Below are 227,857 nucleotides of genomic sequence, written 5' to 3'. Positions count from 1 at the left end.
TCTATTCGCCTGGTTGAGTGTTTTCTAATTTTGAACAATTATTATGAAGGCGGCTTGTGCCTGTGAAGTAATTGTATTGTGATATTTATTTTGCCTCGATTAACATATGTAAATGACGAAATGACGTTTTCCGCATACTCCATAAGTTTGGAAAGAATGACTAAGGAGACCGGAACATGTCAAACAAACTCGTCGTAACAAGCCTGATGGCACTCGCTATGATGACGGCACCTGCCCTTGCAGATGGCGATGCAAAAAAAGGTGAACGAGTTTTCAAGAAATGTAAAGCCTGCCATACGATTGAGCAAGGCGGCAAACATAAAGTTGGCCCGAACCTCTTTGGTGTTGTTGGTCGCAGTGGCGGTACGGCAGAAGGCTATAAATATTCAAAAGGTTATATGGCTGCTGCGGAGAACCTGAGCTGGGACGCGGCCTCTTTAGATGAATATCTGCAGGATCCTTCTAAATATCTGTCTGCCAAGGCCGGTAAAAAAGTTAAATCAAAAATGACTTTCAAGCTGAAAGGCAAGAAGAAGGCGGATGATCGCGCTGATGTCATTGCTTATTTAGCAGAAAATAAATAGTTATCTGAAGATCAACACCCGCCTTTTGGCGGGTGTTTCTTGTGTGGCCTGTGTTGATGAGAATATCAATTATTTTAGGGCACTATCGGATGGATCGACATCCGACCAAAACATTTTGCATCCACAAAAGAATAGACAAGAAACGGATCAAGTTATGAGTGAGGATAAGCAAAACGACGACGGCAAAATTGTCGTTAAAAACTTATATAAAGTCTTTGGGAAAAACCCGGGCAAGGCAATGAAGCTTTTGAACCAAGGTGTTCCAAAATCAGAAATTTTTGACCGAACCGAACAGGTTGTCGGTGTATGTGACGCAAGTTTTTGCGTTCAGGAAGGTGAGATTTTTGTTGTCATGGGGTTGTCCGGTTCGGGGAAATCCACCTTGGTACGCCTTCTCAATCGTTTAATCGAACCGACATCGGGGCAAGTTCTGTTTGATGGCAAGGACATTGCCAAAATGTCTGATAAAGAACTCATGGACCTGCGTCGTAACGATATGAGTATGGTTTTTCAGTCTTTTGCTTTGATGCCACATCTTAATGTTATTGATAATGCGGCCTTTGGTCTGGAATTATCCGGTGTCGATCTTGAAGAACGTCACAAGCGCGCTCTGGAAGCCTTGGAGCAAGTTGGACTGGAGGCCTTTGCGCACAGCTATCCTGATGAACTGTCCGGTGGCATGCAGCAACGTGTCGGGCTGGCGCGTGCCCTTGCAAACGACCCGGCTGTCATGTTGATGGATGAAGCGTTTTCCGCCCTTGATCCTTTAATTCGCAGTGAAATGCAGGATGAACTTTTAACCCTGCAAGAAAAACATAAGCGCACGATTATTTTCATTTCGCACGATCTGGATGAAGCCATGCGCATTGGGGATCGTATTGCTATTATGGAAGGTGGGCGCGTTATTCAAGTCGGTACACCGGAAGAAATTTTGAATAATCCGGCCGACGAATATGTGGAATCTTTCTTCCGTGGCGTCAATGTTTCCACGGTCCTCAGTGCCAAAGATATTGCACGTAAAAGTCAGGTCACCGTGATCGGGCGTGTCGGGGTTGGCTTACGTACTGCCTTGGAAGAATTGCGACAGGAAGACCGATCTTATGCCTACGTTCTCGGTAAAGATAGAAAGTTTGCCGGAATTGTCTCGTCGAAATCTTTAAAAGAGGCGATCAAGGTTAATCCTGCACAGGACCTGTCCTGTGCCTTTCTTAAAGATATCGACACCTTGCCGGCAGATACGGCCCTTGCGGAAATTATCGGCAGTGTTGCCAATGCCGAATGCGGTCTGCCCGTCGTCGATGAAAACCATAAATATATCGGTGTGGTCACCAAAACATCGTTGCTCGAAACACTGGATCAGGAAACGGAGGAAGTGGCACATGGCTGATCAAGCAACAACAAATCCGTGGGGCGCACCCCAAACGGCGGCGCCTGCGACACCTGATGTTCCGGCGACCGGAAATGAAGGCACGGCCTGGGGTGTTTCCGAACAATCCAGTACTGCCCCGCAGGCAGACTGGCTGGCCAATTCACATGCGGACAAAGTGGATTTTAATATTCTTGATCCTTTTTCCCACGCGGTCATCCCACTGGATGTCTGGGTGGAAAACGGGCTGGAATGGCTCGTCACCCATTTTCGTCCGGTCTTTCAGGCTGTGCGCATTCCAATTGATGCGACACTCAGCGGGATTGAGGCTGGCCTACAGGCGATGCCTGCCGCCCTCGTCATTGTGATCTTTGGGTTGATTGCATGGCAAATGGCCAGCAAAAAACTGGCTTTGGCGTCAATCATTTCGTTGGTGACAATCGGTCTGATCGGGGCATGGTCTGAAACAATGGTGACGTTGGCGCTTGTTTTAACGTCCGTGTTTTTCAGTATGGTGATCGGTTTGCCCATCGGCATATGGCTATCGCGTTCGGACAAGGCGGCGGCAACGGTGCGGCCCATGCTGGATGCCATGCAAACAACCCCGGCCTTTGTCTATCTGGTGCCGATTGTCATGTTATTTGGTATCGGCAACGTGCCCGGTGTCGTCGTAACGATTATCTTTGCCTTACCGCCCTTGATCCGTTTGACCAATTTGGGCATCCGTCAGGTTCCTGATGATTTGATTGAGGCATCGCGTTCTTTTGGGGCCAGCCCAAGCCAGCTTTTGTTTAAAGTCCAACTTCCGCTTGCCATGCCGACCATTATGGCGGGGGTCAATCAGACATTGATGCTCTGCCTGTCCATGGTGGTAATTGCCTCCATGATTGCTGTGGGTGGTCTGGGGCAAATGGTTTTGCGTGGGATCGGGCGTCTTGATATGGGGCTTGCGACCATTGGCGGTGTCGGCATTGTTTTGCTGGCTATTGTCTTGGACCGCATCACACAAGCAATGGGTGAAGAAAAACGCCACAAAGGCATTCGCCATTGGTACGAAACCGGGCCTGTTGGTCTGGTGCGCAGTCTAGTTGTGAAATCGTAAAACGTCATTTTAATCACTTAACTGTTGTTAATAATTTTTGAGGAGACAATCCATGAAATTCAGTCATTTCATTCGTCACGGCGCAAAGGCGGCCGCTTTTCTCGCTGGGGCGATGGTCTTATCTGCGCCGGCTATGGCCGATCATCATATGCCGGGTAAAGGCGTTGTTGTACAGCCCGGTCAAGACAATGTGGATGGGGAAAATTTCCAAACCATTCTCGTGATGAAAGCATTGAAAGAGCTGGGTTATGACGTAAAAGACGTTCAAAATGCCAAATATCCGGCCTTGCATATCTCTATCGCAAATGGCGATGTGACATTTATGGCAGATCATTGGAACCCCTTACACCAAGCATTTTACGACAAAGCCGGTGGTGATGAAAAACTGTCACGCACAGGCGGCTATATCGAAGGCTGTGCCCAAGGTTACCTGATCGATAAAAAAACGGCTGAAAAGTACAATATCACCAACATCGGTCAACTTACCGACCCGAAGCTTGCCAAGCTGTTTGATGCCAATAATGACGGCAAGGCCGATCTGGCAGGTTGTGTCCCCGGTTGGGGTTGTGAACGTGTGATCGAACATCAAATGGATGCTTTTGATTTGCGCAAAACAGTCACCCATAACCAAGGTGAATATTCTGCCATTATCGCAGAAACCATTACGCGTTATAAAGAAGGCAAATCGATCTTGTACTATACATGGACACCTTATTGGGTTTCCGGTGTCTTGGTCCCGGGCAAAGACGTGACTTGGATCGAAGTACCGAAATCAGCACACCCGAACGGTGTTGATACCAAGCTTCCGAATGGGAAGAACTACGGTTTCGAAGTGAACGCACAAATGATTGTTGCAAACAAAAACTTCGTCGAGAAAAACCCGGCGGCTGCAAAGTTGTTTGAGGTGATGTCTGTTTCCGTGAATGACGTTTCTGCCCAAAACCTGAAAATGAAGGATCAAGGCGAAGGCGGCTGGAAAGCAGCTCAACGTCATGCAGATGCGTGGATTGCAGCAAACCGTAAAATGTTTGATGGTTGGCTGGAAGCGGCCCGTGCCGCAGCTAAATAAGCCACTATAGAATACAAAAAAAGCCCTGATGTCTCTTGATGTCAGGGCTTTTTTTTGCCTATTTTTTTCTGATCTTTGTGAGAACAAGAAGGCCGATAAGCGTTAACGCAACGAATGTTGAGCTGAGGGGAAAAGCCAGTGGAATACTGGCAATAAGCGTCAATATCCCTAAAAGGAAACTGCCAAAAAACGTGACGGCCAACATCAACAGGAACAGTAAAATCAAGGCCCCTAAGGCAAGCCCAAATAATTTTTCGACGTGGCGTTTCATGAGAGAACCCGATTTTGAAATGTCTCAAAGCTTAACATGACAAGGGACATAAGAAAACAGCCCCGCCATCAGGCAGGGCCGTTTCTATAACAATGTAACTACGGGGTTTTAAGCCGCCGCACTATCCAGTTTTTCCGGGGCTTCCATCACGGTATCATGCAGAACTTTTACCGCTTGGGCAAATTCGCCTTCATGGGTGACAAACTGCATATCCACATTGCGACTGCCGGTATGGCAGAACAAAGTGGCAATCCCATTTTCATGCAATGCGGAAACCGCCCGCGGGAAATAGGTCTGGCATCCTAAATTGGCCCCAATCACAGAAACAAGGGCGACCTTTTGTGTGTTGATCTCAACATCGTCTGGCAAAATCTTTTCCAATGTTTCCACGCAACGGCGCACCTGTTTGATGGGAGCCGCCACATAGTGGGTAATTGTATTGGCATTCATACTCTTTGTGACAGTACGCACGTTAAAGCGGCGGAATGTCTCCAATACTTTTTCCTGATTACCAAAGGTGCCGACCATGTGTTGGTTGAAAATCTCAACTTCATAGACATGTTCTAACCCCGTGACAATCTCGGCCCGTGGCTTAGACGGATAGAAGTTATCGCGAATAATTGTTCCCGGATGTTCCGGTTCAAACGTATTTTTAATCCGCAACGGGATACCCAGCTCGCGCAATCCTTTGGCGGCCAGCGGATGAATGGCTTCCATTCCCATATTGGACAGCTGATCTGCGACATCATAGTTGGTTTCGCCAATCACATGGACATTTTCCGGACCGACCAGTCTCGGATCTGCGCTGCTCAGGTGGAATTCCTTATGAATGATGGCTTCGCGGGCTTGTGTTAAGCAGGCCACCTGCGAGAACGTTACCTCGCTGTAGCCACGCCCGTAATGTTTCATCAAACCGTCGGATGTTTGGGCATATCCGGTCACGATGGGCAGTTGTCTGGAAAGATCGATCTCATCAAAGGCTTCGTTAATGCGTTTTTCCAGTGTGTAGCTGTCCAACGAACGCCAACCTGACAGGTCAACAAATGTTGCGTTTACCCCCCGGCGGTTTAAGAGCAAGGCTGTATTGTAGGCGCTGTGGACTTCGCCAAGGGCACTGAGCATTTCACGCACAGTTGCCAGATGTTCTTCAAGCTGGAAATGTCCATAGGAACACAGGCGATGGAGGTCTACCAAACAGGAACGCGTTCCTTCAATGCGATCTTCGATGAACTGGTTCGCCATTTGACGATCAGCAGCTTCATGGAAAATTTCATCGTTTATCTTGCGCATTTCACGCGCAACGTCACTGAGCGCATCCCCCCATGCCCAATCGCTTTCGCTATTGCTATAAAGGGCATAAACACCGGGTTTTTGCGATTTTTTATGTTCAAGCAAACGGTCTGTCATACCGCCATAGGCAGATACGACAAACACACGATTATAGATATCGGCTTTTTCACGGTTTCCCAACAGGATGTTCTTAAATACAGCATCCACATTGGACATAGACGTTCCGCCTATTTTCTCAACCGTATGGGAGTTCAGGCTATTGTCTTGCATTGTTATCTCTATAAAAAATATTTAAAAGGCCTGCCTCCCGAAGGAGGCAGGTATAAACGGCTTAGGCACATTCATCCTCAATTAAAGGATAGACACCATCTGCGTCATGATCTTCCAGTCCGGTCAGGGCTGGCGTGAAAACGCAAATCATACGCAGGTCTGTTTTGGCCCGCAGATAATGCTTTTCATGTCCGTTGAGCGCATACATGGTGCCATCGCTAATGGGATGGATTTTGCCGTCGCTCAGGTCTTCGATTTCACCTTCGCCACCCACACAATAAACGGCTTCCAGGTGGTTTTTGTACCAAATGAGGGTTTCTGTACCGGCGTGAATAATGGTTTCATGGAATGAAAACCCCATACCGTCTTTGCGTAACAACAAGCGGCGACTGGTCCAGGTGTTGGTATCCCCGGTTACTTCGCGTTCTGTTCCTTTAATTTCATCAACGTGACGGACAATCATGATGCCTCCTGAATATATACAGTGTTGTTTTGTTTTGTGAATTCACGAACGGACTCTTTAATAATCTCCAGTCCTTCGCTCAATAAGTCAGGATCAATGACCAGCGGGGCAAGGAATTTCAGGATACTGGAATCCGCACCGGCTGTTTCAATAATTAGGCCTTTTTCAAATGCGATTGCCGAAATCTTTGAGGCCAAATCCGGCGCACCGAAATCAAGGCCCCACGCCATACCACGCCCACGAATGGACAGGTTAAGGTCGGGATGTTCGGCCACAATATCTTCCATGGCCGCTTTCACAATCTCGCCATACTGCAAGACCTGTTTGGTCAAGCTGTCGTCTTCCCACATCTTGAGGGCTTGAGTTGCGGCGACAAATGCCAGGTTATTGCCACGGAAGGTTCCGGTATGTTCGCCCGGTTGCCATTGATCCAGCTCAGGGCGCATCAACAGGATAGACATGGGCAAACCACCGCCCAAGGATTTGGACAATGTAATCATATCGGGACGAATGCCAGATTCTTCAAAACTAAAGAAGCTACCAGTTCGGCCATTGCCCATTTGAATATCATCAATGATCAGCAAAATATCAAAATCACGGCACAGTTTTTCAAGTTCCTGCAACCATTCGGCACTGGCGACATTGATCCCGCCTTCACCCTGAATGGTTTCGACAATCACGGCCGCCGGTAAATCGATCCCGCTGGATGCATCGCTTAAAACCTTGCGAATATAATCAATGGTGTTGACGCCTTCGCCGAGATAGCCGTCAAACGGCATAAAGTCTGTATTGGCGCGAACCCCGTAGGATTCATCACGGTAGAAGCTGTTCCCGGTAACGGAAAGGGACCCCATCGTCAGGCCGTGATATCCATTTGTGAAGGTCAGGATGTTGGAGCGCTGCTTGACCATACGGGCAAGTTTAATCGCTGTTTCAACCGCATTGGTGCCTGTCGGTCCGGTAAACTGGACCTTATATTCCATATTGCGCGGTTCCAGAATGGTATTCACAAAGGTTTGCAAGAAATCACGCTTGGCAGAGGTTGCCATATCCAAACCATGAATAATGCTATTGCCTTTCAGGTATTCAATCATTGCCTCTGTAATCAAAGGATGATTGTGGCCATAGTTCAACGTGCCGGCACCGGCAAAGAAGTCGATATAACGATTGCCGTGCTCGTCAAAGAGAAGGGCACCTTCGGCTCTGTCAAAAATAGCGGGGAAAGAGCGGACATAACCGCGAACTTGCGATTCAACTTGTTCAAAAATTCTCATAGGGCTTACTCCGTAAGTCACTGTTTATCAAAAGAGATGATGATTTTTTTTTCGGCTTCATGGTCTGATCCACCCCCGCTGAGGTCTTCCTCGCTCAGGTAATCGGATGTATCGACACGCGCGCTTTTACTTTCGCCAAATCGGGTGAAAAAATTGTAGGAGGCCATGTTGGAAGGGGTGTAGGTGGCCTCGACTTTTTCAACAGGTGTCGGATCATTAACGCCAATGAGACGTTCCAGCATCATATGGGACAGTTTATGTCCCCGGCATTTTTCGGAAACGGCAATTTGCCAAACAAAAAGTGTCTCTGGTTCTTCCGGTTTACGATAACCACCAATAAAGCCGACGACTTCCTCTTCGTTACCGATATCTCGGCAAATAATACTGGTCTTTGAAAAGTGATCGCATAGTAAAAAATATGCATATCTGGAGTTTAAATCCAGAGGTGGGCATGACTTGATAAAGTCATAAACTTCTCGCCCATCCCTTTTTTCAGGGATTTCGAAAGTAAAGATAGGAGCCTCCTGCATCCGTTTCAGAATATGTGCGGAGGATACGCGTTAATGCTTATTCGACATTTACATATGTTAACGAGCTTAACTTATGTTAACCATATAATGAAAAAAGACGGAAACAAATCCGATTTATCAGCCATGATCTTGAAATCAGGCGTCAGGGTCATAATCTGCGATTTCGGGGTGCAGGGTCCCTTCAAGATGATTGCTGTCATAGCCGCAGATACTACGCAATTTCTTGGCATTTTTCAGGATGACATATCCGTTATAATATTCCAGCAAGCCTTCTTTGCGCATGGCTTTCAGGGTGCGATTGACATGCACAATACTTAAGCCCAGACAATCTGCGATCATTTCTTGTGTAATGGGCATGCCGTAAGCGAGTTTTTCGACAAAACCGACAATTTCCAGACGGGAATGCAGTTCCAAAAACAAATGTGCCATACGTTCGCGTGCATTGCGCCGTCCCAGACTGACGACATGCTCGGTTAACATGGCCTCTTCACGGGCAGATGCCCATGTAACAGCGGCGGCCAGACGGGGGGCCTCATAAAAAAGTCGGGCGATATCTTTGCCATCAATCAACGTTGTGACGCAATCGGTCAGGGTTTCAGTATCAAAATCAGAAACACCAAACAAACAGGCGCGCACGCCGGTTAAATCACCGGGCAGTACAAAGCTGGTAATCTGACGGCGACCATCGGATAAAATTTTATAACGACAGGCCCAGCCATCCATCACAAGGGAAACATTTTCAGAATCCGAAGGGATCAACGATTGCCCCTTGGGCAGTTGTTGCGTCTTGAAGCTTAAGTCCAAGATGACTTGTATCTCATCGTCGGTGAGATCCATTAAAAGCTTCAATTTCTCAATGAGTGGATTTGTTGCTGAAGTCTCCATAGCGCAATCATAGTTTTCTTATATGAAAAAGCAATGTTTTTACCACGAGATACGAAGGGGATGAGCGATGCATAACACTGTTATTTCATACTTTCTTAAGGGCTATGACATACCTTGATGTTTTGGGTTAGTTAATCTAAGATTGAATGAAGGAGAAATGCCTCTCATGCTTCATCATATCGCACGGTTTTTTTGTTTTTTTGCCATGATGTTCGCCTTTGTGAAAAGCGCGCCAGCGTCAGAGGTTGCAACCATCTTTACATCCTATTTCCCGACCGTTGTGATTGATAACCCGCAAAAGCCGGGTTTGGCTTACGAGATTGTTGCAGAGACGTTTAAGCTTGCGGGTAAGGAATTTGAAATTATCCACCTGCCGTGGGCGCGCGCGCAATATATGGCGAAGCACACACCGCAATCCCTTATTTTCCCATTTTCGTGGACAAAGACCCGTGACAAGGACTTTGTCTGGCGTATCAATATTTTGAATAATCGCACTCATTTTATTACCTTCAATAAAACGAAGTTAACGGCTGAAAGTGCGCGGGATAAATATATCGGGGTACAATTAAAATCCAGCTGGGATAACTGGTTGACGGAACAAGGGTATCAACGCGTTTATCGCGTTCCGGAAGATGGGAGTGAGCTGATCAAGCTCTTGCGTCTCAATCGAGTTGATGCATGGTATACTGATCAAATTATTGCGGATGGCGCTTTAAAGAAGCTTAATGACCCCGATATCACCTATAGTGATCCGATACAAACTTTTAAAACCTATTTAGCGACCAGCAGCGCCGCTCCCTATCCGCATATGGATAAATTAGAAGTTGCCTTTGATAAATTGCGCCAATCCGGCAAGCTGGACCAACTTTTTGACAAGTACGGCATCACTCCGAATTATTGAGGAGGGCGGTATCGATACCTCAAGCTTAAGGTGGAAATGGTTCTTATAAGTAGATTTTAATAATTCTAAATCAACTTTTCACGTTTACTCATTTGTTGTATACATTCCATACAAAAATATAAACAAAATGCCTTAATAGTCGGGCGTTACAAATAATATAAATGTATAAAGTGTGGAATGATGCGTTTTCGTTTTAAAACAGGATTAATTGTGGCCAGTTTTCTTTTAATTGGCCTTCCGTCTGCGACAATTTTGATTGCTCAATGGATTATAGGACAAGAAGCGGCCAATAAAGTTGCTCATAATCTTTTTGAAACCACATCGAGGCGGGTTGTGACGCAAGTTGATAACTTGATCGATATCCCCATGAAGATGTCGGGTGTGTTTGCAAACAGCACGGTGGCGGACAAGCCGACAGATGATGGGCAGGCGATGGCTGTTCGACATCAGGTTTTTAATGTTTTATCGCAAAACAGTTCTCTTTATTCTATCTACTTTGGGTTTGATGATGGCAGTTTCTATCAGGTGATTGCAACGCGGGGGAACGACAAAGTCATCGTCAAGCATAAGGCCCCGGAAAAAACCGCATGGATTGTGCGTACGATCTATACGAACGACAATCAGGAACGTGTTCAAAGCTGGACATTCCTGGATGAAGATAAAAACAAGTTAGATGCACATGTGGAGCCGGCACCGGATTATGATCCGCGCAAACGCCCTTGGTATGATGCGGCCCTTTCCGCTGGAAAAGCGACATTATCGGATGTGTATGTGTTCAATTCGCTCGGATTGCCGGGAATTACGGCCTCGCAGGGGTTGAGCAACAAAAAAGGCGTTGTCGGGGTTGATATGACCCTTTCAGACCTCAGTCAGTATGTAAGTGATCAGACGTTGTCTCCGAACAGTCTCGTCTTTATTTATGATGGCAAGAACCGGGTTGTGGCTTTGCCGAATAAGATGAAAGATATTGCTGTCCTCAGTGACATCAAGGCTGTGGCTTCAGATGCGATCCAAGCGGTCTTTAAAGATGGGGCCGCAGACGATTATTATACAAGAGTTGTGGCGCTGGATATGGATGGTCCGGGGTTTAAGGTTGGCATTTCTGCGCCGACTTCGGATTTCACGGAAAGTTATCAGGATATGCAACAAAAGGTCTTTATGATTATTGTTGCCTGCTTGCTGATTATCGTGCCGTTTGTTGTTTATACCAGCCAACGCCTGTCTGTCCGGGTGAAAGAATTGGCGGATGACGTTCAGAGAATTCAAAAGGGTGATTTCACCTATACAGAAAAAGCCCCAGCAAATGTCATAGAGTTAGCGGAACTGGAAAGCAGTTTTGCCGATATGCGCGTGGCTTTGGCGGAAGTGGAAAAACTGCATCTTGAAAAAGAAAAAGAGCAAGAAGCCAAAATCCAGCGTCAGTCCCAACGTGAGAGAGATATTCGGGAATTTCAGACCGGCATAGCCTCGGTTTTTGAAGGGTTGGATACAGCAGATCGTACGATGAAAGAAACGGCTGAGGAAATGAAAGGCATTGCGCAGCATACACAGCAGCAATCGGCCTCTGTTTCATCTTCGGCAGAAGTTACATCTGGTAATGTGGAAACGGTTGCGAGTGCCGCAGAAGAGCTTTCCGCTTCAATCGGGGAAATCGCAACGCAAGTAAATCTGGCGGGGGAATCGACATTACGTGCGGTTCGCGAAGCCAAAGACACATCCGATAAAATCAGTGTTCTGGAACAAAATGTATCTCAAATCAGTGAACTGGTGGTGCTGATTAATGACATTGCCTATCAGACCAATATGCTGGCTTTGAATGCAACGATTGAAGCCGCGCGCGCTGGTACCGCAGGCAAAGGGTTTGCGGTTGTCGCCGGAGAAGTGAAAACACTGGCAAATCAAACGGCCTACGCAACGGATGAAATTGCCAAGCAAATTGAACTGGTGCAAACCTCCACACGGACATCGGTTGAGGCCATCAATAGCGTTTCAAACGTGATTGAGGAAATCCGGGTGGTGTCCACATCTATTTCAACGGCGATTGAACAGCAAAAAGCAACCACGGTTGAAATTGCCCGCAATGTGGAACAGGCGGCAAACGAAACACAAAATGTCTCGCAGGAAATCAGGCATTTGCAGGAAACGGCTGATCGGTCCCAAAGTGCCTCAAGCGATATTGATGTTGCGGCGCAGGACTTGTCTTCTCAGGGTGATATTTTGCGCAAAAAAATCACAGATTTCCTTGAGCGGGTCAGTTGAAATAAAGCTTTAAAATGAAACAAAAAAAGAAGCCCCCGATCCAATGGTCGAGGGCTTCTTTTTTATTTGTTTAAGACGCTGAAGTCTTAGTAACGGTAAGTATCCGGTTTGAACGGACCGTTGACCGGAACGCCGATGTAATCAGCTTGTTCCTGAGACAATTTAGTCAGTTTCACGCCCAGCTTTTCGAGGTGCAGCGCAGCCACTTTTTCATCCAGATGTTTTGGCAGAACGTAAACGTCTTTGGCGTATTGACCGTCTGCATTGTTTTTATACAGTTCGATCTGTGCCAAAACTTGGTTGGTGAAAGAGGCAGACATCACGAAGGACGGGTGGCCTGTTGCGCAACCGAGGTTAACGAGACGACCTTCAGCCAACAGGATGATCTTGCGACCGTCCGGCAGTTCGATTTGATCGACTTGCGGCTTGATGTTGGTCCATTTGTAGTTTTTCATCGCAGCGACTTGGATTTCGTTGTCGAAGTGACCGATGTTGCAAACGATTGCGCCATCTTTCATGTTATCCATGTGGTCTTTGCGAATGATGTCGAAGTTACCTGTCGTGGTGACATAGATGTCGCCTTCGGGCAGGGCGTCTTCGATGGTGACAACTTCGAAACCTTCCATTGCCGCTTGTAGGGCGCAGATCGGATCGATTTCAGTCACCAGAACGCGACAACCGCAAGAACGCAGGGATTCTGCAGAACCTTTGCCCACATCGCCGTAACCGCAAACAACCGCGACTTTACCCGCCATCATCACATCGGTTGCACGACGAATACCGTCTACGAGAGACTCACGGCAACCATATTTGTTATCGAATTTGGATTTAGTGACAGAATCGTTGACGTTGATCGCCGGGAACAACAATGTGCCTTTGCGTGCCATTTCGATGAGGCGGTGAACACCGGTTGTTGTTTCTTCGGTGACACCCATGATGTCTTTGGCGGCATTTGTGTACCAGTTGCCGTCTTCAGCCAGTTTGGCTTTAATGGCTGCAAACAGGACTTCTTCTTCTTCGGAACCCGGGTTGTCGAGAACGGAGATATCTTTTTCCGCATCCTGACCAAGGTGTAACAACAAAGTTGCGTCCCCGCCGTCATCCAAAATCATGTTCGGTGTGGAACCATCGTGCCATGTGAACAGGCGGTGTGTGAAGTCCCAGTATTCTTCCAATGTTTCGCCTTTATGGGCGAAGACCGGAATGTTTGCTGCAGCGATTGCCGCCGCTGCATGGTCCTGTGTGGAGAAGATGTTACAGGAAACCCAGCGAACTTCTGCACCCAAGGCAACCAGTGTTTCAATCAACACTGCGGTTTGAATGGTCATATGCAGGGAACCTGCAATTTTTGCGCCCTTCAACGGTTGGGACGCGCCAAATTCTTCGCGCAGTGCCATCAGGCCCGGCATTTCAGCTTCGGCAAGGTTCAGTTCTTTGCGGCCCCAGTCAGCGAGGCTGATGTCTGCAACCTGATAATCGGTAAAGTCACCCATGTGTCTGTTCTCCAGAATGTCATGTCATAAGAATGTCTGTTGTTTGAAAAACATGATTGCCAGGAAAGGGCAATCTTACGTATTTCGAACTTGCCGACAATATAAAGAAATCTTTATATCTTTATCAAGAGGTATTTTAAATTATTTTACTGGCATGGTTTCTGCTTAATTAATTGGTAATACCAATATCATAGAATTATAAAAAACAGGAGAAAATCATGTCAGATGTAAGAATGTATATCCCACCCAACAAGGATTATCAGGCCGATTTTGCACAACGTCTTGTAAATGCGGTCGGTTTTGAGAATGCCATTCGGGAATGTTACGAAAATCAATGGCTGGGCACGCTTGTTCATGTTCAGCACTTGCAGCACCGTTATGGGCAACGTGGTCGGTAGGATTTGCCGCAAACAGGTCGTCAATTACGATTTTAGGGCATCGGTATTGGGTTGCACGGAATGCGATTTTTTGAAACAGCGCAGGATAAAGCTGGAACGGGAATGGCGAATGCCCGGTATTTTATAAAGTTTTTCCCGCAAAAATGCTTCATATCCCTTTGTCCCTTTGACCGCGACTTTAAGCTGGAAGTCATATTCGCCGGTGGTTAGGTACACTTCCAACACTTCGGGCAGGGCATCCATTGCCCGTTCAAACCGGGCTAGAATATCGTCGTCATGTCGTTCCAAGGTCACTTCGATGATGACCAGCTCGCTTATTCCCAATTTTTCAGAATTGAGCAAAGCGACATAGCCTTCGATATATCCTTCGTTTTCCAGCCTTTTTACCCGTTGCCAGCAGGGGCTTGGCGAAAGACCGACCTTTTCTGCCAACTGATTGTTGTTTAACCGACCGTTGGCAGATAGTTCTTTCAGGATTTTTAAATCCATAAGATCAAGTTTTTTGTGTACGTCCATAATGCAGTATAATCATTCTTAAAATATTAAATTTAAAAAATAGTAATCTGCCTTTATACGAATTTAAAGGAAATTCAAAAACAAATTTTGCAGGCCTTCCCTTAGTATCGCTTCCTCGACGAAGGAGGAAGTTATGAGTTTTCTAAGTTTCAATTCCCACAATCCATTGGATGACATCCCGCGTGTGCTGGATCTTATGCGCACCATGAGTTTTCATCTGGATGAGCTAAAAGTTTTGCCTAATGCAAATCAGTCATTTTGTGTGGAAATGACCTGTGCTGCGAACGGACAGATTAACGCCCATACCCTTAAACACCGGATTGGTAAACTTCAGGGGATTGAGAAATTCCACTTTGTCTAAGGTGCATTGTTTTCTATTTGTGTCAGTAAAACTTCCAGCGCGTGTGTCAGGCGATCTAGATCCTTGTCTTCGCTCAGACGATGATCGCCGTTTTTGACAAAGGTGATTTCCACGTCGTTGGATGCAATCATTCGCTGGATCCGCAGGGCGGTTTGCCACGGTACGTCTGGGTCCTGCATGCCGTGGATCAGGCGCACGGGCATGTCCAGATCAATCGGGCGGCGCAGAAGCAGGTTTTCGCGTCCGTCCTCCAGCAGGGTTTTGGAAATGACATAAGGATCATCCCCATAATCGCTGGGCAGTTCTACATAGCCTTGTTCGGCGATTTTTTGATGTTGTTCGGCGCTGAGATCGTTCATCATCAAATCTTCGGTAAAATCGGGGGCGGCGGCAATACCAAGCAGCCCGGCGATCCGTTCGGGGCGTTTCAAGGCTGTCAGCAGCATATTCCATCCCCCCATAGAAGATCCGACCAAAACTTGCGGTCCCGTTGTCAATTGATCCAGCACATCCACGCTGTCATTAGACCAGCGGGTCATGCAACCGTCTTTAAACAAGCCGTCCGATTGACCGTGGCCCTGACAGTCGAACCGTAAAAAAGCGTTGCCGCGTTTTTTGCAAAATTCTTCAAGGTGAAGGGCCTTGCCGCCGTCCATATCCGACATCAAACCATGTAAAAAAATCACACCGGGCGTGCGCCCCGGGCTATAGTGATAGGCGATCTTTTCACCATTCACTTGTGTTAGGAGGGCGGGTGGAGTATTTCCTGTAGGCATATGGGATGTCATAATCTATAAAAACCTGAAGAATTTACATTCAAGAACGAAGCGCATGATTGATAGCATTATTCAGCAAGACCCGCAAACCCCGCAAAATACAAGTCGCCGTGCAACGGTGATGCAGGTGTTGCCTGCGATGGTAACGGGCGGCGTGGAACGCGGCACGGTTGAAATGGCAGAGGCCATTGTCAATGCCGGTGGTCGGGCCATTGTGGTTTCTGCCGGCGGACCGATGGTCCATGATTTGACCCGTGTTGGGGCCGAACATATTCAGATGCCGGTCGATTCGAAAAACTTTTTTGTCATGCGTAAAAACGCCACACGGCTGGTCAATGTGATTAAGCAGGAAGCTGTTGATTTGGTGCATGCACGATCGCGCGCCCCGGCTTGGAGTGCCTATTGGGCCTGCAAGCGTGCCCATGTGCCTTATATCACGACTTTTCACGGAACCTACAGTCATGGAAACCCGTTTAAGCGGTGGTATAATTCAGTTATGACCAAGGGGGAGCGGGTGATTGCCATTTCGTCCTTCATTGCCGGACATATGCGAAAAATCTACGGGGTGCGCCGTGAAACTATTCGCCTGATCCATCGCGGGGTGGATCTGTTCCGTTTTAACCCGGAAAAAATTACGGCTGAACGGTTGGTGAAGTTATCAACACAATGGAATATCCCTGATGGGGTGCCGGTTGTGGCCTTACCGGGACGATTGACGCGCTGGAAAGGACAGTTGGTCTTTATTGATGCGATTGCCAAACTTGGGCGCCGTGATATTTGTTGCCTGTTGATTGGGTCCGATCAAGGGCGCACGGAATATCGCAAAGAACTGGAAAAACGTATTCAGCATCATAACTTGCAAGGCGTTGTGACGATTGTGGATGAATGTAACGATATGCCGACGGCTTATATGTTGTGTGATTTGGTGGTCTCGGCGTCGACGGATCCCGAAGCGTTCGGACGGGTTGCGATTGAAGCGCAAGCGATGGGGCGCCCGGTTGTGGCAACCGATCATGGCGGGGCGCGTGAGACGGTGATTGAAGATCAAACCGGTTGGCTCTGTAAACCCGGTGATGCGGATTCAATGGCAGGTGCGATTGAAAAAGGTCTCAATCTGTCGGCACAAAAACGCGAGCAAATGGCAGAACAGGCCAAAGCGCATATCGCAAAAGAGTTTTCCAAAGAAGCCATGTGTGCCAAAACGCTGGAAGTTTATAACGAAGTCTTAAGTCTTGATTCATAATGCCTAATCGTAACGAAAAACAAGAACGCATTCTTGTGATTAAATTGAGTGCGCTCGGTGATTTTATTCAGGCCTTGGGGCCGATGAAAGCCATTCGCGACCATCATCGTAATGCCCATATTACGTTGTTGACGACCAAGCCTTATATGGCCCTGGGTAAAGCTTGCGGTTATTTTGATGCGGTTTGGGAAGATGAACGGCCCAAAGCATGGCAGGTGCGCCGCACGTTGAAGCTCCGTCAAAAACTCAAAAGTGGAAATTTTGACCGGGCATATGATCTGCAAACATCGGATCGTTCTTCGGGCTATTTCAAATTGATGGGTAGTGCGGTGAAATGGTCGGGGATTGCGCGGGGCTGTTCGCATCCCCATGCCAATCCACAGCGCAATTTTATGCATACCATTGACCGTCAGGCCGAACAGCTGGAAATGGCCGGGATTTACAAGACGCCAATGCCGGATTTAAGCTGGGCAGAGGCCGATTTATCGCGTTTTGATCTGGACAGTGTTTTTGCTTTATTGGTCCCCGGTGGTGCCCCGCATCGCCCGGAAAAGCGCTGGCCTGCGAAAAATTATGCCGCATTGGCACAAGCCTTGATTGAGCGCAATATCCAGCCTGTTATGTTGGGCACGGCGAAAGAAGGTGACGTACTGGATGAAATTCTGGATCGTTGCCCGGAGGTGTACGATCTGTCCGGTCAAACTGATTTTATTGAAATTGCCACCTTGGCCCGTCGGGCAAGATTGGCGGTGGGCAACGATACGGGCCCTATGCATATGATTTCATTGGCCGGGTGCCGGTCTATTGTGCTTTATTCCCATGCCTCGGACCCGCAACTTTGTGGGCAGCGCGGGCCGGATGTCACGATTTTGCGTGAACAAAGCTTAAACGACTTATCTGTTGATGCCGTTTTATCCGCGATCGAAGGTTAGGTCTAAAAACCGCCACGGTCACTGAAGTCATCCAAGAGCATGGCAATCCGACCACTGTCGGTTTGATCCATAATAATGTTGGCGCGCTGCACGGCGGATTGTTCTGCCATTTCCAAAATGCGTTGTTTGATCTTGGGGATGTTGGTTGCACTCATGGACAAATCACGGATCCCCAAGCCGAGCAAAAGGGCTGTAAAACGTGGATTCCCCGCCATCTCCCCACACAGACTGACAGGGATATTGTTGCGCAGGGCCGCTTGGGTCGTGAATTGGATTAATCGCAAGACAGCCGGGTGCAAAGGGTCAAATAAATGGGCGACTTGTTCGTCCGCCCGATCTGTCGCCAGTGTGTACATGGTGAGATCGTTAGATCCAATCGCAAAAAAATCACAGACACGCGCAAGGGCATCGGCTGAGAGGGCGGCACCGGGAACTTCGATCATGGCACCCAGCGGAGGCAAGGGGTCGGGAATATTGATCCCTTCTGCACGCATTTTGTCGGCAATTTGTTGTAGGAAAAGGCGGGCTTGGCGGACATCATTGATCGAAGTGACCATTGGCAATAAAATCTTGACCGGGCCATGTTGCCCGGCCCGCAGCAGGGCACGATATTGAGTTTCCAAAATATCGGGGCGGTTTAACGACAGTCGAATGCCGCGCATCCCCAAGGGCGAACAAATGGAATTTCCGAAATCCTCAATCAGGGATTTGGCGGTTTTATCTCCGCCAATGTCCAAGGTGCGTACGGTTAAGGGTTGGCCGTCCAGACGTTCCAGTAATTCTTTGAATGTATTATACTGAACATGTTCATCAGGCAGGCTATCGCGGTTCATATACATGAATTCACTGCGCAACAGGCCGACACCTTCGGCTCCGTTGTTGATGATATTGTCAATCTCGACCGGCAGTTCCATATTGGCCTTCAGCGTGACTTTTATGCCATCGCTGGTCAAAGCTTCGCGGTCTTTTAAATAGGCAAGGCGTTTGTTTTTTTCTTCGTTTTCAATGGCGCGACGTTGATAAAACCGACGGGTCTTATCGCTTGGGTTCACAACCACACGCCCCGCATCGCCATCAATAATGACGGTATCGCCCGTATTGATGGCGCCAATGACACCGGCCGCCCCTAAGACAGCAGGCAAGCCAAGGGCCCGTGCCATAATGGCGGTGTGGCTTTCCGGTCCCCCCAGTACAGTCGTAAACCCGGCAACGGTTTTCGGGTTCATTAAGGCCGTGTCAGCCGGGGTAAGCTCTTCAGCGATAATGACGGAATTATCCGGCAAGTCATTAAAAGGTTGATGGGGTTCTTCACACAGGTTGCGCATAACGCGGGCTGCAACCTGATGCACATCCGATTGGCGCGAGGCAATATAGGCATCATCCAGTGCCTTGAACCCTTCGCTGATTTCATCCAGAACGTGCTGCAAAGCGGCTTCGGCATTGATTTTGTAATCGCGAATATGCTGATTTACGCCACGTACCAGACGGGAGCCTTTCAACATATGGAGATGGGCATCCAGAAGAAAGCCCAGCTCTTCGGCGGCGGCTGGAGGCAACTGGTTTGCTTTTTGTCGAAGTTTTGCAAGCTGGTCACGCGATTTTTCAAGCGCGTTTTCCAGACGGGCCAGTTCGTCGTCTATATGGTCATTCGGGATGCAATATTCGTTGATCTCGCACACGCCGCTTTCGCGGATATGGGCGATACCAAATCCGATACCGCCTGAAACGCCGAGACCGTCGAATATTTGTTCCATGTAATCGGCCTAATCTTCGCCGAATTTGTCGTTCACCAGTGTGGAAATGGCACTTAAAGCTTCTTCAGCCTGCGGACCATCGGTTTTGACCTCAATCGATGTGCCGATGGAGGCTGCCAGCATCAACAATCCCATAATGGAATTGCCGGACACTTCCTGTCCGCCTTTGGCAACCATAATATTGGTACCTTCAAATTCTGCAGCGGTTTTGACAAATTTTGCGGCGGCACGGGCGTGCAGGCCGCGTTGATTTTGGATTTCCAGTGTTTGGGAAAGGCTCATGTGATAATCGTCGTCTTAATCTTGTCCCAGCAGGCTGGAAGCTATGTTGATATATTTACGTCCGGCGTCTTGGCCTTGGGCTGCGGTTTCTGCCAAATCTTCGTTTTTACGAACACTGGCGAGTTTGACCAGCATGGGCAGGTTGACCCCGGCGATAACTTCGACCTTGGCCTTGTCCATAATGGAGATTGCTAGATTTGAAGGTGTGCCACCAAACATGTCGGTCAGCAGAATAACGCCGTTGCCGTTGTCACAATGGGAAACCTGTTCCAGAATATCGCTGCGCCGCTGTTCCATGTCATCGTCGGGCCCGATGCAAACCGAGGATACATTTTCCTGCGGTCCGACAACATGTTCCAATGCTGCAATAAGTTCGTCTGCCAGACGACCATGTGTTACCAACACCATACCGATCATACGATCACTTCCCTCTCAAATCTTGTTTTAAGCGCGCTATCTTGGTTTAGTGTGCGCGGTTCGTCAACTCACGATGTTGCAATTGCGCATTTTCACCACTTTCTTGCAACCATAAACATAATTTACGCGCGACATAGACCGAACGATGTTGCCCCCCTGTACAACCGATGGCAATTGTCAGATAGCTTTTGCCTTCTGCGCTATAACGCGGCAACAAAGGGTGGATTAAATTTTTTAAATTGATGAGAAAATCGGCAAATCCATCGTCTTTTTCGATATAGGCACCGACCTGATCATCTTGCCCGGTCAGGGGGCGCAGGGTGACGTCATAAAACGGATTGCGTAAGAATCGCACATCAAAGACCAGATCGGCTTCGCGTGGGATACCTTTTTTATAGGAAAATGACGTGACAAAGACGCTCAAGGGCTTTTTATCGCTCAGGGCATATTGGCCTTGCAAAATACGTTTACAATCCTTGATCGCCATTTCTGTCGTGTCAATCACAAGATCGGCCCGTTCGCGTAAAGGGGCCAGAAGTTGCCGTTCGTGGCGAATACCATCGGCAACGGGGCGATCTTCGGCTAAGGGGTGGCGATGGCGGGTTTCAACGTAGCGCCGCTCAATGACAGCATTGTCGCAATCTAAAAAAACAAGGGAGAGATCAAGCCCGTCTTGTGCTTTTAAAAGATCGAGTTCTTCCAGCAAGGGAGAAACACCAAACCCACGTGTACGGATATCCACCCCAATGGCAAGCGGGGCATCTTTGCCAACCAACTGTCCAAGCAGGGATAAGGGCACACCGTCGATGGTTTCATAGCCCATATCTTCGAGGATTTTCAGGCTTGTTGTCATGCCTGCGCCACTTAGGCCGGTGACAACTAGTACTTTTTGCATCATTCCATCCGTTCAATATGTCCCAGTGCGATGGCAAGCCCCAAGGAAGCTTTGGCAGCGGCACTTTGTTCAAAAGGATTGAGGCGAAGGTGGGCAAGCGCGACGCCTTCCAGTTCTATATGGGTCGGCGCAGGCATGCGTTCCAGTTCTTCTGGGGAACAGAGGTCAATTATTAAGCGAAGGGGGGCCGATTCCAGACTTTGCAATTTAAGAATGCCCAGATGGCGTACTTCGAACAAATCTTTTATGGCAGGCGGGGCGAAGGCAATGACCTCGTTTCCCTTTTTGATCAATTCGACTCGGTCATCGCTGACGAGGCGGGCGCCTTGTTCAATTAGACGCAAGGCAAGGTCGGATTTACCAGCACCGCTGGGACCACGCAGTAAGATACCCTGTTCGTCAATGGCGATGGCAGTGGCGTGAATTTGGCTCATTTTGCAGGTAAGCTCACGCGAAAGCGTGCTCCTTTAATCTGTCCGTCTTCCATGCGGTTTTCGGCAATAATCGTACCGCCATGAGTTTCAACAATTTGTTTGGAAATGGCAAGACCCAGACCGGAATGATTACCGAAATCATCACTGTCCGGGCGTTCGGTATAAAACCGTTTGAAGATTTTTTCTTCATTACCGGGGGGGATGCCGGGACCTTGATCATCCACAATAATATCGATGGTATCTTTGTTTTTTTGCAGGCCCAAGGTGATGGTTCCACCCGCTGGGGAAAAGGTTAGAGCATTGCCGATCAGGTTTTGAAAAACCTGTACGAGTCGCCCGTCCATGCCTTCCACAATATAAGAGGTTTCCGTGTCGGCTTTTAAGACAAGGGCCGGTTCGGTTTGCGTGGTTTTATCTGTTTCGATTTGTGTCTGGCGAATATCGACCAAGGTTGAGAGCATGGCCTTCAGGTCAAGTTTTTCTGCCTTGGCCCGTGACATTTCCGCATCCACGCGGGAGGCTTCGGAAATATCGCTGATCAAACGATCCAGACGAGAGACATCATGTTGAATAATATCCATCAGGCGTTTTTGGGCGTCCGGGTTGTTGATATGGCTGACCGTTTCAACGGCGCTACGCAAGGATGTCAGTGGATTTTTTAATTCATGCGAGACATCGGCGGCAAAGCTTTCAATCGCATCCATGCGTTGCCAGAGGGCCTGTGTCATTTGACGCAAGGCAGCGGACAAATCGCCGATTTCATCATTGCGATTGCTCAGGTCAGGGATTTCATCGCGCTGGTTCATCCCGGTGCGCAACTGGTGTGCGGCTTTTGAGAGTTTGCGCAAAGGGCGTGCGATGGTTCCGGCAAAATAAAGAGATAGTAAAATCGTGACCCCGAAGGACAGTAAAAAGACCTTGAAGATATGCAGGCGAACATCAAACAAGGCCGCTTCGATATCTTCCGATCCTTTGGATAACATCAACGCGCCAAGGATATTGCCTTCGCGTGTTACTGGAACGGCAACGGAAATCATAATCCCACCGTCGACGGTTTCCCGGATCATGCCGCCATATTCACCGTCCAGTGCCATACCGGCTTCGGGAAAGTTTTTGGCACTTTGCATCGGTGGTTCGATATAAAGCGGCAGGTCCTGTTCTCCGAAAATGACGCGGGAACTGAATTCCTGTGCGAGACGCAATCCTTTTTCGATCAGGCTTTCGTTTTGATGGATGGGGTTGTCAGCGCTGCGTAAAATCAATTCACCACTATCTGCCATCAATGAACCATCCAAGGCGAAAAGGCGTGCACGGGTGCCTTTTTGCACCAATCGGGCGACCATTTGGCGGGCGACACTGAACACCAGTTGGTTATTGCGGTTGAGTTCACGTTGCTTGATCGAGGCACCTTCGCCCAAGGCCGCAGCAAACATTTCACCTTGAATTTCAAGGCCGGAAACTTCACTGAGGATCAAGGCGCGGCGATATTCACCCAGATAGAGAATACCGATGACCAAAATGCCAAGCGCAAGCATGTTGACGGCCAGAATGCGTAATGTAATCGGTGAAAAAACGCGTTTCGGACGCTCAAAGCGGGCAAAAGGTTGCATGGTGGATTATTCCACGTTTTCGCGGTAACGGTAGCCAACCCCATATAGGGTTTCGATTTGGTTGAAATCATCATCGACCAGTTTAAACTTTTTACGCACGCGTTTAATGTGGCTGTCGATGGTGCGGTCATCCACATAAATATGTTCGCCGTATGCGGCATCAATGAGCTGGTCGCGGCTTTTGACGTGGCCGGGATGACGTGCAAGGGATTCCACAATTAAAAATTCGGTCACGGTCAGATTGACATGTTCTTTTTTCCAGGCGCACAGATGGCGTCCTGCATCCAACAGCAAAGGACCGCGTTGCATGACATCTTTTTCATCCCGTTCCTTGCCGTTTTGCTGGCGTATAGCATCTTGGCGACGGATTAAAACACGAATGCGTTCCAATAACAGGCGTTGAGAAAAGGGTTTGCGGATGAAATCATCCGCCCCCATGCGAAGGCCGAGCAGTTCATCAATCTCATCGTCTTTGGAAGTCAGAAAAATGACCGGAACATGGCTTTCTTTACGCAATTGCCCCAACATTTCCATGCCATCCATGCGGGGCATCTTGATGTCCAGAACCACAAGGTCGGGTGGATTATTGGTAATGCCGGCAAGACCTTCTTCGCCATCACGGTATGTTCTGACAGTATAACCTTCAGCCTCCAATAAAATGGAAACAGAGGTGATGATATTGCGGTCGTCATCTACAAGTGCGATTGTATGTGCCAAGGTTTCGTCTCAATCGGTTAGCATCGGAAATTTGAATGACTATATGGTCCTATGGCAGACAGGGTCAATGAAAAGAAAAGGGGAAAGCAAATGACCACAGGATTTGAAGCGCGCAAAATAGTCCGTTCTTGTCGAAGCGGTGCTTTGGCGACATTAGATCGCAATGACCAATCGCCCTATGTTTCCTTTTGTGCAACCACCTTTGATATCTATGGTCAACCGTTGTTCTTATTGTCAGATTTGGCCGATCATACACAAAATATAAATGTTGAACCTCGGGTCTCGTTTTTATGTGAGCAGGCCTCAACGCGCAGCAATCCGCAAAGCGGCCCCCGCGTGACATTGGTGGGAAGGGTGGAGAAGGTGCGACAGGATGATCTGGTTGCGCGATATCTGGAAATTCATCCATCGGCAAAAATGTATGCTGAATTTAGCGATTTTAACTTTTACAGACTGATTGTTGAAAAAGCGCATTTTGTAGGTGGGTTTGGTCAGGCGGAATGGTTGCAAGGGAAAGATTATCTGGGCGACTCGGCGGCTTTCTTGAATTTTTCCAAAGAACAAGAAGACGTAATTTCGTACCTTAATACCGAATTACCTCAACTTTCTGCGATTTGCGCAATAAAATTACTCAAACAACCGGGGAAGGCTTGGCAACTGTTGCGTATAGACGGGGATGGAATGGACTTGAAACGGGCCTCGCGGATAATTCGTTATCCATTTGAAAAAGAAGTCAAAACAAGGGAAGAATTAAAGAAAGTTGTGCACGATATTTGTTCGTGAAACTTTTGTTGCAAAAAAAACGAAATAAAAATGCAATGAGGAGGTTGTCTCCCCGGCTCTCAGAGGTTATTCTCCGCCCGCTTTTTAGGCAGAAGTGCGCATCGCAAATGCATTCTACCTTTTGAGAGAAGGAAAAGTGGTCGTTTCGCAGGGGATTGTTTTATCAAAGTCTTGTTGTGTTATGTTCGAATTTAACAAGATTTTTGTGAAAATTACCTCAATGAAGTGACTTTATGAAAAAACACGGCACCAAAGCTTGCAAACTATGACACCGGAGTTGTAAATGAGCCCGACCCAAACGAATATCGACCTGTCGAAGTACGGTATCGAGAACGTCCAAGAAGTAGTCTATAACCCTTCGTATGATCTTCTGTACGCAGAAGAAACCAAAGCCGGTCTGGAAGGCTTTGAAAAAGGCATCGTGACTGAGCTTGGCGCAGTTTCTGTTGATACGGGCATCTTTACCGGTCGCTCTCCAAAAGATAAATATTTTGTGAAAGACGATACATCTCGTGACACCGTTTGGTGGGCGGACCAAGGCAAGAACGACAACAAGGCGATCTCTGAGGAAGTTTGGGCAGACCTTAAAAATCTTGTGACCACACAATTGTCCGGCAAGCGCCTGTTTGTGGTCGATACATTCTGCGGTGCCAACGAAGATACTCGCTTGAAAGTACGCTTCATTACAGAAGTTGCTTGGCAGGCTCACTTCGTGAAAAACATGTTTATCCGTCCGTCTGATGAAGAACTCGTTGGGTATGAGCCCGATTTCGTTGTGATGAACGGCGCAAAAACGACCAACCCGAACTGGGAAAAGCAAGGTTTGAATTCTGAAAACTTTGTTGCTTTCAACCTGACGGAACAAATCCAGTTGATCGGCGGTACATGGTACGGCGGTGAAATGAAAAAAGGTATGTTCTCTATTATGAACTACCTGTTGCCGCTTAAAGGTATTGCCTCCATGCATTGTTCTGCCAACGTGGGCGCAGACGGTGACACGGCTGTTTTCTTCGGTCTGTCCGGTACAGGTAAAACAACTTTGTCAGCGGACCCGAAACGCCAGTTGATCGGTGATGATGAACATGGTTGGGATGACAACGGTGTTTTCAACTTCGAAGGCGGCTGTTATGCCAAAACAATCAACCTGTCCCAAGAAAACGAACCTGATATCTACAATGCAATCCGTCGTGATGCATTGCTGGAAAACGTTGCGGTAACCGAAGACGGCAAAATCGATTTCGACGATAATTCCAAAACAGAAAACACACGTGTTTCTTACCCGATTTATCACATTGAAAACATCGTTAAGCCGGTTTCCAAAGCGGGTCACGCGAAGAAAGTTATCTTCCTGACAGCTGATGCGTTCGGCGTTCTGCCCCCGGTTTCCAAACTGACACCGGAACAGACACAATATTACTTCCTGTCCGGCTTTACTGCGAAACTGGCCGGTACAGAGCGTGGGATCACTGAACCGACACCGACGTTCTCGTCTTGCTTCGGTGCAGCGTTCCTGTCCTTGCACCCGACAACTTATGCCAAAGTTCTGGTCGAACGTATGAATGCTTCCGGTGCAGAAGCCTACCTTGTGAACACAGGTTGGAACGGCACAGGCAAACGTATTTCCATTAAGGATACACGTGCTATCATCGACGGCATTCTGGACGGTTCCATTGAAGATGCAGAATTCAAACAACTGCCGTTCTTCAATCTGGCTGTTCCGCAATCTCTGCCCAATTGTGATCCGAACATTATGAACCCGCAAGACACATATGCTGATGTGGCTGAATGGGAAGAAAAAGCCAAGAAACTGGCCGCCATGTTTGTTGAAAACTTCGGTCGTTTCACCGACAACGAAGAAGGTAAGAACCTGGTTGCAGCGGGCCCTGCCCTGTAAAATACGGTTCAAAGTACCTGTATATTTAAAAAACACCTCGTATCTATTTGATGCGGGGTGTTTTTTTATACTTTTTCTTAAGAAACCAATTGCAAGGTTGGCGTGTCCGAGACACATTAGGCATAGGCAATTTGTTTGTTTAAGAGGATGTGATGCAAAACCGGGTGGTTACACTAGAGACAACAAAGGCTTACGGGGAAGCCTTTAATAATCGTGACCTTGCGGCGATTGCGGATCTTTTGGATGATCAAAATGTAATCTTTAGCCGACAGGAACAAAATACCATTGTCGGTAAGGAAAATGTCCTCCATCGGATCAAAACGCTTTTTAAACGCACAGATGAACGCAATCGAAAGCTGGAATTAATCAGTGCAATTATTGATTTGGGTAACAGTAAAGCGCGCCCCTGCCTTTTGTGTTTGATGAACGGCATTCCCGTTGCCGTCTGTGTGATCAGTTGCAAAATCAATGGCAAAATAAATGGGATTGCTGTTTTGCTGAATGGGGCGGTTGTCTCAACGGCACGCCCGACGGAAAAGAAATATTCCGACAAGGGACAATTGCCTGCAGAACCCAGCCGCAAGGCGGTCTTGGCCCTGACCAAAGCCTATATCAACGCATTTAATAAGCGCGATTTGACTGGCCTGTCCGATATGCTGGATGAAAGTCAGTCAGTTTTTACACGAACGGATCAGGAAGCCATTGTTGGACGTGATGCCATTTTAGACCGGGTGCGGGATTTATATCGTCGTCTGGATAGTTATGGACAGGACTTAACGGTCATTAACGGAATTATTGATCATAAAGAACGCAAAGCATGGCCCTGTTCTATCGGTGTTTTGGATGGCAGTATTATTTCAATCGCTATATTAAGCGCAACGCCGACCAATTGTATTTCGGAAATCAATGTGATCCTGACCCCGGCGATTGTGGAAAAAGCGCGTCCAACCGAACCATTGCCGGAACCCAAAAAAGAACATCCCGATGCGGCGATTTTGAAGGAACGCGAAGCCTGGTTGTTGGAACGGGCCAAGAAAATTGAACGCATTATGAAACGCGACGGGCGTTTGCCGCATTTAATGACCAAGCAAATCCGGGTGGAACAGCAATTGGAAAAAATTGCCTTTCTGAAACGCAAGCTCGGCATAAAGGCTTGATCAAATGCCTGTTTGGGATAAGTTTAGACTTATTCTGAACGTCTTCCCGAGAAAAGGTATAAAATTATGTTCTGTGTTGTTTCCCCTGCAAAAAAGCTGGATTTTGATACGCCGGTTTCCGGTCTATCCCATACGCAGCCCTATTTTCTGGAAGATACAGAAGAATTGTCGCAAACAACACGTAAGCTGACTCGGGCTGATTTATCACAACTGATGAAAATTAGCGAGGCACTGGCCGATTTAAACCATGCTCGTTTTCAGGGGTTCTCAACGCCGTTTACCCCGGATAATGCCAAACAAGCTGCATTGGCGTTTAGCGGGGATACCTATGTTGGTTTGGATGCAAAAAGCTTGAATGAAGACGATTTCAAATTTGCCCAGAAGCATTTCGGGATTTTGTCCGGCTTTTATGGTTTGTTGCGTCCACTTGATTTGATCCAGCCTTATCGTCTTGAAATGGGAACACGTCTTTCCAACCCACGCGGCAATAATTTGTACGATTTCTGGGGCAGTCAGATTTCACAACGTTTGAATGATGTTTTGAAAGATCACTCGCAAAAGGTTTTGATCAACTGTGCTTCCAACGAATATTTCAAGGCCGTAGATAAGAAGGCACTGGATGCAGAAATTATCACACCTGTCTTTAAAGAGATCAAACAAGGCGTGGCAAAAACCATTGGCCTTATGGCAAAACGGGCACGTGGGTCCATGGCGCGCTATATCATCCAAAACCGCCTTGAAGACCCGCAAGCCATTAAAAAATTCGATCTGGGCGGCTATGTCTATCGCGACGATCTTTCCAAAGGCAATGACTGGGTCTTTACGGCAGAACGCGATTGACGCCAAGACTTATTGAAAGGGAAGCTTGATTGTGTTCTGATATTTGCAACCATTATAATATGGAGGCAAATATGGGACGGACGTTTCGAATTTTCTTAATAACATTTTTTTTCATAATAGGGTTGGTTGCGCAGGCCCCCATTGCCCGTGCCGTAGATAGTCTGACGGTGGGGCTTTATCCGTGGGTGCCGCGTTTACAACAGTTTCAGGATGCGATTTCCACGCAATGGGCAAAGGTCCAACCCGATGTGAGCCTTCATTTTTTAACATCTGATGAATGGGACGGCGGTTATCATATGAACCCGCCGACCAACGCCGATGTCTATGTCATGGATGCCATGTTCCTGAACTATTTCAACAGCATTGGCTCGGTTGATCTGTTGCAAGATGATGAAGTTCTCAACAAGCAGGATTTTTTTGAGTACGCTATTGATGGTGTGAAAAATCCGTCCGGTGGCTATTTGGCAGTCCCTATGCTGGGTTGCGCCAATGTGCTGTTTTACCATGAAGATGATGGCGCCGTTGCGAGCGCACAAACCATCAGTGCGTTAAAACAAACCTTAAAGACCTGTACCTTTACCAGCATGGTGCCGCCAGGACCCCGCGGATTGATGATTGATATGCAAGGGGCCTCGACAGCGGCCTGTCGTTATATTGAATCCGAAGCCGGTATTCAGGGGACTTGGCCGATTAATCTGCCGGAAACCATTGATCCCACCGCAATGGATTTTTTGCGTACCATGATGGATATGACCAGTTTCTATAATGCGACCAAGGCCGGTGACAATACCTATAACCGTGGCACATGGTATAGCGAAGGATATGGACGGGTCTTTGTCGGATATACCGAGACATTTTCCGCCATGTCAGCACAGACACGGGCGACGACAAAAATTAAACCTTTTCCGGCCTCCGACAATGCCGATGCCCCGACCATGTTTTATTCCGACCTGATCGCGATTAACCCGACCAGTATCAGTCGTGGCACGCGCGATTTGGCGGTTCAACTTGTCAATGTCATTGCGGATGCGCAAACCATTACGGCCAGTATTGGTCCCGGTGATGGCAAGGATTACCCGCAATACTTAATGCCGGTGCGTCCCAGTGTGTTTGATACGCTTTCAAAGACCTATCCGAAATATCAGGAAATGAAGGAAATGGTGGAAAACAGCAATGCGACCCTGTTTTCACTGGATAGCAATTCACGTGATTGGTTTGATGCCATGCAGAATAAAATTCTGGCCGGGACGCGGACCGATTATGCGTGCGGGTGCGATATCGAAGCAATTTATCCGATCCCGGACAATGCGCGTGCCGGGGCCATTTGCCCACAAACCTGCGCATCACATGGCGGCTGGAACGGTCAGTGGACCAACCAATATCCGGCGGCCCAAAATGGTTCCGTCTGTGGGTGTAACACCTGCCCACCGTCTGTCGAGCAAGAGAAGACACCCCGAGCCAATGATTGATAATTTAAATAGAGACATTTTATGCAGAAAATTCAGATATTGCCCTTGACGCTTAAATGGATCCCGGATCTGCGCGAACGCTTGTCCGGGATGACGGGAGGAGAAGTTTGGTCAAAACGTCATCCCGGCCTTGAGCCGGGATCCATTATTGCGGCATTTATATTGAAAGTTTGAACGATAAATCCTGCCAATAAGGATTGTGTTGTTCAATAAGCTGAATTTTCCATTCCCGTCTCCAGCGTTTCAGGGATTTTTCACGACGAATGGCATGTTCCATGTCGTCGTACATCTCGAAATAAATCAGATTTTTTAGTTTATAACGTTTTGTAAACCCATCGAAATATTCATTTTGATGTTGATAAAGTCGATGTAATAAATGGGACGTGACACCGACATAAAGTGTGCCATACGGTTTGTTTGTCAGGATATAAATACAAGGGCGCTTCATATCCCTGCTTATGAATGGCCCTGAGCGTCTTTACCCCCGACCATGTGGTGCGGTGAAATCAATTTCAGGCCCACATGGAACCACACCTGTGGGATTGATCGTCTCATGACTGGCGTAATAATGGGTTTTGATATGGTCCATATGGACGGTTTCGGCCACACCGGGAACTTGATAGAGGTCTTTCAGATATCCCCATAGGTTCGGGTAATCGACGATGCGTTTTTTGTTGCATTTAAAATGTCCGACATAAACGGCATCAAAGCGTACAAGGGTGGTAAACAGGCGCCAGTCGGCTTCGCTGATGTGGTTCCCGACAAGATAGCGGTTTTTCGATAAGATATCTTCGACCTTATCAAGGGCGGTAAACAGGTTTTCAAAGGCTTCTTCATAAGCATCTTGCGTGGTGGCAAATCCAGCTTTGTACACACCGTTGTTGATATTGTGATACACGAATGTGTTGATCTCGTCGATTTTGGTCTGCAGGGCTGCGGGATAGAGGTCACCGCATTCTTTTGTCGCAAAATCATCAAAGGCAGTATTGAGCATTCGGATGATCTCTGCCGATTCATTACTGACAATGGCATTGGATTTTTTATCATACAAAACGGGTACAGTGACCCGGCCCGTATAATCAGGTTGAACGTGAGTATAAAGAGTGTGCAGGGGATTGCCATCGGGGAGCATCCAGCCGTTCTCTTTCATAACGGGATCAACGACAACCACATCAATGATATCTTCAAGCCCTTTAAGTGCGCGGAAAATAAGCGTGCGATGTGCCCACGGACAAGCGTAGGAAACATAAAGGCGATAGCGATCGGCTTCGGCCTTGAAACCGCTGGTGCCATCCCGGCTGACCCAATTGCGAAAACTGCTGTCCTGACGTTTGAATTTTCCGCCGGTGCTTTTGGTATCGTACCATGTGTCTTGCCATTTGCCGTCAACGAGTAGGCCCATTTCCTATTCTCCTCTTGTCAAAATTCATGCTGCATGATGTACTGTTCGATAGAAAATGATAATGGGGCAATTTGGAACATAATTGTTTCTATGGGGAAACGATGAACAATCTGACAGGCATGATGATTTTTGCACAGGTGGTGCAATCGGGCAGTTTTTCGAAGGCGGCAGATGATCTAGGCATGTCGAAAAGCTCGGTCAGCAAGAAGGTCACTTTTTTAGAAGACCGCCTTGGTGTTCGATTATTAAACCGGACGACACGCAAGCTGAGCTTAACCGAAGTCGGGCAGGTTTTTTATGAACGCTGCGAACGGATTATGAGCGAGGCTGAAGAAGCTGAACTTGCCATTACCCGTTTACAGGATGAACCGCGCGGGCATCTTAAAATCAGTGCTCCGGTCAGTTTTGGCGTGAAACATCTGGGGCGACCGCTTGCGGCCTTTATCGAAAAATACGATGACCTGAGCGTCGATGTGCAACTCAATGACCGTTATGTCGATATTGTGGACGAAGGGTTTGATCTTGCCATTCGCATCGGCCGTTTACCTGATTCTTCCCTGATTGCGAAGAAAGTCGGCTCTAGCCGGATGGTGGTGTGTGCATCGCCCGACTACTGGCAAAAACATGCCAAACCAACGCACCCCCGCCAATTGGAAGATATGAATTGTTTGATATATACCCTGTCGCGCAATAGTGGCGGGTGGTCTTATCAGGAAAATGGCAAGACCCACTTGGTGAAGATTGAAGGGGATGTGAAAGCCAATAATGGCGATATCATTCGTGATATGGCGGTGAATGGGGCCGGGGTTGCGGTTTCACCTGCGTTTATTGTCGGTCGGGAATTGGCAAATGGTGTTTTAGAAGCGGTCATGGAAGAATATGAGGTGGAACCGATCAATATTTATGCCGTTTATCCCCATAATCGACATTTATCTGCAAAAGTGCGCCTGTTTGTGGACTTCCTGAAAGATTGGTTTGGCAATTGTCCCTCGTGGGAAGATATTCGTTAAAGTTTTAATTTTATGCAAAGGCGTCGTCGCAACCTGGTTTAGGTTGCTTGGGATTTGCTAACGGCTTTCGCGCCACCATGCCAAACACCAGAAAGCGGCGGCCCCCATCAGGATCATCCAGAGGGGAACAAGATTGCTGCGCTTTATGCCAAGCACGCTTTCTTTATGGCGCTTGGGCAGGCCGATCCAGTTTCGACCAACCGTTTCGCCTTTGACGGAAACCCGTTGCAACATGGGCATGCCGTCTTCCAGCCAATGCAGGCTTCCCCCCAGTTTTTCAGAAAGGGGGCCGATCAGGGTTTCGCTTGCGCGGGGATCTTCCAGTTCTTTCGGGTTCAGGCTGCCTTTGATTAACGTGGTCCGATGTGTTGTATCTTCCGCGTGATAAATGCCCATTTGCGGGGCATTCAGCTGTTGCTTAAAGATTCCTTTGCCTTGTGCTGTCAATGTGACATTTTGTTGTGTCCCGTCGGGAAAGGTGATTTGAACGGGCGGGTTTTCAGGTGTCAGGCTGTGACGGATAATTTCGATGGTTTGTTCGTCTTTTTGTCGCAGGCTCAGTGTGTTTTCTTCTAGTTCCGGTTCCTTCATTAACCAGTGTACAAGGTTTCTAACCAGTGCGTTATGGGGACCGCCCCCGTCAAACCCACGCGCCCAAAGCCAAAGGTGATCGCTTAAAAGCATTGCAACACGGCCCTGTTGAATGCGGTCCACGACCAAAAGCGGTTGTTGATCTTCGCTTTGCAGAATGGTTTGACCGGAAATGTTTTGACTGTTCACAATCCGCATCCATCGACCCCAGTCTTTTTGCGGGCTGCTGAGTTGGGTTGTGATGGGGTGGCGTTTACCCAGTTCAGTTTTTTGCAAGCGATAGGGAGTATCGTCTTGAATTCGTCCGTTGGGCAGGGCAGGCAAGACGGTTTTTAACCCGGTTTGGGCAAGGCTGCGCGCGCCTGCAAAATCCGGTCCGGCAGAAATTAACAAGGCTCCCCCTTTTTCAACATAACGCACGATGTTTTGAAAGTAGCTCTCGTTCAGGACATTGTGTCTGTAATAACGATCAAAAATGATCAGGTCGAAATCATTAAGTTTTTCTTCAAAAAGCTCCCGCACCGGAAAGGCAATGAGCGACAGTTCATTTAAGGGGGTGAAGTCTTCTTTTTCCGACGGGCGCAGAATGGTGAAATGAACCAGATCAACAGCCGGGTCAGACCGTAAAATATTGCGCCATGTTCGTTGCCCCTGATGAGGTTGCCCGGATACGAGCAAAACGCGCAATCGGTCGCGCACCCCGTTAATGCTCAGCGCCACTTTGTTATTGTTGAGGCTGAGTTCATTTTCAAGGGATGGCGTTTCCAGCAGAAGTTCCTGTCTTCCCGCATGATCTGCAATATAGACCGTTTCTTGAACGCCGTCTTCTGTCGGGGTGAAACGTTGTTTTTTACCGTTCTCATGCAGCAGAAAAAGTGGTGCGTTTGCATTGGGTTGTGCATTATCTAGGACACGAACACGCAAAAAAACAGGTTTGCCCACAATGGCATAGCGTGGTGCATCGACAATTTCAATGCGGCGGTCCATGTCTTTTTTACTGCCGGTAATCAGAACATGAAGGGGGCCGGGCAGATTGGATGCGTCCTTCAGGTCGTGAATTTGACCATCGGTGATGAGGACGCTACCAGCGTATCGTTCCGGGTCTATGGTGCCAAGGGCCTGCTTGATCCGATTGATGATCCTTGTGCCTGATTTATCCTCGTCGGGTTGGGGCGCTAAATCAATGGTTCGGATTTCCAGATCTTGATAGGCAGAGGCATCTGTCTTTAACTTTTCAACGGCCTGTTGTCCTTGTGCCCAGCGATCCCCAAGGGATTGACTGGTGGAGGTGTCATATAGAATAAACGCGATATCTTTTTCTTGTCGGGTATCCGTGCGCGTTATTTGCGGGACACTCAGGGCCAGAAGAACGAGGATAGCCCCCAGCAAACGCAAGATGGCCCCACGCTGTTTTTTTCGTATCGACAGGACTGTCAAGACGCAGACAATTCCGGCCAAACTGAACAGGGACCAAAGCGGAAGAAGGGGGGCGAATGAAATTTCCGTCATAAGCCCAACCTTTGTAAAATAGCAGGGATATGGACTTGATCGCCTTTATAATTCCCACTCAGGATATACATGACGAGGTTGATCCCAAAGCGCATAGCCTGTTCGCGTTGTAATTCACCCCCCGGTATGACGGGATATAAGGGACGCAGATTGTCATCACGCGCCCAGGCTTGCGCCCAGGCATTGCGACCGATTAAAACAGAAGAGACACGATCATTTTTGGTGTCACCGTCACTTTCTACCCAAACCCCATCAAAATCAAAACGACCGGGGAAACGCTGCAACAGATAAAAGGCACGTGTCAGAACGTGGGTTTCCCCCACAGGGTCCAACGGGGCGATATCCAAATTTGCGGTTGCCTGCGCCAATAAAGCGGGGCGATCTTGGCCCATTGTATCAAACAGGATAAATCCACCGGTTTTTAAAAAACGATTGAGCTTTTCTGTCGCTTGCGGGCTGAGGATGGTTTGCTGATCCTCAATCGCCCAATAAATCATGGGAAAGAGGGACGGATCGTCCTTTTCAGGATCGAACGCCATTGCCGGGGCCAGTTCAACGGCCGTACGCCTGCGTAAAGTCGCCCCCAGACCGTTTAACCCTCGTTCCAGTGTTTCGTTGAGTTGCGGGTCATGGCTTTGCATATATGCCAGTCGCATTTGATTGGCGGCAGCCAATGCCTTGTCCCAATCTGTTTCGCTGTGGGCGGGCATGATGGAAAAAAGCATCACACCAAGGACAGACCCACTTATAACGCCAACTGTTTTAAACCGTATGCTTAAGAGCCAGTCAAGCAAGGCCAAAAGGAAGGCAGCAAATAAGAACCAAAGGGACAGGTTTTGTTCGCTGGCCTTATGGAAGGTGCGTTGTGTGACGGTTGATGGAATTGAATCAAGGGTCGTCATATCTTTGACAAAGGGACCTAAGTTATAAGCTCTTGGTGCTTGAGATGTTCCATATAAACCGGGTGGATGGGAAAAATCAGGGCTTTGACTTTCCAATTCATTTGATGTGATCGGTGTAAATTGCGTGCTTGCAGCGCTTAAAAAACCATTTCTATCAAATAGACGATAAGGGGAAAGCGGCCCGTCTTGTACAGCCGTGGATTTGCGTGTTGTCAGGCTTAAAAGTCTTTTCAGCATTTGTTCAAAAGTCCCGGATAAGGGGAGTTTTGACCAACCGGGAACAGCTTCGATATGAAAAAGAATACTCCACCCTTGGCCTATTTGTGCTGCGGTAACCAACGGGGTCCCGTCACTGAGACGGGCCCATGTCTTTTCGCTTAGATCGGCACTGGGGCGGGCAAGAATTTGTTTGTTGATTGAAATGTCATCCGGTACGGGTAGGCCGAAAAACGGACTGTGACTGTCAAACGGCGCTAAGCGATGGGGTTTGTCCCAACTGAGACTGCCGCCAAAGGTGCGCTCGCCGGGCATGAGCTGCACGGGCAATAACGGGTCAAAACTTGTCCCGTCTTTTGTGTCGTTTTTTCGGGCGCTGGCAAAACGTACAAAAATACCACCTTGTTGTACCCAGTTTTCCAACCGTTCGTTCTGTTGGGGGGGGAAGGCTGTGTAATCCACATCAATAATCAGGCTGAGTGATTGATCCAGCAGATTATTTAAGGATGCAATTTGAAGATGGCTGTATGGGGCAAGGCTTTTCTCAACATAGTATGATGGGGCGAGAAGTGCCTTATCGCTGCCCTTTGGTGCAATCAGGCCCACACTTTGATCGCGCCACTTTTCATCCAGCAGATATTGCGCACCGGGGTTTGTAAATCCGGCAATGCGAATGCGTTCTGTCCGACTTTTCAGTTCTTGTGGGATATCAATAAATTGTTCGTGAACTCTCTCGCCAGCTTTTAACTCATATTTCTTTTGCAGGAGAACCTGTGCCTCCCCATCCAGAAATTGAAGCTCCAACGCTTTGTTTGAGGGGAAGGTCAGTTCCGTGAGGCCAATGTGGAAACCTTTGCCTTTACGTGTGACGTTATGAAGAATGGGTAACGGGGGAAGGGTGCTTTCCGTAATATATTCGACATCCCCGATTTGCAGGAGGTTTTGTAAAAAAAGGTTCTCTTGTGGATCGCTAAGGCCATTGGATATCCAGCTTATTTTGGGCTGTGTCGATAACGTGGATTGCAATTCTTTGATCGAATGCAACACCGCTTCATGCGCGGTTGGCCAAGGGTGCGCAGACAGATGTTCCGCTTCATAAACAAGGCGATCATGGGGTTTTTGTTCAAATGGTACAGGCTGGCTGGTCCCCATAATATAAACGGACTGTTCTGTGTCTTTTGCACTTGCCACCAGCCGCAACAATTCTTGATGGCGTTGGTCCCATCGATCCATGACAGACCAGTCATTGTCGATCAGAATGATATGGGGAACTTGACTGGTTTGGTTTGATTGCGTTGCGTTTAAAACAGGGCCAGCCAATGCGATAATCAAGCATAAAAGCAGCAACCCACGCAGCAAGAGAACCCACCAAGGTGTCCTGGCTGCCAATAAGCGCTGGCTGGTTAATTCTTGCAGCAAACGGACCGCCGGGAAAGGAATGACTTTCGGCTTTGGCGGTGTGGTTTTCAGCACATACCACAATAGCGGTAAAAACAATAAGGCGCTGAAAGCCCACGGGCTGACAAAGGAAAACTGGCTTAACCCTTCCATTGTGTCCCCCGCCCTTGTGTGATGGAAAGGTAAAGGTTGAGAAGGGCGCTTGCGGCTGATTGCGAAGTGTCGTGACGCTGGAAGCTCCATCCCAAGGAATGAGCTAACAGGTTCAAGGTCTGACGGCGATTTTTCAAACGTTCCTTGTAGGCATCGCGCACGGTTTCAACATTTCCGAAATAGGCACTGCCTTCGTTTTCCAAGCCTTGAAATTCAACTCGTCCGTCAAAAGGAAGGCTTTCTTCGGCCGGATCCAGTATTTGGATCATATGCCCGCGCACATGGCGGCGGCTATAGCGTTTCAAGGCTTCTTCTATTTCCGGTAAGGGGGAGAGGAAATCACCGATCAGGACAAGTTCACCGTGGCGAGGTAAATGGGCATGTTCGGGCAGGCTTTGCAGGGTGTCTTTTCCGCTTCGATTACGTTCCAGTATGCTTGCGAGGCGATAAAGGGCCGCCCGCCCGCGCCCCGGTGGGTTGGCATCTCCCAATAGGGCGATTTGTTCGCCGCCGCGCAGCAGAAGGGAAGCAAGGGCCAACGTGATCAATTCCGCCCGATAACGTTTATTTACAAGGGTTGGGGAGGAACTGTAATTCATGGAGGCAGAAGGATCACGCCATAACCAGACGGTCTGGGCGGCCTCCCATTCATATTCGCGCACAAAATGATGTTGAGTTTTGGCAGATTGCCGCCAGTCGATTGCGCGGGTGGACTCTCCGCTTTGATAGGGGCGAAATTGCCAGAAGTTATCGCCTTGTCCACGCCGCTTACGACCATGAATACCTTGGGACACGGTTGCTGCGACGCGTTCAGCCTCCACCAACAAGGCAGGCAATCCGGCGCATTCGGCTTCTGCACGATGTATGGTGGGTGGGTGTGTCATTTATGGGGGCTATCCTATCCGTTTATAGTCCGCGTGATTAATTGTTCAATGATGGTATCCAGCGACACCCCTTCGGCACGGGCGGCAAAATTCAAGGCCATGCGATGTCGCAAAATCGGGGAAGCCAACGCGATGACATCGTCAATGGATGGGCATAACCGGTTGTGCAAAACGCATCGGGCACGCACGCCGGACATTAAGGCCTGACTGGCACGCGGTCCCGGTCCCCATGCGACGTGTTTTTGCACATCGTTTAAGGTACTGGTTTCAGGGCGCCCTTCACGCACCAGTGTCAGGATGGCCTCGACCACGCTTTCGCCGACCGGGATATCACGCAACAAGGTCTGTGCCTGAAGGAGTTCTGCTGAGCTACAAATGCGTTTGGGTGTCTTGTTATCGTTGCCCGTTGTGGTCATCAAGATGGCGCGTTCGGCATCACGTTCCGGGTATTGGACGCTGATCTCCATGAAAAAGCGATCCAGCTGTGCTTCGGGCAAGGGATAGGTGCCTTCCTGTTCCAGCGGGTTTTGGGTGGCCAAAACGTGAAAGGGTTGGGGAAGGTCATGATAATGCCCCGCAACGGAAACGCGTTTTTCCTGCATGGCTTGAAGCAAGGCCGACTGGGTGCGGGGGCTAGCCCGGTTAATTTCATCGGCCATGAGTAATTGGCAGAATGTCGGACCTTTGACAAAACGGAAATGGCGTTTCCCGTTGTCGTCTTCGTCTAAAATTTCGGACCCGATAATATCACCGGGCATAAGGTCCGGTGTAAATTGAACACGGCGTTCATCCAGACCGAGAACGGTACCTAAGGTTTCAACCAGTCGGGTTTTACCCAGACCGGGCAGGCCGATTAAAAGGACGTGCCCACCGGATAAGATACTGACCAAAGTTTCTTCGATGACTTGATCCTGACCGAAGATAATGGCATTTACTTCGCGGTGCACGGTGGCCATTTGTTTGCTGAGGGCTTCAAGGGCTTGAACGGCTTTGGGATTGTCTTTCACAATAAATATCCTTGTTTTGCCATGATAAAAGTCCTATCTCAAAGATGTGGTTGCATTTGTCAGTAATGCAATTTTAACCGGCTCTGAAAATAAGGATAGGTTCGAACGTACGGAAAACCAAACAATTATGTGTGATCTGTTGAAGAATTTATGTGAAAGAAGGGTGAGTTGGGGAGGAGCGAGAAATGATGAGTACGATTGCGCAATCCAATGCGCAGCAATCTGCACAACCGATGTGCGGCGATATTGATATAAAAATTGCAAAAGACGGCACGTGGTTTCACGAAGGGGGACCGATTGGACGCAAAGAATTGGTCTGTTTATTTGCAAGTATTCTGAAACGTGATGAATATGGGGATTATTGGCTGCAAACCCCGGTTGAAAAAGCAAGAATCGTCGTAGAAGATGCGCCCTTTATTGCCGTTGAGTTGTTTGCGTGCGAATGTGGCTGTGATCAAAAATTGTCTTTACGCACAAATGTGGACGAAGTTGTTCCCATTGGGCTGGACAATCCCATTCGTGTGGAACATGATTCAAAAACAGGTGAGCCCGCACCGTACGTGACATTGCGTCAGGGTGAGGGTATGTTTCCCATTGAAGCAAAGATAAATCGTGCCGTTTTTTATGAACTGGTCAATCGTGGTGTTGAAGAAACAATAGACGGGGAAGTGTATTTCGGAATATGGAGCAACAACGAATTTTTCCCACTGGGACAATTGGACGAGGACTAACGCCAGAGAGTTTATGCGATTTTTTTGCATCTTATCAGCCCGATCCTCAGGATATTCGCGGGGACCATGATCTCAACGGATTTCGACCGAAACCGGATAATCGCGAAGCTGCGGTTCTTGTTCCCATCGTTAAACGCCATGATGAACTGAGTGTCCTGTTTACCAAAAGAACCGACCATTTAAACAACCATCCCGGCCAGATCAGTTTCCCCGGTGGGCATACCGAAGAAGACGACGAAACGGCGATGCATGCCGCCCTGCGCGAAACCGAAGAAGAAGTCGGTTTGCCGGATCGATATATTCAAGTGATCGGACAGTTAAACGATTATGTGACACGCACGGGATTTCGGGTTACGCCTATCGTCGGTCTGGTGGATTTCCCTTATCCCACAGACCCGGATGACCATGAAGTTGCCGAAGTCTTTGAGGTCCCGTTATCCTTTTTAATGGATCCCGCCAACCATCAAAAATGTTCACGTATTTTTATGGGGAAAAGACGTTATTTTTGGGCGATGCCCTATAACGATTATTATATCTGGGGGGCAACAGCCGGGATGCTCCGAAATTTTTATGACGTATTGTCAGGTGTGAAATAATGCGCTTTTTGCTGCAATATATTCTTCCATTGGCCTTTCCGACCGCGCTTTATCTGGTCTGGAAACTATATCACAAAAAAAAGGCGGGTGAGGAAGCCCATCATATCGATTTAACCAAAGGGCCGTGGTTGCGGCTATTCGGGATCGGTGTGGTTTTGATGGGGATCGGCCTTGTCTTCTTTAATGTGATGGATGGGGAAAAGCCGGGCGGGGTTTATCAGCCACCGGTCTTTCGAGATGGTAAAGTTGTCCCCGGTCATATCATTCGTGACGAATAACAATGTTTGATCTTATTAATCAGGATTGGTTTTGCAATCCTGCCAGCAGACGTGTGATGAATGTTTTGGGCGCGCGTGGTCGTCCGGCCCGTTATGTCGGGGGATGTGTGCGCGATGCCCTTTTGCGAAAGCCGATTAATGATATCGATATCGCAACGCCTGAATTGCCGCAAACTGTTTTGGGTTTGTTGAAAGAGAACGACATTAAGGCGATTGCAACCGGGATCGAGCATGGCACGGTGACGGCGGTCTGTGAGGGGCGTTCTTTTGAAATTACCACATTGCGTTCGGATGTTTCCACCGATGGACGGCGCGCGACGGTTGCCTTTTGTGAAGACTGGTTGGAAGATGCCAAACGGCGCGATTTTACCTTTAACGCCATGAGCCTTGATGCAGACGGAACGCTTTATGATCCGTTTGACGGGCAGGCGGATTTAAAGGCCGGGCGGGTCCGTTTTATTGGGGGGGCGCAAGACCGTATTCGCGAAGATTATCTCCGCCTGCTGCGGTTTTTTCGTTTCAATGCCTACTATGGAAAAACCACCATAGATCCCGAAGGATTGCAAGCCTGCGAAAAACTGGCGGAAGGGTTAAAACAGTTGTCCGGGGAACGGATTTCGCAAGAATTTTTACGATTGCTGGAAGCGCCGCGCCCGGCAAAATGGGTGGATATGATGATCAGGCATGACATTCTTCAAAAGATCATTCCTGATGTTTTGCCGCACCCTCAGCTTGAAATGTTATGTGCCTTCGAAGATCAGCCGGATGGGCTGCGTCGTTTGGCCTGTTTGCTGCCAAATAATCAGGATGTGATGACAGCGGTGGCAAAACGGTTTCGCTTGTCCAAGGCGGCTGAAAAGCGTTTGCGGGCTGCGCGATGTACAGAAAATTTGCTTGACCCGATGAAAGGGCAAGATGAACTGCGATGTTTTCTCTATCGTAACGGGGCGGTTGCGGCGCGTGATCAGTTGTTTTTATATTGGGCGGAAAAAGGGTTCAGCGGTATTGGTCCGCGTGAACAACAGGTCCTTGCCTTGATTGATCGATGGCAGGTTGACCCGGTTATTTTTCCGATACAGGGGGCTGATTTATTGGCCTGTGGTTTCGCAGCCGGACCCCGGATGGGGGCAGTTCTCAAAGAAATAGAAGATTGGTGGTGTGTCGGTGGATGTCGGGCAGAAAAAGAAGACTGCCTGCGTGAAGCTCAACACAGGCAGTCTTTATAAATGTTTTAGGCACTTGCCATGTCTTGAAGGTAGGTTTTGATCTTGTCTTCAAGCTTATGAGTATTATCGGCAACAAGCTTGGCTGAAACGAAAACCTCTTCGGACATACGCCCGGTTTCTTCATTGGCTTGGGCGACACCTTCGATGTTGTTCGAAACATCGCGGGTGCCAGTTGCCGCTTCATTCACATTCTGGCTGATTTCGCGGGTTGCGCTGCCCTGTTGATCAACTGCCGAGCTAACCGTCGTGGTGACATCGTTCATTTCTTCAATTGTCTGCGTGACACCGGCGATGGCTTCGACGGCACGTATGGTGTCGGATTGAATGGTTGTGATTTGACGGGTGATGTCATTGGTTGCTTTGGCAGTCTGGTTTGCCAGGTTCTTCACTTCGGAAGCCACAACGGCAAATCCTTTACCCGCAACACCCGCGCGTGCCGCTTCGATGGTTGCGTTCAGGGCCAGAAGGTTGGTTTGTTCGGCGATATCGGTAATCATTTGAACAACCTCACCAATTTGATGGGCGCCATCTGCCAGACCTTGAATGGTCTGTCTGGCTTGGCGTGCTGTTCCGTTTGCTTGGTTTGCAATGGTGGAAGAATGCACCACTTGGCGGGAAATTTCCTGAATGGAGCTGGAGAGTTCTTCCGCCGCTGCCGCAACCGTTTCCACATTGGATGTGGCTTGGCTGGCTGCAGAAGCAACCGTTGCGGATTGCGAGCGCGATTGTTCTGTGGCGGCAGACATGGATTGTGCGTGGTGTTCCAACTGAGTCGCTGCATCGCCCATCTGTTGTAAGGCAAGGGCCACTTCGTCGCGGAAGATATCAGTCATCTGCAAACGGCGCACGCTTGTGCGTTCGCGAACGGTTTGTTCAATTCCTTGTTTTGCCTGCGCCATGTTTTTACGAATGATGCTTTCCTTGAAACGTTGGATCGAGCGAGCCATTTGGCCAATGGAATCCGATTTGTGGCGTCCGGCAATCATGGTCTCTGTTTGGCCTTCTTCCAGTCGTTCAAGAGAATGACGCAAAGAATTTAACGGAACCACGACACTGCGGATAAGGACGACCATCAAAACAATCAGAACAAACGTAATGAGCAATGCAAAAATGGATAGGCTGATATAGCTGGTATGTGCATTGGATTTTACGCTTTCAGCAGAGTGACGCAATGTCTCTGCCATAAAATCTTCGGTCTTTTTCAAGAGGTTGATTTTTTGTGTAATGGTGTCGAACCATTGTGGTCCGGTAATGGATTTAAGATCGCCCGTGACCTGACTGTCGATAGCAACGGTGCGCATTTCGTTGACCTTATCAATGGCCGGGCCGCTGATGGTCTTATCCATAAAATCGGTAACGGTTGGTGTGGCAAACGAATGGGCAACGTTCATATAGGTATCTTGCACGGCAATCAGGCTGATAAAGTCCTTTAGCAAGGCAGGGCTGAATTGGCCGCTACCGAAACCGGCAGCCCCTTTGGCACGTTCAATCCCGGCGCGTTCTTTACTTTGCAGGAAGTTTACAAATGCCGAGATCTGGTTGGAGAGATCCAGATCACTGGAAATTTTTGACAGGGAGGCAATCGAATTCAGCAAGGCCTTATTAAGGGCGGAATAATATCCGACTTCTTGGGCAACACTAACTTGTTGCGCTGATACTTTTTCACGCCATTGCGGGAGTTCGTCCAACAAGGTGCGAATGCGTTTGATGTCTTTTGTTAATCCGACCCGCTCACCGATTGAGAAAGCTTCGTTGATACGGCTGGCTTTGCTGTCCGTATTCTTGCGTTGTTCACTGACTTCGTCACCGAAAGCCTCTCCCTTGGAGGCCAGAAAACCAGCAGAGGTGCCGCGTTCTTTTTGCAGTTCATGGACCAGGTTTGAAAAGATGTTTGCCATAGAGGACAATTGTTCGATCTTTTCCATTTCCTGCACTGTGGAGCGTTTTTCCAAAACAGCATCACTTGCGAAATAAAGCATGATGGCTAAGGGGATAACGGCAAGGGCAGCAATACGATGGGTGAGTTGGAACTTATCCAAAAAACTTTCTATAAAGGACTGATTGGCATGATCGCTTTCAATCAGACCTACCCGTTCCAGATCGTCGCGCATTTTATAGTCGCTATCGACAATATGGTCGATGAGGCGATCATAAAAGGCATGTAGTAGATCCCGGATGTTTAAGGAATTGGGGTCCGATTTATGAGCCTTTGCAATATTTGTGAAATAGATCAGCGTTTCACTATGGAAACGGATATGTTCTTCACCTTCAGCATTGGGCTGACATTGGCGGATGATATCATTTTCACGGGTGAAATGAATGTCGAGATGCGTAACGGTGCGATCCAGTACATCCTGAATATCATCATGCGATGCGTTGTTTTTTACAAGATTGTTTAATTCGTTAATCAGATCGATTAAGACAATATGGTCTTGATCAATTTCTTCAATACCCAAATTAAACGCACGATCCCACGTGATCAGGATGTCGCCTTCATCCATACGCATAGTTCCCTCCCCAACTATAATTAGAATAAATAAAATGATTTATCCTGTATGCAGAGAGAGTAAAGTAAAAATAATGTTTTGAAAACAGCTATCTTTTAGAACGAATCTATCAAATGAAAGAAGGATGCGAAACAATTATTGCGTGCTAAGCCGGACGGTCCAAGTGTAACCCCGGATGCATTCGTACACTCAAAAAGGGCAGTTCCCTCTTCTTTGATGATGGTGGCATAATGGAATTCATGCCCGCGCAGGCGCTGACCAATGGAGCCGAAAGGGGTATCCGTTTTGCACACAACATCACGATAACCCAGATGAAGCTTACGTTTGGCAAAGGAGGTTTCCAGATCCAGAATGCCTGCCATCTCGTGAGCGCGCCCGTCCCGGTCAGTCAGAACTTTACCTAAGGTCATATAGCCGCCGCATTCCCCAAAAATAAGGGTGCCTTTGTCGTGATGGCTGCGCAAGGCATTTAGGAAATCAGCATTCCCGGCCAGTGTGGTGGCGTAAAGTTCGGGATAGCCGCCGGGCAGATAAATGGCATCACAGGCTTGATCCGGTGTTTCGTCTTTTAACGGGCTGAAAAACGTCAGTTCCGCCCCTGCGTTACGCCAATGTTCCAAAAGAGCAGGGTAGGCAAAAGCATATGCCTTATCTTTGGCAATGGCGATACGTTGTCCAAGCGGGGCGAAGAACGCATTACGTTCACACACACGGGGAATAAAGCTGCTTTCTGCCAATTGAACGAGATTATCCAGATCAATGTGGTCTTCAAGGAAGTCGGCGGACTTGTTTAAAAATTCTTCCAGTTCGGGATGTTCTTCTGCCAGAACAAGGCCGAGGTGGCGTTCGGGTAGGGCAAGTTCGTTTTTACGTGGAACGTAGCCTAAAACCTGAATATGTGGGATATGGGTTTCACAGGCGTTTTTCAGCAGTTGAACGTGTCCCGGACCACCGACTTTGTTGAAGATTACGCCCTTAATATGGACATCTTTGTCAAAGGTTGCAAAGCCGTGGATCAGGGCGGCGGCTGATGCGGCTTGGGCGTTGGCATCAATCACAAGGACCACAGGCCAGCCAGTTCGTCGGGCAATATCGGCAGGACTTCCGTCTTTGTTGGAAGGGGAATTGGCGGGCAGGGTTGCCCCGTCAAACAGGCCCATCACCCCTTCGCACACAATCAGGTCTGATTGATTGGCGAGATTGTCCAACAGGTAATGCAGGCTGTCTTCGCGCATGGCCCAGCCGTCCAGATTGGGGCAAAGGCGTTTTGTTGCCGCCCCATGAAAGGCCGGGTCAATATAATCGGGGCCAACCTTGGCGGATGAAACCGATACGCCTTTACGAGCCAAGGCGCGCAATGTTCCCAATGTAATAAAGGTCTTACCGCTGTTGGAATTGGGGGCTGCGATAATCAGTCCTTTGCCGGTGCTCACTTGATATAGGCTTCCAGTTTTTTCGCCATATCTTCCGGTGAAATACCGTGTGGGAAATGGGTCAGGTATTTACCATCGGGTCCAACCAGATATTGGAACGCGGAATGATCCATTAGATAATCATCTGCTGCTTTGCCGTCTTCGGCGACTTTTTTATAATAGACGCGATAAGCTTTGGCAGCTTTGGCGACTTGCTCGGTTGATCCACTGAGGCCAATCAGGCTTTCATGGAAATGTTTTGTATATTCACCCATGACTTTTGGTGTGTCGCGTTCCGGGTCGATGGTAATGAACAGGGAAACGACTTTGTTCATTTTTTCCTTGGGCAACATATCCAACGCCATCGCGGCTGTTTGAAGGCCTGTTGGGCAGACATCCGGGCAGAATGTATAGCCGAAATTAATAAGTGTGTAGGATCCCAGCAGGTCTTTGTCTGTTACGAGATTACCTTTTGGGTCGACCAGTTCAAACGCACCGCCAATGGCGACTTCGCCGCTGGATTGACTACCGGAATCGTCCATCAATTGTGGCAGGCGCATGGTAATGCCGACAATCAGAAAAATGGCTGCGACCATGAAGTACAATAAAATCCGTGTGCGAGAACCCATTTTCAGACCTTTTCTGTTAGATCACCAATGTATAGGCCAGATAGGCCAAGACACCGGCGTTGATAATCAAAAGCATTGGGGCAAGATCGGTAACGACCTGTTGCCATTTTTGCCCGACGAGATGACCGGCAAACCCGATCGCCATTAAACTCGGCACTGTCCCTAGCGCAAAGGCGGCCATGCCAAACGCACCGGCAACAAAATCCCCTGTCGCCCCGGCAGCCGCCAAGGCACCATATAACAATCCGCAGGGTAAAAAGCCAAGACCGATCCCTAAAAAATAACCGTTTAATCCGGTTGGCTGTGCAAAAAACGGTTTGAGGATTTGTCCCAGTTTATCAGAAAGTGCGCTTTTTTCACGTCGGTTTTGCGTGCCGAAGAAGGGCATGTTGGGGAAGCTGACGCCTAATCTTTTCAGGGCGTAGCCTAAAAAGAAAAGGGCGGCAAACAGCAGTAATCCGGCAGAAATCCATTTCAGACCGCTGAACTGAATGGCCCCTTGGGCGAGTAATCCAACGAAAAAACCCAAGATAATATAAGTTGTCATGCGCCCCAGATGATAAGGCAGCAGCGCCGCCCCGCTGATCCGTTTAAATTCGGACATTTGGGAAAGGGGAATATGTTCCAGTCGGGTGGTGACTTGCGATAAGACAAAAGGGGCACACATGGTGACGCAATGCGTTGCACTTCCGACAAGCCCCGCCATAAATAGGCTGATGAGCAAACTGCCGTTATCTTCGACAACAACTGTGCAATGGGCCAAGCCCGCTTGCAGCATTGTCATAAGAAGCAGTTCAGATTCCATCAGTTTACTACCTAGTTAAAACAATTCATCAATTGCGCCCGGAAACCAACCGTTGGGCCGACAACCATAATGGCAGGTGATCTTACATTAGAGTTTTCTAAATCTAAAGCGCAATTTTCCAAAGTGGTTTCCAGTACTTGTTGCGCAGATGTGGTTGCGTTGGAAATGACAGATATCAATTCATCCGGTTTTCGTCCTGCATTTAACAATTCACGCTGGATTTTATCGATATGTTTAATCGGCATATAAAAGACGATGACGGGGGAACTATCAGCAAGGGCTTTCCAGTTGACGGCGGGAACTTGACCGGATGTATCGTGTCCGGTAACGAAACTGATCACCTGATTGGATTGTCCGTCACTGACCGGAATACCGGCATAGGCACTGCCTGCAATGCCGGCACTGATACCGGGGACGATGCGCACCGGGATGTTTTCTTTTAAAATAGGTAAGGCTTCTTCTGCACCACGGCCAAAAACGAACGGGTCGCCGCCTTTTAAGCGTAAAACCCGTTTGCCTTGCCCCGCCAGTTCAATCAGGCGCTGGGTGATCTCGTGCTGTTTCGGCGATGCCTTACCGCCGCGTTTGCCCATACCTTCCAAAATCGTGTTGGAAGGAGCAAGGGCCAGTATTTCAGGTGCAACCAAGGCATCATGTACAATGACGTCAGCTTGTTGCAACGCGTGATAGGCATAAAGTGTTAAAAGTCTTACATCACCCGGTCCGGCCCCCACCAGCCAGACGCTTCCTGTTTGGAATTCGGGGAATGATATCTGTGTCAAATTTTCCATGTTCTTGTGATACTCCAAAAAGCAGACGATGACAAACCTCAGAAAATGGTTATTTTGTGATTATGGATAAAAAAGAACTCAGAAAAGGATGGACGACAGGTGCCTGTGCAACCGCAGCGGCACGTGCGGCCTATGGTGCGATATTGACAGGTGAATTTTGCGATCCTGTGCAAATCCGCTTGCCCAAAGGCCAGACCCCGTCTTTTTGTCTGAACCGTCAGGGGGTAAATGAACAATCCGCATGGGCTGCGGTGATTAAAGATGCCGGGGATGACCCGGATATCACCCACGGGGCTGAAATTGTCGTGCATGTTGAAAGAGGGAAACCGGGCGACGGCATTGTGTTTAAAAATGGTGCCGGGGTTGGCGTGGTAACGAAACCGGGATTGCCGCTGGCGGTGGGGGAACCGGCGATTAATCCCATGCCGCGTCAGATGATAACGGATAATTTAAATGAAGTTCAAGAAAACCCCGATGTGATCGTCACTATTTCCATTACCAAGGGGGAGGAATTGGCGCAAAAAACCATGAACCCGCGCCTTGGTATTCTTGGTGGTTTGTCGGTTTTGGGGACGACCGGGATCGTGGTGCCTTATTCCTGTGCGGCATGGATCCATTCCATTCATCGCGGTATTGATGTGGCGCGTGCATTGGGGATTGGCCATATGGCGGCAACGACCGGGTCAACGTCTGAAAAAACCGTGGTGGCAAAATATGGGTTTGAAGAAAGTGCGCTGATTGACATGGGAGATTTCGCCGGAGGCGTTTTAAAATATGTCCGACAAAAACCGATTGATAAATTAACCCTATGCGGTGGGTTTGCAAAATTGTGCAAACTGGCACAAGGCGAGATGGATTTGCATTCATCACGATCACGTCTTGATTTTGACCGTCTTGCCCAATGGATGAAAGAAGCCGGTGCCAATGAAGATTTGCAAAATCAAAGCCGCAACGCCAATACGGCTTTGGAAGTTTTGATGCTGGCACTTGACCATAATATTGCGTTGGGAGATTTGGTTGCCTGTCGCGCCAAAGAAGTTGCACAAGCTGTTGTCTCCGGTCATTGTCATATCGAGATCATTGCGATCAATCGTTTTGGAGATATTGTTGGACATGCCGAATAAAAAGTTATTGATTCTTGGGGGCATCAGGGAAGCTGCACAGTTGGCCCAACAGGTCGTTGATGTTTTTGGCAATAAGCTCGAGGTCGTGATTTCCTATGCCGGGGTGACAGGGCACCAGCCGGATTTACCGTGTGAAATTCGTGTCGGCGGTTTCGGGGGGGCATCGGGTCTGATTAATTATCTTAAAGAAAATAATTTTACACATCTGATTGATGCAACCCATCCATTTGCTGAAAAAATATCCATGCATGCCTATGTGGCCGCACAGGATTTGGAAATTCCGTTTTTGATCCTGTGGCGCGATAAATGGCGGGCACAAATTGGGGATCGTTGGTTGGATGTCCCAGATATGGAGGAAGCCGCCCGTCAGGTTGCGGCCTTCGGTGTAAAAACCTTCTTAACGATCGGTGTCAAGGAACTCTCGGCCTTTGACGGTATTGCTGATGTGGCGATGGTTGTCCGTTTGATGAATGAGCCGGCGCAAAAGTTGCCGCTTGCCAATTATGAATGTGTGATTGCACGTCCGCCTTTTTCTGTGGAAGCGGAACGCGAGTTGATCTGTGAGAAGCAGATTCGATTACTCGTTTCCAAAAATAGTGGGGGCGATGCAACGCGTGCAAAGCTGGAAGCTGCCCGTCTGGAGGGTGTTTCTGTGATTATGATACAGCGCCCACCGCAAGAACCAACCGATTATGTCAACCATCCTCGCGAAGCAATTCAATGGCTTAACATGCATGGCGTTTGAGCTATGCAAAGATGGTAATGCTGCAATGCACAAAATATAGTTGCGACTGCGAACAATAGACCCTATCTCTGCGTAATAGGAACTGGAAATATTACAAACAAGAGAGAGACGAGTTCTATGAGTTTACCTTATCCGATTACGTCATACGGTAGCCGCCATGTCGAATTGACAGGTGGATTGCTGACCCGTTTTGAAGACTTTGTCATTGCACAATTCACAAAATTGAAAGAGCGTCACCGCATTCGCTATGAAATGAGCATTATGAGTGACCGTGAATTGAAAGACCTTGGCATGACACGTTCTGATATTGCGCTGCTTGCAGATGGCAAGTTCAACGCTATTCAGGATCAGCGTCGCTAAAGAATAGCGCGTTTTCTAAACTGGAAAACGCAAGCGTGCACGCAGACCGCCTTGTGGGGAGGTTGTAAGTTGAATATCTCCCCCATGTGCGCGCACAACATCACGGACAATGGACAGACCAAGGCCAACTCCGCCTGTTTGGATATTGCGTGATTTATCAAGTCGAAAGAAAGGTTTGAAAACCTCTTCGCGCATATCTTCGGGGATGCCGGGGCCATTATCGTCAACGCTCACTTCAACACTATCGTTACGCAGCTCAATACTCAACCAGATATGAGTGCCGTATCTCCCCGCATTTTCCACTAAGTTTGTTACACATCGTTTGAATGCATTGGGCCGAACTTGCAGGTAAATATCCTCGGTGCTTTGATAGTCGATGGGGATATCTTTGCGTTTTATGCCTTGTGCAACGGATGCTAGAATTTGTGAAATATTAGTGTCTTCGGGTTCTTCCTCGCCTTCGCCGCGCACAAAATCCAGATAGCCTTCCAACATGTGCTCCATTTCCTGAATATCGTCGCGTAAATCTTTAATGTCCTCTTCCTCACCCATCATGGCAAGTTGCAGTTTCATGCGGGTTAAAGGGGTGCGCAAGTCATGGGAGACACCGGCCAGCATATGTGTGCGTTGTTCAATTTGGCGTTCAATCCGGGCTTTCATTTTTAAAAAAGCGGTTGCCGCCTGTCGAACTTCGCGTGCCCCTTCAGGTTTGAAACGTTCAACATTTTGGCGCTTCCCAAAGGCGTCGGCTGCTTGTGCCAGTCGCCGGATGGGGCGGACCTGGTTGCGCATGAAAATAATAGCAACACCAAACAACAGCATGGAACTGCCGACCATCCATAAGACAAAAACATAGGTTGTTGAACTGAACAGGCGTTTGCGTAGGGCCGTGACGGATAATACACCATCACTGAGTTGCACTTCGATGGTCAGGGTCTTTTTATCCGCGGGTGCAAGAATGTGGTAGGGCAAGCCAACCCGTTCATCCAGTGCAGAGAGTAAAAAGGGATCGGGAATACTGCCTTCTACGATATTTTCATTGTTGGCGAGGATTTCGCCTTTGCGCAAACTGGCCGCCATATTGAAACGTTGTCTGGAAATAAGAAACGTACGTGCCAGTCCGTCTTCGTCGGGATCGTTGCGGATCATATCGACAAGGGCACCGACATCACCGGCCAGACCGCGTGCCAGATATTTGGAAACCTTGTCCCAATGGGCTTCGTAGAAAATGAAGGCCGAAATGACTTGTAGCAGGACCAGCGGAACCACCAAAATCATCAGGGAGCGCCCCAAGAGGCTGCGTGGCAATATTTTCTTGATCATTGTGTCCATGATGTTTGATTTAACTTGGTCGCAGGACGTAGCCTTGCCCACGGACTGTTTGCAGATAACGCGGCATTTTTGGGTCGATTTCGATTTTACGGCGCAGGCGTGTGACCTGTACATCAATGGTTCGATCGTTTCCGGCAATACCAGAAAGTTCTGCCAGTTGTTCCCGGCTGAGGACTTTATTTTCGTTTTCTGCCAGAATAACAAGCAAGCTGGCTTCGGATGCGGTTAAATGTATTTGCGTGCCGTTGCGGCTCAGGATATGGCGTTGACTGTCAAAGACCAAGGCGCCAAGTTGGATCAAGCCTGTCTGGTCTTGCGGTGTGCTGCGTACGACGCGTTTTAAAATATTGTTGATGCGTAAAACCAGTTCGCGCGGTTCAAACGGTTTGGTCAGGTAATCTTCTGCCCCGCATTCCAAGCCGGAAATGCGATCTTCGCCTTCGCTCATGGCCGTGAGCATCAAGACAGGTGTGTCGTTGGATGAGCGGAAATCACGGGCAAAGTCCAGGCCGCTTTCTCCCGGCATCATCAAATCCAGCACAATCAGGTCGAATTCCAACAATCCCAATTTATTGCGGGCATCTTGTGCGTCTTGCGCGATACTGACGTTAAAACCGTTTTCACTGAGAAATTTTTTCAGTAATCGGCGCAAACGTTCGTCATCATCGACAACGAGAATATGAGGTTGTTCGTTCATCATGGGCGACAGTATGCCACCGCACCGCGCCCGTTTAAATCAAAATCAATCCTGTAGATCGTCATTGAGTTGGGCAAACCGTTCTTTTTCGTCTGTGATACCCATCAAGACCTTGCGAAAACCGTCAACGGCATCGGCCCCGGCCAAACGATAAGCCTCGGCAATGCGGCGACTTTGGCTTTTTGAAAGCTGCTGTTCCAGCTTCTGACCTTTGGTTGTCAGGTACAACAGGCGTTGGCGGCGGTCATTTACGCCTGTACGTTGTTCGATGAAGCCTTCATCGACCAACTGGCTGAGGACGCGCGATAGACTTTGTTTTGTAATGGAGAGAATGTGTAGCAGGTCTTTTACCGACATACCGGGTTCACGCCCGACAAAATAAATGACACGGTGATGGGCGCGCCCAAAATTATACGATTCGAGGATATCGTCCGCCTCCCCGGTAAAATCACGGTAGGCGAAAAAGAGAAGTTCCATCGCGAGACGAAGTTCTTCTTCTCGCAAAAACAAAGGATTGGCACGTCTTTTGATATCGGACATTTTTCAAATTATTTTAAACTACGTCAGTAATGTTGACATATATGCCAGAACGAGCTAATAGTGGCAACATCATTTATGCAAAACCCTGCATAAAAGCAACTTTGTTACAAAAGAAGAGAAAAACCATGTCCAACCTTTCGTTTGACGACCGTGACGGTACGATCTGGCATGATGGCGAAATGATTCCTTGGCGCGATTCCAAGGTTCATGTTCTTTCCCATGCCCTGCACTATGGATCTTCTGTTTTTGAGGGTATCCGCGTATATGGCGGGAAAATCTTCAAATTGACGGAACATAGTCAGCGTCTCGTTGAATCTGCCAAAATCCTCGGTTTTAAAATTCCCTATACTGTGGAAGAAATTGATGCGGCGACTCAAAAGGTGGTGGACGAAAACAATATTGTGGATGGTTACATCCGTCCGGTTGCCTGGCGTGGTTCTGAAATGATGGGTGTTTCTGCACAGAAAAACACCATCCATCTGGCAATTGCCGCATGGGAATGGCCGTCTTATTTCGACCCGGAAGCCCGCATGAAAGGCATTCGTCTGGATAACGCGATTTATCGCCGCCCGAACCCGGAAACAGCACCGAGTCGTTCCAAGGCAGCTGGCCTTTATATGATCTGTACACTGTCCAAGCATGCTGCGGAAGACCGTGGCTATCACGACGCGATGATGCTGGATTGGCGTGGACAGGTTGCCGAAGCAACCGGTGCCAATATTTTCTTTGTGAATAAAGCGGGTGAAATCCACACACCGACACCGGATTGTTTCCTGGACGGGATTACCCGTCGTACCGTGATCGGTCTGGCAAAAGACCGTGGGTATAAAATCGTTGAACGTGTGATCATGCCGGACGAGTTGGGTGATTTTGAAGAATGCTTCCTGACAGGGACAGCGGCAGAAGTCACCCCGGTTGCTGAAATCGGTGAATATAAATTTACACCGGGCGATATTTCACGCCAACTGGTGGAAGATTATGATCGTACCGTTCGCGGTCAGGCGTTGGAAAAAATCAACGCCGCTTAAGAACATGATCTGATTATGAAAAAAGGCCTCGTCCGTGTAGACGAGGCCTTTTTTATTACGCGCTGAGAAAGTCCTCAGTCGATAAAATACGGGCATAACTCATGCCAAGTGCCGCCATGAAAGAGGCATGCACCTGTGGGGCGGGCACGGTTTCCCCCTTGAACGTCAGGGCACGTGCGGCGCAGGCATCCTCAATGACCGTTACGGTGAAACCGAAATCGACCGCAGCGCGGGTTGTGGCTTCCACGCACATTTGGCTCATTGCGCCGCAGACGATTAAAGAATCGATGTTTTGAGCTTTTAAGTTTTCCAGTAACGTGGTTTCGAAAAAACTGTTGGGGCGATGCTTTAAAATAACGCTTTCGCCCGCTTGTGGGGCGACGCTGGCACGAATTTGTGCGCCATCTGTATCCGGTAAAAAGAATGGGGCGTTTTTAGCAAGGCTTTCGTGACGAATGTGAAAGATCGAGGAACCCGCTTGACGGAAGTTCTCCAAAAGCATTTTCGCATTTTGGGCAGCCTGTTCCATTTCATGCAATTCAAAGGCACCGTTTGGGAAATAGTCATTTTGAATATCAATGAGGATAAGAGCAGTTTTTGTCATTGTGATCTCCTGAATTATGAACGGTGTTGATTATTCAGCGATTTGAAAAGAAATGAAATTGGCGAAAATGACATTTTTTATGCTATATTCGCCAAATGAAAGAGATATCTCGTAAAACGTCAATTGCAATTTTCGCCTATCCCGATGTTCAGCAGGCGGCTGTTTTGGGACTGGCTGATTTATTTGAGGTCGCAAATCGCAATAGTGCAGCGCAGGCCGGAGGGCAGTTGGATGTTCGTATTCTTTCGGTAGATGATCTTAAAAAACGGGACCTTCCCTTTTGTGACACAATCATATTGCCACCGAGTTTATCGCGAAATCGTCGTTATGATGATCAAGGGATACTTGATTGGATCAAGGCAGAGCATGGGCAAGGCGCAACGGTTTGTTCCATATGCGCCGGGGCGTTCTGGTTGGGGGCCTGCGGACTTTTGGATGGGCGTCCGGTCACAACCCACTGGTTACTGGAAGAAGATTTGCAGCACCAGTTTCCAAAGGCTGTGGTTAATAGTGAGCGCATTTTAATTGACGATTATGATATCGTCAGTGCCGGGGGTCTCATGGCATGGGTTGATTTAGGATTATTTGTGGTGACCCGTTATTTGGGACAGCAAATCACGAGTGCAACCGCACGCCATTTATTGATTGATCCCAGTGGGCGCGAACAAAAAAATTATCGCAGTTTTCGTCCGGTTTTGAATCACGGGGATCCTTACATTTTATCGGTACAGCACGCTTTGGAAAAAAACTACGCCGATCAGGTGAGCGTGGAAGGTCTTGCGGGGCAAGCCCGTATGTCGTCGCGGACGTTCTTGCGACGCTTCAAGGCGGCGACAGGAATAACCCCAACGATTTATCTGCAAAACTTACGGATAGAAAAAGCCCGCGGCTTATTGGAACGCACACGTTTGCCCATCAGCGAGGTCGCTTGGCGCGTCGGATACAAAGATCCATCGGCTTTTAGTCGGGTTTTCAAAGAGATAACCGGCTTGAAGGCAGGTAGGTATCGTGAGCGTTTTAGTATTAATTCATAACCGGTGTTATATCCGGTGCATTGAGGAATTCTTCTTTATCCAATGTCTTGGCGATTTCTTCGAGGCGTGCCATGACGTTTTCTGCATCCGGGTAGCTTTTATGTAAAATCAAATAGACGTTGGTCTTCTTTAGTGTACTAAAGGCGATATCCTCAATCGGGGATTTTTCAAGAATTTCTGCTGCAGGAAAGGCATAGTCCAGAACATAATCGGCACGTCCGTTTGAGAACATAGAAAAGGCAGCACTATGATTCGGAGCGGGATAATTCTGAATTTGATTTTCTTTTTCCTGAATGTATTTCAGCGTCCCGGCATAACTATATCCACGGATGGTAATCACGCTTTTTCCATTCAAATCTTCCAGCGCTGAGATGATGGGCGTTTCTTTTCTATGAAAGACACGAATTTCAACGACGGCAACCGGGTCTTTGCTGACCAGGCAACAGTTCCGCAAAATCGAAGGGGCATTAACCAGCATGGAAAATTTGGACACCCCTTCACGAAGGTTTGCAAACATACGTTTGGCGGGATAATCCTTTGCTTGCCAAGGAATGCCGGCTTTTTCAAATAAAGGTTGGGCAAGCCGGACCAGTGGGTTTTTTAATTTCCCATCGGCATCACGTTGTGTGGTCCAAACAGAAATGTCCGGGTAGGCATATTCAATCTTTTCTGGCGCTGCTTGTGCATCCAGCCAGACGATTGCGTTGCAAAATGAAGCGATCAGGATCAACCTTAAAAACAACATGTTAGTCTTCTCCCCCTTTATGCAGTCAGCACTGAATTAACCGTTTTAATCAAGGCCACTATATCTACAGGTTTGGTCAGGAAACTTTGGAATCCCTCTTCTATGCCGCGCCGGATGGTGTCCGGATGGACATTGGCGCTGAGGGCAAAGACAGGAATATCTTTTGTTTCTTCTTGTCGTTTCAAAATATTTAAGGCCTGAAACCCATCCATACCGGGTAGATTCAGGTCCATGAGAATAAGGTCAAGTTGGTTTGTCGATGCCAGCTCAAGACCTTCTTCAGCGGTCTGGGCTTCTAAAAGTTCAGCTTGATCGAATTTGTCGAAGATTTCCCTGACCAACATCATATTTTCGGGATTATCTTCCACATAAAGAACCCGGCAAGGCAGGAGTTCCAGCCTTTGATTGTTCAGGGAAAAAGCGATTGTGGCTTCTTGATGCTGAACGGGGCTGGCTTGAACGACTTCAAATTCGAACCAGAATGTACTGCCGACACCGGGGGTACTTTCAACACCGATTTGCCCCTGCATCAGATGAACCAATTTTTGGGAAATAGACAGGCCGACACCCGTTCCTTCTGTGTCTGTCGTCTCAGCTCCGAGGCGATTAAAGGGGGTGAAAAGCTGATCAATTTGATCCGATGTTAATCCGTTGCCGGTGTCCGTAACCTTGATGCGCAACCAACGTTTCTTTTCAACGCTGAGCGATATTTCCACGCGGCCTTGCGGGCGGTTATATTTAATTGCATTAAAGCATAAATTCATCAGAACCTGACTGAAGCGTGTCACGTCTGCGATGATTTGTACGTCTGGTGGGACGTTATCGTAGTTTGTGGAAATGCTGACTTCGTAGTCCCGGGCGGCGGCTTCCAACAAGTCGATATTGTCGTTTATGGTATCGATCGGGGAAATCACTTCCATATCAAGATTGATTTTTCCGGCTTCCACTTTTGAAAGGTCGAGGATTTCATTAATCAGGGTTAGCAAATGATTGCTGGCACCGAGAATTTGATCGACATATAGGGCTTGTTGTTTATCAAGGGCTTTTTTCGGGTTCATAACCAAAAGCTGTGCAAAACCTAGGATGCCGTTGAGCGGGGTGCGTAATTCATGGCTCATACTGGAGATGAATTCGCTTTTCGCCTTGCTGGCCACATCGGCCTTTTCTTTGGCTTTTTGCAGTTGTTCCTGATAGTGAACCTGATCGGTCACGTCACGCGCTGCCCCGCGATAGCCCATAAATTGATTGTTGGTATCATAGTAGGGACGCCCGCTGAGTTCGATGACGCGTATCTGTCCGTTACGGGTTTTTAAACGATAGCGGAAATCTTCAAGCGGCAATTCATTCCTGAGGATTTCGTCGTAGGCCTGCCATATATCAGGTTCATAATCGGGCGAGAGATAAGCCGCAAGGGCATGGCGCTGCTTGCCTAGAATATCTTCTTGTGAAAGGCCAGTGACTTCATAGCAACGGCTGGATACATAGGTGAAACAGTGGTTTTCACCTGTTTCCCAAAACCAGTCGGAGGCCGATTCTGCGATATCGCGCAAGCGTTGTTCGCTGTTTTTGAGGGATTGTTGAACGTATTCGCGTTCGACGATTTCCTGGCTCAGGTGTTGGGTGCGTTCATGGACGCGCAATTCCAACTGGGAATTGATGGTCTGGACTTCTTCATAGGCATGTTGCAGGCTTTTATTAGTCTCGGCCAATGTGTTGAATGTCGCGCGCAGTTTGTCGCCCATATGGTCAAAGCTTTTGCGCAGAGACTGAATTTCATCATCTTTGGGATCGTGTTCGTAAAGCCCGTCAATATCCGATTGTGCCAACTCCTGTGTGATACTTTCTACTTTTTCTGCAAGGGCGCCCAACCTGCGTGCAACCAAGCGATAGAAGATGGCAAACATAAACAGGGCGACAAAGAACGTTTTGACGCCGTTGCTTAATAAAATGCCGAGTGCTTTTGAAAAAACGCGTTCGTAAATTTGATCAAGGCTGGCAACAACGTTGAGGCTCCCAATGTTTACCTGTTCACCGCGTTTATCGTAAATCAGGGGATAGGCGCGTTCGATCACATGTTCGGATTTTTTGGCGCCGGCTTCCCAGGCGCTTTTTCCATTCTCGGTTTTGACGACCACATGCTCAATATTGCGCAGATTTACCAAGCCTTCTAAGGATAAAAGAATTTGTTCTTCATCGAAGCTCCAGACGCTACCTGAAATTGTCGGGACGTTCACGGTAACGCTGTTGAGTGTGACGTCCAGATCATTGCGTTGCTCGGTATAATCTACAAATAACTGTATTGCAGTTATGAAAAAGGTAATCAAAGAGCTGAACGCAATGATAAGCGTCATCAGCTTTTTTCCGATTTTATTTCCTTTTTTCAAATACGAAGCCATCTTGTGAACGTGTCTCTGAGTAACGAACGTGATTTTTATAAGATGATAGGGGAGGATAAAACGAAAAGATAGTGTTTATCTTGCCTTAAATGGTCAAACGATGTGAGTTTTGACCAACCTCAATTACCTATCAGGCAGGCTTAGTTAGATTTCAGCATAGGTTGAAGTTGTACCTGAGGGGGCGCTTCCGCCATATTGTGTTTGATGGAGATTAAAATGAAAGACCGCTTAACGATTAGTGCGGCTCGAAACATTTTCTTCGGGGGAACAATTTTCTTCTTTGCGATTTTCACTTTGTTGGTCGTCCAATCTGTTATGTTTGTTGACGAATCCTCAAAGCCGGAAAATCTGAACGAGAAGATCGCCCTTGGGAAAGAAGTTTGGGAACGGCATTCTTGTGTTAACTGTCACAGCTTGCTTGGTGAAGGCGCTTATTTCGCACCGGAACTGGGTAACGTTTGGGTTCGTCGTGGTGGACGCGATGACGCCGAAGGGGCAGCCGATTTCATTAAGGAATGGATGAAAGCCATGCCCACAGGTGTTGAAGGCCGCCGCCAAATGCCGCAGTTTAACTTGACGGAAGAAGAACTGGACGGGCTGGTTGAATTTTTCAAATGGACCAGTGAAATCAATACCCAAAACTGGCCGCCGAATGACGCGGGCTAATGGGTGAAAGCTGAGGACATTATTATGAAATATCAATCTCAAAAAGTGGCACTTTACTACTTTACGGGTGCCCTCGTTTTGTTCGTTGCCCAGGTGCTGTTCGGCTTGTTAGCCGGTGCCGTCTATGTGGTTCCGAACATGTTGGCAGACGTTCTGCCGTTTAACGTAATTCGTATGGTTCACACCAACGCGCTGATCGTATGGCTATTGATGGGCTTTATGGGTGCAGCTTACTATCTGGTTCCGGAAGAAGCGGAAACAGAATTGCACAGCACCAAATTGGCGATCATTCAGTTCTGGGCGTTCTTCCTGGGCGCTGCTGCGATCGTGGTTAGCTACCTGTTGGGTAACCACGGTGGTCGTGAATTCCTTGAGCAGCCGCTCTGGGGTAAAATCGCGATTGTTATCGTTGCGCTTATTTTCCTGTTCAACCTGACAATGACAGTGTTGAAAGGTCGTAAAACAGCCGTTTCTTTGGTGCTGTTGGTCGGTCTTTGGGGTGTTGCAGTATTCTTCCTGTTCGCTTTCTACAACCCGGTAAACCTCGTACTGGACAAAATGTTCTGGTGGTGGGTTGTTCACCTGTGGGTAGAAGGTGTTTGGGAATTGATCATGGCATCAATCCTGGCCTTCTTGATGATCAAGCTGACCGGTGTTGACCGTGAAGTTGTGGAAAAATGGTTGTACCTGATCGTATCTTTGACATTGTTCACTGGTATCTTGGGTACAGGTCACCACTACTACTGGATCGGGACTCCGGGTTACTGGCAGTGGATCGGTTCCATCTTCTCTACTTTGGAAGTTGTTCCGTTCTTTGCGATGGTCGTCTTTACTTTCTACATGGTTTACAAAGGTGGTCGCGACCACCCGAACAAAGCAGCTCTGCTGTGGGCTTTGGGTTGTGCTGTTATGGCCTTCTTCGGTGCTGGTGTATGGGGCTTCCTGCATACATTAAGCGGCGTAAACTACTATACTCACGGTACGCAGATTACAGCTGCACACGGTCACTTGGCATTCTATGGCGCTTACGTCATGGTTAACATTGCCATCATGACTTATGCATTGCCGAACCTGCTGGGCCGTTCACCTTACAACCAAATGCTCAACATGTGGGGCTTCTGGATCACTACTTCTGCGGTTTCGTTCATGACATTCGTTCTGACGTTCGCTGGTACGGTCCAAACTCACCTGCAACGTGTTTTGGGTGAAGGTTTCATGGACGTACAAGATCAACTTGGTCTGTTCTACATGATGCGTCTGGGCTCTGGTGTTGTTGTGGTACTTGGTGCGGTTATTATCGTCGTATCACTGCTGCTGCCGGGCAAAGAGAAACAGGCATAATTCTGCCATTCTCTTAAGGTAAATGGGGGGCTATAGGGTTGTATTATCAACCTTATGGCCCTTCTTTTTGGAAAAATGTTAACAATAGAAAAAGCTAATATCATGACAAAATCCATCCCACATTACGTCGAAGCATCCAATGAATGTACCCTGTTTGAACAGGCATTTAAAAATAAGCTCCCTCTTTTGCTCAAAGGGCCGACTGGGTGCGGGAAAACCCGTTTCGTCAGCCATATGGCTGCGCGACTCGGTTTGCCGCTCTATACGGTATCTTGTCATGACGATTTAACGGCGGCGGATTTAACTGGACGTTACCTGCTGAAAGGCGGGGATACGGTTTGGACAGATGGTCCTTTGACCCGCGCCGTGCGTGAAGGCGGGATTTGTTATCTGGATGAAGTCGTGGAAGCGCGCAAAGACGTAACCGTTGTTTTGCACCCCTTGACGGATGATCGCCGTGTTTTGCCTTTGGATCGTACCGGTGAAGAATTGGTTGCACCGGATAACTTTATGTTGGTTGTCTCTTATAACCCCGGTTACCAGAATGTGATGAAATCCTTGAAACCCAGTACGCGACAGCGTTTTCTCGGTGCCGAGTTTGATTTCCCGGAACTGGAACTGGAAACAAAAATTATTGCGGGGGAAAGTGGTCTGGAAGAAGATCGCGTGCGTCCGCTGGTTCGTTTGGCCAATAAATTGCGTGAAATGAAGGGACAGGACCTTGAAGAAGGGGTGTCTACACGTTTGGTCGTTTATTGCGCAAGCTTGATTAAAGCAGGTATGTCAGTTGATGAAGCGGTTTTACATGCGATGATCGAGCCTTTGACCGATGAACCCGACGTGAAGGAAGGCTTGTTGGAAGTCGTTCGCGTCACATTCGGATAAAAGAACATGAGTTGGATGGAGGTCATAGAGGTCGAGGAATTTGTCGGCTCGCATTGGCACAGGATCATCAGCAACGGGGTGGCCAGTTATGGATCCCACCCCGACGCGGCGGTGACACTGGATCAGGTGCGTGCGTCCCTTGGCGTCTTTTTCCGGGGTCTTGGCGGCGCCAAGGGTGTGGAAATCGCAGCGGCAAAAAATGAAACGTCGCACCACCGACTGTCATTCCGTCAACGTTTGGGGATGGGAGAAGAACGAACGATTCGCCCGACACTTGACGGGCATACATTAATGCTGCCGATCGAGCTGGATATCTTTCCCGAAAAGCAGTTGAACAAAGAACTTTTCTATTGGTTATCCGCCTTTTTTGCCGCAAGTCCGGATGATAAGCTGGAAGAAACGGACAATGCCTTTCATCGTGACTTGATGTTTTTAAAACGGGTTTATGAAGTCCAGCTTTCTGTCTTGCAGGAATTACCTGGCATTCGTCCGATCTGGACGCGCCTGTCTTATGGGTTGCGTATGATGCGCCCGAAAAAAGGTCTGCCGCCGCTGGAAAATATGGTTGAAGATATCGTCCTTTATTTGTTGGGCGGTGAGAAACCCGAAAATTCAGCAATGGCTTATATCTTTGAAGGTGGTGCGTTGCCTGATGACGAGGTTTTGCAATATAAGCCGTTTTTGCCTGTCCCGTTGTGGGGGGAAATTCTCGAACGCGAGATGTCCAACGTTAAAAAAGGCGATCAGGAAATGGGCGGCGATATGTCGCGCAAGCAGGCGACTGATCGTAAGCTTCGGTCTCAACGTCGTGAACTGGATCAGGCCAACCGCGATGACGGGTTCTTTTTGCACATTTACGACAAGATCATGTCCATTGCCGATATGTTGAATGTGAATCGTAACGTAGAAGACGAAGAAGAAGACGAAGCGGTTAAGGCCATTGACGATCTGGAACGGGTCACGGTTAGTGAGCATGATAAAAAGGCGGCAACCAAGATCAAAATGGATCTGGATTTGCCCGGGGATGAGGTGGATGAAACCCGCCTGACCGGGGAAAAAGTCTTGCCGGAATGGCATTATCGTAAGGGCATTTATCTTCAGGATCATTGCCGTGTTCTGATCCGCACGGGTTTGGAAGAAGGGGAAGACTGGACACCGGATGAAGCTGCGAGACGGCGTATTCGCCGGGTGAAACGTCAGTTCGAAGCCTTGCAGGCCAAACGCGAAGTCCTGCACGCCCAACCTGATGGGGAAGAACTGGACCTTGAAGCGGTTGTGCGCGCACGTGCCGATATTCAGGCCAGTGGGCGCTCCAGTAACCGTCTTTATTTATCCAGTCGCATGCAAACACGTGATCTGGCAATTTCCTTGCTGGTTGATGTTTCGCTTTCAACCGATAGCTGGCTGGATAACCACCGGGTAATTGACGTGGAAAAAGAAGCCCTGACCATTTTAGGCAATGGTCTGGCAGCGTGTGGGGATGATTTTGCGATCAATACCTTTACTTCGCGCAAACGCGATTATGTCCGGGTGGATTGTCTCAAAAGCTTCGACGAGCCTTTCGGTCCGAAGGTGCAACGCCGAATTTCAGCTTTGAAACCGGGGTATTACACCCGAATCGGGGCGGCATTGCGCGCGGCGGCGGAAGATCTGGCAGAACGTCCCAACCGACAAAAATTGTTGTTGGTGATTACCGATGGGAAACCCAACGATGTGGATCATTACGAAGGCCGTTACGGTATCGAAGATAGCCGCAAGGCCGTACAGGAATGTCGCCAAATGGGATTGAGCGTTTTCGGGGTGACGGTAGATCAAAAAGCACAAGATTATTTCCCTTATATTTTTGGGCGGGGGTCTTATCAAATCGTCGGGCATGTCGCCAAATTATCGACGGCCTTACCGAAAATTTATCGCCAATTAGTAAAGGGTTCATAGATGGAACAAGTTGAAGAAGGTGGTGGCTGGGGAGCGTTAGACGATCTGCCCGGCAACCCGATGATGTGGATTTTGATCATCAGTGAATTGCTGGTGTTCGGCGCGTTCTTCCTGAGTTTTGGGGTTTCGCGCATGCTGGACCCGGTTGGTTTTGGCCAATCACAAGCCCTGTTGGATGGTGTCTATGGCGGGGTGAACACGATTGTGTTGATCACCAGCGGATTTTTATGCGCTGTTGCGGTGGAAACTAAATCCATACAACGCGCCCGCGGATTATTGGCCGGTGCGATTGCATTGGGTGGTGTCTTCGGTGTGATTAAAATGATCGAATATGGCGACAAGTTTGATCATGGCATCGGCATTGAAACCGACACGTTCTTTACGCTGTTTTTCCTGATGACCGGTTTTCATTTTCTGCATGTTATTTTCGGCATGATTTTGTTGGGGATTGGAATCTGGAAACCACGCCGCGATATTTTGGAAACGGTTTGTGCATTCTGGCATATGGTCGATTTAATCTGGGTGCTGTTGTACCCGCTGGTTTATTTGGCGAGGTAGAAAAATGACACGCTTATTTATTGTCTGGGCGGTATTGGTCGGCTTGACCGTTCTGTCCATGATCAGCGGGCAGGCCGGCAGCGATGTGCCGCACCTTTCCGTTATGGCGTTGGCCCTGTTGTTTGGCTTTAGCGTTTTAAAAGCCGAAGGTATCTTGCGCCATTTTCTCGACCTCAGGTCTTCCAGCCCCGGATGGCGTGGTGGATTTACAGCCTTTTTGATCGGTTTGGCAGTTGTTCTGTTCGCCATGACCGCGTTTAAAATTTAAAACTTGTTTCTTCCTGCCAAGCCTTTTTCTGTATTTCATAGAAAAAGGCTTGGCGCTTCCGTGGCTTACTGCTATGGGACATTATGCAATGGACCATAAAAACGGAAGCGCAGTGTCCTGTGGATGAAGAAAAAATCTTCGCACTTGTTGCACGGGCGCTTGGGGAAAACTGGACAACCAAATCTTCCCACCAGCTTCGGATCGGTCGTGATCCTGTCAAAGATCTGTCACTGGTCGCCTTTTTAAAGGATGAACTGGTTGGAACCGTGCGCCTGTGGGACATTCAAGCCGGTAATGCCGGGGATGCGTTGTTGTTGGGGCCGCTGGCGGTTGAACCAAGATTGCATGGTCTGGGGCTGGGTAAGGCCATGTTGTTAAAAGTCATCGATTTGGCAGGCAAGGCCGGATATGGCGCGATTGTTCTGGTGGGCGATGGACCTTATTACGAACGCGTCGGTTTCAGTGCAAAACCAACATGGTTGATGCGCATGCCGGGACGTTACGATCAAAACCGTTTGTTGGGATATGAATTGATCGAAGGTTACCTGAGCGGCAAAGACGGTGTGATTACACGCTAGAACCTTTTAGTCTCTTTGCGTTCTGCTTTAGAAAAAGAATCATACTCCTGTCTTCAAAATGTAATGACCTACATGTTTGTCTCTATCGGTTGTATCGATGGGGAAAGGTTCGGTTTTGCATATTTTGATCGTTACAGACGCGTGGCATCCGCAGATTAACGGGGTGGTGCGGGTGCTGGATACATTGCGCACACGTTTGATGGATCGGGGGTTTGAAGTCAGTGTGATTTCTCCCAGTGATTTTATAACTGTTCCTTGTCCCGGTTACGCTGAAATTCCGCTGGCTGTTTTTCCGCAACGAAAAATCCGTTCCATGCTGAAACGCATGCGCCCGGATGTGATCCATATTGCGACGGAAGGTCCGATCGGCTGGTCGATGCGCAAGGTCTGTCTCAAAAAAGGACTGCCTTTTACAACGGCTTATCACACCAAGTTTCCGCAATATGTCCATGAACGTCTGCCGTTTCTGTCCCTTGATCGTCTGTATGGCGTGATGCGTAAGTTTCATGGGCCGAGCAAATGCGTCTTTTCCCCATCGCACAGTGTGGCCAAAGAATTGGCCCGTTTTGGGTTTGAAAATGTCTTTGAATGGTCGCACGGGGTGGACACGGATACTTTTAGCCCACAGGAAAAAGATTTTTTTGATTTACCACGCCCGATCCATATGTATGTCGGGCGTTTGGCGGTGGAAAAAAATATTCCGGCTTTTCTCGATCTGGATTTACCCGGTTCTAAAATCGTTGTTGGTCCGGGACCATTGCGCGAAGAATTGATGGGAAAATACCCGGATGTCTTATTCCATATCCCCTACAGTGATCGGGAATTGGCCCTGTGTTATTCTGCAGCCGATGTTTTTGTCTTTCCCAGTTTAACCGATACATTTGGTCTTGTGATGGCGGAAAGTCTGGCGTGTGGCGTGCCTGTTGCGGCCTATCCGGTGTCCGGCCCGCTGGATGTATTCGGACAGCAGGCCGCTTGCGAGACATCGTTTGGGGCCTTGCATGATGATTTGGGAAAGGCGGTGAAAAAAGCATATGGCAAGCTTGTTCCAGCCTGTCGCAGTCATGCCCTTCATTTTTCATGGGACCGGGTGGTTGCGGAATTTCTCGACAACATTTATCCGATTGACCCGGCCTTGAAAGACAAGCGTTGGAAAGTGCGCAAACGTTCTGCAAAGTTTATTAAGGAAGCGTCTTAGTTTTTTCTATCTTGGCGGCACAGGTCTTGACCTCGGGTATTTTACCGTAAGGGTCAAGTTCCGGGTTGGTGAGAAGGTTGGCTGCTGCTTCTTTAAAACAGAATGGAATAAAAACCATGCCGGGGGGGACATCGCGGTCCGGGCGCGCATGAATATCGACAGTGCCACGCCGTGTGGAAACGGTGATGATGTCACCGGCTTCGATATCGCGTTTTTTCATTTCCTTCGGGTTTAAGCAGGCAACGGGCAGGGCTTCTATTTGATCCAGTACGCCTGCGCGCCGTGTCATTGCCCCGGTGTGCCAATGTTCCAGCATACGTCCGGTTGTCAGGACGAAAGGATAGTCGGTATCTGGCACTTCATCCGGTGGGATCAAATCGGTGGGGACGATGCGTCCTTTGCCCGTCTCGGTCGGGAAACCATCCCCAAACAGAACGGCCTGATCGTTGGGGTAGGTTAGGCTGTTTTCAGTTTCCAACCGCTCCCATGTAATCGCGTTGAGTGAATCCATGACACTGGACATTTCACGGTAGACATCACGCACATGATCATAAGACCAGTTGAGCCCCAGACGATTGGCAATCTCGCAAATGATCCAAAGGTCTTGTTTGGCCTCACCCGGCGGATCAAGGGCTTGGCGGCCTAATTGCACCTGTCGGTTGGTGTTGGTGAATGTACCTGTTTTTTCAGGAAAGGCACTGGCGGGCAAGACCACATCGGCGTACATGGCTGTTTCTGTCAAAAAGATATCCTGCACGACCAGATGGTCTAAGGAGGCCAAAGCCTTGCGGGTATTGGTGGTGTCCGGGTCCGACATGGCGGGATTTTCACCCATAATATACATGGATTTAATCTGTCGAGCCTGAATAGCATGGATGATTTCAACAACCGTCAGTCCGGGGCTTGGATCAAGTTCAGCCTGCCAAAAATCGGCAAAACGCTCATGAATGGCTTGATCCCCAACGGCCTGATAATTGGGGTAGACCATCGGGATTAATCCGGCGTCCGATGCGCCTTGAACATTGTTTTGTCCCCGCAAAGGGTGCAGGCCGGTGCCATCGCGCCCGATGTGCCCGGTGATCAGGGCCAATGCGATCAGGCAACGAGCATTATCGGTGCCGTGGACATGTTGGCTAACGCCCATTCCCCAAAAGATCAGGGCACGCTTTGCCTTGGCATAAAGGCGGGCAATTTTGCGAATTTCATTGGGTTCAATGCCGCAAACCGGGGCCATGTCTTCCGGGCTGAAAGATTGGATATGGCTGCGTAGCTTTTCAAAATCCTGTGTGTAGGTTTTGACATATTCGTGATCAACAAGGTTTTCGTCGATAATGGTGTGGATCATGGCGTTCAGCAGGGCGACATCGGCCCCGGATTTAAATTGCACCATATGGTCGGCAAATCGACTAAGGGCTTGGCGACGCGGGTCCATGACGATCAGTTTGGCCCCTTGTTTAACTGCCTTTTTAATATAAGTGGCGGCAACTGGATGGTTTTGGGCCGGGCGCGCACCGATGACGATAATGACATCGGATTTTAACGCATCCATAAACGGGGCGGAAACGGCGGCAGACCCAATCCCTTCCATCAAGGCGGCGACGGAAGATGCATGACATAGGCGGGTACAGTGATCCACATTGTTGGTGCCAAATCCGCTACGGATCAGTTTTTGAAACAGGTAGGCTTCTTCATTGGACCCTTTGGCCGACCCAAAACCAGCGAGTTCCGACCCCTTGAACGATTTAAAACCATTTGCGGCCTTTTCCAGTGCTTCATCCCATGTGGCTTCGCGAAAATGGCTCAAAGGGTTGGCGGGGTCCATTTGTTCTTTTTGTGCGCCTTCCTTGCGGATCAAAGGTTTGGTCAGGCGTTGTGGATGATGGATGTAATCAAAACCAAAACGCCCTTTTACACAGAGCTTTTCTTCATTTGCTGGACCATCGCGGCCATCGACACGTATAAGACGGTTATCCTGTACATGATAGGTCAATTGACAGCCGACCCCGCAGAAAGGACAAAGCGAGTCCACACGTTTCAAACTGTTTGATGCTGTAACCGCTTCCCCTGTTTGCGGATCACGCGGCAACAAGGCCCCGGTTGGGCAGGACTGGATACATTCCCCGCAGGCCACACATGTACTGTCAAACACCGGATCGTTTTGATCAAAGGCAATGGTGGAACGCGCCCCGCGCCCAAACATACCGAGGACATCGTTGCTTTGCAGATCCTGACAAGCGCGAATACAGTTGGTACATTGAATACAGGCGTTCAAATTGACAGCCAAGGCCGGATGGGTGAAATCGGGTTCAAGGGTTGGGCGTGGCGAAAAGCGTGAAGTTTGGATACCAACCTCATCCGCCATTTGCCAGAAGTGCGCGTTCGGGTCTGGGCTTTGGTTGCGTTCAGGGTGATCTGAAATCAACAACTCCATAATCATCTTGCGTGATTTTGTGACCCGTTCTGAATGGGTGTGAACCTTCATGCCGTCTTGGGCGGTGCGTTTGCAAGATGCGGTTAATGTGCGTTCGCCTTCGACCTCGACCACGCAAAGGCGGCAATTTCCGTCCGTCTTGTTATGTGTATGATAACCGGAACAAAGATGCGGCAGGGAAAGGCCTTCGCGTTTGGCAATATCAAACAGGGTTTCATTTTGTTCTGCATGAACAGTTTTGCCGTTTAGGGTGAAGGAAATCATGCAAAATCCTCCGCAAAATATGTCAGGGCAGACAGCAGCGGATTGGGGGCGGCTTGTCCCAGTCCGCAAATGGAACTATCGCGCATGACCGCACATAATTCTTGTGCCAAGTCTGTATCCAGAGTGTGCCGAAGCATTTCAGAAAGCTTGTCACAGCCGACGCGACAAGGCGTGCATTGTCCGCAGCTTTCATGGTTAAAGAAATCCAGCAGATTTGTGCAGACAGTTTTCATATTATCGTGATCGGATAAGACAATGACGGCCGCCGACCCGATAAAACAACCGTATTGTTCCAGCTCTCCAAATCCCAGCGGCAGGTTTGCCAGATGGGCAGGTAAAATCCCGCCGGATGCGCCACCGGGCAAATAGGCCTTGAACTTATGGCCTTTCAACAGACCACCACCATATTGGGTGATCAGTTCTTGGGCAGTGATGGTCAGTGGGGCTTCGTATACGCCCGGTTTTCGGATGCGACCGGATAGGGAATAAAACCGTTTTGATCCGGCCTCAATTCCGTTTTGCAGGATGTCCTGTACCCGCCAAAGGGTTTCCACATTATTGATCAGGGTCGGGCGACCAAATAAGCCTTGCTGGGCAGGATAGGGTGGTTTGATGCGTGGAAGGCCGCGTTTCCCTTCCAGACTTTCTAGAAGGGCGGTTTCTTCCCCGCAGATATAGGCACCAGCTCCCCTACGTAAGTGAATGACATGCCCGTCTGTATCAATCTTTGGCAATTCGGTTTGCAGGATTTGGCGGATATCGGCATATTCATCACGTAAATAGATGTAAATGTCTTTGGCGTTGATGACATCGGCGGCGATCAATGCCCCTTCAATAACTTTATGCGGGTTGGTTTCAAGACAGTGGCGGTCTTTGAATGTGCCGGGTTCGCCCTCATCGGCATTGATGACCAAAACGGCATTTGTGGCTTTATCAAAAAACCGCCATTTATCAGCAACTTTAAATCCGGCCCCGCCCAAACCGCGCAAGTTTGCGGCTTCCAAGGCGTGTAAGACCTGATCCGGTTGCCCCTTATATTGGCGATAGATGGCATAATCATATGCCGCATAATCTATATAAGAGGGCGTCGCTTTCTGTGTGTGTGGCAAGGAAACCGGGGCTTCAGCACACCGCCCCACGCACGGTACAGGCGTCCCCTTACTGCCCCCAAACATCGCGCAGGTCAGACTGACACAGGATTGTTGCGGGGCAGGTGGGCCGTTTAAATGAAAATGTGCATAAAAACTGGCAACTTCATAGACTTGAGCCTGTGACAGGCGCATAACCTCGGCCAAGGCGGAGATACTTTCTTTATCCAGATGACCGAAAGCATCCTGAACGATATGCAGGTTTTCGATTAACATGTCGCGCTGTTGTGCATTTGGCCCAAGCAACTGAGCGATTTTTTCACAACGGCTCGGGTCCGCAATGCGGCCTTTGGGAAAGAATCTCTTTTTCATAGGCGAACTATATCAGATATCAGCCATTTTCACGCCGGTTTTCTTGCAGACGGTACGTAAGGCAAAACTGGATCGGATGCGGGAGACACCGGGCATGCGTGACAGGTAATTACGATGGATATGTTCGTAACCTTCCGGGCCAGCGCACGCAATACGCAATAAATAATCCGCATCCCCCGACATCAGGTAACACCCGCGCACGTCCGGGCAATTGATAACCGCGTGTTCAAAAGCATCGACGGTTTCCTCGCTTAGACTGCGTAAGGTGATTTCCACGAAAACATTGGTGGGTTTGCCGACGGCGGCCTGATTGACCAGCATGGCATAACCATCGATGTAACCGTCGTCTTCCAGTCGTTTTACACGGCGCAAGCAGGCCGAGGGGGACAGGTTAACCGCATCGGCGAGGTCTGCGTTGCTCATGCGTCCATCGCGTTGCAGGAGGGTGAGAATCTTACGATCTGTTCTATCTAGGTCATTCATTGCATAATAATTCTGTAAAATTAAAAATAATTCGAATTATATGCGTTAATTTATGGTTTTCATAGTGCGATTTCGTAGCACATTCGAGAGATCTTGATATAGCATCATCGCATAACAAAATTATATGTATTCAAGGGATGATTCACCCTGGTTTTCAAGGAGAGAGAGAATGCTTATCGGTGTACCCAAAGAAATTAAAAACCATGAATATCGCGTTGGTATGACGCCGAGCTCTGTGCGCGAAATGGTACATCACGGCCATGAAGTACTGGTCGAAACCTATGCCGGAAACGGTATCGGATTCAGCGACGCGGATTACGAAGCAGCGGGCGCAAAAGTTGTTGGAACGGCGGCTGAAATTTTTGATCGTGCCGAAATGATCATCAAGGTGAAAGAACCGCAGAAAGTAGAATATGAACAACTGAGTGAAGATCAGTTGCTCTTTACATATCTGCACCTTGCCCCCGATGCTGAGCAAACAGCCGGTTTGGTGAAATCCGGTGCAACCTGCATTGCCTATGAAACCATTACGGATGCACATGGCGGTTTGCCTTTGCTGGCACCAATGTCTGAAGTTGCGGGTCGTATGTCCATTCAGGTGGGTGCAAACGCCATGCAAAAAGCCAATGGCGGCAGTGGGATCCTGCTGGGTGGTGTGCCGGGTGTTCAGCCCGGGCGTGTTGTTGTTATCGGCGGTGGTGTTGTTGGTACAAGCGCGGTCCGTATGGCAATGGGGCTGGGCGCGGATGTAACCGTGCTGGATAAATCACTGGCACGTCTGGCCTATCTTGATGATATCTTTGGGTCGCGTTTGAAAACACAATATGCAACGGTCGATGCCACAGAAGAACTTGTCTATGGCGCTGATCTGGTTGTTGGTGCGGTCTTGGTTCCGGGTGCAGCTGCGCCTAAGCTGATCCGTAAAGAACAATTGTCTTCAATGAAAAAAGGTTCCGTCATTGTAGATGTTGCAATTGATCAGGGCGGGTGTTTTGAAACATCCAGAGCCACGACCCACCAAGACCCGACTTACATTGTTGATGATGTGGTTCATTACTGTGTGGCCAATATGCCGGGTGCGGTTGCCCGTACGTCAACTTTTGCATTGAACCATGCCACCTTGCCGTTTGCTCTGGCGCTGGCCGATAAAGGCTGGAAGAAAGCTTGTGCAGACGATGTGCATTTGCTGGCAGGTCTGAACGTTCACAATGGCCGTGTGACTTACAAGGCCGTTGCGGATGATCTGGGTTATGATTATCTCGATCCGACAACCCTGATCTAGGAACCTGAAATCAGGTTCTTGAAACCGGTGCTTCTTTGTTGCCCGTAAAGAAGCACCGTTTTTTTCCGATGGAATATGGCGTTTTAGCCTATTGGTTTAGACATATTGTCCAGCGCAATAGCCGGATGCCCATGCCCATTGGAAATTAAAGCCTCCTAAATGCCCGGTCACGTCAATAACCTCCCCGACGAAATAAAGACCGGGCACTTTTTTTGCCTCAAACGTTTTGGATGACAACTCGTTGGTATCGACACCGCCACGCATAACTTCGGCTGTGCGATATCCTTCCGTCCCACTGGGCAGCAGGTGCCAGTCATTGATGGATGCCGCCAAGGCATGCAGTTTTTTATCGGGTTGATCCGCGAGCTTTCCTTTGCAATCGGCTTGTTCGCTCAGGCGCTGCGCCAATCGTTTGGGCAGGATGGTCGCGATGACGGTCTGGGCTTCCTGTTTCGGCTGGTCCTGTTTTGCTTTTTTCAGCAATTCAAAGACGTCAGTGTCGGGGGCAAGGTTAATCTGGACTTCTTGGCCCGGTGTCCAGAAGGATGAAATTTGTAAAACGGCCGGACCACTAATGCCCTTGTGGGTAAATAATAAAGCTTCGCGAAATTCGGTCTTGCCCAGTTTGATGACAGCTTCAAGGGCAATGCCTTGAAATCCGGCTAATTTATCGCGGGTGTCTTGATCAAAGGTAAAGGGCACAAGGGCGGGACGGGGATGGATCACGTTTAATCCCATCACTTCGGCCTGTTTCAAACCGAAATTGCTGGCCCCGATTTTGGGGATGGACAACCCGCCTGTTGCAATGACGAGATGTTCACATTCAATTTCGTGTTCGTTGCTCATAATTAAAAAGCCGCCGTCGCGCGTGCTGACGCCTTCTACTTTGGTGTTCAGGCGGATGTCTACATTGGCCTTTTTGCATTCTTTTTCCAGCATATCGATGATTTGCTGGGCGCTGTCGTCACAAAAAAGTTGCCCGTGGTCGCGTTCATGGTAGGTGATACCGTATTCGGAAATCAAACTGATGAAATCCCAGTTTGTATAGCGTTTCAGGGCGGATTTACAAAAATGTGGATTTTCTGACAGATAGTTTTTCGCTGTAATATCCATGTTGGTGAAATTGCACCGTCCACCACCGGAAATTCTGATTTTTTCCGCCAGTTTTTTGGCGTGATCAATCACCCATGTTTTCCGCCCGCGTTTTCCTGCCTCAATGGCACACATCATGCCGGCTGCACCGGCCCCGATAATCAGTACATCCACTTTTTGAGTCGCCATGACATCTTCCATATTGTGCGGTGCTAAAAAACTACCTTCTGCATCAAGTTGGCCGTTCTGTCCAGCTTTGTACATGTGAAATGATTTTTGGGAATTGATTTTTCGAAAGAATGTGACAGATTGTTCAACAGATACATAAGGATGATGAAGCAATGACGATTGCATTTGCGGCAAAGGCCGTGCCGGAACTGATTTTTGCGCGCGGCTCTTTTGACAGTTTGCCTCGACGAGCTGCGGCTTATGGCACGAATGTGTTGTTGATCGGGGATGCTTATTTGCAAAATCATCCGAGCCTGCTGAAAGAAGTGAGCGACAAACTGATTGTTGCCGGATTGCGGGTGGATCATGTCAGCGCGCGTGGGAAGCAAACGCAGGAAGCCAGCCGTAAAATCACCAACGCATATGATCTGGAACAATATGATTGCGTGATCTCGTTAGGGGGCGGACGTGCGATAGATACAGGAAAGCTGGTTGCAAAATCGTGCCCTCATATTGCTGTGCCGACAACGGCCGGGTCCGGTGCCCCGATGAATGGCGTGATTTTTGGTGGGGCCGAAGCGGTTGAAGAAACGTTCAATTCATTTTTGGTACCGGATCTCGTGATCGGCGATCCGGCATTTATTGATGAAATGGACCGTGATGATTTTGCCGCTCGGGCCTTGACCGTTTTGATGCTGTTGGGGGAAGCTTACGTTTCGCCTAAGGCATCGGTTTTATCGGATGCCTTGGTCTGGTCGGGGCTGGAAGCCTTTGTTCGGGGCTTTGTGCGCGGTGTTGAAGGCGATCCGCAGGGCCGCGATGATGTTTTTTATGCGTCCTTAATGGCTGGGGTTGGAACTGGACAAGCCGGGTTTGGATTGACCCATCGTTATGGGGCCATCGTTGAACAAAAAACAGGCTTAACCTATGCACAGGCTTGTGCAACCGTTTGTGCGGAAACAACAGATTTGCAGTTGCAATTGCTGGCTGATTTATACCCTGATCATGCGGCAATGGATAAATATGCCCTGATCGGAGAATTAATTGCAGAACGTCCTTTTGAAGACCGCGAAGAGGCTTATGCGTCGCTGGTCGGGACATTGCGCCGATGGGTCGCGCGTTTGAACTTATCCAAAATTTCGCTCAAGGAAACGGCCTTAACCGGTATATGCCGCACGATTGAACGCGATTGGGATGAGACGGTCTTGCCAATCCATCCTGATTTAAATGATTTGGAAACGCCGCTGTTACGGCGTCTCCTTTAAGGCATTTGGCAGGCGGGTGCTTGAATCGGTAATGGCGCGCCGGATTTGTTCGCGGATTAAGCCTTGTACAGAGCTCAAATTGACGCCACACAAATTTGCGCGATGAAGGTTGGCTCCGCTGAGGTTCACCCCGCGAAGAGATGCGCCTTCCAGATTGGCCCCGGACAGGTCGGTTCCCAACATATTGGCCCGGTCCAGTCGTGCATTGCGCATATCGGCGCGGGTCAGGCGAGAAACGCGTAAATCTGCGCTGGAGAGAAGGGCATCTTTGAACGTAGATCCACTAAGATCAGCTTTGCGAAAAACACTGCTGGTGCAATTGACGGCTTCAAAATTGGACTGGGGAAGGATGGCTTTGGTAAAATCCACTTCCATAATAGATTGCCCCCGAAAATCAGAATGTGGACGATTGGCGCGTAAACCATCGCGCCCGCCGCTGTTGACCCACAATTTATGAAGGTCCAGGCATTCATCCAAATCAATGATTTCTTCAAAATCATCGCTATCCGGGCCGACAGGTTCGACGCTAGGCGCGGGTGATTTCTCAACCGGTTTCGAGGCCGCCACATCTGTTTTTTCGGTTGCTCTTGATGAATTGTTTTCTTTGTTTGCAACAGGGGAAGCTTTGGTTTCGTCGACCAGATCGTAATGGGGAGGGGCTTCTTTCGAAGGGCCTGTTAAATCACTATCCTGAAAAGACATGCTGCCTTTATCTGCATCGGGACGGGTTTGGCTGGTTCCCCAATCAAATGCATCGTCCTGAGAGGATGTATTTTGTTTTCTTTGGGATGATCCCATTAAGTTATCAAGTGATGGTTTAGAGGCTTGATTGCGACCACCGGAAGAGCTGCCCGCACTTAAGGTGACGCCGCCGACGGGGCGTGAGCGGGTGTAGCTGTCTAGCTTAAAATCAGTCTGGTTCAAGCAGTCCCGGCGATCCTGTCCATCAAAATGGGGGTCGTCACGCATACGGCGTTCGGGACCGAAATATTTGGCAACGCAAATAAAACGCCGGGGCTTTAAGATCACTGCACGGGTAAAGCGCAGCAGTTTTTCCGGGCTAAGCGGTTTGCGCAAAGCCCCTTCAATCCCCGCGCGACAGGCTTCACGCAGCATATGTTGTGAGACTTTTTCCAACAATAAAAGAATAGGTGTTTTATAAAAAGCACCGTCGTTCAGGCTGCGGATTTGACGCACAATCTCAATGCCGTTGGTATCCGGGAATTTAAGGGCAAGAAGGACAAGGTCCGGGTTGATATTGCCAATATGTTCAATCGCTTTTTGTGGGGATGGGGTTGCGATGAAATCACCAATATCATTGTCTATATAGGTTGTTCTTGCGATATCAATACTTTCTGGGTCTATATCGCAGAAAATAACCTTATGTGTGCTAAAATCGAAATCCGTCATCGGGGGCCTATGTTAGACATTTTTCTTCAGATCGTTATCCCACAAAAGTATAATAAACGGATAATAAAACAGTTCAACTCTTAAGCAATTTTTAAAGGGAATTATTTCAGGCCAGAATCTGGTCGTGGCCCAAAAACGCTTTCCAGTTGGTTTTGAACGTTATTGACCTGTTCTTTCTCTTCTTCACCCAAAACAAGGGTAATCTCGACACGTCTGTTTCTGGCGCGACTTTCCGGCGTGTCATTGGGGACAAGCGGGCGCGAATCGCCAAAGCCCTGCACAGCCATTTTACTGGGTTCAATATCTGAATAATTCAGGAAGTGGTGAACCACGGATGTGGCGCGCGCGGCAGACAGTTCCCAGTTTGAACGATAGGGACCGCCACTGCCCAGCGGGATGTTGTCGGTGTGTCCGCCAACGAGAACTTCACCTTTGGATTTTTTAATAACATCGGTAAGTTTATCGAGCAGGTCTGCAAACGGCTGACCGATATTAGCAGAACCGGAATCAAAGGCGATTTCACTGGGAAAGCGGATTTTGACCTCGTTTCCGTCACGTTCGACATCGACGCCTTTGTCGGCGGCTTCTTCCGCGATGATTTTGGCGACTTCGTTTTCAACGTCAGAGGCTTGTTCTTCCGGTGATTCTGCCGGGTTGATATCGAATTCTTCCTGATCTGTGGTGTCAGGGATTTCCATAGATACGGTTGGAACCGGTGATTTCGTTGGTGAAATATTACGGGCAGCTTTGCGTTCCAGCTGTCCATCAACTTCGATTACGCCGGCCAAGCGGTCCTGTTTTGAAATACCGAACGCATTGCGCATGGCACCGGCCATTTGCTTGTATTTGATCACGTTCATTTCAGAAAAGGTCAGCAAAAGAACAAAAAGCACCAATAGCAAGGACATCAGATCGGCGAAGGTCGCCATCCATGCCGGTGCGCCCGTAGGGGGGCATTTTTTCTGTTCTTCAGCCATCGGCTATAACCTTACTCACCATCTTCTTCGGCAGGTTTGCCGCCCGGCAGATACACGCCCAGCAGTTCTTGCAGAACCATCGGGTTCTGAGATGCATGGATTTGCATCACGCTTTCGATAATTAAAGCGCGGGTGTTTTTCGTATTGTCGATTTTAATTTCAAGTTTGTCGGCCAAGGGAATGGCAATCAGGTTGGCCAGAACCGCACCGTAAAATGTTGTCAACATCGCAACGGCCATCGCCGGACCAATGGCGGCAGGGTCTGACAGGTTTGCCAGCATTTGTACCAGACCGATCAATGTTCCGATCATCCCGAATGCGGGGGCCATATCACCGATACCACGCCAGAAACTTTCCCCGGCCATTTCGGCCTTGATCGCCATATCGACTTCTTTGGTGACACTTTCTTTAATGACTTCGGCAGCCATACCATCCACACACATGCGGATGCCACGGGCCATCAATTCGTTTTCGATGGTGACACTTTCCAGACCCAGCAAGCCTTTTTGGCGTACGATACCTGCCAGTTCAATGGCCATATCGTAGACACTGCGCGGGTCGTCGGCTGAATTTTTGAAGGCAATTTTGCCGCCGATTTTCAAGGCGGCGATACAATCTTTGAGCGGGAACTTTACAAGGGTCGCGGCTGTTACACCACCGAACACAACGACAATAGAGGGAATATTGACAAACGAACCAATGTCGCCCCCCAACATGATTGAAATCACGATAAGGACGAGACCGATAGCGATACCTAATAGCGTTCCGAGATCCATTTAGTTTTGCCGTTCTTGTTATCTGTCTGCGGTTATTCGTTAAGCTTAGCGATGAGTTCTTACCAAGTTCCTAATTCCGATAAAAACATCCCCGTTCACCCATTCCTAAGTCACAGTTTTACATTACGTTTATCTGGTGGGGCAACAGGCAACTGTGGAAAAGTGCTTCTTTTCATACATACATACGTATAAGACCTTAGCTGAACGTGGCGGTTCATGCGAGTTTCCGTTTGATTTTCCCTGTGGCTTGGGCTTCTATCGGATTATCGGGCCAAGGGTGCTTTGGGTAGCGCCCTTTCATTTCTTTTTTCACCGAATCGTAGCCGTTTTGCCAAAAACTTTCCAAATCTTCAGTAACTTGCAGGGGGCGTCCAGCGGGTGAAAGCAGGTGAATTTGTAGACTAATTGTTGCATTGTCTATGCAAGGCGTCTGGGGCTCGCCGAACATTTCTTGTAATTTGACCGACAAAATCGGTTTTTCCGGGTTGGTGTAATCCAGTCGAATCTGTGACCCGCTGGGTACGCGGTAATGGGTGGGGGCACGTTTTGCAAGTTCCTGTTGAGCTTGCCAGTCCAGGCGAGAGAGCAGGGCTGCATCGAGATCGATTTTTTTCAATTGTTCAATCCTGTTGATACCGTTTAGATAGGGCAGCAACCAGTCTTCGAGGGTGTTCAAAAGGCCCGCTTCACTCATATCGGGCCATTTGTCATCTCGTTTGCGTAAAAATTCCACACGCTTGCACAAAAAGTCGCTGTCCTTTGTCCAAGGCAGAACGTGTAAACCAAGCTGGCGAATACCGTAACACAGTCCACGAGCCTGTTCTTCGGGGTCAATATGGCGCAAAGGGGTGGATTTCAGGGTGAGGGCACCAAGCTTGCGCACACGGGCAGCACTGACGCTTTGTGTACGTTTGTCCCAACCTGTTTCGGTTTTTTCCTGAATAAGGTCGGGGAAATTATTTTCAATGTCCTGAATATGGAGGGGGGCCGCGCTGAAAATGCGTGCTTGTGCGTTGGCGCCATCCATATGGGCAATAACCAGAAAGGGTTCGATAGATAAGGCATCATGGTCCGGCAAGCTTGCCCCCATGCCCGCACTCAGGTGATAGCTGCTTTGTCCATTGGTGCGTTGTTTGGCAATCCGGTCAGGATACGCCAAAGCCAAAATCCGCCCCGTTTCCAGATAGCTGGTGGGCGGGGTATCCGATATTTTGAGACGTTTTTTTAGGTTTTTGGCGGTTTGTCGTGCCCGATGCAAGGCCCCTTTTGCGATATTTTGTGTTGATCCTGACTGATTATGTAAGATGGCAAGGCTTGTGCGCAGATCGCAATCGCGCGCACCTTTTAAGAGAGGACCGTCTTGCAAAGTGGCGGCAATATCACAGGCCAAAGCGGCATCGTTTTCGTTTGTATGAGAGGACGTCAGGATCATATGGGCAAGGCGAGGGTGAAGGGACAGGGCCAGCATCTCTTTGCCATGCGCGGTTATGGTGGCGTTTTTATCCAGCCCGCCTAATTGAAACAACAGGTCTTGGGCTTGTTGAAACGCATTTTTAGGCGGGTAATCCAGAAGCTTCAGGTCTTCGGGAACATGAACGCCCCAAGCGCTTAGCTCCAAGGCCAGTGGTGTCAGGTCACTTTCGAGAATTTCAGGCGTATCACGTTCTGCCAAGGCGTGGGTTTCAGCTTGTGGCCAAAGCTGATAGCAGATGCCGTCTTGCATGCGTCCGGCGCGGCCTTTACGTTGGGTTGCCGCTGCCTGGGACACACGTACGGTTTCAAGGCGCGACATGGATCTGGCATTGTCAAAACGGGCAACCCGTTTATAGCCACAATCAATAACGATGCGGATGTCTTCAATGGTCAAGCTGGTTTCGGCAATGGTTGTGGCAAGGACGATTTTGCGCACACCTTTTGGGGGCGGTGCAATGGCCTTGTCCTGTTCTTGCGGGGGCAAAGCGCCGTATAAGGGGGCAACCAGAATGTGCGGATCGTTTGCATATCGTTCATTAAGCAGGGATTGTGCTTTGCGAATTTCCCCTTCACCCGGCAAAAAGACCAAAAGACTACCGCTTTCGTCCGCAATCGCCTTGGAAATGGTGCGTACCGTATCGTTGACCAAGGAAAATTTATCCGGACGGGGCAAGTTGTAGACCGTCACATCAAAGGCGCGACCTTCGCTGGTGATACGTGCTGCATTCCCTAAAAAAGAGGCGAGATTTCCTCCGTCAAGGGTTGCGGACATGACCAAAAGACGCAGATCATCGCGCAGGGCGTCTTGTGTTTCCATGCAAAAGGCCAGACCGAGGTCGCCTTGCAGGTTGCGTTCGTGAAATTCGTCAAAAATAACCAGACCGACGCCGTTGAGCTCCGGGTCGGATTGAAGTTGTCGGGTCAGGATCCCTTCTGTGACGACTTCAATACGGGTGTTGCGTCCGATGTTTTTATCTTGGCGAATACGATAACCAACCGTTTGTCCGACTTTTTCCCCCAGCAAGTCAGCCATACGCTTGGCTGCCATGCGTGCCGCCAGCCTGCGGGGTTCAAGCATGATAATTTTTTGACCGGCCAACCAAGGTTCATCCAGTAAGGCAAGGGGAACCAACGTTGTTTTCCCTGCACCGGGGGGCGCCTCCAATAAGGCGCGTTGTTGGGAATGCAGAGCTTGTTTCAGGGCAGGGAATGTTTCCTGAACGGGGTAGTCTAATTGCGCGATGTTGTGTGTCATACCTCGTCTTCTATCGAAACCACATTGGCAAGAAAAGTGGAAAAATCTTTTCGTTGTTTTTTGCTGTAACGTTTTTCAAAGACGTTATGTTCGTCATCGGATAAGTTGGCGAACCTATCGAAGATGCACATCATTTGTTGTTTAAATTGGAATTCGCTAAATGGATAGGGACCAATGCCTTGCCCCGGTGTATCGGGATCACTTTGCATAACCCGTTTATACCATTCCTTGCGCAGATCGAATTTTGTAAAAAAATCAGCCAAGGCAACAAAACTATCCCAGCGAATTTCCCAACATGCTTTGGTTTCATACAGGTCTGAATATTTAAATTCATCTCCACGATCGCGTGAGACCTGTTCCATCAGGCGCAGCGAACGTTCCATAAGGTTTTCATATTCGGCGCGTCCTAAAATGGCCTGAATGGCGTGGAAATAGTTAACCAGTTGACCACTGGACATAAGGGGAGGTTCTTTTTTGAACAGATGTTCAAACGGTTCGGAAATGATGCGCCCATAAACATTGATGCGGGGCGTATTTTGCAAAGATAAACGGACGTATTCCGAACAGCGTTCAAACTGAGTGTCGCAATATTTTTTACGTACCGTTGGATCGTTTTGAATGGCGTGGGCGACAATATCCAGTGTATCGACACTGATGACACCGTTTTGCGCACGTTCTTTGGCAAGCTGTAAAAACAGGTCCACAGCCGCTGCATATGTTTGGCGGCAGGGAATATCTGACTTTTCAGTTTTGTTTTCAGCCATGCATGCCTCCTTATATCCCCCTATAACCTAGAGATTGAGAAAGCATATGACAAGAAAAGAGAAGAACCTTCCGACTTATTCTCTTTCTAGGATGGCGGCAAAAAATCCATCACAACCGTTTTGGTAAGGGCTAAGGCGCAGGTAGTTCGGGTCTTTCGCCGGATAGTCGGTCGTGATGCGTTCTTGCCAGATATCTTGTGCGGACAGGCGTTTAAATGCCGTGTTGCTGGATAGAAAGCGTTCGATCTGATCTTCGTTTTCTTCGGGCAACAACGAACAGGTGGCATAAATCAGACGACCGCCGCTTTTTACAAGGCGTGACGCACTGTCCAGAATTTCTTTTTGCAGTTGGACCAGTTCTGCCAAATCGGTTTCATCTTTTGACCATTTTGAATCTGGATTGCGCCGCCATGTTCCGGTGCCGCTGCAAGGGGCATCAATAAGAACGCGATCAAACTTGCCCCGGCTTTTTTTCACCCATTTATCGAAAGTGCTTTCAAGTTGTCGGCGTTCGGCATTGACGACACCGGCACGTTTTAAGCGTACTTTCGCACGATTCAGGCGTTTGCTATGGACATCACAAGCAACCAAATGCCCGGAATTTTCCATTTCAGCTGCCAGTGCTAAAGTTTTTCCGCCCGCACCGGCACAGAAATCAACAACCTGCATGCCTTTTTTCGCCCCGACCATTAAGGCAACGAGTTGGGAGCCTTCGTCTTGAACTTCCAGCCAGCCTTGGCGGAAGGCTTCGGTTTCAGAAAGGATCGGCCCACCGGGTTGGCTTTGGCGCAATCCGATTGGTGAAAGCGGCGTGGCTTCGACCTTGAAACCTTGCGATGCAAGACTTTCAGCGGTATCTGCCGGGCTTGCAAGCAATGTATTTACACGAAAATCGGATGTGGGTTTGTCGCCCAAGGCGCGCATTTCAGCGGCGAAATCATCGCCAAAAATTCGTTTGAGGCCCGCAGCTGCCCAGTCAGGGCATTCGGCCAACATGGCTTCGTTCATGTCAGGGTGATTGATATCTTTACCCAGCAAGCGTTTTAAGCTGGCGATTTCTTCTTTGCGCAACATGTCCATGCGGTTATGGGCACCGTTACACAGTTTTTCCAACTGAGGAATATCCGCATCGTCGTTTAAAATCATATCGGCGAGCAGCATGGAGCGCATGTTTATGTCCAGACGAACCTGTTTCAACCACCATAACAGACGACGGTAATGCAGCAGAACTGAACGCACGCGTTGTTCCAGGTCGCGACGGTCACGTCGTTCCAGTGCATCTTGCAAATGGCGAAAACGACTGGACAGGATGGCATCCAAAGGACGCGAAGTTTCAGCGAGTTCGGTTAAAATCTCGTATGCCAGATTAAGACGGGCAGCGCGGCCCAGTCCATATGCCGACTTGGTTTGATTTTCGCTCATAACTTGAAACCTTTTGTCTGGAAAGATGGCGCTTCATATCATGGATTTGAAAATTTGCCACGTAAAACAGGGCGAAACAGAAAAATCACATGATTTGCACTTTAACACTTGTTTTCATTATGTGCATAGTGGTACTACCAATTTTACAAAAGTGGAATACAGGTAAGGGTTTAGGGTAAATGACTTATTTGGGACAGGAACATCCGTTACGCGACACATTGGATAAAGAAATCCGCGCACGGCCTTATATTGCGCTGGATATGCCGGAACGTATCACGCATCTGGCGGTTTTATCGGGCGAGGATGGCGGGGATGCGGAACGTGTTCATTTGTCTCGTTTGTGTGAAAAGTTTGATGTGGCAAAACCCTTGGATGAAGCAACCCATTTTATTTCGGAGATGGGCCCCTTTCGTTTGCGTTGGGAACGTCATACGGAATTTTCCACTTATACTTTTTTTCGCAATGAGCCCTGTGAAGAACCGTTTCTTCATCCGGTTATTGATTTCGTGCCCCAAGATTGGATTAGTGAAATCCCCGGTCAGGTGATGAATGCGGTGCATTTGGAACTGGAAACAAATGATACACCGGAACGCAGTCCGATTGAGATGTCGCGTTATTTTGACGGTCATACCTATGTAGGCTGTGAAATGGCGGGTGGGGCTGCGCTGGTCTGGACGGATATGCGGGTGCATGATGATCGTTTTATGCGTATTTTGATGCGCAATATTTCCATGCCGGAACGCCAAGCTGGTCGTGTTGTCCAACGGGTTCTTGAAGTCGAAACCTATCGGATTATGGCTTTGCTCGGTTTCCCGTTGGCGCGTGAGGCCAGCCCGCGGATCCGCGCAATTGATGAAAGTCTGGCGGTTATTGCTGCCAAGATGTCAGATCGCGTGCATCCGCAAAAAGATGGTGATTTGTTGGAGGAATTGTCCGTTCTGGCGGCGGAAGTCGAGGCGATTTCTGCGCGTAACAGCTATCGTTTCGGCGCGACCAAAGCGTACTATGCCATTGTACAGCAACGCTTAAACGAGTTGCGCGAAGGGCGCTTGACAGGATTGCCCACGTTATCTGAAACCATTGAGCGACGCATGGCCCCGGCGATGAAAACATGTGACCATACCAGCATGCGCCAGCATTCCTTGTCACAACGCATCAGCCGGGTCGCGAGCTTGTTACGCGCACGTGTTGAAGTGGAACTGGAAAAACAAAATCAAGAAGTCCTGAAAACCATGAATAAACGCGCAGAACTTCAACTGCGTTTGCAAGAAACGGTGGAAGGGCTGTCTGTTGTCGCGATCAGTTACTATCTGGTTGGCTTACTGGGCTATGCCTTTAAAGGCGTCAAAGCAGGCGGTGTGCCGATCAACCCGGACCTTGCCATTGGTATTGCTGTGCCGGTCGTGGCGGTTTTGATCTGGTCAGGTTTACGCAAGGCCAAAAAAGTTTTACTGGGTGTGTGAATTTTGGTTTTAGTTAGTTTGTATGCTTGTGCGATTACGGCCTTCCTTCTTGGCATGGAGCAAGGCCTCTTCCGCAGAGGCAATCATGGCATCGAAATTTTCGTGAACGTGATTGCACACACCGATACTGACGGTTAGCGTTAATGTTTGTTGACCTGCCTTGAAGTCATGCTTTTCGATCATATGGCGTAATCCGTCAAAGAAAGCATGACATTGGTGTGCCGGTAGATTGTTGGCAATGACGCAGAGTTCTTCGCCGCCTGTGCGTGCCAGCACGTCTGAGCGACGGCAACGTTCATTTAAAAGCTCCCCCAGTTGAATGAGGATTTCATCGCCGGCACTATGCCCGTATTCATTGTTAATTTTTGAAAAATGGTCGATATCCAGCAGGGCGACACTCAGTGGCATATCGTCACGCAAGGCGCGTGCGACGGAATTGCTGCCGATATCGTTGAGGAAACGCCGATTGTGCAGGCCGGTTAAGAAATCATGGGTCGCGGCGGATTTCAGATCATCCATATATTCAATCAGTTCGACGTTTTGGCAGACTCGGCAGAAAAACTCTTCGCGCAAAAACGGTTTATTGAGGAAATCATTGGCGCCGTTTTTAATGAATTGGGCGGATAAAATGTTACTTCCGGCGGTGGACAGGCCGATAATGCCGATTTTGTGTTTGGGATATTTGCGCCGGATTTCACGGGTGAGCTCGAACCCATCCATTTTGGGCATGTTATAGTCGGTTATAACCAACCGAATATCGTGATGCTTTTCCAGCATTTCCAAGGCATCAATGCCGTTTTCGGCTTCTTCAACCTTGAACTGGTAGCGTTTCATCAAGTCCATGACGTATTTGCGGGCAGTGGTGGAATCATCCACGACAAGAACCTTGATGTTGGCATTGAAATATAGGCGCGAGATTAAGGAAACCAGGTAATCCAGACTGGATGGATTTTGTTTGACGACATAATCGATCACATTTTTAGATAAAATTTGATCGCGGGTATCTTCGCTGAATTGCGCGGAAAAAACCACGGATGGGATGCTGTATCCAATCACCAGATCAACGATCTGACCATCGGGTGCATCCGGCAGATTTAAATCAAGAATGGCGAGAAAGTAATCATCAAACCCGTTTTTGAGAACGGAAACAGCTTCTGCATAATTTGTGCAGGAGACGACATCAATATCCAGATTGCGTCGCACATGCTTTTCGACAAGCGAGTTGAAGAATTTCATATCTTCAACAAGAAGCAGTTTTTTCATCTCGGCCTCATTATCTATTTGAATATAAATGTAGGCTTAAAAAGTACAGGTTACAATTGTCTTTATAGGGTATCCGTCAGTCCAAACGCATTAAGGATACGTTGCGCCCCCACGGTGGCGGTCAATTCATCACGCGTGATGGCATCATGGACCGGGTCAATTAAATTAACCACATCGGGATGGGATTTCAGCGCATCCATCAAGCGATCTTCGACCATTGCCCACATCCAGCGAAATTGTTGTTCGGTGCGTTTTGTTTTTAATTCACCCGTTTCGCCTAATTTGCTGCGATGGTCTTCAACTTTGGCCCACATCTCATCAAGGTTCATATTGGACAAGCCGGAAATACAAACCACAGGCGGGGACCAGTTCGGGCTTTGCGGGCGCATGATATGCAGGGCGTTTTGATATTCACGCGCCGCCATTTTTGCGCGTTTTTCGTTGGGGGCGTCGGATTTGTTGACGGCGATCATATCGGCCAGTTCCAGCACACCTTTTTTGATGCCTTGCAGTTCATCCCCGGCACCGGGCAACATCAGGACAAGGAAGAAATCCACCATATCAGCAACAACGGTTTCGCTTTGCCCCACGCCAACGGTTTCCACCAAGACAACGTCATAGCCCGCAGCTTCGCACACGATCATGGTTTCACGGGTCATTTTGGTGACACCGCCCAATGTGCAGGAGCTCGGACTTGGCCGGATAAAGGCGTTTTCCTGAATAGCGAGATTATTCATGCGGGTCTTGTCGCCCAAAATGGACCCGCCGGAAACCGAGCTGGTCGGATCAACGGCGAGAACCGCAACCTTGTGACCGGCTTCGCATAAATTGCAGCCCAAGGCCTCAATCGTTGTGGATTTCCCGACACCGGGCACACCCGTAATCCCGACACGATGCGCCTTACCGCTATGAGGCAGCAGTTTTAACAAAACTTCCTGCGCGATTTTACGGTAACGCGGACTGGTGCTCTCTACCAAAGAGATGGTGCGGCCCAACATTGTCCGGTCCCCGCTTAAAACACCTTCGACATATTCATCTACAGACGGTTGTCTGCGCCGACGAACCGGGCCTTTTTTGACGGAATGATTGACAATGTCGTTCATGGGGAATCTCTTAATTACTTAATCTGTGCTTATAAAACACGTCATCCCGGACAAGCGCAAGCGCCGATCCGGGATGATGTTTGTTGGCTCAGGACTTAGTCCTCAATACCGACAACTTCGTTCAGCTTTTTCATCAAATCGATGGCGGCTTCGGAAATAACGGTGCCCGGTGGGAAGATTGCTTCTGCGCCCCCTTCATACAAGGCGTCGAAGTCTTGCGGTGGAATAACGCCGCCGCAGACAATCAGGATATCGTCGCGTTCCAGTTTTGTCAGTTCTTCGCGCAGTTGCGGCACCAAGGTCAGGTGACCCGCAGCCAAGGAAGAAGCGCCAACAATATCGACATCGTTTTCAACCGCTTGACGCGCAGTTTCTTCTGGTGTCTGGAACAACGGTCCGATATCCACGTCGAAACCAAGATCGGCAAAGGCGGTTGCGATTACTTTTTGACCACGATCATGTCCATCCTGGCCCATTTTGGCAATCAGGATACGCGGGCGACGCCCTTCATGGTCTTCGAATTTTTTAACCAGCTTGGTTACGTCTTCAATCTTTTCGTTCATTTCACCCACTTCGTTCTTATAAACACCGGAAATGGCGCGAATGGTGGCCTGATGGCGCCCATAGACTTTTTCCAATGCAAGCGAGATTTCACCAACGGTGGCTTTGGCGCGCCCGGCCTTAATCGCCAGATCAAGCAGGTTACCGTTTTCGGTTTTCGCGGCCTCTGTCAAAGCATCCAGTGAGGCTTGTGTATCAGCTTCATTACGTTCTGCGCGCAGGCGTTCCAGTTTGGCAATTTGGGACTTGCGCACTTCGGAGTTTTCAACCTTGAGAACGTCGATTGCATCTTCGTTTTCCAGTTGATACTTGTTCACACCGACAACGGTCTGACGGCCACCGTCAATGCGTGCTTGGGTCCGTGCTGCGGCTTCTTCGATACGCATTTTGGGAATGCCAGCTTCGATGGCTTTGGCCATGCCGCCTTGTTCTTCAACTTCCTGAATATGTGCCCATGCTTTTTCGGCCAGATCCTGTGTCAGTTTTTCAACGTAGTAGGAACCACCCCACGGGTCGATTACATCACAGGTACCTGTTTCCTGTTGCAGGAAAATCTGCGTGTTACGGGCAATACGAGCGGAGAAATCCGTGGGCAGGGCCAAGGCTTCGTCCAGCGCGTTGGTATGCAGCGATTGCGTATGACCTTGGCTTGATGCCATTGCCTCGATACACGTACGCGTGACGTTGTTGAAGACGTCCTGTGCCGTCAACGACCAGCCCGATGTTTGGGAGTGCGTCCGCAGGGCCAGTGATTTCGGGTTTTTCGGATCAAATTGGTTTACCAGACGTGACCACAACATACGGCCTGCGCGCATTTTGGCAACTTCCATAAAGAAGTTCATGCCGATGGCCCAGAAGAAGGACAAGCGCGGAGCAAAGGCATCGACATCCAGACCGGTTGCAATACCGGCCCGCAGATATTCCACGCCGTCTGCCAGTGTATAAGCCAATTCCAGATCAGCTGTCGCCCCCGCTTCCTGCATGTGATAGCCGGAAATAGAAATCGAGTTGAATTTCGGCATTTCTGTTGAGGTAAAGCCAAAGATATCAGAAATGATCTTCATGGACGGGGTCGGCGGGTAGATATAGGTGTTACGTACCATGAATTCTTTGAGAATATCATTCTGGATAGTCCCGGATAGTTTATCCGGTGTAACGCCTTGTTCTTCCGCGGCCAGAACGTACAGGGCCAGAACAGGCAGAACCGCACCGTTCATGGTCATGGAAACAGACATTTGATCCAGCGGGATCCCGTCAAACAGGGTACGGGTATCGTAAATACTGTCAATCGCCACACCTGCCATACCGACATCCCCGGCAACACGCGGGTGATCGGAATCATAACCGCGGTGTGTGGCCAAGTCGAAGGCGACAGACAGGCCTTTTTGACCAGCGGCAAGGTTGCGGCGGTAAAAAGCGTTGGATTCTTCAGCCGTTGAGAAACCCGCATATTGGCGGACCGTCCACGGGCGCGTGGTGTACATGGAATTGTACGGGCCGCGTTTGAACGGGGCAAACCCCGGAACACTGTCCAGACTGTCCAAACCATTCAGGTCTTCGGCGGTATAAAGCGGTTTAACGCCGATCCCTTCCGGTGTGTTCCATGTCAGGTCATCCAGTTTCTTACCTGTCTGACCTTCGATACGACCTTTCCAGTCGCTGGCTTGTTCTTTGTTCAGGCCGGAAGTGTCCAGCGCAACATTTGCAAAGTTAGGAATATTGCTCATCTGTCTTACACTCCCAATACAGTGTGGAGATCCTGCAATGTGGCGAGCACATCGCTACCCATGCCGATAGCAGCATCGACACCGTCAAATTCACCGCGTCCGGCGAGGAATACTTTTTTCGCACCAGCGGCTTTTAAGGCTGTGGCAAAACTGGCGGCGAGTTCTTCATACTGATCATCACTGCCACATAGAACGGCAACTTCAGCTTTACTGTCTTTGAAGGCGGCAACTGCATCATCTACGTTGGCAAAACCGTTGTTGGTTACGGCCTGTACACCGCCAGCTTCGAAGAAGTTTTTGGCGAATGTTGCGCGCGCCGTATGTTTGGCAATTGCGCCCATGTTGGCAGAGAAGATTTTCGGGAAGTCGCCATTTGCATCTTTGTAAGCATCGGCAGCATCACGGAGTTTTTCAAACCCTTCGGCGAGACGGTGCGCGGGCAGGGCCGTGATGGTTGTCGCCTCGCCTTGTGTGGCCAAGCTGGCGATGGTGACATCGGCTTTGTTGATCTTGGTGATCAAGGCGGCGTAATCAGGGGCGCTGCGCACGACGGCCTCTTCCATGATATTTGGATATTCAGAAACACCTGTGACCGCATCTTTGCGTTTGGCGATGTTTTTAAGGCGCGCTTGCCAGACATCGGCGATTTGGGACTGAATAGATCCATCAGCAAGGACAGCAGCCATACCGCCGCGATTTTCGATGTCCTGGAACAATTCCCATGCTTTTTTAACATATTGTTCGCTCAGGTTTTCAATAAACCAGGACCCGCCTGCGGGGTCTATGACTTTATTGAGTGAGCTTTCTTCCTGCAAAACAATCTGGGTGTTGCGGGCTATACGGCGGGCAAAGTTATCAGCAACACCGCAGTGATAATCAAACGGCAAGACCGTAATGGCATCTGCACCACCGATGGCTCCGGCAAAACAGGTCGCTGTTGTGCGCAACATATTGACCCAAGGATCGCGTTTGGACATGGCGCGCGTTGCGGTAGCTGCATGCAGTTTCATACCTTGTGCCTCAAGGGAACCACCGGATGCTTTTATGACTTGTGCCCACAGGAAACGTGCCGCGCGTAATTTGGCAATCCCTGTAAAGATATCGGCACCGTTGGCAAAGGAGAATGTGATTTGGCGTGCAGCTTCATCCACGCTTAGGCCCGCATCGACCATTGCGCGCAGGTAAGCCACACCGGTTGCCAAAGCGATTGCCAGATCCTGTGTTTCCGTCGCACCTGCACCGTAGTAGGCGGAGGTATCTACCTTAACAGATGTGACCTTGGGGTAATTTGTTGCGGTCTCTTTGGCTAAGTTCGCCATATCGGCAAGGGCGTTTTCAATCGTTGTGGGCAAGGTGCCTGTGGCTGCCAATGTACCCAACGGATCAAGGTTGAAGGCCCCCATTGCTTTGTCATTGGGGATGTTTTTATCAGCCCACAAAGCTTTCAACAAAGAAGCTGCCGCTCCACCTTGTGCACCGGCTTCCAGTGAAACAGCCGCGAGATCGAGAAGAACGCCGTCTAAAACATCAGCGAGGTCTTCTTTGGAATAGATCATAATTCCGCCACGACCAGCAAGGTCGGGGGCATCGGCGCCGTTTTTACCCGCGCGTGCGGCTTCGTCAAACTGCAAAATAATCGAGGTGACACCGCGTTCCAGATCTTCAAGAATTTGATCATTGGCAACAGATTTGTCTGCATGGGCGTGAATTTGGCGAATATCCCATCCATCCACGCTGCGACCCACGGCTGAATTGCCGCGTGTGAACGGGGCGCTACCGGGGAAGCCGGACGGATTGCCGTCTGCGTTCCAATCTGCTTTTGTATAAAGAGGCTGGATGTCGATACCGTCGTAGGTTTTGACAACCATCTTTTTTTCAAAAGGGGCACCTTTGAGAACTTTCTCCAAAGACTCTTTCCAGGCTTCTACAGAAGTTGCCGGAAATTCAGCCGCCAAGGCTAAACGTTCTTCGCTCATGTTAATCCTTTGCGAGACACATCGATAAATAAATACGCATTACAATACCGTTTTACCAAATTAAAACCGTAATGGCTATAGGGTAATCTGTCAAAACAGGCGTTTTTTCGCTCTCGGGTTATAAAGGCTTGTCGAAAGTTTCGCAAGACAGGAATGCTATTGAAATATTATTGCTAGTAAAGTTGACCTTTAAGCGGCTGTTATATGAACGCTCAGGAGAAATTTATCCCCTTGCAATCACTTCCGAAAAATATAACTCTAATTTTGTAAGGCATTTTTTAGTTATATTTTTACGGAGAAGAACCCATGTCTAATGAAGGTTATCACGAACCGGTTGAAGAATTGACGGACGAGACGCGCGATTACCATCGTGCGGTTGTTTCCTTGATGGAAGAACTGGAAGCTGTCGATTGGTACAACCAACGCATTGATGCCTGTAAGGATGAGGATCTGAAAAATATTCTGATCCATAACCGCGACGAAGAAAAAGAACATGCGGCGATGGTGCTGGAATGGATCCGTCGCAAGGATAAGGTGATGGACAAGGAACTGCGCGATTACTTGTTCACCGATAAAGAAATCGCTCATAAATAGAATCGAATATGGATGCAGGGGATATGGCGTGGCCCGCCATGTGTCCTGCATACTCATGGGGTTAGAGGGAGAAGAGGCCAAAGCGAGATCGAATTAGAATAGAGACCCGCAAAAGAGAGGTGGCACATGCCCCAATATGGTCAGGATACATTAAACACCAAACGTACATTGACGCTTGGTGAGACAGAATACAGTTATTTCAGCTTGAAAGCACTGGCGCAAAAAAGTGGCGCGGATATTACCCGCTTGCCTTTTAGTTTAAAGGTTTTGCTGGAAAATCTGTTGCGCTGGGAAAATGGTAAGGATGTTCATGTTTCTGATATTGACCAGCTTGAAAAATGGCTGGATCAGGCATCCTCGAACTGTGAAATCGCCTTTCGACCCGCGCGTGTTTTGATGCAGGATTTTACCGGTGTTCCTGCGGTTGTTGATTTGGCCGCCATGCGCGATGCAGCGGCAGAACGTGGGGATAATCCGGCAGCGATTAACCCGATCTGTCCGGTTGATCTGGTGATTGATCATTCCATTATGGTGGATGATTACGGTCATGCCCAATCGCTGAAAATCAATGAAACACTTGAATTTAAAAGAAACCGCGAACGTTACGAATTTTTACGTTGGGGGCAGCAGGCGTTTGAAAACTTTCGGGTGGTGCCGCCGGGAACTGGCATTTGCCATCAGGTAAATCTGGAATACCTCGCCCAAGTTGTTATGACGCAAGATCAAGGCGAATTACTGGCCTTTCCCGATACATTGGTCGGGACCGATTCCCATACCACGATGATCAATGCGCTGGGTGTTTTAGGCTGGGGTGTTGGCGGGATTGAAGCCGAAGCCGCCATGCTCGGTCAGCCCGTTTCAATGGTTTTACCCGATGTGGTTGGTTTTAAGCTGAGCGGACGATTGCGCGAGGGAACAACGGCAACCGATCTGGTGTTGCGTGTGGTGCAAATGCTGCGTGAACGCGGTGTTGTCGGTAAATTTGTTGAATTTTATGGCCCGGCACTGGACCATCTTCCCTTACCGGATCGTGCGACCATTGCCAATATGGCACCGGAATATGGCGCGACCTGCGGCTTTTTCCCCATCGACGGGGAAACAATCCGTTATCTGAACTTTACATCGCGCCAACCCGATCAGGTGAAATTGGTTGAAGCTTATGCCAAAGAACAAGGCTTGTGGCGAGAAAGCGCCGGGCCTGACCCGATTTATAGTGATACGCTGGAATTGGATTTGGCAACTGTGGAACCGAGTCTTGCCGGACCAAAACGTCCACAAGACCGGATTGAACTTTCCGGTGTTGCGGCTTCTTTTGATCAAACGCTGCAGGAACTTGCCAGTCAGGACAAGCCACGCAGCGTAAAGGTACAGGGACAATCTTACAGCCTGCATGACGGTGATGTTGTGATTGCGGCGATTACATCCTGTACCAATACATCTAATCCCAGCGTGATGTTGGGGGCAGGGCTCGTGGCGCAAAAAGCTTTGGAAAAAGGATTAAAAGTCAAGCCGTGGGTCAAAACATCACTGGCCCCTGGTTCACAAGTTGTAACCGATTACCTGAAGGCTGCAGGTTTGCAAGCACCGTTGGACGAGTTGGGTTTCACATTGGCGGGATATGGTTGTACAACCTGTATTGGGAATTCCGGTCCCTTGGCAGCCCCGATTGGCAATGCGGTGCAAGAAGGTGATCTTGTTGTGGCTTCGGTCCTGAGCGGGAATCGCAATTTCGAAGGCAGGATCAACCAGCATGTCAAAGCCAACTATCTGGCCTCGCCCCCCTTGGTGGTGGCGTATGCGCTGGCCGGGACAACGCGTCTTGATCTGGTGAATGATCCGATTGGGGAAGACCAACAGGGGAATCCCGTCTATTTGAAAGATATCTGGCCGAGCAATCGGGAATGTGACGATCTTATTCGTGATATTTTAACACCGGAAATGTTCCGCTCACGTTATAGCGACGTGTTTACAGGCCCCCAAAGCTGGCAAGATATTGCAGTCAGCAAGACCAAAACCTATCACTGGAAAAGTGAGTCGACTTATGTGCGTAATCCGCCGTTCTTTGAAGCCGGGCAATCGGTTGAAATTGACAATATTGAACAGGCACGCGCCTTGTTGATACTGGGGGATTCTGTCACAACCGATCATATTTCCCCTGCCGGTTCGATTGCCAAGGACAGTGCCGCTGGGCAGTATTTAATAGAACAGGGTGTGAAGCCGGCGGATTTCAATTCCTACGGATCGCGTCGTGGCAACCACGAAGTTATGATGCGTGGCACATTTGCCAATATCCGTATCCGCAACAAGGTGGCACCGGGCACCGAAGGCGGTTGGTCCAAACACCAGCCTGATGGCACGGTTATGAGTGTTTTTGACACCGCCATGAAATACCAGCAGGAAAAGACTCCGTTGATTGTTCTGGCCGGTCGTGAATATGGCACCGGATCGTCACGCGACTGGGCCGCCAAGGGCACGCGGTTGTTGGGGGTGAAGGCGGTTATTGCGCAAAGTTATGAACGTATTCATCGCTCCAACCTTGTGGGGATGGGGGTTCTGCCCTTGCAGTTTATCAGTGAAACAGCCTTGGCAGATATGAACCCGGATGGTACCGAATTGTTCGATATCCGAGGGCTGGACAGCCAGTTGGTTCCGTCACAGGACCTTGAACTGGTTGTGACACGTGGGGATGGCAGTACAAAAACGTATGGCCTGCGTTCACGTATCGATACAAAGGAAGAAGCGGCCTATCTGCTTAAAGGCGGTATTCTGGAATATGTTCTGCAAAATCTAAGCAAGAAATAATCCGAAAGGATGGGGAGGTACGAATGAGTGGTAAAACCGAGATGCGGGTTGAGCGCGATTCCATTGGGGAAATTGAAGTCCCTGCGCAACGATATTGGGGGGCACAGACACAACGTTGTCTCAGCAATTTTGATATCGGATGGGAGGGACTGCCGTCTGTGCTTATTCGTGCCTTTGCCTTTCAAAAAATGGCGGCGGCACAAGCCAACATGAATGTGGATGTCCTGGATGAACGCCGAGGCGACGCGATTTGTCAGGCGGCATGGGATGTCTTGGATGGAAAATTGTCCGAAGAATTTCCCATTCGTATCTGGCAAACCGGATCCGGGACACAAACCAATATGAATGTAAATGAGGTTCTGGCCTCGCGCGCAAACGAGATTTTATCGGGTAAACGGGGAACCGATGGCGAGGTTCACCCCAATGATCATGTAAACCGCAGCCAATCTTCCAACGATAGTTTTCCAACTGTGATGCATATCGCGATTGCCTTGCAGACACATGACCTTTTGTGGCCGTCACTGGATCAACTGCATAAGGCCTTACTGGAAAAGGCGGATGAATTTGACGGAATTATGAAGGTGGGACGCACACATTTGCAAGATGCGGTTCCAGTATCCTTAGGTACGGTTTTTGCGGTTTTTGCCCAACAGGTTGCAACAGGCAAAAAACGCTTAGAGGAAGCTTGGGAACGATTAATGATTGTTCCGCAAGGGGGAACGGCTGTGGGTAATGGGGCAAATTGCCCCCCCGGTTTTGTCGATTGTTTTATCGAACATATCCGTAAGCTCAGCGGGTTTGAATTTTGTGAAAATCCACTACCAATGGAAGGTTTGGCAACTCATGATGCGTTGGTCGAATTTTCGGGACAGTTGAACGCGCTGGCAGTCTCGCTTAATAAAATCGCCAACGATATCCGTTTGCTGGGTTCTGGTCCCCGATGTGGCATTGGGGAGTTGTTGCTTCCTGCCAATGAGCCGGGCTCGTCCATCATGCCGGGCAAGGTTAATCCGACACAGGCCGAAGCCCTGAGCCAGATATGTGCGCAAGTTATGGGCAACCATGTGTCGGTGACTGTGGGCGGTGCGCATGGGCATTTTGAACTGAATACTTACAAGCCGTTGATCGTCTATAATATCCTGCAATCTGTCCAGTTATTGGCAGACGGGATGCGGTGTTTTACCTCCCATTGTGTGGAGGGAATAAAGGCAGATGAAGACCGCATTCAACAACATCTTGATCAAACCTTGATGATGGTGACGGCATTGGCCCCGACAATCGGCTACGAACGGGCGGCAGAGGTTGCAAAAAAAGCCCATAGTGAAAAGACCAGTATCAAGCAAGCCGCTTTGGCTTTGCAGGTGATCAGCGAAGAAGATTTTGATCGCCTGACATCCTTGGAAAACTGGTTGAAATAGAAAAAGGCCGGACTACGAAAATGTAGAACGGCCTTTTTTCAATCGTAAAATACGGGATTATTTTACCAGATGATATTTGTTATCTGAATCATCGAGAAAATAATTTGGTTTGGCAATATTGCTGATGAGCGGGCGATCATCCATTTGACCTGCTGCCGTTTCGACTTGGCTGGGGTCAAATTCAGTGACGACCAGCTCGTAACCGTTTTCGGTAAGTTCTGCACCTTCTTGATAAGAATTCAATTGAATGGTCCGGGTAATGCGGGCACTGCCGGTTTTATAACTGGTGTCATAATCGACATGAACGGTGCGTTCATAAGCTGCGGGGCCGCTGTCTGTATTGTAAAAACCCGGTTTCCAAGTTTGGGAATATTCAGTGATAGTTCCGGCTTGCGCAGCCCCAGCGATAAGGGCGACACCGAAGGCAAAAGAAGTGGCAAGAACGGACTGGCGAAGGTTTAACATTTTATGTTCTCCTGATTTCAATAACGTGTTGTTTGTCTCGGAAATCAAAATAGGAAGATGTCTGATCACTTGCAAATCAGCCTTACGTGAGAAAATACTCACATAAAATCACGAGAATGTGACAGAGAAAAAAATCATAAAATGGGTCGCCATAATCCATGTTTATTGACAGCATAAACAAGATTGTATTTTTCGGCGTATTCTTGATCCTGAATAGGGTGATCGATGGTGTTATCCAAAATAAGGAAAGAGCCGTCTGTCCGCTCAATACCTAGACAGGCATGGGCTTGAGTGCTGTTTTTTTGCATGACGCCCAGCAGGAACATATCTTCGCTTGGAAACCCTAATTGTGCGAGCAGGTTATATTTTGCCAGCGCATAATCTTCGCAATCTCCGCCGTTTTGGACAAAGTCTGCGGGGTCTGTCCAGATATCTGGACGCCCATAACGGGTCTGATCACTGATATACGGCGTTTGATTGATGTCCGTGTTGATCTGTATGATCTGAAGCGAGGCGGGTAGTTGGCTATAATGGTGAAGATTGAAGGTGTCTGGCGCTGTTTTTGAGGAAAGTCGATCAAGATAGTTGGCTTTTTCTTTTCCCCAGCGGTGGTTCTTGTCCAGATAAAGTTGACGCCCGAAAAACGTTCGGCTTGGTTCCCGCCCTTTTGCCAAGCTTGGCCCCATACAGGTCAGCAAACTTCCTGTGCAAACGAGTGAGGCTAAGAATGTGCGGCGTGAAAACTCTTTCATGGGCACCTTTGTTTTATAAGAACCTTTCCTTTATACAGAAAACACGTGCCTGAAGCAACTTGACCCTAAGTTTAGACTCTTTTGAATATAAAATGCCCCGCCTTGATTTTCAAAACGGGGCATTCAGGCTGTTGGAAAAGGAGCGATCGGTTAAACCACGGTCAGGATACTGGCGACCAATGGGTGACGTACAATATCGCGATCTTTCAAGCGGATCGTTGCAACATCTTCGAGTTGTTCCAGCTTATCGGCAATGTCTTTTAAACCGGAAATACCGGGTAACAGGTCGCTTTGGTCCGGGTCGCCGGTCAAAACCATTGTGGAATTCCACCCCAGTCGGGTAATGAGCATTTTAATCTGGCCGTAAGTGCAATTTTGCGCCTCGTCAATGACGACAAAGGCGTTGTTCAGCGTGCGTCCGCGCATATAACCAACAGGGGCAAGTTCAATTGTGCCGTTGCTCATCATTGCTTTTAGCCGCTTGTTGCCAAGGCGATCCGTCAGCGCATCGTAAAGCGGGCGCAGGTAAGGCGCGAGTTTTTCTTCCATATCACCGGGCAGGTAGCCAATACTTTCCCCAGCCTCAACAGCGGGACGGGACAGGATGATGCGTTCTATTTTTCCGGCGTCCAAGGCTTCGACGGCTTTTGCGACGGCAAGATAGGTTTTGCCGGTGCCCGCCGGACCAAGGGCGACAACCATGTGGCGCTCGTCAATGGCTTGCATCAGTTGGGCTTGATTGTCACTTCTGGGGCGAACATTTTTAACGTATTTTTGATCCCTCGGAGAATCGGGCTGGTGGGAACCGAGCGGATCCCATGCTTTTTTGGTCATTTCCTGCTCTCTTTGATGGTCGTCGAAAAATAAAGCTCTGACATCGGCATCGACTTTGGCGGATTTGCGTACGCGTTTACCCATGTGTCTCTCCTAACAGCTTGGATAATGCCCATAAAAAAAACCTCACACAAGGCGTGCAAGGCGAAAGGCATTTTTGACGTGGAATGTCCAGAATGGAAAGAGTGTCAGTCGGACCCGGCGACGACGCAGCCTCCAGAAAATCTGGCGGGGCCATCTTACGATCGGTTGATATAGACAACCTGAGAAGCTGCATATGCATCTCCTTGAATCCGTCTGCAATAGAGGGATTCTAACGTGCGACTCGGCAAATTCCTAATGGTTTTTTTGCCTGTCAAAAAATTATAATAAAAAGAATCACTTATTCTTTCGTATAGGTCGATTGTTCGGGGGGAAACACTTCCCATTGTGGGGATATTGGATTAAATATGAAATTATTGGGTTAATTTGGAAGGACCATAGAATGAAGAAAGTATTGGCTGGTTTGGCAACCATTCTCGGCTTGGTGGCCTGTGGCGAGGATGCCCCCTATGGATCCATAGAAAAATTTTCCGCACGCGACAGTATGGAACCGTACTTTTTTACGGCCACCTCTCGAGGTCCGCTTTTGGTGGATATACATGGTTCCTACCCCGGTTTTGAAGGAACCGATGTTGTGAGCGCCATTACCAAGGGGATGGAACGCGGGATGCAAACGCGTCCCTTTAAAGCAACAACGCGCATGGAAGAGGCAGAATCACCAGCCTATCGTGTGATTTGGGTCATCGCCCCGCCTAAAAATTATAATGCCAATCGGATATGTAAAGGCGACATCCCGCAAAGTGTGCTCGGCGATAAGGCAACGTTTGCAATCGTCTTTTGTGTGGATGATGAAGTCTATCGCAACATGTCTGGCTGGATGCATAAGGATTTTGATGCCACCTCGGAACATTTTACAAAGTTTGTCGGTGTGGTGACGCGCGATTTGTTTAAATAGATCGTGCAAAGATAAAAAACGCAGACTTGCGAATATGGGCGGCTCGGTATAGGGTTTGCCCAAATGTAATAGGATATTTAAAGGGATCTTGATGGACGTCGTACTCGTACCCCTGTTTCAAGTGCTTCTGGCAATTTTGAATATATACGAAATAATTGTGGTTGTGACGGTTGTGATGAGCTGGTTGTTCCATTTCAATGTCATCAATTACAGCAATCAGTTTGTGCGGATGATATGGGATATCTGTTCCAAGTTGACGGAGCCGCTGTTGTCGCGTATTCGTCAATTCTTGCCGGATATGGGCGGGATTGATATTTCGCCGATCGTTTTGTTGCTGGTTGTCTTTTTCCTGCAAAGCGTCGTTCAGCAATTGATGTTTAAACTGGTTTAATGGTCGGCGCTTTTTTTAATGAAGTCACCGACGGCCTTCTGTTGCGCTTGAAATTGACACCGAAGGCGAAGAAAACGGCGATCAATGCGATTATGGAAGAGGCGGACGGAACAGTTGTCCTGAAGCTATCTGTAACCGCAGCGCCGGAAAAAGGGAAAGCCAATGCCGCCTTGATCAAATTTTTGAGCAAGGAATGGAAATTGGCGAAATCGGATATGGAACTCACCGCCGGGGAACTGTCCCGGCACAAAACGTTGTTGTTGAAAGGCGAGCCAAGCGTCTTGAAACAACGCCTATTAGATTGGATGAAGCAGAACAATGTCTGACGCAAAAATCATTGATGGTAAAGCCTTTGCACAAAATGTGCGCAAACGTGTCGCCAAACAGGTGGAAGAGCTGAAACACTACGAAAACCTGACGCCCGGTCTGGCGGTTGTTTTGGTGGGCGAGGACCCTGCAAGTCAGGTCTATGTGCGCAACAAGGTGAAGCAAACCGAAGAGTGCGGCATGAAGTCGCTGGAATATCGCCGTGATCCCGATATTTCCGAACAGGAACTTCTGACCTTGGTGCAAAGCCTGAACGAAAACCCCGAAGTTCACGGTATCTTGGTTCAGTTGCCCCTGCCCAAACATATCAGCGAAGAAAAAGTGATCGAAGCCATTGCCCCGGAAAAAGACGTGGATGGGTTTCATGTGATCAACACAGGCTTGCTGGCAACCGGATCGAAGGATGCGATGGTTCCTTGTACACCGCTGGGCTGTTTGATGATGCTGAAAGATTATTTCGGCGGCTCACTGTCCGGGAAACGCGCTGTTGTTGTCGGGCGTTCTAATATCGTCGGCAAACCGATGGGTGCCTTGTTGTTGAATGAAAGCTGTACGGTAACGACCGTTCATTCCCGCACGGTTGATATTGAAGAAGAATGCCGCCGCGCCGACATCTTGGTTGCCGCTGTTGGTCGCGCGAAAATGATCAAGGCAGATTGGATCAAGCCGGGTGCTGCGGTGATTGATGTGGGGATTAACCGTATTGAAACCCCGGAAGGCAAAACCAAACTGGTTGGCGATGTGGACTTTGATGACGTTGTCCAAGTTGCCGGTGCCATTACGCCAGTTCCGGGCGGGGTTGGGCCCATGACTATTGCATGTCTGCTGGCCAATACAGTCACAGCAGCATGTCGTCAAAACAAGATCGACGAACCCAAAGTCGATTAAGCGTAAATACATTTGAAAAAAAGCGGCTGACCTGATTTCAGGGAGCCGCTTTTTTTTTATGTTAACCTTTGTTTTTAACCACCAGCCACAAGGCATGGATCATGCCTGGGAAGAAGAAACACAGGGTTAAAATAAGGTTCAGCCAAAAATGCAAGCCAATGCCAACTGTCAGGAAAGCAGCCAGCGGCGGGATGAAGATGGCGATGATAATGCGAAGAATGTCCATGTAACGGCCTTTGTGTTCTTATCTTTTTCGATAAAGGGAATGTTGCAGGCAAGAACAAATTTTGCAAGTTCATAATTTATTTTTGACGGGTCATTTGTAAAAAAGGAAAGCGGATGTGCTGGTTTATAGGGACTATTTGACGTTATAGTGTGCCGGAGGAGCAAAAGAGTGCGTGTTTTACTTGTAGAAGATGAAAAAGGTCTTGGGCAGGCGATCAAAGAGCATGTTGCTGATGAAGGCCATGCTGTTGATTGGTTTATGACCCTTGTGGATGCGTCTGCCAGTCTTGCTACGACACAATATGATCTTATTTTGCTGGACCTCATGTTGCCCGATGGTCGAGGGATTGATTTTTTAAAAACCCTTCGACGATCTGGGGGGCAGGTTGGCGTGATTATTCTGACGGCGTTGGATCAAATTTCTGATCGTATTGAAGGGTTGAATGCCGGGGCAGATGATTATTTGGTAAAACCTTTTGATCTGGGTGAACTCAGTGCCCGGATAACAGCAATGCAACGTCGTTTGAATATGACGGGACCAGTTGCATTAAAAATAGGGGAACTTTCCATCGAAATTGACCATAAGCTAATTTCTTGTGGTGAGCAGGCAATTGATTTGAGCGCAAGGGAGTGGGCCGTTCTGGAAAGGTTACTCCGCAAAAAAGATGCCATTGTTTCCAAAGTGCAAATTGAAAATTGCCTCTATGAATATGGTGCGGAAGTCGAAAGCAATACTGTTGAAGTCTATATCAGTCGCTTACGTAAAAAAATTGGAAAAAAATATATCGAAACACTGCGCGGTGTTGGGTATCGCTTCAAAGTGACAGATGATGAAATCAAATAGCCTAAAGAAAAAGCTGATTTTATATATAACGCTGAGCGTTACCATGATGTGGTTGATTGCAACAGGCGTATCCGTTTCAATTTTATTTCAGGAAATGGCGGAGACGTTTGACAGTTCTTTGGAAAAAACAGCGCAACGCTTGTTGCCTTTTGCGGTTGCGCAGCTTCATCAGAAAAATGGGGACGGTTCCGTAGAATACGATGTTGCGTCCCTTCCTAATCAAGATGATGAATATTTGCGCTATCAGGTGCGTGATGACAATGGGAACGTTCTTTTGCGTTCTGACAATGCACCATTGACGCCGTTCTTAATTGCGCTGACACCGGGTTTTGCAGATACGCCCGATTACCGTTTTTATACAAAAACCACTCCGAACAAACAGATATTTGTTCAAGTTGCTGAACCCAAGGAAGAACGCTGGGAAGCAATTGTTGATAGTGTTAAGGGGCTGTTATTTCCTATTCTGTTGCTTGTTCCGCTGGTGGGGCTGATTGTTTTTTGGGTGGTTGATAAAGTCCTGGCCCCTTTGATTTTGTTGGGTCGGGAAATTAGCCAGCGCGATGCGGGTAATTTGGTTCCCTTTCAACATGAAGACTCGCCGCAGGAACTTTTATCTATTCTCCATTCTTTAAATGCTCTTATGATCCGCATCCAAAAAGCGATTGCGGCCGAACGGAACTTTGCATCCAACAGCGCACATGAATTAAGAACGCCGATAGCAACCAGTCTTGCCCAAACACAGCGTTTAATGGCAACGAGCCAAGATGTTAAGACCCAAAAACGTGCGCAGGAAATCGAGTCCAGCCTTAAACGTCTACAAAGGTTATCTGAAAAATTGCTTCAATTGTCGCGTGCGGATGCCTCTGTTTTGCAAACGGGGGACAGATCGCAGGTCTATCCCATTCTGTTGATGATACGAGATGAATTAAAACAAGGAAGCAATAAGGCGCGTTCCATCGAAATCATTGAGGATAAAACAGTTGATCTGTTTTGGCCTGTGGATATGGATGCAACGGCTATTATTTTACGGAACCTGCTGGAAAATGCCTTGCGTCATGGGGCGTGCGATATACCGATCGTGATTTTTTGCGATGATGAGAACGCGCTTCATATTCAAAATGATTGTGATGTTTTAGCGCCTGAGAAATTGGATATTTTGACACATCGTTTTGAGAGAGCTAGCTCACAAGCTGATGGATCTGGTCTGGGATTGGCAATTGTCGATGCGTTTATAAAAAATGGCGCAGGGCATTTAGACCTCTTTTCACCAAGGATAGGGCATGCCAGCGGTTTTGAAGTTGTTGTAAAATTTGAATAGCATTCAGCTTGCTGTCAGGTAGATCAATCACAATGCCTCCAAATTTTACTTTAATTTGGAAGAATTGGGCATGCACAATCAAGACAGCCGTAATCACGCCATTCATTTCTGGATTGCGTGTTTTGTTATTTTTACTTTAGTGAACGCAGTTGTTCGTTGCGTTCTTGTCGGCATGTCTTTGCCACAAGCTCAATATTTCAGCATGCAAACGATAGCGGCCCTGTTGATGGGTGCTGTGAATGATGTTGCGATTGGTGTGCTCTTAAGCTCCGTCTTTTTTGTTGGATTGCATCTTTTGAAAAACTTTTGGAATAGAATTGTCGGTAAAACGGTTGCGATTGCTCTATTCCTTTCGACCTTAATCGTGTTGAATTTTACGGCATTGGCAGAGGTTATCTTTTGGAATGAATTTGATAGCCGTTTCAACACCACAGCGGTTTATTATCTTATTTTCCCGCGTGAAGTTTTGGGGAATATCAAGGAATCATTTGATCTGTCGCTTTTATTACCGCCGGTTTTTGTCGGGGCAATTGTCCTGTTTTTCTTAATGAAGCGAAAGTTTTTTGCCGCCCTGAATGACAAGGCTTCTTTAGCGCAAGTGAAGAAACCCGTTTTGCTGGCAGGTATGTTGGCGTTGGTGTCTGCACTTTATATCTGGATGGCACCGGTTTATTCATTTGAAAGTCGTCAGCTTAATCAAATTGCGGAGTCTGGTTATCATACTTTTCTCGCCTCGTTGATCCACCGTAAAACCGAATATCACGGGATTTACCCCGGTTTGGCTGCAAATGAAGCGCAACAAACTTTGCAATCGACACTCGTACAACAGAACACGGCATTTCTATCGCAAGAAAAGATTAAGAAACCAACTTTGCGTCATGTGACACCCGTGCACCCCGTACAAAAAAAGAACGTTGTGCTGGTGATCGAAGAATCTTTTGGGTCTGTCTATTACGATGATATGGGGCCGAAGGTAGCACAAATGATTTCGCCAAATTTGCATAAAATTGCGGAAAAAGGCATGTTCTTCAGTAATATCTATAGCACAGGTGATCGCACGGTTCGGGGGTTGGAAGCCCTGTTGACATCCTTTGCACCGATCCCCGGCATTTCAACAGTGCGACGACCTGAACATGATCAGATGTATTCTTTGCCGTGGGTTTTAGGGAACAAGGGGTACGAGACGGCTTTTCTTTATGCAGGACATTCCGGGTTTGACAATATGCGTCAATATTGGGACAGCATTGGTTTTCATCATGTGTGGGAACAAGATGATATTAAAGATCAGGGGTTTACAACAGTTTGGGGTGTTGCTGACGAATATCTGTTTAAAGAAGCCCTGAAACGAATGGATGAACATACCAAAAAGGATAAACCGTTCTTTTTAAGTATGCTGACCACAACCAATCACCGACCATTCGTGTATCCCAAGGGACGTATTCAGGCTAACCCGGATGATAAGCAACGTGAAAATGCAGCAGCCTATGCCGATTGGTCTTTGGGACAGTTTATTGAAAAAGCAAAAAGCCATGATTGGTTTGACGATACTATTTTTGTGATTATCGGCGATCATGGCCCTAAAGTTTTTGGTCATGAAACAGTGCCCATACAAGCCTTTCGCGTGCCTTTGGTTTTTTACGCGCCGGGCGAAATTGTGCCGTCTCGGCATAACGTAACCGGTTCCAGTCTGGACGTTGCGCCGACATTGCTGGGCTTGCTGGGTCTTGAATATGACAGTCCGTTTTTTGGTCGGGACTTGCAACTGGTTCAAGCAGATGATGGGCGGGCGAGCATGTCTTACAATTTCACGGTTGCTTATGCGCAGAATGATGAAGTAACCATTTTAAAACCGAATGGCCCGAGTGAGGCTTACCGTATTGCCAAGGATCATCTCAGCCTGAAACGTGAAGATCATGTGCCGTTGGAGCTTGAACGCAAGGCCATTGCACAAACGCAAACAGCGTATGACATGTTCTATTCTCATAATTATCACTTCAACTAGACCTCTTTTTAGAACTCGGACATCTGATTCATAAAGATAAAGCACGCGTAATAACTTTATTAATATTTTAAAATAATATTATAAGATGTATATCTATTTCACGTTTACGTGCGTATTGTAGATAGTGATATCGGAGGGAATTATGAAAAGAAGCCTGTTCGGCCTTGTGGCATGTTTATTGGTTGTTATCGGCTTTTCTGCGGCGTTTGCGGATAGTTGCAGTGTTGTCAATCATACGGTTTGGAGTAGCACCACACCGAAATTAAATTTAACCCATGTTTTTGACGGCGAGATTAATAAAAAAGGTAAAGCCGTTGGGTTTCATTCTCGTTTCGGTGGTAAGGATCCGGCAGGGGCCCGTGTTGTAAAGGTGACCGCCGGTCCGAACGCAAAGGGGCTTTATACGGCGGATATTGAGGTCTGTAATGGACATAGCTGGAAGGGGAAATTTAGCTCTTTCTTCCCGGATGCGATGAACCAGCAGCAGGTGACGGATTTGATTTTAAAGGCGCATCAGGCCGCAGGAAATCCGATGAGCGGAAAATGGGGGGCGACAGTGGACGGCATCACCGTTAACGGGTATATGTGTCCGGATAATTCCAAAACCTGTCCGAAAGGCGCGATTAATACCGCCTATCCGGTCTATAACTAAATCAAGGTGGCGTATGAAACTTTATCGTGACGAACAAAATATTCCGCGCGTTGAGGCGGAGCCGGAATTCGCCATTTTGGCAGAATTTTTGGAAGACGATATTCAAAGCGATAAAGTTTCTGCCATTGAATTGCTGAATTTTTTGGAAAAGAAAAGAGGCGAACGTGTCGGGAATGCGTTTTGCGCAACATTTGATGATCAAAATGTGACGATTGAATGCTTGTTCGACGACAGCAAGGCGCAATCTTATACCCGCAATATTTTCTTTCAGGCAGTTGAAGCCTGGATCGTTTTTATCAACGATTAAAGGTTCGCGCGGAGTTTTTCTGTCCAAACCTGATCGGGGATTTGCAACCCGTCGATTTGGTGAACGGGACGAATGCCGACCAATGAATTGGTGAGAAAGGCCTCGTTGCAGGTTTGAATAATCCCGATCCCGATCGATCTTTCATGTGTGTTTAACCCCAGCGTTCGCGCCGTTTGCAAGACATGGGCCCGCATAACACCGGGCAGGCAACCGTCTTCGATCGGCGGTGTGTAAAGCGCATTATTTTTGATAAAGAAAATATTGCTGACACTGCCTTCGGCAATATGCCCTTGTGTATTTAAGAGCAAGGCTTCGTCCGCGCCTTTTGCCACGGCTTCGCGAAGGGCAAAGATATTATCAAGGTAATTGAGGCTTTTGATCCGGCTGGTGGGATTGAATTCGTTGCGCCGCATGGTGACCAAGGCCAATTTTGCACTGGGGAAATGGTCCGGTACGTCACTGGCACTGAGTAAGACCTGTGGTGTTATTTCCAAAGGCGGCAGCAGTCCGCGCGGGCCACTGCCCCGGCTGATGGTCAGGCGCAAGGCGGCCCGTTTGTCTTTGAGTTGGCAGGCCGTCAAAACATCATCAATTGCTTTGCCGATCTCATCTGTACTGTAAGGAAGCGGGATATCCATCACATGCGCGCTTTCATGTAAGCGCGCCATATGGGCGTCAAAACGGGCGACTTGCCCCTGTTGGGCCAGCATGGTTTCAAAAAAACCGTCCCCGAGGGTGAACCCCCGGTCTGTTGCTTTGATCGCGATGCCGTCCAGTGGGAATAATTCGCCGTTAAACCAGGCAATCATGTCATAATCCCCGCAAGTTTAAGAAAGTTTTTCAACAGGTCGTGGCCTTGTTCCGTCAGGATGGATTCCGGATGAAACTGTACGCCCCATAAAGGGCGTGTTTTATGGGAAAACGCCATGATTTCACCATCCTCGCTGGTGGCATCAATAATCAAATCACTGTGTTCTGGAATAGTGATGCTGAGGGAGTGATAACGTCCAACGACCAGTGGATTAGCAAGGCCGTCAAACAGGCCTGTGTTGTTATGTGTAATCCGGCTGGGTTTCCCATGAACAGGTTTTCCGGCGCGTTGTACGTGTGCTCCACAGGCTTGGGCAATAACTTGGTGACCCAGACAAACGCCCAACATGGGAATGTTTTTTTGATAAGAATTGACGAGGTTCAAGGAAATGCCTGCCTCATTCGGGCCACATGGTCCCGGTGAAAGAACGATGGCTTGTGGGTCCAGTTCTGCGATTTCGTCCAACGAAATTTCGTCATTGCGCACGACGCGGGTATCTTCGTGAAGCTCACGAAAATAGCGCGATAGGTTATAGACGAAAGAATCGTAATTATCGATCAGCAGGAGCATCGGTTTCTTTCATTCGGATAAGACGCTACAAAGGCGTTGTATATCATTTTTTAAAAAGGCAGTGGATACGAAAATGCTTAAGCGCGTTTCAATTTTTTTAATCTTTATAATCGGTCTGACGATTGTAATGGCAAATTTCTACAAAGATGCGGGATTGCATGTTGCTGCTCACTTCGGTCAATATGATCAAGTAATGGAACTGTTAAAAGATCCGAACATCAATGTGGATGAACGCGATAAATTTGGTGGAACGGTCTTAAATGCCGCCATTTGGCAAGATGATATCCGTATCATCAAGGCCTTGGTTGACTATGGGTTTGATATAAATGCGCGTGGGACCGAGACAGGTTACACGCCCCTGCATGATGCCGTTAAAGCCGAAAATAAAGAGGCACTGATTTACTTGTTGGAAATTGGTGCGGACCCGCACATTAAAGATAATCAGAATATGGATGCGATGGAATTTGCCCGTGAAGAAGAGGCAACCAAATACATGGCCATTCTGGAACCTTATTATAACGCGAAATAAATTAGAGCATGCTTCTTTTAATTTGAACCGTAAGCCAGCTCTAAATTCTTAGTTTCACGCAAATGCGTCGTCGCGATCTAAAAAGATTGCTCGGGATTTTCTCTCGTTTCCCGCCACGCCCCTTTGGGGCGTGTTTAAAGCGCCACCCTTGGTAAATGAAGGGTTGGCGCTTTTTTTATGCGCAAAAAAACGTTTAAAAACAATCATAAACTAAAGTCATAGAACGCCCAAATATGGATTGGGTTGATTGTGCAGTGTGGGAAATGGGGCCACGTTGAGGCCACGAAACACAAATTGCACAAGGAGATGAGCCATGGCGCTCATTGAACAAAATAAGATGCCGAAAGAAGACGCCGTTATATGGGATTTACCTTTACGGTTTTTTCATTGGGCGATGGTGGGGGTGGTCGCCATTGCGGCCTTGACAGGATATCTGTTTGAAGGCTGGTGGCTCAACATTCATGTTTATGCCGGTTATGCCTTGTTGTGCCTGTTGCTCTTCCGTCTCGTCTGGGGATTTATGGGCAGTTATTACAGCCGATTTCATCATTTCCCCTTGGCCCGTGGCGAGGTCGTTGCACATATCAAAAGCCTGTTGAAAGGTCGATCTAAAGAGTATGTCGGGCATAACCCGGTTGGGGCATGGATGATTGTTATTCTGCTGTCGACCCTTGTGCTTTTGGTCTTAAGTGGTCTTTTCGTTTGGGGTGGGCAGGAAAATAGTGGCCCGTTGGCCTCCGTTGCCAGTTACGGTATCGGTAAAGCCAGTGAAGAAGTTCACGAAGTTCTGGCAGGCCTGTTGATGGCAGCAATTGCTTTTCACGTTGGCGGTGTGCTGGTTGAAAACTTTATTTTTAAGCATCCTTTGATCAAGGCGATGATTACCGGGCGCAAAGAAGGTGTGATTGCACAAGGTCACGTGCGTGTTGCGCATTCCGTGTTGGGGATCGGCCTGTTTGTTGCGATTGTCTGCGGTGTTGCCCTCTGGGTGAATGCGGCGCAAGGCCCCCGTTTTATCGGGGCACAAAATGCGACTTATAGACAAGAATGCGGGGATTGCCATCTGGCTTATCATCCGAGCATGCGCACAGGCGATAGCTGGCAAAAAATGCTGTTGAGTTTAGAAAACCACTATGGCGAGGATGCCAGCCTGACACCTAAAAAGCGTGCGGAAATCTTGGCTTACCTGCAAGAAAACAATGCAACCACCTTTGATACCAAGGTGGCCCATAAAATTGGACAGGTTGAAACGGCATCCCTGCGCATGACCGATACGCGTTATTGGCAAAAGAAACATGATGATTTCAAACCCGCAACTTTCACCCATGCAGAAATCGGATCAAAGGTGAACTGTAATGCCTGCCATCAGGATGCAGCCGATGGACGTTTCAGTGAAAGTGCAATCAAATTACCGAAAGGCGTTAAAAAATGAGAAAGATGATTTTCACCCTGTTGGGCGTAGGTGCCTTGCTTGGAACCAGTTATGCGGCACAGGCCAATTCTGTGTTGATCCTCGAAGGCTATCAGGCGCAAGCTCAAATGGACGATCCGGCCTTTCGTGAGTTTTCTGCAGAACGTGGACAAGAATTCTTTTCACAAAACCATACGGGTGGCAAACCGCAAACACCATCTTGCACAACGTGTCATACATCGGACCCGAGTGGTGTGGGACAGACACGGGCGGGCAAAACGATTGCCCCTTTGGCAATTTCCAAAACACCGGATCGATATAGCGATTTTGAAAAAGTGGAAAAATGGTTTCGTCGCAATTGCACCAGCGTGTTGGGACGGACCTGTTCCGCCCGTGAAAAAGGTGACTTCATTACCTTTATGAAAACGCGTTGAATTTTTTAGAACAAGGAGTGAGATATGTTGAAAGTAAAAGCCCTTTTATTGGGCGGTGTTTTTATGATGTCGCAGTTTTCGGTCGCAATGGCGGATGAACGTTATCGTCCGATCGATAACCCGGTTGTCGAAAAAGAATGTGGATCCTGTCATATGGCGTTTCAACCGCAAATGATGCCGAAACAATCCTGGGAGAAAATCATGGATGGTTTGGATGATCATTTTGGCGAAGATGCGAGCTTAAGCGCGGATGTTAGTCAGGAAATCCGGGATTATCTGGTTGCTAATGCTGCCGATGCCGGTTGGTGGAGCGGTAAATTCATGCGCGGTATAAAGGATGGAGATGCACCGTTGCGTATTACCGAGATGCCTTATTGGGTCCGTGAACACAGAAAGGAAGTTCCTGCACGGGCATGGGATGACCCGAGAGTTAAAACAAAAGCCAACTGTGAAGCCTGTCATCGAGGGGCAAAACTCGGCTATTATGATGACGATTGAGTGAAAGCACCGTATATTAGGGATTGGTAGGAAATAAACCGAAATGGCGCTATGAAACCGAATAACAATAAATTCGAAGTCCGTTCACTCATCTTTTCTTTTATCGTGATCAGTATTTGTGAAGCCTTCTTCCTGTTGGATGTCTTTGCCGATTTCTTTCGGTTGAATATTGATACGCTTTGGATTGAACATGAGCAGATAGAACTATTTTCGGCCCTTACACTGGGATTATCGATGATCGTTATTGCAATCCAGATTGTGAGGTTGTTGCGGCAAAATCGTCAGGCCCAAGATACAATTGATGTGGCATCAGGGGAATTGTGGGGGGTCATTCAGCGCCATTTCGATATGTGGAAATTCTCTCCATCCGAACGTGAAGTTGCTCTTCTTTTAATCAAAGGCATGTCCACTCAGGAAATTGCCGATATCCGCGATACCAAGATCGGCACAGTCAAAAGCCAGACCAGTGCCATATATCAAAAAGCAGGTGTGAAAGGGCGCAATGAACTTGTGGCCTATTTTGTGGAAGACCTGTTGGCTGGCGAATGTATGTTTGGGCAGTAAATCAAAAAATATGGGAGGGGAAGATTAGATGAATAGGAAAGAAGTTTCATTTGAAGCACCTTATCCCTTGCAAGTGCGTTTTCGAAAAATCGTTTTACCTGCCTTGTTGTTTTTAACCGTTGTCATTGGTTTTTTAATGAGCAATGGCAGTACATGGTTGATCCAAAAAATCTATTTGGAAATTTCTGAAAACAGAGCCGGAATTATTGATCGCGCGTTGCAAGGAGAAGATCAGGCCGCCTGGAACGATCTTCAAGTAAGTGAAAATCCGTGGGATGTTTTTAAGGACGATAAAGGCCGCCATCTTCTTGAGTCTTTAAGGGGGGAGGTTCAGGAGCTTGGGTTATCTCATTTAAAAATATATGGTCAAGGCGGATTGTTGCTTTATTCCAGCGAAGAAGACCAGATCGGCAAGTTTGATCCCAGCACAGGCTATCGATCTGCGCTGAACGGGCAACGCAACTTGATTGAAAAACAGGGGGCGGATGGGACCAAGCTTTATGAACTTTATGTGCGTGCGCCGGAAAATACGAATGATATCGTGATGGAACTGTATGAGCCGGTGAATTATCTGGATGCCATTTCGATGGAAGTCATTATTCCGGCGACGATTGTACCCGTTGCGGTTTTGGTTTTATTGGGTTTTGGCATGAACACATTGGTTGGGCGCGCGCAAAAGGATATTAATTATCGGACCGACCTGTTAGGTGAATTTCGTATGCGCCTTCAGGAACTCTTATCGGATGAGGCTGTCCACACCTTGCGCGCGGCAACGGGAAAAGGGGCGCTGACCTCCAAGCGGGTCAGGGCAACAATTTTATTTTCAGATATTCGTGGTTTTACGGATTTTTGTGAAAATGAAGCCCCGGAACGTGTCGTAGAATTTCTTAATCAATCTCTGGGATTGGTGATCAATGCGGTGCGCCAACAGGGCGGGGATGTCGATAAAATGATTGGTGATGCCGTCCTGGCGCATTTTCAAGGCGAGGATGCCGCTGATCGTGCCTTAAAGGCGGCACAGGAAGCATTGGAGCAAATCAAGGGTGCCAAGTTAGCCAAGCAAACCGGGATCGGTATTTATAGCGGTGATGTTGTTATAGGAACGATTGGGGCGGCAAACCGTAAAGATTTCACCGTCATTGGCGACAGTGTCAATGTGGCGTCCCGTCTGTGTTCTGCTGCAAAAGGCGGGGAGATTGTGATCGACGAGAAAAGTTTGGCAAGTTGCGACTTCAAGGGCACAAGCCATTTGGAAACGATCAACGTCAAAGGCCGCAAAGATCCGTTGAATATCGCACGTCTGTAGAATGTAGCAATGTTTCTCAGTAAAAAGGCCCGCCTTGTAATGGACGGGCCTTTTCATATTCATGGACGTTTTGATTAGTCGCCGACGATACCGTCAAACAAAGCTGTAGAGAGATAACGTTCTGCAAAGGAGGGCAAAATAACCACGATGTTTTTGCCGGCCATATCATCACGTTGCCCCAGCTCCAAGGCAGCGGCTAACGCAGCACCGGAAGAAATGCCAACGGGAACGCCGTCTGTTGCTGCAACTTCGCGCGCGGTTTGAAAAGCGGTTTCATTGCCGATTTTCAGGATTTCGTCAATCAGTCCGGTGTTGAGAATATCGGGGATAAAGCCCGCGCCAATCCCTTGAATTTTGTGCGGACCGGGAACGCCACCGGACAGAACCGGGCTGTCTTCGGGTTCAACAGCGACCAGTTTGATATTCGGGTTTTGCTCTTTTAAGGCAGCGCCGGTTCCGGTGATGGTTCCACCTGTACCGACACCTGAGACCAGCACATCAACTTTGCCATCTGTATCCGTCCAGATTTCATGGGCGGTTGTGCGTTTATGAATAGCCGGGTTTGCGGCGTTTTTAAATTGTTGCGGCATGAAGGCATCAGGCAATTCCTTGACCAGTTCTTCTGCGCGGGCAATGGCACCGGACATGCCTTTTGCAGCCGGTGTCAGTTCCAGCTCCGCCCCCAGAAGAGCCAGCATTTTGCGGCGTTCCTTGGACATGCTTTCCGGCATGGTCAGGATCAAACGGTAACCGCGAGAGGCACATACAAACGCCAACGCAATACCCGTGTTCCCAGACGTCGGTTCAACCAGAACAGTGCCTTCCTTGATTTTACCTGCGGCTTCTGCCGCTTCGATCATGGCAAAACCGATCCGGTCTTTGACCGAGTTCAACGGGTTGAAGAACTCGCATTTGCCGAGGATATTTGCCTTGACGTTATGGGCTTTGGCGAGACCGGACAGTTTCACCAGCGGCGTAGCACCAATGGTATCGATAATGCTATCGTAGATTTTACCACGGGTCGGGGCATCAGATGCGAATTGCTCAGACATATTGACTCTCTTTGTTCGGTTATATTCCACTATCTAAATGTATGGTGTTGGCAAGCGGGCTTGTCAACTCAAAGATAGTTTTAAACTGTAAAATTACCAGTATCACAAAATAGTTATGTGTATTGAATAATCAGATGGTGAAATCCAGATTTTGACGGCCTTCGCTCACAAGCCCAGCGAGGTTTGCGCGTGTACATAGGTCATCGATGCTGACTTCATCCAGTTGTTTCATCAACTCTTCCTGCATTTCCATCCAGACCGGACGCACGACTTTGTGGCCGAGTTCTGAACCTGCGGGATCATTGAGGGGATCGTCCGCCGTTTCCATCTTTCGAACGATACGAACAATTTCACCAACCGTGATGCGACGGCGTTCCCGAGCGAGACGATACCCGCCACGTGGACCACGTACACCAACCAGAATTCCTTCACGAACCAGTTGCTGGAGGCCTTGTTCCAAATAACGCCGTGGAATACCCTGACGGCGGGTAATTTCCCGGCTTTGGACTGGCTGACCACCGCTGTGGTAGGCGATATCCAGTACAGCCTCGATCGCAAATAACATTTTCTTAGACAAACGTAACATCCTACTTTTTCCGCTTAAATATTATAGTTTATTTATTGTTCAGCCCCGTAGAGCCAAAACCGCCGCTTCCTCTTTGTGTATCGGGAAGTGTGTCGGTTTTCTCCCATGAAATAGTGGTAACCGGGGCGACGACCATTTGTGCAATACGCATACCGCGCTCTATAACAAAATCGTCATCCCCTAGATTGATTAAAATGACGCCGACCTCACCACGATAATCGGCATCAATTGTGCCCGGTGCGTTGGCGACCGTGACACCGTTTTTGGCGGCAAGGCCTGAACGCGGTCGTACTTGAGCCTCATAGCCCACGGGAAGGGCGATGCTGAGGCCAGTAGGTACAATTGCGCGTTTCCCAACGGGCAAAACCAGCGTGTCGTCAATGGCAGCCAAAAGGTCCATACCGGCGGCATGTTCGGTAGCATAATGGGGCAGGGCCAAGTCGGCTCCGTGAGGAAGCTGAACGACATCGACCTTTACTACATGATCCATTTGTTAATCTTCTTTCAAATAATCTGCAATTTTTGCGGCAAGACGTTTGGCTACCTCTTTTTTTGACAGAGTTGGCCAGTCTTCGCATTGATTTCTCGCAATGACGTGGACTTTATTTTCATTTCCACCAAACGTCCCTGTAGATGGGGAGACGTCATTGGCAACGATCCAGTCACATTGCTTACGTATGCGCTTGGCGCTTGCGTATTCGCGGATATTTTGCGTTTCAGCGGCAAACCCGACAACCAGCTTGGGACGTTGATCCCCTGCTTGGGACAGGGTGGCTAAAATATCCGGGTTTTCTGTCAGCTTCAGGTCGGGGATGTGGCCCGATCCGTCCTTTTTCAGCTTTTGACCGGCTTCATTGTCCACCCGCCAATCGGCAACGGCGGCGGCGCAAACGGCAATATCGGCAGGCAAGGCGTTCTGGCAGGCGACAAGCATATCGCGTGCGGACTCGATCTCGATCAGCTTGACCCCGTTGGGCGCTTCAAGGCGGGTCGGACCGCTGACAAGGGTGACTTCACAGCCCAGTTTTGCCAGTTCTGCGGCAATGGCATGACCTTGCTTACCGGAGGAACGATTGGCAATGTAGCGTACCGGATCAATCGGTTCATGGGTTGGACCGGATGTTACAATGGCTTTTTTACCTAAAAGGGGACCCGTCTTGAACAGGCGACGTTTTACCGCCTCAACGATGTCCAGTGGATCCACCATGCGGCCCAGACCATATTCCCCGCAGGCCATATCGCCTTCATCAGGGCCGATCATTTCAACACCGCGTTCGATCAAAGTGTTCACATTTGTCTGCGTGGCTGGATGATCCCACATGCGTACATTCATGGCCGGGGCCATCAGGACAGGCTTGTCCGTTGCCAGCAGCGTTGTGGAGGCTAGATCATTTGCCAGCCCCTGTGCGGCTTTTGCCATTATGTCAGCGGTTGCCGGGGCAACGACGACCAAATCGGCACTGCGCGAAAGGTGGATATGACCCATTTCCGATTCTTCATCCAGATCGAACATGTCTTCATAGACTTTATCGTTGGACACGGCAGCCAATGCCAAGGGAGTTACAAATTCCTTGGCGGCACGGGTCAGAATACAACGCACGTCGATTTGCTGTTCGCGCAGGCGGCGAACCAATTCGGGCGTTTTATAAGCGGCGATTCCACCAGTAACGATCAGGAGTATTCTTTTGTTCTTATACACGACGTGTTCCTATGCGAATTACGCGCAAAATTTGTACATAACCTAGTCAGAAGGATGTTATGGCGCAAGGAAATATGTAGGGACATTCAATAAAAAAGAATAAATATATGATTTAATTATATATATTCTAATTAAAAATGAGCCTGTAAGCCACCGTCAACGGTTAAAACTTGCCCGGTTACATAAGAGGATGCTGCAGATGCGAGGAAAAGACAGGCGCCCGTGATCTCTTCGGGGCGCCCCCAGCGTTGAAGGGATGTTCGCATTTTTAAAAAGCTTGCGATCATTTCATCCTCAACCATCGCCTGATTGGCTTTGGTGGCAAAAAAACCGGGGGCAATGGCATTGACGTTGATGCCGCGTGGGCCAAGTTCTGCAGCCAAGGCGCGGGTTAATCCGGTTAGCCCCGCTTTGCTGGCGGTATAGATCGCATCACCTGCGCGGGCCATATCCCCGGCAACAGAGGTGACGTTGATAATCCGCCCGCCGACAGGCATATCACGGGCGACTTGTCGGCTGAGTTCAAAAGGAGCGACAAGGTTGCTGTCGAGCAATTTACGCATATCGTCCAGATCAAACTCATCTATGTTACGACGATCCCGTCCCCCGGCATTATTTACCAGAATATCCAAGGGGCCGAGCTCGGACAGGATCGGTGCAATGGCAGCGCTGTCTGTGATGTCGAAGGCCAAGGCTCTGGCATTCGGGATATTTTGGATTGCCGTTTCCAATGTGGCTTGAGTGCGCCCATTGAAATAGACAGTTGCGCCGGCTTCGCATAATGCTTTTGCCATTTCGAACCCCAATCCCCGGCTTGCCCCGGTAACAAGGGCGGTCTTTCCGCTGAGGTCAAAAAGCGCATTCATGGGAATTAATCCAGATATTCGACGATCAAAGCTGCAGCGAGACCGAGGGCAATGACCCACCCCATCCAATTAAACCCGGTATGTCGCACGCCGGGGCGTTTGCCCGTATCCAGTTTCAAACCGTTTTTACCGATATCGTCCAGTCGTTCCTCAATGTTGGCGATGATACGAGGCAGGCGCAGCAATGTATCGCGGGTTTCGCTGGCAACGGCTTTGACGCGGGCTTGCGGACCAAGGTTGTCACGCATCCAGCGTTCGATAAACGGTTCTGCCAAAAACCACATATTGACATTGGGGTTCAGGTTGCGCCCCACACCCTCGGCAATGAGCATGGTTTTTTGCAATTGGATCAACTGCGGTTGGGTTTCCATTGCGAAATATTCGGTGACTTCAAACAATTGTGCAAGCAGGCGGGCCATCGAAATTTCATTTTGCGGCAAACCCATAATGGGTTCGGCAATTGAACGCGCGGCTTGGGTGAACAGTTCGACCGATTGGTTCATCGGTACCCAGCCCGCTTCGAAATGGACTTCGGCGCAACGTTTGTAATCGCGTGTGATGAAGGAAAGCAGCAATTCGCCTAAATGGCGTTGTGTTGCATGATCCAAACGTCCGGTAATGCCAAAATCGACCGCGGCCAAGCGTCCGTCATTCAGGACGAACATGTTACCGGGGTGCAGGTCGGCATGGAAGAAGCCGTCACGAAACACCATGTTGAAAAAGGCCATAGAGGCTTTTTCCAGAATATCGTTGGGATTATGTCCGGCTTTATTCAGTTCGTCGATTTCGTCCACGTTCAAGCCGTGAATACGTTCCAGCACCATCACGCGTTTGGCGCAATAGGGCCATTTGACTTCCGGGATATAGAAATAGTCGTCATCTTTGAAGTTTTCGCGCATTTCATCGGCAGCAGCGGCTTCAAATCGCAAATCCATTTCAAAACGCACGGTATCTTCCAAAGCCTGAACCGACTCGACCAATTTAAGGCGCATCAGGTCGGGGCGGGCGCGTTCTACCCACTGGGCTATTGTGCTCATCAGGTGGAAGTCAGCCTTGAAATCGCGGCGAATGTTGGGTCGTAAAACTTTGACGGCGACTTCTTCACCCTCGATGGTTTTTGCAAAATGAACTTGTGCGATGGAGGCTGCGGCAACCGCTTCATCGTTAAATTCGCTGAAGAATTTTTCGACAGGGCCGCCAAGATCTTCTTCGATAATGCGTCGGGCTTCTTTGCCGGAAAACGGCGGCAGGCGATCTTGCAGTTCAGTCAGATCGTCTGCAATTTCATCCCCCATGACATCGGGGCGTGTGGACAGGGCCTGTCCCAATTTAATGGCGGTCGGTCCCAAATCATGTAAGGCGCGCGCCAGGCGCTGACCAGGGCGCATCTGTTTGATCCCGCGCACACGTCCAACCGGAACCAGACGGGCCATAAACACGATGACAGGGGCAATGCCCAATTGTTCAAACAGGAACAAAACATCATAGCGCGCCAGCGTGAGAGCCACGCTCATCAGACGTTTCAAGATAGTGAGGGATCGAAACATCAAATCTTCCAACCTGAATGAATGGCAGCAATACCGCCGGTAAGGTTGCGGTATTTCACCTGATCAAAACCAGCGTCGCGGATCATTTGCGCAAAGGTTTCCTGTGGTGGAAACTTGCGAATGCTTTCGGCCAGATATTGATAGGAATCTCGATCCTTGGCGACCACCGCCCCGATTTCAGGCAGCAGTTTAAAGGAATAGAGGTCATAAATTTTATCCAGAACCGGCATAACCACCTGAGAAAATTCAAGACACATAAAACGCCCGCCCGGTTTTAGAATACGATGGGCATCGCGCAAGGCAGCCGGAATGTCTGTCACGTTGCGAATGCAAAAAGCAATGGTGTAGGCATCCATTGAATTATCCGGTACAGGCAGTTGTTCCGCATTGCCGCACAGCCAGCTCAGGCCTTCAAGCCGGTGGGCATCAACGGAACGACGGCGCCCGACTTTCAACATTTCATGGTTGATATCGGTGACCGTGATGTGCCCCTGACCACCGCGTTTTGTAAAACGGTCCTGAATACGAAACGCAATGTCGCCTGTGCCGCCGCCGACATCAATGGTATTCCAGCCCGGTTGCGGATTGAGCCAGTCAACCATTTGATTTTTCCACAGGCGGTGAACGCCGGCGCTCATCAAATCGTTCATAATATCGTAGTTGGAGGCGACGCTGTCGAAGACACCGCGCACCATCTTCGCTTTTTCATCCTTGGCTACCGTGCGGAAACCGAAATGTGTCGTATCTTGATCGGACATGCCTTAAATTCTCTTTTAATATAGAATGAGCGAGAAAATAGCCTAAGGTCATGCAATAGGCTAGCATTAATGGAGAAGAATTTGCCTGAATTACCCGAAGTCGAAACAGTACGCCTTGGTCTTTTGCCCGCCTTGGAAGGCAGAACGATCAAAGATGTGGTTGTCCGCAGGCGGGATTTGCGCACGCCGGTGCCTGAAAATTTTGAAGATCGTGTGCGAAATCAAAAAGTTTTAGGCTTGAGCCGACGTTCCAAATATATCCTGATTTCGTTGGAAAGCAGGGAGACAATTATCGTTCATCTGGGGATGTCGGGCCGGATCAGAATTGAAGAAGGAAACCCGTGTGAACCGGATAAACATGATCATATCGAATTTATAACCGATTCGCGCCACTGTATCCGTTTTGGCGACCCTCGCCGGTTTGGTTTTGTCGATTTGATCCAAGCTGGGCAGGTCGATCTTTATCCATCTCTGGCTAAATTAGGGCCAGAACCGTTGGATGCCGATTTTGTGGGGGATGTGCTTTATGACCGATTGAAAGGACGCCAAACCACAATGAAGGCGGTCTTGATGGATCAACGCATTCTTGCTGGATTGGGAAATATATACGTGAATGAGGCGCTGTTTCGTGCCGGGATTGCGCCGCAGAAAAAAGCCGGAAGCCTGAGTCGCGCGCAGGCTGAAAAATTGGTCATGGTGATTAAAGATGTTTTGCAAGAGGCGATTTCTGCCGGTGGGTCATCTTTGAAAGACCATCGCCAAACGGATGGGGAGCTGGGATATTTTCAGCATTCCTTTCAAGTCTATGGACGCGAGGGAGAGGCTTGTCTGAATTGCCAAAGCGAGATCATTCAGCGTATGGTTCAGCAAGGACGATCCACTTTTTACTGTTCGAGTTGCCAACAATAAGGTATGAGGTTGGACATGAAACATGCATTGCGCATAGGATTACTGGCGGTTCTGTTACTTTTCAACAGGCAGGCATTGTCACAGGATCTGACGTTTTTGTCAGCTCTTGAGGATGTGCCCTTGATGGAAGGGTTGCAGGAAGCGACGCAGGATACGGTGAATTTCGACACGCCGTCGGGCCGTATTGTCGAATCTTATGCAGTTGGCAATGTCACAAAACAGTCCGTGTTGTCTTATTATAAAGGAAGCTTACCCGCATTGGGATGGAAGCAAATCGCAGTGGGTACTTTTATGCGTGAGGGGGAGTATTTGAAGATTTCGGTCTCCACGCAGGACAGCAATGTGACGGTTCATTTTGCATTGTCACCGAAACGAGGGAACTAAACGTTCCAGAATAATTTAGGGATAGGAAATATGGCTTACGAACATATTCTCGCAGAGAAAAAAGGCCGCGTTGGTCTGATTACACTTAACCGCCCCAAGGCGTTGAACGCGCTATGCACGCCGTTAATTGACGAGTTGGGCACTGCGCTGGACCTCTTTGAGGCAGACAGCGAAATCGGGTGTATCGTTCTGACAGGCAGCGAGAAAGCCTTTGCTGCCGGTGCAGATATTAAAGAAATGTCTGAGCGTGATTTTATCGACGTTTATTCCAATGATTTCATTACAGATGATTGGGAAAAAGTGGCTAAGTGCCGCAAGCCCGTTATTGCCGCTGTTGCTGGCTACGCACTGGGCGGCGGGTGTGAAATGGCCATGATGTGTGATTTTATCATTGCGGCGGAGAATGCCAAGTTCGGTCAACCTGAAATTACCATCGGGACCATCCCAGGCGCCGGTGGCACGCAACGTCTGACGCGTGCAGTTGGCAAGGCAAAAGCGATGGAAATGTGCCTGACAGGCCGCATCATGGATGCCGAGGAAGCAGAACGCTCCGGTTTGGTGACCCGTATTGTGCCGGTGGATAACCTGCTTGAAAATGCACTGGAAACGGCGGATAAAATTGCCAAACTGTCTCAACCCGTTGTGATGATGGCAAAAGAGTCGGTCAATAAGGCATTTGAAACGACTTTGGCAGAAGGTGTTATGTTTGAACGACGCACGTTCCACACAACTTTTGCTTTGGAAGACCGCAAAGAAGGGATGTCCGCTTTTGCAGAAAAGCGCCAACCCAACTTCAAAAATAAGTAATTTGTAAAAAAGCAGGCAGAAGAATCGTTGTTTGCTTTTTTATATATCGCTCATAAATCCCGCGACTTTTGACAGATGTTCGTCTTTTACATTTTTAAGTGTCGCGGGTTTCGCATTGAAAAGTGCCGTTTGTAACTTTTCTGCAATTGAGTCTTGACGTGGTTGTGGGAACTCCTTATAAGCCCCCAACCGATTTTAGAAATCAGATTTTTCAGGAACTAGTGATGGCTAACACCCAAAACGCAAAAAAACGCGACCGTCAAAACGAACGCCGCACTGCAGTAAACTCTGCACGTGTTGGCCGTATTCGCACCTTCATCAAAAAAGTAGAAGCTGCGATTGAAGCTGGCGATAAAGCCGCTGCACAGGCTGCGTTTCAAGTTGCTATGCCGGCTTTGCACGGTGGCGTCTCTAAAGGCGTTGTGCACAAAAACACAGCTTCACGCAAGCTGTCCCGTTTGTCTACACGTATTAAAGCACTCGCTTAATCGTAAGACAAAATCGGGATTCGAAGTTCTGACAAAAGGGTCGCAAGCATTTGCCGTTGCGACCCTTTTGTCGTGCTTGAAACCCAAGGTTACCATGATTTTTACCGGGCGGCGTCAAGTTATTTTTTTCGTAATAGTACAAATGAAGCAGTGGACTCTTCGCGGCAGTGGCGATAAAGTTATCCACAACCTTGATCCGGTTACGCAGTGGTATCGATGATCACTGTATAAAAATCATAAAGACCGGATCTGTCATATAAAAAAAATGAGCTACGCATAAGCGAGGCCTCTTCTTCATTGAAGGAGAGCGGAGCCTGCGGTGATTTATTGGTTGATGGATCGCGGTTAGGAGCCTTTAAGAATAAATGAGTTGGGCAATCGAGGGCGCCAGAACGCGTGATCGATTCGGGTTAGGAATATTATTGGGCATGTCTCAGGCGAGTATGACTTCAACATTGGACGGTGAATGGGCGCAGGTTTGTTCCCATATGCGTGACGAAATTGGCGAAGCGGCATTTGATAGTTGGTTTAAACCGATGGCCGTTCATTCAGTGGATGCAGGGACGGCAAATATCTGCGTACCGACCCGATTTATGCGGGACTGGATCGCGAATAACTACCTCAATCAAATTAGGGCGTTGTGGTCATCCTTGAACCATCAGATTACGGATGTGGAAATTATTGTAACCAATACGCAATCTGGTCATGGGATTTTGGCACAAGCCAGTCAAAATGCCCGCCAAGCGCAGGGTGATCCGGCGCAGTCGATGCAAAAAACACCTGTGCAGGCGCAAGGCGCACCTTCTTATGGACGTCCGCAGGAAATGCCGAACCTTGCCGACCAGCTCGGCGCGCAGCTTGATCCGCGCTATACCTTTGATAATTTTGTGGTGGGCAAGCCGAACGAATTTGCCCATGCGGCCTCCAAACGGGTGGCAGAAGCCGACATACCGCCGTTCAATCCGCTGTTTCTTTACGGGGGGGTCGGTCTTGGTAAAACCCACCTGATGCATGCCATTGCCCATCATATGCGTTTGGTACATCCTAATCGCACCGTGGTTTATTTATCGGCTGAAAAATTCATGTATCGTTTTATTCGGGCGCTGCGTGAACAAAAAACCGTCGATTTCAAAGAACAGTTTCGCAGTGTCGATATGTTGTTGATTGATGATGTGCAGTTTATTGCCGGAAAAGAATCGACGCAGGAAGAATTGTTCCATACCTTTAATTCGCTGGTGGATCAGGGGCGCCAGATCGTTCTGTCTGCGGATAAATCGCCGTCCGATATTGAAGGGTTGGAAGATCGCTTGAAATCACGCTTGAACCACGGTCTTGTGGCGGATTTACATGCGACGACTTATGAACTTCGTTTGGGTATTTTGCTTTCCAAGGCAGAACAATTAGGTGTTGAGCTGCCGAGCAAGGTCACGGAGTTTTTGGCATATAAGATCGCCTCAAACGTACGTGAGTTGGAAGGGGCGTTAAACCGTATTGTAGCGCATTCCCAGTTGGTCGGGCGACCTATTACGCTGGAAACCTCACAAGAAGTGCTGCACGACCTTTTAAGGGCCAATGATCGCCGGGTGACGATTGAAGAAATCCAGAAAAAAGTCGCTGAGCATTTCAATATCCGTGTTTCGGATATGCATTCTGCACGCCGTGCCCGTTCTGTGGCGCGGCCTCGCCAAATCGCCATGTATCTGTCCAAGCAATTGACGTCGCGCTCATTACCTGAGATTGGGCGCAAATTCGGTGGACGAGATCATACAACCGTTATGCATGCGGTTAAGAAGGTTGAGGAACTCGGCCTTCATGATCGTGATTTTGCCGAGGATGTCGAGCTCTTGCGTCGTATGTTGGGTGGCGTCGGCTGATCCTTTTTAGTATAAAAATCCATATAATCTACCTCAGTTTGAACCGCATGGTTGAGCCTGTGTGACGAGTAGGCAAAAGCCTTTAATTTTTCTGTGAAAAATGGGCAAAAAAGCTTCGGTTTCTCGCAGGCTTTGTTATAATGGCGGACCGTTTTGTCGGGGGTGGGGGTAATCCCTTGTGAAACCAAGATAAAATGGTATTCGACGGGTAGGCGAAATTAGTTATTTGTAATCATATTTGAAGCGATAAGAACGTTATGAAAATTACTATCGAACGCGCAAAGCTTATGAAGTCTCTGGCTCACGTGCAAAGTGTTGTGGAACGCCGCACCACTATTCCGATTTTGAGCAATGTGAAACTGGATGCTCATGGTGGTCGTTTGTCTTTGAACGCGACGGATATGGACCTTGATATCGTCGAAACGGTTGACTGCGAAGTGATCAGCGAAGGTGCGACCACCGCACCGGCCCATATGCTGTATGACATCGTGCGTAAGCTGCCTGATGGCTCGCAGGTTGAACTGGACAACGGCGCCAATGAAGAATTGCTGACCTTGCGCGCCGGGCGTTCCAAATTTACGCTGGCTTGTTTGCCGACGATGGATTTTCCGCTGATGTCCGGCGGGGAACTCGATCATAACTTCGCCCTGCCCGCCGGGGAGCTGAAAGGCATTATTGATCGTACACGGTTTGCGATTTCAACCGAAGAAACCCGCTATTACCTGAACGGCATTTATGTGCATGCCGGTGAAAATAACGGTGTGCCGGTTTTGCGGGCGGTGGCAACGGACGGTCACCGTCTTGCCAGTGTGGAAGTGCCGATGCCGGAAGGGGCCTCTGATATGCCGGGGGTTATCGTGCCGCGCAAAACGGTTGCAGAATTGCGCAAACTGATTGATGAAACCAACGATGATGTTTCGATTTCTCTGTCGGAAACCAAAGTTCGTTTTGCTTTTGGTGAGGTGATTTTGACCTCGAAGCTTATCGACGGAACTTTCCCTGATTATGAACGGGTTATTCCGACCAATAATGACAAGATGATGGAATTGGATTGTAAATCCTTTGCGGCTGCGGTGGATCGGGTGTCTGCGATCTCGACCGAAAAATCCCGTGCGATTAAGCTGGAAATCAAGCCCGGTTCGTTGGTTCTGTCAGCAAGCAGCCCGGATGCAGGCAGTGCGACCGAAGAAATTGAAGTCAGTTATGGCTACGACGATATTGAGATCGGCTTTAATTCCAAATATCTGCTGGATATTGCGCAACAAGTCGAGGGCGAAACGGCGCAGTTTATGTTGTCTGACGGTGGGTCACCAACCATTGTACGCGATGCCGCAGATAGCAGCGCCTTGTACGTTTTGATGCCGATGCGTGTGTGATCGACGCGGGCAAAGTGATTATTCAAGGTGAATGAAGCCGTCGAAAAAAACGTTCTTGGGGGGGCGGTGCCGATCAGTGTGACGCGCCTGACACTCAGCAATTTTCGATGTTATGAATTTCAACGCCTTGATCTGGATAGCCGGCCTGTTGTGCTCTGTGGGCGCAACGGGGCCGGCAAGACAAATATCCTTGAAGCGGTGTCGCTTTTGACACCGGGGCGGGGAATGCGCCGGGCCAAGGCTGTGGATCTTGCCCGTCGTGACGAAGGTTGTGATGAAGATAGCGGGCGACCCTGGGGGGTTGCTGCAACGGTGCATACCGTTGGCGGTCCGGTTGATATCGGGACGGGTCGTGAAGAAACAGGACGGAGCGGAACGCGTGAACGTCGTGTTGTAAGGATTGAAGGCGAAACGGCACGGGGGCAAAATGCTCTGGCTCGATATGTCGATGCCGTTTGGTTGTTACCGCAGATGGACCGTCTGTTTTTGGATGGACCGATTGCGCGCCGCCGATTTTTGGATCGTTTGGTGTTTGGCTTTGATGACAAACATGCCGGACGAATGAATGCGTATGAGCATGGGATGCGCGAACGTGCAAAACTGCTCAAAACCGGTCGCAATGACGATCGCTGGCTGTCTGGTCTGGAAGATCAGATGGCAACCAAGGCGGTGGCTGTTGCGGCGGCGCGCAAGGATATTGGGCAACGGTTGAACATTTTGGCCGTTGAGGGGTATGGCCCTTTTCCCGGTGCACGCCTGCAACCGACCGGGATGATCGAAAGCTGGCTGGATGAATTCAGCGCGCTGGAGGTCGAAGACAAATTCCGTGCCTTTCTGGCGGAGCATCGCAGCATCGATGCCCAGCTTGGCGGGGCATCAGACGGGGTGCATAAAAGCGATCTTTCGGTGCGTCATGTACCCAAAGATCAACCGGCGGAAGTTTGTTCCACCGGGGAACAAAAAGCGTTGTTGACCGGCATGGTGCTGGCCAACACCAAAGCGTTGGCTTTGGACCGGGGGCGGGTTCCGCTTCTGTTGCTGGACGAGGTGGGGGCCCATCTTGATCAGGATCGCCGCAAGGCGTTGTTCGAAGCCATCCGTGCCATCGGCGCACAAGCCTGGATGACAGGGACCGATCAGGAGGTTTTTGCCCCCTTATCGGGACAAGCCAATTTTTTCAATGTGGAGAAATCGGCTGTTGAACGGGTAAACGAATAAGACGAAGGTTAAACTTAGGTAGATAGACCATGAGTGAAGAAAACCAGATCAGCGGTGAAGCCAATGTTGAAGCATACGGCGCAGATTCCATTAAGGTTCTACGCGGTCTTGAGGCTGTGCGAAAACGTCCCGGTATGTATATCGGGGATACAGATGACGGAACCGGCCTGCACCACATGGTTTACGAGGTTGTCGATAACGGAATTGACGAAGCCTTGGCCGGACATTGCGATACCTTGACGGTAACGTTGAATGGCGATGGCTCCGTGACCGTATCGGATAACGGTCGTGGTATTCCGGTTGATATCCATGCTGAAGAAGGTGTGTCTGCCGCCGAAGTTATTATGACCCAGTTGCATGCGGGCGGGAAGTTTGACAGCAACTCCTACAAGGTTTCCGGTGGTTTGCATGGTGTAGGGGTTTCCGTTGTAAATGCCTTGTCTGACTGGTTGGAATTGCGCATTTATCGCGATGGTAAAGAACATTATGTTCGTTTCGAAGACGGGGCGGCGGTTGAATCGCTCAAGGTTGTTGGGGATGCGCCGAAAAAAGAAGATGGCAGCTACCAGACCGGGACGTTTGTGACGTTTCATGCCTCTGAAGAAATCTTTGCGATTACAGAATACGATTATAATACGCTGGAACATCGTTTGCGCGAACTCGCCTTTTTGAATTCTGGTGTTGGCATGTTGCTGCGCGATGAACGCCATGCTGAACCGCATGAAACGGCGATGCGTTACGATGGGGGCCTGCTGGAATTTGTCAAATATGTTGATCGATCCAAAAACGCCCTTGTGCCGGACCCGGTCTATATGAACGGCAATAAAATTGATAATAACGGCGATGAAGTCGGTGTTGAAGTTTCCATGCAATGGAACGACAGCTATCACGAAAACGTCTTGTGTTTTACCAATAATATTCCGCAACGCGACGGCGGAACCCATTTGGCGGGTTTCCGGGGTGCCTTGACCCGAACGGTGAATGCCTACGCCCAATCCAGCGGTTTGGCGAAAAAGATGAAAGTGTCGATCTCCGGGGAAGACATCCGTGAGGGATTAACTTGCGTGGTTTCTGTGAAAGTGCCGGACCCGAAATTCTCGTCCCAAACCAAAGACAAGTTGGTGTCCAGCGAGGTTCGCCCCGTTGTCGAAGGCGTTGTCGGGGAAACCTTGGCCGAATGGTTTGAAGAACACCCCAATGAAGCCCGCCAGATTATCAGTAAAATTTGCGAAGCCGCTGCGGCGCGTGATGCTGCGCGAAAAGCGCGGGAATTGACCCGTCGTAAAGGGGTGATGGATATCTCTTCTTTACCCGGTAAATTGGCCGATTGTCAGGAACGTGACCCTGCTAAATCCGAACTGTTTATCGTGGAAGGGGACTCCGCCGGTGGATCTGCGAAGCAGGGCCGTGATCGTAAAAGTCAGGCTATTCTACCGCTTAAAGGTAAAATTCTTAACGTGGAACGTGCCCGTTTTGATAAGATGCTGAGCTCTGCGGAGGTCGGGACATTAATTACGGCAATGGGAACCGGCATCGGACGAGAAGACTTTAATATCGAGAAATGCCGCTATCATAAAATTATCATTATGACCGATGCGGACGTGGATGGATCGCACATTCGAACCTTGCTGTTAACCTTCTTTTTCCGTCAAATGCCGGAAATTATTGAACGCGGTTACCTTTATATCGCTCAGCCGCCGCTTTATCGTGTGAAGCGCGGTAATTCGGAAGTCTATCTAAAAGATGAAAAGGCTTTGGAAGATCATTTGGTCAACTTGGCTGTGGATGATTGCCTGTTGACACTTCATTCCGGTCATCAAATCGGTGGGGATGATTTGCGCTCGCGTATCAATAATGCGCGTCGGGTTAAGGCCATGTTGGCGAAACTGGCGACCAAGGTACCGTCTTCTATTTTGGAACAAGCAGCCATTGCAGGGGCACTGGATGTGACGTTGTTGCAAGATGAAGAACGTGGGGCCGCAATGGCGCAAAAAGTAGCGGAACAACTAGATGCCAATGAAAGCGATCTTGCACGTGGCTGGGAAGGTTCCGTTTTGGATGACGGCAGTCTCTCCTTTACCCGGACATTGCGCGGTGTGAAAGAAACGCATGTTTTGGATCATGGTATTCTGCGCTCTGCTGAAGCACGTGCCTTGAATAATCTGGCGGCAGAATTGACGGAAAGCTTCGCAAAACCGGCAAAACTGGTTCAGAAAGACAAGGAATACGAGATCAACGGACCGGTCAAACTGGTTGATACGGTGACCGAGTTGGGCAAAAAAGGTATGAATGTCCAACGTTATAAGGGATTGGGTGAGATGAACCCGGAACAGCTGTGGGAAACCACATTGGACGAAAGTGCCCGTTCCTTACTGCAAGTGAAGGTCAATCATGTGGACGAAGCCGAAGAAGTCTTCTCGACCTTGATGGGCGATGTGGTGGAACCCCGACGTGATTTCATTCAGGACAATGCCTTGAAAGTCTCCAATCTGGACGCTTAAGGCGATTTCCTGTTAAATACCTTATAAATCAAAAATGCCTCGATATGAGAATGTCGGGGCATTTTTTTATATTAGATATCGATATCGGGCCGAAAATAACCCATGAGGCGGTGTAAACCGTTCTTCCAAGCCCACGCGTCCTTTGTAGGTAGAAAAAAGAAAAGCGCCCCGAGGGGCGCTGTTTTCTTGAGAAAGTGGCGGACAGAGAGGGATTCGAACCCTCGATGAGCTGTTAACCCATACCCGCGTTCCAGGCGAGCGCCTTCAGCCACTCGGCCATCTGTCCGCAATATCTTTCGATAAGCTGTTCTTGCATAAAGCAAGTGTGCTGGAACGAGGGCGGAAACTATAGAAAAGGACGTAAGCCTGCAACTGTTTTTTTTGTTTTTGCAGAGATTATTTTTCTGGCTTGCGCCATCGCAAGACAATCTTTGTGATTTTTGCTATAATAGGGGATGAAACAGAATAGCCTGTTTTGCAGTCAGAATGCAGGGGAGATGTATCATGTCTATTGATGTACAAGGTGTCATTCAGGCCTTAAGTCGGGCGGTTGAAGTATCCCCCGGTGATACAGACCATACACTTCATCCGGTGATTACAATTTCACGCGATTTGGGCACAGGTGGTGAAGAAATTTCGCGCTTGCTGGCGGAACGGTTGGGATTGGATATTTATGATGAAAATATCATCGACGCGATTGCCCAACGCTCTGAAGTGAACAAAAATGTATTGAAAACCTTACACGAAAAAGTCAGTTCAGCCAGTGACTCGTGGCTGTATGCGATGGTGACGGGTAAGAATGTTTCGCGCACAGATTATATCAACGCACTGGTGACGGTGATCCGCTGTATTTATCACAAAGGCGGCATTGTTATTGGGCGGGGCGGCCATGTGGTTTTACAAGGCCGTGATGTGTTGCGGGTCCGGTTAACCGGCTCAAACGAAGCTTGCGCGAGACGGGTGGCTCATCGTGAGCGCCTCAGCCTGTCGGAAGCCAAAGCACGCTGTAAGGAGGTCAATCAGGAGCGGGCAAAATTCGTTTGGAACATGTTTAGTTCCCGATTGAATGATCCGACGAATTTTGATCTGACAATCAATACGGATCATTTTGCCCATTATGAACAAGTCGTGGAAATTTTAATCCGTAGTATGGAAATGATGGGGTTTTCGCAACGTAGAACAGGAACGACCAACAGGTAATTTCTTTCAAAAGGGCTTGTAAATGTCAAGACCCCCTTTACATTCAGGGGGGAGCGTGGCAAAGCAGTCAGCTCGTTTGACAAAAGCCCGAAAGGTCGATCTCCTGTGATGATGTATATTTTGATTGCGATTGGTTTCGTCTTGCTATTGATCGGGGCGGAATTTCTCGTCAAAGGGTCTGTTGGCCTTGCGCGTCGGATCGGCGTATCGCCCTTGGTGATCGGCATGACTGTCGTCGCGCTGGGTACCAGTGCGCCGGAATTCGTGGTCAGTCTGGATGCTGCGCTGGAGAATGCGGCCGGCATCGCCACGGGCAACATCATCGGGTCAAATATTGCGAATATTCTGTTGATTTTAGGGGTGACAGCCCTGATCAAACCTGTGCAGGGGGATCCCGGTGCGGTTTTGCGCGATGGCGTGATCTTGCTGGTCTGTTCGGCTGTTTTTACGGCCTTGTGTTGGTTTGGTGTCTTGGATGTCGTCGCAGGCTTCATCCTGTTTGGGATGTTTATCTGTTTTCTGTTTTATTCCTATTGGCGCGAACGTCATGGCGCCGACCCGGAAATGGCAGAACTGCATGCCCATGAAGCGGAAGAGATCGAAGTGCCCGACAATATCTGGCTGATGCTGGTGATGACCATTGGCGGGATTGCGGCTGTTGTTTATGGTGCGGAATTATTGGTTAATGGTGCCACAGAAGTTGCGCGTCTTTATGGCGTTCCTGAAGAAGTTATCGGTTTGACGATGATCGCAATCGGAACCAGTCTGCCGGAACTGGCCGCCAGCGGTATGGCGGCCTTGCGTGGGCATACCGATGTCGCCCTTGGCAATGTTATTGGTTCCAACCTGTTTAACATTCTGGGGGTTTTGGGCTTGGTTGCTTTGATCCAGCCTCTGCCGGTTGCTCAACAATTGTTAGATTTCGACCTCTGGATTATGATGGGAGCGACGATCCTGTTGGTCCCATTTATGGTGACGCGATGGGAATTGTCGCGCAAAGAGGGCTTCGTTTTTGTCCTGTTTTATGCGGCTTATATTTCCGTGCAGGCTTATGGGGTTGAACATCTCTTGGCGCAGTTTAGTTAAGTTTAAGAGGTAAAGGATCGTTGGCGAACGTGCAGAAAGTTGCTTTAATCACCGGGGCGGCACATCGTATTGGCGCTCATATCGCTCAGATATTGGCGGCTCAGGGATGGGCGGTTGCCCTGCATTATCATGGCTCACGCGAAAATGCGGCCCATGTCTGTCACGTAATAGAAGAGGCGGGTGGGACTGCCTGCGCCTTTAGTGCGGATTTTTCAAACGAAGAAGATGTTCAAAACTTGATCTCTGTGGTGAGCGCCGAAATGGGGGGTGTAGATGCCCTGATTAACAATGCCTCGGTTTTTGAAAATGATACGGCTTATGATGCAACACGCGAAAGCTGGGATTTGCACATGTCGGTTAATTTGCGCGCGCCCTTTGTTTTGTCGCAAAACTTTGTTGCAGCCTTGCCGACGGGGTTCTCCGGAAATATTATCAATATCATTGACCAACGGGTCTGGAACCTGACGCCCCATTTTGCCAGTTATACGATTTCCAAGGCGGGACTGTGGACAATGACGCAGACATTGGCGCAGGCGTTTGCCCCGAATGTGCGGGTTAATGCAATTGGGCCGGGGCCGACATTGGCCAGTGCGCGCCAGTCTGCTGAGGACTTTGAGCAACAGTATTTGTCCGTTCCACTAAAAAAACCTACTGATCTTGTGGAAATTTCCAACGCTGTGTTGTATATCCTAGGCGCACAAGCGATGACGGGGCAAATGATTGCCCTTGATGGTGGGGAACATTTGGGTTGGGCGCAAGGCGACAACCACACACCGCCGAAAGAATAACAGACCGATAGGTAAAGCCGATGAGCGCGTTTCAAGCCGAGAATGTCCAACCGCTTCGTATTGCCGATGCGAAAGCCGCCGTGCGTCATGTATTTATTCGTGACCTCGTTTTATTATGTTCGATCGGTGTTTACGAACATGAACACGATGCCCCGCAGCGTATTCGTGTCAATCTGGACCTGACGGTGAGTGAAAGTCACCATAACGACAATATCGACCATGTCGTTTGTTATGAACAAGTCGCCAATAAAGTCCGCGAGATCGTGTCGGGCGATCATACCAATCTGTGTGAGACGCTTGCCGAAAAAATTGCAGCCTCCTGCTTGCAAGATATTCGTGTGCGATGTGCGCGCATCCGTGTTGAAAAACTGGATGTCTTTGCCGATATCGCAAGCGTCGGTGTTGAGATCGAGCGTTTCAACGCTGGGGTGTGAATTGACGGGGAATCAAGCCCTGTTTTTTATGTTAGGTTGAGCCGGATTTAGAATCGCTTTTTTGCGAATCGTAGGGAATCCGTAGGTGGGTCCCCTGCAAAGTTTTGCACATTCTGTAAAGAGAAAAAAAACGTTACATTTGCGTTAAGAAAATCTTACGACTGGAGTCCGGGGCTAAAAACGATTCTTAAAACTCTATATAAAACAATCACTTATTTATGTGCACAAAAAATAGGCATGTTTTAGGAACGCGCAGTTTTGCTGGCCTAATTGTACATCTCCAAGATTAACTCACAAACTTATCCACAGGCTTGGTGGATTAAAATTCTACGTCGCAGAAGTCCTTGGATTCCCACTTGAAATCCACCGGGCGATGGTGTTGAGTAAAAAGATGCGTGGCCGAAAAATAAAAGTGAGCAGATGACAGTCAAGAAAGATATATGGGTTTTTGCATACGGTTCCTTGATGTGGCGTCCGGGGTTTGACTATCTGGAAAGCCGCAAGGTGACATTGGAAGGATATCACCGTGATCTGTGCATTTTGTCTTATGTCTTTCGCGGTAGACCGCAGGTTCCCGGTCTGGTGTTGGGGTTAAATCCCGGTGGTACCTGTTTGGGGGTGGCTTTTCGTGTGGCGGGTGCACAGGTGACGGATGTGATGGATTACCTGTATGAGCGCGAGATGATCCATGAAGTCTATGAACCCAAATGGGTGAAGGCGATGGATGAAACGGGAGAAGTGCTGGAAACCTATACCTTTGTATCCATTGCAGACCACCCGCAATATGCAGGACATTTTGAACCGGACACAAAGGTTGATCATGTCTTGCAAGGCGTGGGGCAGATGGGGCGTTCCCTGGAATATCTGGAAAATACGTGTCGCCATATTCGGGCCTTGGGCATTGTGGATGAGGGGCTGGAGAGCATTTTGCGTGCTGCACAGGCCAAAGAAATGCAAAAAACCGACTAAAAAGGCGACAAAGCCGTGAAAACAGGCCTTTTTCGAATTGACAGAGGCGGGTGCAATCCCGATACTCGTCGGCTTTCCTAATTGGAAAATATTTTTTCAACAAACGTGTGGTAAAGGTACCGACAGATGACGAATGCAGTCATGAAAACCTATGCCCCGGCTGATGTCGTTTTCGATAAAGGCGAGGGTGTTTACCTAATCGCTGAGGACGGAAAACGCTTTCTGGACTTCGGCGCCGGTGTGGCGGTGACATGTCTTGGACATGCACACCCGCATCTTGTTTCTGCCCTGACGGAGCAGGCCGCAAAATTGTGGCATTGTTCCAATCTTTATCGCATTAAGGGACAGGAACGATTTGCCCGACGTCTGGCTGACAGCACGTTTGGTGATGTGGTCTTTTCCTGTAATTCCGGGGCGGAGGCCAATGAATGTGCGATTAAGATAGCACGTAAATATTTTGCGGCGAAAGGGTCCAAACGCTATCGCATTTTAACGTTTTCCGGTGCTTTTCATGGCCGGACAATGGCGACATTGTCCGCCGGGAAGCAAGCCAAGCATTGTGACGGATTTGGCCCGATGCTGGACGGTTTTGATCAGGTGGCTTTTAATAATCTGGACGCGGCACGTGCTGCGATTACAGAGGAAACGGCCGCTGTTCATGTCGAGCCTGTTCAAGGCGAAGGTGGCATGCGCCCCGCGGATATTGCCTTCCTTCAAGGCCTGCGTCAGTTGTGTGATGAACACGGCATCCTGTTGATGATGGACGAAGTTCAAACCGGCGTTGGTCGAACAGGTAAATTGTTTGCCCATGAATGGGCGGGGATTACACCGGATGTGATGGCGATTGCCAAAGGGATTGGCGGTGGTTTCCCGGTTGGCGCCTGTATCGCAACGGCTGAGGCCGCCAGCGGTATGGCACCGGGCGCGCATGGTTCGACCTATGGCGGGAACCCCTTGGCAATGGCTGCAACCAACGCGGTTCTGGATGTTGTCTTGGAAGACGGTTTTTTAAATCGTGTCGCGCAGATGGGCGAATATCTGCAAAAACGTATGGACGATGTGGTTGCAAAATATCCGCAGATTGTCAAAGGCGCACGTGGTCTGGGCTTAATGGTCGGCTTTGAATGCGTTGTGCCCAACACGGATTTGGTTGCGCAATGTTTTAACAATGGTCTGTTGGCGGTGCCGGCAGGCGATAATGTGATGCGTTTGTTGCCCCCGCTTGTGGTTCAAGAAGAACATATCGAGGCGGCAATTGCGATTATCGAACGCTCCTGTAAAGAACTTTCGGAAAAAGTATAATGAAACCGAAGCATTTTTTAGATTTAAGTGAATTGGACGTCAGTGATTTGCGTCAGATTCTGGATCATGCCATAAGTTACAAAAATGGCATGAACGTCATTGGTGGCATGTCACCGCTTGCCGGTAAAACGCTGGCAATGATTTTTGAAAAGCCCAGCACCCGTACGCGTGTTTCTTTTGAAGTCGGTATGGTGCAACTGGGCGGTCACCCGCTGGTGATCATGGGCGATAATTCCCAATTGGGTCGTGGTGAAACGATTGCCGATACCGCGCGTGTTCTATCACGTATGGTTGATGGCGTGATGTTGCGCACTGATTCCCATGAAAAACTGATGGAAATGGCGCATTACTGTACGGTGCCTGTTATCAACGCCCTGACGGATAATAGCCATCCTTGTCAATTGATGGCCGATATTATGACGATTGAAGAACATCGTGGCCCCATTGGCGGCAAAGTGGTGACATGGATTGGCGATGGCAACAATATGGCCAATTCTTATGTGGAAGCCGCAACCCGTTTCGGTTTTGAATTGCGTCTGTGCTGTCCGGATGAATTGATGGTCGATGATCATTATCTGGATTGGGCCGCCAACGAAGGCGGGAATGTGTCTGTGGTCAAAGACCCCAAACAGGCGGCCAGTGGATCGGACGTTATTGTGACCGATACATGGGTATCTATGGGGGATACGGATTATGATCGCCGGATGGAATTGTTGACCCCTTATCAGGTCAATGCGGATTTGATGGCACAGGCAGAAAATGATGCCTTGTTCCTGCATTGTTTACCGGCGCACCGTAACGAGGAAGTCACCGACGAGGTGATCGACGGGGTGAATTCCGTCGTTTGGGACGAGGCGGAAAACCGTCTCCATGCTCAAAAAGGCGTTATGGTCTGGTCAATGATGTAATCTGCGACTATATAACAGCCAAGGTTTAATTTTTGTTGCGCCCCTGATCCGTTTTGTTACGGTTGGGGGCGTACCTGTTCTGTTGAGTATGTAAAATGAGCAAACAATTGTTGGAAGACCGCGTTTTACCGTTTCAGGTTGATGAACTGGATATTCGCGGCCGGGTCATTCGTCTGGGAGCGTCCGTTCATAAGATCTTGGATGCCCATAAATATCCCAAACCGATTGCCGATATCTTAAGCGAAGCAATGGGCTTGACGGTTGCACTGGCGTCCGGGTTAAAATATGACGGTGTTTTTTCTCTTCAGGCGATTTCCGAAGGCGAAGGGGCTGGCCCGATCAAGGCGTTGGTCAGCGATATTACGTCTGACGGTGGTTTGCGCGGTTATGCCGGTTTTGATATGGATAAACTGTCTGCTTTGGGCAAGGATGTTGAACCGAGTGTGGAAACTCTGTTGGGAACCGGGCGCTTGGCCTTTACCGTCGATCAAGGTAAACATATGCAGCCTTATCAAGGGTTGACAGCGTTGGAAGGTCAGTCTTTAAGCGAATGTGCCTATAGCTATTTTAAAAATTCTGAACAGCTGGATACGGCGTTTAAAATCGCACATGGCGATAGCGGAATTTGTGTGGTGATGATCCAGCGTTTGCCCGATGAAAGCGGCAATGACGAAGAGGCGCGTGAAAAATGGAACCATGCTTCCATTATGCTGAAAAGTCTGACGGATGCGGAAATGCTGGATGCCAGCCTCGGTATGGCGGACCTGCCCTATCGCTTATTCCATGAAGAAGGCGTGCGTGTCTATGAAACCAAGGCCATTCATCAGGAATGCCGCTGTTCAGAAGAACGCCTGATAGCAACATTGAAGGGCATGCCAGTGCCGGAACTAAACGATATGATCGAGGAAGGCGGAACGACAGTTACGTGTCATTTCTGTTCCACAAACTACACGTTTAGCAAAGATCGTCTGACAGAACTGCGCGCTGAAAAACAGGCGGAACAAGCCGTCAAACATTGACAATTCAAACGTTTGTGCGTTCACTGGTTGTCGGTGCAAATAACGACATAGGTATTCGACATGAAAAAATGGATTTTTGCTTTCGCAGGTGTGTTGCTGATCTCGGCTTGTACGAATACGCCGCCGGTGCAAAATCTGCCGGAAATGACCTTTAAGCATCTTGCGCCAATTCCAGTGCAAGCGGCAAAACTGGATGTTGTGAATAAAAGTGTCACCAGTGTTGACGGTAAGGAAATTTCCCACCGTCTGCCGACGTCACCAAAACAGGCGATGACGCAATGGGCTTATGATCGATTGCAACCCAACGGGTCGGGGGGACGGGCCGTTTTCACGATTTTAGAAGCTTCGGCCGTTGAAAATAAACTGGAAAAACAGACAGGTCTCAAAGGTGTCTTTACCACGGACCAGTCTGAACGCTATGACCTGACTGTGGACGGGCGCTTGGATGTCTATGATGCCCAAGGTAAAAATAAAGGTTTTGCGACAGCAAAGGCACATCGTTATATGACGGTCTCAGAAGATACCAGCCTTCTGGAACTTGAAAAAAAATGGTACGAGCTTCTGGAAAAATTGATGGCTGATTTCAATCAGGTGATGACGGAAAATATCCGTACACAATCTTTCTAATTAACCGCGCCAGAAAGTCGGCATAAACAGCACGAGGACGGTAAATAATTCAAGCCGTCCGAGCAGCATACCAAACGACATCAGCCACTTGGCGGCATCCGGGAATGTCTGGAAATTACCACTTGGTCCTGCAACTTCACCCAAGGCAGGGCCGACGTTGGCAAGCGCGGTTGCCGCGCTGGTGATGGCCGTTACATAGTCCAGTCCCATCATGCCAAGTGCCATTGTCAAAAGCGCAAAGCAAACCCCAAAGATAAAGAAGAAGCTGAGAACCGAGGTCATAACTTCGTCCGGGATTGGGCGACGGTTATAATAAGGGATGAAAACACCGTGAGGTTCCAACAGGCGTCTGATTTGGGTTTTTGCTGCGGCATAAAGAACCTGAAAACGAAAGATCTTGATCCCGCAAGTCGTGGAACCGGAACAGCCCCCGATAAACATAATAAAGAAAAAGATCGGCCAGGCAAAATGGCCCCAGACCTGATAGTCAGTTGTGGCGTAGCCTGTGCCGGTGATGATGGAAACCACGTTGAAGGCGCCGTAACGTAAGGAATGGATGGGATCGTAACCTTCTTGCAGCCATAAGAAACCGGTGGCCAGTGCGATTAATAAAAAGATAATCACCATGAACCACTGAACCTGTGAATCTTTGATCAGCGCCTGATAGTTACCGCGCAAAGTTCGTAAATACAGCATAAAGGGCAGGGAGCCGACAATCATACCCAATGTAATGATCCCATCAATTGCCCCGCTATCGAAATGTCCCACCGATCCATCGGACGTGGAAAAACCACCTGTGGCAATGGTGGTCATAGCATGGCTAACGGCTTCAAACGGGGTCATCCCGACAAACCAGAGGGCCACGGCCCAAATGGCGGTCAGGCCGAGGTAAATGACGGAAATTCCGGCTGATATTTGTGCGGCCTTGGGCAAGGCCTTATCCGATGTTTCAAAGGCTTCCACCTTAAAGAGTTGCATCCCCCCGACGTGCAGCATCGGCATAATTGCAACCGCCATCACAATGATCCCGATTCCGCCGAGCCATTGCAGCAGAGCCCGCCATAACAGCAGGCCCGGTGGGGCATAATCCAGCCCGGAAATAACCGTTGACCCGGTTGTGGTGATGCCGGACATGGCCTCGAAAAACGCATCGGTGTAGGACATGTCCAGTTCGGAAAAAGCAAAGGGGAGAGCGGCAAAAACAGTCATCACGAGCCAACTGAATGTTGCCATGATGAAGCCCTGACGAATGGAGAAATACATTTTTTCCCGACTGCGACCCGCCAAGGCCAAGGCCATACCGACAAACAGGGTCACGCCGGAAGAGAGCATAAAGACTTGCCAATCCGGGTTGCCTTGCGCCATGTCGACAAGCATAGGGAGTAACATACCCAAAGCCAATGTCATCAGCAGAAGACCGATGATGAAATATATAGGTCGCAGGTCGAGTTTCATGTCAGCTTTATGTTAAGGATTGCCCGAAAGGGCGATTCTTGGCCGAAATGACACGGAAAGTCCATAAAAAACAAACGCTCTTTACCAATAAGATCGTATAGCAGGTCCAGATGGCATTATTCAACGATCAGTTTGTAATCTGGTGTCGGGTTTAAAGGACAGGAATACAGGTATTCACCCGGTTTCAATTCAACCTCATAATCCCGACTGACGCCTGTTGTCAGACCGCCACCGGAGATACTGGTCTTGGTCAATTTATGCAGCGGGTTTTTCCAGTTGTAATCTTTGTCTCGCAGCCAAAAACCAAGTTCATAGGGCACGTTTTCATTTTTGACACGGAATGTATATGTGCCGGCTTTCAGGGTCAGGGCTTTTGCTGTTTTCAAACGTTCGGCTTGTGTTTGGCGATTGTAGGCTTCGCAATCTTTGGCGGAAGTCGATTTTATGGCGTGATCAATCCCATTTTCAGCTTCAACAAACTGGCACGGGGTTTGGGTCAGGGTAATCACTTGGGCGGCATCGGCGTGTTGGGGCGCAAATGCAGAAAATATGGTGAAAACAGCCAAGAGGCGAAACATGATCAGACCTTTCATCAAATTGTATATCCTTGAAATTTTGCCTGAACGGCGTCCAAAAAACAAAACACGTCTGCGTGATCGATTTTAAAAAGATTTTGAGAACGCAGACTGCTATGGTACGGCCTTGATCGAAAACTCCTCAGTAAGGTACAGAAACGATGGAACGCATCGGGAATTTTTATCGTGACAGATTTTCCGGCCTGTTGGTGGCTCTGACGATTGCAATCGCAGCGGTTTTTCTGTCCGATCATTATGGTGCGCCGACGATGCTGTTTGCCTTATTGTTGGGGATTGCGTTTAATTTTTTGTCCGAACATGAAAGATGTGCCCAAGGGATCGATATGGCGGCCAAACAGGTTTTGCGTATCGGTGTTGCCTTGTTAGGGTTGCGTATATCCTTTGCTGCCTTGCAAGACCTTGGTTTGATCCCGGTTGTGCTGGTGATCGCCGGGGTGGTCACGACGATCTTTTTAGGGATCGGTTTGACCCGTCTTTTCACAAAAAAGACAGCATTCGGTTGTTTGACCGGTGGGGCCGTTGCCATTTGTGGTGCATCAGCCGCAATGGCGTTGTCATCTGTTTTACCGCAAGGAAAAGATGGGGAACGTGATACCATTTTCACGGTTGTCACGGTGACGGCGTTCAGCACTATGGCGATGGTCATCTACCCCATCATTGCCGCAGCCCTTGGCTTGAACGAACAACAAACCGGTGTGTTTTTGGGGGCGACCATCCATGATGTCGCACAGGTGGTTGGGGCGGGATATGGTGTGTCTGATCATACAGGGGATGTGGCAACCGTTGTGAAGTTGTTGCGTGTTGCCATGCTGTTACCCGTTGTTTTGATTGTTATGATGGCGGCGCGTGCCCATCTCAAAGCAGATAAGACGAGTGAAGCGAAATTACCGTTTCCGTGGTTTGTGCTGGGATTTGTGGCGCTGGTCATCTTAAACAGCAGTGTGGATATCCCTGTTGTGATTTCCAGCACCCTGATTGATGTGTCGCGCTGGTGTATTGTGATGGCGGTCGCTGCCCTGGGGATGAAGACGTCATTTGCCGCCTTGGTCAAGGTCGGTTGGATGCCGTTGGTTTTAATGTTGGTGGAAACGCTTTATCTGGCAGGCTTGGCTTTAATTGTGATTACATTCTGGATGGTTTAATCGTTAAGTAACCAAACAATATCCTTGCCTTGAACGTCACAAAACGCTACATCATGGCCTCGAAATAAGGCTTGATGCTGTAAGGCAAAGCTTCACGGTCTGATGCTGTAAGGCAAGACATAAAATATAGGAGACTCCCATGTCCGATAAACCCGCTATTATGATCTGCGGTCACGGCAGCCGCGACGAAGGCGCTGTTGAAGAATTCAATCTTTTGGCAAAAAATTTACGTGAACGCTTCCCCGATCGTGATGTGGAAAGTGGCTTCTTGGAATTTGCCAAACCGATCATCCGTACCGGGTTGGATAAACTGGTTGAACGCGGGGCAAAACAAATCCTGTGCGTTCCCGGTATGTTGTTTGCCGCAGGCCACGTTAAAAATGATTTGCCGAGTGAAGTAAACAATTTTGCCGCCGAACATGCCGATCTGGATGTACGTTTTGGGCGTGAACTGGCGATTGACCGTCGTTTGCTGGAAGTCTGTAAACAACGTATTGAAGAAGCTGAAGCAAACTGTTCGGATGAAGTGGCCCGCAAGGATACTTTATTGATGGTTGTCGGGCGCGGCACCAATGATAGTGATGCCAATTCCAATGTTCACAAAGTTATGCGGATGCTGTGGGAAGGTATGGGCTTTGGCTGGGGTGAAGTGTGTTATTCCGGTGTGGCGTTCCCACGCGTCCCCGATGGTTTGGAACATGCAGCCAAGTTGGGTTACAAGCGCGTTGTCGTGATCCCTTACTTCCTGTTTACCGGCATTCTGGTCAATCGGATTTATGATCAAACGGATGAAGTCGCGGCCAATCACCCGGATATCGACTTTGTCAAAGTTGGTTATCTGAAAGATCATCCGTTGGTGATTGATACGTTTGTGGACCGCGTCGAAGAAATGCTCAGCGGTGAAAACAATATGAACTGCCAGTTGTGTAAATACCGCGAACAAATCATTGGCTATGAAGGCGAAGTTGGCGCTGCGCAAGTTGGTCACCACCATCATGTCATGGGCATTGGTACCGATGGCGAACATCACCACCATCATGGACATGACCACGGTCATCATCACCATCACGGGCACCACCATCATCATTCCCATGATCATGGGGACGACAAGTAAGGGCCGCCCCTTATGACGCACTTGTTTGACTGTTATGTCATGGTGGACTGGTCGGCATCCTCAACCCCGAAAAAGGGTGCCGACAGTATCTGGTATTGTGTGGTAGAACGCCAAGGCACCAAACTGGTTGAAACGGCGTTGCATAACCCGACAACCCGCGAAACCGCCATGCAGGATTTGGCTGATCGTCTCAGTGATCTGAGCGCGCGGGGTTTGCGCGTGTTGGTCGGATGCGATTTTGCCTTTGGATATCCAAAAGATTTTGCCCCCAGTATCGGGGCAGAGAACTGGTCCGGTGTGTGGCAACGACTGTCAGCAATGATCAAGGACGGAGCGGATAATTCCAATAACCGTTTCGCGGTTGCGGCGGAATTAAACCGTAAAATCAGCGGCACGACGGGGCCGTTCTGGGGCTGCCCGAAAGCCCAGCAAAATGAATTTTTGGAAAGCAAAAAGCCTTATATGAACCCGCTGACCAATGAAATGCGTTTGTGCGAACAACGCATTTCCGGGGTAAAACCTGTCTGGCAGCTTTTGGGAACAGGTTGTGTGGGATCCCAAACCCTGATGGGAATTGCCCGGCTGGAACAGTTGCGCCGTCATGCGTGGTTGCAAGATCAAATCAAGGTCTGGCCCTTTGAAACCGGATTGAAGTCGGATTCCTTGGGCGAGATTACCTTGGCAGAAATTTATCCCTCCCAGATCAAGGTACAGGCACAGGGCAATTTGCCAAAGGATGCCATTCAGGTGCGTACTCTTGCCCGTCATTATGCTGAATTGGATCAAGTTGGGGAAATGGCTCCGCTGTTTGCGGGTGATCCATCGTTGACGGATGATGAAAAAGACAGTGTCGTGCGCGAAGAAGGCTGGGTCTTGGGTGTTGGTAGAAGCGATAAGGACCAAGCCCTTGATTGGTTGAACAGTTATTTACGTGCACCAAACGATATTTATCGCAAATCACAGGAAATGATTGAACATGATATCGATGTTTCCGGTTTTGATGACGATATGCAAGACGTTGCCATTCGTATGATCCATGCCTGTGGCGATGTGGATGTCGGTGTGGATATCGCCTATAGTGCGGGGGCCGCGAGTGTGGGGCGGACGGCCTTGGCAAAGGGATGTCCGATTTTGGTGGATGTGGAAATGGTGTCACATGGTATTATCCGTAAACGCCTAGCCCAACATAACCCGGTTGTCTGCACCCTGAATGATGCACGTACGCCCGCCAAGGCGGATGAATTGGGCACCACCCGTTCAGCTGCTGCCTTGGAATTTTGGGGTGATTGGCTGGACGGATCGGTTGTCGTGATCGGCAATGCCCCAACGGCCTTGTTCCATTTAATCCAAGGGATCCTTGATGGGCGTTTTGCCAAACCGGCCCTGATTGTCGCCTGTCCGGTCGGCTTTGTTGGGGCAATGGAATCAAAAGAAACGCTGATTGCCTTGGCGGGCGATCTGGGTGTGCCTTATATTACATTGCGCGGACGACGTGGTGGCAGTGCGATTGCAGCCTCTGCCCTAAATGCACTTGCCAAGAAAGGGATTACACAATGATCCATATTATCGGTATTGGTGAAGATGGTCTGGACGGGGTAAACCCGACGGCACGGGCCTTGATTGAAAGCGCAGATGTGCTGGTCGGTGGGGAACGTCATCTGGATATGGTGGCGACCTCGGCTGAAAAAATATCATGGGGCAGCGGGTTGAACCACGGGATCGAGGCGATTAAAGACCGTCTGGATAAATCCGTTGTCGTTTTGGCAACGGGGGAGCCGCTATGGTTTGGCATTGGCACAACTCTGTTGAAGCATTTCGATAAGCGGGATGTTACCATTCATCCGGCAAACGGTGCCTTTTCACTGGCGGCGGCGCGGATGGGATGGGCGATCCCGGATTGTGTCTGTATGACCATTCATGGTCGTGCCTTGGAAAGCTTGAACCGTTATGTGGCCGATGGGGTAAAAATCCTGATCCTCAGCCGGGATGGTAAATCCCCGATTGAGGTCGCCGATCTTTTGGCAAAATATGGGTATGGAGCCTCTCACCTGAATGTGTTTGAACATATGGGCGGGGAGAAAGAAAACCATCTGCAAGGCAGCGCAACCGGTTGGACGGCAAAAGTTGCGGACCTGAATACCATCGCGGTTGAATGTATCGCAGAAGAAAAAGCCCGTCGTCTGCCTGCGACCAATGGTCTGGATGACGATCTGTATGAACATGACGGGCAATTGACCAAACGCGAAGTGCGTGCGGTGACATTATCCAGTCTTGCACCGCAACCCGGGGAATTGTTGTGGGATGTCGGGGCTGGGTGCGGGTCCATTGCGATTGAATGGATGCGCGCACACCCCAAATGTCATGCAATTGCGATTGAACAAAATGATAAACGTCGATCCATGATTGCCCATAATGGGGCGGCCTTGGGTGTGCCAACCTTGGAAATTGTCGATGGTCGTGCCCCAGATGCATTGCACGGATTACCCCAACCGGATGCTATTTTTGTTGGGGGTGGTATCTCCATTCCCGGTTTGCTGGAAACCTGCTGGAACGTCTTGCCAACTGGTGGGCGATTGGTTGCAAATGCAGTAACACTTGAGGCTGAGCGCGAAATGTTGCATTTTGCGCACAAGTTCGGTGCACGGTTGACCCGTATCGCCGTTTCGCGTGAAGAAAACGTTGGCACAATGACGGCGCTGAAACCGATGGCGCCTGTCTTGCAGCTGTCGGCGTTAAAGGAATAGAACACATGGCAGGTACTTTGTACGGTCTGGGCATTGGTCCGGGCGATCCAGATTTAATTACCTTAAAGGCGCTGAATATTCTTCAGGCAGCCCCGGTGATTGCCTATCCGGCCCCGGTTGGTAAGCCGAGCTTGGCGCGATCCATTGTTGAAAAACACCTTCCCGGTGGGCAGGACGAAATTAAAATCGATACGCCGATGATCCCGGGTGATTTCCCCGCCAATGATGTTTACGATCAATATAGCGAAGAAATTGCGCAAAGACTGACAGATGGCAAAGACGTTGCGGTTTTGTGTGAAGGCGATCCGTTCTTCTTCGGGTCCTTCATGTATATTTATGCCCGGCTGGCGGATCGTTTTGAAACACGTGTTGTCCCCGGTGTTTCTTCTGCGATGGCAAGTTGTTGCCAGTTGGGGGTACCGATTACATCGCGCGCCGATGTGTTGACGATTTTACCGGCTCCGTTACCCAGTGAAGATTTGTTAGAACGCCTGCAACTGTGTGATGCGGCGATCATTATGAAAGTGGGACGCCACTTTGCCAAGGTGCGTGATGTGATCGGCACCTTGGGGTTAAGCGAACATGCTTATTACATTGAACATGCCACAATGGAGACACAAAAAATGATGTCTCTGGACGAGGCAACTTTTGAAAAGGCACCGTATTTTTCGATGATTATTGTACATAAACGCGGCGAGGCGTGGAAATGACCCAGACAACTCCGGCATTGATCTGTCTCAGCACAGGTGGGTATCAACTGGCGCAAGAACTGGCCCAGACGATGGGGAATGTGGAAATCCACGGTTTGAAAAAACGCCTTCCTGATTGTGCGATTACTTTTGACAATACCATTGAACATTTGCGCACCCTGTTTCGCAAAGGACAGCCGATTATCGGCATTTGTGCCAGCGGGATTTTGATCCGTGCGCTGGCTCCGTTGCTGGCGGATAAATGGGCAGAACCGCCCGTGGTTGCGGTTGCGGAAGACGCCTCCTGTGCCGTTCCATTGCTGGGGGGGCATCACGGGGCAAATGAACTGGCGCGCTGGATTGCGGATATTTTGGACGGGGCTGCTGCCATAACAACAGCCGGGGAATTAAACTTCGGTGTGGCACTGGATGAACCGCCACGCGGTTGGCGGATTGCCAATCCTGATTATGCCAAAGATGTCGCCGCAGCTTTGTTGAACCATGATCCGGTTTCCTTGGAAGTTGAAGCGGGCGAAGCGGTCTGGTTGGAAGAAAAAGGCCTGTCCTTTGAAGATGTCGGTTTCCCACGCATTCGCATTTCTGATCGTGATGTTGAACCTGACGGCAATGAATTGTTATTCCATCCGCCCGTACTGGCCTTGGGTGTGGGATGTGAGAGAAACTGCCCGGCCGATCATTTAATCGAACATGCCTTGGCAACCTTGGCCAGTGCTGGATTATCACGCCAATCGATTGGTTGCGTGGTTTCTGTTGATGTAAAGGCCAACGAAGCAGCCGTGCATGCTTTGGCTGATGTGTTGGGGGTGCCGGCACGTTTCTTCACACCTGAAGAACTAGAAGCCCAAACACCGCGGCTGAAGAACCCGTCTGATATTGTCTTTGACGAGGTGGGTTGTCATGGTGTGGCTGAAGGTGCGGCCTTGGCCGCCGTCGGGGGCCTGGGTGAATTGGTTGTTGAAAAACAAAAAACCGACAAAGCAACTTGTGCGATCGGGCGTTCCCCGGTTGATTTACAACCCAGTGCATTGGGCCGGGCGCAAGGGTATTTATCCGTGATCGGTATTGGTCCGGGTTCTGATGAATGGCGATCCCCGCAGGCGACACAAGCCTTGCGCGATGCCACTGACGTGGTGGGGTATGGTTTGTACCTTGATCTGGTCGAAGACTTGATCGTTGGGAAAGATCGTCACGAAAGCGGTCTGGCGAATGAAGAAAAACGTGCCCGTATTGCCCTTGATCTGGCGGCGGAGGGAAAACGGGTCTGTCTGGTTTGTTCTGGTGATGCCGGGATTTATGCCTTGGCAACCTTGGCGTTTGAATTGCTGGATAAAGAAAATAAACCTGAATGGAACCGTCTGCGCATTGATGTTGCGCCGGGTATTTCGGCCTTGCAAGCCTGTGCGGCGCGCATTGGGGCACCGATCAACCATGATTTCTGCACTATTTCCCTGTCTGATCTGTTGACACCGTGGGAAGATATCCAACGACGGTTGAAAGCGGCGGCCGATGGTGATTTTGTGGTGGCATTTTATAACCCGCGTTCCAAACGCCGGGTGACGCAGATTGAAAAGGCCCGCGATATCTTGTTGACGGGACGCCCGGCGCAAACGCCAGTTGTTTTGGGGCGCAATCTGGGGCGTGCGACAGAAAGCCTTGAGGTGATTACCTTGGGCGAATTAACGTCCGATCATGCCGATATGCTGACTATGGTTTTGGTCGGTTCCAGTCAAAGCCGCGTCATTGAACGTGGTGTCAATAAATGGGTCTATACGCCACGTGGCTATGAAAAGAAAATGAAGGTGCAATCATGACGGTTTATTTTATCGGCGCAGGTCCGGGGGCACCGGATTTAATCACGGTGCGTGGGCTTAATATCATCAAGGAAGCCCCAGTGGTCTTATTTGCTGGATCCTTGGTCCCGGAAGGTATTGTTGCCCAAGCTGATAAGGCAGCTGTGGTGAAAGATACGGCGCCGATGCATTTGGACGAGATCATTACTGAAATCGAAGAAGCGCACAAACAAGGTCATGATGTCGCCCGTGTTCATTCCGGGGATCCCTGTCTTTACGGGGCAATTGCCGAACAGATGCGCCGTCTGGATAAACTGGATATTGATTATGAAGTTGTACCCGGTGTGTCAGCCTATGCGGCAGCCTCGGCGGCCTTAAAGACCGAACTCACCTTGCCGGATGTGTCCCAATCCATCGTTTTGACGCGAACAGCCGTTCGTTCTTCCAAAATGCCGAATAACGAGGATCTGGAAACCTTTGCCAAAAGCGGCGCAACCTTGGCAATTCATTTGTCGGTTAATAACCTGAAACACGTGGTGGACACACTGAGCCCTTATTATGGTGCGGACTGCCCGGTTGTTGTGGCCTATCGTGTGTCATGGCCGGATGAAGCCTTTATTCATGGCACGCTTTCCGACATCCGGGCAAAGGTAAAAGACAGCGGGATTACCCGCACAGCTTTGATTTTGGTTGGTCATGTGCTGGGCAGTGAAGATTTTACCGACAGCAAGCTCTATGACGTGGATCATACCCATGTCTTGCGTGAAAAGAAGAAAGACTAGCGATATTTCTTCCAGATAGACTGGTAGATGCCGTTTGTTTTAATCGTCTGTAAACCGCGGTTAAAATGCCTGATGATTTGTGTGCTTTGTGCACCATTTCGTGAAAAGCATAAATAATAAGGTTCGCTGTTCAGTTCATCATAACGGATGGCGGCCTTGTTGTTGTCTTGTGCCATACGATAATAAATAACGTCGCGGAAGGTGTAGATTGCATCAATGCGCCCGGCTTGCAACAAACGCAGAAGTTGGCGTTCATCATTGCCGTCAACGACTTTGATGTCTTCATATTCCTGTAGTTTTTTATGCGGCGCATAATCACGAACCGCGCCAACGATTAAGCCGGATAGCTGCTTCAGGTCGGTGATTTTAGCGAGGGGGGAGTCGTTTTTTAAGAAAACACCCAAGCTGATATCGCCGACTTTTTCAGAATAGATAAATTCTTTGTTCCGTTCAGGCCGGAAGTTACAACCGCACAGGCCGTCAATTTGACCTATTCGTGCGGTTTCCAAGGCACGCTTCCACGGATAGAAATTAAAATCCACATCGTATCCATCAACGGCAAAAGCCGCTTCTATAATATCAATGTCAATTCCTTGATGGTCGGGATTGCTTGTATCTTTTTTAATTTTATAAGGTGGAAAATCGGTACAGGCGAGTTCAACCGTATCGGCCCAACTTGCGTTGGCGAGAAAAATAATGAGTAAAAGAAAACAGCCTGCGAATTTCATTGATTGCCTTTGGGACGAGGAATCGAAAGATGAAAACAGTGTATCATCTATATTGAAATTCACGATGCCTATTTTAGTCCGGCACACAAACTTCGCATTTGAATAGAGCGATGACAGTGCGCAGGAACAGGCTGGCAATGACGACCCATGTCAGAACGTAAAGGGTTTGTGCAAGGTAGTCGAAAAAAGCAAGGTGGGTTAGTTGCCCCATCAAAAGGGTTGCACTGGTAAATGCGGCCAGCGGGAAGGTATAGGCCCACCATGACATTGCAAACTTAATGCGCACCATACGATGAATTTGAGAAAGCAATAAACAGAAGAAAAAGGCGGCCCAGTAATAGAGTAACCGTCCGAGTATATCGAGTTCGCCGGTCATTTGAATGTAGGATACAAAACCGATACTAGGCGGGGCAAGCAGAATAAATAAAGTCGGCAGCAGCTTTTGCGGCATAGGATTGTGAAACATCAATCGGTTGATGATCAGGATCAATAGGATCACCCAGAACAAAACGCCCCAGGCAAAGAAAAACCATGATAGTTCCAAGGGGGCGTGACGGACGCCAACCAAGGGCACAATAATATTCCCAACGGCAGGAATAAACCAGGCTGGGGTACTATGGATAACCTCATAGCGAGCGTGATTGATCCAGCTATTGATGATTGCCATAGATAGGAAAAATTGGAAAAAGCATCCGGTTGCCCACAAAAAGAAAGAGAGCCGTTCATTAATGGGGTAAAAGGCCGCGCCAAGTAAAAGCAGGCTGATGCTGGCGGCGGGAAAAAAACTGATTTTGATCGGATGGTTCCAATCTGCCAGAACCGCTTGAGGATAGCGCAAGGACTTCAGGGTATATGTTGCCAGAATTGTAATATAAATGGCCAATGTTAGATAGGCGAGTGTGTAAAATACAATACCGTCACTGCCGAGCATCCATTCCATTTTATGTGAAATAATGGTCAAACCGGACAAGCCCATCGTTGTGGCAAACATGGGTAAGGGAAAATGTTGGAGGCTACTATGATTTTCTGACATGGATATGATCTCGAAAATAAAGGAAGAGGAAAGCTTATCTCTCCTGATCGTGATACGCAATATGCGCATCTGCGGCATTGATGATTATCAATAAGTTCTAATATAAGAATTGAAATAAAAAAAGAGCCTCCATAATCAGGAGACTCTTTTTTAAGATGCGATTAGTCGATAGAGGCTATGCTTAGTTGCTCAATTGTGAAGGCAACTCTGCAATAGCAGCATCGATCATGGCATTGGCTTTCGGTGCGGAAATCCCTTCTGCGAGCAGTTGCTCAGCAGCGGAGATTGCAACACGTGTTGCCAGATCCTGAATTTCAGCGATAGCAGAGGCTTCAGCTTGTGCGATACGAGCTTCGGCAGCGGCTTCACGACGCTTCAGGGCGTTTTCCAGATCGGTTTTCGACTTAGCTTCCAGTCGAGCCGCTTCGTCTTTCGCACGCTGCAGGATTTTAGCGGCTTCTTCTTCCGCTTCCTGTTGCTTGCGTTTGTAAGAAGCCAGAAGTTCCTGAGCTTCTTCACGAAGTTTTTCGGCTTCGTCCAGCTGTGCTTTAATCGTATCGGCGCGATCGTCCAGAGCCGTGGCCAGTATACGAGCTACCGGCTTGGCTGCAAAGACCATCAGAACGACGAATGCCAGAGCAACCCAGAACGTGGGATCGTGAAGCATACCGCCGTCAGCGTGTTCAGCTGCACCAGAGGCAGCGTGTGCAACACTAATCATCAGTTTTGCTCCATTGCTTTGGCAACAGCGGCGTTAACCGCTGCGTCGTCTACGGAAACACCGGACAGTTTTTCAACAGTTGCCTTAGCGACATCTGCGGATACTTCTGTGATGTTTGCAAGCGCCTTGTTTTTTGCGTCCGCGATGCGGGCTTCAGCTTCTGACAACTTTTTGTCCAGCTTGGCCGCCAGCTCTTCCTGAGCTTTGGCCTGAGCAGCGTTCGCTTGATCGATCACGACTTTTACTTCGTCCTGAGCTTTCGAGCGAGCCTCTGCCAGAGACTGTTCATAAGCAGCAGCAGCTTGTTCCGCTTCAACTTTTAAAGCGGCAGCCTTTGCAAGGTTATCGTCGATGCGTGTTTGACGCTCGTCGAGTACCTCGGCAATGCGCGGCAGCGCCACCTTGGCCATGATGAAATACATCGCCAAGAAGGTGATCACGAGCCATACGATTTGCGGGGCAAATGTGGTCACATCTAACTGTGGCATATTGCGCTCCTTCCAAAAAAAGTTCGAAAGGTCACCGAGAAATCAGTGACCTATGAAACTTCGATTATCAACTCTTAGGTGAAGAGGATAAGGAAAGAGATGAGCAGTGCGTACAAAGCAACCGCCTCAACAAGTGCGAAGCCAAGCATAGCCAGGCCGAATACTTGTGAACGGGCAGCAGGGTTGCGAGCAACAGAGCCGATCAAAGAAGAGAAGATGTTACCAATACCAGCACCAACACCAGACAGGCCGATTACAGCCAGACCAGCACCGATCATTTTAGCAGCAGCGAGTTCCATAGATCTAAGTCCTATAAGAAAAGTAAAAAAGTGAAACTTTAAAGGGTTCGAGCTTCGTCATCACCTGAAGTCAACAAACCCTTAAAGTCTGCGAAGTTCCTGTACCAAGTTGCTTAGGCTTAGTGCAGGTGAATGGAGTCGTTCAAGTAAATGCAAGTCAGTACGGCAAAGACGTAAGCTTGCAGGAACGCCACCAAAAACTCAAAACCTGTCAGGGCAACGTCAACGGCGAAAGGCGCCCACCCACCGAGGAAGCCAAGCGGCACGATGAAGGCAGCGAATACTTTCATCATTGTGTGACCAGCGGTCATGTTGGCAAACAAACGAATGGACAGGGAAACCGGACGGGACAGGTAGGAAATAATTTCAATCGGCACCAGCAGCGGCAACATAACAGCCGGAACGCCACCGGGGACGAAGAATGTAAAGAAGTGCAGGCCGTGGCGCGCGATACCGATCAGCGTGACGCCGATGAAAACGGCCATCGCCAAGGTAAAGGTCACGGCAACATGACTTGTAAATGTGAAGCTGTAGGGCAACAGACCAAGGAAGTTACCAAACAGAATGAACATAAACAGTGAGAAGATGATCGGGAAATATTTGCGGCCTTCATTGCCGACGTTGTCCCGGACCATGTCCGCCACGAAGGAGTAGCTCAGCTCAGCCATTGACTGCCAGCGACCTGGTACAAGTGCGCGACCGCCCATGCCCATGATCAAGAAAATGCTGACCACAGCAACAGTGGCAACCATTGCAACGGCGGAGTTTGTGAAAGAAGCGTCAATACCAGCGAACTCTACAGGTACGATGGTGTTGATTTGAAACTGATGTAGCGGATTGTTCGACACAGTGCCCTCATCTTTGCCCTATTGGGCTAATCCCTTAAATTGTCGTCCTTTTCGCGCTTTTCAAAATCTTCCTTATAGCCAACGGCAATATCAAGACCCTGAACAGTGCGAAAAACGTTCATAATTCCGGCGGCAGCGCCCAAGAAGAAAAACAAGACCATTAGCCACGGTTTTGTATCGAACACATAGGTGTCCAGTGCATAACCGATCCCGACGCCGACGACCAAACCTGAAATCAGGTCTGCACCGCAACGCAAGGCTAATCCCAAACCCTTGGGCGGTTCGTTGGTCGCTGCCTTCAAACCGCGCGGCGCTGTGGAATTTCCACGCGCTGCGTTCAATCGGGTTTCGAACTGGTCCAGTTCGGAAAGTTTCTTGTCGTCGTCGCTCATTCAAGTCTCCCATTAGACAGAGAAGAAAAACGCGCAAGAGACAAGCCTTCCCCCACTTCTCGACTCATTAGCCGAAGTGCGTCGCAACATATATATGCGCACCCTCTCTGTCAAGGGGCGAAAACCCGATTGTAATTCATTGAAAAATATAAGAAAAAAGTGGAAATACCAGTTGTGTTTTTCTTGTTGGGAAAGGAATCTGTCAAAAAGAGGAAATGAAAGATTCTGGGATTCCTTTTTTCCTATGATATGATTTTTCTGGATTTGGTGAATTGAAAGAAAATTATCCTCATGGATGCCGTAGATAAAAAAATATTACGTCTGTTGCAAAAAGATGCCTCGTTATCAATTGGGGACGTAGCCGAACAGGTCAATCTGTCGACCACACCGTGTTGGCGGCGGATACAAAATCTGGAAAAGCAGGGGGTGATCAAAGGGCAGGTTGCTTTGTTGGAAGAAACGCAGTTAAACCTGAAGACAACGGTTTTTGTGACGGTAAAAACCGCCCGACACGACCTTGAATGGTTTAAGGCTTTTTCCGAAGCTGTAGCCTCCATTGATGAAGTGGTTGAATTTTATCGGATGAGCGGTGATGTAGATTATTTGCTGAAGGTCGTTGTACCCGATATCCAAGCCTATGACCGGGTTTATAAGCGCTTGATCCAGCAGATTCATCTCAGTGATGTTTCCTCGTCTTTCGCGATGGAAAAACTAAAATGCACCACTGAGTTACCACTTGAGTATGTATAAAATGCACCCGTCATACAGGGCAATATGTCTCGGTGTTGGCCTTAGCTGGTTGCACAGTTTTTTGTTTCGATTGCTGTACGAACGGCTTCTTTTTCACCACGAACATTGGCGAGTTCAGAGGCTTCAATGCCATCTCCGGTGCCGTAGCCAAGCCAGAAGGCTTGCATTTGGCTAGACTTAACTCGTTGTTCTTGCGCTATAACAAGTTGATTTTCTCGTCGAGCTAGGGAGTTGATTTCAGATGTTAATTGCTGACAGGAATACTCTTCATATTTGAGGCCGGATGTGTACGAACCTGTAATTTGTGAAGACGGTGTCGGCATGTTGGCGCAAGCACTTAGCAAGCTTGTTGCGATCAAACCCAATACGAGATGTTGTTTCATGAAAAGTTCCCCTGAATAGTTGCTGTTTATTTAAGGCAAATGATGAATATAAATCAATCAAAAGATTTTTAACTGATCCAAATGCCCGTTGCCATGAGTGGGTCTGAGTTATCGTTGAATGTAATCGTGACCATAAAATCATCGTCGCTTTTGCTGAATTTACATTTATAGACCAGACCAACCAAGCCTGCGCGTTTCAATGATGTGACAAAATGGATTTTAATTACTTTACCCATTGAATTTTCGATGTTTTGCTGGTTTTTATGGAAGTCGTCTTTGGTGATGTTCTGCTTTAGGGCGCCTTCGAAATAGCTGCAAAAGGTGTCGTAATCACCGTCATCTTGGGCTTTGAGAATACCATCGACAATAGGTTGAGCTTTTTGCAAGGCTTCGATCTGGTTGGTGCCAAGTTTTCCAAAGTTGTTTTCCATAAATTTGATCCTTTTCTAATCTGTTCCAAGACCTATGACGGGGGAGAGCATCGAAATCAAGGAGAAATCCTGATTTATGAGATGTGAATGGCTAAGGCCTGTGGGGAAGGGGAGGCGTCTTTTAAAAGAATACTCAAGAGAAAATCGCTTTGGGAGGCGCTGAAACGCACAGTGTATAAAATCCACGGAGCGCCGTTTTTTGTGAGGGTCGCCAAGGGGACAGGGGCTTGCATCTGACCAAATTCCTGTTGCAGGTCCTGTTGAAATTCCCGAATTTTCTCAGGATCAACACTGTTGCGCAAAGTGGGGGCAAACAACGAAATAAAGAGATCTGGGTCCAGCGTGTTTTGAGATAAAACAACAGCGGCAATCAATTTTTCAAGTGAATCCATCATGGCATTTCCTTTTTAAAGCAGGCCTGTACTTTTGAAACTGTAGTAACCTTTGCGACTGACGATGACATGGTCATGGATTTCGATACTTAAAGGCCGGGCAATGGATTTAATGCGTTTGGTCATATCAATATCGGCAGGCGACGGGGTGGTGTCGCCGCTGGGATGGTTATGGACCATGATGAGGGCGGAAGCCTCCAGCTCCAGAGCGCGTTTTATGACTTCACGGGGATAGACGGGGGTATGGTCAATGGTGCCGCGTTGTTGCAATTCATCGGCAATCAACACGTTTTTGCGATTAAGGTAGAGCAGGCGAAACTGTTCCACCCCGTGATAGGCCATAGAAGCTCGGCAATAATCCAGCAGCATTTGCCATGACGATAGAACAGGTTTATTTATCACCTGTTCTTGTGCCAATCGAATGGCACCGGCTTGTGCGATTTTAAGCGCGCAGACGGCAGCTTCGCCTAACCCGTCTTCCAAGGCCAGCGTGCGGGCATCAGCACTGATGACTTCGGCAAAACTGCCAAACGTGGTGATCAATCGTTTGGCAAGTGGTTTGACATCACCGCGTGGAATTGCGCCAAAAAGCAGAAGTTCGATAAGCTCATAATCGTGCAGGCTTTCGCTGCCGGTTTTGAGGAAACGGGCACGAAGGCGTTTACGATGACCGACGTAATGGGGCTTGTCACTCACTTTAGAAAACCTCAAACAGACATAAAAAAATGACGCGGGTTTTTGTTCCGCGTCGTTTTCTATGATCGGTCTTGAAGGGTTTTTTATTGATAAGGCGGTTTATCCCAGCCTTTTTCCGACAAGGTAAAGATTTCGCACCCATCTTTGGTCACGCCGATGGAATGTTCAAACTGTGCAGACAGGGAACGGTCGCGTGTGACAGCCGTCCAGCCATCGGACAGGATTTTGATATCGAATTTACCGGCATTGATCATGGGTTCGATGGTGAAGAACATGCCTTCTTGCAGGATGGGGCCATCATCGGGGTTACCGTCGGCATAATGCAGAACGTTTGGTGCATCGTGGAAGACACGTCCCAGACCATGCCCGCAAAAATCGCGCACAACGGAATAGCGTTGCGCTTCGGCATGAAGCTGGATGGCATGGCCAATGCGGTTCAGCGGCATACCCGGTTTGACTTCTTTGATGCCAAGCATGAGGCATTCATAGGTGATGTCGATCAGTTTGTTGGCTTTGACCTTGGTTTTACCCACGGGAAACATGCGCGATGTATCGCCGTACCAACCGTCCAGAATAGTGGTGACATCAATATTGACGATGTCGCCTTCGATCAGTTTTTTGTCACCCGGGATGCCGTGACAGACCACATGGTTGATCGATGTGCAAATGGATTTTGGAAAACCGCGATAGTTCAACGGTGCGCAAATTGCCCCGTGATCGGTAATGAAATCATGGCACAGTTTGTCCAGTTCGCCGGTTGTCACACCCGGTTTGACGTAAGGCGTAATGAAGTCGAGCGTCTGGGCGGCCAGCTTGCCTGACTTACGCATGCCTTCGAAATCTTCGGGTTTATGAATTTTAATCGGTCCACGGGCCAATGTGCTTTTCCTTTATCTCTGGCGTTCTTCCAAATGAATGGTGGTTCGCCTTTTATTTATTCCAAAATGCGTTAAAAGGCAACCGGCAGGGGGCTGTCCACGTTAATCTCGTCTGTTTCAACGCGACATTGATAGCAAATGACCTCGACGCCACGCTTAATTGCCGTCTTTAATTCAGCATCATAGGTCGGGTCGATATCACGTGCGATATCCATGATTTTGCAATCCGGGCGTTGCACCAGATAGAACATCACGGCACGGTGGCCTTGTTCAACCATATCGCCAAGTTCACGCAAGTGCTTGGCCCCGCGAGTGGTCACAGCATCGGGAAAGTCAGCATTGTCTCCACGTCGCAGTGTGACGTTTTTGACTTCGACATAACAGGTTGGTTTGGCGTCATCTTCCAGCAAAATATCGATGCGGGAATTCTGGCCATATTTGACTTCGCGGCGCAAAGTTGCGTAACCGGAAAGTTCCTGAACTTGACCATCCAGAATGGCTTCTTCGACAATTTTGTTGGGATGGGCGGTATTGATGCCGACGTTCTGTCCGTCCACCTCGATAATTTCCCATGTATATTTCAGTTTGCGTTTGGGATTGTTGCTGGGCGATAACCAAACGGTCGAACCTGCTTCCTGAACCGAGAGCATGGACCCGGAGTTGGCACAATGGGCGGTAACCACATCGCCGTTTTCCAGTTCCACATCCGCCATAAAACGTTTGTAGCGTTTGATCAGTTTGCCTTTGATCAGGTCTGTTTCAAACTTCATTTGTTTTCTCCGGTCAATACATGTTCGGGCACGCCAAGGGCGTCTGCCAAACTTGTCGCTGCCGCACCGGGTTTAAGGGGCTGAGGTTGGCTGGGGTCTGCTTTCCATGCGGTCAGAAACATAACTTGGAAAGTAGCGGGAATACGCCCGTCTGCGTCACGAAATTCGTCCATATAACGTTGTGCGGCCTTAAAGATCAGGCTGCGTTTGGTCAAATTTTTGCGCCGTTCCAGAACCTTGTTATTCTCGCCCATCCCTTTTAGGTCTTTCATGAGTTTGAGCGGGTTTTCATAGGAAACGGTGATGGCATCAGCATCGACCACAGGCAGGGTAAAACCTGCGCGTTGCAGCAACATACCGGCATCGCGCACATCGGCAAACGGTGAGATACGGGGGCTAAGGCCGCCGTCAACCTCCATTTCCGCATCGCTGAGGGATTGACGCAGTTCGCGCAAAGATTCAATGCCGAACATGGTGCCGATGAACAGGCCGTCCGGTTTTAAACAACGGTTGATTTGTAACAAGGTGCCGGGCAGGTCATTGACCCAATGCAGGCTGAGGTTCGACATAATCAGGTCGAATTTTCCAGCCGCAAAGGGAAGAAATTCTTCATCAGCAACGACGGAGGTTGCGCCTTTTTCCTTGGCGCGCCCGATCATGCCGTCGGATAGATCACATTGGATCAACTGACCGATTTTACTGCGTCCGCTCATCCGTTCGGCAATTTCACCGCCATGACAGCCAATGTCCAGTGCCAGCGGGAAATCGCGCACCACATCGTCCAGACGTTCGCATAGGCGGTCTGCAACTTCTTTATGAAGAAAGTCGAAATCTTGCCATGCGCGGGCCGCGCGGTTGCGGTGTTCGCGGACCATTTTGCGGTCAAAAACATTCATGATTTCGAGATCAGACATAAAAAAAAGCCCTCATGCGTTCATAGAGAATGCAACACATAAGCAGCTACACCTGTGAGGTCAAACCCAAATGGCACCATTTTCAAAAGTTTTAGACCTTTTTTTGCCGCCCCGGTGCATTTCCTGTCAGAAAATCGTCCTTGATCCTTATACCCTGTGTCAGGACTGCTGGGAACAGGCCTGTTTTTTAAGTGCCCCGTGTTGTCAGGTTTGCGGCTTGCCATTTGAATTTGACGTTCCCGACAGTGCCCTGTGTCTGGATTGTGCGATGTGTGCGCCACCGTTTGCACAGGCCCGATCAGTTTTCCCCTATGACGATTTTTCCCGGGGGTTGATTTTGGCTTTTAAACATGGTGACCGGACCGATTTGGCCCCGGCTTTTGCGGGTTGGATGGTGCAAAGTGCCATGCCCTTGATCGAACACTGTGATGTGGTTGTACCGGTTCCCCTGCATTGGCGCAGATTGTTGAAGCGACGTTACAATCAGGCGGCCTTGCTGGCCCTTGAAATATCAAAACGCAGTGCTTTAAGCTATGAACCCGCCCTTTTAAAACGCACCCGCCATACACCTGTACAGGGGCATTTATCGCGGATGGCCCGGCAAAAGAATTTGCAAGGGGCTTTTCAGATCATTGGTGATATTGAAGGGATGCGTATCTTACTGGTCGATGATGTTATGACCACGGGTGCGACCGTTTTGGGCTGTACCAAAACTTTGTTGGGGGCAGGGGCCAAGGAGGTTCGTGTCGTCACCTTGGCCCGTGTGCTTCCTAATAAAAATGTCTAAGCAAACTGGACCGCTTTTCCATCTGCCATTGGGACGATATTGCCTTCTTTGTTAAAGCTTAAGGCGATGCTGGAATAGTTGCCGTTATCGGCGAGGAGCCCCTGATATTTTGCCAGAATGGCGTCAATGTCTGCTTGTGATTTTGCATTGTGCATTTCGTCGATCATAGGCATGCGTTTTTGGATTTCCACATAGTGACTGGTCAACGCATTTACCGTGCTGAGTGCGCGTGCAATGCCGGGGTTTTCTTCCAAGGCTTGCGTCAACTGTTCGCTATAGGCGTAATCATCTGGGAAATGAATTTTGCCTTCCTGGTCATAGGTGATTTCTGCGGGGGCTTCGGGAATGCCATAGTCTGAAAGCATTTGACTAAAACGTCCAGAAGCATGCTCAGACAAGGCCTGAATGTTTTGTGGGCTGGGTAGCAATAAGGGAAGATCGTCCAGATTTGCGACAGGATTCGAGGGAGAGTAGGAGAAATATTCATCCAGATTGATGGGGATGTTCCCTTTGCTGGTGTTCATTTCAACGGTTGACGTGGTTTTCCCGGTTGTTTGTGCCTCTTGTAAGGCGAGAAGGGCCGCATTTATGTCACTGCTGGTTTTTGATGGGGAAGATGTTTCCACAGGCGGGGCAATATTTGCCGCGTTTGTGTCTGTGCCAGATTGTTTTGATCCTTGTGCTTCATACGACGCAGTTTGACTGGCTTGTGTGATATAGGTCGTCTGATAATAAGGGTTTTGTGTGCCTGAAACGTACATATCTTTTTCCTGCCTTTAATTGCGTTAATACAATTTTAAGCAATTAATGTGCCAAGGAGTGAGGGGTGGCGGGGTGTTTTTTCGTGGTGTGATGTATGCGTTTGTGAAGGGGGCTCTCACGAACCGGTCACGCGAACTTGATCTGGCAAAAGTTGTAAATGATGCTATATCAGATACACAAACAGACGAAGATACAGAGATACGAATGACTAAAATCGAAATATATACGACCCGCACGTGTCCTTATTGCCTGCGCGCCAAGGCGTTGTTGCAGGAAAAGGGTGTGGGATATAAAGAAATTGATGTAAACTCCGCGCCGAATTTGCGACAGGATATGATGAAGCGGGCCAACGGGGGCTATACCGTTCCGCAGATTTTTATCAATGATGAACATATCGGCGGGTGTGATGAAATGTACGCATTGGAGCGCGCCGGAAAACTGGACCCGAAATTGGCCTCATAAAAGGTGAATGAAGAAAATGACGTTATTCAAAGCCGCCTGTGTACAGGTAAATGCCAGCAATGATATGGATACTAATATTGCCAAAGCTGGCGATATGGTAAGCAAAGCAGCAGCGCAAGGCGCGAACTTGATTTGCCTGCCGGAAAATGTTGCCATGATGGAATTCGGCGGTGAAAACGTTATTGCGAAATCTTATCCGCAAGCCGAACACCCCGGTCTGAGTGCCTTTCGTGATTTAGCCGTTGAAACGAAAAGCTGGATTTTAATCGGGTCACTCGCCGTCCGTTTGGAAAATGGTAAAGTCGCCAACCGCTGTTTTTTGCTGAATGATCAGGGCGAAATTGTCGGGCAATACGATAAAATTCATCTGTTCGATGTGGATCTGGCCGGTGGCGAAAGCTATCGGGAATCCAACACATTTGATGGTGGGGATCGTGCGGTTCTGGCGCAAACTCCGTGGGGTCCACTGGGCATGAGTATTTGCTACGATGTCCGTTTCCCCCATCTTTATCGCGATTATGCACAGGCGGGGGCCAATATTATTACGGTTCCTGCGGCTTTCACCAAGCAAACGGGTGAGGCCCATTGGAAAGTCCTTTTACGGGCACGCGCCATTGAAACAGGTTGCTATGTGATTGCACCCGGACAATGCGGGGAGCATAAAGGGGGCCGCCAAACATACGGGCATTCGCTGATCATCAACCCGTGGGGCGAAGTTTTGGCCGAAGGGGCAGATGAACCATGTGTGTTGATCGCCGATATTGAGGTGGATGTGGTTGCGGCAACGCGCGGGAAAATTCCATCCTTAAAACATGATCGGGCCTATCAACTGGATCGGTCTTAATCAGCCTGTTTTGTTTTATCTGGCGTAGGTTCTGCAGGGGCACTGTTTGCTGACGTTTGTGTCGGTTTTGCCTTGGGTGGGGTCATTGGAAAACCCATATTGAACCCCTTATCCTGTTTGGGCGGTGCCTTGAGGACATGTACGCTCATATCCGGGGCAATTCCATCTGTACTGACAGGTGCGCTCAGATGGGGAGGAAGGTTTTCCTCGCCCTCACTATCGCCGCTTTGCGGGTTTATGGTTTCTTCCAGATTAATGTCGTCATAGGTAAGGGGCGGCGCTTTCCAATCCAGCAGATAGATCGGTTGGGGCTGTTCAAACCCTTTTAATTTTTGCAGGCCCTGATCCATAAAGGTGTAAACTGGCTGATCACCAAAGACATCTTTTAGATCTTGGGAGATTGCAATCTGATTACCTTCTGCTTTGTTACAAATGCGTGCTGCCAACTGAACGGCAGAACCAAACAAGTCGTTATTCTTTTTAATCGGTTCCCCCATATGTAAGCCGATTCTCAGTTGGAAGGGGAATTCCGGGTTGGCGTTGTTATTGCCTTCTACGCGTTTTTGAATTTCGATGGCTGCTTGTAAAGCCAGATCGCAATCTTGAAACGATGCCATGATGCCGTCACCAAGATGTTTGACTTCCTTACCTTCAAAATTGGTCAGGGCCGTTCGAACGGTAAGGTCATGGTTTCTCAAGGCTTCTTGTGCTGCGTAGTCCCCATGTTTTGTGGCCAGATCGGTGGAACCGACCATGTCGGTAAACATAATAGTTAACAAATTGGGGTTTTGTGGCATTTCCTGAGCGGGTTTCCAATTGACCCATTCTTCCATGACGGAGCGAATATACAGCGGTGCCGATTGATCGCCATCGGCAAAGCGGGCCGCGATTTTTCCGCTTTCTTCAAACAAAGCCAAGTGACGTGGATGTTGCAGGTATTTTTCGTATTCTTCTTCAAACCGTTGGGCCTGATCGGGTTTGGCCCCCAACATTTCAATAATACGGTGCAGGATGACTTGTGTTTCGTCTTCGCGCAGGTTGTGGTCTTTTGCCAGTCGTAAAACAGCCCCGGTCATAAACATGTTCAGCCCGAACCGGTTCAGGTTTTCCATACCGCTGTCTGGGCCTTTCAGGGCACCGAGGCAGGTTCCTAAGAAGTTGATCAGGAACATTTTTTGTTGCTGACCTTCTTGTGATAACTCGACCTCATTTTGTGATAGCGGGGGTGTTTCTTCGGTCGCAGGATTTAAGTCAAAAATATTAAACTCTTCGTCCTGCTCTTCTGTTTCCTTTGGAACGACAACAGGTTTGACCTTGTCAATTGCCTCAGCCGCTTTTGCCATGTCGCGCGAAATTTTGGTCGGTTCCGGTGGTGTTGCTTTACGCACACGCTTTTTGAAAATATTCAGGTCGAAACGGTTGGTATAATGGGCATAGCTGGAACTGCTCGCAATCATAAACACCAGTGCAAACATCCCCATAAGCAGGAATTTTTGAATACTGTCGGCCTGAGAAATATCAAAGGCGCGAATAAGCAGGTATAACATTGCCGTTGCAGCCGCGCCCGCACCAGCACCGATACTGATAATTGATAGCCAGATGCCCAGAAACATCGGGGCAGAAACTTTGGCCTTAAGGGGCGTATGGGGGTCTTCGGAAGTATCCGGATACATGTCGATATCGTCATTCAGGTATCCGACACGCCCATTACTGGAAACCGCGATATTGGCCCAACTGTTTGCACGTTTGGTTTTCGCAATCTTGTCTACATCAGCGGGGCTAATCCCATTTTTGTAAATCAGGCGTTCTTCATGGCGTCCGGTTCGAGGATTGTAGTCTTCCAGAACGACGCGCACAGGGAATGTCTTTTTCTCAAGACCCAAATCCTTGGCTTCACGAACGGCGAGGATGCGTTCGTGATAAGGGTATCGGGCATGGACTTGCCAGCGTCCGCTTATATAAATCTGGACCTCATAGGTCTGATTGTCGTTTGTACCCATAATGAAACCTCGCTACTACTTTAGTAGCATGGACTAAGAAACGTCGAAAGAAAAGACTGACGTGCGTTTAATTATAAAAAAGCTGAATGTTTTAAGGATATAAGATGGTTGGCTTAATTGAACAAGGCGTCGATATCGCTTTGATCCATCGTAACCTGACTTTCGTTTTCCGTTTCCCCGCTGAGATCGGCAGTGCCGTGAATAATGGCGCTGAGGCGGTCTTGAAGGCGGTGAATTTCCTGTGCCGATTCGCTGACTTTAAAACGTAAATATTCCATATCGCCTGTGGCCAGTGCCTCTTCGGCATCTGCAATAGCCTGAAAAATATTCATATCGACAAGGGCGATGGTGTCCTCGAACGCTTGTTTATAAAGCGGCGGAACATGGTCGTAGACTTCGATAGCGAGATCTTTATCTGCAATGGTGCTGTCGCGGAAATGGTCTTTGTAGGGTTTGGGTTGCCATTCTTTGACCATATCCAGACAATCAGGCATGTCCGGCAACATATCGATCATCATCACAACTTCGTTGAAATGGTTCAGATAATCTGTCGCCAGCAGTGTTTCTTCACTGATATTGGTGCCCTTGACCTTGTCTTGATAGGCCGCAAACTCTGGGCTCAAGCCCTCCGTCACTCTCTAGTCCTCTCGGTTATCCGTTTATTATTCTCTGGTTATTACATCAGTTATTTTTTAAACCACAGTTATTATAAATACAAATGTATAAACAACATACAAGTTTTAAAGTGCAAAGATGGGCGAAAAATCAAAGGAACACTTGAGAAATTGCCAATAATTTTGCATTCTCCCCGTCTTCGATAAAAATAGGACAAAAATGATGACCAACGATAACAGAGTCTATCTCTACGATAGTACGTTGCGCGACGGCGCACAGACGCAAGGTGTGGATTTTTCGACAGCCGATAAAATTGCCATTGCGATTGAACTGGATCGTTTGGGCATTGATTATATTGAAGGCGGCTGGCCCGGTGCCAACCCCACTGATGACAAGTTTTTTGCCAAACCACCCGTCTTGAAAAAAGCAACCCTGTCTGCCTTTGGCATGACGCGGCGCCCGGGGCGCAGTGCGGATAATGATCCGGGGTTGAACGGGTTGGTGAACACGGGCGTCAAAACGGTGACGCTGGTGGGGAAAAGTTGGGACTTTCAGGTCGATGTTGCCTTGGAAATCGAACGCAGTGAAAATGTTGCGATGATCGCCGACTCAATCGCCTACGTCAAAGACAAGGCGGGTGAAGCCATGTTTGATGCGGAACATTTTTTTGATGGATACAAGGCAAACCCGGAATTTGCGCTGCAATGCTGCAAGGCGGCTTATGAAGCAGGCGCGCGCTGGATCGTTATGTGCGATACCAATGGCGGCACGTTGCCGGACGAGATTGAAAAAATTGTCGGGGAAGTTACCAAACATATTCCGGGGACGCATCTGGGCATCCATTGCCATGATGATACCGGTAATGCGGTCGCTAATTCGCTGGCGGCGGTGCGCGCCGGGGTTCGCCAAATTCAGGGGACATTAAATGGTCTTGGCGAACGTTGTGGCAATGCAAACCTGATTTCCATCCTGCCGTCCCTGATGTTGAAAATGGGTTTTGAAACAGGCGTCAGTGAAGACGGATTGACCCGTCTGGTGCATGTGTCACGCATGTTGGATGAACGTCTGAACCGTGCCCCTGCCCGCAATGCGGCTTATGTGGGGGAATCTGCCTTTGCGCATAAAGGCGGGTTGCATGTCTCTGCCATTGAAAAAGATCCAAGCTGTTATGAACATATCAAGCCGGAAAGTGTTGGTAACGAGCGCACAATCATTATGTCCAATCAGGCGGGGCGCTCCAATCTGGTGGCCAAATTCCGCGAGGTTGGTTTAGAGGTCGATCCCAAAGATGCCAAAGTAAACGCGCTTCTGGATGAGATCAAAGAACTGGAAAGCAACGGTTATTCCTATGACGGGGCGGATGCGAGTTTTGAATTGCTGGCACGACGCAAGTTGGAAAATGTACCTGATTATTTCCATTTGGAATCGTTTCGCGTCATTGACGAACGGGTGTGGGATGCCAAACACGTTCACGTCAAACAAATGTCGGAAACGACTGTGAAACTGTATATCGGGGATCAACGGATCATGGATGTGGCCGAAGGGAACGGTCCGGTCAATGCGTTGGATGCGGCCTTGCGCAAAATTCTTATCCCGTTTTATCCGCACCTTGAAAAACTGCATCTGGTTGATTTTAAAGTTCGGATATTGAATGGGGACAAGGCAACCGGGGCGATCACGCGGGTTATGATTGAAAGTGCGGATGGCGAAGGCAATACATGGACAACAATTGGGATGTCTTCCAACATAATTGATGCGTCTTATGAGGCCTTGCGCGATAGTTTGGTTTACAGATTGTATAAAGCGGGTGTGAAAGCTTATGGCGGGAACTGATCGTCGCCGCAAATCCGAAGCGGCTGATTTTTGTCGGGATGATGCCCCGGCGATTATTCTGGTAGAACCCCAATTGGGGGAAAATATCGGGATGGTGGCCCGTGCGATGCTTAATTGTGGCTTAATTGACCTGCGGATCGTTAACCCCCGCGAAGGTTGGGACCGTGATAAGGCGGAAAAAAGCAGTTCCGGTGCGACCATGGTATTGGATCGGGCGCGTTTTTATACCTCAACGGTGGATGCGGTTGCGGATCTGGAAATTGTCTATGCGACAACGGCGCGTCCGCGCGATATGGTCAAACCGATGGTCACACCGCGTCAAGCCGCCACCGAGTCAGTGGAACTGGCCACAAGAAAACTGAAGACCGGGGTGTTGTTCGGTAAAGAAGCCAAGGGGCTGCATAATGATGATGTGGCTTTGGCGGATGCGATTTTACATTTGCCGTTAAATCCGGCTTTTTCCTCGTTAAACTTGGCGCAAGCTGTTCTGCTGATCGGGTACGAATGGTTTACCATGAATGACAATACCGAAGGGCGTTATATCCCTGAAGGGCGCGGTAAAGCAGCCCGTCCGGCAACCAAGGATGAAGTCATCGGTTTTTATGAACACTTGGAACGTGAACTGGATGCATCGGGTTTTTTGCGGGTTGAAGCCAAACGCCCGTCGATGGTGCGCAATATCCGCAATATCTTTGCCCGGATTGATTTGACCTTGCAGGAAGTCCAAACCCTGCGTGGGATTGTCGCGTTTTTATCCAATGGGCGCAGTGGCGGTCCGGGGAAAAAAGATCAGGACTGATCTGTATCACCGCCCTTTTTCATAATGAAAAGGGCGGTGATTTCTTATTTGGGGTCTTTTCTGAAAATCGCCGCGACTTCAACATGATCCGACCATGTGAATTGATCAACAGGCATCACCCGTTCAAGCGTATAACCACCTTCGATCAGGGCGACAGCATCCCGCCCGAAGGTGGCCGGATTACAGGAAATCGCGATGATGACAGGAACATCGCTTTCGGCCAGAAAACGTGCTTGTTCGCGGGCACCGGCACGGGGTGGATCAAACAGGATTGCATCAAATTTAGACAGTTCCTTACCCATTAAAGGCTGACGATCCAGATCACGGACTTCTGTTGTGATGCGCCCGCCTAAACCAGCGCGACCGGCGGATAATTCCAGTGCTTTCAGGGCAGGGGCGTGACTTTCAACCGCATGCACAATACCGACTTTGGCCAAGGCGAAGGTGAAACTGCCGCACCCGGCATAAAGATCAAGAATTTTTTTCTCGTTCCTTAGGGCGGATAAGGCGAATTCCACAAGGGCGATTTCGCCTTCTTTACTGGGTTGCAGGAAAGGACTTGTTGGTAGTTCAATCAACGCATCCCCAAATTGTGTGGTGACAGCGCAACGTTGGATGATGGTTTCCGGTGTGCCTTTACCGTCTTGTTGCCAAGATAAACGGCCGATATTGTGCTTTTCTGCAAATGTCACCAGATGTTGGTGAGCCTTTAATTCCATCGGGCCGGGCAAGGCAAGAACGATATCGGCGGCTTCGCCCGGATAATTGACGATGATATCGCCGCGCCCTTCACGTTTCATAATTAAGGGCATCAAATTGCGCAGGGCGTCGATCAGCGCATTCAACGGATCGCTCAGTAACAGACAGTGGTCGATTTCTTCAATCCGATGGCTGCCTTTGGCATTAAAGCCGAAGAGAATTTTTTTGCCTTTTTTCATAACGGCGAAAGAGGCGCGTCTGCGGCAATGAGGACCAACAAGAACCGGTTTATCCAGATTGATGCTGATTTGACTGCGTTTCAGGCTATCGGCAACCTTGTGGCTTTTCCAATGGGCATAGGCTTCCTTGTCGATATGTTGCAGGTTACAGCCACCGCATTTGGTATAGTACGGGCAAGGCGCTTTAATACGATGTTCACCGGGGGTGATAATTTCGCTGATGTCACCGACATAGTCATTTTCGCGTTTACCGGTGATGCGAACTTTTAAGACATCGCCTTCTGCCGCATAAGGGACGTAATAACCGTGACCGGAGTCGTCTTTGCCCAAACCATCGCCTTTTGCGCCGATGCCGAAGATGGAAACTTCCATCGGATCTTTAGGGAGGGACGGTCCTTGCGGCTTGGCGCTATGACGTCCACGGCGACGTTGAATGGGCGGTTTGGGCACGGGTTATCTCACATCATTGAGGAATTGTGTATAGATATCGGACAAGGCCCGATTGATCGTTTCGACGCTACCATGCACACCTTCCCCGGTTTGTGCAAGCGCGCGTTTGTAGGTCTTGAGAACCAGTATCTTATCGTTTGCGACTTGTTTTAATCCGATTTCCAGCTCAACAACGACTTTGGGGTCCCCGGAAAGGTCACGTTCCAGCCGTTTGATCTTGCCTGTTAGAAGGTAATCTTCATTCATGCGTAGTTCCGGTGTGACGATATGAGTGGCGAGACCGGCCTTACGTAAAAAAGTGACCATTGCGTCCTGCAGCAGATCGACCGGCGGTTCCACCCAGAAATGGTAATGATATTCAGACAGATGCCCATGACCTTCGCTATAGGCAATCGGACGACCGGAAATCAGACCATCAGCGCGAAACCGTTCAACTTCCAAGATGCCGTTGAGTTTCAGTTCACCGGCGCTGGGCGGGGTTATTTCTAATCTGTAATAATGATCTTGAGGCAATTCCGGTTGTGTGCAGGCCGATAAGATCAGGGCGGTTGCGCCGATGATCGTGCCTGTCAGAAAATGCTTTCTCATAATGATCTTCTCCCCTGCCTTTTATTCTGCCCGGTCTTTGGGCGGTGTGCCCCCAAGCAATAACCCCGGATTTTGTCGGATATGACGGCTGAATTCATACATATTGCGGCTGGTGCCTTCAAGGTTCTGTGAAATCGTATCGATATGGCGGGCCAGTGTTTCCATAACAAAGCGTAAATCGGCAATAGTTTTTTCCATTTCCGGTTTGCCATTGGTCACCATGTTATCCATATTGGTCATCATATGATCGGCTTTTTGCAATGATGATCCGATTTGCCCCAGTTCGGTGATGGTCTGGTTGATCTTTTCGCGATTGGATGCGGATAATATTTGGGTGAGTTCGTTCCCAGAACTGTTGAGATCCTGACTGAAACTGGTCAGGTTTTCCGCGATTTCAGGGGTGCGTGTTCCGATTTGATCAAGAATACCTTTTAACTGTTTTGCCATGTCATTGCCGTCTTCGGCCAGCAAGATTGCGGCACTGTTGACGGCAGTGTTTAAATTCAGCAACAGAGGGCGGACATCGCTTTCCATCAGGGAACTGATTTGTTCCGCAAGCGAGGACATGGCGGCAAAAAGATCGGCATTTTCAACACCGCTGATATTGTCCCCGGGCTTAAGCGGTATTTTGCTGGTGCCAGCACGAATATTGATGGTCAGGGCGGAGAGCAAACCGGCTGAGGATACAGCGGCAATACTGTCATCCGGGATATCCCAACCTTCAGCAATGCTCATTTCAATTTTAAACCGCATCCGCCCGTTGTGCTTTTCGGGAATGATTTGTTCGATCTGTCCCACCGGATAACCTTCATAGACGACTTGCGTGCCAAATTTCAGGCCCTGAACTTTTCCATAATAGGTATAATAGGTATCGACCGCCCCCGTGCGACCACTTAAAAGGGCGACGGCAATGATCAATGACACAATACAGGCGATGACAAAACTGCCAACGATCATATAGTTCATCTTGGCGTTTTTAAGGGCGCTCATGTTGTCTGTCCTCTCCGGTTAGGCGACGAAGATAGGCGTCGGGATCGAGTTCTTCTTCCTCAATACGTCGATTAAGCAGGTTTTGAATGCGGGTATTGTCGGAATTTTTCATTTTTTCCGGTGTATCAATCATCAAAATATTACCGTGATCCAGCATGGTAATACGATCGGCAATGCGAAAGGCGCTGTCCAGTTCATGGGTGACGACGACGATGGACATCCCCATTGCATCGCGCAGACGCAGGATTAATTCATCCAGTTGGGCGGCAACGACCGGGTCAAGCCCTGCGCTGGGTTCATCAAAAAACAACAATTTTGGGTCCATGATAATGGCGCGGGCAACGGCGGCGCGTTTCAGCATCCCGCCGGAAAGTTCGCTGGGGGTTAAATCTTCAAAACCTGCCAGATCGACCACTTCCAATTTCATACGCGCCATGATGTCCATCGTGAATTCATCCAGATCGGTATGTTCACGCAACGGCAGTTTGATGTTTTCACCAACAGTCATGGAACTGAATAAAGCGCCGCCTTGAAAGGCCACACCGATTTTTTTGCGCAAGGCATATGTGTCTTTGAGACCCAGATCGGCGATGTTGTTCCCCAGAAGTTTCATGGTGCCGGATGTGGCGTGTTCCAGACTCATTAAATGGCGCAACAAGGTGGACTTGCCGGAACCCGATCCACCCATAATGACCATAATCTCGCCTTCGCGTACATCCATTGAAATCCCCTTTAGGATCATGCGTTCGCCGTAATGGGTGACAAGGTCTTCAACCTCGATGACTTTGGGGCGGGCGAGTAGTTCTGTTTCTGTCGGTTTTGTCATCGTGTCACCATGAAGGCAAACAGCATATCGGTCAAAACGATGGCTGAAATGGATTGAACAACCGCGCGGGTAGTGACTTTACCGACCCCTTCGGCCCCGCCGCGGACCCCGGCACCATTGGCGACCCCGATGACGGCGATCAAGATGGCAAACAGGACGCTTTTTCCCAGTCCGTGCATGACATCATCGACTCGCAGCCATTCAAAGACCTGATCCCAATAAGCGGCAAGGCTGACGCCCAAATCAAGGGAGACATAGATCCCGGCCCCCAATAATCCGATCACATCGGAAAAGAACGTCAGGCAAGGTACCATGATCACCATAGCCAGCAATGCAGGCGCGACAAGAAAACGCACAGGATTAATTCCCATAACGGAAAGGGCATCGACTTCCTGATTGATGTTCATAATTCCGATGCGCGCGGCCAGTGCCGAACCAGATCGGCCTGCCACCAGAATTCCCGTAATCAGGGGGGCAAATTCCCGTACGACGGAAAACGCAATGCCGATGGTGACATGGCTTTCGGCCCCGAAAATCCGCATGGTGTAGATACCCTGAATGGCCAGCATCATACCAACCGTTATCCCCAGCATTGCAACAATCGGAATGGCGCGGATGCCGGTTTCCATCATTTGTGCGAACAAGGATTGCAGGCGGACAGGTTGCCCCATAGATTTCCCCATGAAGGCCCAATAGAGGCTTTCCCAGATCAAAGAGGCGCAATAGCCAATTTCGGACACACCGACCATGGTGGTCCGTCCGACATTTTCTATTTTTTTTGCAACCGGGCTTTGTTCAGCCTCTTGTTCGCTCATGTTCATTATCCCCGAAAAGACGACCCTCTAGCTGCTGAGTGAACTCACAGCTTCGTCAATTGTTGTGTGTATTGTAAAGACTTTGTCCAGTCGTGCCAATTGTAGAACGCGCATAGCGCTGTCTGAAATTGCAGCGAGGATAAAGCCGGAGTTGTTGCGCCGACTGGTTTGATAGGCTTCGACCAGACTGGCGATACCGGAACTGTCGATATAAGCAACACCGCTCATGCCGACAACGACGGATTTGCCGACATTGACGTGCGCCAATAAACTTTTGCGCAAAGTGGGCGAGGTTTCCAGATCCACTTCGCCGTCCAGTTCGAAAATGACAATGTCGTTTATTTCTCTTGTCTCTATATTCATTGTTTGGATGTGCCCTTTTTGTTTACATCTATATTTTTAACTAATCTCAACAAGTTACCCTCACCTTGGGTGGGGCGTAAATACTGGACATCGTCCATAACTTCCTGAATCAGATGAGTGCCCAGACCGCCGGGGCGAATATCTTCCAAATCACGGGGCTTGATAAAACCAGGGGGAAGCATAGGTGCGAAATCACGCAGACGAAAGACCAATCTGCCGGGGCGTTGACGCACAGTGAGTTCAATTTCTTCATCGCTGGGACCACCATAAGCATGACGGATCACATTCTGGCAGGCTTCATCGACGGCTAAAACAATATCGGTTGTGTCCGTTTCGTCACAACCGACTTTTTGACAGGATTCACGGACACAGGCGCGGGCCAGTTTCATCCAGCCGGGGCGCGCGGGGAATTTGAAATCAATCAACCAGTCCCCGTCTTTTTCCGCGCTATGGTCTGTTTCGTTTTGTCCGACCTTGGTTTCGCTTTCATTTACCGGACGCAAGGCATCGGTCAGGGCCAGAACGGTCACGTCATCACGCAGGGCGCTGGGGTCAGGGGAAACGGCTTCGACAAGTCGGTCCAGTTGGGTCGTTAAACTTTCATGGGCGTGTTGTCGCAAAATTTGTTGCACGCCTTCTGCTTCCAAGGGATGACCAGTCAGGGTGTAGCCTTCGGTCAATCCATCGGTATAAATATAAAGCGATCCGCCTTGCGGGAAGACTTGAACCTCATCATAAGCACCATCTTCACCGGGTAAGGGCGGGACAATCCCCAAAGGCGGACCATCGGCACCGTAGGTTTTGAACGTATTGTTTTGAAATAACAGGACGGGTTCGTGACCGGCATTGGCCAGACGGATTAAACCTTCGCAACCCGGGCGGGGATCATAAATACCGGCAACCATCGTGACGAACATGCCATGTGTCGCTGTTTCGCAAAGTTCGGCATTGATGCGGCCTAACAGTTTGCCGGGGTCGCGAACCGTTTTGCCCAAACATCGAAACAGGGACGCTGTTTTCGACATTAAAAGCGCAGCGTTGACCCCTTTGCCAGAGACATCGCCCAGTCCAAAATAAATACGACCGTCAGGCAGTTTGAAATAATCAAAGAAATCACCGGAAACCCCACGTGCAGGCTTGTTGATACCGAAAATAGTATCGCCTGCTTCGTGGGCATCGGGGAGAAAACGGCGCTGAATTTCAGCAGCAAGTTCCAGTTCGCGTTTCACCCGTTCCTGTTCGACCAAGGCGCGTGCCATGCGGGCGTTGATAACGGCAAGGGCGGCAGATGAGGCGAGGGTTTCCAAGACTTTCAGGTCTGTTTCATCGAACAGCTCGTCGGCTTTTTTCTTATTGACCAGTTCAATCGCGCCAACGCAGCGGTCTTTGACGCTGAGAGGCGCGCAGAGGATGGATTTGGTTGTGAAACCGGTTTGATCATCGACCGCCCCATAAAAATCGGGGTCGTTTTTAACATCGCGCACCAAGGCACCTTGGTTGCTGGCAACGGATTTTCCAACGATCCCTTGACCATATTCCAGTTTTAATCCGGTGATTTCCGTTGCACCGTAACAGGCGACACAGGTGATGATTTGAGTGGCTTCGTCCATAAGAAAGACCGCCCCACCTTCTGCATTCATATAATCGGTAATTTCACACAGGGCATTGCGCAGGGTTTCGTCAACATTCAGTGTGTTGGCGAATTGAGCGGTCATATTGGCCAGCAGGCTGACCTGTCTGTCGATGCTAAAAGCTATCGATTCGTTCAACTTCGTTTCCATGTGCATACTATGACCGGATTATTTGTAAACGCAAAGGATAAGTTTAAAGCCTTTATGCACGTAAAGTCCGAGTCTCGTGATTGTTCTGTTTCAGATTTATTATAGTCCTGTGACAACGCAGGTTGGGCAATTGACCTTGGCTTCTAGATCGCTTTCTTTGCAGGTATAGAAGAAGGCTTAACGAGGCTCCCTTGGATTTTACAAATAACCATAAACTAGAACCGCTGATGTTTGATTTTGACGATATTGCCCCGATGGGGCATGAAGATCCTACCTTTGAGGCAAAGGCATATTTGGAACTTGCAAAAAGCGAGATTGATTACGCTTTTCAACCGATCGTGGACATTAATAATGGGACCGTTTTTGGTTATGAGGCCTTGTTGCGCGGGCATGAGAAACTGGGTGTTTCCAGCATTTTTGAAGTTTTTGACCGCGCAGAAGAACTGAAGATCCTGCATCGTTTCGATATGATGATGCGCTCCCTTGCGATTACGAAATATGCCGCTTTGCCACGCTCCAGTCGCACCAAGTTGTTCTATAATCTGGATAACCGTATTATCGCGTCACCTGATTATTTTCGCGGAGGAACCAAGGCGTTATTGCGTGAAGTCGGTTTGCCGCCGTCTGCCCTTTGTCTGGAAATATCGGAACGTCACGAAGTGTCCATGAAACAGGCGGCACAAAACCTCGCCCTTTATTATGATGAAGACTACAGTACGGCGATTGATGATTTTGGGGCGGGTTATTCAGGACTGAAACTGCTGCATGAACATCAGCCGGATTTTATCAAAATCGATCGATCCTTTATCAGCGGTATTGAAAAAGATAAAAAATGTAAATTGATGGTCGCAACCATCGTGGATTTGGCCCATGTTCTCGGCATTTTTGTCATTGCTGAAGGTGTGGAAAACGAAGCCGAATTGGTTATTTGCAAGGAAATCGGCTGTGATTTGGTGCAAGGCTATTATGTGGAAAGGCCGCAAACGGAAATCGGTTCTTTAAAGCTGCAATATACCGATCTTGTCCATGTCGGGCGGCGAAAATCCCAAGAAAAAGAGAATGATACACAGATCATTTATGAACAGATCGAGTACCGCCCGCCTTTGAAGGTGACGGATACAATGGATACGGTCTTTGAAGCCTTTCGCCGCAATAAGGAGATGACCTTCTTCCCTGTGGTGGATGAAATTGGCAGTCCGTTGGGCGTGATCCGGGAACATATGTTGAAGGAATATGCCTATTCACCGTTTGGCAAGGATTTGATTGCGAACCGCGGAACCGGGTTGACGTTACGCAAATTTATCAGTCCGTGTCCGATGGCGGACATTCAGTCCGGGACACAGACGATTTTGGAAAATTTCAGTCTGTCGGAAAGCCCCGACGGGATTATTTTGGTAAAAGAATTCAGCTACCTCGGCTTTCTATCGGCAGGTTCTTTATTGCGTGTAATTAATGAAAAGAACTTGGCGCAGGCCCGCGACAGCAGCCCGCTGACAAAATTGCCGGGAAATTCGTCCATCGCCAATTTTGTGACACAAGCCTGTAGTGATCAAAATAGCGAAAGCGTTCTGGTCTATCTGGATTTGGATAATTTCAAGGCGTTTAATGATGCCTATGGGTTCCGTCAAGGTGACCGGGCCATCATGTTGTTTGCAGAATTGATGCGCAAAAAATTCGAACGTGATGACGTGTTCCTTGGTCATGTTGGCGGCGATGATTTCTTTATCGGAGTTGAACAATCCTACACAGGGGATGTGGACCGGGAAGTGGCCGACCTGTTGACCAATTTTGCCAGTGATGTGGAAAGTTTCTATGACGCAGAAGCCCGTGAACAAGGTTATTTGGAAGGCAAAGACCGTCATGGAGAAGTCCGGCGTTTCCCCTTAATGAGTTGCAGTGCGGCCGTTGTGCATTTAACCGCTGGAAGAGAAGAAAACACCCCCAGTTTCGAAAATCTGGATGTTGTTCTGGCAAAATTGAAGAAAGAAGCAAAAGGCAACGAAAGCCATATTGCATTTTATCGTTTCTAGCCTATTCAATCATTTGCGCATGTATGTCCAATCCGTTACTCTTTTTTCGTGAATAGGGAATTGTGAGGCAACGGAGGGGCATATGTTTGAAACGGCTGAATTGGGACGTTCGATCCCGAAGAAGGAATTTGAAGAACAAGTTGAAAGTTTACGGACTGAATTGTTGGCGATCCAGCAGGATTTACGTAAATACGACTTTCCCGTCATTATTGTCATGGCCGGTGTAGATGGCGCAGGCAAAGGGGCAACCGTTAATCTGTTAAACGAATGGATGGATTCGCGCTGGATCGATAACAATGCCTATGTCCGCCATAGCGATGAAGAGTCGGAACGTCCGCGTTATTGGCGTTACTGGCGCGATTTACCGGAAAAAGGCAAGATCGGCATTTTCCTCAGTTCTTGGTACAGTTCGCCGTTTCTGGATCATGTGTATGACAAAATCGGAAAAGCTGAATACGACGAAAGACTGGATCGGATTAAAGCCTTTGAAAAAACATTGGCTGATGATGGCGCATTGATTTTGAAATTCTGGATGCATTTGGGCAAAGATGCACAGAAAAAGCGCCTTAAGAAATTGGAAAAAAACGAACTTCAGGCGTGGCGGGTAAATGAAAGCGATTGGGAACACTGGCGCATGTACGATAAATTCATCGACAGTGCCGAACGTTTGATCATGCGGACATCCAAAGGCCATGCGCCTTGGTCAATTGTCGAAGGCGCAGACATCCGTTATGGGTCATTAACGGTTGCGCAGCAAATTCGCGATGCCATTGTGCGCCATGCCGCGCAGCGAATTTCACAAAAAGAAGCTTTGGTTCAACTCGCGAAAAAAAATCAGGGAACAAAAAAGGCGCCTGAGAAAAAAATCAACAAGGATGCCCCTGTTGAAACCTTGCCTTATCCAACAGTCCTCAGCCGTCTGGATATGTCTTTGACTGTCGAAAAAGAGGCCTATAAGACGGAACTTAAATCCCTGCAGGGCCGCCTCAGTCAACTGGCGCGCCAGGCCATCGAACGCGGCGTATCGACCATTCTGGTGTTTGAAGGTTCGGATGCGGCAGGCAAAGGCGGTAATATTCGTCGGATCACATCGGCACTGGATGCACGCAGTTACAAGGTATTGCCCTTTGCTGCGCCCAATGATGAAGAACGGGCGCACCATTATCTGTGGCGGTTCTGGCGCCATATGTCGCGTGCCGGTCGTCTGACGATATTTGATCGTTCATGGTATGGCCGAGTCCTGGTCGAACGTTGCGAAGGGTTTGCGCGCGAGGATGAATGGCGTCGTGCCTACGGCGAAATTGTCGATTTTGAAGACCAGATCGTTGATCACGGCACCGTTTTGTTGAAATTCTGGATTCATATTGACCCGGACGAACAACTCGCCCGTTTCAAGGCGCGAGAGGTCACGCCGTGGAAGCAATGGAAGCTAACGGATGAAGATTGGCGTAACCGGGAAAAATGGGCACAATATGAGGAAGCGGTGAATGATCTGGTTGAAAAAACCAGTACGTCGAATGCGCCGTGGACTTTGGTGGAAGGCAATGACAAAAAATATGCCCGTCTCAAGGTCTTGCGCACAGTTTGCGATGCGCTGGAAGCACGCTTAAAAGATAAATAGAATATCTGTGGACGGGCTAGTTAACCAGCCCGTCCATAAATTTTGCCAATTCAATATCTTTTTTGCTGACCCCGTCGCTATCATGGGTGGTGAGTGTCACCTCAACCCGGTTATAGACGTTGAACCATTCCGGGTGATGGTTCATTTTTTCAGCCTTCAGGGCAACTTGGGTCATAAAGGCAAAGGCTTTCATAAAATCATCAAATTGAAAACAGCGTGAAATGGCGTCCCGTCCGTCAACGTATTGCCAGTTCTTAAGTTCGGAAATATCTTGCATTGTTATCGGCCTCCTTGGTGTTTTTTTATATGGGGTTTGTTTTGCGTCTTTGCAAAAAAAGAGTACTATAATTACATAAAAACAAGCCGTTGCGGCTGAATTTAAACAAAAGGGGATGCATGATGAAAGCACTGAAACGTCAGGACCTTTATCGGGTCTGCGACCCTTCTTTGTTTGATTTCAAAACAACGGATGAGTTGGACGACCTTGATCATTTTGTGGGGCAGGATCGTGCCTTGCAAGCGGCCAAATTCGCCTTTGGGATGAAAGGGCGTGGCTACAATCTGTTTGCCTTTGGTCCGCACGGAACAGGGAAAAGTTCATTGGTGCGCCGTTTGTTGAACGAGCGTGTCAAGAATATGTCGGTGCCGCAGGACTGGGTGTATGTCAATAATTTTGATGCGCCCCATAAACCGCATGCGCTGTCCTTTGATGCAGGAAAAGCCCGCGTATTTGCCGATGCGATGACGCAATTGGTGGATGATTTGAAAGCCACGATCCCTCAAGCGTTTGAAAAAGATGAATATCGTCAACGTCGCGATGCTTTGGAAGCGAAGTTCAAGGAAATTCAGGATAAGGCCTTTGGTGATTTCCAAGAACGGGCTGAGGCACAGAACGTTGGTTTGTTGCGCACCCCGACCGGATTTGCCTTGGTTCCTTTAAAGGACGGTACAATTCTTAAACCCGATGAATTCAAGGCCTTAAGCGAGGAAGAACAAGAAAAACATAAGCAGGCGATTGATACCTTTCAGGAAGAACTGGAGCAAATCGTCGAAGAATTGCCGCGTATGGAAAAAGAGTATCGTGTGAGTGTGCGTGATTTAAATCGCGAGGTTACGCAATTTGCCGTGCGTCATCAGATTATGGAATTGCGCAAAAACTTTTGTGATCACGACGGTGTACAGTCTTATTTGGATGCGGTGGAAGGCGACGTCATCGAAAATGCGGATGATTTCCTGCCCGAAGAACAAGCCCCGCAAGCCCCGGCCATGACGGCAATAATGGGCGGCGGGCAACGAGATTTTCGCCGCTATGAGGTCAATGTCATTGTGGATTATGCGGCTTGTGATGAAAAAGGCTGCCGCGTGGTGGAAGGTGCCCCGATTATAGAAGAAGACCACCCGACCTTGCCCAATATGGTCGGACGGGTGGAAACGGTTTCTATGTATGGCACGGCGATGACCGATTTTACCTTGATCAAGGCCGGTGCGCTGCATAAAGCCAATGGGGGATATTTGATTGTCGATGCCCATAAAATTCTGACCCAGCCTTTTGCGTGGGAAGCTTTGAAACGTATTCTCCATACTGGACGTATCCGTATCGAGTCGGCGGCTGAAAGTTATGGCGTTGGTCCAGCCATGATGCTGGAACCGGAACCGATTCCACTGGATATAAAGGTCGTGATGATCGGGGATGCGCAAGTTTACTATCTGCTGAACCATCTGGATCCCGATTTTCATGAACTGTTCAAGGTGGCTGCTGATTTTGACGATCAAATGGAACGCAATGATAACAGCATGAAAACCTATGCCCAGTTGTTGGGGACATATGTCCGTCAGGAAGGACTTGCCCCGTTGGATGCAAGCGGTGTCGCCCGGATTGTTGAACAAGGGTCGCGTTTTTGTGAAGATGCTGAACGCTTAACCACCCATATGGCAAGTATTGTCGATCTGGTTCGTGAGGCGGATTACTGGATGCGTGAAGACGGGGCCAAGGTTATTTCACGCAGGCATGTAGAACGGGCCATTGATGCGAAAGTTTATCGGTCCGATCGTATTCGGGAACGGATTCTGGATGAAATTCATCGCGGCACCATTCATATCGACACGGATGGCGAAGTGGTTGGACAAATCAACGGTCTCGCTGTTTTGCAGTTGGATCATTTTATGTTCGGCAGGCCGTCGCGTATTTCCTGCACCGTGCGTATGGGACGTGGGGAGATTGTGAATATCGAACGCGAAGTTGCCTTGTCCGGCCCCCTGCATTCCAAAGGGGTTTTGATCCTGACCTCTTTCCTTGCGCAACGTTTTGCCAAAGACCGGCCACTCAGTTTGACGGCGAATATCGTGTTTGAACAATCCTATTCCAATATTGACGGTGACAGCGCCTCATCGACGGAGCTTTATAGCCTGTTGTCTGCCTTGGCCGATGTGCCGATTCGTCAATCTTTGGCTGTGACCGGATCGGTTGATCAATATGGTCATGTGCAGGCGATCGGTGGCGTGAATGAAAAGATCGAAGGATTTTTCGATGTGTGCATGGCGCGGGGATTAAATGGCAAACAAGGGGTTTTGATCCCGCAAGATAACGTGAAACATTTAATGTTGCGCGCCGATGTGGTCGATGCCTGCGACCGGGGGGACTTCCATATTTATCCGGTGGAAACCATTGATCAGGGGATCGAACTTTTGACCGGAATAAAGGCAGGTGAGATGGATGAAAATGGTCAATACCCAATCGGCACAATTAACCGGTTGGCGGCCGTTCGGTTAAAAACCTTTAGCCGCCGCTGGTTTGAAATGGCGCGTATCGGTGCCAATTGAGTTATTTGAGGCTTTCTTCGGAATAAACACCCCAGAATTCGGCTTTGCGCAACCAGCCTTCATAGCCATCCGCATCGATTTTGCACCAGGTTGTGCCTTGCGGACATTCCAGCAAGCGTGCGATGACGCCTTCTTCCAGTCGGGCTGAAGGTGAGGCTGATGTTTTGGGTTCGCGCCGTAAGGTGCGTAAATCCCCCATCACAATGACGCTGCGTTTGCCCGATAGCATCCCCTGATGGACCCAGCCTTGTGTGCCTTGCCAATCGCGAATTTTGCGCCATGTGTCATATTCAGCAACCACTTCAACAGGAAGGTTGCGTTTTTTATAGACCCATTCCACGGGATAGCGCACACCCGGTCCGGCGCGTAAATTCACCTCGCCTGCGCGCAATGTCACAAAGCGGGGAAGGGGAAGCCCTGAGCCGCTTCTCGCCTGCGCAACCGCAGAAGAAACGCCCAATACGATGAGGCTTATCAGCAGAATTGAAGTCATTAGTTTTTTGCTGTTCATGGTAAAAACGTTCTTTTGTCGAAAAAAAGGTGAAAAAGTTACGAGTCCACTGTACCAATGAAATAGTTGACGTATTATAAACGTTCTTGAAAAAAATTGCCGTGGCCCTTAAAAATTGAGGGCAAATTAGAAAAAAGTTCCCAGGGGAAGGAAACCATGGTTCAAAAAAAACCCGTTGTTATCGTAACACGTAAATTACCGGATGCCGTCGAAACACGCATGATGGAGCTGTTTGACGCCCGTCTGAACGTGGACGATACACCGATGAGCAAGTCAGAATTGATCGAAGCGGTGAAAGAAGCCGATATCCTTGTTCCCACCCTGACGGATCGAATCGATGCTTCCGTTTTGGCCCAATCGGGTCCGAATCTGCGCTTGATTGCAAACTTCGGGACAGGGATCGATCATATCGATCTGAAATCCGCCCGCCAACGCGGCATTACTGTTTCCAATACGCCCGGTGTTTTGACGGAAGATACCGCCGATATGACGATGGCGCTGATTTTGGCTGTGCCGCGCCGTATTGTGGAAGGTGTGCAACTGATTGACGGTGACGAATGGGAAGGTTGGGCCCCGACCTCCATGCTGGGGCACCGGATCAATGGTAAACGTCTCGGCATTGTCGGGATGGGTCGGATCGGTCAGGCCGTGGCCCGCCGTGCGCAAGCCTTTGGCATGTCCATTCATTATCACAACCAACACCGCGTTCACCCGGATCTGGAAAACGAATTACAAGCGACCTATTGGGAAAGCCTTGATCAGATGCTGGCCCGTATGGATGTCATCTCCGTCAACTGCCCGCACACACCGGCAACCTATCACCTGCTGTCGGCCCGCCGTTTGAAGCTGATGCAAAAACATGCTTACATCATCAATACCGCGCGTGGCGAAGTGCTTGATGAACCGGCCTTGATCCGCATGCTGGAAAAAGGGGATCTGGCAGGGGCTGGCTTGGATGTGTTTGAGAATGAACCGGCGATCAATCCAAAACTGCGCAAGATGAAAAATGTGGTTCTCCTGCCGCATATGGGCTCTGCCACTATCGAAGGACGTTTGGATATGGGCGAAAAAGTTATCATCAATATGAAAACATTTATTGATGGTCATACACCGCCGGACCGTGTGATCGATGCGTTCTATTGATCTCTATAAAATTTGATACCAGAAAAAGCCCTCTTCTATTATGAAGGGGGCTTTTTTTGTCATGAGGGTTAAATCCCTGCGCCAGCTTCGATAATACCGGTGAGATATTCGACTTTTTTCAAAAGTTCATGCAGATGAGGGTCGGCATAGCCGTTGGCCTCAAGCTCGCGCACGCTGTTGATCAAATAGTCGCGATTTAAGCCGGTCTTGCCTTCGGCACACATGATGACCTCGGCGGCTTTATCTAGTCCCAGATCCCCGGCATAAAGCGCATGTGTCGGGTCGGCGACGAAGGTATAAGCCTCAATTTCTGTACCGCAATCAAGCAAGACGGGTAAAGTTGCCGCTTGATAGGCATATCCGCAAAGCTCGCGTTCGGTCAGATAGGCGACAACGGCGTCTTTTTGTTCAAGGCTGATGCGAAAAGCAACGCCGCGACAATCGGCGTCTTTTTGCGGGTCCAGTCCTAAAACAAGTCCGGGGCGCGCTGGTGTTCCACGATAATAATGGGAATAGACGCAAAAAGACCGGTTGTAACCGTGTAGGGTAGCGGGTTCCGCTTTTTCAAATGAAAAGCCCGGTCGCCACATCAGTGATCCATAGCCGAAAACCCAAAAATCTTTCTGCATGTTATATGTCCCCTTTCCCTCGGTCTTAAAGAGCGTGGAATGAAAAGGCAAGGTTAGAAAATGGTTTCGGAAGAAATCAAATATAATAATTTTACACTTCTTCAATTTCTGTCGGCGTATTTTCTGGTAACATACGCCCAAAATTTGATTTAACAGAGAGACTTTTACAATGAATGCCTGCCTTTGGACCCCGTCTGCGGATCGTATCGATGCCTCAAACCTGAAAGCTTTTATGCAGCATGTAAATGAGAATTGGTCCGTTGATCTTCAAGATTACGATAGTTTACATACCTTTTCGATTAACGAGCGGGAGAAATTCTGGACAAGCATTCGGGATTTCGCCGGACTCAAAGCCCAAACTTGGGGTGAGCGGGTTCTTGTAGATGGCGACAAGATGCCGGGGGCGCAGTTCTTCCCGGACGCAAAGATCAATTTTGCTGAGAACCTGTTGCGCAAAAATGATGGGTCTGAAGCACTGGTGTTCTGGGGCGAAGATAAGGTCAAGCGGTCCTTAAGCTGGCAAAGCCTGAATGAAGAAGTGTCCGTCTTTGCGCAAGCTTTGCGACATATGGGTGTGAAAAAAGGTGATCGTGTTTGCGCCTTTATGCCCAATATGCCGGAAACTATTGTTGCCATGTTGGCGGTGACTTCCATTGGGGCAACCTGGTCGTCCACGTCGCCGGATTTCGGTGTGAACGGCGTTTTGGATCGTTTCGGTCAAATTGAACCGACGGTTCTGGTTGCGGTTGAAAGTTATTACTACAACGGTAAATCACATGATTGTCTGTCAAAAGTTCAGGAAATCGTTGATCAACTCCCAACATTGGAACGCTGTGTTATCGTCCCTTATACGCGGGAAAATCCGGATATTTCAGACGTTGATAAAGCCGTTCTTCTGGATGATTTTGTGGCTGAATTCGATCCGAAAGAAATCGAATTTGAATATGTCGATTTCAATCACCCGCTCTACATTATGTTTTCATCCGGCACGACAGGGAAACCGAAATGTATTGTGCATGGAACGGGCGGAACCTTGCTGAAACAGGTCAGCGAACATCTGCTGAATTGTGATAATGGGGATGGGTCGCGTGTTTTCTATTTCACCACATGCGGTTGGATGATGTGGAACTGGTTGGTAGCGGGCTTGGCGGCCGGATCGACTTTGCTGCTGTATGATGGGTCACCGTTTTATCCGAATGGCAATATTTTGTTTGATTTTGCCGATGCTGAAAAAATGACCATGTTTGGCACATCTGCAAAATATATCGATGCCTTGAATAAAGCGGATTTGAAGCCCAAAGAAACCCACGATCTTTCCAGTGTGCTGTCCATGACGTCGACAGGCTCGCCTTTGGTGGCGGAAAGTTTTGATTATGTTTATGACGCAATCAAGGACGATTTGCATTTGGCTTCCATTTCCGGGGGAACCGATATTTTAGGATGTTTCGTTCTGGGCAACCCGATTGCCCCTGTGTATCGCGGTGAAATTCAATGTCGGGCGTTAGGCATGGCGGTTGAAACGTTTGATGATGATGGCAAGCCGATCACAGGTGATAAAGGCGAGCTGGTCTGTACCAAAGCGTTCCCATCTATGCCGGTTGGCTTTTGGAACGACCCGGATAATGCGCGCTACAAAGCCGCTTATTTTGAAAAATATGACAACATCTGGTGCCACGGTGATTTTGTTTCGATTGATAAGGAAACGGGCGGGATTGTGATTTATGGTCGATCTGATGCAACATTGAACCCGGGTGGCGTTCGTATTGGGACGGCAGAAATTTATCGACAAGTTGAAGCCTTGCCTGAAATTCAGGAAAGTATCGTGATCGGGCAAGACTGGAAGGGGGATGTGCGGGTTATCCTGTTTGTCGTTATGAAAGGGGATAACGTTTTAACTGAGGACTTAATCGCAACGATCAAGTCCAAGGTGAAAACCGGCTGTACTCCGCGACATGTCCCGGCCAAAGTGATCCCGGTGAAAGATATTCCGCGTACGAAATCCGGTAAAATTACGGAACTGGCTGTACGTGATGTCGTTCATGGACGGGAGGTCAAAAATAAAACGGCATTGGCCAATCCGGAAGCGCTTGACCTTTATATGAACATTGCACAATTGCAGGAAGAGTAATGGAATTTGCACCACGCCTTTAAAATCTTTTTATGAATGTTAACTTCAGGTTTTGCTTTCTTGTTGAAAAAATCTTTTTTCTGATTCAAATGTAGAAGAGAAAACCTATATACTAATATTCAATAAATGGAACTTAGGGGCGTGGTGCGCATATGGACATGTCAACTCAGGAAGGCGCGGGAATTGCAAAAAGCAATAAGACCGATATCTTTCTTATTTCAGGCAATGCCAAGCATCTGCATGATGTGAGCGAGGCGCTGAAGTCCTTTTATATTGTGCATACTTTCCAGGATGTTCACGAAATTTCAGAAGCTCTGCACGCCTTTCATCCGACCGCGATTATTGTTGATGAGGAATTGGCATCCGGTCACGGTGGGTTGCGTTTTATCCAAGGTTTGCGCGCTGTAAAAAACTTAAGTCTGATCCCGGTTGTCTTTACGGCCCGTAAAGGGGCGCTGGAACAAATCAAGGCCAGCAAGACGATGCCTTTGGTGCGTACTTTGGTGAAACCTTATTTGTTTAGCGCGTTGTTGAAGGCCATTTCCGATCAAGTGAATGCGCATGTCGAGTCGCAGTGGGAAACCTTGCAGCCTGTGCAAAAAGCAGCCTTGGAAAATACGTTGTCGTCTTTTAATTCGGTTGCAGATTTGATCGCAGAAGGAAAACCCTTACCCTATAATGACATTCAAGATAGTTGTACTCCTTTGGTTACGGCCATTCAAAGCGGTAGCTATAAGGAGTTATTGGCCGGGGTGAAGGGGCATGATAACTATTCTTATGTCCATTCTTTACGTGTGGCGACCTTTTTGACCCTGTTTGGTGATTTTTTAGGGATCAAAGGGGACGATATGAAGATTTTGGCGACCGGAGGTGTGTTGCATGATGTGGGGAAAATGATGATCCCGCATCAGGTGCTCAATAAACCGGGCAAATTGAATGATGATGAATTGGTCGTCATGCGCTCTCATGTGACGGAAACCATCAGTTTTTTGGAAAATACCCACGGCATTCCCCGCGGTGTTGCGATTATAGCAGGCCAGCACCATGAAAAGATTGATGGAACGGGCTATCCCTATGGTCTGAAAGGGAAAGAACTGAATGAACTGGCCCGCATGGCATGCATTATCGATATTTTCAGTGCCTTGACAGATCGGCGCTGTTACAAGGACCCCATGACCCCGGTTGAAGCCATGAAGATCATGGAAGGCATGGGGGATGGTCATCTGGATCGCCATTTCCTGACCTCTTTCAAAGAGCTTCTGCTAGATGCGGCAAGCGAAGGCGATTTGCATTAAAATAACCTTAAGATAATTTGAAATTGCCGTCTTCTACCATTGCCCCACGCGTAGAGTCCTGCTATAGGAAGGCCACATTTTCCATAAAGCAGGATTGATTGCCATGGCACGTCGTCGCCAGATTTATGAAGGCAAGGCGAAGGTACTTTTTGAAGGACCGGAACCGGGGACCATCGTTCAGTATTTCAAGGATGATGCGACTGCGTTTAACGCAGAAAAAAAAGGCACCATCACAGGTAAGGGCGTGTTGAACAACCGCATTACCGAATATGTCTTTACCAAACTCGCCGATCTTGGCATTCCCACCCATTTCATTCGCCGCTTGAATATGCGCGAACAGCTGGTGCGCCAGTGTGAGATTGTGCCGTTGGAAGTTGTCGTGCGCAACATCGCAACCGGATCATTGACCAAACGTCTGGGTATTCAGGAAGGCACGCGCCTGCCGCGCTCCATCGTTGAATATTATTACAAGGACGATGCGCTGGGTGACCCGCTTGTGTCAGAAGAGCACATCACCGCATTTGGTTGGGCCAACCCGATGGAACTTGATGAAATGACAGGCATGGCCTTGCGCATCAATGATTTCCTATCCGGCATGTTTGCCGCAATCGGTATTCAGCTCGTTGATTTTAAAGTCGAGTTTGGCCGTATCTACGAACAGGATCAGGTTCGCCTGATTTTGGCGGATGAATTCAGCCCGGACAACTGCCGTCTGTGGGATGCCGAAACAGGCGAGAAGATGGATAAAGACCGTTTCCGTCAGGATCTTGGCGGGGTGGGCGAGGCCTATCAGGAAGTGGCGCGCCGCCTTGGGATCGAGCCGGAAGGCGATGGACCGGGCGACCATAAAGGCCCGGATACCGTTCAATAATTTACCCAAGGGTTTCGCACCGATCGTGCGGGACCCTTCTTTCGTTCAGATGAAGGAAAAGCACAGTGAAAGCTAAAGTCCACGTGACCCTTAAAAATGGCGTACTCGATCCGCAAGGAAAAGCGGTTGAGCATGCACTTGGTACCCTCGGTTTTGCCGGTGTTGGCGAAGTTCGTATCGGTAAATATATCGAACTGGAACTGACCGATGCGGCAGAAAAGTCCAAAGAAAATATCGAAAACATGTGTAAGCAACTGCTGGCAAACACAGTGATCGAAAACTTTGACGTTGAAATCGTCGAGTAAGAGACTGACGTCACCCGCAACAGGTTGCGGGACCGAGTGACAATGAAGGGAAAGGGGTCTTTCAATGAAAGCCGCCGTAATCGTTTTTCCGGGTTCAAACTGTGACCGTGATATGATGGTCGGGATTGAACATTCCTTGGGCCGCAAGCCCGAGATGGTCTGGCATAAAGAAACAGAATTGCCGGACGTTGATTTTATCGCTGTACCGGGCGGGTTCTCCTATGGGGATTATCTGCGTTGTGGCGCGATGTCCGCCCACTCACCGATCATGCGCGAAGTGGTGAAAAAAGCCAATCAGGGCGTACGCGTTCTGGGCGTGTGCAACGGTTTCCAAATCTTGACCGAAGCCGGCCTTTTGCCGGGTGTTCTGATGCGTAACGCCAAGCTGCGTTTCATCTGTAAAGATGTCCACCTGAAAGTGGAAAACGCCGAAACGGAATTTACCAATAAATACAGTGCTGGTCAGGCAATCCGTGTCCCTGTGGCCCATCACGATGGCAATTTCTTTGCCGATGATGAAACATTGGCGGCCCTTGAAGGTAACGGTCAAGTTGCGTTCCGTTACTGTGATGCGGCGGGCAATGTAACCGATGAAGCCAACATCAATGGATCGCGAAACAATATCGCGGGTATTTTGAACGAAAAGAAAAACGTGCTCGGTATGATGCCGCACCCGGAACGCCTGTGTGATACACAGTTGGGCGGGACAGACGGCAAGCCGATGTTTGATGCACTTGTGGAGGCGCTGTCATGAGCGAGATCACACCGGAAATCGTAGCTGAACACGGCCTGTCTGCGGACGAATGGAAGCTCTGCCTTGAGATCATGGGGCGTGAGCCGAACCTGAACGAGTTGGGCATTTTCTCCGTCATGTGGTCGGAGCATTGTTCCTATAAGTCCTCTAAAAAATGGCTAAAAACCTTACCGACCGAAGCGCCGTGGGTCATTTGCGGGCCGGGTGAAAACGCCGGTATCATTGATATCGGTGATAATCAGGCCATTATTTTCAAAATGGAATCGCATAACCACCCATCCTATATCGAACCCTATCAGGGTGCGGCAACCGGGATCGGCGGTATTTTGCGCGATGTTTTCACAATGGGTGCGCGTCCCATTTGTAACCTGAATGCGCTGCGTTTTGGTGAACCTGACCATGAAAAAACCCGTCACCTTGTGTCCGGTGTGGTCGAAGGGATCGGTGGGTATGGCAACTGCGTTGGCGTACCGACAGTTGCTGGCGAATGTGAATTCCACAAATCCTATAACGGTAACAACCTTGTTAATGCGATGGCTGTTGGTTTGGCGGATGCGGATAACATCTTCTATTCGGCGGCTGCAGGTGTGGGCAATCCGGTTGTCTATTTCGGTTCCAAAACAGGCCGTGACGGTATTCACGGTGCGACAATGGCGTCCGCTGAATTTACTGAAGACAGCGAAGAAAAACGTCCTACCGTACAGGTCGGTGATCCGTTTACCGAAAAACTGTTGATCGAAGCGACACTGGAATTGATGAAGACAGGTTCTATCGTTGCCATTCAGGATATGGGTGCGGCAGGTCTGACATCTTCATCTTTTGAAATGGCGTCGAAAGGCGGCGTGGGCGTGGAACTGGAACTTGATCAGGTTCCCATGCGCGAAGAAGGCATGACCCCGTACGAACTGATGCTTTCAGAATCACAGGAACGTATGCTGGTGATCCTGAAACCGGGTATGGAAGATGTTGCCAAGGCCGTGATGGACAAATGGGACCTTGAATTTGCTGTGATTGGTAAGTTGACCGATACAGGCAACATGGTTCTGAAATGGAATGGTGAAGTCGTTGGCGACCTGCCGATTGACCCGTTGGCACTGGCGTCCCCTGAATATGACCGTCCGTGGGTGAAAACCGAACGTCCCGCAGAAGTTAAGGCCGCTGATGTGGAAAGCAATGTGGGCCGCATTGACGCGCTGAAAACCTTGATTTCCCATCCCAACATGGCGTCCAAACGCTGGATTTGGGAACAGTACGACCATATGGTTATGGGCGATACCGTGGGCCGTCCGGGTGGGGATAGCGCGCTTGTCCGTGTACATGGCACCAACAAAGGTGTTGCGGTCACATCCGATTGTACGCCGCGTTATTGTTATCAGGACCCGTTCGAAGGCGGCAAACAGATTGTTGCGGAAACCTATCGTAACATCACGGCTGTGGGCGCTGTGCCGATGGCGGTGACCGATAACCTGAACTTCGGCAACCCGGAACGCCCGGAAATCATGGGCCAGATCGTCGGTTGTATTGAAGGGATCGGTGAAGCTTGCCGTACGTTGAACTATCCGATCGTGTCCGGTAACGTCTCTTTGTATAACGAAACCAACGGCACGGGCATTTTGCCGACCCCGACTTTGGGGGCTGTCGGTTTGATCCAGAATATCGATGATGCGGCAAGCGTTGCCTTCAAAAAAGAAGGTCAGGCGATTGTAGTTCTGGGTGAAACAACCGGCTGGTTGGGTGCATCGCGTTATCTGGAAGTTCTGTGTGGTCGTGAAGAAGGCGCACCGCCGCCGGTCGATCTGGATCAAGAACTGAAAACAGGTAACTTCGTTCGCGAACAAATTCTGGCAGGTGTTGAAACATGCCACGATATTTCAGACGGTGGTCTGGCGGTTGCACTGGCGGAAATGGCAATGGCTGGCAACATCGGTTGCAGCGTTGACATCCCGGCAAACGTGGATCAGGCCTATGCATGGCTGTTTGGTGAGGATCAAGGCCGCTACATCGTTACAATCGATGCCGATAAAGCGGGTGAGTTTGTGATCAAAGCAGGCGAAGCCGGCGTGGTTGCCAATATCATCGGTCAAACCGGTGGATCAGACGTGGTTCTGGGTGGTGAAAAAGTCAGTGTTGCTGAACTGAAAGACCTGCACGAAAGCTGGATGCCGGATTATATGGCTGCTGGCGAATAAGCTGGTTTTAACTGATACCTAAAGAAAAAAGGTCTCTGCTTTGTTGGCAGGGACCTTTTTTCTTGAAATCATTTCAACATCTCTTGCCGCCCGATGGAAAACACCATAAGCTTTTCAAGCAATTAAAACGGGATATTTAATCATGTTTATTACCATAGAGACGCAAGAAAAGAAGTATATGTTGAATGCGCTGGATATTAGTTATATCGAACCGGTGCAGACGGCGGTGTTTACCGGGGTGCGGGTGTTTATGCGCACGAAAAAGCCGGGCAGTGATTATCCGATTACATTTGAAGCCAAGGGCACCTTGGAAGAGATCACCGAGCAATTGGAAATTGCGGCAGATCGCCATCGTTTTGGCTAAGTCTACGGATTATGCGTTATTTATAAGCGAAAAAACTTTGTTTATTACGGACAAGTGCCATACTCTCAAAGAAGGTTGTAACGAACGTGATACCCAACCACACATTGGGCCTTTTTCTGGAAAGGTACCTGCCCTGATCGGAAAGCAGCTGAATTTATGAGTTTAAGCAACAAAAAAATCTTTGCGTTTATTACGGCCTGTATTTTCATCGCGGATGCTTTATTTGTTGCGATTAACTATTATAACGATCGTGACAATTTAGAAGACGATCTGCGAAATGAAAGCAAGCAGTATCAAACCGGTTTTGATGTTGCCTTGACGATGACGATGGTCAATATGTCGCAATTGGCAACCTACGTGGCCCATGACCCCCGCATTCAAAAAATATTTGCCTTGGCTGCCGAGAGTTTTCATCGTGAAGAAGGCCAATCTGACAAAGCAATGAGTGAGAAATGGCGCGCCGCCCTTTATGAACAGGTGGCGAGCAGCTGGGCAGAAATGAAGAAGCAATTTTATGTGCGCCAATTGCATTTTCATGTGCCGCCCGATATCAGCCTGTTGCGGGTTCATCGTCCCGAAAAATGGGGAGATGACCTGTCACCGTTTCGCTATATGATCGTTGATGTGATGAAAGATCAAAAACCGACACAGGGGTTTGAACTGGGCCGTGTCTATGCGGGAGTTCGCGGGGCTGTTCCGGTTTATGGACCGTCGAGGTTTGATGAACAAGGGGCCTTTATCGGTGTTTTGGAGGCCGGAACGTCTTTTGCCGAGATTATCGGGATGTTGCAACGTCAAATCGGTGCGGATATTGCGGTTTTGCTGAATGGCAAGCGTGTTTCCAGCGTCAAATGGAAAACAGGTACAGGCGGGAGGCACGCTGAAACGTGCGCTTGTTTTATTGAAGCGACTTCCAGTAACCGAGTGTCTGATATACTGGATCAAATTGCCCCGAAGTTATTACCCCCGGGTGATCCGTTTAAATTGCGGACCGATATCGTCATACTGGATGACGAACGTTATATGCTGACCCGTTTTGGATTGCGCGATTATATCGGGATACGCGATCAGCATGACGAACCGGTGGGTGACATTTTAATGTGGTCAAAGGTCGAACATAAATTCGATACGCTTTATAAAAACACGCAAACCAATATTGTTTACGGCTTTTTCGGGTTTTTGTTTATCGAGGTGCTGATTTTCTTTGGCTTGCGTTCTGTTCAAGTCCACCTAAAAGAACAAGTCAAACGCCAAGCGGGTGAAATTACGATTCTTCTGGAAAAAACATTGGCGGCAAGTCGGGCCAAAAGTGAATTTCTCGCCAATATCAGTCACGAACTGAGAACACCGATGATGGGGATCAAAGGTGGGCTGGAGCTGTTGAAAAATGACAGTTCATTGGGTCAGGAAGGGCGGCAAAATTTACAATTTTTGGATAACTCCGCCAATGCGATGATGTCGTTGGTGGATGACGTTCTGGACCTGTCCAAGATTGAAGCCGGGAAAATGCATATTCATGCCATACCGGTTCAACCCTATGTACAATGTCGCGATATATGTGATGTGTTTCGGGCCAGTGCAAAGGGAAAAGGCCTTGTTTTGCACTTTACGTCCGATGTTCAGGAAAATGATTGGTATATGCTGGATGGCTTACGATTCCGGCAAGTTCTCTCGAACCTGATCAATAATGCAATTAAATTCACGGAAAAAGGTTCGGTTGAAGTCCGCTTAGAGCTTCAAAAAGGTGATGTGTACAATCGCCTGAATGTGCAAGTTATAGATACCGGAATTGGACTGTCGGAAGAACAACTGAAACGGATATTTGAACGTTTTACCCAAGCGGATGGTTCGACAACGAAAAAATATGGTGGCAGTGGTCTCGGGTTGGCAATTTCACAAGAGTTGGTGACTCTTTTAGGCGGTGAACTTACGGTTCAAAGTGAGCTGGAAAAAGGAAGCTGTTTTGCCTTTTCGCTTCCCGTAACATCCTGCGAACAACCGAACGCACCAGTTAATGAAAGGTCCGACTTACCGCCTCTGCATATTTTGTTGGCAGAAGATAATCTGATAAATCAGAAAGTTCTGGTCGCGATGTTAACGCAGCATAATCATCAAGTCGATCTCGCCGAAAATGGCAAAGTTGCCGTGCAACATGCGCAAAAACAGCAATATGACGTTATTTTAATGGATGTTCATATGCCGATCATGGATGGGGTTGCGGCAACACAATGTATTCGGGAAAATGAAGGCAATAATCAGGACAGCTTAATCATCGCCTTCACAGCAGATGCCATTGATGAACATGCAAAAGAGTTTATCCAAAAGGGGTTTGACGATGTCATCGTCAAACCGGTCAAATATGACGTTCTGGAAAGCAAGATTAAGAATGCTTTGAATAAGCGGAACTAATTCTTTAACTTGGCATTTTGGATAACAAGCGGCTGGTCCAAACGGGTCAGTTTGTTGTGATCAATCACAAGGTGCAGCTCCTCAATATAGGCGTGTTGACGTTCGGAATAAGAAAGAAGGCCTTGGGCCAGTTTTCGACCATTTAACGGCTGATTATTTTTGCGCATTTTTGCACGCATTGTCCTAAAATCCTGATAGGCGGCATGCGTGTTTAAATTCAACATATAAGAGGCGACACTGTCATATACGGTATCGAACGCTTCGACTTTGACGCCGTGGTCCGGCTCCAAGCCCGCTGGCTGCAAACCATGTTCCAAGGATGTGGTATGTTCACCGAAAAGGGCGTTTCCTTGTGCGGCAAAACGTGATGTCCCCCAACCGCTTTCAAGGGCGGCCTGTGCAAGGGCGAGTGAGGCAGGAATTTCATCAATGCGCATCAGGAGATTTTCAAAAGTTGCTTCACCACCATAGCTTTGCGCTAATGTTTCAAGCTTGTCTTGTACATCTTGGGGATAAGGGGGCGTTCCCTTTGTTTTTGCCTGAAGCGCGATTAAGTGGCGACGTTCTTCAAGCAAGGTTGCATTAACGGCTTGGATCGGTAACAAGACGAAACCCAGAAATGTTTTTTTACGTTCCTCAGTCTCTTTAATCTCTGCAAAATCGCCCGGAACTTGTTTGGGTAAGAAGGCGGGCGGGGTATGTTCTGCCGCTAAAACATGGTCAATGTCGGTGTCGGCGCTTTCGTAAAGTGCTTGGATATCTTTATAGCTTGGCGTCGAAATTTCTATGACATGATCAGCAGGTGTGTTTCCCCGATTCACAAGGGGACTGTTCAAGACAAGTGCGTGACGTGTCCCGGTATGGCTATTGTTGGCAATATCACAGGAAGAAATAAGTAAGGATAGGCCAATAACGGCGAATATGATGTTTCTGTTTTTCTTATTTAAGAAAATGGAATTCATAATAAAAATGTTTACTCCTTGCTGTGGGCAATGTTTTTATTATGAATTTATTGGTGTGTTTGTCTGTGATACGCTTCACATACTATTTTTATGCTATTATTTTCAATAAGATAACTCTTCAATATTCACCCTGAAAAGCCCTTATCCCGAAAAAGGAAAGGGCTTTTTTAAAGGGGTAGGGTTCAATGAACGCTGAGAGCGTGCATGTCATATTGAAAGGCGGTTGCAAATGCGATATCGCGACTATCCAGATGACCAAGATGTTCGCCTGTTCCGCTGTAGATGGAATAACCGGGCATTCCTTCCAGTGTTTCGGCAACAACATAGGCCAGACGATCATGTTCAAAAGCTTTTCGGGCTTCTGATATATCATATGAGATCAGCGCGTGTTCCTCGCTAAAAATATAGTTTGTCATGGCGGCCTCCATTTCTAATTCGACACCATGCGGTCATTATTATTCAGCCTGCCGACGCGACCTTCTGCGCTGTGGCACTGGCACGTTTACATATACAGTATAACAAAAACCGAAAGTTTAGGGGAAATTCTTAAGTATTAACTCTAAATTAGAATTAATTAAAAAATTTAGTCCGGCTTAACGTCGATGGTTTTGGTGTTGGTTGGGATGGCCTTTTTTTCCATATCTTCAATCGGGATCTGACGGATTTGACTTTCCGGTATCGGCAGCACCAAATCAATATGCAGAAGGCCTTTTTCCAGTTTGGCAGATTTGACCTCAACGCCTTCAGCCAGAACAAAGCTGCGTTGGAATTGGCGTGCGGCGATCCCACGATGAATGAAAATCCGGTCACTGTCATCCTGAGTGTTTTTTGCCCGGACCATCAATTGATTGTCTTCGATGGTGACCGATAAGTCATCCATAGAAAACCCGGCAACGGCCAAAGATATACGCAAGCTGTTTTGCGCGATCTGTTCAATATTGTACGGGGGGTAGCCTTCGGCACTGGATTTCGATACGCGATCTAGAACCTGTTCGAAATGATCGAACCCTAACAAAAGAGGACTGTTAAATACGGACAGTCGAGGCATGTCAGTATCTCCTTTTAAAAAAGCGAGAGCAATATAAGCTTTCAGCCCTCTTGGAGGCACTGAAAAGCTATCCCTAATGTCGTCAGTTCCGATCCAAGAGTCAAGTCTGCGTAATGCCGATTTCTTTTCCGGCCTGTTCCAGTTCGCCAGCGACACGTTCCATATGATCGTATTTGGCAAATTGTCCGCAGATCAGGCGAATGCGCTGTTCAGGCTCAGGGGGGCTGGTCAGGTCGTAAAGCGGGGGGCAAAGGGGATCAAAAGCCCGGTTCTGAAATTCCAAAGATAAGGAAATGCGCGGTTCTGTCGCATATTTTGAGCTGCGCCCCGACCAGTGCCATAAATCCTGTCGCCAACCCAGAACTGATCCGGCTTTTGCCGGCAGGCAACGCACATCCTGTAATAAAATGTCAGTGGGTTCTTTGATCGGTGTTTCGTATTCCTTTTGCCGTGATAAGGGTAAAATGTTCATACAGCCATTTTCAGGTGTGGCATCGGTGAGGGGAATCCACAAAGACAAGCTGAGTAAGTAGTCATCGAAAAAGGCGCATTCACCGCTGTAATCCACGTGGGGCGGCCATCCGGACGTTGTGCCTTTATCGTCTTTATCGATATGCCATGCCCAAAAATGGGGAAGCAGCCCATAGCGATCCCCCAGAAAATGAGAGAGAAATCCGTTAAGCTGGTAAAAGAAATCCCAGACCTGATCGTAAACATAAATAAAAGCGGCAGGCCATCCGGCGTGAACAAGGTTTTCGATCCCCAGACGCAGGGCCGCAATATCCTTATCTTGCAGCAAGGGCGATTGATGAAGATAGCCGTCATGATGCAGGGTATCAGAGATTTGATCCAGCCGAGCGCGTTCGATCTCTAACGGCGGGCGAAAGTTGGGCGATTGCGAGATCGTTAAATGTGGATTGAGCGCTTTCCAATAGGAAAGGTCAAGAAGTCTACGGGTGTCTATCGTCATGGAATGTCATTTACATCGGGCGTTTTTCAGGATCATATTCAACGGGTGAAAGGTTGAGTTTGCGAAGTTCCTGATGGACGGCATTGGTGCATTTGCGCACCCAGCTTAAGGCCTTTTCCTGTGTTTCCAGCCGTTTCTTAATGGCATCGACTTCTTTGTTGTATCGATCAATGTTATTACGGATATGGTCGCTCCGCGCACTACCACTCAGGCCAAGGTCATCGGCGGCTTTTTGAGAAAGTTGCAGATATTCTCCTTTTTGAGACACGCTGTCTTCAAGGACTTTGGTGCTCATTTCCAGATTTTTTTGACCGGACTTCAGCAGATTCCCAAGATCATACTCTTGTTCGCGCCAGAATTTTTTGGGCGACAGGGCGGCATAGGTCTTATCCAATGGATCCTGTGGCTTGCAGTTGATGTCCAAATTGGCGGTCCAGGCAGCCGGGGCCGGTTCGCCGCATGCGCCCAGCATAAAGATCAGGGCAACGCTGCATATCTGGGAAAGGTATCTCATTCGGGTCCGCCCTGTTGTTTTACGTCATACGGTTATGTGACAGTCTACTAAATTAAGTATCATGCGGGAATGACAATATTCAGAGATATTTGGCGATTGTTTTATGAACTTCTTCAACAAGTTCGCGTTTGGACTTTCCTTCAATATCAATGATGATATCTGCCGCCTTTTCATAAAACGGGAGGCGACGGTACATCACATCTTCAGCGCTTTTGGTCTGCGAGAGGCTGGGGCGGGTTGCATCGCCTTTTACCTTGGCAGCAAGGCGAGGAATATCACCTTTTAACCAGATGATGCGTCCGTTTGCGCGCAACAGATTGATTTTACGCTCCGAGAATATTTCGTGCCCATCTTCATCAATATCAACAATGATTCCGCCGCCGCAATCAATAATATTGCTGTCCAGTGCGGTGATTTTTTGCAAGGTGGTGTATTCCATGTCACGAAATTGTCGCCAATCGCCGTTACATTCCTCAATAATTTCAGGGATGGATTTACCATCATGGTCATATTGAATGAGGAGGTCTGAGGATAAAACATCGCGTTTGGTCAGGACACTGAGGCGGCGCGAAATCTTTGATTTTCCGGCACCCCGCATACCGATGAGAACAATATTCATAGGCCCTGTTTTCCCTTGATGTCCTTCCTTCCAGACTTAATCGCGGACCCTAAGCTATATAGAGAGGTGAAACAAGATTTAAATTAATGATCATTCTGCTTGGGCTTGGGATAATTTGAAGGTATATTTTCTATAATAAATACAATGTAATAAGAACAACCTATAGATGAAAAAGCAAGACTACAGTCATTTGACCCACATTGAAAGCCTTGACGAGTTGCGACTCTATGAGTTGATCCCCAATGTCGTCTGGATTTTCGATCTGGATAAGCATGGCTGGTGGTGGGGCAATCAGGCGGCGATTGATTTCTGGGGACTGGATAAGCTGGATGATTTAATCAATAAAGATTTGTCCGGTGATACTCAAGGCGCGCGGGACCGCACCGTTCAGACGTTTGATCTGGCTGTAAAGAATGGGTTGACGATTGATCCGTGGACGACGTATCCCAACGGAAAACCCAAAACGTTATTTATGATGCATCGTGCGGTGACTCTTGGACCGGACCGTCATCGTGGCATTATTGCCTACATCAATGAAGAAGTGAATTTAGGGGAAGCACCTGAAAACCTGTTGCTGGTGGAAGCGATGCGATACACCAATGTGTTGGTAACCAGTTTTACCCTCGATGGGAAATCCGTGATTGAAAATCCGTCGGCAACCGCTGCTTATAAACATGTCCATGCGGAAGATTTACCTGATGGCGTTGAAAGCGAATTTATCGCACGCTTTTACAATCCCACAGATGGTCGTCTGTGTTTGCGCGATGCTATCGATCAAAAAGGTGGTCGATGGACCTATGAAATGAATACGTTGGAAGGCAAGCGTTTACACACATTGGATATTCGCATGTCCCGTCATCCCCTCAGCGGGGATAGCCTGATTTTGGTGGTCGAATATGATGTGACGGAATTGCACGATGCACAGGAAGAATTGCGCAGGCTGGCACATTATGATGCGTTGACGGGGTTACCCAGCTTACGTTTCTTGCAAAACAATGCGGCCAAGATGCTGGCGCATGCAGATCGTAACCAGGAAAAACTAGCGTTGTTGTTTATTGACCTCGACGGCTTTAAAGGGGTGAATGATAGTTGCGGCCATGAAGGTGGCGATTTGTTGCTAAAAGAATTATCTCGTCGGTTTACGGGTGTTTTGCGCAACGCTGATGATATCGCGCGGATCGGAGGGGATGAATTTGTTATCTTAATAACGGATGTAAATCGAAATAACGATGCCAGCGTTGTCGCGCAAAAAATTATCGATGAAGCCTGTCGCCCTTTTCATGTCGCCGGGCAATCGGTCCAAATTGGTGCCAGTGTCGGCATTGCGTTCTATCCCGAAGATGGCCGCGATATTCCGGCCTTGTTAAAAGCGGCGGACAAAGCCATGTACCGGGTTAAAAATACCGGGAAACGCGACTTTTGCCTTGCTGCAAATGCGGTTGTGAATTAACGCAATATTCTGTTGATTGTGTGTGGGCGCAATTATTTTTTCTTTTTCTTCTTTTTTTCTTTCTTGGCTTTTTTTTCTGTTTTTTCCGATTTTTCTTCAGCCGGGTTGAAATCGATTTGCACGTTATGGGTGGCAAGCAACCATATATTCAGCAGGCACGTGCTTGTCTTGGCCCAGTCGGGGGCCGTGTCTTCAACGGCTTGTTCCATGCGTGTAATATAAGCCTCTGAAGGTTTGTCTTCATCCGTATTAGCCCGCTTTATCAATTCCTTCAGGCATTCTTTTGCCTCGCCGGGGACCCAGGTTGCCAGCCATTCTTTCCCTTCGGCGCGTTTGCGTTCCATATAATTGGCCTGTGCATTGGCATGTCGGGTGCGTTTGGCTTTTATATTTGTTTTGGGCGCAGTCTTTTCGTCAGTCATGATCCATTTCCTCCCTTGTTCCTCAGATAGGGTAACAATTCGTTTGCCATGCGTCAAAAAAAAGGGCTGGTGATTTTTGTGAATATGCCTATTGTCTGGAAAATTTATTTACTTTCGGACAAACCATGACTTTCGAAACTGAAATCTATAAACGCAGAACATTTGCGATTATCTCTCACCCGGATGCGGGTAAAACCACACTGACCGAAAAACTGTTGTTATTCGGGGGTGCAATCCAGCTCGCCGGTGCGGTGAAGGCCAAAGGCGACCGCCGTCGTGCGCGCTCGGACTGGATGAAGGTGGAACAGGAGCGCGGTATTTCTGTTGCTTCTTCCGTGATGACATTTGACTATTTGAACAAGACCTTCAATTTGCTGGATACGCCGGGGCACGAGGATTTCTCCGAAGATACGTATCGCACGTTGACGGCTGTCGATTCGGCTGTGATGGTTTTGGATGCGGCCAAAGGGATCGAGAATCAAACCCGAAAATTGTTCGAAGTCTGTCGCTTGCGCGATGTTCCGATTACAACATTCGTCAACAAGCTTGACCGTGAAGGCCGTGATCCCTTTGAAATTCTGGACGAGATCGAACAGGAACTGGCGTTAGATGTCGTGCCAGCCAGTTGGCCGATTGGTATGGGGCGTAATTTCCTTGGCTGTTATGATCTGTTTAATGACCGTTTGATCTTGGTGGCCAAAGGTAAAAATGATCAGATTTCAGAAGGGATCGAATGTAATGGTCTGGATGATCCCAAACTGGATGATCTGTTGCCTGATGATGCTGTGGCGAAATTGCGCGAAGAAGTCGAGATGGCCCGTGGTTTGTGCCCGGAATTTGACCTTGAAAGTTATCTCGGTGGGCATTTGACACCGGTTTATTTCGGGTCTGCCATCAATACATTCGGGGTCCGCGAATTACTGGAAGGGCTTTCACAAATGGCGCCAAGTCCGCGCCCGCAAGCCACGACCACCCGGGATGTTCATCCGACTGAGAAAAAAGTCTCCGGCTTTGTCTTTAAAATTCAAGCCAATATGGATCCGAAACACCGTGACCGTATTGCGTTTGTGCGTTTATGTTCGGGGCATTTCAAACGCGGCATGAAGTTAAAACACATCCGCACGGGAAAAATGATTAACGTCCATAATCCCACCTTGTTTTTGGCACAGGATCGTGAATTGGCGGAAGAGGCAATGGCTGGGGATATCATCGGCTTACCAAACCACGGCAATTTGCGCATTGGGGATGCCTTGACGGAAGGCGAAGATCTACGCTTCACCGGCATTCCAAGCTTTGCGCCTGAAATTTTGCAAAAAGCCCGTCCGGAAGACCCGATGAAAGCCAAACATCTGGGCAAGGCCTTGCAACAAATTGCTGAAGAAGGCGCTGCACGTGTTTTCAAACCCTTGATCGGTTCGGATTGGATCGTCGGGGTTGTCGGTGCCTTGCAATTTGAAGTGCTGGCGGACCGTATTCGAACGGAATATAATATTCCGGTTCATTTCGAATCGACGCAATTATACACGGCGCGTTGGGTCACCTGTTCCGATCATTTGAAACTGAAAAAGTTCTTAGATGAAAATCGCGGCGCAATTGGCGATGACCATGATGACGAGCCGGTATTTTTGGCCCGCAATGCTTGGCATTTAGACAAGGCGATGGAAGATTATCCCGATCTGGAATTTCATAAAACGAAAGAACAAATCACCTAACAATCTTATCTTTTTGTATAATATGCGAAAGACCGTATCAAGAGATTGCATCCAAAGGTTAAAGCGCGTAGTTTGAACAGGGAATTGAGTATAATTTTGGGGTTCTGCATCGCGTGTCTGTCTTATCCGGTAGTCGAAAGTCAATTGGTGGCAAACTTCGTCTGGCGCTTATGCCGCCGTTTGTCTTGGCGGCTGTGTTTATGGCGGGGCTTTTTTCATTTTTGACCTATACGGATCTGGATGAAGAACTGGAAACCAAGCAAAAGACATTGGCCGACATTTATGCCACGGCCTTGTCAGATGCCGTCTGGAACCTTGACCAATCCGGTGCCGAAGCCATCTTGGCGGCCTTAAGTCTTGATCCTGATGTTGAAGGTGCAGAAGTGCGAGAACAGTTTTCCGGCGTTTTGGCAACGGTAGGTGGTGTTTTACCCAAAGATAGCGAGACGCCTTTACTGGTGCGCCGTGCCATTCGTTCCGATGCGGATGTCGGTGGAGAAACCATCGGCGAAGTCATTATTTTATTCCATAAAGAACGTCTGGAAGTCTTATTAAAGGACTCCGTTATACAGATTTCCGGTCTCTTACTCTTGTTAATGGTGGTTTTAAGCGTCTCGGTCACGGGGGCTATTCGCCGTTTTGTGTCAGACCCGCTGGAAACGCTTCTGCATGGTATTCAAAAAACCGAAGATCATCAACGTCGAGAACCGATCAGCTGGGATACCGAAGACGAATTCGGCATTGTGATCGATGCCTATAACGGCATGATCAATCGCCTTAATCAGGAGGAAGAAGCCCTGATTAAAGCCAAGGAAACAGCCGAAAAAGCCAACAAGGCGAAATCTTCTTTTCTGGCGACCATGTCACATGAATTGCGCACCCCTTTGAACGGCATTACAGGTATGGCGCAATTGATGGAAGATACGGGACTTGATGACCGCCAACGTAATTATTTGCACAGTTTGCGCAGTTCCGGGGAATTGTTATTGTCGTTGGTGAACGATATTCTGGACTTTTCCAAAATCGAAGCCGGTGCGCTGGAAATTGATCATCATGCCTTTTCCATGAAAAATGCGGTGAAAACGGTTGAACAATTGATTTTGCCTCAGGCCCGTGGGAAGGGGATTGATATTGAAGTTAATATTCAGTTGGGCAAGACTGAATATTTCTGGGGTGACGGGGCGAAGATTACGCAAGTTCTGACCAATTTGGCGGGCAATGCGGTTAAGTTTACCGATGAAGGCAAAGTTGCGATTTCCATTAAGGTGGTCGAAAGTACGCCGGAAGATGCGCTGATCCATTTTGAAGTGAAAGACTCTGGTATCGGTATTCCACAAGAACAGATTGACAACTTGTTTAAAGCTTTCACACAGGTTGATACATCCATTTCAAGACGGTTCGGCGGAACGGGGCTGGGATTGGCAATTTCGTTCGGCTTGGTGGAAACGATGGGCGGGGACCGCATTCACGTCCATAGTGTTCTGGATGAAGGAACGACCTTCTATTTCGAGTTACGTTTGCCGAAATCCCAGCCACCGCAACATATCTGTGCACCGAGCCCGCAGGGTGAAGTGACAAAAGACCTTAATATTTTGGTGGTTGAAGATAATAAAATTAACCGGACTGTTGCGTGTGGATTGCTGGAAAAAATGGGCCATCACGTGACGGTTGCCAATGATGGGCAGGAAGGCGTGGATGCTGTCTTTGAATATGACTTCGATTTGGTTCTGATGGATATTCATATGCCGCGTCTCAATGGCTTGGAAGCAACACGGAAAATTCGTGGCATGACAGACCGGCAAAAAGCAAACATCCCAATTTTGGCCCTGACCGCGGATGTAATGCAGGACAGTATCGAAGAATATGCCAAGCACGGTATGCAGGGATATGTGGCAAAACCGGTCCGTCGCGAGGCGCTGATGGAAGCCTTACTGCCATATACCTATGTTGGTCATCAGACAGGCGAATATATCTAATATCGTTAATCGTTATTGCGTCTAAAGGGCGGCGGTGGTCGTTTAAAAGGCGGCGGTGGCGGGCGTTGATAGCGCGACTGCGGGTTATATCCGTCATCGTTGGCTTGCACATGGCGTGGGCGTGGGCAGATGTCGCGCATTTTGTCAGCTTGACGGGCAAAGCGGTTGCGGTCTTGTTTTGATTTAAAGATAAAGGGACCGTGTTTAAATAATTCAAATTTTTCTTTTGCCCAACCATTTCCGTCTCGACTTTTCAGCACGTGTTTTTTGTTGGCTAATTTCCGCCAAAATGTGCCTTCAATCTGGCGATCATAAATGTTGATCGTATCATTATGATTTAAGGAAATAGATGCGCTGAGCTTGCATCGATCAGCATGAACACGGATCCAGTTATAGGAAAAAGAAGTTTGTCGGTCGCCGTCTTCTCCGGGAAGAATAAAGCTTTGTCTGGCAAGGATCGCCCCCATTGTTTTCAGTCCGCTTTCAATTTGATCATAACGATCCTGAGGGGGGCGGGGGCGTTCAGGCCGGGGCTGTTCAACAGGCCGTTCGATCATCTGTGGGCTGTCGGCTTGGGTTTTCGGCGGGGCTGGTAAAATATCCTGTGTGGAAAGCCGGGTGCGTTCTTCCAGTTTTTCGAGACGTTCTTTTAGCTCACGAATGCTGCGGTTTTCTTCTTCGGTCGCAATTTCTTTTTCTTCTCCCAACAGGTCGGCAAAAACATAGCCGATGATGCCGTCACCGCGTTCGACCGCATACCAGGGCTGGTCGATGATTTTTGCGGCAACATGGATGGGTTCGCCTTTGGGTAACATCATCACTTTGCGTGCGCGCACGGTGGGCAGGCGGCGCACATTGGCGTTTTTTAGGGCGAACATATTTTGTTCAACGGGGTAAAGGTCATAGTTTCCCGTATCTATGGCCGGGGGATCAATCAGGTCTTCGCTTTCTTGTAACAAGGTCGGACGGGTGGGATAGATACCGTCGATAGCCGCGACGAGAACTTGATCTGTATTGCCCGAAATATCGGGTACTTGATCCCGATTATAGGTTCGTCGTGCTTTATAGCGCATATCTTCTTTGAGAAAGGCGGAAACTTCGTCCAGTTTTACCTTCCCATCATTATTTTTATCGGCTTCGCCATATAGGGCACGCAAAAGATATTCGGTAAACAGTCCATGACGGCTTTCTTCATCCCAGCTTGCCAGTTGATCGTTAGAGGCTGCGGTGATGACTGTCAGGGTATCATTCTGGTTATCGGCAGGTATTGGGGCTGGCAGGATAGAGGCCCCGGAGGCCTGCGTGATCAAACTCCCGCCGTCACTGTTACCGCTGAAACAGGCATCCAAAAAAACCATGACGGATTTTGCCTCAACCTGTTTCAGGTTTTTATATAATAAATCTGTCGGGTAGCCGTTAATGTCAGCAGTTGCGATTTCAGCATCGACAGGCAGGAGGTAGCTTTTCTGGTCATGTTGTCCGGGCAGACCGTGACCTGAATAAAAGACATAAAGTTTGGAAACACCGGGTTTGACGTATTGAAAAGCTTTGCCCCGATGATTGCCTTGTCGTCCAAAGGTGCTTTGCATCTTGGCCTGTGTGGCATCTTCCAGATAGATGATGTTTTCTTCGCGGATATTCAACACATTTTGCACAAACTGCTTCATCGCTTTGGCATCATTATGGGCAAAGCGAACTTCGGGAATATCTTGATCCGCATAGGTCTTGTTGCCAATGATGACCGCGACATCATCGTTGTTTTGATCGGTCTGCGCGCTTTGGGCCGTTGTTGTTGAAACAGCCCAAAGAAAGCAGCCCATTGCGAAAAGATGCAGTGTTTTCATATCTTACCTGCCTGAATGACATCTGCGTTAATCATATAGTGTCAATCATACCAATGGCAACGTTTACCGTTTTTATTACAGATAAGGACATCTCCGTCATAACGGGCCACACGGTCCCATTTTTTGTGTTTGGGATGTTTGTGTACTTTGACGGGGACACGCTTATAAACAACACGGGTGTGTGGGCGATCATAATCATCATAATCGCGATAATCCCGATTTTTTGCATGGACACGGGGACGCTCATAAGGATCGTTGTCATAGGTGTCATGTGCGATTTCATGACCGATCACGGCACCGATTACGGTTCCCGCAGCCGTGGCAACTAATCGACCTTTGCCTTTTCCCATTGCGGATCCAAGTAAGCCACCGCCAACGGCACCGATAATTGTGCCGACAGTTTCATCACTGGCCTGAGCCTGCTGCGCCATGCCGGTATTGAAAATCAGGGCACCGGCAAGTGCCAAAGGGATCATAAAACGTTTCATCGAACTCATCCTTTTCAAGTTGTCGAATTCTGTTGCGGGCTATGAAGGGGGCAGAGGGCATTTTTTTTAGAAACTTTTTTTCTAGGGGAAAATAAATTCCATCTCTCAGCCCTCCATAACCTTGTGCAGATGGACAACCACCTAGAACGAGGTGATGAAATGATGAAAAAAATAATGATGGTTTTGATGACCTTTATGTTTGCAAGTCCCGTGCTTGCAAATGCCCAGCCGCGCATTCTATATATGGCCGTGGATCAGGGACCGAACCTGCTTGATATACATGACCCGGCATTTCGACGTGTTTTTGAACATACGGGGAATTATCTTCATCATCGGAAATTTCGATTGTTTGAAGAAAACAGCCGAAACGGACAAGGACTGAACTTTAAAGAAGCGATGAATGTGGTTGCCCAAAGCCCGCATCATAAAGTCGATTTTGCGGTGCTGGTTTCCTTGCGACACATTCAGGAACAGGATGGGCGACGTCTTCGTGATCGTATGGTCGCAATTGCGAAAATTATCGATGTGCGCACCCTTGATGTTGTGGATACATTGCGCATTAAAAGCCCGGTTGCAAAATTACAGGAAAGACGCTGCGGCCCGGCTTGTTTTGATCTGGTCATGCGTCGCCATGTACGTGAAATCCTACCGCGTTTCAAAGATCAGTTGGTGGATCGCTTGGCACAAATGGAACCGAGATATGAAGAAAAAGTGGTTTCATCCAGCAAACTAACCTTAACCTTGAAAGGGTTTAAACCGCGTGAAATCCGCCATATCGAAGATCGTCTTGTTCGTCTGGAAAATACGAAAGACCTCAGCGCTTTAACCTCGCAGCCTGACAAGCCGGCTTTTTGGTTGGAACGCCGCGAAAGCGCAGGGGATGTGCGTGATGATCTCTCTCAAGTCCTTGCTGAATTGGACCTGAAAGCCCGCATTATTCAAACACCCCGCCAAGTGATTTTGGAAAAAGTGGCTCAGGACCTTGCCTATCTGGATTAAGGGCATGAGCGGCGAAGGAGAAAGAGAATGAGCGATACAACCCAAACCAATGCAATGGCGGAAATAGCCTTGGCCCTTGCTATGGGGTTCTTCTCCATCATGGTGTTGACGATGGTTTCGATGGGCGGGGGGATGATGAGCCAATCGGTTAAATCGGTATTGGATGATGATCCCATCGCACTGGCGAATACGGTTGAAAAAAATGAACCAGACCAAGCAAAAGGCACAAGCCGTAACGTTCAGCCGGAAAATCTGTTGATCTATTATAAAGATCGTTTCCTTGATCATACGTTCAAGCCCGTGGATCCAACACGGTTGGTCGGGCGCGATAAAATTGTGCTTGCAGTTGATCCTAATTTGTCCATGTCGGCGACCATGCAGGTGCGCAAACGTGTCTCGGCACAGGATATCACGGTTGTTGTGTTGAATGACAAATGGCTGAAAGCCTTACAGGAGGCAAAGTTATGAAATCCGTTTTAACTTTTATTTGGATCATGGCCCTGTTTTTAGCCGCCGCATATGTATCTACTGCTCAGGCGGCAACCCGGTTTGAAGTCAAACAGATGATCCTGAAAGAAGCCGCCGACAGTCGCGTTCCCGTTGCCCTTGTCATGGCGGTGGCAAAGGTGGAGTCTGATTTTAATGCCCGCGCGTTAAGTTCTGCCGGCGCGCGCGGCGTGATGCAAATCATGCCGCAAACGGCACGTGGGGAATTTGGTGTTGAAGCTGATGCGTTATGGAACCCGAAAACCAATATCCGGTTGGGGGTCCGTTTTCTGGAACGTTTATATGATCAGTATAACGGGCAATGGGATCTGGCTTTATCTCATTATAACGGCGGCAGTCTGAAAAATAACCGCCCGCATGTGCGCACCCGTAAATATGTGGCGATGGTGCAAAAATGGCAGAAAATTTATATTGAACAGGCCAGCTTGTGGGAGGGACCGGATGATCAAACGGACGATACCTTGATTGCGTGGCACGATGAAGATATCGACACGGTCGATTTGCGGGAATGGCGGGTACGTGGGGCAGCGGACCGATATGATGAAGATGTGAACACGAAAATTATCATTGTGGAACGATCTGATCGGTTTGAGCCGCGTTTTTATCGTGCACCCCCACCCCCGCCACCACCCCATCGTCGTGGATTTGGGCGTCGCCCACCCCCGCGTCCCTATTTCCATTGATTGAAAGGTGTGATCTGGATATCCTCTTTTGGTTCAGGGAGGATATCGGTGGATCATACACAAAATATATTGAGGAACGCGGGGGGCAAAGACCCGTTGCTCGCAGATTTTACCGCGTTGTGTGAAACGACCACGTTGGAAGGCGCGCCTAAATATGCCTTGCGCCCCACGCTGGAAACCTTGGCAAAATTTATATGTGCCCAAGGCAATGGTCCCAACAAAGATATGGCGCTTTTTGAACTTAGCCACCTGGTGTGCGGGGTGGGGGCGTTACATGGTGCGACGGGGCTGAGCGATATTTTTCTGGCACCGAATAAAGCGACACCGGTATTTTATAAACAGGTTTTAAATGGCACGACACCGGGGGTAAGTGTGTCAGAAAGCGGCCTTGTCCTGACGTATGATGACAAATCCTTCGAAGTCCGGTTTGGTCGCATGCCCTTTTTGGTCGCGCTTTATGAATTCCTCTGTTCGATGGATGGCTTTTCTTATTTCCAGACGTTCAATGATCTTTTTGAAAGGTTGCTGGAGGGACCGCCGCTGGAGAAAAATATAAGGGCATGCAGCAATGCTTTGGCCTCCGATCTTCGAAAATACCGGATTGCTTATCTGAGTAGTGCACAGGCCGATGGTAAATTTTCACAGGTTTATAAATTTCTGCAAGATCGCTTTGATGAAGAAAACGGGATTATTTTGCACGATGAATGCGTTTTCGACTTCTGGCATCTCCATAACCAAGGCAAAGATTATAGAGGATACCGAACTGTGTTTGATCTCTTTTGCGATTTTGCCCGTGCTTTTGAAGAAAGCAGATTGGCTAGGGCTGCGGCCCATGCAGCCTCCTTGGGACTGGATAGTGAAGCCGGCGAAGTCGATATCGCCAGTGATTTGGTTGCAGATGTGAACCTTGAAGATTGGACATCACCTTTTGATATTTTTGATGAAGACGAAAGCGGGGATATTCGTTTCTTTAAGATAAAGACGGAACGCGCACCCATTGAAAACTTGATGACCTATGGCCCCGATGCGTTACGTTTACCTTTGGCATTTTTGCGGTATGAAATTTTTGGTCAGGTCCAATCCGGGATTACAACGGATTTGCAGGTTGGTCGACCAAAGTCTAGCGTTGAAAAACGCATTGCTTGCGAGGGCGTTCAAACATACGAAGAGCGTCTGCACGAATGTCAGGCGATTTTGTCCCATATTAAAAACCTGCAAGCCGCGAGTTTGCATGTCTTAAATAGCAGTGGTGGGGATAATCTGGTGGTTTTTCCAACTACGGCTGTGGAACGCGGCGAACAGGCCTTTTCAAAAATGAAACGCAAAGGTTTTGATGATCAGGCGATGGCGCAACGGAGTGTCTTTGAACGTGCCGCGCATGCCTTGGTGGCGATGGAAAGCCAGCTTGTACGTTATATGAAGGCATTGGAAGACAAAAAGGTTCAAACACTTTTCCCGCAAGATCGGGAAAAATTTAAATCCCAGTTTCAACTCCTTTATCAGGAGGTCCGAACATGATACGTATACATCCCGATTTTCTTGAGGATGCCCAACAATGCTTTGGCGAATTGCACAATGTGCGCAAGGTTATGACGAAACGCGAAAGCGGTGCGATTTCGCTCGGGCGTTTATATGCCTATGTGCAAGGTGCACAGGATGACGCGGTTCAGGATATCTTGGGCCGTGATCTGAAAGTGCGCCGGGTTTATCGCAGCTTATTACAGAAATCGGCCCTCGTTCATATGCCGCAAGCCTTGGCTGCGAGTACGCAAGATTATCCGGAACGCCATGCAGATGGCTGTCATATCCGGCTTCAGGCCTCAAGGGCGCAAAGTGATCAGCTTTATCTTATTGTGGAAATGAGCGATCAACGCCGCGATATGCCGCAAAGTCTGCATTTGTTTGGCCCGGATGAAACAATGGTGCGCGTTGCCTTGCCAGCGGCACGTAACGGTGTTATCCAAACCATTATCGAGAAAAATTCAGATGCCGCCCGACTGCTGGGTGAGCCAAAGACGGAGATTTTCCTGCGGTGAAGCGCATCGCCATTCTCATTGCGACAACAGGTGGCCCGGTCCTTGTGGATCGTATAACACCAGAACCAGCCCCTCAATCCATGATGTGCCTGCGCCGTCAATCCGAGGTTTTGCCTATCAGTCTGGATTACGACGATTTTGTCCGTGCGGGCAGCGGTGTCATTATGCGAGAATTTGGCCCTTATGAAGAAGGCGCTTTTCGTTTGGATGTTTCCGGTCCCATCGGGACAGGGTTAAGTTGGCAATTGGGGGTTTTTGCTGCCCATGCCGTTTTTAAATCGAAATCTTGTGAATTGTCCGATCTTGAAAGCGCCGATTTGATCGTTTGGCTTTCCGGGACCGTTGACAACGACCTGAATGTCGGTGATGTCGATCATATGGCGCAAAAGGTCGAAGCGTCTGCGGGGATGCTGGCGGATTATATCGCCAAGGGAACGCCGATTGTGTTTGGGGCGGGCGTAGAAAATGCAACCTTTTTATCCGCCCATAAACCGCCGGGCGGTATTGACGTCGCCAGCCTGAAAACAACCCGTGACCTGATGGATGTTTTGGGATTGGGCACGAAAGATAAGGATCGGGGAAATACGACCTTTTGGGTGATGGCCGGAGCGGCAACGCTTGCCCTTGGGGTCGTTTTTGCATGGAGCGGTCTATTCCCGCAAGAAGGCGGGAAACCGGAGCTTGAAATAAAAATTCCTGAAACGAAGCCCGAATTGACGATTGATATCTTTTCCGATCGGGGCCAGCATCCCACATATGCGTTTGGTGAAGATCTAAATTTACAAGTGCGTGTGAACCGCAAGGCTTGGCTGTTGTGTGATTATGAACAGGTGGATGGTAAGGTTATCCGCATTTATCCCAATGATCAGGTGCGCGATGTTCAGGCTTTTGATGCCCATACAGATCATATCCTAAGTGCCAGCCAAAATGCGCCGTTTCGTATCCGTCTTGGCCCGCCTGCCGGGCAGGAAACGGTTACGTGTTATGCCAGTGAAGAACCGTTTCGTGGCTCAGCCCGCCCGGTGAATGCGGCAATGGATCGCATGCGTGTGACGTTGAAGCCGTAAATCGTCTCAAAAGAATTTAGCTCAGCTCAAAAAAAACGCCTCTGAACTCTCCATAAACTCATTAAGCAGTTTAAACAAATGGAGTCAGGAGCATGTCTGCTTTTATCAAAACAACGTCCAAACGTTTGACCTTCGGTGCCGTGTTGCTGGGGGCCACACTTGGTTTGAGCGCCTGTGTTACCCAACCGCCGTCTTTTGGCAGTGGCATTGATTTTCGGGAAGCGCGTTATAACGAAATTTCGGCAATGCGGACGTATCGCGAATGTCGCGATCACGCCTTGGAACTGGACCGCGAAGCCCAAACCAATCATGACCCGGCCAAATATCTCGCCAGTGCACGTATGATTGAAAAGTGTGAATCTGATCTGGGACCGGATGTTGCCGGAATTGCAACGGATGAACGTATGCGTGCCTATGCCTTGACGGTGCAGAACCATCTAAAAGGCGGGGACGTGGAAGGGGCGCGTGAAAATCTGGATAAATTCGGAGCGAACTTTGATGGGCAAGACCTTTATTTTGCTGATGGGTCGTCTTTCATCCAAACGATGGAGGTCCTGTTGGGTAAACGCGGGGCAGGGTCCATCGGGCGTTACAGTGATGCCAATGTCAATAATGATTTGAAATCCGAATTGCGCCGTGTGCGTTATTGGGAACGCAACTAGGAAAAAGGATAGGGAGGTCGCTTATGTCTGAATTACCTTTAATGATAGATCGCGTAGAACCCAAACGTCTGGCTTTGACATTAGGGGCCGTTTTTCTGGGTGGTGCGATGTTAATGGCGGGTTCAACCGTTGCCTGGAGTGCACCAAACTGGACACCGCAAAGTTCGGAACGTCTTGTGAAGCTGCCGCCCAGCTATTTGCAAAAATCCATTGACCATGATTTTGCCAATTCCGAACTGGGGAGCGCCATTCAAAAAACGGAAGAAGATATTTCCCTGAAAGGCAACACATTGGGCGATTTGCAAAAAGCGATTGAAACCTCAGATGGGGAGGTGCGTGGTGATTTACGTCATCAGTTTTTGGCGGAAAAACGCGCTTATCTGAACATGATGTCCGATCGTAATGAACTGCGCCGCAAACACCTGATGACCAAGCGTCGTTTGTTTGACGACATGCTGGAACGTCTTAGCCGTGAAGAGGGTGAGATGACCCTGGAAAAGGAAGAATTGATCGAGTTGCAAAAAGCAGCTGCCGAGCGGTTTGAATCCTCCGTTGCCAAGGTTGATCAACGTTTGTTTGAAACACCCGATCTGGAAGAAAGCAAATATTCCCAGCAGTACAGCAAGAACCGGACGGCCATTGAACAATTGGTTGCCCGTATTGATAACCACCGTATGAACCAAACCCCCATGTCGGACAATGGGGTGCCCTTGACGCGGGTGGAACATGTCCGTCGCATGGTTGCCGATGTACAGACAGAATTGGCGGTTCTGGAACAGGAAGAAACCATTCTTGGTTATATGGCGAAGTTGGTGGCACTTGATGCAATGACCTTGGCTGAAGAAGGTATTGATGAAGAGATGATCGACAGCGATGTTGCACAATCCAGCCTGACCCCTGCCGATAACGTATCGTTCTTTCTGAATAACTGATTTGAAGAATTGAAGGAGTATAGAACCATGAAAACGCAAATTTTTGCACTTGGTGCGGCGACCCTGATTGCCATGAGTGGTATTGCACAAGCCGGAACCCTTGAAAATCTGGAACGTGAACGTGCCATGACAATCAAGACGTTCCTTGACTCATCCCTCACCATTGATGAACGACAAGCCAAACTGGACAGTCAACGTCGTCGTTTGGTTGATCTGGAACGCATTGTAATGCGTGATAAATCGTTGCGCGGGCAAAATACTAAAAATGTCCGAATTGCCTTTAAAAACTATGATGTCACGTTTTTGGGGCATGCATCGGCGGAAAAAGGACACACAATGGTGGATCATTGGTTGACGCAATTCGGTGTCAATACGGACAGCGTGATGTCCAGTCGGGTTGGGAGACGGTGATATGCGAAACGTCCTTCATATGGCTGATAGCGGATCACGTGCCTTAAGTTATCTGTTGGGCGCTTTATCCCTTGCTTTGGCGGCAGGTGTGTTTGCCACCTCAATGGCGCCGGCTGCGATTGCACAATGGACGCTGGAAGTTTTCGGCGTGTCTTTTGTGGCTTTGTTTTCCACCCTTGTTTTCGTCAGTTTGTTTGCATGGGTCCGTATGGGACAATTTCCGGACCGCAAAGATTTCTGGCTGGAAGTCGGTTTGCATGGGGCAAATGGCGTCTCCACATTGGCGCTGACTTATACCTTGCTGGGGATCAGTTTGGGGATCGGGACGTTGGCCCATCAGGAACTGACGCCTGAAACCGTGCAACCCATTATCCGTGATTTGACCAAGCATTTTTCACTGGCTTTTTTAACCACCGTGGTTGGGTTACCGAGTGCAGCCTTGTTGCGCGCCCTGTTATCCATCAGCCATCAAAGCCGTCTGGAAGAGGAGAAAATCCAATGAAGTATCTTGTTTTCAACGCGGTTGTGTTTCTCGCCCTTGGTTATCTGATTGCTGGGGGGGAACCAAAAGAATTCAAATCAAATATGGAACAGTCGGTGCAAAAGGTGAAAGTCCAGACCCAAGCGGCGTTGGCAAAACCTGCCCCTGTTTCTAAAGCAATTCCGATAGAAACTCAGGTTGCTCAGCCGATTGAACCTCAACCGAGTGTTTCGCAGAAAAAGCAGGCTGAAAAAACTGCACCGATTGAAGAAGTCAAAAAACCGACCACACCCCCACCTCTGCCAAGCGCTGTAAAAGTGGCGAAGGTGGAAGCAAAGAAAGCCCCCGCCCCAAGCGTTGAACCTATCACGCAATCGGTTGAAGTTGCGCAAACGACACAAGAACCGGAAACAGCGCTGATGAGTGCAAAAGAACGCAGTAAAGCCTTGCGTCAAATGGTGGCGGATATGGAACAAATGTTTGCCCGCAAGATGACACAGTAAAGGATAATCCGGTTATGATGCGCAGCCTTCCCCATAAACTTTCCCTGACGATGACGCTGGGTTTTGCGCTCTGGTTGGTGCTGTTGTGGGTCATGCCGGGACAGGAGGATCATAAGGTTGAGAAGAAACAACAGAACCGTGAAGCACAACCTATAACCCAACCTGTCGAAGATTCTCCGGTTGTGCAGGTGGCAATTGTTTTACCGTCGCCGCCCAAGGTGGAAATAACAAAGGTTGAAGCGCCAAAGCCCGTTGTGAAAGCCCCCAAACGGGTTGAACCGGAAAAAACAACAACGAAGATCGTTGAAAAACAACCTGTCAAACCAACACCTCAGCCCGTTGTTCAGGCCAAGCCAAAACCAGCCCCCAAACCTGTTGAAAAACAAGCTGAACCAAAACCGATAAAGCCCGCCCCGCCGATTGAAACCGTTCAAGAAGTCAGTGTGGCACAGGCAACCGGGGGCCGTGCCTTATTGCGGGTCTTGGAACATGGCAAAGGCCCGCAGATTGAAATTGCATGGCCACAAGAGGCCAAAGCGCGTGATTTATTGTTTGCACGCTTTCAACAATGTTTCGGGATGGAAAGTGTGGTGATGGATGGAGCGGGTAATCTGTATCGCACAGCCGAAGGTCGCGGCACGCGTTGGGAAATCAATATGGATCGTTATAGCGGTTTTTTGCGGCAGGCTGCCGGACAGATTCCACAAGCCGAACGCCGTATTGAACAGGCGATTTTGCGTCATCATCGCGGGCTGAATGATCCGTCGTTGGTCCGTATTTTCCCCCGTCGCGTCGATGCCTCGTTGCTGGGAGGGCTTCAATCTGTTGCGGGGCCCAATTACATGCAGGCCAATCACATTCGCGCACGTTATGAATTACAAAATAATCGGGTGGTTGTGCGCGATATTCGCCTGAATGGGGCGGTGATGGACGGCATGATCGCCCTTGCTCCATACAAACGGTGTTGAGGGAGAAAGTCATGTTGAAATCAGTATTGATCGTTCTTCTTACCTTAATGGGGGTGAGTGCCTGTGTCAGTAATCCGCAATATCGGGATTTAAAACAGGCAGATGAGGCTGAAATAAAAGCCACAGATGTCAATTTCCATGTGCTTTCGCCGTTTTATCGCGATCCCCCGGATTGTGTGGCGGTTATGATGTCCCATAATAAAGAAAATCCGCAAATGGCGGCGTTAATCTCAACCGCATTGGCACGTCATTTGGGTGAAAAAGTGGATCGGGTGATTTTTCCGCGTAAAACCCGCCATCTGGCAAAACGTTTAGGACTTGATTTACAAGATAAAAGGGACCGGAAACGATTTTCCCGTCAGACAAAATGTCGCTTCTTTGCCGTGGCTGAACTCTATGATCTTGGCGATGATTATGTCGCTATCTTTGCCAAGAAACATATCGGGGTGCGGGTGGATTTAAAACGGATTTCCGATGATGCGCTTTTGTGGCAAGCCGCCCATACAGTGTGGCGCGCGGATGGTGGTTTGCCTCTCTCCCCCGTTGGGGCGCTCAGCGGTATGGCAAGTGCGGCGATGTTTGCCCAAGATAACGAGATTATGCCCTCTTTGATTGATGATGCGCTGCGTCGAATGGTGCGGACATTACCCTATGGTATGGCAGGCGTCGGCTCTTAAGCGTTTTTTTCGTTCAGCCAGTTTTCAATTCCCAGTCCGGCACGTTTGCCAAGGGCGAAGCAACCCGTTAGCAAATACCCCCCGGTCGGGGCGTCCCAATCCAGCATTTCGCCAGCGAAAAACAAGCCGGGGTGATTGTTGTGCATCAGGTCTGTGTTTAGATCGTCAAAACACACCCCACCGGCGCAACTGATGGCTTCTTGAATTGTTCGTGTGGCTTGTAAACCAATTGGCAGGTTTTTAATGGATTCAGCCAGTTTATTCATATCTGAAAAAACATCCTTGCTGAGACATTCACGCAAGAGCGCGGCCTTGACCCCACTCAGCCCGGTTGTTTTGCGGATATGGTTGGATAAAGAGGCCCGCCCGCGTGGTTTGTTAAGCGCGGTTTTCAGGGTTTCAAGGCTGCGATCCGGGCAAAGGTCCAGATAGAGGGTGGCTGTCCCTGTCTGTTCTAGGGATTTGCGTAAAGCTCGGCTGTGGGTATAGACTGCACTGCCTTCAACACCATTTTCACAAATGACGAATTCGCCTTTGGTGGTGATATTGCCTGCGCGCAAACCAACGGATTTGACCGGGGCACCTGCAAAACGGTCGATAAAAACAGGGGACCAGTCACGTATAAAGCCGCAATTGCTTGGTCTGAAATCATGCATCTTGATATGGCGGGTGGCAAAGGGCGTGCGCCAATGACCATCGGACCCCAATTTAGGCCAACTTACACCGCCCATTGCAAAAAGCGTGGCCTCACAAGAAAACGTCTTTTCCCCATCGGGTGTTTCAAAAAGATGACCGTTTTCAGCCCAATTCAGCCAGCGGTGGCGGGTGTGGATTGTTAAACCGTTGCTGCGTAAGCGTCGCAACCAACTGCGTAGAAGCGGGGCAGCTTTAAAATCGGTGGGAAAGATGCGCCCGGAACTGCCGATAAAGGTCTCGATCCCTAAATCCTGTGCCCAGTTACGGACGTCTTCAGGTTTGAAATCTTCAAGGATATCTTGGAAAAAGGGGAAGTTTGTATGATAGCGCGAGCGAAATGTGTCAAAATCTTCACCATGTGTCAGGTTCATACCGCTTTTGCCTGCCATCAGAAATTTGCGGCCCAACGACGGCATGCGATCAAACAAATGAACGTCAAACTCTTTGGTAACAAGATGTTGGGCAGCCATTAATCCGGCAGGGCCACCGCCGATAATCGCAATAATGGGTTTTGTCATGGTCGGGTACGCCCTAAAATAAAAAGAGAGGATGGTTCGGGGTGGACCATCCTCTCTATAGGGTCTATTTCAAACGGTGTCTAGAGGGGCTCACCGTTTGAAAGTGAGGCTTCTCTTAAGGGCAAGCAGAGAAGATGCTTATTTTATACGCCTGTTCCGGACAGTTTTTCTGTGAGGTGCTTCACAAACCTGTTATTTTATCTTCAACAATAATACCAAGGGCTAAAATCAAAGATGGTTGTTAGGGATAAAAAAGCGCTTCTGTCCAACAGTGAATTACTGAGCGGTCTGGACGAAGCCATGCTTGATCGCCTGTTGTCGATGACAGTGACACGCAGACTGGATAAAAACGAGACACTGTTCGTCAAAGGGGATCCAGGCGATAGTTTGTTCGGGGTGCAGGAAGGTAAAATCAAGATTGTGACGACGTCGCCCAACGGTAAGGAAGTCACCTTGAATATTATCGAGGAAGGGCAATTTTTCGGTGAGATTGCCTTGTTGGATGGTATGGATCGTACCGCCGATGCTGTTGCGATGGAAAAAACTGAAGTTTTGGTCATTCAGCGACGCGATTTTATCCCGTTTCTGGAAAAACATCCCAAACTGTGCATTCAGGTGATGCAGTTATTGTGTCATCGTGTGCGTCTGACATCGGAAATGGTCGAAGATGCGGCCTTTTTGCCACTGGACGGGCGTTTGGCGAAACGCCTTTTAAACTTGGCGGATCTTTATGGACAGGAACAGCCCGGTGGCGGCGTGTTAATCGGTTTGAACCTGCCGCAACAGGAATTGGCCCGTATGATGGGAACCAGCCGGGAAAGCGTGAATAAACAGCTGCAAATCTGGCGTAATGAAGGCTGGATCGAATTGGCCCGTGGCAAGGTCACGATCTTGAACGAAGATGCCCTGCAATATGTGTTGGAAGCCGCCGAATTCGATTGACCCGGCGGCTTAACGGATAGACATGCTTAGGGAGCTTTGGACTCACTGCGGGCCATTTCTTCAATGGCATGGTTTTCCAGATAGTTCGTCAGGTAATGATAGGCTTCGTCAATATCATCAGTAACGGTAAAAAGTTTCAAATCTTCGGGGCTGATGGTGCCGTATTTGACCAGTGCTTCCAGATTGACCACATCATTCCAGAATTCTTTGCCATAAAGCACGATTGGCAGTTTTTTGCTGACTTTTCCGGTTTGGATCAAGGTTAAGGCTTCAAACAACTCATCCAATGTGCCGAACCCGCCGGGGAAAGCGACCATTGCCTTGGCAAGATACATAAACCAGAATTTACGCATGAAGAAATAGCGAAACTCAAAAGACAACTGGCGGGTGATATAGGGGTTCTGGCTCTGTTCAAACGGTAATGTGATGTTGAAGCCGAGGTTTAGCCCTTTGGCTTCAGATGCCCCGCGGTTTCCAGCTTCCATAATGCCGGGACCACCACCGGTGCAGATAACAAAACGTTTCTTGCTGCCTTCCAAGTTTTTGGACCAGAGTGTTAAGCGCCGGGCAAGTTCGCGTGCATCTTCATAATAACGCGACATTTTGACATCCATTTCCGCGCGTACTAAATCACTGCCCAGTTTTTTGGCTTCTTCCAGTTTTGTTTCGGCAACATCACGAGGAAGAAGGCGTGCGGATCCAAAAAAGATGATGGTGTCTTCGACGTTCTGAGCCTCAAAACGGGCATCGGGTTCGATATATTCCGACAAAATCCGCAATGGGCGACCTTCGCGGCCCTCGATAAAATGTTTGTTCAAATAAGCCTGAACGGGGGGATAGGGAGACTCAACCATACGACACCTCAATTTTTGTTGTTATTTTATAATAGTTTGTATTTGTTAACAAAAATTGCAAGAGGGAGGACGGTTTTTTGAATTTTTTATAAAGAGGCTATTTTTCCCATTTGGAAAGGGCAGCATCATCAGATTCGCGAGCATCAACCCAACTGCCGGTCCCTGTATTGTCTTCTTCAAGTTTCCAGAAAGGGGCCTTGGTTTTTAAAAAGTCCATCAGGAATTGCGCAGATTCAAAGGCAGCCTGACGATGGGCCGAAGCCGTAACCACCAAGACGATATTTTCCCCCGGTTCCATACGGCCATAGCGATGAATGATCAGGACATCTTCTAAAGACCAGCGTTGACGTGCTGTTTCTTCAATTTCGGCCAGTTTTTTTTCTGTCATGCCGGGGTAATGTTCCAGCGTCATGGCGCAAACGCGGGTGTCGTCTTCTTTGGTATGCTGGAAATCTCGAACCAGACCGACGAAAGAACAAATACCGCCTATGGCCGTATTCCCCTTGCTCAAAGCATTGATTTCCGCCCCGACATCAAAGTTTTCTTCCTGAACGCGGATCATAAAACTATCCCCCTGTGACAGGTGGGAAAATGGCGAATTCGTCGGTGTTTTGGACCGGGGCGTTCAGTTGCGCGTAATCCTGATTTAGGGCAACACGGATGACTTTGTCTTCACCCAAGGCTTCTGCATACGCATCCCCCTTGGTGCGTAGGTAATCCAAGACATCCTCAACAGTTTTAACGGTATCGGGCAGGTCGATTTCTTCTTCAGCACATCCGATTTTTGTGCGCAACCATGCGAAATAGAGAACTTTCATTACTGATTTACCTCGCTATAAGGGATGAAATCGACCAGATCACCGGCCTCAATTTTATGGACATGATCGGGGATTTCCACAAGGCCGTCCGTTTTGACCATTGAGGTTAAAACACCGGATCCTGTGGTGTGGAACAATTCAACGACCGGGCCGTAAGGTGTGTCTTTTAAATAGGCCCGTTGCCATTCGTAACGCCCGCCTTTGTGGTCCAGTTCAAAAGCGGCGGCAACTTTGTAACTGCGACTTTGAATATCGCTTCGCCCTGAAAAACCGGCAATCATGGGTCGGGCAATCATCATGAAGGTGACAAGCGTTGCAACCGGATTACCCGGCAGTCCAATGAAGGGTTTGCCTGCAATGTCTCCTAGGGCAATCGGTCGCCCCGGTTTAATGGCAATCCGCCAAAAATCGATTTTCCCCAGCGTTTTAACAGCGGATTTAACGTGGTCTTCTTCCCCCATCGAAACCCCGCCGGAGGTAAACAGGATATCGTGATCTTGTGCCGCGTGTTTCAAGGCATCGGTAATGGTGGTTAAGTCATCCGGTAGGATGCCAAGATCGGTGACTTCAAACCCCATGCTGTCCAACATGGACATGACGGTGTAGCGATTGATGTCGTAAATGCAGCCGTCTTCCAAATCCTGTCCCGGGTCACGGATTTCATCACCTGTAGAAAAAACAGCAATTTTTAAAGGGACGTACACATTTAAGTCTGTCTTGCCGATTGAAGCACATACGCCGATATCGGCAGCGCGTAGTTTGCGACCCTTTTTCAGGACAACGTCACCGGTCTGGATGTCTTCGCCTGCTTTGCGGCGGTTGGCTCCTTGTTTGGCAGCGCATCCTTGTGCAAAGGTCACGATCCCGTCTTTTTCACAGGTGTTTTCCTGCATGACAACCGTGTCGGCGCCTTGTGGCATCGGTGCGCCGGTAAAAATACGAAAAGTCTCGCCGGGCTTAAGCGGGCGGTCCATCGGGTGTCCGGCGGCAATCCGGGCGGTGACGGGCAGTTTGGTTTCGCCATTTGCATTTAAATCGGCAAAGCGCAGAGCATACCCATCCATTGCGGAATTATCGTGTGGCGGAACATTGCGCGGGGAGATGATATCTTCTGCCAGAATTTTACCGACACATTGGCGTAAAGGTAAAGAGGTGGTTTGGGCAATCGATTTGACTGTTTCTGAAATTTTGCGTCGGGCCTCGGGCAGAGGCATCATGTCATCGGTATGGGAAAAACAGCAGTCAAAAACGGGTGTCATGGTTCTCTCCGCAAATCCAGATGCGAAATAATAAAGTCGGCAATGCCTTCGATGTCTTTGAGGTCGATCAAGGGGCGGTCAATATCACGTAATTGTTCGTCACTGGCGACGGCAAGAATGGTCGGGTCGTCGGGCCAAAGTGGTTCACGTCCATAAGACGGACGGTGGACTTCTATTTTGGGATGATTGTTGAATTTGAAACCTTCAATCAGAACAAGGTCTACATCGCTCATATGCTGGATGAGATCTTCGATTTCGGGTTCTTCATCCCCACGCAATTCGTGCAGCAAAGCCCAGCGATGACTGGATGCCAGCATGACTTCCTTGGCACCGGCTTCGCGCTGGCGATAAGAATCTTTACCCGGTTGGTCGATATCGAACTGGTGATGGGTATGTTTGATGGTGGAAACGTTAAAACCATGCTTGGTGATTGCCGGGATCAGAACTTCCAGCAAAGTTGTTTTGCCACTGCCGCTTTTACCAACGATACCAAATATTTTCATTTAATCGACCATATGTTTTAAACCGGTGCGTAGGTAGTCATACCCGGTAATCATCGTCAAAAGGGCTGCAAGCCATAACCCGACGTATCCGACTGTAACGGTTTCAGCGACCCACAAATAAGGTCCGGCGTTTCCAACGATCAGAAAACCCAATGCCAGCATTTGAATGGTGGTTTTCCATTTGGCCAACAGGGTAACGGGAACGGATATTTTGGTTTCCGCTAAAAATTCGCGCAAACCGGAAACCAGTAACTCACGCACCAAAATAACGCCAGCCGCTAGAACATGGATGCCTTCGATCGGGCCAAATCCCATGAGCATGACAATCAGCGTCCCGATAAGAAGCTTATCGGCAATCGGGTCCATAAATTTACCAAGGGCGGATTGCAGGTCCATTCTGCGGGCCAGCCAGCCATCGAAAAAATCGGTGATACAGGCATAGACATATAATGAAAAGGCCATCCAGTTGCCTTCGGGTTCGCCAACCATATATAGACCGACCAAAACAGGGATAATCAGAATGCGTGACGCTGTCAGGATATTGGGGACGTTCCAGAGCATTTGAATTTTTCTTTATATGAACAGGATGAGCGTAGAGGAAAAATAGACTATAGACCTTGTAAAAAAAAGCGGCTTTTTTCTTATCGTCTTTTTACATATTTTGACAGGTAAATCTTTTCCTTTTTGCCTAGAAGACCATCCAAGTGTAAGCTAAAATAAAACGAGCGCGGATGGTCAAGGGGGATTGTTAGACTTTATGAGACGAAAAATACTCATAAATATGTTTTTTTTATGCCTGTTTTTATCGGCATCCTTGCGGGTGTCTTTTGCGAACCCTTCGCAAAACTCTGTGGAAGTTGCCGTTCCCATCATTTCACAATTGGTGCATCAGGACGAGAACGGCAAATGGCAAGGCCCGTTGATCGACCTTTTAAAACGTGCGGAACAGGAAATCGGCATTCCTTTTCATTTGCGCATGGTGCCTTTTAAGCGCGCCGTTGTGATGGTGGAAGAAGGCGATACCGATTTTGGTGTCTTTTTAGAAAGCCCGAAACGAAACCAAGTCGGCATGCCGATTGTGAAACTTGGGGATGCCCAATATATTATTGTCTCTTTAAAAGACAAGCCGATCCATAATTTAAGCGAACTGGAAAATAAATCAGTCGCCCGTATTCGGGGCGGGGCAGAAATAAAGACTCTGAAAGGTGTACCCGGTTTGAAGTACTATTACTTCAATAATCACAGCGACGGGACACGCCTTTTACAGTATGGACGGGTCGATGCTTTGGTGACGGCTGATTTCCGTCTGTTGGATGCGGTGGATCAGAATATGGTGACGTTTGCAGAATTGGCAGAACCTGTGCCATTGGAGCCTCGGGAACTTTGGCTCTATTGGTCATGGAAATCAAATCTGGATTTCTCGTTGGTTCGGCGCTTGAAGAGTATTCCAAATCTGCATTTAGATCCCCTTAATCCGGCAAAATTGCGTGAACGTTATCTCGCAAAATAGACTAATTTTCGTGAAAATGATCGTAAATCAGTTTGGCAGTTGTCTTGTTGATACCGTCAACAGCCTCCAGATCGCTTAATCCGGCTTGTGCCACGCCTTTGGCGGATCCGAAATGGTGAAGCAAGGCTTTCTTTCGCTTGGCACCAATCCCGCTAATATCATCCAGAACAGACTTTGTGGTGGCTTTGCCGCGTTTGGCGCGATGGGTACCGATGGCGAAGCGGTGGGCCTCGTCGCGCAGGCGTTGGATGAAGTGATTGACCGGGTCTGTATGTTCCAGTTGAAACGGTTCCTGTCCAGGGATGACAATTTTATCATAACCGGCATTTCGTTCCGGCCCCTTGGAAATCCCGGCCAAGGTGACATCGTCGATGCCAAGTTCTTCAAACACAGAAACAGCGACGCCCAATTGCCCTTTGCCCCCATCAATAATGACGAGGTCCGGCCATTGGCCTTTTTCCTTATCCGGGTCTTCCTTGATAGCGCGGCTGAAACGACGGGTTAAAACTTCGCGCATCATGGCGTAATCATCATCGCTTTGCGCTGTTTTGATGTTGAATTTACGATAGGCATTTTTGATAAAACCATCCGGTCCGGCGGCAATCATGGCCCCGACCGAGTTGGTCCCCTGAATGTGGGAGTTATCGTAAACTTCGATCCTTTCCGGCATGCTGTCCATTTGCATAATGCGCTGGGTTTCCTGCAATAAACGACGTTGTGACGCACTTTGTGCCAACCGGCGCCCCAAGGCTTCACGCGCGTTGTTCATGGCATGAGTAATCAATTTGGTTTTTTCGCCGCGTTTCGGGCATTGCAGTGAAACTTTACGTTCCGCCCGCACACAGAGGGCTTCTTCTAAAATGGCGTGACCGGGGAGATCATGGCTGACGAGGATTTGTTTGGGTGGTTGCTTATCGGCATAAAATTGCCCGATGAAGGCTTCTAGAATATCGGGTAATTCTTCTTTTGACCCATGTGCGGGATAATAAGCCCGGTTTCCGAAATTGGCCCCGGCGCGAAAGAAAAAAACTTGAATGCAGGTTTGTCCGCCATCAAGGAAACCAGCGATAACGTCGGCTTCTTCCAGCCCTTGAATGTTGATGTCCTGACGCTGTTGAATGCGCGTCATTGCTGAAATACGATCTCGATAAATCGCGGCCTCTTCGAATTCGAGGTTTTCGCTCGCTTCTGCCATGCGTTGCGCTAATTCGTGTTGCAAAGCCTTGCTGTCACCGCGCAAAAATCGTTCGGACTGTTCCACAAGTTTTCCATATTCGCGCACAGAAATACGCCCGACACAAGGGGCGGAACATCGTTTGATTTGATATTGTAAACAAGGGCGTGTGCGGGATGCAAAAATACTGTCGGAGCAGGGGCGTAGCAAAAAAGCCCGTTGCAGGGTATTCAAGGTTTCGTTGACCGCCCAAGCCGACGCAAAGGGGCCAAAATACCGCCCTTTGCGGTTTTTCGCGCCTCGATGTTTCAGGACTTGTGGGTAGTCATGGTCCCCAGTGACAAGGATCATGGGAAAAGACTTGTCGTCACGCAGCAAAATATTATACCGCGGCTTTAATTTTTTGATCAGGTTCGATTCCAGAAGCAAGGCTTCGGCTTCGGTATGGGTGGTAATGAATTCCATCGCATAGGTTTGCGAGATCATGCGTTGAATACGGATGGTCAGGCGTTGCGGCGTTGTATAGTTCGCCACCCGTTTTTTTAACGATTTGGCCTTTCCCACATAAAGGACATCGCCTTTCTCATTCAACATCCGATAAACACCGGGGCGGGCGTCCAGTGTTTTCAAATAACCTTTGATCACATCCATACCCCGGGTGAGCGAGCCTTTAATGCCGCTGTCCGGGACTTCCAATGTGCTGTTTTCTTGGTGCCTGAGTTCGTTCATAAATTCAGAGATGGCCCATTCCCATCAATTCGTCAACCAATGTCATTGTCCTTTGCGGGATTTGTCGGCTATAACATTGGCAAAAATTCATTTTGATTAGGACAAGAATGGCCCGCGTTCCCCATCCCATAAAAACGCATATTGCCCTGAATTATAAGGAACCGTTGTCGGTGCGCCTTGGACGTTATGCGGTCTATAGCGGGGCGAGCTTTGCTGTGCTGGCCATTCTTTATAGTCTGGCGTGGTTTGGAACATCCATGTTGCTGCGCGCTGGTGTTCAGGACTGGTTTGCCGCGCGCAATGCACAAGGTTATGTCGCAAAATATGATGATAAAAAAGCCCGCATTACAGGGTTTCCTTTTGCGCTGAATATCCGTTTGAAAGATGTTGTGTTTGCACCACCCCTTGATCCGTCTGGAAAGCGGGGCTGGAGCTGGCAAATCGCATCACTGGATTTATCGACACTGCCGCTGCCTTGGACATTGCGGACCCTAAACGTGGATATGAGTGCCCCCCAAAGCCTGTCAATGAATGGCCAGACGTACCGGGGACAGGCAGAAAGGTTTCAACTGACATTTGATTGGATGTCAAAAGGGGTGCCGGAGGATATTGCGCTGGATATTGCGCAGTGGAACTTGCATGGGGAACAACATTCTTTAAAGCTTGATCGCGTGCAACTGGATGCCCAGCGCCAGTCGTCCGGGGATTATCAGTTTGAACTAAAAGGGCAGGATGTTGATTTACCGAATGCCGTTATCGGTATGGGCAAAAAGCTTTCACAAGTTTTGGCGCGTGGTCGCTTTACACATAATTTTGCGACACAAAAATGGTCAAAATCAGCGATTGAAGAATGGCGGGATCGCGGTGGAACTTTAGAATTTGAAAGATTGTTGATTGACTATGTGCCTTTGTCCTTGCAGGGTAACGGGACGTTGGCATTGGATGGTGACTTGCAGGTTGTAGGGGCCTTTAGTGCCCGTATTCAGGGGTTCTTTGAAACAGTGGAACGTTTGCGCCGTGCCCGCGTTATTCGTGGCCCCGATGCCAGCATGGCCAAGGTTGTCTTGGGAATGCTGGCGAAATATCCAGGAAACGGCGGACCGGCAACGATAAGCGTGGCGCTAACCTTGCAGGAACGTGCCTTGTTTGCAGGCCCGGTTCGACTTATTGAAATACCGCAACTTAAGTGGTGAGAAAGATAAAATGACAAAAAATCCAAATTCTATTTCGGCGAAAGATCAGACCTATCACCTGCATCCCTATACAAATTTAAAGGTCCATGAAGAACAAGGTCCGCTTGTGATTTCGCGTGGGCAAGGGGTACGTGTGTTTGGCGAAGACGGCAAAGAATATATCGAAGGTCTGTCCGGCCTGTGGTGTACGTCTTTAGGCTTTAATGAACCGCGACTGGTCAAAGCGGCCCAAACGCAAATGGAAAAATTGCCATTTTATCATAGTTTCAGCAGTAAAGTGCCAGATGTCACCGCAGAACTGGCAGAACGTTTGGTTCAAGTGACACCGGACGGGCTGGACCGTGTCTTTTTCTGTAATTCCGGTTCCGAAGCGAACGACACGGCGATTAAATTCGTCTGGTATTATAATAATGCCCGTGGCAAGCCTGAAAAAAAGAAAATCATCGCCCGTGAAAAAGCCTATCATGGTGTAACGGTTGCGGCCGGGTCTTTAACCGGGTTGGCTTATGCGCAAAATGGTTTTGATCTGCCGGCAAGCGAACGTATTTTACGCACAGGGTGCCCGCATTTTTATCGTTATGGACAGGATGGGGAAAGCGAAGAAGAGTTTACCACCCGTCTGGCAAACGAGTTGGAACAACTGATTCTGAGCGAAGGTCCAGACACCGTGGGCGCAATGTTTGCCGAACCAATTCAAGGGGCTGGTGGTGTTATTGTTCCACCGCAAAGCTATTTCCCCAAAATTCAGGCGGTCTTGAAAAAATACGATGTTCTGTTAGTTGCCGACGAAGTGATTTGTGGGTTCGGTCGGACAGGTAAAATGTTCGGCTCAGAATATTTTGGCATTGAACCGGATATGATGACGATGGCGAAACAATTATCATCCGGTTATTTGCCCATTTCGGCCTTGGCGGTGTCCGATCATCTCTATCAAACAATCAAAGAACAAAGCAATGCCTTGGGTGTATTTGGTCACGGGCTGACCTATGGGGGCCATCCGGTTCCCTGCGCTGTCGCACTCGAAGTTCTTAAAATTTATGAAGAACGCGATATTCTGGGGCAAGTTAATGCGGTTAGTCCGTATTTTCAGGAACGTTTGCAAAGCTATCGGGATCATCCACTGGTTGGGGAAGTGCGGGGTGTTGGCTTGATCGGGGCCATTGAACTCAGCGCGGACAAAACAACGAAAACACCGTTTGATCCCAGTCTTGCAAAGGCCGCAGGATTGATGAAGAAATGTGAAGAAAACGGTTTGATCCTGCGCGCCATGCCGGGCGATTGCGTGGCCTTCTGCCCACCGTTGATCAGCGAACAGCCGGATTTAGAAGAACTGTTTAATCGCTTTGATAAGGCCTTGGCCGAAATCGACTAGTATAAAAAAGAGCCTCTTTAGCGAGAGGCTCTTCAGATTATTGACAAAGCCCTAAACTGTCATCCCCGACCCCGATCGGGGATCCATGTTTATCGAATGGGTGATGTCTAACCCATTGATTTGACTGGATTTCGCATCAAGTGCGGGATGACGGTTTTAGGTCAATTATTTATTAAAAAAACACTTTGTCAGTAGGCTGAAATTTACTGGGCCGCGACCCAGTTATTTGCGGCGGCTAGGCCGTCCTGCAGCATTTTGGGCAGCTCCGGGACAATCGGGGCAACATCCGGGCCTTCACCTGTGACAAGTTTGCGTTCAATAATCGCACTTTGTTCGGAAACCTCTTTGAGCCCCAGTGTGCCTGTGGAAGATTTCAGGGTATGAGCCTCTTTACGTAACTCGTCCATGTCGCCGTTTGCCAGTAAGTCCTGCATACGCGCCACGCGATTGCCAGCATCGTCGGTTAAATCGACCAAAAGTGTTTCGATCAATTCAATACCAACCTGTTCCGCCAGCTCTTTTAAGGTATCCTCACAGAGTAAATTGCTCATATGTAACTCATTTTTCTACATTAGACGTTTCACATTTTTACGTGATAATGACCTATCCGCACTATCAATGCAATGTTGGATTGTCGTCTTTTGATTGCACACCGGGAATGCGATCTAACGGAGGCATTTTTATTTCGATGGTTGCAGTGGAAATATTTTCCGGTTCCACATCGTCCAGATGCAAAATAACGGCCCGTCCGATTTGCAGGGAGGCGGCAATCGCCCATTCCAGTTGAGAAAGGGCCATTTGGTCCCCATGCGCCTGTGCTTCCGGCAGAATTCGGTGTTGCAAAAACTGGGCAACGCCGGCAAAGGCGCGTGAGGAAGCTTGGGCGCGACTGGCGAGAAGACTGATTCTTGATCCGTTTTCTAATTGATCGGCGGCTTGGTTTAATTCTGCCATCATGGCGTTTACCGTGATATCGCTTTTGTCTGTTTTTGCTGCGACAAAACGCAAGAAGCCTGCATAAAATTTATAGTTTTCAGATATTTTCGTCATCGTCCAAATCGTCGTCGTGTATGTCAGAACCCGCCAGTGCGTTGGGCATATCCAGCCAATGCCAATGGCGATAGACTTTATCGCAGGCCTCGTCCAGTTGGTCCAGAAGGTTTTCATCTTCAGAAGCGATGATATAGCTTTCTTCGTTGGAATCTTCAACCGCACAGGCAATGAGTTCTTCCATCCCGGCGGGGCCGCGTTCAACTTGTATCAAGGTGAAAACATCTTCATCATCGGCATAACCGCTGCCTTCGATATTGACAATGATGATAAAGGGAGCAACTTCAAACTGATCCTGAACATCATCGCCTTCCCGGTCCATAATGATATCGCGGATGGTGGCAAGGCGCTGGGCGATAGCTTCCATGTCCTGTTGGCTCATGTTTTTCTTTTCCCTTTTTATAACGGAATACGACAGGTCACCATCGTGCCCTTGTCTGGGATGGAATCCAAGGTGACGGTGCCGTTATGCAACTCAATAAAGCGTTTGACCAGTGTTAATCCCAATCCGGCCCCGCTTTGTCCGCTTGCGTCATGGTCACCGCGCTGGAAACTGCCAAAAATGCGATCCTGATCGGCTTGCGGGATACCGCTCCCGGTATCTGCGACGCTGAAGACCAATTGATGAGGGTCGCGTTGTGCCGTGATTGTAATCACACCGTTTGGCGGGGTATAGCGAATGGCATTGGTCAACAGGTTGAACATAACCTGTTTGAGACGTTTTTCATCAGCCGTAATGGACCCGATATCTTGTGCGCAGTTGAATTCAATGCTGAGCCGGGCATGCTTGGCACTTTCGCGAACCAGTCCCAGAACGGACACCATCATGTTTTGAACGTCGAAACTATCCAGTTCAAGGGCAAGCTGTCCGGCTTCGATACTCGCAAGTTCCAGAATATCGTTGACGAGGGTGGCCAGCTGATCTGCGCTGGTTTGAATGCCCTTGGCATATTCCATCTGTCGATTGTTCAGTTCACCGAAATACTGTTCACATAACAGGGCGGCATATCCGGCAACCGTTGTCAGGGGTGTGCGGATTTCATAGGACACATTGGCGATAAATTCCGATTTCAGGCGATCGGCTTCGTGTTGGGCATCGGATCGTTCGCGCAGGGCCTGTTCGACCATTGCGCTGTCGGTAACATCCAGATAAGACAGAAGTGATCCGCCATCAGGTAAAGGGACGGAGGCATATTCAAGGATGGATCCGTCACTGCGCACAAGGCGTTGATTGTTGGGTTCGCGCATCATAATGCGTGCCACCAGTTGTTCGCGGAAACTGGACCAATTTTCAACCCCTTCGTAAAAATCACGGCATTTTTCAAGGACATCGGTGATATGGGGATGTGTGGCCATAAAGCCGTCCGGGAGATGCCAGATTTGGCTGAAGGCCGGGTTGGACAGGCGAACTTTACCGTTGGGACCAAACACGACGACACCTTCAAACAGGTTATCAAGTGTTTCGCGTTGAACGGCTGACAAGGCTTTGTTGGAACTTTCAAGGGCCAATGTATCGGTGACATCTTCAAACGTCATCACCAGTCCGCTGACCGGGTGCGGGCTGATAATGGCGCGCAGGGTGGAATTGTCCGGCAGGTGCAGACTGGTTTCTTCCGGGGCCTGAAGTTCGACAAATTTTGCCAGTTGTTCCTGTCTAAACGCTTTGAAATTGGCATATTCCGGTAATTTACGGGTTTCGCGCAGACGATCAAGCAATTCCCCGTATGAAGGGTGTGCATCCAGCCATTTTTTGTCGAGATCCCAGAGATGTGCATAGGCACTGTTATAATAGCTCAAACGCGTATTGCCGTCGAAAATCGCAATCGCGGTGACCAAGTTTTCAAGGGCAGCGCGCAATAGGCTTTCACCATGTTTGGCATTTTTCATGGCAAGGTCAAGCGCACTGATATCTTCGGCTAGGCCGATTAATCCTTCGCCACCGGGGAGAGGGATTTCGGTTACTTCGAATAAACGGGCATTTTGGGCAACGGGCAGGCTGACGCGTTCTTTTGCTGCGCGTCCGGCCTCGGCCGCACGTTGGGCGATATGACGGGTATGATCACCATCAGGGGCAGCCGGGTTATGGAAGATGATATGACCAGCACTGTCGCGCATCCATATGGGCAAAGGCAGGCTTTCCAGCACAGTGATGAGGCGGTCACGTTCCTGTGTCATGGTTTGCAGGGACCTTGCCATCGGTCCATTGGCCACCACGGCCCCGTTGGCAAGGCGCATCCATAACAGATCAACCAAGGGATCGCCATTTTCACTGAGGACCCGCTGCCCGACAGCTTGCACAACCCGGTCATCCCCGCCATGAAGGGGCAGGATAATATCAAAGCTTAATCCTTCGTGATGCAGGTCTGTGACCGCACCATTGAGTGTACGCGCAGCTTCTTCGTCGAAGCATTGGAGAATGTCGCCGTAACGCGATTGGGTTCCTTTGGGCAGGTCCAGCAAAACAGCCATGCGTGCGGAACAGTTTTCAACGCCATTAACCACATTCCAGCGATAAAGCCCGTCGGGGATACCGACCAGAACTTCCTGAAGCTGGATAATTTGGTGACCGAGCACCTCGCGTTCCTGCTTGGTCTTTTTATCGCGTTGCCAAAGCCATATGATCGCAGGCACGCTTAAGCCAGCCATTGCAATCATGCCAATCAGGAACGCCCCTAATAAATCCATCTACCGTCTTTGCCTGAAATATTTTTTTCGATTCTACGCACTTATTATACAGAGTACAAGATTTGCGTCTAACGCATTAAATTAGCTGGAAAATTTCGTTTGGCAATGGGGGAGGTTAAAGAGGCACCTGAGAATTTTGAAAATTATCTGTAAAGGAAATCTTAGGTTGCTTTTTTCGGGATTGTGTTTGACCTTTACGTCTTTTCGTCCCATTCTGTTTATTCAGGGAGTAATAGGAGAAAGTCTTTGATCAACCGCCTTGGGTATCTATTGGTTATAGGGATGATGTTTGTGGTTGGCAGTAATATTGCACGCGCGATGGAGCCGGCAGACCAACGGATTTATCAACAGATCACCCGTGAAATAGATAAAACATT

228 protein-coding genes and 1 tRNA gene (1 of these 229 running past the window's edge) are annotated in these 227,857 nt (G+C 48.8%); 118 read left to right on the top strand and 111 right to left on the bottom strand.

Annotated features, from left to right (window positions below):
- Window positions 1-176 precede the first annotated feature (176 nt).
- The 4 genes from ACN0VA_RS06170 to proX all read left to right on the top strand — a co-directional run bounded on the left by ACN0VA_RS06170 (window position 177) and on the right by proX (window position 4,121).
- The gene (locus tag ACN0VA_RS06170) at window positions 177-584 is read left to right on the top strand and encodes a c-type cytochrome (protein ID WP_417820302.1); all 408 of its coding nucleotides are present in this window, start codon (window positions 177-179) and stop codon (window positions 582-584) included.
- A 154-nt stretch (window positions 585-738) separates the two neighbouring features.
- Window positions 739-1,971 (top strand): glycine betaine/L-proline ABC transporter ATP-binding protein ProV, encoded by a 1,233-nt coding sequence (gene proV / locus ACN0VA_RS06165; RefSeq protein ID WP_417820301.1) that lies wholly within the window; start codon window positions 739-741, stop codon window positions 1,969-1,971.
- Entirely contained in the window at window positions 1,964-3,052 is a 1,089-nt protein-coding gene (gene proW, locus ACN0VA_RS06160) for a glycine betaine/L-proline ABC transporter permease ProW (RefSeq protein ID WP_417820300.1), read from the top strand. Before proV ends, proW begins: the two co-directional genes overlap by 8 nt.
- 52 nt (window positions 3,053-3,104) lie before the next feature.
- The gene (gene proX, locus ACN0VA_RS06155) at window positions 3,105-4,121 is read left to right on the top strand and encodes a glycine betaine/L-proline ABC transporter substrate-binding protein ProX (RefSeq protein ID WP_417820299.1); all 1,017 of its coding nucleotides are present in this window, start codon (window positions 3,105-3,107) and stop codon (window positions 4,119-4,121) included.
- A 58-nt stretch (window positions 4,122-4,179) separates the two neighbouring features.
- Here the strand turns inward: proX and ACN0VA_RS06150 are convergent, their stop codons facing one another.
- The 6 genes from ACN0VA_RS06150 to ACN0VA_RS06125 all read right to left on the bottom strand — a co-directional run bounded on the left by ACN0VA_RS06150 (window position 4,180) and on the right by ACN0VA_RS06125 (window position 9,056).
- Window positions 4,180-4,392: a hypothetical protein gene (locus ACN0VA_RS06150; protein WP_417820298.1), complete on the bottom strand. Its 213-nt coding sequence runs from the start codon at window positions 4,390-4,392 to the stop codon at window positions 4,180-4,182.
- Between the two features lie 108 nt (window positions 4,393-4,500).
- On the bottom strand, window positions 4,501-5,952 hold the full coding sequence (locus tag ACN0VA_RS06145) for an aspartate kinase (protein ID WP_417820297.1): 1,452 nt from the start codon (window positions 5,950-5,952) through the stop codon (window positions 4,501-4,503).
- A gap of 61 nt (window positions 5,953-6,013) precedes the next feature.
- On the bottom strand, window positions 6,014-6,415 hold the full coding sequence (locus ACN0VA_RS06140) for an ectoine synthase (RefSeq protein WP_188666543.1): 402 nt from the start codon (window positions 6,413-6,415) through the stop codon (window positions 6,014-6,016).
- Window positions 6,412-7,689, bottom strand: coding sequence for a diaminobutyrate--2-oxoglutarate transaminase (gene ectB, locus ACN0VA_RS06135; protein ID WP_417820295.1), 1,278 nt, complete (start codon window positions 7,687-7,689; stop codon window positions 6,412-6,414). The genes ACN0VA_RS06140 and ectB overlap by 4 nt, the downstream gene beginning before the upstream one ends.
- A gap of 17 nt (window positions 7,690-7,706) precedes the next feature.
- The gene (ectA, locus tag ACN0VA_RS06130; RefSeq protein ID WP_417820294.1) at window positions 7,707-8,219 is read right to left on the bottom strand and encodes a diaminobutyrate acetyltransferase; all 513 of its coding nucleotides are present in this window, start codon (window positions 8,217-8,219) and stop codon (window positions 7,707-7,709) included.
- Window positions 8,220-8,354: 135 nt separating this feature from the next.
- A complete protein-coding gene (locus ACN0VA_RS06125) occupies window positions 8,355-9,056 on the bottom strand; it encodes a Crp/Fnr family transcriptional regulator (RefSeq protein ID WP_417820293.1) in 702 nt (233 codons plus the stop codon).
- A 214-nt stretch (window positions 9,057-9,270) separates the two neighbouring features.
- On the opposite strand from ACN0VA_RS06125, the gene ACN0VA_RS06120 reads away from it, so the two are divergent.
- Together ACN0VA_RS06120 and ACN0VA_RS06115 are read left to right on the top strand one after the other, a co-directional pair.
- Window positions 9,271-10,005 (top strand): substrate-binding periplasmic protein, encoded by a 735-nt coding sequence (locus tag ACN0VA_RS06120; protein ID WP_417820292.1) that lies wholly within the window; start codon window positions 9,271-9,273, stop codon window positions 10,003-10,005.
- A gap of 210 nt (window positions 10,006-10,215) precedes the next feature.
- Window positions 10,216-12,264, top strand: coding sequence for a methyl-accepting chemotaxis protein (locus ACN0VA_RS06115; protein ID WP_417820291.1), 2,049 nt, complete (start codon window positions 10,216-10,218; stop codon window positions 12,262-12,264).
- Between the two features lie 86 nt (window positions 12,265-12,350).
- Here the strand turns inward: ACN0VA_RS06115 and ahcY are convergent, their stop codons facing one another.
- Window positions 12,351-13,757 (bottom strand): adenosylhomocysteinase, encoded by a 1,407-nt coding sequence (ahcY, locus tag ACN0VA_RS06110; RefSeq protein ID WP_417820290.1) that lies wholly within the window; start codon window positions 13,755-13,757, stop codon window positions 12,351-12,353.
- A 218-nt stretch (window positions 13,758-13,975) separates the two neighbouring features.
- Between ahcY and ACN0VA_RS06105 the strand changes: the two genes are divergently transcribed.
- A complete protein-coding gene (locus ACN0VA_RS06105; protein ID WP_417820289.1) occupies window positions 13,976-14,155 on the top strand; it encodes a hypothetical protein in 180 nt (59 codons plus the stop codon).
- A gap of 24 nt (window positions 14,156-14,179) precedes the next feature.
- Here ACN0VA_RS06105 and ACN0VA_RS06100 read toward each other — a convergent pair whose 3' ends face one another.
- Complete coding sequence (locus tag ACN0VA_RS06100; RefSeq protein ID WP_417820288.1) at window positions 14,180-14,671, bottom strand: Lrp/AsnC family transcriptional regulator; 492 nt, start codon at window positions 14,669-14,671, stop codon at window positions 14,180-14,182.
- A gap of 133 nt (window positions 14,672-14,804) precedes the next feature.
- Here ACN0VA_RS06100 and ACN0VA_RS06095 point away from each other — a divergent pair, with 133 nt between their 5' ends.
- Window positions 14,805-15,032 (top strand): hypothetical protein, encoded by a 228-nt coding sequence (locus ACN0VA_RS06095; protein WP_417820287.1) that lies wholly within the window; start codon window positions 14,805-14,807, stop codon window positions 15,030-15,032.
- Here ACN0VA_RS06095 and ACN0VA_RS06090 read toward each other — a convergent pair.
- The gene (locus ACN0VA_RS06090; RefSeq protein ID WP_417820286.1) at window positions 15,029-15,820 is read right to left on the bottom strand and encodes an alpha/beta fold hydrolase; all 792 of its coding nucleotides are present in this window, start codon (window positions 15,818-15,820) and stop codon (window positions 15,029-15,031) included. The two genes, ACN0VA_RS06095 and ACN0VA_RS06090, sit on opposite strands and share 4 nt — an antisense overlap.
- Window positions 15,821-15,863: 43 nt before the next feature.
- Here ACN0VA_RS06090 and ACN0VA_RS06085 point away from each other — a divergent pair, with 43 nt between their 5' ends.
- Both ACN0VA_RS06085 and ACN0VA_RS06080 read left to right on the top strand, forming a co-directional pair.
- Window positions 15,864-17,051, top strand: a complete 1,188-nt coding sequence (locus ACN0VA_RS06085) for a glycosyltransferase family 4 protein (protein WP_417820285.1) — start codon at window positions 15,864-15,866, stop codon at window positions 17,049-17,051.
- Window positions 17,051-17,983, top strand: coding sequence for a glycosyltransferase family 9 protein (locus ACN0VA_RS06080; protein ID WP_417820284.1), 933 nt, complete (start codon window positions 17,051-17,053; stop codon window positions 17,981-17,983). The genes ACN0VA_RS06085 and ACN0VA_RS06080 overlap by 1 nt, the downstream gene beginning before the upstream one ends.
- Before the next feature lie 2 nt (window positions 17,984-17,985).
- Here ACN0VA_RS06080 and ptsP read toward each other — a convergent pair whose 3' ends face one another.
- From ptsP to ACN0VA_RS06045, 7 genes are read right to left on the bottom strand one after another with little or no spacing between them, the layout of a single operon-like run.
- Window positions 17,986-19,737 carry a phosphoenolpyruvate--protein phosphotransferase gene (gene ptsP / locus ACN0VA_RS06075; RefSeq protein WP_417820283.1) on the bottom strand — a complete coding sequence of 584 codons (1,752 nt, stop codon included), beginning with the start codon at window positions 19,735-19,737 and terminating at the stop codon, window positions 17,986-17,988.
- Between the two features lie 9 nt (window positions 19,738-19,746).
- Entirely contained in the window at window positions 19,747-20,019 is a 273-nt protein-coding gene (locus tag ACN0VA_RS06070; RefSeq protein ID WP_417820282.1) for an HPr family phosphocarrier protein, read from the bottom strand.
- A gap of 15 nt (window positions 20,020-20,034) precedes the next feature.
- Window positions 20,035-20,436, bottom strand: coding sequence for a PTS sugar transporter subunit IIA (locus tag ACN0VA_RS06065; protein ID WP_417820281.1), 402 nt, complete (start codon window positions 20,434-20,436; stop codon window positions 20,035-20,037).
- 46 nt (window positions 20,437-20,482) lie between these two features.
- Window positions 20,483-21,331, bottom strand: coding sequence for an RNase adapter RapZ (gene rapZ, locus ACN0VA_RS06060; RefSeq protein WP_417820280.1), 849 nt, complete (start codon window positions 21,329-21,331; stop codon window positions 20,483-20,485).
- Window positions 21,331-21,765 carry an HPr kinase/phosphorylase gene (locus ACN0VA_RS06055; RefSeq protein ID WP_417820279.1) on the bottom strand — a complete coding sequence of 145 codons (435 nt, stop codon included), beginning with the start codon at window positions 21,763-21,765 and terminating at the stop codon, window positions 21,331-21,333. The genes rapZ and ACN0VA_RS06055 overlap by 1 nt, the downstream gene beginning before the upstream one ends.
- Window positions 21,762-23,375 (bottom strand): stimulus-sensing domain-containing protein, encoded by a 1,614-nt coding sequence (locus ACN0VA_RS06050; RefSeq protein WP_188666569.1) that lies wholly within the window; start codon window positions 23,373-23,375, stop codon window positions 21,762-21,764. Before ACN0VA_RS06050 ends, ACN0VA_RS06055 begins: the two co-directional genes overlap by 4 nt.
- A 6-nt stretch (window positions 23,376-23,381) precedes the next feature.
- Window positions 23,382-24,092 carry a response regulator transcription factor gene (locus ACN0VA_RS06045; protein WP_188666571.1) on the bottom strand — a complete coding sequence of 237 codons (711 nt, stop codon included), beginning with the start codon at window positions 24,090-24,092 and terminating at the stop codon, window positions 23,382-23,384.
- A gap of 90 nt (window positions 24,093-24,182) precedes the next feature.
- Between ACN0VA_RS06045 and ACN0VA_RS06040 the strand changes: the two genes are divergently transcribed.
- The 6 genes from ACN0VA_RS06040 (at window position 24,183) to ACN0VA_RS06015 (ending at window position 30,409) form a co-directional block, all read left to right on the top strand.
- Window positions 24,183-24,875 carry a HugZ family protein gene (locus ACN0VA_RS06040; RefSeq protein ID WP_417820278.1) on the top strand — a complete coding sequence of 231 codons (693 nt, stop codon included), beginning with the start codon at window positions 24,183-24,185 and terminating at the stop codon, window positions 24,873-24,875.
- Between the two features lie 283 nt (window positions 24,876-25,158).
- Window positions 25,159-26,769: a phosphoenolpyruvate carboxykinase (ATP) gene (gene pckA / locus ACN0VA_RS06035; RefSeq protein WP_417820277.1), complete on the top strand. Its 1,611-nt coding sequence runs from the start codon at window positions 25,159-25,161 to the stop codon at window positions 26,767-26,769.
- A gap of 152 nt (window positions 26,770-26,921) precedes the next feature.
- Complete coding sequence (locus ACN0VA_RS06030; RefSeq protein WP_417820276.1) at window positions 26,922-27,926, top strand: hypothetical protein; 1,005 nt, start codon at window positions 26,922-26,924, stop codon at window positions 27,924-27,926.
- 66 nt (window positions 27,927-27,992) lie between these two features.
- Window positions 27,993-28,766, top strand: coding sequence for a peroxide stress protein YaaA (yaaA, locus tag ACN0VA_RS06025; protein ID WP_417820275.1), 774 nt, complete (start codon window positions 27,993-27,995; stop codon window positions 28,764-28,766).
- Between the two features lie 71 nt (window positions 28,767-28,837).
- On the top strand, window positions 28,838-30,235 hold the full coding sequence (bcmE, locus tag ACN0VA_RS06020; RefSeq protein ID WP_417820273.1) for a thiamine pyridinylase: 1,398 nt from the start codon (window positions 28,838-28,840) through the stop codon (window positions 30,233-30,235).
- 21 nt (window positions 30,236-30,256) lie between these two features.
- Window positions 30,257-30,409: a hypothetical protein gene (locus tag ACN0VA_RS06015; RefSeq protein ID WP_417820272.1), complete on the top strand. Its 153-nt coding sequence runs from the start codon at window positions 30,257-30,259 to the stop codon at window positions 30,407-30,409.
- On the opposite strand, the gene ACN0VA_RS06010 is transcribed toward ACN0VA_RS06015, so the two are convergent.
- Window positions 30,393-30,683, bottom strand: coding sequence for a GIY-YIG nuclease family protein (locus ACN0VA_RS06010; RefSeq protein WP_417820271.1), 291 nt, complete (start codon window positions 30,681-30,683; stop codon window positions 30,393-30,395). The genes ACN0VA_RS06015 and ACN0VA_RS06010 overlap by 17 nt on opposite strands.
- 30 nt (window positions 30,684-30,713) lie before the next feature.
- Entirely contained in the window at window positions 30,714-31,637 is a 924-nt protein-coding gene (locus ACN0VA_RS06005) for a glutathione S-transferase family protein (RefSeq protein WP_417820270.1), read from the bottom strand.
- Window positions 31,638-31,738: 101 nt separating this feature from the next.
- Here ACN0VA_RS06005 and ACN0VA_RS06000 point away from each other — a divergent pair, with 101 nt between their 5' ends.
- Window positions 31,739-32,647 carry a LysR substrate-binding domain-containing protein gene (locus ACN0VA_RS06000; protein WP_417820269.1) on the top strand — a complete coding sequence of 303 codons (909 nt, stop codon included), beginning with the start codon at window positions 31,739-31,741 and terminating at the stop codon, window positions 32,645-32,647.
- 57 nt (window positions 32,648-32,704) lie between these two features.
- On the opposite strand, the gene ACN0VA_RS05995 is transcribed toward ACN0VA_RS06000, so the two are convergent.
- Genes ACN0VA_RS05995 through ACN0VA_RS05980 form a run of 4 tightly spaced genes read right to left on the bottom strand, consistent with a single transcriptional unit; the run spans window position 32,705 to window position 39,256 of the window.
- Window positions 32,705-34,747 (bottom strand): hypothetical protein, encoded by a 2,043-nt coding sequence (locus ACN0VA_RS05995; protein ID WP_417820268.1) that lies wholly within the window; start codon window positions 34,745-34,747, stop codon window positions 32,705-32,707.
- Window positions 34,744-37,416 (bottom strand): DUF4159 domain-containing protein, encoded by a 2,673-nt coding sequence (locus tag ACN0VA_RS05990; RefSeq protein WP_417820267.1) that lies wholly within the window; start codon window positions 37,414-37,416, stop codon window positions 34,744-34,746. The genes ACN0VA_RS05995 and ACN0VA_RS05990 overlap by 4 nt, the downstream gene beginning before the upstream one ends.
- On the bottom strand, window positions 37,404-38,300 hold the full coding sequence (locus ACN0VA_RS05985) for a DUF58 domain-containing protein (RefSeq protein WP_417820266.1): 897 nt from the start codon (window positions 38,298-38,300) through the stop codon (window positions 37,404-37,406). The genes ACN0VA_RS05990 and ACN0VA_RS05985 overlap by 13 nt, the downstream gene beginning before the upstream one ends.
- A gap of 14 nt (window positions 38,301-38,314) precedes the next feature.
- A complete protein-coding gene (locus tag ACN0VA_RS05980) occupies window positions 38,315-39,256 on the bottom strand; it encodes an AAA family ATPase (RefSeq protein WP_417820318.1) in 942 nt (313 codons plus the stop codon).
- Between the two features lie 236 nt (window positions 39,257-39,492).
- Between ACN0VA_RS05980 and ACN0VA_RS05975 the strand changes: the two genes are divergently transcribed.
- The 4 genes from ACN0VA_RS05975 to ACN0VA_RS05960 are packed head-to-tail and all read left to right on the top strand — an operon-like array spanning window position 39,493 to window position 42,138.
- Window positions 39,493-40,038 (top strand): DUF1285 domain-containing protein, encoded by a 546-nt coding sequence (locus ACN0VA_RS05975; RefSeq protein WP_417820265.1) that lies wholly within the window; start codon window positions 39,493-39,495, stop codon window positions 40,036-40,038.
- Window positions 39,990-40,634 carry a CoA pyrophosphatase gene (locus ACN0VA_RS05970; RefSeq protein WP_417820264.1) on the top strand — a complete coding sequence of 215 codons (645 nt, stop codon included), beginning with the start codon at window positions 39,990-39,992 and terminating at the stop codon, window positions 40,632-40,634. The genes ACN0VA_RS05975 and ACN0VA_RS05970 overlap by 49 nt, the downstream gene beginning before the upstream one ends.
- A complete protein-coding gene (locus ACN0VA_RS05965; protein ID WP_417820263.1) occupies window positions 40,634-40,912 on the top strand; it encodes a hypothetical protein in 279 nt (92 codons plus the stop codon). Before ACN0VA_RS05970 ends, ACN0VA_RS05965 begins: the two co-directional genes overlap by 1 nt.
- 2 nt (window positions 40,913-40,914) lie before the next feature.
- Window positions 40,915-42,138, top strand: coding sequence for a CCA tRNA nucleotidyltransferase (locus tag ACN0VA_RS05960; RefSeq protein ID WP_417820262.1), 1,224 nt, complete (start codon window positions 40,915-40,917; stop codon window positions 42,136-42,138).
- Between the two features lie 5 nt (window positions 42,139-42,143).
- On the opposite strand, the gene ACN0VA_RS05955 is transcribed toward ACN0VA_RS05960, so the two are convergent.
- From ACN0VA_RS05955 to cobA, 5 genes are all read right to left on the bottom strand, one after another.
- Window positions 42,144-44,645, bottom strand: coding sequence for a nitrate- and nitrite sensing domain-containing protein (locus ACN0VA_RS05955; protein ID WP_417820261.1), 2,502 nt, complete (start codon window positions 44,643-44,645; stop codon window positions 42,144-42,146).
- Window positions 44,646-44,740: 95 nt separating this feature from the next.
- Window positions 44,741-46,078: a cobyrinate a,c-diamide synthase gene (locus tag ACN0VA_RS05950; RefSeq protein ID WP_417820260.1), complete on the bottom strand. Its 1,338-nt coding sequence runs from the start codon at window positions 46,076-46,078 to the stop codon at window positions 44,741-44,743.
- Window positions 46,075-46,686 carry an SCO family protein gene (locus ACN0VA_RS05945; RefSeq protein ID WP_417820259.1) on the bottom strand — a complete coding sequence of 204 codons (612 nt, stop codon included), beginning with the start codon at window positions 46,684-46,686 and terminating at the stop codon, window positions 46,075-46,077. The genes ACN0VA_RS05950 and ACN0VA_RS05945 overlap by 4 nt, the downstream gene beginning before the upstream one ends.
- A gap of 16 nt (window positions 46,687-46,702) precedes the next feature.
- Window positions 46,703-47,491 carry a sulfite exporter TauE/SafE family protein gene (locus ACN0VA_RS05940; protein WP_417820258.1) on the bottom strand — a complete coding sequence of 263 codons (789 nt, stop codon included), beginning with the start codon at window positions 47,489-47,491 and terminating at the stop codon, window positions 46,703-46,705.
- Between the two features lie 11 nt (window positions 47,492-47,502).
- On the bottom strand, window positions 47,503-48,282 hold the full coding sequence (gene cobA, locus ACN0VA_RS05935) for a uroporphyrinogen-III C-methyltransferase (protein WP_417820257.1): 780 nt from the start codon (window positions 48,280-48,282) through the stop codon (window positions 47,503-47,505).
- A gap of 62 nt (window positions 48,283-48,344) precedes the next feature.
- Here cobA and ACN0VA_RS05930 point away from each other — a divergent pair, with 62 nt between their 5' ends.
- From ACN0VA_RS05930 to ACN0VA_RS05920, 3 genes are all read left to right on the top strand, one after another.
- Window positions 48,345-49,406: a cobalt-precorrin-5B (C(1))-methyltransferase gene (locus ACN0VA_RS05930; protein ID WP_417820256.1), complete on the top strand. Its 1,062-nt coding sequence runs from the start codon at window positions 48,345-48,347 to the stop codon at window positions 49,404-49,406.
- Window positions 49,396-50,151 carry a cobalt-precorrin-6A reductase gene (locus ACN0VA_RS05925; protein WP_417820255.1) on the top strand — a complete coding sequence of 252 codons (756 nt, stop codon included), beginning with the start codon at window positions 49,396-49,398 and terminating at the stop codon, window positions 50,149-50,151. Before ACN0VA_RS05930 ends, ACN0VA_RS05925 begins: the two co-directional genes overlap by 11 nt.
- 117 nt (window positions 50,152-50,268) lie before the next feature.
- Entirely contained in the window at window positions 50,269-50,511 is a 243-nt protein-coding gene (locus ACN0VA_RS05920; protein WP_188664579.1) for a DUF1127 domain-containing protein, read from the top strand.
- 15 nt (window positions 50,512-50,526) lie between these two features.
- On the opposite strand, the gene ACN0VA_RS05915 is transcribed toward ACN0VA_RS05920, so the two are convergent.
- Genes ACN0VA_RS05915 through ACN0VA_RS05905 form a run of 3 tightly spaced genes read right to left on the bottom strand, consistent with a single transcriptional unit; the run spans window position 50,527 to window position 53,080 of the window.
- Window positions 50,527-51,834, bottom strand: coding sequence for an ATP-binding protein (locus ACN0VA_RS05915; protein ID WP_417820254.1), 1,308 nt, complete (start codon window positions 51,832-51,834; stop codon window positions 50,527-50,529).
- Between the two features lie 19 nt (window positions 51,835-51,853).
- Window positions 51,854-52,543: a response regulator gene (locus tag ACN0VA_RS05910; protein WP_417820252.1), complete on the bottom strand. Its 690-nt coding sequence runs from the start codon at window positions 52,541-52,543 to the stop codon at window positions 51,854-51,856.
- Between the two features lie 42 nt (window positions 52,544-52,585).
- A complete protein-coding gene (locus ACN0VA_RS05905) occupies window positions 52,586-53,080 on the bottom strand; it encodes a MarR family winged helix-turn-helix transcriptional regulator (protein ID WP_417820251.1) in 495 nt (164 codons plus the stop codon).
- A 125-nt stretch (window positions 53,081-53,205) separates the two neighbouring features.
- Between ACN0VA_RS05905 and ACN0VA_RS05900 the strand changes: the two genes are divergently transcribed.
- Window positions 53,206-54,108, top strand: a complete 903-nt coding sequence (locus ACN0VA_RS05900; RefSeq protein ID WP_417820250.1) for a branched-chain amino acid aminotransferase — start codon at window positions 53,206-53,208, stop codon at window positions 54,106-54,108.
- A gap of 55 nt (window positions 54,109-54,163) precedes the next feature.
- Here ACN0VA_RS05900 and ACN0VA_RS05895 read toward each other — a convergent pair whose 3' ends face one another.
- Window positions 54,164-54,712, bottom strand: a complete 549-nt coding sequence (locus tag ACN0VA_RS05895) for a cysteine hydrolase family protein (protein WP_417820249.1) — start codon at window positions 54,710-54,712, stop codon at window positions 54,164-54,166.
- Between the two features lie 95 nt (window positions 54,713-54,807).
- Between ACN0VA_RS05895 and ACN0VA_RS05890 the strand changes: the two genes are divergently transcribed.
- Window positions 54,808-55,746 (top strand): GlxA family transcriptional regulator, encoded by a 939-nt coding sequence (locus ACN0VA_RS05890; RefSeq protein WP_417820248.1) that lies wholly within the window; start codon window positions 54,808-54,810, stop codon window positions 55,744-55,746.
- Here the strand turns inward: ACN0VA_RS05890 and ACN0VA_RS05885 are convergent.
- The gene (locus ACN0VA_RS05885; RefSeq protein WP_417820247.1) at window positions 55,736-56,491 is read right to left on the bottom strand and encodes a substrate-binding periplasmic protein; all 756 of its coding nucleotides are present in this window, start codon (window positions 56,489-56,491) and stop codon (window positions 55,736-55,738) included. The two genes, ACN0VA_RS05890 and ACN0VA_RS05885, sit on opposite strands and share 11 nt — an antisense overlap.
- 17 nt (window positions 56,492-56,508) lie before the next feature.
- Entirely contained in the window at window positions 56,509-58,842 is a 2,334-nt protein-coding gene (locus tag ACN0VA_RS05880) for an ATP-binding protein (protein ID WP_417820246.1), read from the bottom strand.
- 261 nt (window positions 58,843-59,103) lie between these two features.
- On the opposite strand from ACN0VA_RS05880, the gene ACN0VA_RS05875 reads away from it, so the two are divergent.
- The 8 genes from ACN0VA_RS05875 (at window position 59,104) to ACN0VA_RS05840 (ending at window position 66,316) form a co-directional block, all read left to right on the top strand.
- Window positions 59,104-59,553: a c-type cytochrome gene (locus ACN0VA_RS05875; RefSeq protein WP_417820245.1), complete on the top strand. Its 450-nt coding sequence runs from the start codon at window positions 59,104-59,106 to the stop codon at window positions 59,551-59,553.
- A gap of 24 nt (window positions 59,554-59,577) precedes the next feature.
- A complete protein-coding gene (locus tag ACN0VA_RS05870; protein ID WP_417820244.1) occupies window positions 59,578-60,894 on the top strand; it encodes a cbb3-type cytochrome c oxidase subunit I in 1,317 nt (438 codons plus the stop codon).
- 102 nt (window positions 60,895-60,996) lie between these two features.
- Window positions 60,997-61,779 carry a CbbQ/NirQ/NorQ/GpvN family protein gene (locus ACN0VA_RS05865; RefSeq protein ID WP_417820243.1) on the top strand — a complete coding sequence of 261 codons (783 nt, stop codon included), beginning with the start codon at window positions 60,997-60,999 and terminating at the stop codon, window positions 61,777-61,779.
- Between the two features lie 6 nt (window positions 61,780-61,785).
- The gene (locus ACN0VA_RS05860) at window positions 61,786-63,714 is read left to right on the top strand and encodes a nitric oxide reductase activation protein NorD (RefSeq protein WP_417820242.1); all 1,929 of its coding nucleotides are present in this window, start codon (window positions 61,786-61,788) and stop codon (window positions 63,712-63,714) included.
- On the top strand, window positions 63,715-64,272 hold the full coding sequence (locus tag ACN0VA_RS05855) for a cytochrome c oxidase subunit 3 family protein (RefSeq protein WP_417820241.1): 558 nt from the start codon (window positions 63,715-63,717) through the stop codon (window positions 64,270-64,272).
- A 4-nt stretch (window positions 64,273-64,276) separates the two neighbouring features.
- Complete coding sequence (locus ACN0VA_RS05850) at window positions 64,277-64,540, top strand: cytochrome C oxidase subunit IV family protein (RefSeq protein WP_417820240.1); 264 nt, start codon at window positions 64,277-64,279, stop codon at window positions 64,538-64,540.
- 83 nt (window positions 64,541-64,623) lie between these two features.
- On the top strand, window positions 64,624-65,118 hold the full coding sequence (locus ACN0VA_RS05845; protein ID WP_417820239.1) for a GNAT family N-acetyltransferase: 495 nt from the start codon (window positions 64,624-64,626) through the stop codon (window positions 65,116-65,118).
- A gap of 115 nt (window positions 65,119-65,233) precedes the next feature.
- Window positions 65,234-66,316, top strand: coding sequence for a glycosyltransferase family 4 protein (locus ACN0VA_RS05840; RefSeq protein WP_417820317.1), 1,083 nt, complete (start codon window positions 65,234-65,236; stop codon window positions 66,314-66,316).
- Here ACN0VA_RS05840 and fdhF read toward each other — a convergent pair.
- The 3 genes from fdhF to ACN0VA_RS05825 are packed head-to-tail and all read right to left on the bottom strand — an operon-like array spanning window position 66,300 to window position 70,954.
- Window positions 66,300-69,011: a formate dehydrogenase subunit alpha gene (gene fdhF / locus ACN0VA_RS05835; RefSeq protein WP_417820238.1), complete on the bottom strand. Its 2,712-nt coding sequence runs from the start codon at window positions 69,009-69,011 to the stop codon at window positions 66,300-66,302. The two genes, ACN0VA_RS05840 and fdhF, sit on opposite strands and share 17 nt — an antisense overlap.
- Entirely contained in the window at window positions 69,008-70,471 is a 1,464-nt protein-coding gene (locus ACN0VA_RS05830; protein ID WP_417820237.1) for an NADH-ubiquinone oxidoreductase-F iron-sulfur binding region domain-containing protein, read from the bottom strand. Before ACN0VA_RS05830 ends, fdhF begins: the two co-directional genes overlap by 4 nt.
- Before the next feature lie 12 nt (window positions 70,472-70,483).
- Window positions 70,484-70,954 carry an Lrp/AsnC family transcriptional regulator gene (locus ACN0VA_RS05825; protein ID WP_417820236.1) on the bottom strand — a complete coding sequence of 157 codons (471 nt, stop codon included), beginning with the start codon at window positions 70,952-70,954 and terminating at the stop codon, window positions 70,484-70,486.
- Between the two features lie 169 nt (window positions 70,955-71,123).
- Between ACN0VA_RS05825 and ald the strand changes: the two genes are divergently transcribed.
- Window positions 71,124-72,236 carry an alanine dehydrogenase gene (ald, locus tag ACN0VA_RS05820; RefSeq protein ID WP_417820235.1) on the top strand — a complete coding sequence of 371 codons (1,113 nt, stop codon included), beginning with the start codon at window positions 71,124-71,126 and terminating at the stop codon, window positions 72,234-72,236.
- Window positions 72,237-72,332: 96 nt separating this feature from the next.
- On the opposite strand, the gene ACN0VA_RS05815 is transcribed toward ald, so the two are convergent.
- On the bottom strand, window positions 72,333-73,517 hold the full coding sequence (locus ACN0VA_RS05815; RefSeq protein WP_417820234.1) for an NAD(P)/FAD-dependent oxidoreductase: 1,185 nt from the start codon (window positions 73,515-73,517) through the stop codon (window positions 72,333-72,335).
- A gap of 152 nt (window positions 73,518-73,669) precedes the next feature.
- Here ACN0VA_RS05815 and ACN0VA_RS05810 point away from each other — a divergent pair, with 152 nt between their 5' ends.
- Complete coding sequence (locus tag ACN0VA_RS05810) at window positions 73,670-74,761, top strand: iron-containing alcohol dehydrogenase (protein ID WP_417820233.1); 1,092 nt, start codon at window positions 73,670-73,672, stop codon at window positions 74,759-74,761.
- On the opposite strand, the gene ACN0VA_RS05805 is transcribed toward ACN0VA_RS05810, so the two are convergent.
- The 6 genes from ACN0VA_RS05805 to ACN0VA_RS05780 all read right to left on the bottom strand — a co-directional run bounded on the left by ACN0VA_RS05805 (window position 74,744) and on the right by ACN0VA_RS05780 (window position 82,838).
- Window positions 74,744-76,171: a pentapeptide repeat-containing protein gene (locus ACN0VA_RS05805; protein WP_417820232.1), complete on the bottom strand. Its 1,428-nt coding sequence runs from the start codon at window positions 76,169-76,171 to the stop codon at window positions 74,744-74,746. The two genes, ACN0VA_RS05810 and ACN0VA_RS05805, sit on opposite strands and share 18 nt — an antisense overlap.
- A gap of 101 nt (window positions 76,172-76,272) precedes the next feature.
- Window positions 76,273-77,148: an OmpA family protein gene (locus tag ACN0VA_RS05800; RefSeq protein ID WP_417820231.1), complete on the bottom strand. Its 876-nt coding sequence runs from the start codon at window positions 77,146-77,148 to the stop codon at window positions 76,273-76,275.
- Window positions 77,149-77,159: 11 nt separating this feature from the next.
- Window positions 77,160-77,924 (bottom strand): motility protein A, encoded by a 765-nt coding sequence (locus ACN0VA_RS05795; protein ID WP_417820230.1) that lies wholly within the window; start codon window positions 77,922-77,924, stop codon window positions 77,160-77,162.
- Between the two features lie 214 nt (window positions 77,925-78,138).
- Entirely contained in the window at window positions 78,139-80,652 is a 2,514-nt protein-coding gene (gene hrpB / locus ACN0VA_RS05790; protein WP_417820229.1) for an ATP-dependent helicase HrpB, read from the bottom strand.
- Window positions 80,649-81,416, bottom strand: a complete 768-nt coding sequence (locus tag ACN0VA_RS05785; RefSeq protein WP_417820228.1) for a hypothetical protein — start codon at window positions 81,414-81,416, stop codon at window positions 80,649-80,651. The genes hrpB and ACN0VA_RS05785 overlap by 4 nt, the downstream gene beginning before the upstream one ends.
- 75 nt (window positions 81,417-81,491) lie before the next feature.
- The gene (locus ACN0VA_RS05780; RefSeq protein WP_417820227.1) at window positions 81,492-82,838 is read right to left on the bottom strand and encodes an RsmB/NOP family class I SAM-dependent RNA methyltransferase; all 1,347 of its coding nucleotides are present in this window, start codon (window positions 82,836-82,838) and stop codon (window positions 81,492-81,494) included.
- A 179-nt stretch (window positions 82,839-83,017) separates the two neighbouring features.
- Here ACN0VA_RS05780 and ACN0VA_RS05775 point away from each other — a divergent pair, with 179 nt between their 5' ends.
- Window positions 83,018-84,301, top strand: a complete 1,284-nt coding sequence (locus ACN0VA_RS05775) for a DUF3422 family protein (protein WP_417820226.1) — start codon at window positions 83,018-83,020, stop codon at window positions 84,299-84,301.
- A 9-nt stretch (window positions 84,302-84,310) separates the two neighbouring features.
- Here ACN0VA_RS05775 and ACN0VA_RS05770 read toward each other — a convergent pair whose 3' ends face one another.
- The 4 genes from ACN0VA_RS05770 to ACN0VA_RS05755 all read right to left on the bottom strand — a co-directional run bounded on the left by ACN0VA_RS05770 (window position 84,311) and on the right by ACN0VA_RS05755 (window position 90,931).
- Window positions 84,311-85,564: a diguanylate cyclase gene (locus ACN0VA_RS05770; RefSeq protein ID WP_417820225.1), complete on the bottom strand. Its 1,254-nt coding sequence runs from the start codon at window positions 85,562-85,564 to the stop codon at window positions 84,311-84,313.
- 62 nt (window positions 85,565-85,626) lie between these two features.
- Window positions 85,627-86,667, bottom strand: a complete 1,041-nt coding sequence (meaB, locus tag ACN0VA_RS05765) for a methylmalonyl Co-A mutase-associated GTPase MeaB (RefSeq protein WP_417820224.1) — start codon at window positions 86,665-86,667, stop codon at window positions 85,627-85,629.
- Window positions 86,668-86,762: 95 nt separating this feature from the next.
- Entirely contained in the window at window positions 86,763-88,955 is a 2,193-nt protein-coding gene (gene scpA, locus ACN0VA_RS05760) for a methylmalonyl-CoA mutase (RefSeq protein ID WP_417820223.1), read from the bottom strand.
- Window positions 88,956-88,960: 5 nt separating this feature from the next.
- A complete protein-coding gene (locus tag ACN0VA_RS05755) occupies window positions 88,961-90,931 on the bottom strand; it encodes a methylmalonyl-CoA mutase family protein (RefSeq protein WP_417820222.1) in 1,971 nt (656 codons plus the stop codon).
- A 306-nt stretch (window positions 90,932-91,237) separates the two neighbouring features.
- Here ACN0VA_RS05755 and ACN0VA_RS05750 point away from each other — a divergent pair, with 306 nt between their 5' ends.
- The 3 genes from ACN0VA_RS05750 to ACN0VA_RS05740 all read left to right on the top strand — a co-directional run bounded on the left by ACN0VA_RS05750 (window position 91,238) and on the right by ACN0VA_RS05740 (window position 95,745).
- The gene (locus tag ACN0VA_RS05750; RefSeq protein ID WP_188664488.1) at window positions 91,238-91,525 is read left to right on the top strand and encodes an encapsulin-associated ferritin-like protein; all 288 of its coding nucleotides are present in this window, start codon (window positions 91,238-91,240) and stop codon (window positions 91,523-91,525) included.
- A gap of 126 nt (window positions 91,526-91,651) precedes the next feature.
- Complete coding sequence (gene acnA, locus ACN0VA_RS05745; protein ID WP_417820221.1) at window positions 91,652-94,327, top strand: aconitate hydratase AcnA; 2,676 nt, start codon at window positions 91,652-91,654, stop codon at window positions 94,325-94,327.
- 23 nt (window positions 94,328-94,350) lie between these two features.
- Window positions 94,351-95,745 carry a class II fumarate hydratase gene (locus ACN0VA_RS05740; protein ID WP_417820220.1) on the top strand — a complete coding sequence of 465 codons (1,395 nt, stop codon included), beginning with the start codon at window positions 94,351-94,353 and terminating at the stop codon, window positions 95,743-95,745.
- A gap of 57 nt (window positions 95,746-95,802) precedes the next feature.
- Here the strand turns inward: ACN0VA_RS05740 and ACN0VA_RS05735 are convergent, their stop codons facing one another.
- The 3 genes from ACN0VA_RS05735 to ACN0VA_RS05725 all read right to left on the bottom strand — a co-directional run bounded on the left by ACN0VA_RS05735 (window position 95,803) and on the right by ACN0VA_RS05725 (window position 97,880).
- The gene (locus tag ACN0VA_RS05735) at window positions 95,803-96,210 is read right to left on the bottom strand and encodes a hypothetical protein (RefSeq protein ID WP_417820219.1); all 408 of its coding nucleotides are present in this window, start codon (window positions 96,208-96,210) and stop codon (window positions 95,803-95,805) included.
- Between the two features lie 134 nt (window positions 96,211-96,344).
- Window positions 96,345-96,962: a transglutaminase-like cysteine peptidase gene (locus tag ACN0VA_RS05730; RefSeq protein ID WP_417820218.1), complete on the bottom strand. Its 618-nt coding sequence runs from the start codon at window positions 96,960-96,962 to the stop codon at window positions 96,345-96,347.
- Window positions 96,963-97,112: 150 nt separating this feature from the next.
- Window positions 97,113-97,880, bottom strand: coding sequence for a PhoH family protein (locus ACN0VA_RS05725; RefSeq protein ID WP_417820217.1), 768 nt, complete (start codon window positions 97,878-97,880; stop codon window positions 97,113-97,115).
- Window positions 97,881-98,280: 400 nt separating this feature from the next.
- Between ACN0VA_RS05725 and ACN0VA_RS05720 the strand changes: the two genes are divergently transcribed.
- The 4 genes from ACN0VA_RS05720 (at window position 98,281) to folD (ending at window position 100,399) form a co-directional block, all read left to right on the top strand.
- On the top strand, window positions 98,281-98,793 hold the full coding sequence (locus ACN0VA_RS05720; protein WP_417820216.1) for a hypothetical protein: 513 nt from the start codon (window positions 98,281-98,283) through the stop codon (window positions 98,791-98,793).
- A 91-nt stretch (window positions 98,794-98,884) separates the two neighbouring features.
- On the top strand, window positions 98,885-99,184 hold the full coding sequence (locus tag ACN0VA_RS05715; protein WP_417820215.1) for a YggT family protein: 300 nt from the start codon (window positions 98,885-98,887) through the stop codon (window positions 99,182-99,184).
- Window positions 99,184-99,510, top strand: a complete 327-nt coding sequence (locus ACN0VA_RS05710; protein WP_417820214.1) for a DUF167 domain-containing protein — start codon at window positions 99,184-99,186, stop codon at window positions 99,508-99,510. The genes ACN0VA_RS05715 and ACN0VA_RS05710 overlap by 1 nt, the downstream gene beginning before the upstream one ends.
- Complete coding sequence (gene folD, locus ACN0VA_RS05705; protein WP_417820213.1) at window positions 99,503-100,399, top strand: bifunctional methylenetetrahydrofolate dehydrogenase/methenyltetrahydrofolate cyclohydrolase FolD; 897 nt, start codon at window positions 99,503-99,505, stop codon at window positions 100,397-100,399. The genes ACN0VA_RS05710 and folD overlap by 8 nt, the downstream gene beginning before the upstream one ends.
- Before the next feature lie 61 nt (window positions 100,400-100,460).
- Here folD and ACN0VA_RS05700 read toward each other — a convergent pair whose 3' ends face one another.
- Window positions 100,461-100,625, bottom strand: coding sequence for a YqaE/Pmp3 family membrane protein (locus ACN0VA_RS05700; protein ID WP_417820212.1), 165 nt, complete (start codon window positions 100,623-100,625; stop codon window positions 100,461-100,463).
- 168 nt (window positions 100,626-100,793) lie between these two features.
- On the opposite strand from ACN0VA_RS05700, the gene ACN0VA_RS05695 reads away from it, so the two are divergent.
- The 5 genes from ACN0VA_RS05695 to ACN0VA_RS05675 all read left to right on the top strand — a co-directional run bounded on the left by ACN0VA_RS05695 (window position 100,794) and on the right by ACN0VA_RS05675 (window position 105,747).
- The gene (locus ACN0VA_RS05695; protein WP_417820211.1) at window positions 100,794-101,468 is read left to right on the top strand and encodes a response regulator; all 675 of its coding nucleotides are present in this window, start codon (window positions 100,794-100,796) and stop codon (window positions 101,466-101,468) included.
- Entirely contained in the window at window positions 101,452-102,786 is a 1,335-nt protein-coding gene (locus tag ACN0VA_RS05690; protein WP_417820210.1) for a histidine kinase dimerization/phospho-acceptor domain-containing protein, read from the top strand. The genes ACN0VA_RS05695 and ACN0VA_RS05690 overlap by 17 nt, the downstream gene beginning before the upstream one ends.
- A gap of 70 nt (window positions 102,787-102,856) precedes the next feature.
- Window positions 102,857-104,788 (top strand): LTA synthase family protein, encoded by a 1,932-nt coding sequence (locus ACN0VA_RS05685; RefSeq protein ID WP_417820209.1) that lies wholly within the window; start codon window positions 102,857-102,859, stop codon window positions 104,786-104,788.
- Window positions 104,789-104,930: 142 nt separating this feature from the next.
- Window positions 104,931-105,440 carry an EndoU domain-containing protein gene (locus ACN0VA_RS05680; RefSeq protein ID WP_417820208.1) on the top strand — a complete coding sequence of 170 codons (510 nt, stop codon included), beginning with the start codon at window positions 104,931-104,933 and terminating at the stop codon, window positions 105,438-105,440.
- A gap of 13 nt (window positions 105,441-105,453) precedes the next feature.
- Complete coding sequence (locus tag ACN0VA_RS05675; RefSeq protein WP_417820207.1) at window positions 105,454-105,747, top strand: hypothetical protein; 294 nt, start codon at window positions 105,454-105,456, stop codon at window positions 105,745-105,747.
- On the opposite strand, the gene ACN0VA_RS05670 is transcribed toward ACN0VA_RS05675, so the two are convergent.
- Both ACN0VA_RS05670 and ACN0VA_RS05665 read right to left on the bottom strand, forming a co-directional pair.
- Window positions 105,744-106,556 (bottom strand): aminotransferase class IV, encoded by an 813-nt coding sequence (locus ACN0VA_RS05670; RefSeq protein WP_417820206.1) that lies wholly within the window; start codon window positions 106,554-106,556, stop codon window positions 105,744-105,746. The genes ACN0VA_RS05675 and ACN0VA_RS05670 overlap by 4 nt on opposite strands.
- Window positions 106,553-107,128 carry an anthranilate synthase component II gene (locus ACN0VA_RS05665; RefSeq protein ID WP_417820205.1) on the bottom strand — a complete coding sequence of 192 codons (576 nt, stop codon included), beginning with the start codon at window positions 107,126-107,128 and terminating at the stop codon, window positions 106,553-106,555. Before ACN0VA_RS05665 ends, ACN0VA_RS05670 begins: the two co-directional genes overlap by 4 nt.
- Window positions 107,129-107,201: 73 nt before the next feature.
- Here ACN0VA_RS05665 and ACN0VA_RS05660 point away from each other — a divergent pair, with 73 nt between their 5' ends.
- The 6 genes from ACN0VA_RS05660 to ACN0VA_RS05635 all read left to right on the top strand — a co-directional run bounded on the left by ACN0VA_RS05660 (window position 107,202) and on the right by ACN0VA_RS05635 (window position 111,870).
- Window positions 107,202-107,657: an ankyrin repeat domain-containing protein gene (locus ACN0VA_RS05660; RefSeq protein ID WP_417820204.1), complete on the top strand. Its 456-nt coding sequence runs from the start codon at window positions 107,202-107,204 to the stop codon at window positions 107,655-107,657.
- A gap of 313 nt (window positions 107,658-107,970) precedes the next feature.
- Entirely contained in the window at window positions 107,971-109,089 is a 1,119-nt protein-coding gene (locus ACN0VA_RS05655; RefSeq protein WP_417820203.1) for a cytochrome b/b6 domain-containing protein, read from the top strand.
- Window positions 109,086-109,502, top strand: a complete 417-nt coding sequence (locus tag ACN0VA_RS05650) for a DUF1924 domain-containing protein (RefSeq protein WP_417820202.1) — start codon at window positions 109,086-109,088, stop codon at window positions 109,500-109,502. Before ACN0VA_RS05655 ends, ACN0VA_RS05650 begins: the two co-directional genes overlap by 4 nt.
- A 24-nt stretch (window positions 109,503-109,526) precedes the next feature.
- Window positions 109,527-110,000 (top strand): diheme cytochrome c, encoded by a 474-nt coding sequence (locus ACN0VA_RS05645; protein ID WP_417820201.1) that lies wholly within the window; start codon window positions 109,527-109,529, stop codon window positions 109,998-110,000.
- 51 nt (window positions 110,001-110,051) lie between these two features.
- Window positions 110,052-110,564, top strand: coding sequence for a helix-turn-helix transcriptional regulator (locus ACN0VA_RS05640; RefSeq protein ID WP_417820200.1), 513 nt, complete (start codon window positions 110,052-110,054; stop codon window positions 110,562-110,564).
- A 28-nt stretch (window positions 110,565-110,592) separates the two neighbouring features.
- Window positions 110,593-111,870: an adenylate/guanylate cyclase domain-containing protein gene (locus tag ACN0VA_RS05635; protein ID WP_417820199.1), complete on the top strand. Its 1,278-nt coding sequence runs from the start codon at window positions 110,593-110,595 to the stop codon at window positions 111,868-111,870.
- Between the two features lie 74 nt (window positions 111,871-111,944).
- Here ACN0VA_RS05635 and cysK read toward each other — a convergent pair whose 3' ends face one another.
- From cysK to ubiE, 7 genes are all read right to left on the bottom strand, one after another.
- Window positions 111,945-112,922, bottom strand: a complete 978-nt coding sequence (cysK, locus tag ACN0VA_RS05630) for a cysteine synthase A (protein ID WP_417820198.1) — start codon at window positions 112,920-112,922, stop codon at window positions 111,945-111,947.
- 130 nt (window positions 112,923-113,052) lie between these two features.
- Window positions 113,053-113,508, bottom strand: coding sequence for an RrF2 family transcriptional regulator (locus tag ACN0VA_RS05625; protein ID WP_188664427.1), 456 nt, complete (start codon window positions 113,506-113,508; stop codon window positions 113,053-113,055).
- A gap of 28 nt (window positions 113,509-113,536) precedes the next feature.
- Window positions 113,537-113,998: a dUTP diphosphatase gene (dut, locus tag ACN0VA_RS05620; RefSeq protein WP_417820197.1), complete on the bottom strand. Its 462-nt coding sequence runs from the start codon at window positions 113,996-113,998 to the stop codon at window positions 113,537-113,539.
- 3 nt (window positions 113,999-114,001) lie between these two features.
- On the bottom strand, window positions 114,002-115,207 hold the full coding sequence (coaBC, locus tag ACN0VA_RS05615; protein ID WP_417820196.1) for a bifunctional phosphopantothenoylcysteine decarboxylase/phosphopantothenate--cysteine ligase CoaBC: 1,206 nt from the start codon (window positions 115,205-115,207) through the stop codon (window positions 114,002-114,004).
- Window positions 115,208-115,338: 131 nt separating this feature from the next.
- Complete coding sequence (locus ACN0VA_RS05610) at window positions 115,339-116,073, bottom strand: SDR family oxidoreductase (RefSeq protein WP_417820195.1); 735 nt, start codon at window positions 116,071-116,073, stop codon at window positions 115,339-115,341.
- A 5-nt stretch (window positions 116,074-116,078) separates the two neighbouring features.
- The gene (gene ubiB, locus ACN0VA_RS05605; protein ID WP_417820194.1) at window positions 116,079-117,620 is read right to left on the bottom strand and encodes a 2-polyprenylphenol 6-hydroxylase; all 1,542 of its coding nucleotides are present in this window, start codon (window positions 117,618-117,620) and stop codon (window positions 116,079-116,081) included.
- A complete protein-coding gene (gene ubiE, locus ACN0VA_RS05600) occupies window positions 117,620-118,378 on the bottom strand; it encodes a bifunctional demethylmenaquinone methyltransferase/2-methoxy-6-polyprenyl-1,4-benzoquinol methylase UbiE (RefSeq protein WP_417820193.1) in 759 nt (252 codons plus the stop codon). The genes ubiB and ubiE overlap by 1 nt, the downstream gene beginning before the upstream one ends.
- Before the next feature lie 81 nt (window positions 118,379-118,459).
- On the opposite strand from ubiE, the gene mutM reads away from it, so the two are divergent.
- The 8 genes from mutM to gyrB all read left to right on the top strand — a co-directional run bounded on the left by mutM (window position 118,460) and on the right by gyrB (window position 127,935).
- Window positions 118,460-119,287, top strand: coding sequence for a bifunctional DNA-formamidopyrimidine glycosylase/DNA-(apurinic or apyrimidinic site) lyase (mutM, locus tag ACN0VA_RS05595; RefSeq protein ID WP_417820316.1), 828 nt, complete (start codon window positions 118,460-118,462; stop codon window positions 119,285-119,287).
- Between the two features lie 15 nt (window positions 119,288-119,302).
- Complete coding sequence (locus ACN0VA_RS05590; protein WP_417820192.1) at window positions 119,303-119,671, top strand: hypothetical protein; 369 nt, start codon at window positions 119,303-119,305, stop codon at window positions 119,669-119,671.
- 30 nt (window positions 119,672-119,701) lie between these two features.
- Entirely contained in the window at window positions 119,702-120,478 is a 777-nt protein-coding gene (locus ACN0VA_RS05585) for an enoyl-CoA hydratase (protein ID WP_417820191.1), read from the top strand.
- 224 nt (window positions 120,479-120,702) lie between these two features.
- A complete protein-coding gene (gene rpsT / locus ACN0VA_RS05580) occupies window positions 120,703-120,966 on the top strand; it encodes a 30S ribosomal protein S20 (protein WP_417820190.1) in 264 nt (87 codons plus the stop codon).
- A gap of 365 nt (window positions 120,967-121,331) precedes the next feature.
- Entirely contained in the window at window positions 121,332-122,840 is a 1,509-nt protein-coding gene (gene dnaA, locus ACN0VA_RS05575; RefSeq protein ID WP_417820189.1) for a chromosomal replication initiator protein DnaA, read from the top strand.
- A 257-nt stretch (window positions 122,841-123,097) separates the two neighbouring features.
- Complete coding sequence (gene dnaN / locus ACN0VA_RS05570; RefSeq protein ID WP_417820188.1) at window positions 123,098-124,216, top strand: DNA polymerase III subunit beta; 1,119 nt, start codon at window positions 123,098-123,100, stop codon at window positions 124,214-124,216.
- Between the two features lie 27 nt (window positions 124,217-124,243).
- Window positions 124,244-125,434 carry a DNA replication/repair protein RecF gene (recF, locus tag ACN0VA_RS05565; protein WP_417820187.1) on the top strand — a complete coding sequence of 397 codons (1,191 nt, stop codon included), beginning with the start codon at window positions 124,244-124,246 and terminating at the stop codon, window positions 125,432-125,434.
- A gap of 29 nt (window positions 125,435-125,463) precedes the next feature.
- Entirely contained in the window at window positions 125,464-127,935 is a 2,472-nt protein-coding gene (gene gyrB, locus ACN0VA_RS05560; protein WP_417820186.1) for a DNA topoisomerase (ATP-hydrolyzing) subunit B, read from the top strand.
- Window positions 127,936-128,130: 195 nt separating this feature from the next.
- On the opposite strand, the gene ACN0VA_RS05555 is transcribed toward gyrB, so the two are convergent.
- A tRNA-Ser gene (locus ACN0VA_RS05555) sits at window positions 128,131-128,221 on the bottom strand.
- Between the two features lie 218 nt (window positions 128,222-128,439).
- Between ACN0VA_RS05555 and ACN0VA_RS05550 the strand changes: the two genes are divergently transcribed.
- The 9 genes from ACN0VA_RS05550 to ACN0VA_RS05510 all read left to right on the top strand — a co-directional run bounded on the left by ACN0VA_RS05550 (window position 128,440) and on the right by ACN0VA_RS05510 (window position 136,268).
- Window positions 128,440-129,135, top strand: a complete 696-nt coding sequence (locus ACN0VA_RS05550) for an AAA family ATPase (RefSeq protein WP_417820185.1) — start codon at window positions 128,440-128,442, stop codon at window positions 129,133-129,135.
- A gap of 108 nt (window positions 129,136-129,243) precedes the next feature.
- The gene (locus tag ACN0VA_RS05545) at window positions 129,244-130,221 is read left to right on the top strand and encodes a calcium/sodium antiporter (RefSeq protein ID WP_417820315.1); all 978 of its coding nucleotides are present in this window, start codon (window positions 129,244-129,246) and stop codon (window positions 130,219-130,221) included.
- A 29-nt stretch (window positions 130,222-130,250) separates the two neighbouring features.
- Complete coding sequence (locus tag ACN0VA_RS05540) at window positions 130,251-131,009, top strand: SDR family oxidoreductase (RefSeq protein ID WP_417820184.1); 759 nt, start codon at window positions 130,251-130,253, stop codon at window positions 131,007-131,009.
- A 20-nt stretch (window positions 131,010-131,029) separates the two neighbouring features.
- Complete coding sequence (gene folB, locus ACN0VA_RS05535; protein WP_188663855.1) at window positions 131,030-131,443, top strand: dihydroneopterin aldolase; 414 nt, start codon at window positions 131,030-131,032, stop codon at window positions 131,441-131,443.
- Between the two features lie 420 nt (window positions 131,444-131,863).
- On the top strand, window positions 131,864-132,412 hold the full coding sequence (locus tag ACN0VA_RS05530; protein WP_417820183.1) for a gamma-glutamylcyclotransferase: 549 nt from the start codon (window positions 131,864-131,866) through the stop codon (window positions 132,410-132,412).
- Between the two features lie 126 nt (window positions 132,413-132,538).
- Window positions 132,539-133,714 carry an aspartate aminotransferase family protein gene (locus tag ACN0VA_RS05525; RefSeq protein WP_417820182.1) on the top strand — a complete coding sequence of 392 codons (1,176 nt, stop codon included), beginning with the start codon at window positions 132,539-132,541 and terminating at the stop codon, window positions 133,712-133,714.
- Complete coding sequence (gene argF, locus ACN0VA_RS05520) at window positions 133,714-134,622, top strand: ornithine carbamoyltransferase (RefSeq protein WP_417820181.1); 909 nt, start codon at window positions 133,714-133,716, stop codon at window positions 134,620-134,622. The genes ACN0VA_RS05525 and argF overlap by 1 nt, the downstream gene beginning before the upstream one ends.
- 95 nt (window positions 134,623-134,717) lie before the next feature.
- Window positions 134,718-135,641, top strand: a complete 924-nt coding sequence (locus ACN0VA_RS05515) for an Hsp33 family molecular chaperone HslO (RefSeq protein WP_417820180.1) — start codon at window positions 134,718-134,720, stop codon at window positions 135,639-135,641.
- Window positions 135,642-135,701: 60 nt separating this feature from the next.
- A complete protein-coding gene (locus tag ACN0VA_RS05510; RefSeq protein ID WP_417820179.1) occupies window positions 135,702-136,268 on the top strand; it encodes a hypothetical protein in 567 nt (188 codons plus the stop codon).
- On the opposite strand, the gene ACN0VA_RS05505 is transcribed toward ACN0VA_RS05510, so the two are convergent.
- Together ACN0VA_RS05505 and ACN0VA_RS05500 are read right to left on the bottom strand one after the other, a co-directional pair.
- On the bottom strand, window positions 136,269-137,723 hold the full coding sequence (locus tag ACN0VA_RS05505; protein ID WP_417820178.1) for a TrkH family potassium uptake protein: 1,455 nt from the start codon (window positions 137,721-137,723) through the stop codon (window positions 136,269-136,271).
- A gap of 116 nt (window positions 137,724-137,839) precedes the next feature.
- Window positions 137,840-138,316, bottom strand: coding sequence for a hypothetical protein (locus ACN0VA_RS05500; protein WP_417820177.1), 477 nt, complete (start codon window positions 138,314-138,316; stop codon window positions 137,840-137,842).
- 143 nt (window positions 138,317-138,459) lie between these two features.
- Between ACN0VA_RS05500 and ACN0VA_RS05495 the strand changes: the two genes are divergently transcribed.
- The 7 genes from ACN0VA_RS05495 (at window position 138,460) to cobM (ending at window position 146,601) form a co-directional block, all read left to right on the top strand.
- Complete coding sequence (locus ACN0VA_RS05495) at window positions 138,460-139,461, top strand: YeiH family protein (protein WP_417820176.1); 1,002 nt, start codon at window positions 138,460-138,462, stop codon at window positions 139,459-139,461.
- Window positions 139,462-139,600: 139 nt separating this feature from the next.
- Window positions 139,601-140,575 (top strand): sirohydrochlorin chelatase, encoded by a 975-nt coding sequence (locus tag ACN0VA_RS05490; RefSeq protein WP_417820175.1) that lies wholly within the window; start codon window positions 139,601-139,603, stop codon window positions 140,573-140,575.
- A gap of 915 nt (window positions 140,576-141,490) precedes the next feature.
- Entirely contained in the window at window positions 141,491-142,132 is a 642-nt protein-coding gene (locus ACN0VA_RS05485) for a precorrin-8X methylmutase (protein WP_417820314.1), read from the top strand.
- Window positions 142,129-143,319, top strand: coding sequence for a precorrin-6y C5,15-methyltransferase (decarboxylating) subunit CbiE (cbiE, locus tag ACN0VA_RS05480; protein ID WP_417820174.1), 1,191 nt, complete (start codon window positions 142,129-142,131; stop codon window positions 143,317-143,319). Before ACN0VA_RS05485 ends, cbiE begins: the two co-directional genes overlap by 4 nt.
- A 5-nt stretch (window positions 143,320-143,324) precedes the next feature.
- Entirely contained in the window at window positions 143,325-144,029 is a 705-nt protein-coding gene (gene cobI / locus ACN0VA_RS05475; RefSeq protein ID WP_417820173.1) for a precorrin-2 C(20)-methyltransferase, read from the top strand.
- The gene (gene cobJ / locus ACN0VA_RS05470; protein ID WP_417820172.1) at window positions 144,026-145,840 is read left to right on the top strand and encodes a precorrin-3B C(17)-methyltransferase; all 1,815 of its coding nucleotides are present in this window, start codon (window positions 144,026-144,028) and stop codon (window positions 145,838-145,840) included. Before cobI ends, cobJ begins: the two co-directional genes overlap by 4 nt.
- Entirely contained in the window at window positions 145,837-146,601 is a 765-nt protein-coding gene (gene cobM / locus ACN0VA_RS05465; protein ID WP_417820171.1) for a precorrin-4 C(11)-methyltransferase, read from the top strand. The genes cobJ and cobM overlap by 4 nt, the downstream gene beginning before the upstream one ends.
- On the opposite strand, the gene ACN0VA_RS05460 is transcribed toward cobM, so the two are convergent.
- The 7 genes from ACN0VA_RS05460 to ACN0VA_RS05430 form a co-directional block, all read right to left on the bottom strand.
- The gene (locus ACN0VA_RS05460; RefSeq protein ID WP_417820170.1) at window positions 146,598-147,329 is read right to left on the bottom strand and encodes a substrate-binding periplasmic protein; all 732 of its coding nucleotides are present in this window, start codon (window positions 147,327-147,329) and stop codon (window positions 146,598-146,600) included. The genes cobM and ACN0VA_RS05460 overlap by 4 nt on opposite strands.
- Before the next feature lie 73 nt (window positions 147,330-147,402).
- Window positions 147,403-148,362: an SLAC1 anion channel family protein gene (locus ACN0VA_RS05455; RefSeq protein WP_417820169.1), complete on the bottom strand. Its 960-nt coding sequence runs from the start codon at window positions 148,360-148,362 to the stop codon at window positions 147,403-147,405.
- A 181-nt stretch (window positions 148,363-148,543) separates the two neighbouring features.
- Window positions 148,544-149,083 carry a F0F1 ATP synthase subunit B gene (locus ACN0VA_RS05450; RefSeq protein WP_417820168.1) on the bottom strand — a complete coding sequence of 180 codons (540 nt, stop codon included), beginning with the start codon at window positions 149,081-149,083 and terminating at the stop codon, window positions 148,544-148,546.
- A complete protein-coding gene (locus tag ACN0VA_RS05445; RefSeq protein ID WP_417820167.1) occupies window positions 149,083-149,571 on the bottom strand; it encodes a F0F1 ATP synthase subunit B' in 489 nt (162 codons plus the stop codon). Before ACN0VA_RS05445 ends, ACN0VA_RS05450 begins: the two co-directional genes overlap by 1 nt.
- A gap of 74 nt (window positions 149,572-149,645) precedes the next feature.
- Window positions 149,646-149,870, bottom strand: a complete 225-nt coding sequence (locus tag ACN0VA_RS05440) for an ATP synthase subunit C family protein (RefSeq protein WP_069189405.1) — start codon at window positions 149,868-149,870, stop codon at window positions 149,646-149,648.
- A 119-nt stretch (window positions 149,871-149,989) separates the two neighbouring features.
- Entirely contained in the window at window positions 149,990-150,718 is a 729-nt protein-coding gene (locus tag ACN0VA_RS05435; protein ID WP_417820166.1) for a F0F1 ATP synthase subunit A, read from the bottom strand.
- A gap of 26 nt (window positions 150,719-150,744) precedes the next feature.
- Entirely contained in the window at window positions 150,745-151,110 is a 366-nt protein-coding gene (locus tag ACN0VA_RS05430) for an AtpZ/AtpI family protein (RefSeq protein ID WP_417820165.1), read from the bottom strand.
- Between the two features lie 291 nt (window positions 151,111-151,401).
- Here ACN0VA_RS05430 and ACN0VA_RS05425 point away from each other — a divergent pair, with 291 nt between their 5' ends.
- Window positions 151,402-151,860: an Lrp/AsnC family transcriptional regulator gene (locus ACN0VA_RS05425; protein ID WP_417820164.1), complete on the top strand. Its 459-nt coding sequence runs from the start codon at window positions 151,402-151,404 to the stop codon at window positions 151,858-151,860.
- Between the two features lie 41 nt (window positions 151,861-151,901).
- Here ACN0VA_RS05425 and ACN0VA_RS05420 read toward each other — a convergent pair whose 3' ends face one another.
- The 7 genes from ACN0VA_RS05420 to ACN0VA_RS05390 all read right to left on the bottom strand — a co-directional run bounded on the left by ACN0VA_RS05420 (window position 151,902) and on the right by ACN0VA_RS05390 (window position 156,324).
- Entirely contained in the window at window positions 151,902-152,243 is a 342-nt protein-coding gene (locus ACN0VA_RS05420; protein ID WP_417820163.1) for a hypothetical protein, read from the bottom strand.
- Window positions 152,244-152,311: 68 nt separating this feature from the next.
- Window positions 152,312-152,674, bottom strand: a complete 363-nt coding sequence (locus ACN0VA_RS05415; protein WP_417820162.1) for a DUF3887 domain-containing protein — start codon at window positions 152,672-152,674, stop codon at window positions 152,312-152,314.
- A gap of 74 nt (window positions 152,675-152,748) precedes the next feature.
- Window positions 152,749-153,069: a hypothetical protein gene (locus ACN0VA_RS05410; protein WP_417820161.1), complete on the bottom strand. Its 321-nt coding sequence runs from the start codon at window positions 153,067-153,069 to the stop codon at window positions 152,749-152,751.
- 12 nt (window positions 153,070-153,081) lie between these two features.
- Window positions 153,082-153,762 (bottom strand): RadC family protein, encoded by a 681-nt coding sequence (gene radC / locus ACN0VA_RS05405; RefSeq protein WP_417820160.1) that lies wholly within the window; start codon window positions 153,760-153,762, stop codon window positions 153,082-153,084.
- An 83-nt stretch (window positions 153,763-153,845) separates the two neighbouring features.
- A complete protein-coding gene (gene map, locus ACN0VA_RS05400) occupies window positions 153,846-154,640 on the bottom strand; it encodes a type I methionyl aminopeptidase (protein ID WP_417820159.1) in 795 nt (264 codons plus the stop codon).
- Between the two features lie 71 nt (window positions 154,641-154,711).
- On the bottom strand, window positions 154,712-155,410 hold the full coding sequence (gene sfsA / locus ACN0VA_RS05395) for a DNA/RNA nuclease SfsA (RefSeq protein ID WP_417820158.1): 699 nt from the start codon (window positions 155,408-155,410) through the stop codon (window positions 154,712-154,714).
- The gene (locus ACN0VA_RS05390; RefSeq protein ID WP_417820157.1) at window positions 155,407-156,324 is read right to left on the bottom strand and encodes a methyltransferase domain-containing protein; all 918 of its coding nucleotides are present in this window, start codon (window positions 156,322-156,324) and stop codon (window positions 155,407-155,409) included. Before ACN0VA_RS05390 ends, sfsA begins: the two co-directional genes overlap by 4 nt.
- A gap of 70 nt (window positions 156,325-156,394) precedes the next feature.
- On the opposite strand from ACN0VA_RS05390, the gene ACN0VA_RS05385 reads away from it, so the two are divergent.
- The gene (locus ACN0VA_RS05385; protein ID WP_417820156.1) at window positions 156,395-157,111 is read left to right on the top strand and encodes a ComF family protein; all 717 of its coding nucleotides are present in this window, start codon (window positions 156,395-156,397) and stop codon (window positions 157,109-157,111) included.
- On the opposite strand, the gene ACN0VA_RS05380 is transcribed toward ACN0VA_RS05385, so the two are convergent.
- On the bottom strand, window positions 157,108-157,872 hold the full coding sequence (locus ACN0VA_RS05380; RefSeq protein WP_417820155.1) for a hypothetical protein: 765 nt from the start codon (window positions 157,870-157,872) through the stop codon (window positions 157,108-157,110). The genes ACN0VA_RS05385 and ACN0VA_RS05380 overlap by 4 nt on opposite strands.
- Before the next feature lie 73 nt (window positions 157,873-157,945).
- Between ACN0VA_RS05380 and grxC the strand changes: the two genes are divergently transcribed.
- Together grxC and ACN0VA_RS05370 are read left to right on the top strand one after the other, a co-directional pair.
- A complete protein-coding gene (grxC, locus tag ACN0VA_RS05375; RefSeq protein ID WP_417820154.1) occupies window positions 157,946-158,335 on the top strand; it encodes a glutaredoxin 3 in 390 nt (129 codons plus the stop codon).
- A gap of 16 nt (window positions 158,336-158,351) precedes the next feature.
- A complete protein-coding gene (locus tag ACN0VA_RS05370; protein ID WP_417820153.1) occupies window positions 158,352-159,179 on the top strand; it encodes a carbon-nitrogen hydrolase family protein in 828 nt (275 codons plus the stop codon).
- Here ACN0VA_RS05370 and ACN0VA_RS05365 read toward each other — a convergent pair.
- Entirely contained in the window at window positions 159,176-161,179 is a 2,004-nt protein-coding gene (locus tag ACN0VA_RS05365) for an adenylate/guanylate cyclase domain-containing protein (RefSeq protein WP_417820152.1), read from the bottom strand. The genes ACN0VA_RS05370 and ACN0VA_RS05365 overlap by 4 nt on opposite strands.
- A gap of 113 nt (window positions 161,180-161,292) precedes the next feature.
- Window positions 161,293-161,814, bottom strand: a complete 522-nt coding sequence (locus tag ACN0VA_RS05360) for a hypothetical protein (protein WP_417820151.1) — start codon at window positions 161,812-161,814, stop codon at window positions 161,293-161,295.
- A gap of 199 nt (window positions 161,815-162,013) precedes the next feature.
- Here ACN0VA_RS05360 and cimA point away from each other — a divergent pair, with 199 nt between their 5' ends.
- Complete coding sequence (cimA, locus tag ACN0VA_RS05355; protein WP_417820150.1) at window positions 162,014-163,627, top strand: citramalate synthase; 1,614 nt, start codon at window positions 162,014-162,016, stop codon at window positions 163,625-163,627.
- Window positions 163,614-164,426 (top strand): RNA methyltransferase, encoded by an 813-nt coding sequence (locus tag ACN0VA_RS05350; protein WP_417820149.1) that lies wholly within the window; start codon window positions 163,614-163,616, stop codon window positions 164,424-164,426. The genes cimA and ACN0VA_RS05350 overlap by 14 nt, the downstream gene beginning before the upstream one ends.
- Window positions 164,427-164,470: 44 nt before the next feature.
- Here the strand turns inward: ACN0VA_RS05350 and ACN0VA_RS05345 are convergent, their stop codons facing one another.
- The 7 genes from ACN0VA_RS05345 to ACN0VA_RS05315 are packed head-to-tail and all read right to left on the bottom strand — an operon-like array spanning window position 164,471 to window position 171,165.
- Entirely contained in the window at window positions 164,471-165,814 is a 1,344-nt protein-coding gene (locus ACN0VA_RS05345; protein ID WP_417820148.1) for a class I SAM-dependent RNA methyltransferase, read from the bottom strand.
- 3 nt (window positions 165,815-165,817) lie between these two features.
- Window positions 165,818-166,402, bottom strand: coding sequence for an ABC-type transport auxiliary lipoprotein family protein (locus ACN0VA_RS05340; RefSeq protein WP_417820147.1), 585 nt, complete (start codon window positions 166,400-166,402; stop codon window positions 165,818-165,820).
- A 21-nt stretch (window positions 166,403-166,423) separates the two neighbouring features.
- A complete protein-coding gene (locus ACN0VA_RS05335) occupies window positions 166,424-167,392 on the bottom strand; it encodes an MlaD family protein (protein WP_417820146.1) in 969 nt (322 codons plus the stop codon).
- Window positions 167,379-168,218 (bottom strand): ABC transporter ATP-binding protein, encoded by an 840-nt coding sequence (locus ACN0VA_RS05330; RefSeq protein WP_417820145.1) that lies wholly within the window; start codon window positions 168,216-168,218, stop codon window positions 167,379-167,381. The genes ACN0VA_RS05335 and ACN0VA_RS05330 overlap by 14 nt, the downstream gene beginning before the upstream one ends.
- Window positions 168,215-169,033 (bottom strand): MlaE family ABC transporter permease, encoded by an 819-nt coding sequence (locus ACN0VA_RS05325; RefSeq protein WP_417820144.1) that lies wholly within the window; start codon window positions 169,031-169,033, stop codon window positions 168,215-168,217. Before ACN0VA_RS05325 ends, ACN0VA_RS05330 begins: the two co-directional genes overlap by 4 nt.
- A gap of 27 nt (window positions 169,034-169,060) precedes the next feature.
- Window positions 169,061-169,396 carry an STAS domain-containing protein gene (locus ACN0VA_RS05320; protein WP_417820143.1) on the bottom strand — a complete coding sequence of 112 codons (336 nt, stop codon included), beginning with the start codon at window positions 169,394-169,396 and terminating at the stop codon, window positions 169,061-169,063.
- Window positions 169,393-171,165 carry an ATP-binding SpoIIE family protein phosphatase gene (locus tag ACN0VA_RS05315; protein ID WP_417820142.1) on the bottom strand — a complete coding sequence of 591 codons (1,773 nt, stop codon included), beginning with the start codon at window positions 171,163-171,165 and terminating at the stop codon, window positions 169,393-169,395. Before ACN0VA_RS05315 ends, ACN0VA_RS05320 begins: the two co-directional genes overlap by 4 nt.
- 203 nt (window positions 171,166-171,368) lie before the next feature.
- Between ACN0VA_RS05315 and ACN0VA_RS05310 the strand changes: the two genes are divergently transcribed.
- Together ACN0VA_RS05310 and pap are read left to right on the top strand one after the other, a co-directional pair.
- Window positions 171,369-173,207, top strand: a complete 1,839-nt coding sequence (locus ACN0VA_RS05310) for a GGDEF domain-containing protein (protein WP_417820141.1) — start codon at window positions 171,369-171,371, stop codon at window positions 173,205-173,207.
- An 82-nt stretch (window positions 173,208-173,289) separates the two neighbouring features.
- Entirely contained in the window at window positions 173,290-174,828 is a 1,539-nt protein-coding gene (gene pap / locus ACN0VA_RS05305) for a polyphosphate:AMP phosphotransferase (RefSeq protein ID WP_417820140.1), read from the top strand.
- Between the two features lie 16 nt (window positions 174,829-174,844).
- On the opposite strand, the gene ACN0VA_RS05300 is transcribed toward pap, so the two are convergent.
- Window positions 174,845-175,105, bottom strand: coding sequence for a 4a-hydroxytetrahydrobiopterin dehydratase (locus tag ACN0VA_RS05300; protein ID WP_417820139.1), 261 nt, complete (start codon window positions 175,103-175,105; stop codon window positions 174,845-174,847).
- Window positions 175,106-175,224: 119 nt separating this feature from the next.
- Between ACN0VA_RS05300 and ACN0VA_RS05295 the strand changes: the two genes are divergently transcribed.
- On the top strand, window positions 175,225-177,648 hold the full coding sequence (locus tag ACN0VA_RS05295) for an AAA family ATPase (protein WP_417820138.1): 2,424 nt from the start codon (window positions 175,225-175,227) through the stop codon (window positions 177,646-177,648).
- 1 nt (window position 177,649) lies between these two features.
- On the opposite strand, the gene ACN0VA_RS05290 is transcribed toward ACN0VA_RS05295, so the two are convergent.
- On the bottom strand, window positions 177,650-178,159 hold the full coding sequence (locus tag ACN0VA_RS05290) for an SH3 domain-containing protein (RefSeq protein ID WP_188663183.1): 510 nt from the start codon (window positions 178,157-178,159) through the stop codon (window positions 177,650-177,652).
- A 156-nt stretch (window positions 178,160-178,315) separates the two neighbouring features.
- Between ACN0VA_RS05290 and ACN0VA_RS05285 the strand changes: the two genes are divergently transcribed.
- Window positions 178,316-179,302 carry a 2-hydroxyacid dehydrogenase gene (locus tag ACN0VA_RS05285; RefSeq protein WP_417820137.1) on the top strand — a complete coding sequence of 329 codons (987 nt, stop codon included), beginning with the start codon at window positions 178,316-178,318 and terminating at the stop codon, window positions 179,300-179,302.
- Between the two features lie 68 nt (window positions 179,303-179,370).
- Here ACN0VA_RS05285 and ACN0VA_RS05280 read toward each other — a convergent pair whose 3' ends face one another.
- Complete coding sequence (locus ACN0VA_RS05280; protein WP_417820136.1) at window positions 179,371-179,931, bottom strand: gamma-glutamylcyclotransferase; 561 nt, start codon at window positions 179,929-179,931, stop codon at window positions 179,371-179,373.
- A gap of 169 nt (window positions 179,932-180,100) precedes the next feature.
- Between ACN0VA_RS05280 and ACN0VA_RS05275 the strand changes: the two genes are divergently transcribed.
- The 8 genes from ACN0VA_RS05275 to ACN0VA_RS05240 all read left to right on the top strand — a co-directional run bounded on the left by ACN0VA_RS05275 (window position 180,101) and on the right by ACN0VA_RS05240 (window position 190,246).
- Window positions 180,101-182,059, top strand: coding sequence for an acetoacetate--CoA ligase (locus tag ACN0VA_RS05275; protein WP_417820135.1), 1,959 nt, complete (start codon window positions 180,101-180,103; stop codon window positions 182,057-182,059).
- 152 nt (window positions 182,060-182,211) lie between these two features.
- Entirely contained in the window at window positions 182,212-183,354 is a 1,143-nt protein-coding gene (locus ACN0VA_RS05270) for an HD domain-containing phosphohydrolase (protein WP_417820134.1), read from the top strand.
- A gap of 103 nt (window positions 183,355-183,457) precedes the next feature.
- Complete coding sequence (purC, locus tag ACN0VA_RS05265) at window positions 183,458-184,225, top strand: phosphoribosylaminoimidazolesuccinocarboxamide synthase (RefSeq protein ID WP_188663193.1); 768 nt, start codon at window positions 183,458-183,460, stop codon at window positions 184,223-184,225.
- Window positions 184,226-184,290: 65 nt separating this feature from the next.
- The gene (purS, locus tag ACN0VA_RS05260; protein ID WP_188663195.1) at window positions 184,291-184,530 is read left to right on the top strand and encodes a phosphoribosylformylglycinamidine synthase subunit PurS; all 240 of its coding nucleotides are present in this window, start codon (window positions 184,291-184,293) and stop codon (window positions 184,528-184,530) included.
- 64 nt (window positions 184,531-184,594) lie between these two features.
- Window positions 184,595-185,284 carry a phosphoribosylformylglycinamidine synthase subunit PurQ gene (gene purQ, locus ACN0VA_RS05255; protein ID WP_188663197.1) on the top strand — a complete coding sequence of 230 codons (690 nt, stop codon included), beginning with the start codon at window positions 184,595-184,597 and terminating at the stop codon, window positions 185,282-185,284.
- Window positions 185,281-187,473, top strand: coding sequence for a phosphoribosylformylglycinamidine synthase subunit PurL (gene purL / locus ACN0VA_RS05250; RefSeq protein ID WP_417820133.1), 2,193 nt, complete (start codon window positions 185,281-185,283; stop codon window positions 187,471-187,473). Before purQ ends, purL begins: the two co-directional genes overlap by 4 nt.
- Window positions 187,474-187,615: 142 nt before the next feature.
- A complete protein-coding gene (locus tag ACN0VA_RS05245) occupies window positions 187,616-187,837 on the top strand; it encodes a hypothetical protein (protein ID WP_417820131.1) in 222 nt (73 codons plus the stop codon).
- 156 nt (window positions 187,838-187,993) lie between these two features.
- The gene (locus tag ACN0VA_RS05240) at window positions 187,994-190,246 is read left to right on the top strand and encodes an ATP-binding protein (protein WP_417820130.1); all 2,253 of its coding nucleotides are present in this window, start codon (window positions 187,994-187,996) and stop codon (window positions 190,244-190,246) included.
- Here the strand turns inward: ACN0VA_RS05240 and ACN0VA_RS05235 are convergent.
- The 6 genes from ACN0VA_RS05235 to ACN0VA_RS05210 form a co-directional block, all read right to left on the bottom strand.
- A complete protein-coding gene (locus tag ACN0VA_RS05235; protein ID WP_417820129.1) occupies window positions 190,243-191,208 on the bottom strand; it encodes a glucosaminidase domain-containing protein in 966 nt (321 codons plus the stop codon). The genes ACN0VA_RS05240 and ACN0VA_RS05235 overlap by 4 nt on opposite strands.
- Before the next feature lie 182 nt (window positions 191,209-191,390).
- Window positions 191,391-191,624 (bottom strand): DUF1150 family protein, encoded by a 234-nt coding sequence (locus ACN0VA_RS05230; RefSeq protein ID WP_417820128.1) that lies wholly within the window; start codon window positions 191,622-191,624, stop codon window positions 191,391-191,393.
- Between the two features lie 167 nt (window positions 191,625-191,791).
- On the bottom strand, window positions 191,792-192,256 hold the full coding sequence (locus tag ACN0VA_RS05225) for an Hsp20 family protein (protein WP_417820127.1): 465 nt from the start codon (window positions 192,254-192,256) through the stop codon (window positions 191,792-191,794).
- Between the two features lie 100 nt (window positions 192,257-192,356).
- A complete protein-coding gene (locus ACN0VA_RS05220; protein ID WP_417820126.1) occupies window positions 192,357-193,226 on the bottom strand; it encodes a phytanoyl-CoA dioxygenase family protein in 870 nt (289 codons plus the stop codon).
- 10 nt (window positions 193,227-193,236) lie between these two features.
- Window positions 193,237-193,740 carry a hypothetical protein gene (locus ACN0VA_RS05215; protein WP_417820125.1) on the bottom strand — a complete coding sequence of 168 codons (504 nt, stop codon included), beginning with the start codon at window positions 193,738-193,740 and terminating at the stop codon, window positions 193,237-193,239.
- Between the two features lie 79 nt (window positions 193,741-193,819).
- Window positions 193,820-194,359, bottom strand: a complete 540-nt coding sequence (locus ACN0VA_RS05210) for a shikimate kinase (RefSeq protein ID WP_417820124.1) — start codon at window positions 194,357-194,359, stop codon at window positions 193,820-193,822.
- Between the two features lie 166 nt (window positions 194,360-194,525).
- Here ACN0VA_RS05210 and ACN0VA_RS05205 point away from each other — a divergent pair, with 166 nt between their 5' ends.
- The gene (locus tag ACN0VA_RS05205) at window positions 194,526-195,809 is read left to right on the top strand and encodes a diguanylate cyclase domain-containing protein (protein WP_417820123.1); all 1,284 of its coding nucleotides are present in this window, start codon (window positions 194,526-194,528) and stop codon (window positions 195,807-195,809) included.
- A 32-nt stretch (window positions 195,810-195,841) separates the two neighbouring features.
- Here the strand turns inward: ACN0VA_RS05205 and ACN0VA_RS05200 are convergent, their stop codons facing one another.
- Entirely contained in the window at window positions 195,842-196,231 is a 390-nt protein-coding gene (locus ACN0VA_RS05200; RefSeq protein WP_417820122.1) for a hypothetical protein, read from the bottom strand.
- 125 nt (window positions 196,232-196,356) lie between these two features.
- Here ACN0VA_RS05200 and ACN0VA_RS05195 point away from each other — a divergent pair, with 125 nt between their 5' ends.
- Together ACN0VA_RS05195 and ACN0VA_RS05190 are read left to right on the top strand one after the other, a co-directional pair.
- On the top strand, window positions 196,357-197,943 hold the full coding sequence (locus ACN0VA_RS05195) for a peptide chain release factor 3 (RefSeq protein WP_417820121.1): 1,587 nt from the start codon (window positions 196,357-196,359) through the stop codon (window positions 197,941-197,943).
- A 113-nt stretch (window positions 197,944-198,056) separates the two neighbouring features.
- Entirely contained in the window at window positions 198,057-199,919 is a 1,863-nt protein-coding gene (locus tag ACN0VA_RS05190) for an ATP-binding protein (RefSeq protein ID WP_417820120.1), read from the top strand.
- Window positions 199,920-199,924: 5 nt separating this feature from the next.
- On the opposite strand, the gene ACN0VA_RS05185 is transcribed toward ACN0VA_RS05190, so the two are convergent.
- Together ACN0VA_RS05185 and ACN0VA_RS05180 are read right to left on the bottom strand one after the other, a co-directional pair.
- The gene (locus tag ACN0VA_RS05185; protein WP_417820119.1) at window positions 199,925-201,763 is read right to left on the bottom strand and encodes a caspase family protein; all 1,839 of its coding nucleotides are present in this window, start codon (window positions 201,761-201,763) and stop codon (window positions 199,925-199,927) included.
- Between the two features lie 41 nt (window positions 201,764-201,804).
- On the bottom strand, window positions 201,805-202,251 hold the full coding sequence (locus ACN0VA_RS05180) for a glycine zipper 2TM domain-containing protein (RefSeq protein ID WP_417820118.1): 447 nt from the start codon (window positions 202,249-202,251) through the stop codon (window positions 201,805-201,807).
- A 159-nt stretch (window positions 202,252-202,410) separates the two neighbouring features.
- Between ACN0VA_RS05180 and ACN0VA_RS05175 the strand changes: the two genes are divergently transcribed.
- The 13 genes from ACN0VA_RS05175 (at window position 202,411) to ACN0VA_RS05115 (ending at window position 212,177) form a co-directional block, all read left to right on the top strand.
- The gene (locus tag ACN0VA_RS05175) at window positions 202,411-203,250 is read left to right on the top strand and encodes a hypothetical protein (RefSeq protein WP_417820117.1); all 840 of its coding nucleotides are present in this window, start codon (window positions 202,411-202,413) and stop codon (window positions 203,248-203,250) included.
- A gap of 27 nt (window positions 203,251-203,277) precedes the next feature.
- Window positions 203,278-203,718 (top strand): hypothetical protein, encoded by a 441-nt coding sequence (locus tag ACN0VA_RS05170; RefSeq protein ID WP_417820116.1) that lies wholly within the window; start codon window positions 203,278-203,280, stop codon window positions 203,716-203,718.
- Entirely contained in the window at window positions 203,715-204,440 is a 726-nt protein-coding gene (locus tag ACN0VA_RS05165; protein WP_417820115.1) for a lytic transglycosylase domain-containing protein, read from the top strand. The genes ACN0VA_RS05170 and ACN0VA_RS05165 overlap by 4 nt, the downstream gene beginning before the upstream one ends.
- Window positions 204,441-204,488: 48 nt before the next feature.
- Window positions 204,489-205,958, top strand: coding sequence for a hypothetical protein (locus tag ACN0VA_RS05160; RefSeq protein ID WP_417820114.1), 1,470 nt, complete (start codon window positions 204,489-204,491; stop codon window positions 205,956-205,958).
- Window positions 205,955-206,476 carry a hypothetical protein gene (locus ACN0VA_RS05155; RefSeq protein WP_417820113.1) on the top strand — a complete coding sequence of 174 codons (522 nt, stop codon included), beginning with the start codon at window positions 205,955-205,957 and terminating at the stop codon, window positions 206,474-206,476. The genes ACN0VA_RS05160 and ACN0VA_RS05155 overlap by 4 nt, the downstream gene beginning before the upstream one ends.
- Entirely contained in the window at window positions 206,473-207,543 is a 1,071-nt protein-coding gene (locus ACN0VA_RS05150) for a DUF4384 domain-containing protein (RefSeq protein WP_417820112.1), read from the top strand. The genes ACN0VA_RS05155 and ACN0VA_RS05150 overlap by 4 nt, the downstream gene beginning before the upstream one ends.
- A gap of 92 nt (window positions 207,544-207,635) precedes the next feature.
- On the top strand, window positions 207,636-208,205 hold the full coding sequence (locus ACN0VA_RS05145) for a hypothetical protein (protein WP_417820111.1): 570 nt from the start codon (window positions 207,636-207,638) through the stop codon (window positions 208,203-208,205).
- A gap of 23 nt (window positions 208,206-208,228) precedes the next feature.
- Window positions 208,229-209,137, top strand: a complete 909-nt coding sequence (locus tag ACN0VA_RS05140) for a hypothetical protein (protein WP_417820110.1) — start codon at window positions 208,229-208,231, stop codon at window positions 209,135-209,137.
- A gap of 27 nt (window positions 209,138-209,164) precedes the next feature.
- Window positions 209,165-209,548 carry a hypothetical protein gene (locus tag ACN0VA_RS05135; protein ID WP_188663246.1) on the top strand — a complete coding sequence of 128 codons (384 nt, stop codon included), beginning with the start codon at window positions 209,165-209,167 and terminating at the stop codon, window positions 209,546-209,548.
- A gap of 1 nt (window position 209,549) precedes the next feature.
- Window positions 209,550-210,050 carry a hypothetical protein gene (locus ACN0VA_RS05130; protein WP_417820109.1) on the top strand — a complete coding sequence of 167 codons (501 nt, stop codon included), beginning with the start codon at window positions 209,550-209,552 and terminating at the stop codon, window positions 210,048-210,050.
- Window positions 210,047-210,532, top strand: coding sequence for a hypothetical protein (locus tag ACN0VA_RS05125; protein ID WP_417820108.1), 486 nt, complete (start codon window positions 210,047-210,049; stop codon window positions 210,530-210,532). The genes ACN0VA_RS05130 and ACN0VA_RS05125 overlap by 4 nt, the downstream gene beginning before the upstream one ends.
- A gap of 14 nt (window positions 210,533-210,546) precedes the next feature.
- On the top strand, window positions 210,547-211,500 hold the full coding sequence (locus ACN0VA_RS05120) for a hypothetical protein (protein ID WP_417820107.1): 954 nt from the start codon (window positions 210,547-210,549) through the stop codon (window positions 211,498-211,500).
- Between the two features lie 11 nt (window positions 211,501-211,511).
- Window positions 211,512-212,177, top strand: coding sequence for a hypothetical protein (locus ACN0VA_RS05115; RefSeq protein WP_417820106.1), 666 nt, complete (start codon window positions 211,512-211,514; stop codon window positions 212,175-212,177).
- Here the strand turns inward: ACN0VA_RS05115 and ACN0VA_RS05110 are convergent.
- Window positions 212,174-213,391: a TIGR03862 family flavoprotein gene (locus ACN0VA_RS05110; protein WP_417820105.1), complete on the bottom strand. Its 1,218-nt coding sequence runs from the start codon at window positions 213,389-213,391 to the stop codon at window positions 212,174-212,176. The genes ACN0VA_RS05115 and ACN0VA_RS05110 overlap by 4 nt on opposite strands.
- Window positions 213,392-213,625: 234 nt before the next feature.
- Here ACN0VA_RS05110 and ACN0VA_RS05105 point away from each other — a divergent pair, with 234 nt between their 5' ends.
- Window positions 213,626-214,333 (top strand): Crp/Fnr family transcriptional regulator, encoded by a 708-nt coding sequence (locus ACN0VA_RS05105; RefSeq protein ID WP_417820104.1) that lies wholly within the window; start codon window positions 213,626-213,628, stop codon window positions 214,331-214,333.
- A gap of 26 nt (window positions 214,334-214,359) precedes the next feature.
- Here the strand turns inward: ACN0VA_RS05105 and ACN0VA_RS05100 are convergent, their stop codons facing one another.
- The 6 genes from ACN0VA_RS05100 to pgsA form a co-directional block, all read right to left on the bottom strand.
- On the bottom strand, window positions 214,360-215,187 hold the full coding sequence (locus ACN0VA_RS05100) for a TIGR00730 family Rossman fold protein (RefSeq protein ID WP_417820103.1): 828 nt from the start codon (window positions 215,185-215,187) through the stop codon (window positions 214,360-214,362).
- A gap of 97 nt (window positions 215,188-215,284) precedes the next feature.
- Window positions 215,285-215,749: a molybdenum cofactor biosynthesis protein MoaE gene (locus tag ACN0VA_RS05095; RefSeq protein WP_417820102.1), complete on the bottom strand. Its 465-nt coding sequence runs from the start codon at window positions 215,747-215,749 to the stop codon at window positions 215,285-215,287.
- A gap of 4 nt (window positions 215,750-215,753) precedes the next feature.
- Window positions 215,754-216,005, bottom strand: coding sequence for a molybdopterin converting factor subunit 1 (gene moaD, locus ACN0VA_RS05090; protein ID WP_417820101.1), 252 nt, complete (start codon window positions 216,003-216,005; stop codon window positions 215,754-215,756).
- Entirely contained in the window at window positions 216,005-217,264 is a 1,260-nt protein-coding gene (gene glp / locus ACN0VA_RS05085; protein WP_417820100.1) for a gephyrin-like molybdotransferase Glp, read from the bottom strand. Before glp ends, moaD begins: the two co-directional genes overlap by 1 nt.
- Window positions 217,261-217,767: a molybdopterin-guanine dinucleotide biosynthesis protein B gene (mobB, locus tag ACN0VA_RS05080; RefSeq protein ID WP_188663268.1), complete on the bottom strand. Its 507-nt coding sequence runs from the start codon at window positions 217,765-217,767 to the stop codon at window positions 217,261-217,263. Before mobB ends, glp begins: the two co-directional genes overlap by 4 nt.
- Window positions 217,768-218,328 (bottom strand): CDP-diacylglycerol--glycerol-3-phosphate 3-phosphatidyltransferase, encoded by a 561-nt coding sequence (gene pgsA / locus ACN0VA_RS05075; protein ID WP_188663270.1) that lies wholly within the window; start codon window positions 218,326-218,328, stop codon window positions 217,768-217,770.
- 259 nt (window positions 218,329-218,587) lie between these two features.
- Here pgsA and ACN0VA_RS05070 point away from each other — a divergent pair, with 259 nt between their 5' ends.
- A complete protein-coding gene (locus ACN0VA_RS05070) occupies window positions 218,588-219,277 on the top strand; it encodes a substrate-binding periplasmic protein (protein WP_417820099.1) in 690 nt (229 codons plus the stop codon).
- Between the two features lies 1 nt (window position 219,278).
- Here the strand turns inward: ACN0VA_RS05070 and uvrC are convergent, their stop codons facing one another.
- Complete coding sequence (gene uvrC / locus ACN0VA_RS05065) at window positions 219,279-221,102, bottom strand: excinuclease ABC subunit UvrC (protein WP_417820313.1); 1,824 nt, start codon at window positions 221,100-221,102, stop codon at window positions 219,279-219,281.
- 185 nt (window positions 221,103-221,287) lie between these two features.
- Between uvrC and ACN0VA_RS05060 the strand changes: the two genes are divergently transcribed.
- Window positions 221,288-222,373 (top strand): DUF2125 domain-containing protein, encoded by a 1,086-nt coding sequence (locus tag ACN0VA_RS05060; RefSeq protein WP_417820098.1) that lies wholly within the window; start codon window positions 221,288-221,290, stop codon window positions 222,371-222,373.
- A gap of 10 nt (window positions 222,374-222,383) precedes the next feature.
- The gene (locus ACN0VA_RS05055; RefSeq protein ID WP_417820097.1) at window positions 222,384-223,745 is read left to right on the top strand and encodes an aspartate aminotransferase family protein; all 1,362 of its coding nucleotides are present in this window, start codon (window positions 222,384-222,386) and stop codon (window positions 223,743-223,745) included.
- A 203-nt stretch (window positions 223,746-223,948) separates the two neighbouring features.
- Here ACN0VA_RS05055 and ACN0VA_RS05050 read toward each other — a convergent pair whose 3' ends face one another.
- The 4 genes from ACN0VA_RS05050 to ACN0VA_RS05035 form a co-directional block, all read right to left on the bottom strand.
- Window positions 223,949-224,296: an Hpt domain-containing protein gene (locus ACN0VA_RS05050; protein WP_417820096.1), complete on the bottom strand. Its 348-nt coding sequence runs from the start codon at window positions 224,294-224,296 to the stop codon at window positions 223,949-223,951.
- 64 nt (window positions 224,297-224,360) lie between these two features.
- Window positions 224,361-224,795 carry a hypothetical protein gene (locus ACN0VA_RS05045; RefSeq protein WP_417820095.1) on the bottom strand — a complete coding sequence of 145 codons (435 nt, stop codon included), beginning with the start codon at window positions 224,793-224,795 and terminating at the stop codon, window positions 224,361-224,363.
- On the bottom strand, window positions 224,779-225,177 hold the full coding sequence (locus tag ACN0VA_RS05040; protein ID WP_417820094.1) for a hypothetical protein: 399 nt from the start codon (window positions 225,175-225,177) through the stop codon (window positions 224,779-224,781). Before ACN0VA_RS05040 ends, ACN0VA_RS05045 begins: the two co-directional genes overlap by 17 nt.
- A gap of 17 nt (window positions 225,178-225,194) precedes the next feature.
- Window positions 225,195-227,480 (bottom strand): ATP-binding protein, encoded by a 2,286-nt coding sequence (locus tag ACN0VA_RS05035; protein ID WP_417820093.1) that lies wholly within the window; start codon window positions 227,478-227,480, stop codon window positions 225,195-225,197.
- Window positions 227,481-227,726: 246 nt separating this feature from the next.
- Here ACN0VA_RS05035 and ACN0VA_RS05030 point away from each other — a divergent pair, with 246 nt between their 5' ends.
- Window positions 227,727-227,857, top strand: the 5' end (the start) of a protein-coding gene (locus ACN0VA_RS05030; protein WP_417820092.1) for a BON domain-containing protein. 190 nt of this gene lie beyond the right edge of the window; 131 of the gene's 321 nt are visible here — the first part of the coding sequence; it begins with the start codon at window positions 227,727-227,729; its stop codon lies off the right edge, out of view.

It is taken from the genome of Terasakiella sp., assembly GCF_048267425.1.
GTDB lineage: Bacteria > Pseudomonadota > Alphaproteobacteria > Rhodospirillales > Terasakiellaceae > Terasakiella.
The sequence above is the reverse complement of the archived record's forward strand: the minus strand, read 5'-3'. Positions and strand labels throughout refer to the sequence as shown.

Bases quoted from the DNA above. Each gene is read 5' to 3' on its own strand.
- ACN0VA_RS05805 (WP_417820232.1), bottom strand. From the start codon at position 76,171: ATGACGGATTTCGATTTTAGCACACATAAGGTTATTTTCTGCGATATA.
- ACN0VA_RS05050 (WP_417820096.1), bottom strand. From the start codon at position 224,296: ATGAGCAATTTACTCTGTGAGGATACCTTAAAAGAGCTGGCGGAACAG.
- bcmE (WP_417820273.1), top strand. From the start codon at position 28,838: ATGGGACGGACGTTTCGAATTTTCTTAATAACATTTTTTTTCATAATA.
- ACN0VA_RS05425 (WP_417820164.1), top strand. From the start codon at position 151,402: ATGGATGCCGTAGATAAAAAAATATTACGTCTGTTGCAAAAAGATGCC.
- ACN0VA_RS05795 (WP_417820230.1), bottom strand. From the start codon at position 77,924: ATGGATCTCGGAACGCTATTAGGTATCGCTATCGGTCTCGTCCTTATC.
- ACN0VA_RS05770 (WP_417820225.1), bottom strand. From the start codon at position 85,564: ATGAAAAAACTGCTTCTTGTTGAAGATATGAAATTCTTCAACTCGCTT.
- ACN0VA_RS05200 (WP_417820122.1), bottom strand. From the start codon at position 196,231: ATGACTGACGAAAAGACTGCGCCCAAAACAAATATAAAAGCCAAACGC.
- ahcY (WP_417820290.1), bottom strand. From the start codon at position 13,757: ATGGGTGACTTTACCGATTATCAGGTTGCAGACATCAGCCTCGCTGAC.
- ACN0VA_RS05905 (WP_417820251.1), bottom strand. From the start codon at position 53,080: ATGTCCGATATCAAAAGACGTGCCAATCCTTTGTTTTTGCGAGAAGAA.
- ACN0VA_RS05060 (WP_417820098.1), top strand. From the start codon at position 221,288: ATGGCCCGCGTTCCCCATCCCATAAAAACGCATATTGCCCTGAATTAT.
- ACN0VA_RS05325 (WP_417820144.1), bottom strand. From the start codon at position 169,033: ATGAGCGAACAAGAGGCTGAACAAAGCCCGGTTGCAAAAAAAATAGAA.
- yaaA (WP_417820275.1), top strand. From the start codon at position 27,993: ATGTTCTGTGTTGTTTCCCCTGCAAAAAAGCTGGATTTTGATACGCCG.
- ACN0VA_RS05715 (WP_417820215.1), top strand. From the start codon at position 98,885: ATGGACGTCGTACTCGTACCCCTGTTTCAAGTGCTTCTGGCAATTTTG.
- ACN0VA_RS05720 (WP_417820216.1), top strand. From the start codon at position 98,281: ATGAAGAAAGTATTGGCTGGTTTGGCAACCATTCTCGGCTTGGTGGCC.
- ACN0VA_RS05370 (WP_417820153.1), top strand. From the start codon at position 158,352: ATGACGTTATTCAAAGCCGCCTGTGTACAGGTAAATGCCAGCAATGAT.
- ACN0VA_RS05135 (WP_188663246.1), top strand. From the start codon at position 209,165: ATGAAAACGCAAATTTTTGCACTTGGTGCGGCGACCCTGATTGCCATG.
- ACN0VA_RS05700 (WP_417820212.1), bottom strand. From the start codon at position 100,625: ATGGACATTCTTCGCATTATCATCGCCATCTTCATCCCGCCGCTGGCT.
- hrpB (WP_417820229.1), bottom strand. From the start codon at position 80,652: ATGACACACAACATCGCGCAATTAGACTACCCCGTTCAGGAAACATTC.
- ACN0VA_RS05910 (WP_417820252.1), bottom strand. From the start codon at position 52,543: ATGATGAACGAACAACCTCATATTCTCGTTGTCGATGATGACGAACGT.
- ACN0VA_RS05210 (WP_417820124.1), bottom strand. From the start codon at position 194,359: ATGAATATTGTTCTCATCGGTATGCGGGGTGCCGGAAAATCAAAGATT.
- ACN0VA_RS05725 (WP_417820217.1), bottom strand. From the start codon at position 97,880: ATGGGTAAACGCGTACGCAAATCCGCCAAAGTCGATGCCGATGTCAGA.
- ACN0VA_RS05225 (WP_417820127.1), bottom strand. From the start codon at position 192,256: ATGCCTCGACTGTCCGTATTTAACAGTCCTCTTTTGTTAGGGTTCGAT.
- ACN0VA_RS06000 (WP_417820269.1), top strand. From the start codon at position 31,739: ATGAACAATCTGACAGGCATGATGATTTTTGCACAGGTGGTGCAATCG.
- ACN0VA_RS05810 (WP_417820233.1), top strand. From the start codon at position 73,670: ATGACGATTGCATTTGCGGCAAAGGCCGTGCCGGAACTGATTTTTGCG.
- ACN0VA_RS05440 (WP_069189405.1), bottom strand. From the start codon at position 149,870: ATGGAACTCGCTGCTGCTAAAATGATCGGTGCTGGTCTGGCTGTAATC.
- ACN0VA_RS05095 (WP_417820102.1), bottom strand. From the start codon at position 215,749: ATGATCCGCGTTCAGGAAGAAAACTTTGATGTCGGGGCGGAAATCAAT.
- ACN0VA_RS05940 (WP_417820258.1), bottom strand. From the start codon at position 47,491: ATGGAATCTGAACTGCTTCTTATGACAATGCTGCAAGCGGGCTTGGCC.
- ACN0VA_RS05125 (WP_417820108.1), top strand. From the start codon at position 210,047: ATGAAGTATCTTGTTTTCAACGCGGTTGTGTTTCTCGCCCTTGGTTAT.
- ACN0VA_RS05750 (WP_188664488.1), top strand. From the start codon at position 91,238: ATGTCTAATGAAGGTTATCACGAACCGGTTGAAGAATTGACGGACGAG.
- ACN0VA_RS05660 (WP_417820204.1), top strand. From the start codon at position 107,202: ATGCTTAAGCGCGTTTCAATTTTTTTAATCTTTATAATCGGTCTGACG.
- ACN0VA_RS05380 (WP_417820155.1), bottom strand. From the start codon at position 157,872: ATGTACGTTTCAGGCACACAAAACCCTTATTATCAGACGACCTATATC.
- ACN0VA_RS05685 (WP_417820209.1), top strand. From the start codon at position 102,857: ATGCACAATCAAGACAGCCGTAATCACGCCATTCATTTCTGGATTGCG.
- ACN0VA_RS05855 (WP_417820241.1), top strand. From the start codon at position 63,715: ATGGAACAAGTTGAAGAAGGTGGTGGCTGGGGAGCGTTAGACGATCTG.
- ACN0VA_RS05220 (WP_417820126.1), bottom strand. From the start codon at position 193,226: ATGACGATAGACACCCGTAGACTTCTTGACCTTTCCTATTGGAAAGCG.
- purQ (WP_188663197.1), top strand. From the start codon at position 184,595: ATGAAAGCCGCCGTAATCGTTTTTCCGGGTTCAAACTGTGACCGTGAT.
- ACN0VA_RS05105 (WP_417820104.1), top strand. From the start codon at position 213,626: ATGGTTGTTAGGGATAAAAAAGCGCTTCTGTCCAACAGTGAATTACTG.
- ectB (WP_417820295.1), bottom strand. From the start codon at position 7,689: ATGAGAATTTTTGAACAAGTTGAATCGCAAGTTCGCGGTTATGTCCGC.
- ACN0VA_RS05045 (WP_417820095.1), bottom strand. From the start codon at position 224,795: ATGACGAAAATATCTGAAAACTATAAATTTTATGCAGGCTTCTTGCGT.
- ACN0VA_RS05710 (WP_417820214.1), top strand. From the start codon at position 99,184: ATGGTCGGCGCTTTTTTTAATGAAGTCACCGACGGCCTTCTGTTGCGC.
- moaD (WP_417820101.1), bottom strand. From the start codon at position 216,005: ATGAAAGTTCTCTATTTCGCATGGTTGCGCACAAAAATCGGATGTGCT.
- ACN0VA_RS05390 (WP_417820157.1), bottom strand. From the start codon at position 156,324: ATGTCTGATCTCGAAATCATGAATGTTTTTGACCGCAAAATGGTCCGC.
- ACN0VA_RS05665 (WP_417820205.1), bottom strand. From the start codon at position 107,128: ATGCTCCTGCTGATCGATAATTACGATTCTTTCGTCTATAACCTATCG.
- ACN0VA_RS05965 (WP_417820263.1), top strand. From the start codon at position 40,634: ATGCGCTTTTTGCTGCAATATATTCTTCCATTGGCCTTTCCGACCGCG.
- ACN0VA_RS05245 (WP_417820131.1), top strand. From the start codon at position 187,616: ATGTTTATTACCATAGAGACGCAAGAAAAGAAGTATATGTTGAATGCG.
- ACN0VA_RS05895 (WP_417820249.1), bottom strand. From the start codon at position 54,712: ATGACAAAAACTGCTCTTATCCTCATTGATATTCAAAATGACTATTTC.
- ACN0VA_RS05945 (WP_417820259.1), bottom strand. From the start codon at position 46,686: ATGGGTTCTCGCACACGGATTTTATTGTACTTCATGGTCGCAGCCATT.
- ACN0VA_RS05165 (WP_417820115.1), top strand. From the start codon at position 203,715: ATGAAATCCGTTTTAACTTTTATTTGGATCATGGCCCTGTTTTTAGCC.
- ACN0VA_RS05920 (WP_188664579.1), top strand. From the start codon at position 50,269: ATGAGTTTACCTTATCCGATTACGTCATACGGTAGCCGCCATGTCGAA.
- ACN0VA_RS05815 (WP_417820234.1), bottom strand. From the start codon at position 73,517: ATGGCGACTCAAAAAGTGGATGTACTGATTATCGGGGCCGGTGCAGCC.
- ACN0VA_RS05505 (WP_417820178.1), bottom strand. From the start codon at position 137,723: ATGAAACTCGACCTGCGACCTATATATTTCATCATCGGTCTTCTGCTG.
- ubiB (WP_417820194.1), bottom strand. From the start codon at position 117,620: ATGTTTCGATCCCTCACTATCTTGAAACGTCTGATGAGCGTGGCTCTC.
- ACN0VA_RS05140 (WP_417820110.1), top strand. From the start codon at position 208,229: ATGTCTGAATTACCTTTAATGATAGATCGCGTAGAACCCAAACGTCTG.
- proV (WP_417820301.1), top strand. From the start codon at position 739: ATGAGTGAGGATAAGCAAAACGACGACGGCAAAATTGTCGTTAAAAAC.
- ACN0VA_RS05410 (WP_417820161.1), bottom strand. From the start codon at position 153,069: ATGATGGATTCACTTGAAAAATTGATTGCCGCTGTTGTTTTATCTCAA.
- ACN0VA_RS05130 (WP_417820109.1), top strand. From the start codon at position 209,550: ATGCGAAACGTCCTTCATATGGCTGATAGCGGATCACGTGCCTTAAGT.
- ACN0VA_RS05515 (WP_417820180.1), top strand. From the start codon at position 134,718: ATGAGCAAACAATTGTTGGAAGACCGCGTTTTACCGTTTCAGGTTGAT.
- ACN0VA_RS05420 (WP_417820163.1), bottom strand. From the start codon at position 152,243: ATGAAACAACATCTCGTATTGGGTTTGATCGCAACAAGCTTGCTAAGT.
- ACN0VA_RS05975 (WP_417820265.1), top strand. From the start codon at position 39,493: ATGATGAGTACGATTGCGCAATCCAATGCGCAGCAATCTGCACAACCG.
- ACN0VA_RS05650 (WP_417820202.1), top strand. From the start codon at position 109,086: ATGAGAAAGATGATTTTCACCCTGTTGGGCGTAGGTGCCTTGCTTGGA.
- uvrC (WP_417820313.1), bottom strand. From the start codon at position 221,102: ATGGATGTGATCAAAGGTTATTTGAAAACACTGGACGCCCGCCCCGGT.
- proX (WP_417820299.1), top strand. From the start codon at position 3,105: ATGAAATTCAGTCATTTCATTCGTCACGGCGCAAAGGCGGCCGCTTTT.
- ACN0VA_RS05675 (WP_417820207.1), top strand. From the start codon at position 105,454: ATGAAACTTTATCGTGACGAACAAAATATTCCGCGCGTTGAGGCGGAG.
- ACN0VA_RS06085 (WP_417820285.1), top strand. From the start codon at position 15,864: ATGATTGATAGCATTATTCAGCAAGACCCGCAAACCCCGCAAAATACA.
- ACN0VA_RS05295 (WP_417820138.1), top strand. From the start codon at position 175,225: ATGATGAAAGCACTGAAACGTCAGGACCTTTATCGGGTCTGCGACCCT.
- ACN0VA_RS05330 (WP_417820145.1), bottom strand. From the start codon at position 168,218: ATGACAAAACCGACAGAAACAGAACTACTCGCCCGCCCCAAAGTCATC.
- gyrB (WP_417820186.1), top strand. From the start codon at position 125,464: ATGAGTGAAGAAAACCAGATCAGCGGTGAAGCCAATGTTGAAGCATAC.
- ACN0VA_RS05340 (WP_417820147.1), bottom strand. From the start codon at position 166,402: ATGAGAAAGCATTTTCTGACAGGCACGATCATCGGCGCAACCGCCCTG.
- ACN0VA_RS06120 (WP_417820292.1), top strand. From the start codon at position 9,271: ATGCTTCATCATATCGCACGGTTTTTTTGTTTTTTTGCCATGATGTTC.
- ACN0VA_RS05980 (WP_417820318.1), bottom strand. From the start codon at position 39,256: ATGGCCACCGTGCACCGCGAAGTAAATGCCATTATCTTCGGTCAGGAT.
- ectA (WP_417820294.1), bottom strand. From the start codon at position 8,219: ATGCAGGAGGCTCCTATCTTTACTTTCGAAATCCCTGAAAAAAGGGAT.
- ACN0VA_RS05350 (WP_417820149.1), top strand. From the start codon at position 163,614: ATGGCGGGAACTGATCGTCGCCGCAAATCCGAAGCGGCTGATTTTTGT.
- dnaA (WP_417820189.1), top strand. From the start codon at position 121,332: ATGAGTTGGGCAATCGAGGGCGCCAGAACGCGTGATCGATTCGGGTTA.
- ACN0VA_RS06015 (WP_417820272.1), top strand. From the start codon at position 30,257: ATGCAGAAAATTCAGATATTGCCCTTGACGCTTAAATGGATCCCGGAT.
- ACN0VA_RS05885 (WP_417820247.1), bottom strand. From the start codon at position 56,491: ATGTTGTTTTTAAGGTTGATCCTGATCGCTTCATTTTGCAACGCAATC.
- ACN0VA_RS06050 (WP_188666569.1), bottom strand. From the start codon at position 23,375: ATGCAACCTTTTGCCCGCTTTGAGCGTCCGAAACGCGTTTTTTCACCG.
- scpA (WP_417820223.1), bottom strand. From the start codon at position 88,955: ATGAGCAATATTCCTAACTTTGCAAATGTTGCGCTGGACACTTCCGGC.
- ACN0VA_RS05335 (WP_417820146.1), bottom strand. From the start codon at position 167,392: ATGAGCGCCCTTAAAAACGCCAAGATGAACTATATGATCGTTGGCAGT.
- ACN0VA_RS06100 (WP_417820288.1), bottom strand. From the start codon at position 14,671: ATGGACGTACACAAAAAACTTGATCTTATGGATTTAAAAATCCTGAAA.
- ACN0VA_RS06170 (WP_417820302.1), top strand. From the start codon at position 177: ATGTCAAACAAACTCGTCGTAACAAGCCTGATGGCACTCGCTATGATG.
- cobA (WP_417820257.1), bottom strand. From the start codon at position 48,282: ATGGAAAATTTGACACAGATATCATTCCCCGAATTCCAAACAGGAAGC.
- ACN0VA_RS05860 (WP_417820242.1), top strand. From the start codon at position 61,786: ATGAGTTGGATGGAGGTCATAGAGGTCGAGGAATTTGTCGGCTCGCAT.
- ACN0VA_RS05585 (WP_417820191.1), top strand. From the start codon at position 119,702: ATGGCTTACGAACATATTCTCGCAGAGAAAAAAGGCCGCGTTGGTCTG.
- ACN0VA_RS05115 (WP_417820106.1), top strand. From the start codon at position 211,512: ATGTTGAAATCAGTATTGATCGTTCTTCTTACCTTAATGGGGGTGAGT.
- ACN0VA_RS05990 (WP_417820267.1), bottom strand. From the start codon at position 37,416: ATGGAAGGGTTAAGCCAGTTTTCCTTTGTCAGCCCGTGGGCTTTCAGC.
- ACN0VA_RS05490 (WP_417820175.1), top strand. From the start codon at position 139,601: ATGTCCGATAAACCCGCTATTATGATCTGCGGTCACGGCAGCCGCGAC.
- ACN0VA_RS05445 (WP_417820167.1), bottom strand. From the start codon at position 149,571: ATGCCACAGTTAGATGTGACCACATTTGCCCCGCAAATCGTATGGCTC.
- ACN0VA_RS05270 (WP_417820134.1), top strand. From the start codon at position 182,212: ATGGACATGTCAACTCAGGAAGGCGCGGGAATTGCAAAAAGCAATAAG.
- ACN0VA_RS05055 (WP_417820097.1), top strand. From the start codon at position 222,384: ATGACAAAAAATCCAAATTCTATTTCGGCGAAAGATCAGACCTATCAC.
- ACN0VA_RS05635 (WP_417820199.1), top strand. From the start codon at position 110,593: ATGAATAGGAAAGAAGTTTCATTTGAAGCACCTTATCCCTTGCAAGTG.
- ACN0VA_RS05900 (WP_417820250.1), top strand. From the start codon at position 53,206: ATGTCCAACCTTTCGTTTGACGACCGTGACGGTACGATCTGGCATGAT.
- ACN0VA_RS05120 (WP_417820107.1), top strand. From the start codon at position 210,547: ATGATGCGCAGCCTTCCCCATAAACTTTCCCTGACGATGACGCTGGGT.
- rpsT (WP_417820190.1), top strand. From the start codon at position 120,703: ATGGCTAACACCCAAAACGCAAAAAAACGCGACCGTCAAAACGAACGC.
- ACN0VA_RS05655 (WP_417820203.1), top strand. From the start codon at position 107,971: ATGGCGCTCATTGAACAAAATAAGATGCCGAAAGAAGACGCCGTTATA.
- ACN0VA_RS05110 (WP_417820105.1), bottom strand. From the start codon at position 213,391: ATGACAAAACCCATTATTGCGATTATCGGCGGTGGCCCTGCCGGATTA.
- ald (WP_417820235.1), top strand. From the start codon at position 71,124: ATGCTTATCGGTGTACCCAAAGAAATTAAAAACCATGAATATCGCGTT.
- folD (WP_417820213.1), top strand. From the start codon at position 99,503: ATGTCTGACGCAAAAATCATTGATGGTAAAGCCTTTGCACAAAATGTG.
- ACN0VA_RS06065 (WP_417820281.1), bottom strand. From the start codon at position 20,436: ATGATCGGTATGGTGTTGGTAACACATGGTCGTCTGGCAGACGAACTT.
- ACN0VA_RS05240 (WP_417820130.1), top strand. From the start codon at position 187,994: ATGAGTTTAAGCAACAAAAAAATCTTTGCGTTTATTACGGCCTGTATT.
- pgsA (WP_188663270.1), bottom strand. From the start codon at position 218,328: ATGCTCTGGAACGTCCCCAATATCCTGACAGCGTCACGCATTCTGATT.
- ACN0VA_RS05495 (WP_417820176.1), top strand. From the start codon at position 138,460: ATGGAACGCATCGGGAATTTTTATCGTGACAGATTTTCCGGCCTGTTG.
- ACN0VA_RS05865 (WP_417820243.1), top strand. From the start codon at position 60,997: ATGACAAAATCCATCCCACATTACGTCGAAGCATCCAATGAATGTACC.
- ACN0VA_RS05320 (WP_417820143.1), bottom strand. From the start codon at position 169,396: ATGAATATAGAGACAAGAGAAATAAACGACATTGTCATTTTCGAACTG.
- ACN0VA_RS05690 (WP_417820210.1), top strand. From the start codon at position 101,452: ATGATGAAATCAAATAGCCTAAAGAAAAAGCTGATTTTATATATAACG.
- mobB (WP_188663268.1), bottom strand. From the start codon at position 217,767: ATGAAAATATTTGGTATCGTTGGTAAAAGCGGCAGTGGCAAAACAACT.
- ACN0VA_RS05730 (WP_417820218.1), bottom strand. From the start codon at position 96,962: ATGAAAGAGTTTTCACGCCGCACATTCTTAGCCTCACTCGTTTGCACA.
- ptsP (WP_417820283.1), bottom strand. From the start codon at position 19,737: ATGGAACAAATATTCGACGGTCTCGGCGTTTCAGGCGGTATCGGATTT.
- ACN0VA_RS05610 (WP_417820195.1), bottom strand. From the start codon at position 116,073: ATGAATGCGCTTTTTGACCTCAGCGGAAAGACCGCCCTTGTTACCGGG.
- dnaN (WP_417820188.1), top strand. From the start codon at position 123,098: ATGAAAATTACTATCGAACGCGCAAAGCTTATGAAGTCTCTGGCTCAC.
- ACN0VA_RS05875 (WP_417820245.1), top strand. From the start codon at position 59,104: ATGAAAGACCGCTTAACGATTAGTGCGGCTCGAAACATTTTCTTCGGG.
- ACN0VA_RS05280 (WP_417820136.1), bottom strand. From the start codon at position 179,931: ATGCAGAAAGATTTTTGGGTTTTCGGCTATGGATCACTGATGTGGCGA.
- ACN0VA_RS05915 (WP_417820254.1), bottom strand. From the start codon at position 51,834: ATGATCAAGAAAATATTGCCACGCAGCCTCTTGGGGCGCTCCCTGATG.
- ubiE (WP_417820193.1), bottom strand. From the start codon at position 118,378: ATGTCCGATCAAGATACGACACATTTCGGTTTCCGCACGGTAGCCAAG.
- acnA (WP_417820221.1), top strand. From the start codon at position 91,652: ATGCCCCAATATGGTCAGGATACATTAAACACCAAACGTACATTGACG.
- ACN0VA_RS05880 (WP_417820246.1), bottom strand. From the start codon at position 58,842: ATGACGCTTATCATTGCGTTCAGCTCTTTGATTACCTTTTTCATAACT.
- ACN0VA_RS05870 (WP_417820244.1), top strand. From the start codon at position 59,578: ATGAAATATCAATCTCAAAAAGTGGCACTTTACTACTTTACGGGTGCC.
- ACN0VA_RS06140 (WP_188666543.1), bottom strand. From the start codon at position 6,415: ATGATTGTCCGTCACGTTGATGAAATTAAAGGAACAGAACGCGAAGTA.
- ACN0VA_RS05890 (WP_417820248.1), top strand. From the start codon at position 54,808: ATGAAAGAGATATCTCGTAAAACGTCAATTGCAATTTTCGCCTATCCC.
- ACN0VA_RS05170 (WP_417820116.1), top strand. From the start codon at position 203,278: ATGAGCGATACAACCCAAACCAATGCAATGGCGGAAATAGCCTTGGCC.
- ACN0VA_RS05955 (WP_417820261.1), bottom strand. From the start codon at position 44,645: ATGCGTATGGATGAAGGCGACATCCTGATCACGTGGGATCGTGCGTTT.
- ACN0VA_RS05735 (WP_417820219.1), bottom strand. From the start codon at position 96,210: ATGTTAAACCTTCGCCAGTCCGTTCTTGCCACTTCTTTTGCCTTCGGT.
- ACN0VA_RS05175 (WP_417820117.1), top strand. From the start codon at position 202,411: ATGATGAAAAAAATAATGATGGTTTTGATGACCTTTATGTTTGCAAGT.
- cbiE (WP_417820174.1), top strand. From the start codon at position 142,129: ATGATCCATATTATCGGTATTGGTGAAGATGGTCTGGACGGGGTAAAC.
- ACN0VA_RS05180 (WP_417820118.1), bottom strand. From the start codon at position 202,251: ATGAAACGTTTTATGATCCCTTTGGCACTTGCCGGTGCCCTGATTTTC.
- ACN0VA_RS06040 (WP_417820278.1), top strand. From the start codon at position 24,183: ATGACCACAGGATTTGAAGCGCGCAAAATAGTCCGTTCTTGTCGAAGC.
- ACN0VA_RS05460 (WP_417820170.1), bottom strand. From the start codon at position 147,329: ATGAAATTCGCAGGCTGTTTTCTTTTACTCATTATTTTTCTCGCCAAC.
- proW (WP_417820300.1), top strand. From the start codon at position 1,964: ATGGCTGATCAAGCAACAACAAATCCGTGGGGCGCACCCCAAACGGCG.
- ACN0VA_RS06145 (WP_417820297.1), bottom strand. From the start codon at position 5,952: ATGCAAGACAATAGCCTGAACTCCCATACGGTTGAGAAAATAGGCGGA.
- ACN0VA_RS05285 (WP_417820137.1), top strand. From the start codon at position 178,316: ATGGTTCAAAAAAAACCCGTTGTTATCGTAACACGTAAATTACCGGAT.
- ACN0VA_RS05100 (WP_417820103.1), bottom strand. From the start codon at position 215,187: ATGGTTGAGTCTCCCTATCCCCCCGTTCAGGCTTATTTGAACAAACAT.
- ACN0VA_RS05365 (WP_417820152.1), bottom strand. From the start codon at position 161,179: ATGGGTACAAACGACAATCAGACCTATGAGGTCCAGATTTATATAAGC.
- ACN0VA_RS05185 (WP_417820119.1), bottom strand. From the start codon at position 201,763: ATGAAAACACTGCATCTTTTCGCAATGGGCTGCTTTCTTTGGGCTGTT.
- ACN0VA_RS05035 (WP_417820093.1), bottom strand. From the start codon at position 227,480: ATGGATTTATTAGGGGCGTTCCTGATTGGCATGATTGCAATGGCTGGC.
- ACN0VA_RS05500 (WP_417820177.1), bottom strand. From the start codon at position 138,316: ATGAAAGGTCTGATCATGTTTCGCCTCTTGGCTGTTTTCACCATATTT.
- cimA (WP_417820150.1), top strand. From the start codon at position 162,014: ATGATGACCAACGATAACAGAGTCTATCTCTACGATAGTACGTTGCGC.
- ACN0VA_RS05775 (WP_417820226.1), top strand. From the start codon at position 83,018: ATGACTTATTTGGGACAGGAACATCCGTTACGCGACACATTGGATAAA.
- ACN0VA_RS05830 (WP_417820237.1), bottom strand. From the start codon at position 70,471: ATGAAAAAGAGATTCTTTCCCAAAGGCCGCATTGCGGACCCGAGCCGT.
- purL (WP_417820133.1), top strand. From the start codon at position 185,281: ATGAGCGAGATCACACCGGAAATCGTAGCTGAACACGGCCTGTCTGCG.
- ACN0VA_RS05785 (WP_417820228.1), bottom strand. From the start codon at position 81,416: ATGGCTGAAAACAAAACTGAAAAGTCAGATATTCCCTGCCGCCAAACA.
- ACN0VA_RS05455 (WP_417820169.1), bottom strand. From the start codon at position 148,362: ATGTCAGAAAATCATAGTAGCCTCCAACATTTTCCCTTACCCATGTTT.
- ACN0VA_RS05680 (WP_417820208.1), top strand. From the start codon at position 104,931: ATGAAAAGAAGCCTGTTCGGCCTTGTGGCATGTTTATTGGTTGTTATC.
- meaB (WP_417820224.1), bottom strand. From the start codon at position 86,667: ATGAACGACATTGTCAATCATTCCGTCAAAAAAGGCCCGGTTCGTCGG.
- ACN0VA_RS05275 (WP_417820135.1), top strand. From the start codon at position 180,101: ATGAATGCCTGCCTTTGGACCCCGTCTGCGGATCGTATCGATGCCTCA.
- sfsA (WP_417820158.1), bottom strand. From the start codon at position 155,410: ATGAAGTTTGAAACAGACCTGATCAAAGGCAAACTGATCAAACGCTAC.
- ACN0VA_RS06125 (WP_417820293.1), bottom strand. From the start codon at position 9,056: ATGGATCTCACCGACGATGAGATACAAGTCATCTTGGACTTAAGCTTC.
- ACN0VA_RS05780 (WP_417820227.1), bottom strand. From the start codon at position 82,838: ATGAGCGAAAATCAAACCAAGTCGGCATATGGACTGGGCCGCGCTGCC.
- ACN0VA_RS05525 (WP_417820182.1), top strand. From the start codon at position 132,539: ATGACGAATGCAGTCATGAAAACCTATGCCCCGGCTGATGTCGTTTTC.
- ACN0VA_RS06030 (WP_417820276.1), top strand. From the start codon at position 26,922: ATGCAAAACCGGGTGGTTACACTAGAGACAACAAAGGCTTACGGGGAA.
- ACN0VA_RS05205 (WP_417820123.1), top strand. From the start codon at position 194,526: ATGAAAAAGCAAGACTACAGTCATTTGACCCACATTGAAAGCCTTGAC.
- ACN0VA_RS05845 (WP_417820239.1), top strand. From the start codon at position 64,624: ATGCAATGGACCATAAAAACGGAAGCGCAGTGTCCTGTGGATGAAGAA.
- cobI (WP_417820173.1), top strand. From the start codon at position 143,325: ATGGCAGGTACTTTGTACGGTCTGGGCATTGGTCCGGGCGATCCAGAT.
- ACN0VA_RS05155 (WP_417820113.1), top strand. From the start codon at position 205,955: ATGATACGTATACATCCCGATTTTCTTGAGGATGCCCAACAATGCTTT.
- ACN0VA_RS06005 (WP_417820270.1), bottom strand. From the start codon at position 31,637: ATGGGCCTACTCGTTGACGGCAAATGGCAAGACACATGGTACGATACC.
- ACN0VA_RS05545 (WP_417820315.1), top strand. From the start codon at position 129,244: ATGATGTATATTTTGATTGCGATTGGTTTCGTCTTGCTATTGATCGGG.
- ACN0VA_RS05825 (WP_417820236.1), bottom strand. From the start codon at position 70,954: ATGAATGACCTAGATAGAACAGATCGTAAGATTCTCACCCTCCTGCAA.
- ACN0VA_RS06105 (WP_417820289.1), top strand. From the start codon at position 13,976: ATGTCAGATGTAAGAATGTATATCCCACCCAACAAGGATTATCAGGCC.
- ACN0VA_RS05040 (WP_417820094.1), bottom strand. From the start codon at position 225,177: ATGAGCCAACAGGACATGGAAGCTATCGCCCAGCGCCTTGCCACCATC.
- ACN0VA_RS05625 (WP_188664427.1), bottom strand. From the start codon at position 113,508: ATGTTACGTTTGTCTAAGAAAATGTTATTTGCGATCGAGGCTGTACTG.
- ACN0VA_RS05925 (WP_417820255.1), top strand. From the start codon at position 49,396: ATGCCGAATAAAAAGTTATTGATTCTTGGGGGCATCAGGGAAGCTGCA.
- pap (WP_417820140.1), top strand. From the start codon at position 173,290: ATGTTTGAAACGGCTGAATTGGGACGTTCGATCCCGAAGAAGGAATTT.
- dut (WP_417820197.1), bottom strand. From the start codon at position 113,998: ATGGATCATGTAGTAAAGGTCGATGTCGTTCAGCTTCCTCACGGAGCC.
- ACN0VA_RS05645 (WP_417820201.1), top strand. From the start codon at position 109,527: ATGTTGAAAGTAAAAGCCCTTTTATTGGGCGGTGTTTTTATGATGTCG.
- ACN0VA_RS05510 (WP_417820179.1), top strand. From the start codon at position 135,702: ATGAAAAAATGGATTTTTGCTTTCGCAGGTGTGTTGCTGATCTCGGCT.
- ACN0VA_RS05970 (WP_417820264.1), top strand. From the start codon at position 39,990: ATGGAGCAACAACGAATTTTTCCCACTGGGACAATTGGACGAGGACTA.
- cysK (WP_417820198.1), bottom strand. From the start codon at position 112,922: ATGTCTGAGCAATTCGCATCTGATGCCCCGACCCGTGGTAAAATCTAC.
- ACN0VA_RS06070 (WP_417820282.1), bottom strand. From the start codon at position 20,019: ATGAGCCTTTCCCAAACACTGGAAATCCAAAATCAACGCGGCCTGCAC.
- ACN0VA_RS05995 (WP_417820268.1), bottom strand. From the start codon at position 34,747: ATGACGGAAATTTCATTCGCCCCCCTTCTTCCGCTTTGGTCCCTGTTC.
- ACN0VA_RS05590 (WP_417820192.1), top strand. From the start codon at position 119,303: ATGAAACATGCATTGCGCATAGGATTACTGGCGGTTCTGTTACTTTTC.
- ACN0VA_RS05235 (WP_417820129.1), bottom strand. From the start codon at position 191,208: ATGAATTCCATTTTCTTAAATAAGAAAAACAGAAACATCATATTCGCC.
- cobM (WP_417820171.1), top strand. From the start codon at position 145,837: ATGACGGTTTATTTTATCGGCGCAGGTCCGGGGGCACCGGATTTAATC.
- pckA (WP_417820277.1), top strand. From the start codon at position 25,159: ATGAGCCCGACCCAAACGAATATCGACCTGTCGAAGTACGGTATCGAG.
- ACN0VA_RS05670 (WP_417820206.1), bottom strand. From the start codon at position 106,556: ATGATTGCCTGGTTTAACGGCGAATTATTCCCACTGGACGGCATCGCG.
- purC (WP_188663193.1), top strand. From the start codon at position 183,458: ATGGCACGTCGTCGCCAGATTTATGAAGGCAAGGCGAAGGTACTTTTT.
- ACN0VA_RS05850 (WP_417820240.1), top strand. From the start codon at position 64,277: ATGACACGCTTATTTATTGTCTGGGCGGTATTGGTCGGCTTGACCGTT.
- ACN0VA_RS05145 (WP_417820111.1), top strand. From the start codon at position 207,636: ATGTCTGCTTTTATCAAAACAACGTCCAAACGTTTGACCTTCGGTGCC.
- ACN0VA_RS06080 (WP_417820284.1), top strand. From the start codon at position 17,051: ATGCCTAATCGTAACGAAAAACAAGAACGCATTCTTGTGATTAAATTG.
- ACN0VA_RS06055 (WP_417820279.1), bottom strand. From the start codon at position 21,765: ATGAGCCAAATTCACGCCACTGCCATCGCCATTGACGAACAGGGTATC.
- ACN0VA_RS05530 (WP_417820183.1), top strand. From the start codon at position 131,864: ATGACAGTCAAGAAAGATATATGGGTTTTTGCATACGGTTCCTTGATG.
- ACN0VA_RS06090 (WP_417820286.1), bottom strand. From the start codon at position 15,820: ATGACATCCCATATGCCTACAGGAAATACTCCACCCGCCCTCCTAACA.
- cobJ (WP_417820172.1), top strand. From the start codon at position 144,026: ATGACCCAGACAACTCCGGCATTGATCTGTCTCAGCACAGGTGGGTAT.
- ACN0VA_RS05985 (WP_417820266.1), bottom strand. From the start codon at position 38,300: ATGACACACCCACCCACCATACATCGTGCAGAAGCCGAATGCGCCGGA.
- glp (WP_417820100.1), bottom strand. From the start codon at position 217,264: ATGACACCCGTTTTTGACTGCTGTTTTTCCCATACCGATGACATGATG.
- ACN0VA_RS05755 (WP_417820222.1), bottom strand. From the start codon at position 90,931: ATGAGCGAAGAACGTTTAGCCTTGGCGGCTGAATTTCCGGCAACTTCT.
- rapZ (WP_417820280.1), bottom strand. From the start codon at position 21,331: ATGCAAAAAGTACTAGTTGTCACCGGCCTAAGTGGCGCAGGCATGACA.
- ACN0VA_RS06095 (WP_417820287.1), top strand. From the start codon at position 14,805: ATGAGTTTTCTAAGTTTCAATTCCCACAATCCATTGGATGACATCCCG.
- ACN0VA_RS05230 (WP_417820128.1), bottom strand. From the start codon at position 191,624: ATGACAAACTATATTTTTAGCGAGGAACACGCGCTGATCTCATATGAT.
- ACN0VA_RS05290 (WP_188663183.1), bottom strand. From the start codon at position 178,159: ATGAACAGCAAAAAACTAATGACTTCAATTCTGCTGATAAGCCTCATC.
- ACN0VA_RS05550 (WP_417820185.1), top strand. From the start codon at position 128,440: ATGTCTATTGATGTACAAGGTGTCATTCAGGCCTTAAGTCGGGCGGTT.
- ACN0VA_RS05430 (WP_417820165.1), bottom strand. From the start codon at position 151,110: ATGAGCGACGACGACAAGAAACTTTCCGAACTGGACCAGTTCGAAACC.
- ACN0VA_RS05930 (WP_417820256.1), top strand. From the start codon at position 48,345: ATGGATAAAAAAGAACTCAGAAAAGGATGGACGACAGGTGCCTGTGCA.
- argF (WP_417820181.1), top strand. From the start codon at position 133,714: ATGAAACCGAAGCATTTTTTAGATTTAAGTGAATTGGACGTCAGTGAT.
- ACN0VA_RS05740 (WP_417820220.1), top strand. From the start codon at position 94,351: ATGAGTGGTAAAACCGAGATGCGGGTTGAGCGCGATTCCATTGGGGAA.
- ACN0VA_RS05215 (WP_417820125.1), bottom strand. From the start codon at position 193,740: ATGAGATACCTTTCCCAGATATGCAGCGTTGCCCTGATCTTTATGCTG.
- ACN0VA_RS05385 (WP_417820156.1), top strand. From the start codon at position 156,395: ATGGCACCATTTTCAAAAGTTTTAGACCTTTTTTTGCCGCCCCGGTGC.
- ACN0VA_RS05960 (WP_417820262.1), top strand. From the start codon at position 40,915: ATGTTTGATCTTATTAATCAGGATTGGTTTTGCAATCCTGCCAGCAGA.
- folB (WP_188663855.1), top strand. From the start codon at position 131,030: ATGAGCGCGTTTCAAGCCGAGAATGTCCAACCGCTTCGTATTGCCGAT.
- ACN0VA_RS05195 (WP_417820121.1), top strand. From the start codon at position 196,357: ATGACTTTCGAAACTGAAATCTATAAACGCAGAACATTTGCGATTATC.
- ACN0VA_RS06150 (WP_417820298.1), bottom strand. From the start codon at position 4,392: ATGAAACGCCACGTCGAAAAATTATTTGGGCTTGCCTTAGGGGCCTTG.
- fdhF (WP_417820238.1), bottom strand. From the start codon at position 69,011: ATGATTTCCTTCACCCTAAACGGCAAAACTGTTCATGCAGAACAAAAT.
- ACN0VA_RS05800 (WP_417820231.1), bottom strand. From the start codon at position 77,148: ATGGCTGAAGAACAGAAAAAATGCCCCCCTACGGGCGCACCGGCATGG.
- ACN0VA_RS05300 (WP_417820139.1), bottom strand. From the start codon at position 175,105: ATGCAAGATATTTCCGAACTTAAGAACTGGCAATACGTTGACGGACGG.
- ACN0VA_RS05415 (WP_417820162.1), bottom strand. From the start codon at position 152,674: ATGGAAAACAACTTTGGAAAACTTGGCACCAACCAGATCGAAGCCTTG.
- ACN0VA_RS06010 (WP_417820271.1), bottom strand. From the start codon at position 30,683: ATGAAGCGCCCTTGTATTTATATCCTGACAAACAAACCGTATGGCACA.
- ACN0VA_RS05640 (WP_417820200.1), top strand. From the start codon at position 110,052: ATGAAACCGAATAACAATAAATTCGAAGTCCGTTCACTCATCTTTTCT.
- ACN0VA_RS05450 (WP_417820168.1), bottom strand. From the start codon at position 149,083: ATGATTAGTGTTGCACACGCTGCCTCTGGTGCAGCTGAACACGCTGAC.